General features: G+C 56.8%; 160 protein-coding genes, 1 tRNA gene and 1 pseudogene (1 of these 162 cut by a window edge). 71 read left to right on the forward strand and 91 right to left on the reverse strand.

Features of this window, described 5'->3' with window-relative positions:
• Positions 1 to 104 precede the first annotated feature (104 nt).
• The 4 genes from HNQ38_RS10015 to HNQ38_RS10030 all read right to left on the reverse strand — a co-directional run bounded on the left by HNQ38_RS10015 (position 105) and on the right by HNQ38_RS10030 (position 7,888).
• The gene (locus HNQ38_RS10015) at positions 105 to 1,775 is read right to left on the reverse strand and encodes a sensor domain-containing diguanylate cyclase (protein ID WP_183720147.1); all 1,671 of its coding nucleotides are present in this window, start codon (positions 1,773 to 1,775) and stop codon (positions 105 to 107) included.
• Between the two features lie 207 nt (positions 1,776 to 1,982).
• A complete protein-coding gene (gene glmS, locus HNQ38_RS10020; protein ID WP_183720150.1) occupies positions 1,983 to 3,809 on the reverse strand; it encodes a glutamine--fructose-6-phosphate transaminase (isomerizing) in 1,827 nt (608 codons plus the stop codon).
• A 274-nt stretch (positions 3,810 to 4,083) separates the two neighbouring features.
• Positions 4,084 to 6,003 carry a SurA N-terminal domain-containing protein gene (locus HNQ38_RS10025; protein ID WP_183720153.1) on the reverse strand — a complete coding sequence of 640 codons (1,920 nt, stop codon included), beginning with the start codon at positions 6,001 to 6,003 and terminating at the stop codon, positions 4,084 to 4,086.
• Between the two features lie 262 nt (positions 6,004 to 6,265).
• A complete protein-coding gene (locus tag HNQ38_RS10030; RefSeq protein WP_246388103.1) occupies positions 6,266 to 7,888 on the reverse strand; it encodes a sigma-54-dependent Fis family transcriptional regulator in 1,623 nt (540 codons plus the stop codon).
• A gap of 367 nt (positions 7,889 to 8,255) precedes the next feature.
• Between HNQ38_RS10030 and HNQ38_RS10035 the strand changes: the two genes are divergently transcribed.
• From HNQ38_RS10035 to HNQ38_RS10050, 4 genes are all read left to right on the forward strand, one after another.
• Complete coding sequence (locus tag HNQ38_RS10035; protein WP_183720159.1) at positions 8,256 to 8,540, forward strand: UxaA family hydrolase; 285 nt, start codon at positions 8,256 to 8,258, stop codon at positions 8,538 to 8,540.
• Between the two features lie 4 nt (positions 8,541 to 8,544).
• A complete protein-coding gene (locus HNQ38_RS10040; RefSeq protein ID WP_183720162.1) occupies positions 8,545 to 9,705 on the forward strand; it encodes a UxaA family hydrolase in 1,161 nt (386 codons plus the stop codon).
• A gap of 129 nt (positions 9,706 to 9,834) precedes the next feature.
• Positions 9,835 to 11,175: a C4-dicarboxylate transporter DctA gene (gene dctA, locus HNQ38_RS10045; protein ID WP_183720165.1), complete on the forward strand. Its 1,341-nt coding sequence runs from the start codon at positions 9,835 to 9,837 to the stop codon at positions 11,173 to 11,175.
• Between the two features lie 106 nt (positions 11,176 to 11,281).
• The gene (locus tag HNQ38_RS10050; RefSeq protein ID WP_183720168.1) at positions 11,282 to 11,959 is read left to right on the forward strand and encodes an RraA family protein; all 678 of its coding nucleotides are present in this window, start codon (positions 11,282 to 11,284) and stop codon (positions 11,957 to 11,959) included.
• A 283-nt stretch (positions 11,960 to 12,242) separates the two neighbouring features.
• Here HNQ38_RS10050 and HNQ38_RS10055 read toward each other — a convergent pair whose 3' ends face one another.
• Positions 12,243 to 13,775 (reverse strand): sigma-54 dependent transcriptional regulator, encoded by a 1,533-nt coding sequence (locus tag HNQ38_RS10055; protein ID WP_183720171.1) that lies wholly within the window; start codon positions 13,773 to 13,775, stop codon positions 12,243 to 12,245.
• Positions 13,776 to 14,022: 247 nt separating this feature from the next.
• Between HNQ38_RS10055 and larB the strand changes: the two genes are divergently transcribed.
• Positions 14,023 to 14,796, forward strand: coding sequence for a nickel pincer cofactor biosynthesis protein LarB (larB, locus tag HNQ38_RS10060; RefSeq protein WP_183720174.1), 774 nt, complete (start codon positions 14,023 to 14,025; stop codon positions 14,794 to 14,796).
• Between the two features lie 358 nt (positions 14,797 to 15,154).
• On the opposite strand, the gene HNQ38_RS10065 is transcribed toward larB, so the two are convergent.
• Positions 15,155 to 15,379, reverse strand: a complete 225-nt coding sequence (locus tag HNQ38_RS10065; protein WP_183720177.1) for a hypothetical protein — start codon at positions 15,377 to 15,379, stop codon at positions 15,155 to 15,157.
• A gap of 31 nt (positions 15,380 to 15,410) precedes the next feature.
• Positions 15,411 to 16,961: a M23 family metallopeptidase gene (locus HNQ38_RS10070; RefSeq protein ID WP_183720180.1), complete on the reverse strand. Its 1,551-nt coding sequence runs from the start codon at positions 16,959 to 16,961 to the stop codon at positions 15,411 to 15,413.
• A gap of 418 nt (positions 16,962 to 17,379) precedes the next feature.
• Here HNQ38_RS10070 and HNQ38_RS10075 point away from each other — a divergent pair, with 418 nt between their 5' ends.
• The 12 genes from HNQ38_RS10075 to HNQ38_RS10130 all read left to right on the forward strand — a co-directional run bounded on the left by HNQ38_RS10075 (position 17,380) and on the right by HNQ38_RS10130 (position 35,500).
• The gene (locus tag HNQ38_RS10075; RefSeq protein WP_183720183.1) at positions 17,380 to 18,768 is read left to right on the forward strand and encodes a helix-turn-helix domain-containing protein; all 1,389 of its coding nucleotides are present in this window, start codon (positions 17,380 to 17,382) and stop codon (positions 18,766 to 18,768) included.
• Positions 18,769 to 18,916: 148 nt separating this feature from the next.
• On the forward strand, positions 18,917 to 20,071 hold the full coding sequence (gene dnaN, locus HNQ38_RS10080; protein ID WP_183720186.1) for a DNA polymerase III subunit beta: 1,155 nt from the start codon (positions 18,917 to 18,919) through the stop codon (positions 20,069 to 20,071).
• A complete protein-coding gene (gene gyrB, locus HNQ38_RS10085; protein ID WP_183720189.1) occupies positions 20,071 to 22,476 on the forward strand; it encodes a DNA topoisomerase (ATP-hydrolyzing) subunit B in 2,406 nt (801 codons plus the stop codon). Before dnaN ends, gyrB begins: the two co-directional genes overlap by 1 nt.
• A 233-nt stretch (positions 22,477 to 22,709) precedes the next feature.
• Positions 22,710 to 25,283 (forward strand): DNA gyrase subunit A, encoded by a 2,574-nt coding sequence (gene gyrA, locus HNQ38_RS10090; protein ID WP_183720787.1) that lies wholly within the window; start codon positions 22,710 to 22,712, stop codon positions 25,281 to 25,283.
• Between the two features lie 14 nt (positions 25,284 to 25,297).
• Positions 25,298 to 26,215 carry a tetratricopeptide repeat protein gene (locus tag HNQ38_RS10095; protein WP_183720192.1) on the forward strand — a complete coding sequence of 306 codons (918 nt, stop codon included), beginning with the start codon at positions 25,298 to 25,300 and terminating at the stop codon, positions 26,213 to 26,215.
• A 5-nt stretch (positions 26,216 to 26,220) separates the two neighbouring features.
• Positions 26,221 to 27,624 (forward strand): amidophosphoribosyltransferase, encoded by a 1,404-nt coding sequence (purF, locus tag HNQ38_RS10100; RefSeq protein ID WP_183720195.1) that lies wholly within the window; start codon positions 26,221 to 26,223, stop codon positions 27,622 to 27,624.
• A gap of 62 nt (positions 27,625 to 27,686) precedes the next feature.
• The gene (gene hisS / locus HNQ38_RS10105; protein ID WP_183720198.1) at positions 27,687 to 28,937 is read left to right on the forward strand and encodes a histidine--tRNA ligase; all 1,251 of its coding nucleotides are present in this window, start codon (positions 27,687 to 27,689) and stop codon (positions 28,935 to 28,937) included.
• 19 nt (positions 28,938 to 28,956) lie between these two features.
• A complete protein-coding gene (gene aspS / locus HNQ38_RS10110; protein WP_183720789.1) occupies positions 28,957 to 30,831 on the forward strand; it encodes an aspartate--tRNA ligase in 1,875 nt (624 codons plus the stop codon).
• A 191-nt stretch (positions 30,832 to 31,022) separates the two neighbouring features.
• Positions 31,023 to 31,541 (forward strand): peptide deformylase, encoded by a 519-nt coding sequence (gene def, locus HNQ38_RS10115; RefSeq protein WP_183720201.1) that lies wholly within the window; start codon positions 31,023 to 31,025, stop codon positions 31,539 to 31,541.
• The gene (gene fmt / locus HNQ38_RS10120) at positions 31,514 to 32,527 is read left to right on the forward strand and encodes a methionyl-tRNA formyltransferase (protein ID WP_183720204.1); all 1,014 of its coding nucleotides are present in this window, start codon (positions 31,514 to 31,516) and stop codon (positions 32,525 to 32,527) included. Before def ends, fmt begins: the two co-directional genes overlap by 28 nt.
• A 409-nt stretch (positions 32,528 to 32,936) precedes the next feature.
• Positions 32,937 to 33,812, forward strand: a complete 876-nt coding sequence (locus tag HNQ38_RS10125; RefSeq protein ID WP_183720207.1) for a DUF116 domain-containing protein — start codon at positions 32,937 to 32,939, stop codon at positions 33,810 to 33,812.
• Complete coding sequence (locus HNQ38_RS10130) at positions 33,809 to 35,500, forward strand: transcription antitermination factor NusB (protein ID WP_183720210.1); 1,692 nt, start codon at positions 33,809 to 33,811, stop codon at positions 35,498 to 35,500. Before HNQ38_RS10125 ends, HNQ38_RS10130 begins: the two co-directional genes overlap by 4 nt.
• A gap of 244 nt (positions 35,501 to 35,744) precedes the next feature.
• On the opposite strand, the gene HNQ38_RS10135 is transcribed toward HNQ38_RS10130, so the two are convergent.
• Positions 35,745 to 36,668: a ParB/RepB/Spo0J family partition protein gene (locus HNQ38_RS10135; RefSeq protein ID WP_183720213.1), complete on the reverse strand. Its 924-nt coding sequence runs from the start codon at positions 36,666 to 36,668 to the stop codon at positions 35,745 to 35,747.
• Between the two features lie 378 nt (positions 36,669 to 37,046).
• Between HNQ38_RS10135 and HNQ38_RS10140 the strand changes: the two genes are divergently transcribed.
• Positions 37,047 to 37,451, forward strand: a complete 405-nt coding sequence (locus tag HNQ38_RS10140) for a hypothetical protein (protein WP_183720216.1) — start codon at positions 37,047 to 37,049, stop codon at positions 37,449 to 37,451.
• A 245-nt stretch (positions 37,452 to 37,696) separates the two neighbouring features.
• Here HNQ38_RS10140 and HNQ38_RS10145 read toward each other — a convergent pair whose 3' ends face one another.
• Positions 37,697 to 38,482, reverse strand: coding sequence for a ParA family protein (locus tag HNQ38_RS10145; protein ID WP_183720219.1), 786 nt, complete (start codon positions 38,480 to 38,482; stop codon positions 37,697 to 37,699).
• 299 nt (positions 38,483 to 38,781) lie between these two features.
• Here HNQ38_RS10145 and HNQ38_RS10150 point away from each other — a divergent pair, with 299 nt between their 5' ends.
• The 3 genes from HNQ38_RS10150 (at position 38,782) to HNQ38_RS10160 (ending at position 41,007) form a co-directional block, all read left to right on the forward strand.
• The gene (locus tag HNQ38_RS10150; RefSeq protein ID WP_183720222.1) at positions 38,782 to 39,189 is read left to right on the forward strand and encodes a response regulator; all 408 of its coding nucleotides are present in this window, start codon (positions 38,782 to 38,784) and stop codon (positions 39,187 to 39,189) included.
• Positions 39,190 to 39,211: 22 nt separating this feature from the next.
• Positions 39,212 to 40,042 (forward strand): DsbA family protein, encoded by an 831-nt coding sequence (locus tag HNQ38_RS10155; protein WP_183720226.1) that lies wholly within the window; start codon positions 39,212 to 39,214, stop codon positions 40,040 to 40,042.
• A 500-nt stretch (positions 40,043 to 40,542) separates the two neighbouring features.
• Positions 40,543 to 41,007 (forward strand): GNAT family N-acetyltransferase, encoded by a 465-nt coding sequence (locus HNQ38_RS10160; protein ID WP_183720229.1) that lies wholly within the window; start codon positions 40,543 to 40,545, stop codon positions 41,005 to 41,007.
• 71 nt (positions 41,008 to 41,078) lie between these two features.
• Here the strand turns inward: HNQ38_RS10160 and HNQ38_RS10165 are convergent, their stop codons facing one another.
• Positions 41,079 to 41,672 (reverse strand): MerR family transcriptional regulator, encoded by a 594-nt coding sequence (locus HNQ38_RS10165; RefSeq protein WP_183720232.1) that lies wholly within the window; start codon positions 41,670 to 41,672, stop codon positions 41,079 to 41,081.
• 20 nt (positions 41,673 to 41,692) lie between these two features.
• Between HNQ38_RS10165 and HNQ38_RS10170 the strand changes: the two genes are divergently transcribed.
• The gene (locus HNQ38_RS10170) at positions 41,693 to 42,010 is read left to right on the forward strand and encodes a hypothetical protein (protein WP_183720236.1); all 318 of its coding nucleotides are present in this window, start codon (positions 41,693 to 41,695) and stop codon (positions 42,008 to 42,010) included.
• Positions 42,011 to 42,086: 76 nt separating this feature from the next.
• Here the strand turns inward: HNQ38_RS10170 and HNQ38_RS10175 are convergent, their stop codons facing one another.
• From HNQ38_RS10175 to HNQ38_RS10190, 4 genes are all read right to left on the reverse strand, one after another.
• On the reverse strand, positions 42,087 to 42,578 hold the full coding sequence (locus tag HNQ38_RS10175) for a C40 family peptidase (RefSeq protein ID WP_183720239.1): 492 nt from the start codon (positions 42,576 to 42,578) through the stop codon (positions 42,087 to 42,089).
• A 408-nt stretch (positions 42,579 to 42,986) separates the two neighbouring features.
• The gene (locus HNQ38_RS10180) at positions 42,987 to 46,433 is read right to left on the reverse strand and encodes a UvrD-helicase domain-containing protein (RefSeq protein WP_183720242.1); all 3,447 of its coding nucleotides are present in this window, start codon (positions 46,431 to 46,433) and stop codon (positions 42,987 to 42,989) included.
• 13 nt (positions 46,434 to 46,446) lie between these two features.
• Entirely contained in the window at positions 46,447 to 47,496 is a 1,050-nt protein-coding gene (locus HNQ38_RS10185; protein WP_183720245.1) for a tRNA1(Val) (adenine(37)-N6)-methyltransferase, read from the reverse strand.
• Between the two features lie 370 nt (positions 47,497 to 47,866).
• Positions 47,867 to 48,250: a winged helix-turn-helix transcriptional regulator gene (locus HNQ38_RS10190; protein ID WP_183720248.1), complete on the reverse strand. Its 384-nt coding sequence runs from the start codon at positions 48,248 to 48,250 to the stop codon at positions 47,867 to 47,869.
• 207 nt (positions 48,251 to 48,457) lie between these two features.
• Here HNQ38_RS10190 and HNQ38_RS10195 point away from each other — a divergent pair, with 207 nt between their 5' ends.
• On the forward strand, positions 48,458 to 48,928 hold the full coding sequence (locus HNQ38_RS10195; protein ID WP_183720251.1) for a nuclear transport factor 2 family protein: 471 nt from the start codon (positions 48,458 to 48,460) through the stop codon (positions 48,926 to 48,928).
• A gap of 13 nt (positions 48,929 to 48,941) precedes the next feature.
• Positions 48,942 to 49,592 carry an NAD(P)-dependent oxidoreductase gene (locus tag HNQ38_RS10200; RefSeq protein ID WP_183720254.1) on the forward strand — a complete coding sequence of 217 codons (651 nt, stop codon included), beginning with the start codon at positions 48,942 to 48,944 and terminating at the stop codon, positions 49,590 to 49,592.
• A 343-nt stretch (positions 49,593 to 49,935) separates the two neighbouring features.
• On the opposite strand, the gene HNQ38_RS10205 is transcribed toward HNQ38_RS10200, so the two are convergent.
• Together HNQ38_RS10205 and HNQ38_RS10210 are read right to left on the reverse strand one after the other, a co-directional pair.
• A complete protein-coding gene (locus tag HNQ38_RS10205) occupies positions 49,936 to 52,185 on the reverse strand; it encodes a peptidase U32 family protein (protein WP_183720257.1) in 2,250 nt (749 codons plus the stop codon).
• Positions 52,182 to 53,198, reverse strand: a complete 1,017-nt coding sequence (locus HNQ38_RS10210; RefSeq protein ID WP_183720260.1) for an NAD-dependent epimerase — start codon at positions 53,196 to 53,198, stop codon at positions 52,182 to 52,184. Before HNQ38_RS10210 ends, HNQ38_RS10205 begins: the two co-directional genes overlap by 4 nt.
• Before the next feature lie 162 nt (positions 53,199 to 53,360).
• Here HNQ38_RS10210 and HNQ38_RS10215 point away from each other — a divergent pair, with 162 nt between their 5' ends.
• Complete coding sequence (locus HNQ38_RS10215) at positions 53,361 to 54,377, forward strand: hypothetical protein (RefSeq protein ID WP_246388104.1); 1,017 nt, start codon at positions 53,361 to 53,363, stop codon at positions 54,375 to 54,377.
• Between the two features lie 1,536 nt (positions 54,378 to 55,913).
• On the opposite strand, the gene HNQ38_RS10220 is transcribed toward HNQ38_RS10215, so the two are convergent.
• From HNQ38_RS10220 to HNQ38_RS10295, 14 genes are all read right to left on the reverse strand, one after another.
• Positions 55,914 to 56,594: a precorrin-8X methylmutase gene (locus tag HNQ38_RS10220; protein ID WP_183720263.1), complete on the reverse strand. Its 681-nt coding sequence runs from the start codon at positions 56,592 to 56,594 to the stop codon at positions 55,914 to 55,916.
• Between the two features lie 38 nt (positions 56,595 to 56,632).
• On the reverse strand, positions 56,633 to 58,855 hold the full coding sequence (locus HNQ38_RS14230; protein ID WP_246388105.1) for a nucleotide-binding protein: 2,223 nt from the start codon (positions 58,853 to 58,855) through the stop codon (positions 56,633 to 56,635).
• Positions 58,856 to 59,191: 336 nt separating this feature from the next.
• Positions 59,192 to 59,428, reverse strand: a complete 237-nt coding sequence (locus tag HNQ38_RS10240; protein ID WP_183720266.1) for a hypothetical protein — start codon at positions 59,426 to 59,428, stop codon at positions 59,192 to 59,194.
• A 9-nt stretch (positions 59,429 to 59,437) separates the two neighbouring features.
• Complete coding sequence (gene mltG, locus HNQ38_RS10245; RefSeq protein ID WP_183720269.1) at positions 59,438 to 60,484, reverse strand: endolytic transglycosylase MltG; 1,047 nt, start codon at positions 60,482 to 60,484, stop codon at positions 59,438 to 59,440.
• Positions 60,481 to 60,918: a Holliday junction resolvase RuvX gene (ruvX, locus tag HNQ38_RS10250; protein WP_183720272.1), complete on the reverse strand. Its 438-nt coding sequence runs from the start codon at positions 60,916 to 60,918 to the stop codon at positions 60,481 to 60,483. Before ruvX ends, mltG begins: the two co-directional genes overlap by 4 nt.
• The gene (gene trpS / locus HNQ38_RS10255) at positions 60,919 to 61,908 is read right to left on the reverse strand and encodes a tryptophan--tRNA ligase (protein ID WP_183720275.1); all 990 of its coding nucleotides are present in this window, start codon (positions 61,906 to 61,908) and stop codon (positions 60,919 to 60,921) included.
• Between the two features lie 21 nt (positions 61,909 to 61,929).
• Positions 61,930 to 62,604 (reverse strand): site-2 protease family protein, encoded by a 675-nt coding sequence (locus HNQ38_RS10260; protein WP_183720278.1) that lies wholly within the window; start codon positions 62,602 to 62,604, stop codon positions 61,930 to 61,932.
• Positions 62,605 to 62,840: 236 nt separating this feature from the next.
• Positions 62,841 to 63,146 (reverse strand): ubiquitin family protein, encoded by a 306-nt coding sequence (locus HNQ38_RS14235; protein ID WP_246388121.1) that lies wholly within the window; start codon positions 63,144 to 63,146, stop codon positions 62,841 to 62,843.
• Between the two features lie 24 nt (positions 63,147 to 63,170).
• A complete protein-coding gene (locus tag HNQ38_RS10270) occupies positions 63,171 to 63,611 on the reverse strand; it encodes a C-GCAxxG-C-C family protein (protein WP_183720281.1) in 441 nt (146 codons plus the stop codon).
• Between the two features lie 49 nt (positions 63,612 to 63,660).
• The gene (locus HNQ38_RS10275) at positions 63,661 to 64,650 is read right to left on the reverse strand and encodes a hypothetical protein (RefSeq protein ID WP_183720284.1); all 990 of its coding nucleotides are present in this window, start codon (positions 64,648 to 64,650) and stop codon (positions 63,661 to 63,663) included.
• Between the two features lie 33 nt (positions 64,651 to 64,683).
• Positions 64,684 to 65,154 carry a ribonuclease HI gene (rnhA, locus tag HNQ38_RS10280; RefSeq protein WP_183720287.1) on the reverse strand — a complete coding sequence of 157 codons (471 nt, stop codon included), beginning with the start codon at positions 65,152 to 65,154 and terminating at the stop codon, positions 64,684 to 64,686.
• A 511-nt stretch (positions 65,155 to 65,665) separates the two neighbouring features.
• Positions 65,666 to 67,411, reverse strand: coding sequence for a HAMP domain-containing methyl-accepting chemotaxis protein (locus HNQ38_RS10285; RefSeq protein WP_183720290.1), 1,746 nt, complete (start codon positions 67,409 to 67,411; stop codon positions 65,666 to 65,668).
• Between the two features lie 872 nt (positions 67,412 to 68,283).
• Positions 68,284 to 69,705, reverse strand: coding sequence for an adenosylhomocysteinase (gene ahcY / locus HNQ38_RS10290; RefSeq protein ID WP_183720293.1), 1,422 nt, complete (start codon positions 69,703 to 69,705; stop codon positions 68,284 to 68,286).
• A gap of 86 nt (positions 69,706 to 69,791) precedes the next feature.
• Positions 69,792 to 70,715 (reverse strand): ArsR/SmtB family transcription factor, encoded by a 924-nt coding sequence (locus tag HNQ38_RS10295; RefSeq protein ID WP_183720296.1) that lies wholly within the window; start codon positions 70,713 to 70,715, stop codon positions 69,792 to 69,794.
• Between the two features lie 141 nt (positions 70,716 to 70,856).
• Between HNQ38_RS10295 and HNQ38_RS10300 the strand changes: the two genes are divergently transcribed.
• The 3 genes from HNQ38_RS10300 to HNQ38_RS10310 all read left to right on the forward strand — a co-directional run bounded on the left by HNQ38_RS10300 (position 70,857) and on the right by HNQ38_RS10310 (position 72,171).
• Positions 70,857 to 71,387 carry a DciA family protein gene (locus tag HNQ38_RS10300; protein WP_183720299.1) on the forward strand — a complete coding sequence of 177 codons (531 nt, stop codon included), beginning with the start codon at positions 70,857 to 70,859 and terminating at the stop codon, positions 71,385 to 71,387.
• A gap of 37 nt (positions 71,388 to 71,424) precedes the next feature.
• Positions 71,425 to 71,592 carry a hypothetical protein gene (locus tag HNQ38_RS10305; RefSeq protein WP_183720301.1) on the forward strand — a complete coding sequence of 56 codons (168 nt, stop codon included), beginning with the start codon at positions 71,425 to 71,427 and terminating at the stop codon, positions 71,590 to 71,592.
• Positions 71,593 to 71,793: 201 nt separating this feature from the next.
• Positions 71,794 to 72,171 carry a hypothetical protein gene (locus tag HNQ38_RS10310; protein ID WP_183720304.1) on the forward strand — a complete coding sequence of 126 codons (378 nt, stop codon included), beginning with the start codon at positions 71,794 to 71,796 and terminating at the stop codon, positions 72,169 to 72,171.
• A 448-nt stretch (positions 72,172 to 72,619) separates the two neighbouring features.
• Here HNQ38_RS10310 and HNQ38_RS10315 read toward each other — a convergent pair whose 3' ends face one another.
• Positions 72,620 to 73,525: a hypothetical protein gene (locus HNQ38_RS10315; RefSeq protein WP_183720307.1), complete on the reverse strand. Its 906-nt coding sequence runs from the start codon at positions 73,523 to 73,525 to the stop codon at positions 72,620 to 72,622.
• A gap of 281 nt (positions 73,526 to 73,806) precedes the next feature.
• On the opposite strand from HNQ38_RS10315, the gene HNQ38_RS10320 reads away from it, so the two are divergent.
• On the forward strand, positions 73,807 to 77,358 hold the full coding sequence (locus tag HNQ38_RS10320) for an FAD-binding and (Fe-S)-binding domain-containing protein (RefSeq protein WP_183720310.1): 3,552 nt from the start codon (positions 73,807 to 73,809) through the stop codon (positions 77,356 to 77,358).
• Positions 77,359 to 78,995: 1,637 nt separating this feature from the next.
• On the opposite strand, the gene gad is transcribed toward HNQ38_RS10320, so the two are convergent.
• Both gad and HNQ38_RS10330 read right to left on the reverse strand, forming a co-directional pair.
• Positions 78,996 to 80,402 carry a glutamate decarboxylase gene (gad, locus tag HNQ38_RS10325; RefSeq protein ID WP_183720313.1) on the reverse strand — a complete coding sequence of 469 codons (1,407 nt, stop codon included), beginning with the start codon at positions 80,400 to 80,402 and terminating at the stop codon, positions 78,996 to 78,998.
• A 3-nt stretch (positions 80,403 to 80,405) separates the two neighbouring features.
• Entirely contained in the window at positions 80,406 to 81,890 is a 1,485-nt protein-coding gene (locus HNQ38_RS10330; RefSeq protein ID WP_183720316.1) for an amino acid permease, read from the reverse strand.
• A gap of 457 nt (positions 81,891 to 82,347) precedes the next feature.
• On the opposite strand from HNQ38_RS10330, the gene gadC reads away from it, so the two are divergent.
• Positions 82,348 to 83,853 (forward strand): glutamine/gamma-aminobutyrate antiporter GadC, encoded by a 1,506-nt coding sequence (gadC, locus tag HNQ38_RS10335; RefSeq protein WP_183720319.1) that lies wholly within the window; start codon positions 82,348 to 82,350, stop codon positions 83,851 to 83,853.
• 222 nt (positions 83,854 to 84,075) lie between these two features.
• Positions 84,076 to 85,008 carry a glutaminase A gene (glsA, locus tag HNQ38_RS10340; protein ID WP_183720322.1) on the forward strand — a complete coding sequence of 311 codons (933 nt, stop codon included), beginning with the start codon at positions 84,076 to 84,078 and terminating at the stop codon, positions 85,006 to 85,008.
• 241 nt (positions 85,009 to 85,249) lie between these two features.
• On the opposite strand, the gene HNQ38_RS10345 is transcribed toward glsA, so the two are convergent.
• From HNQ38_RS10345 to HNQ38_RS14545, 13 genes and pseudogenes are all read right to left on the reverse strand, one after another.
• Positions 85,250 to 86,197 (reverse strand): SPFH domain-containing protein, encoded by a 948-nt coding sequence (locus HNQ38_RS10345; RefSeq protein ID WP_183720325.1) that lies wholly within the window; start codon positions 86,195 to 86,197, stop codon positions 85,250 to 85,252.
• A 369-nt stretch (positions 86,198 to 86,566) separates the two neighbouring features.
• Complete coding sequence (locus tag HNQ38_RS10350) at positions 86,567 to 87,043, reverse strand: NfeD family protein (protein ID WP_183720328.1); 477 nt, start codon at positions 87,041 to 87,043, stop codon at positions 86,567 to 86,569.
• Between the two features lie 104 nt (positions 87,044 to 87,147).
• A complete protein-coding gene (locus tag HNQ38_RS10355; RefSeq protein ID WP_221277878.1) occupies positions 87,148 to 88,095 on the reverse strand; it encodes a hypothetical protein in 948 nt (315 codons plus the stop codon).
• 115 nt (positions 88,096 to 88,210) lie between these two features.
• The gene (gene pnp / locus HNQ38_RS10360; protein ID WP_183720331.1) at positions 88,211 to 90,460 is read right to left on the reverse strand and encodes a polyribonucleotide nucleotidyltransferase; all 2,250 of its coding nucleotides are present in this window, start codon (positions 90,458 to 90,460) and stop codon (positions 88,211 to 88,213) included.
• A gap of 168 nt (positions 90,461 to 90,628) precedes the next feature.
• Complete coding sequence (rpsO, locus tag HNQ38_RS10365) at positions 90,629 to 90,892, reverse strand: 30S ribosomal protein S15 (RefSeq protein ID WP_183720798.1); 264 nt, start codon at positions 90,890 to 90,892, stop codon at positions 90,629 to 90,631.
• A 49-nt stretch (positions 90,893 to 90,941) separates the two neighbouring features.
• On the reverse strand, positions 90,942 to 91,877 hold the full coding sequence (truB, locus tag HNQ38_RS10370; RefSeq protein WP_183720801.1) for a tRNA pseudouridine(55) synthase TruB: 936 nt from the start codon (positions 91,875 to 91,877) through the stop codon (positions 90,942 to 90,944).
• 169 nt (positions 91,878 to 92,046) lie between these two features.
• Positions 92,047 to 93,138 carry a DHH family phosphoesterase gene (locus HNQ38_RS10375; RefSeq protein WP_183720334.1) on the reverse strand — a complete coding sequence of 364 codons (1,092 nt, stop codon included), beginning with the start codon at positions 93,136 to 93,138 and terminating at the stop codon, positions 92,047 to 92,049.
• Entirely contained in the window at positions 93,125 to 93,415 is a 291-nt protein-coding gene (locus tag HNQ38_RS10380; protein WP_183720804.1) for a DUF503 domain-containing protein, read from the reverse strand. Before HNQ38_RS10380 ends, HNQ38_RS10375 begins: the two co-directional genes overlap by 14 nt.
• Positions 93,416 to 93,883: 468 nt before the next feature.
• Positions 93,884 to 96,934 carry a translation initiation factor IF-2 gene (infB, locus tag HNQ38_RS10385; protein ID WP_183720337.1) on the reverse strand — a complete coding sequence of 1,017 codons (3,051 nt, stop codon included), beginning with the start codon at positions 96,932 to 96,934 and terminating at the stop codon, positions 93,884 to 93,886.
• The gene (locus tag HNQ38_RS10390) at positions 96,927 to 97,220 is read right to left on the reverse strand and encodes a YlxR family protein (RefSeq protein ID WP_343060161.1); all 294 of its coding nucleotides are present in this window, start codon (positions 97,218 to 97,220) and stop codon (positions 96,927 to 96,929) included. Before HNQ38_RS10390 ends, infB begins: the two co-directional genes overlap by 8 nt.
• Positions 97,183 to 98,529 (reverse strand): transcription termination factor NusA, encoded by a 1,347-nt coding sequence (gene nusA / locus HNQ38_RS10395; protein ID WP_183720340.1) that lies wholly within the window; start codon positions 98,527 to 98,529, stop codon positions 97,183 to 97,185. Before nusA ends, HNQ38_RS10390 begins: the two co-directional genes overlap by 38 nt.
• A gap of 104 nt (positions 98,530 to 98,633) precedes the next feature.
• Complete coding sequence (locus HNQ38_RS10400; RefSeq protein WP_425485997.1) at positions 98,634 to 99,263, reverse strand: ribosome maturation factor RimP; 630 nt, start codon at positions 99,261 to 99,263, stop codon at positions 98,634 to 98,636.
• Between the two features lie 3 nt (positions 99,264 to 99,266).
• Positions 99,267 to 99,443, reverse strand: a pseudogene (locus HNQ38_RS14545) (ribosome maturation factor RimP); the annotation flags it as partial.
• A gap of 484 nt (positions 99,444 to 99,927) precedes the next feature.
• Here HNQ38_RS14545 and HNQ38_RS10405 point away from each other — a divergent pair.
• Positions 99,928 to 101,499 (forward strand): methyl-accepting chemotaxis protein, encoded by a 1,572-nt coding sequence (locus tag HNQ38_RS10405; RefSeq protein WP_183720347.1) that lies wholly within the window; start codon positions 99,928 to 99,930, stop codon positions 101,497 to 101,499.
• Positions 101,500 to 102,877: 1,378 nt separating this feature from the next.
• Here HNQ38_RS10405 and HNQ38_RS10410 read toward each other — a convergent pair.
• The 4 genes from HNQ38_RS10410 to mutY all read right to left on the reverse strand — a co-directional run bounded on the left by HNQ38_RS10410 (position 102,878) and on the right by mutY (position 122,070).
• Complete coding sequence (locus HNQ38_RS10410; RefSeq protein ID WP_183720350.1) at positions 102,878 to 116,932, reverse strand: VCBS domain-containing protein; 14,055 nt, start codon at positions 116,930 to 116,932, stop codon at positions 102,878 to 102,880.
• Positions 116,933 to 116,947: 15 nt separating this feature from the next.
• Positions 116,948 to 118,312: an HlyD family type I secretion periplasmic adaptor subunit gene (locus HNQ38_RS10415; RefSeq protein WP_183720353.1), complete on the reverse strand. Its 1,365-nt coding sequence runs from the start codon at positions 118,310 to 118,312 to the stop codon at positions 116,948 to 116,950.
• Positions 118,309 to 120,663, reverse strand: coding sequence for a type I secretion system permease/ATPase (locus HNQ38_RS10420; RefSeq protein ID WP_183720356.1), 2,355 nt, complete (start codon positions 120,661 to 120,663; stop codon positions 118,309 to 118,311). The genes HNQ38_RS10415 and HNQ38_RS10420 overlap by 4 nt, the downstream gene beginning before the upstream one ends.
• Before the next feature lie 99 nt (positions 120,664 to 120,762).
• Positions 120,763 to 122,070: an A/G-specific adenine glycosylase gene (gene mutY, locus HNQ38_RS10425; protein ID WP_183720359.1), complete on the reverse strand. Its 1,308-nt coding sequence runs from the start codon at positions 122,068 to 122,070 to the stop codon at positions 120,763 to 120,765.
• A 121-nt stretch (positions 122,071 to 122,191) separates the two neighbouring features.
• Here mutY and HNQ38_RS10430 point away from each other — a divergent pair, with 121 nt between their 5' ends.
• From HNQ38_RS10430 to HNQ38_RS10440, 3 genes are all read left to right on the forward strand, one after another.
• A complete protein-coding gene (locus HNQ38_RS10430; RefSeq protein ID WP_183720809.1) occupies positions 122,192 to 122,701 on the forward strand; it encodes a peptidylprolyl isomerase in 510 nt (169 codons plus the stop codon).
• Positions 122,702 to 123,051: 350 nt separating this feature from the next.
• Positions 123,052 to 123,531: a DinB family protein gene (locus HNQ38_RS10435; RefSeq protein ID WP_183720362.1), complete on the forward strand. Its 480-nt coding sequence runs from the start codon at positions 123,052 to 123,054 to the stop codon at positions 123,529 to 123,531.
• Positions 123,532 to 123,944: 413 nt separating this feature from the next.
• Positions 123,945 to 124,460 carry a YceI family protein gene (locus HNQ38_RS10440; RefSeq protein WP_183720365.1) on the forward strand — a complete coding sequence of 172 codons (516 nt, stop codon included), beginning with the start codon at positions 123,945 to 123,947 and terminating at the stop codon, positions 124,458 to 124,460.
• A 370-nt stretch (positions 124,461 to 124,830) separates the two neighbouring features.
• On the opposite strand, the gene HNQ38_RS10445 is transcribed toward HNQ38_RS10440, so the two are convergent.
• The 6 genes from HNQ38_RS10445 to HNQ38_RS10470 form a co-directional block, all read right to left on the reverse strand.
• The gene (locus HNQ38_RS10445) at positions 124,831 to 125,301 is read right to left on the reverse strand and encodes a hypothetical protein (RefSeq protein WP_183720368.1); all 471 of its coding nucleotides are present in this window, start codon (positions 125,299 to 125,301) and stop codon (positions 124,831 to 124,833) included.
• Positions 125,302 to 125,385: 84 nt separating this feature from the next.
• Positions 125,386 to 126,198: a DUF4198 domain-containing protein gene (locus HNQ38_RS10450; protein ID WP_183720371.1), complete on the reverse strand. Its 813-nt coding sequence runs from the start codon at positions 126,196 to 126,198 to the stop codon at positions 125,386 to 125,388.
• A gap of 504 nt (positions 126,199 to 126,702) precedes the next feature.
• Positions 126,703 to 127,392: a class II aldolase/adducin family protein gene (locus tag HNQ38_RS10455; protein WP_183720374.1), complete on the reverse strand. Its 690-nt coding sequence runs from the start codon at positions 127,390 to 127,392 to the stop codon at positions 126,703 to 126,705.
• The gene (locus HNQ38_RS10460; protein ID WP_183720377.1) at positions 127,389 to 128,297 is read right to left on the reverse strand and encodes a glycosyltransferase family 2 protein; all 909 of its coding nucleotides are present in this window, start codon (positions 128,295 to 128,297) and stop codon (positions 127,389 to 127,391) included. Before HNQ38_RS10460 ends, HNQ38_RS10455 begins: the two co-directional genes overlap by 4 nt.
• A gap of 1 nt (position 128,298) precedes the next feature.
• Positions 128,299 to 129,357, reverse strand: coding sequence for a thiamine-phosphate kinase (thiL, locus tag HNQ38_RS10465; RefSeq protein ID WP_183720380.1), 1,059 nt, complete (start codon positions 129,355 to 129,357; stop codon positions 128,299 to 128,301).
• A gap of 1 nt (position 129,358) precedes the next feature.
• Positions 129,359 to 131,671, reverse strand: a complete 2,313-nt coding sequence (locus tag HNQ38_RS10470) for an ATP-dependent helicase (protein WP_183720382.1) — start codon at positions 131,669 to 131,671, stop codon at positions 129,359 to 129,361.
• Positions 131,672 to 131,798: 127 nt separating this feature from the next.
• Here HNQ38_RS10470 and HNQ38_RS10475 point away from each other — a divergent pair, with 127 nt between their 5' ends.
• From HNQ38_RS10475 to panB, 4 genes are all read left to right on the forward strand, one after another.
• Positions 131,799 to 133,067, forward strand: a complete 1,269-nt coding sequence (locus HNQ38_RS10475; protein ID WP_183720384.1) for a multidrug effflux MFS transporter — start codon at positions 131,799 to 131,801, stop codon at positions 133,065 to 133,067.
• Between the two features lie 385 nt (positions 133,068 to 133,452).
• Positions 133,453 to 133,986, forward strand: coding sequence for a hypothetical protein (locus tag HNQ38_RS10480; RefSeq protein ID WP_183720387.1), 534 nt, complete (start codon positions 133,453 to 133,455; stop codon positions 133,984 to 133,986).
• 560 nt (positions 133,987 to 134,546) lie between these two features.
• Positions 134,547 to 135,431 carry an agmatinase gene (gene speB / locus HNQ38_RS10485; RefSeq protein WP_183720390.1) on the forward strand — a complete coding sequence of 295 codons (885 nt, stop codon included), beginning with the start codon at positions 134,547 to 134,549 and terminating at the stop codon, positions 135,429 to 135,431.
• A gap of 69 nt (positions 135,432 to 135,500) precedes the next feature.
• Positions 135,501 to 136,334: a 3-methyl-2-oxobutanoate hydroxymethyltransferase gene (panB, locus tag HNQ38_RS10490; RefSeq protein ID WP_183720393.1), complete on the forward strand. Its 834-nt coding sequence runs from the start codon at positions 135,501 to 135,503 to the stop codon at positions 136,332 to 136,334.
• 210 nt (positions 136,335 to 136,544) lie between these two features.
• On the opposite strand, the gene HNQ38_RS10495 is transcribed toward panB, so the two are convergent.
• From HNQ38_RS10495 to HNQ38_RS10505, 3 genes are all read right to left on the reverse strand, one after another.
• The gene (locus HNQ38_RS10495) at positions 136,545 to 137,477 is read right to left on the reverse strand and encodes a Dyp-type peroxidase (protein ID WP_183720396.1); all 933 of its coding nucleotides are present in this window, start codon (positions 137,475 to 137,477) and stop codon (positions 136,545 to 136,547) included.
• Between the two features lie 171 nt (positions 137,478 to 137,648).
• Positions 137,649 to 140,966 carry a DEAD/DEAH box helicase gene (locus tag HNQ38_RS10500; protein ID WP_183720399.1) on the reverse strand — a complete coding sequence of 1,106 codons (3,318 nt, stop codon included), beginning with the start codon at positions 140,964 to 140,966 and terminating at the stop codon, positions 137,649 to 137,651.
• Between the two features lie 41 nt (positions 140,967 to 141,007).
• Positions 141,008 to 141,868 (reverse strand): acyltransferase, encoded by an 861-nt coding sequence (locus tag HNQ38_RS10505; protein WP_246388106.1) that lies wholly within the window; start codon positions 141,866 to 141,868, stop codon positions 141,008 to 141,010.
• Positions 141,869 to 142,154: 286 nt separating this feature from the next.
• Between HNQ38_RS10505 and HNQ38_RS10510 the strand changes: the two genes are divergently transcribed.
• The gene (locus HNQ38_RS10510) at positions 142,155 to 142,430 is read left to right on the forward strand and encodes a FeoA family protein (RefSeq protein ID WP_183720402.1); all 276 of its coding nucleotides are present in this window, start codon (positions 142,155 to 142,157) and stop codon (positions 142,428 to 142,430) included.
• A 283-nt stretch (positions 142,431 to 142,713) separates the two neighbouring features.
• On the opposite strand, the gene HNQ38_RS10515 is transcribed toward HNQ38_RS10510, so the two are convergent.
• The 4 genes from HNQ38_RS10515 to HNQ38_RS10530 all read right to left on the reverse strand — a co-directional run bounded on the left by HNQ38_RS10515 (position 142,714) and on the right by HNQ38_RS10530 (position 146,065).
• On the reverse strand, positions 142,714 to 143,259 hold the full coding sequence (locus HNQ38_RS10515; RefSeq protein WP_183720405.1) for an NADPH-dependent FMN reductase: 546 nt from the start codon (positions 143,257 to 143,259) through the stop codon (positions 142,714 to 142,716).
• Between the two features lie 132 nt (positions 143,260 to 143,391).
• Positions 143,392 to 143,802 (reverse strand): thioesterase family protein, encoded by a 411-nt coding sequence (locus HNQ38_RS10520; protein WP_183720408.1) that lies wholly within the window; start codon positions 143,800 to 143,802, stop codon positions 143,392 to 143,394.
• A 219-nt stretch (positions 143,803 to 144,021) separates the two neighbouring features.
• Positions 144,022 to 145,605, reverse strand: a complete 1,584-nt coding sequence (locus HNQ38_RS10525; protein WP_183720411.1) for an ammonia-forming cytochrome c nitrite reductase subunit c552 — start codon at positions 145,603 to 145,605, stop codon at positions 144,022 to 144,024.
• Positions 145,598 to 146,065 (reverse strand): cytochrome c3 family protein, encoded by a 468-nt coding sequence (locus HNQ38_RS10530; RefSeq protein WP_183720414.1) that lies wholly within the window; start codon positions 146,063 to 146,065, stop codon positions 145,598 to 145,600. The genes HNQ38_RS10525 and HNQ38_RS10530 overlap by 8 nt, the downstream gene beginning before the upstream one ends.
• A gap of 383 nt (positions 146,066 to 146,448) precedes the next feature.
• On the opposite strand from HNQ38_RS10530, the gene HNQ38_RS10535 reads away from it, so the two are divergent.
• From HNQ38_RS10535 to HNQ38_RS10545, 3 genes are all read left to right on the forward strand, one after another.
• On the forward strand, positions 146,449 to 149,187 hold the full coding sequence (locus HNQ38_RS10535; RefSeq protein WP_183720418.1) for an ATP-binding protein: 2,739 nt from the start codon (positions 146,449 to 146,451) through the stop codon (positions 149,185 to 149,187).
• Positions 149,187 to 150,665 (forward strand): sigma-54-dependent transcriptional regulator, encoded by a 1,479-nt coding sequence (locus HNQ38_RS10540; protein ID WP_183720422.1) that lies wholly within the window; start codon positions 149,187 to 149,189, stop codon positions 150,663 to 150,665. The genes HNQ38_RS10535 and HNQ38_RS10540 overlap by 1 nt, the downstream gene beginning before the upstream one ends.
• Before the next feature lie 162 nt (positions 150,666 to 150,827).
• Complete coding sequence (locus HNQ38_RS10545) at positions 150,828 to 151,085, forward strand: hypothetical protein (RefSeq protein WP_183720425.1); 258 nt, start codon at positions 150,828 to 150,830, stop codon at positions 151,083 to 151,085.
• Between the two features lie 543 nt (positions 151,086 to 151,628).
• Here the strand turns inward: HNQ38_RS10545 and HNQ38_RS10550 are convergent.
• The 3 genes from HNQ38_RS10550 to HNQ38_RS10560 form a co-directional block, all read right to left on the reverse strand.
• The gene (locus HNQ38_RS10550) at positions 151,629 to 153,428 is read right to left on the reverse strand and encodes a methyl-accepting chemotaxis protein (RefSeq protein WP_183720428.1); all 1,800 of its coding nucleotides are present in this window, start codon (positions 153,426 to 153,428) and stop codon (positions 151,629 to 151,631) included.
• 455 nt (positions 153,429 to 153,883) lie between these two features.
• The gene (locus HNQ38_RS10555) at positions 153,884 to 155,653 is read right to left on the reverse strand and encodes a methyl-accepting chemotaxis protein (protein ID WP_183720431.1); all 1,770 of its coding nucleotides are present in this window, start codon (positions 155,651 to 155,653) and stop codon (positions 153,884 to 153,886) included.
• Positions 155,654 to 156,018: 365 nt separating this feature from the next.
• Positions 156,019 to 160,593: a beta strand repeat-containing protein gene (locus tag HNQ38_RS10560; protein WP_183720434.1), complete on the reverse strand. Its 4,575-nt coding sequence runs from the start codon at positions 160,591 to 160,593 to the stop codon at positions 156,019 to 156,021.
• Between the two features lie 1,241 nt (positions 160,594 to 161,834).
• Between HNQ38_RS10560 and HNQ38_RS10565 the strand changes: the two genes are divergently transcribed.
• A complete protein-coding gene (locus tag HNQ38_RS10565) occupies positions 161,835 to 162,509 on the forward strand; it encodes an outer membrane protein (protein WP_183720437.1) in 675 nt (224 codons plus the stop codon).
• A 353-nt stretch (positions 162,510 to 162,862) separates the two neighbouring features.
• On the opposite strand, the gene HNQ38_RS10570 is transcribed toward HNQ38_RS10565, so the two are convergent.
• The 4 genes from HNQ38_RS10570 to HNQ38_RS10585 all read right to left on the reverse strand — a co-directional run bounded on the left by HNQ38_RS10570 (position 162,863) and on the right by HNQ38_RS10585 (position 165,793).
• Positions 162,863 to 162,952: transfer RNA gene (locus tag HNQ38_RS10570), tRNA-Ser, on the reverse strand.
• A 360-nt stretch (positions 162,953 to 163,312) separates the two neighbouring features.
• Positions 163,313 to 163,588, reverse strand: a complete 276-nt coding sequence (locus HNQ38_RS10575; protein ID WP_022659096.1) for an HU family DNA-binding protein — start codon at positions 163,586 to 163,588, stop codon at positions 163,313 to 163,315.
• A 357-nt stretch (positions 163,589 to 163,945) separates the two neighbouring features.
• Complete coding sequence (gene murI / locus HNQ38_RS10580) at positions 163,946 to 164,824, reverse strand: glutamate racemase (protein WP_183720440.1); 879 nt, start codon at positions 164,822 to 164,824, stop codon at positions 163,946 to 163,948.
• A 45-nt stretch (positions 164,825 to 164,869) separates the two neighbouring features.
• The gene (locus HNQ38_RS10585; protein WP_183720443.1) at positions 164,870 to 165,793 is read right to left on the reverse strand and encodes a sulfite exporter TauE/SafE family protein; all 924 of its coding nucleotides are present in this window, start codon (positions 165,791 to 165,793) and stop codon (positions 164,870 to 164,872) included.
• Positions 165,794 to 166,067: 274 nt separating this feature from the next.
• Here HNQ38_RS10585 and hisH point away from each other — a divergent pair, with 274 nt between their 5' ends.
• The 9 genes from hisH (at position 166,068) to HNQ38_RS10630 (ending at position 175,105) form a co-directional block, all read left to right on the forward strand.
• On the forward strand, positions 166,068 to 166,718 hold the full coding sequence (gene hisH / locus HNQ38_RS10590; RefSeq protein WP_183720446.1) for an imidazole glycerol phosphate synthase subunit HisH: 651 nt from the start codon (positions 166,068 to 166,070) through the stop codon (positions 166,716 to 166,718).
• Complete coding sequence (hisF, locus tag HNQ38_RS10595) at positions 166,708 to 167,487, forward strand: imidazole glycerol phosphate synthase subunit HisF (RefSeq protein WP_183720448.1); 780 nt, start codon at positions 166,708 to 166,710, stop codon at positions 167,485 to 167,487. The genes hisH and hisF overlap by 11 nt, the downstream gene beginning before the upstream one ends.
• 383 nt (positions 167,488 to 167,870) lie before the next feature.
• A complete protein-coding gene (larE, locus tag HNQ38_RS10600) occupies positions 167,871 to 168,896 on the forward strand; it encodes an ATP-dependent sacrificial sulfur transferase LarE (protein WP_246388107.1) in 1,026 nt (341 codons plus the stop codon).
• 124 nt (positions 168,897 to 169,020) lie between these two features.
• Entirely contained in the window at positions 169,021 to 169,287 is a 267-nt protein-coding gene (locus tag HNQ38_RS10605) for a hypothetical protein (protein WP_183720843.1), read from the forward strand.
• A 262-nt stretch (positions 169,288 to 169,549) separates the two neighbouring features.
• Complete coding sequence (locus HNQ38_RS10610) at positions 169,550 to 169,963, forward strand: FmdB family zinc ribbon protein (RefSeq protein WP_183720451.1); 414 nt, start codon at positions 169,550 to 169,552, stop codon at positions 169,961 to 169,963.
• A 7-nt stretch (positions 169,964 to 169,970) separates the two neighbouring features.
• Positions 169,971 to 171,281, forward strand: coding sequence for an adenylosuccinate lyase (gene purB, locus HNQ38_RS10615; protein ID WP_183720454.1), 1,311 nt, complete (start codon positions 169,971 to 169,973; stop codon positions 171,279 to 171,281).
• A gap of 32 nt (positions 171,282 to 171,313) precedes the next feature.
• The gene (pyrE, locus tag HNQ38_RS10620; RefSeq protein WP_183720819.1) at positions 171,314 to 171,871 is read left to right on the forward strand and encodes an orotate phosphoribosyltransferase; all 558 of its coding nucleotides are present in this window, start codon (positions 171,314 to 171,316) and stop codon (positions 171,869 to 171,871) included.
• Positions 171,819 to 174,356 (forward strand): L,D-transpeptidase family protein, encoded by a 2,538-nt coding sequence (locus tag HNQ38_RS10625; protein ID WP_246388108.1) that lies wholly within the window; start codon positions 171,819 to 171,821, stop codon positions 174,354 to 174,356. The genes pyrE and HNQ38_RS10625 overlap by 53 nt, the downstream gene beginning before the upstream one ends.
• On the forward strand, positions 174,353 to 175,105 hold the full coding sequence (locus tag HNQ38_RS10630) for a hypothetical protein (RefSeq protein WP_183720457.1): 753 nt from the start codon (positions 174,353 to 174,355) through the stop codon (positions 175,103 to 175,105). The genes HNQ38_RS10625 and HNQ38_RS10630 overlap by 4 nt, the downstream gene beginning before the upstream one ends.
• A gap of 543 nt (positions 175,106 to 175,648) precedes the next feature.
• Here the strand turns inward: HNQ38_RS10630 and HNQ38_RS10635 are convergent.
• On the reverse strand, positions 175,649 to 176,551 hold the full coding sequence (locus HNQ38_RS10635; protein WP_183720460.1) for an AraC family transcriptional regulator: 903 nt from the start codon (positions 176,549 to 176,551) through the stop codon (positions 175,649 to 175,651).
• Positions 176,552 to 176,754: 203 nt separating this feature from the next.
• On the opposite strand from HNQ38_RS10635, the gene HNQ38_RS10640 reads away from it, so the two are divergent.
• On the forward strand, positions 176,755 to 177,204 hold the full coding sequence (locus tag HNQ38_RS10640; protein WP_183720463.1) for a GyrI-like domain-containing protein: 450 nt from the start codon (positions 176,755 to 176,757) through the stop codon (positions 177,202 to 177,204).
• Positions 177,205 to 177,560: 356 nt separating this feature from the next.
• Positions 177,561 to 177,788 carry a hypothetical protein gene (locus HNQ38_RS10645; protein ID WP_183720466.1) on the forward strand — a complete coding sequence of 76 codons (228 nt, stop codon included), beginning with the start codon at positions 177,561 to 177,563 and terminating at the stop codon, positions 177,786 to 177,788.
• An 81-nt stretch (positions 177,789 to 177,869) separates the two neighbouring features.
• Here the strand turns inward: HNQ38_RS10645 and HNQ38_RS10650 are convergent, their stop codons facing one another.
• Together HNQ38_RS10650 and HNQ38_RS10655 are read right to left on the reverse strand one after the other, a co-directional pair.
• A complete protein-coding gene (locus tag HNQ38_RS10650; protein WP_183720469.1) occupies positions 177,870 to 179,219 on the reverse strand; it encodes a TIGR03013 family XrtA/PEP-CTERM system glycosyltransferase in 1,350 nt (449 codons plus the stop codon).
• A 322-nt stretch (positions 179,220 to 179,541) separates the two neighbouring features.
• Positions 179,542 to 180,711: a glycosyltransferase family 4 protein gene (locus tag HNQ38_RS10655; protein WP_183720472.1), complete on the reverse strand. Its 1,170-nt coding sequence runs from the start codon at positions 180,709 to 180,711 to the stop codon at positions 179,542 to 179,544.
• A gap of 291 nt (positions 180,712 to 181,002) precedes the next feature.
• Between HNQ38_RS10655 and HNQ38_RS10660 the strand changes: the two genes are divergently transcribed.
• Entirely contained in the window at positions 181,003 to 182,025 is a 1,023-nt protein-coding gene (locus tag HNQ38_RS10660; protein WP_183720475.1) for an NAD-dependent epimerase/dehydratase family protein, read from the forward strand.
• Positions 182,026 to 182,691: 666 nt separating this feature from the next.
• Here HNQ38_RS10660 and HNQ38_RS10665 read toward each other — a convergent pair.
• The 5 genes from HNQ38_RS10665 to HNQ38_RS10685 all read right to left on the reverse strand — a co-directional run bounded on the left by HNQ38_RS10665 (position 182,692) and on the right by HNQ38_RS10685 (position 190,303).
• Positions 182,692 to 183,585, reverse strand: a complete 894-nt coding sequence (locus HNQ38_RS10665; protein WP_221277879.1) for an alpha/beta hydrolase — start codon at positions 183,583 to 183,585, stop codon at positions 182,692 to 182,694.
• 140 nt (positions 183,586 to 183,725) lie between these two features.
• Positions 183,726 to 186,032, reverse strand: a complete 2,307-nt coding sequence (locus tag HNQ38_RS10670) for a hydratase (protein WP_183720478.1) — start codon at positions 186,030 to 186,032, stop codon at positions 183,726 to 183,728.
• Between the two features lie 48 nt (positions 186,033 to 186,080).
• On the reverse strand, positions 186,081 to 186,770 hold the full coding sequence (locus HNQ38_RS10675; RefSeq protein ID WP_183720481.1) for a LysE family translocator: 690 nt from the start codon (positions 186,768 to 186,770) through the stop codon (positions 186,081 to 186,083).
• 176 nt (positions 186,771 to 186,946) lie between these two features.
• Positions 186,947 to 188,089 carry an NADP-dependent isocitrate dehydrogenase gene (gene icd, locus HNQ38_RS10680; protein WP_183720484.1) on the reverse strand — a complete coding sequence of 381 codons (1,143 nt, stop codon included), beginning with the start codon at positions 188,087 to 188,089 and terminating at the stop codon, positions 186,947 to 186,949.
• Between the two features lie 378 nt (positions 188,090 to 188,467).
• On the reverse strand, positions 188,468 to 190,303 hold the full coding sequence (locus HNQ38_RS10685; protein WP_183720487.1) for a triose-phosphate isomerase: 1,836 nt from the start codon (positions 190,301 to 190,303) through the stop codon (positions 188,468 to 188,470).
• Positions 190,304 to 190,437: 134 nt separating this feature from the next.
• On the opposite strand from HNQ38_RS10685, the gene HNQ38_RS10690 reads away from it, so the two are divergent.
• The 5 genes from HNQ38_RS10690 (at position 190,438) to HNQ38_RS10710 (ending at position 197,834) form a co-directional block, all read left to right on the forward strand.
• Positions 190,438 to 190,683 (forward strand): hypothetical protein, encoded by a 246-nt coding sequence (locus HNQ38_RS10690; protein ID WP_183720490.1) that lies wholly within the window; start codon positions 190,438 to 190,440, stop codon positions 190,681 to 190,683.
• Between the two features lie 123 nt (positions 190,684 to 190,806).
• Positions 190,807 to 193,053: a ribonuclease catalytic domain-containing protein gene (locus HNQ38_RS10695; RefSeq protein WP_183720492.1), complete on the forward strand. Its 2,247-nt coding sequence runs from the start codon at positions 190,807 to 190,809 to the stop codon at positions 193,051 to 193,053.
• A 218-nt stretch (positions 193,054 to 193,271) separates the two neighbouring features.
• On the forward strand, positions 193,272 to 193,910 hold the full coding sequence (gene plsY / locus HNQ38_RS10700) for a glycerol-3-phosphate 1-O-acyltransferase PlsY (RefSeq protein WP_183720495.1): 639 nt from the start codon (positions 193,272 to 193,274) through the stop codon (positions 193,908 to 193,910).
• Positions 193,911 to 194,148: 238 nt separating this feature from the next.
• A complete protein-coding gene (gene thrC / locus HNQ38_RS10705) occupies positions 194,149 to 195,594 on the forward strand; it encodes a threonine synthase (RefSeq protein ID WP_183720498.1) in 1,446 nt (481 codons plus the stop codon).
• Positions 195,595 to 195,806: 212 nt separating this feature from the next.
• The gene (locus HNQ38_RS10710) at positions 195,807 to 197,834 is read left to right on the forward strand and encodes a methyl-accepting chemotaxis protein (protein WP_246388109.1); all 2,028 of its coding nucleotides are present in this window, start codon (positions 195,807 to 195,809) and stop codon (positions 197,832 to 197,834) included.
• Positions 197,835 to 198,126: 292 nt separating this feature from the next.
• On the opposite strand, the gene HNQ38_RS10715 is transcribed toward HNQ38_RS10710, so the two are convergent.
• Positions 198,127 to 199,569 (reverse strand): GGDEF domain-containing protein, encoded by a 1,443-nt coding sequence (locus HNQ38_RS10715; protein ID WP_183720505.1) that lies wholly within the window; start codon positions 199,567 to 199,569, stop codon positions 198,127 to 198,129.
• A 1-nt stretch (position 199,570) separates the two neighbouring features.
• The gene (gene feoB / locus HNQ38_RS10720; protein ID WP_183720508.1) at positions 199,571 to 201,874 is read right to left on the reverse strand and encodes a ferrous iron transport protein B; all 2,304 of its coding nucleotides are present in this window, start codon (positions 201,872 to 201,874) and stop codon (positions 199,571 to 199,573) included.
• Between the two features lie 239 nt (positions 201,875 to 202,113).
• Between feoB and HNQ38_RS10725 the strand changes: the two genes are divergently transcribed.
• Both HNQ38_RS10725 and fabF read left to right on the forward strand, forming a co-directional pair.
• Complete coding sequence (locus HNQ38_RS10725) at positions 202,114 to 202,533, forward strand: MarR family winged helix-turn-helix transcriptional regulator (protein WP_183720511.1); 420 nt, start codon at positions 202,114 to 202,116, stop codon at positions 202,531 to 202,533.
• 382 nt (positions 202,534 to 202,915) lie between these two features.
• Entirely contained in the window at positions 202,916 to 204,142 is a 1,227-nt protein-coding gene (fabF, locus tag HNQ38_RS10730) for a beta-ketoacyl-ACP synthase II (protein WP_183720514.1), read from the forward strand.
• Positions 204,143 to 204,578: 436 nt separating this feature from the next.
• Here fabF and HNQ38_RS10735 read toward each other — a convergent pair whose 3' ends face one another.
• The 6 genes from HNQ38_RS10735 to HNQ38_RS10760 form a co-directional block, all read right to left on the reverse strand.
• Positions 204,579 to 205,487 (reverse strand): PP-loop family protein, encoded by a 909-nt coding sequence (locus HNQ38_RS10735; protein WP_183720517.1) that lies wholly within the window; start codon positions 205,485 to 205,487, stop codon positions 204,579 to 204,581.
• A gap of 60 nt (positions 205,488 to 205,547) precedes the next feature.
• Entirely contained in the window at positions 205,548 to 206,936 is a 1,389-nt protein-coding gene (locus tag HNQ38_RS10740) for a glycosyltransferase (protein ID WP_183720520.1), read from the reverse strand.
• Positions 206,936 to 207,889 (reverse strand): aminotransferase class IV, encoded by a 954-nt coding sequence (locus tag HNQ38_RS10745; RefSeq protein ID WP_343060171.1) that lies wholly within the window; start codon positions 207,887 to 207,889, stop codon positions 206,936 to 206,938. The genes HNQ38_RS10740 and HNQ38_RS10745 overlap by 1 nt, the downstream gene beginning before the upstream one ends.
• Before the next feature lie 219 nt (positions 207,890 to 208,108).
• Positions 208,109 to 209,155 (reverse strand): aspartate-semialdehyde dehydrogenase, encoded by a 1,047-nt coding sequence (locus tag HNQ38_RS10750; protein ID WP_183720526.1) that lies wholly within the window; start codon positions 209,153 to 209,155, stop codon positions 208,109 to 208,111.
• Between the two features lie 623 nt (positions 209,156 to 209,778).
• Positions 209,779 to 211,143 (reverse strand): asparagine--tRNA ligase, encoded by a 1,365-nt coding sequence (asnS, locus tag HNQ38_RS10755; RefSeq protein ID WP_183720529.1) that lies wholly within the window; start codon positions 211,141 to 211,143, stop codon positions 209,779 to 209,781.
• A gap of 102 nt (positions 211,144 to 211,245) precedes the next feature.
• Positions 211,246 to 211,689, reverse strand: a complete 444-nt coding sequence (locus HNQ38_RS10760) for a DMT family transporter (RefSeq protein ID WP_183720532.1) — start codon at positions 211,687 to 211,689, stop codon at positions 211,246 to 211,248.
• Positions 211,690 to 211,806: 117 nt separating this feature from the next.
• On the opposite strand from HNQ38_RS10760, the gene pdxR reads away from it, so the two are divergent.
• From pdxR to HNQ38_RS10775, 3 genes are all read left to right on the forward strand, one after another.
• The gene (gene pdxR / locus HNQ38_RS10765) at positions 211,807 to 213,360 is read left to right on the forward strand and encodes a MocR-like pyridoxine biosynthesis transcription factor PdxR (protein WP_183720535.1); all 1,554 of its coding nucleotides are present in this window, start codon (positions 211,807 to 211,809) and stop codon (positions 213,358 to 213,360) included.
• Positions 213,361 to 213,513: 153 nt separating this feature from the next.
• Positions 213,514 to 214,242: a response regulator gene (locus HNQ38_RS10770; protein ID WP_183720538.1), complete on the forward strand. Its 729-nt coding sequence runs from the start codon at positions 213,514 to 213,516 to the stop codon at positions 214,240 to 214,242.
• Positions 214,239 to 215,681 (forward strand): ATP-binding protein, encoded by a 1,443-nt coding sequence (locus HNQ38_RS10775; RefSeq protein ID WP_183720541.1) that lies wholly within the window; start codon positions 214,239 to 214,241, stop codon positions 215,679 to 215,681. The genes HNQ38_RS10770 and HNQ38_RS10775 overlap by 4 nt, the downstream gene beginning before the upstream one ends.
• Before the next feature lie 87 nt (positions 215,682 to 215,768).
• Here the strand turns inward: HNQ38_RS10775 and HNQ38_RS10780 are convergent, their stop codons facing one another.
• Entirely contained in the window at positions 215,769 to 216,575 is an 807-nt protein-coding gene (locus HNQ38_RS10780; RefSeq protein WP_246388110.1) for a class I SAM-dependent methyltransferase, read from the reverse strand.
• A gap of 252 nt (positions 216,576 to 216,827) precedes the next feature.
• On the opposite strand from HNQ38_RS10780, the gene HNQ38_RS10785 reads away from it, so the two are divergent.
• Positions 216,828 to 217,304 (forward strand): hypothetical protein, encoded by a 477-nt coding sequence (locus HNQ38_RS10785; RefSeq protein ID WP_183720544.1) that lies wholly within the window; start codon positions 216,828 to 216,830, stop codon positions 217,302 to 217,304.
• Between the two features lie 577 nt (positions 217,305 to 217,881).
• Positions 217,882 to 219,279 (forward strand): aryl-sulfate sulfotransferase, encoded by a 1,398-nt coding sequence (locus HNQ38_RS10790; protein ID WP_183720547.1) that lies wholly within the window; start codon positions 217,882 to 217,884, stop codon positions 219,277 to 219,279.
• Between the two features lie 554 nt (positions 219,280 to 219,833).
• Here the strand turns inward: HNQ38_RS10790 and HNQ38_RS10795 are convergent.
• The 4 genes from HNQ38_RS10795 to HNQ38_RS10810 all read right to left on the reverse strand — a co-directional run bounded on the left by HNQ38_RS10795 (position 219,834) and on the right by HNQ38_RS10810 (position 226,099).
• The gene (locus HNQ38_RS10795; protein ID WP_183720550.1) at positions 219,834 to 222,830 is read right to left on the reverse strand and encodes a diguanylate cyclase; all 2,997 of its coding nucleotides are present in this window, start codon (positions 222,828 to 222,830) and stop codon (positions 219,834 to 219,836) included.
• 128 nt (positions 222,831 to 222,958) lie between these two features.
• Entirely contained in the window at positions 222,959 to 223,870 is a 912-nt protein-coding gene (locus tag HNQ38_RS10800; RefSeq protein WP_183720554.1) for a DNA polymerase III subunit delta', read from the reverse strand.
• 20 nt (positions 223,871 to 223,890) lie between these two features.
• Positions 223,891 to 225,168, reverse strand: coding sequence for an adenylosuccinate synthase (locus HNQ38_RS10805; protein WP_183720557.1), 1,278 nt, complete (start codon positions 225,166 to 225,168; stop codon positions 223,891 to 223,893).
• A gap of 571 nt (positions 225,169 to 225,739) precedes the next feature.
• Positions 225,740 to 226,099 (reverse strand): hypothetical protein, encoded by a 360-nt coding sequence (locus HNQ38_RS10810; protein WP_183720560.1) that lies wholly within the window; start codon positions 226,097 to 226,099, stop codon positions 225,740 to 225,742.
• Between the two features lie 202 nt (positions 226,100 to 226,301).
• Between HNQ38_RS10810 and HNQ38_RS10815 the strand changes: the two genes are divergently transcribed.
• The 3 genes from HNQ38_RS10815 to HNQ38_RS10825 all read left to right on the forward strand — a co-directional run.
• Positions 226,302 to 227,579 (forward strand): IMP cyclohydrolase, encoded by a 1,278-nt coding sequence (locus HNQ38_RS10815; RefSeq protein ID WP_183720563.1) that lies wholly within the window; start codon positions 226,302 to 226,304, stop codon positions 227,577 to 227,579.
• Between the two features lie 271 nt (positions 227,580 to 227,850).
• Positions 227,851 to 229,584, forward strand: coding sequence for a cobyrinic acid a,c-diamide synthase CobB (locus HNQ38_RS10820; protein ID WP_183720566.1), 1,734 nt, complete (start codon positions 227,851 to 227,853; stop codon positions 229,582 to 229,584).
• Positions 229,577 to 230,686, forward strand: the 5' portion of a protein-coding gene (locus HNQ38_RS10825) for a glycosyltransferase family 2 protein (protein ID WP_183720569.1). 147 nt of this gene lie beyond the right edge of the window; the window shows 1,110 of its 1,257 coding nt (coding positions 1-1,110); the start codon lies at positions 229,577 to 229,579; its stop codon lies beyond the right edge, outside the window. The genes HNQ38_RS10820 and HNQ38_RS10825 overlap by 8 nt, the downstream gene beginning before the upstream one ends.

Genomic DNA, 230,686 nt, shown 5'->3' on the forward strand with positions numbered 1-230,686 from the left:
TACTAGGCTGACGCCGTATATATGCGAGCATCCGAACGAATTTCCAAAGTCTATTTTCCCTTGACCATAGGGCGGGGCCATATATGCTCTAAATACCCTGCCCATCATATTTTTAGTGGAGCTTCGCCTGAGCTTTCACTGGACATGACGCAATTTCTTTGCCGCTTTTTACCCGCATAAAGATAAAAGTCCGCTTCCTTGATGAGAGCGTCGAAAGATTTACCCGGAGCATACTCCACCACTCCCAAAGTGATGGTGGTGTTGATGGCGATGTCGCCATCGTGAATCGTAGTGCTTTCCACTGTTTGACGCAGGGTTTCTGCCAGAACCAGGCCTTCTTTCAGTGAGCTTGAAAGGGCAAGAATAAGAAACTCTTCGCCGCCCCAGCGCGAGGCGCTGTCTTCGGGGTGAATATTCTGGCGAAAAATCTCGGCAATGGCCTTCAGCACCACGTCGCCCGTATTATGGCCGTAGGTGTCATTGACGGACTTGAAGTGGTCAATGTCTGCCAGTACAAGGCAAAACTGAAGCCCGTCCCGCTGAGCACGCGAAAACTCCTCTTCCAGCCTTTCGTACATGGCCCGGCGGTTGAGCAGGCCGGTAAGAAAGTCACTGTATGCCACCCGCTGTAATTCACGATAGGCATCATCCAGCTTGTTTTTTTCCTTCCTCAGCTCGGCCTCGTCTTCCTTGAGCTTGCCGATGAAAATATTGACCATGCTGGTGAGCCTGCGCTCGAAAAGAACCATCATGCCTATATATAGCAGGCTGATGATGGAAATTATTTTGGCGTAGGAAGATATTTGATTTTTGAAAGCCCTATCGAAATCAGCCTCACGCTTTGCCACCAGAGACACCATATCGTCAGTGTGAATGCCGGTGCATATAATCCAGTCAAAGGGCTTGTACAGCTGGGCGTAGGCGAGTTTTTCAGTCACTTCGTCCGAATGGATTTTATTGAACTGGTAGGTAAAATAGACGCTCCCGTGCTTGAGCACGCCCTCCAGCTCTTCCTTGTAGGGCAGATTACCCGCAGGGTCGGCGGTTTCAGTGGACAGCAGCACCTCTTCATCACCTACCAGCGACGGGTGCACGACGCGCACGGCATAGTCTGCCCCGCCGTTGTAATTGCGAACACCGTTAATCCAAATGTACTGATTAAGTGAAAACCGCAGGCTGCGCACAATGGCGATGCTGCGGCTTTTGGCGATATTGTCTATGGCCTCCCTGACAGCAAAAATGGCAACCATACGGTTATCGCCGAGATTACTGGCGGCCCACACAGGAAATTCTTCCGACGGCCCCTGCTGCGAGCGCTTGAACTCAACAAGCAGCTTGGGCACAAGGGCATCCTCGTCTGTCCATAGAATTTTCTGGCTTTCACGGTCATAAACGGCCAGACCAATGCCTGTGTTGTGCAAAACGAACCGGGTGGTACGCTTGGTCACTTTGGGGTCAAAGCCATTTATAATGTCCTGTGTGCTCATTTTAAGGGCAGACAGCATGGCGCACTGGGCTTCGGCCAAAGTCTGGTATTCCTTGTACACAGTCAGGCGTATGGCTTCTATTTCGGCAACAACCCTTTCAACCCTTTCTGCCAGGGTGTCTTTTTTTTCCTTGAATATGCGCGTCCTGGATTCGCCGACCATCATATCAAACTGCTTGCGAACCGAAATGAAATAGGGCACCGACAGCGCCACAGAAAGGGCCAACAGCGCCAGAAACCCTGTTACGTAATAGAATACGCGAATTTTTCTTTTGGCCAGTTTTTCCATTCTGTAACCTTATTGGCGGCAGCGCCTTTACATCCTCTATAAAACTTTTCGCAACAAGTGCAGAAAAGCTTTATGGCATCCTAGCAAAAGACTTTTTTATTTAAAAGATCTCCTTCGTATTTCCTGTTTTTCATAAATTTGGCATTTCTCCATAAAAAAGAAGCCCCTGAAACAGGGGCTTCACAATACGCCAATGGCAACTGCAAATTACTCGACGGTCACGCTCTTGGCCAGGTTGCGCGGCTGGTCCACGTCCTTGCCAAGATAGTCCGCAGTTTCGTAGCTGAACAGCTGCAGCGCCGGAAGCGCCAGAAAAGCCGAAAGCGGGCCAGGCAGCGCCGGAATATCCCAGCGGTCCTCGGCATCCAGCTCCACACCCTTGTTGGTCAGGGCTATAACCTGTCCCTGCCGGGCCTGAACCTCGACCATATTGGATTTCACCTTGGGCAACAGGGCATCGTCCAGCGCCAGGGCAAAGGTGGGGAAGCTCGGGTCAATAAGCGCGATGGGGCCGTGCTTCATTTCGCCTGCCGCATAGCCCTCGGCATGAATGTAGGAAAGCTCTTTGAGCTTGAGCGCGCCTTCCAGAGCCAGAGGATAGCAATGCCCGCGGCCCAGATAGAAGAAATTGTTTACCTGGGCATATTTGCGTGAGATTTCCTTGGCACGCTCATGCATTGCGGGCAAACTGCCGTCCAGCAGAGCAGGCAGATTTTCCAGTATTTGCAGATTGTTGCGGCTTTCTTCCACAGACAGGCAGCCCTTACGCGTGCCCCAATACAGAGCCATAAGGGTCAGCATGAGCATCTGGCTGCACATGGCCTTTGTGGAGGCCACGCTGATTTCCGGCCCGGCCTGCGTGTAGAGCACGGCCGAAGCTTCGCGCGCAATGGACGAACCCACCACGTTGCACAGGCCAAGCACGGTCACGCCGTTCTGCTTTGCAATACGCAGGGCCGCCAGTGTGTCGGCAGTTTCGCCGCTCTGGCTGATGACAAGCACCATATCGTCCTTGTCCAGCAGCAGGGTATCGCGATAGCGAAACTCCGAGGCTATTTCCACCTGCACGGGCACGCGCGCCCAATGCTCCAGCAAGAGGCGTCCCCACAGGCCCGAATGGTAGGACGTGCCGCAGGCCACGATGTGCAGGCGTTTGGGCACGGGCAGGTCATCCAGCTCTGCAAGGCGCACCATGCTCTTATCATCGTTCATACGGCCCGTGAGGCCGTCAGAAATGACGCGCGGCTGCTCAAAGATCTCCTTGAGCATAAAGTGTCGGTAGCCGCCCTTCTGGGCAGCCTGCATGTCCCACTGGATGGTCTGGGTTTCGTGGCTAACAGGGCTCAGATCTTCAAGACGCAAGATTTCGTAGCTGCTCGCCGTGGCGCGCACCAGATCGCCGTCCTGAAGAAAAACCACTTTCCGCGTGTAGGGCAGAAAGGCAGGAATGTCCGAAGCAACAAAATTTTCACCTGTTCCCTGTCCGAAGATCAGCGGGGCGGACATACGCGCGGCGTATATAACGCCGGGTTCGTTCTTGTCCATAAGACACACGGCGTAAGCGCCGTGGGCTTCCCGCAGGGCGGTGGCAAAGGCGTGCAACAGGTCGGGCGAAGTTTTGCGGCGCTCGGCAATAAGGTTGACCAGCACTTCTGTGTCTGTTTCTGAAGTGAAGGTGTAGCCCTTGCCTGTCAATTCCGCCTTGATCGTCTGATAATTTTCGATGATGCCGTTGTGGACGATGGCCAGGGAGCCGTCGTTGCTGCAATGGGGGTGCGCGTTGCGCTCGGCGGGCACGCCGTGCGTGGCCCAGCGGGTATGCCCCATGGCGCAGGTAGGCGTGGTAACAGACTCGTGGGCGAGCTTTTCTTCCAGCGCCGCCAGTTTGCCCATGGCACGCACCACATGGATGTCGTCCTGGCGCACAAAGGCCACGCCAGCGGAGTCATAGCCGCGATATTCAAGCCTGCGCAGCCCTTCCACAACAACGGGAACAGCTGGTCTGTGTCCTGCGTAACCGATAATGCCGCACATAACGTGCCTCCTTATATACCGCCGGAAGACCGTGCCTCCGGCACCGCGAAAATCCACGGCGCTCAAACGTCATTGCCGTTCTTTGTCAGGGCCTGTTTGCCCCGGCCAATCATGACAACATGCCTTGCTCTGACAAACAAGGCCGGAGCCGTCAAGCGGCTCCGGCCAGAATATTCTCGGATCAGGCGCGAAAGCCTTTTTTTTCAAGCCTGTCAGGGATTCTACGGTATTTCATCCGCACGCAAATATCCTCTGTCAGACAGTCGAAACGTTATTACATGTTCTTCCGGTCAACAAAATCTTCGTTGTACACTTCGATCTTGGCGCCGGAAGCAAGGCGCTGCATAAACATTTCAAACAGGCCGTCAGCACGGTCACGGGTAACGGCGTTGCCCATGATGTCCTTGACCATATCCCATTCGCCAGCGTCGGGAGCCTGCACGCCTTTAACACGCACCAGAACAGCGCCAGCGCCGTTATCACCCTCAACAGCGTAGGCCACGGGCAGCCATTGCCCGGCCTTGGCTTCAAACAGGGCTGCGGCCATTTCCGTATCGGGAGCAAAGCTTGCCAGGCCGCCGTTGCGCTCCACGCCCTTGATGTTTTTGATTTCGCGGCCCTTGAGGCCCGCTGCGCCAAGCGGAGCGGCATCCAGCTCCTTGCGCAGCTGCGCGGCCGCATCCATAGCTGCCACAAGCGCTTTCTGCGCAACAAGCACCTTGACGATCTGGTCCTTTACGGATTCAAGGGGAGCTGTTGTCGCGGGTTCGGATTTGATCACACGGGCCACCACATAGGATTTTCCGGCCTCAAGGGCCGAGTCCACAGGATTGCCCGCGGGGGTGCCCACAAGGGTCGCCGCGCCAGCGGCGGTGACGCCCAGCGTTTTCTCAAGTTCTGCCGCTGAAAGCAGACCGGTATCGCCCCATTTGAGGCCATACTTTTCCGCGCCCTGCTTCAGGGGGCGGCCAAGAATGTTGTCTTCAACAAGGCTGTCGACCACGTCGTGAAGCTTGTCCACGCCCTGTTCCTGAGTCATGGCCGCCAGCACCTGGGCTTCGACCTGCTTGAAGGGCGGCAGACCGCCAGCCTTCTTTTCTTCAACCTTGATGATGTGCAAGCCAAACTGGGTACGCACCGGAGCGGAAACCTTGCCCGCGTCCAGAGCAAAAGCGGCGTCTTCAAAGGGTTTGACCGTCATGCTGCGTTTGACCCAGCCAAGTTCGCCACCAGGGCCGGCGGCGTTGGGGCCATTGTGCTCATCGGCCACTGCGGCAAAACTTTTGCCGGATTTGATCTCAGCTTCAATCTTGGCAACCTGATCCCCGGCCTTTTTCACTTCGTCTGCAGACGCGTCTTCAGCCAGCGGCACAAGAATATGGGCGACCTTAACTTCTTCTTTCTGCTCGAAACGGGCAGCGTTGTCTTCATACCATTTCTGCGCGTCGGCGGAGCTGATGCTGCTGGCTTTTACCAAATCCTGAGGATTGACCAGAACATACGAGATATCTGCCTTGGCGGGCACGGCAAATTGCGCCTTATTGCTTTCGTAGAAGTCGGCCACTTCCGCTTCAGTAGGCTTGATGGAAGGGGCGAACTCTGCGGAATCTATAAAAATGTAGTCCACATCACGCTTTTCGCGCAAAAATTCAAAACGCTTCTGCGCTTCGGCGGGATCAGCCCAGGCAGGAGCCGTCACCATAGCGTAAATCTTCTGCCGCAGCATGTCGCGCGAGGTGTCCTGCTCAAACTGTGCAGGGGCAATACGCTGTGCTGCCAGCACGCGGGTGTATACGTTGGGATCAAACTGCCCGTTTTCGTTCTGGAAGCTCTTGATGCCGCCGATGGCCATGCGCAGTTCCAGAGGCGTAATTGTTACGCCCGTGCGAGCCGCTTCCTGCGACAGCAACACCTGTGTGACAAGATCACGCAGCACCTGACGGCCCAGCTGCTGTTCCTTCAGCTGCTCGCGGGTGAGCGAGGGGTCGTTGCGCAGCAGATTTTCTTCTGCATTGCGGTAGGCATATTCAAATTCACGCATGGTAATGGCGTCGCCATTAACCACGGCCACAAGGGTGCCCGCGCTGCGGTCGTTAAAATTGCCCACGCCCCAGAAAACAAAGACGAGGATGATGAGCACAAAGGCCAGTTTGACGCCCAGGGACTGTGATTTATCGCGGATATACTCAAGCATGCGGACTCCGGAATGCATAATTGCTTTTGACGTAGAGCGGCATCATATGCGCAATCTGGTGGAAACTCAAGAAAGACTGAGCAATCGCCGGAAAAGGCTTCTGCTCGTCTTAGGAAGCACTGATTAAAGAGCCTCCTGTAAACGCGCAGTTATTTCGTTTGGCAAGGCGCGACCTTTTTTTGAAGCAGGAGTGGACTCTTCCATCCTCGACTGTTTCAAAAAAAGGTCGCGCCTTGCCAAACGGAATAACTCAGCGTTTCCCTTATTGTATGCCCAACTTGCGCATGCGGTGCTGCAAGGTCGAGCGCGGCACATCAAGTAGATCTGCGGCGCCGCCAGGGCCGGAAAGCTTGCCTCCGCTGAGGCGCAACGCCTTTTCAATGTGCGCTTTTTCATTTTCTTCAAGCGTGGGTAAAACCGACAAGCCACCAGCATTTTCTGCTGCTGACTGAGGCACAATAGGCACCTGCCAACCGCCGGAAGGCGGGCCAGGGGGCGACGTGACCGTCGGAACTGTTGGGCCTGGCACAATGCCCTCTGCCGGAATTTTCCAGAGATGCAGGGCTTCTGCTACGAAATTGTCAGTAATAGGGCCGTCCAGAGTTTGCAGCAGCAGGCGGCTTACCACGTTGCGCAGTTCGCGCGTGTTGCCGGGCCAGCGGTGCTCATACAGCGCTTCCATAACAGAACGAGAAAGTTTTGGCGGCGTTATTTCGTATTCTTTGGCGAATTGCTGCACAAAATGATCAACGAACAAGGGAATATCGTTCTTTCTTTCACGAAGAGGCGGCATGCGCAGCACAACTGATCCGAGGCGATAATACAGGTCTCGGCGCAGGCGTCCTTCGTCCATAGCTGCCCCAAGATCTATATTGGTGGCAGACATGACGCGGATATCAACGCCAATGGGCGAAGCTTCGCCCACACGCTCAAAAGAGTTTTCTTCAAGCACCTGCAAAAGCTTGCTCTGCATCTCGGGCGCAAGTTCGCCTATTTCGTCCAGAAAAAGCGTCCCGCCCTGCGCCAGCTCCACACGGCCCATGCGTTTGCTGGTGGCTCCAGTAAAAGCCCCCTTGGCATAGCCAAACATTTCGCTTTCAAACAGGGTAGGGGGCAGGGAAGGACAGTTGACCTTCACAAAGTTGCTTCCCCGGCGCGGGCTGTGACGATGCAGCCAGCGGGCCATCATGCTTTTGCCTGTGCCCGTTTCGCCAACAATCATTACCGATATATGCAGCTTGGCCACCTTGCGGGCCAGGGCCATAAGCCTGTGCATGTCAGGGGTTTCAAGCAGGTTGGACGACAGCAGGATACTGCCCGTGGTGTCAACGTCGGGCGCTTGCGGCAGGGTAGCGTGCGCGGCGCGGGCTTTTTCAAGGCGTTCTTCAGACAGCACGGCAAAAAGAAAGCTGGACAGCACCGGACTCAATTCCAAAAGAACATTGAGGATCTGCACGATGTTTTCCGGCGGCTTCACAAAGGATACGTGCAGCGTGCCGATAACTTCGCCACTGATAATCAGGGGCAGGGCAATGGTGGAGTTGAGCCCTACTGTAGAAAGGGGCATGGGAGAGTCGCCAAAGTCGTGGTTTGCCAGGTCATTGATAACCACGGGCTTGCGCGAGGCGATGGCAAGCCCGGCCACCGTGTTCTGGGCAATACGCGTGTTGGAGAGCGATTCCACCACTGTGCCGTCGGCTGCCGTAAAAAGATTGAGAAATTCTCTCTCGGCATCATAAAGATTGATGCAGAAACGGTCATAGTGAAACAAAACGCGCAGCTGTTTAGATAGCATGCGAAAAAAAGCATTACGGTCCATTTTTCCCACAACCAGCCGGGCCAGGTGATGCACAACCTGGCCTACTGTCTGGGAAGGATTACTCAAACCGTCTGCTGAAATCTCGTAGGGCATAACTCACCTCTGCCCATATTTAATCATTCCGTTGCCCAAATACAAGCAGTTTTACCCAAAATGGGCATTATTAATTGGTCAACCAATCAACATTGTGAAAAAAAATCCTTATATGGCGCTGATTACCCACCTTTCTACTATTTTGGCATGCACCTTGCTTATACCTGGTCAAGACTAGGGTACAACAAGTGATCAAATTGTATATGCGGTGTAATACAAGATTTTTGTCTAGTATTTAATTACACAGCAAATGCATTTACGCATAAAAAGTATGCAATTTAGAGATCTCTTGTACATCAATTTACGTTTTATTACTACCATACTATCCAAGGAGACAAGTATGACAACCCACTTTGTGGTGCATGAACCCGGCGACAGCGTCGGCGTGGTCGTGGTTGAAGGCGTCAAGAAGGGCGACCAACTCAACGGCTGGGTAATGGACGGCGACACCACCTTGGTGTTTGAAACTCTGAGCGACATTCCGATCGGTCACAAGATTGCCCTTCAGGATCTTGCTGAAGGCGACACCGTTATCAAATACGGCACCGACATCGGCAAGGTGGTCAAGCCCATCAAGCGTGGCGAGCACCTGCATGTGCACAACGTCAAAACCAAGAGGTGGTAAACCAATGAATAAGACAATTATGGGCTACCGCCGCGAAAATGGCCGCGTGGGCATTCGTAACCATGTGATCATTCTGCCTTTGGACGACCTTTCCAACGCCGCTTGCGAAGCCGTTGCCAACAACATCAAGGGCACCATGGCCCTGCCCCACGCCTACGGCCGCCTGCAGTTCGGTGAAGACCTTGACCTGCATTTCCGCACCCTGATCGGCACGGGCAGCAACCCCAACGTGGCCGCCGTTGTCGTTATCGGCATCGAGCCCGTGTGGACCCAGCGCGTGGTTGACGGCATTGCCAAAACCGGCAAGCCTGTTGTGGGCTTCGGCATTGAACAGCACGGCGACCTGGAAACCATCCGCGCCGCTTCCCTCAAAGCCAAAGAATTTGTCCACTACGCCACCGAACTGCAGCGCACCGAATGCAGCCTTGACGAACTGTGGGTTTCCACCAAGTGCGGCGAATCCGACACCACTTCCGGTATTGCCGCCAACCCCACCGTTGGCAACGCTTTCGACAAACTGTGGGAAGCCGGCGCCACCACCCTGTTCGGTGAAACCACCGAAATCACGGGCGGCGAACACCTGGTCATGGCCCGCTGTGCCAATGACGACGTGCGCTCCAAGTTCAAGGCTTTCTTTGACCGCTACGCCAAGCTTGTTGACGACAACAAGACCAACGACCTTTGCGACTCCCAGCCCACCAAGGGCAATATCGAAGGCGGCCTGACCACCATCGAAGAAAAAGCTCTTGGCAACATCCAGAAGATCGGCCGCAAGGCTCCGGTCATCGGCTGCCTCGACAAGGCCGAAACCCCCACCGGCCCCGGCCTGTGGTTCATGGACTCCTCTTCCGCCGCAGCCGAAATGGTTACCCTGTGCGCTGCTTCCGGATTTGTGGCCCACTTCTTCCCCACTGGCCAGGGCAACATCATCGGCAACCCCATCCTGCCCGTGATCAAGCTGTCGGCCAACCCCCGCACCGTGCGCACCATGAACGAACACGTCGACGTGGACGTTTCCGGCCTGCTGCGCCGCGAAATCAACATGGATCAGGCTGGCGACATGCTGCTTGAAATGCTCGTTCGCACCTGCAACGGCCGTAACACCGCCGCTGAAGCTCTGGGTCATCGCGAATTTATCATGACCCGTCTGTACGAAAGCGCATAAAGGATTACTTAAGAGCCGACGCCGGTAAAAAACCCGGCGTCGGCCCTTCGTCCTTTCGGGCGCAATGCCAAATGCAATGCCGCAAGCTGGTGGCGCCCCCCCCATACACTACCTGTGTTTGAGGTAACTATGTCAAAAAAAGTATTTTCTTCTCTTTATTTCAAGGTGCTTTTGGGTATTGTCCTCGGCATTGCGTTTGGTTTCATTCAGCCTGATATTGCCGTAAAACTCAAACCGCTTGGCGACGTCTTCATCAATTTGATCAAGATGATCATTACGCCCGTTATCTTCTGTACGGTTGCCGTAGGCATTGCCCGTATGGAAAGCCTTAAGGCTGTTGGTCGCGTTGGCGGTAAAACACTGCTTTATTTTGAAATTGTCACGACTCTTGCACTGCTTATCGGCCTTGTTGTTGTGCATTTCGTCCAGCCCGGCGCCGGCATTCATGCCGACCCCGCCACTATGGACGCCTCTGCTCTGGGCAAGTTCGCGCATGCCAAACAGCAGACCACCCAGGAATTCCTCATGGGCATCATCCCCCACAGCGTGGTGGGTGCCTTTGCTGAAGGTAATCTCCTGCAGGTGCTCTTGTTCTCCGTGCTCTTCGGCATGAGCCTTTCCCACATGGGCGAAAAGCCCAAGATGGCCATTCTCGGCACGCTTGACCGTTTCAGCAACGCCTTCCTTGGTGTGGTTAACCTGATCATGAAGCTTGCGCCTATCGGTGCATTCGGCGCTATCACGTTTACCATCGGCAAGTACGGCGTGGGCGCTCTGGCCTCACTGGGCAAGCTTGTGGCCTGCCTTTACATTACAAGCGCCCTCTTCGTTATCATCATTCTGGGCCTTGTCTGCAAATTCTCCGGCATCAACATCTGGCAGCTTATCAAGTACATGAAGGAAGAAATCTTCATTACCCTTGGTACCGCCAGCACTGAAGCCGTTCTGCCCCGCAGCATGGAAAAGATGGAAGCCCTCGGCATCAAGAAGTCCGTTGTGGGCCTCGTGTTCCCCACTGGCTACTCCTTCAACCTTGACGGCGCTGCCATCTATCTTACCATGGCCGCTTCCTTCATCGCCCAGGCTATGGACATCCATCTGGATCTCCAGCACCAGATCACGCTGATGCTCGTCCTGCTGTTGACCTCCAAAGGCGGCGCAGGCGTTGCCGGCGCGGCTCTTATCGCTCTGGCAGCTACCTTGTCGGCCACCAATATCATTCCTGTGGTCGGTATGACCCTGGTTATCGGTATTGACCGCATTCTTAACGAAATGCGAGCCGTGGTTAACCTCATCGGTAACTGTGTGGCCACCGTGGCCATCGGCCGCTGGGAAAAGTCCATTGATCTTGACCGCGCCAACCTCGTGCTCAGTGGCAAGGTTGATGTGGAAGATCTGCTGGACAAGGACGTGGATCTCGACGTCATCGACAATGCTTCCCCGGTTGCCGCGCCGCAACCTGGCAAGTAGGGCAACTCACTCCTCCATGCCCAATTGAGTGCGCCCATCCGTCATCGTTCGCCATACCGACGGATGGGCGCAAAATTTTCAACAAAAGCTCCGCTAAGGCTCATTCATGCGTTTTGTCATCAACCGCCATCTCGACCGCCTGCCTGCTGCTATAATAAATCAGTATGCCAACCTCGCGGTTGCCGACATCTGTGATGCCCTGGGCCGTAACGCCGCCTTTCCGTCAGCCCTCAAGCCCCTGGGCGTCAGCCGCATACTTGGTTCGGCCTACACGGTGAACCTGCCTGCCAGCGAAAATCTGTTGCTGTATTATGCAGTCGACAATGCCAATCCCGGCGACGTGCTTGTGGTGTCGTGCGGCGCGTATGATGAACGTGCTGTCTGCGGAGAAATCATGGCCAATCTGGCCATGAAGCGTGGTCTGGCCGGATTTGTTATCGACGGAGCCGTGCGGGATGCGCGTGCGCTGAAAGAGCTGCCCTTTCCCGTATACGCCCGCTCCGTCTCACCAAACGGTCCTTACAAGGACACTTGCGGCGAAATAAACGTGCCCATCAGTATTGGTAACGTGGTCATAAACCCCGGCGACATAATTGTGGCTGATGACGACGGCATCGTGGCCGTGCGCGCCGAAGAAGCTGAAGAACTGGCTGCGCAGGCTGAAAAAATCACTGCCGATGGACTGGAAAAACTGCGCCGGATTGAAGAGCGGGGCACCCTGGACTTCACCTGGCTGTACGAAAAACTCAAAAAATCCTGCTGCACCATCAACAACGGCTGCTAGAATTTAGATTTTCGGGAAATGGCACAAGAAAAGGGCAATGGCCCGGCGTTTGCCAACAGGCTTTAACGGAAAAATGCTGGCAGGCTTATGGCACAGGCCGCAGTAAACAGTTTTCTGAAAGAGGCATTCTTCCGGCCCTTAACGCCGCGCTCCTTATCATTGCCCTTTTATCCATACCCCAAAGAAAGCACTGGCAGATACGGCAATGATGCGGCGCTGGTTCGCCAGAGGCAAGAAACCCCGGTTTGACCGGGGTTTCTTTATTTTTATGCAAATGGTCGTGTTAGTCGATGGGGTGCCCTGCGGCGCGGTATTCGTTGAGCTTGTTGCGCAGAGTGCGTACGGAAATGCCCAAAAGGTCGGCGGCCTGGGTCCGGTTGCCCGATGTGGCTTCCAGGCCCTTGAGGATCATTATGCGCTCCATTTCGTGCAAAGGTATCACAGCACCGCCGGATACATTTTCAGAGGCCTGTGGCGTGACGTATGCGCCTTCTCGAGCGTCATGCGTACCTGCCGCATCAGACGAATGTTCCGTGTTCAGAACAGGCCGTGTTGCGCCAAATTCGGCTGCGTCCACTGGCGTTTCGTCAGAAACAAATTCCGCCTCGTCTTCTTCAAACAATGGCCAGTCGTCATTTTCCAGCAAAAAGTGGCGTGGTTCTATGGGGCGGCCGTTGGCCAAAAGTACGGCGCGCTCCATCAAATTCTGCAGCTCGCGCACGTTGCCGGGAAAATCATAGCCGCGCATCCAGTCAACGGCGCTCTGCGACAGGGCAGCCTGGGGCAACTGGTATTCGCGCACATACATATCCATGAAAAAATGGGCCAGCTCAAGCACGTCATCACAGCGTTCGCGCAATGAGGGCAGGCGCAAGGGAATGACATTGAGCCTGAAATAGAGGTCCTGACGGAATTTGCCCTGCTTGACCCAGTCTTCAAGATCGCGGTTGGTGGTGGCCAGCACGCGCACATCCACCTTGAGCGTTTCCGTGCCGCCCACGCGGTCCACCTCGCCCTCCTGAAGCACGCGCAACAGCTTGGCCTGCAAGGCCATATCCATTTCAGAAATTTCGTCCAGCAGCAGGGTGCCGCCGTCAGCCAGCTCAAATTTGCCGGGCTTGCGGGCTATGGCCCCGGTAAAAGCGCCCTTTTCATGACCGAAAAGCTCGCTTTCAAGAAGATGTTCCGGCAGGGCTGCGCAGTTGACCGCCACAAAGGCCTTGTCGCCGCGTTTGCTCATGGCGTGCAGGTAGCGGGCGAACATTTCCTTACCCGTGCCCGATTCCCCGGTAATAAGCACCGTGGCTTTTGAACCGGCAACCTGACGCGCCAGTTGCAGCACCCTGGTCATAGCCGGATGTCTGCCCACAATGCGCGGCCCGGTTGTGTTCACATAGTGGGGTTTTCGCCCGCCTAAAGTGGACGTCGAAGGCGCTGCCGCCTTGCGGGATGCCGCGCCATTGCCCAAGGAACGGACAACAGCCACAATGCGTTCCACATCAAGAGGCTCCAGCCAGTAGTCCTGGGCACCAAGACTCATGAGGCGCTCGGCTTCTTCGGCTGTACCCTTGTCGGTTATAACTATCACAGGAGGAAAATTGGGATCTTCGGCTCCCACGGCCAAAAGATCTTCCACCCGAAAGCCGGGCAGGGAAGGACGCGCAAAAATAATCCCGGGGCCAGATTTGCGGACAAATACAGAAGCGCCCTTGAGATTTTCAGCAATACCAAGCTCGTACCCGGCATCACGCAGGGCAGGAAAGACCGTGGTTACAGCCTGGGCAGGGGTAAGAAATAGCAGACGGCGCGTCAACATGAATTTTTCTTACCGTGTAGCGCGATACAATGCAACCAACTGACGCCAAAAGACATTAAAACTGTACAGGTTTGCAATACGGCAGAGCTGTCACGGACACACTGTTTTTGGTTTCACGCCTGTGAAGCGGGCCGTCATGCACGGCAAAGCTGCTGGCTCTGCAAGCATTGGCTGGCTCTGAAAATGCTCCAGAAATGACCATACAACAATGCTGACAATATCCGAAGCGTGCCGTATACATAAAGACATGTCCAACATCCAATTACTGAAAATTCTGGAACAAGTGGCCGCTGGCGGGTTGAAGCCCGAAACAGCTCTGGACCTTCTGGGGACGCAAGCTGTGCGTAACACGCTGCACGGCCTTACCCTTGACCCGCAACGTGCCCTGCGCACCAGCCTTTCCGAGGTTGTTCTGGCCCAGGGCAAGAGCGATGACGCACTGATGGCGGCTGTTGAAGGTCTGGCCCAGCACGGAGAGGTGCTGGTCAGCCGGGTTACTCCTGCGCAGGCGGCACTGCTTGAAGAACGTTTTTCAGTGGGTCAATACTGGCCCGACGCCCGCCTGTTTTCCCTGGGTGGCGCATCAGGTTTTGCCAAGGCCATGAAGGCTCCCTGGCCGCTTGCTGGCGAAGTTATTGTAGTTACCGCAGGCGCGGCGGATCTTCCCGTTGCGCTTGAAGCATACTGTTCCCTCGCGTTCTGGGGCAAGGAATGCGCTTTGATAACAGATGTGGGCGTGGCTGGCCTCGACAGGCTTACAACCCATGTGGGAGCCCTGCGCAAGGCGCGCATCATCATTGCGGTGGCCGGTATGGAAGGAGCGTTGCCCGGAGTGCTGGCGGGACTTGTGTCTTGCCCGGTTCTGGCGGTGCCCACATCTGTGGGCTATGGCATCGGAGCAGGAGGCTTTGCGGCGCTTTCAACCATGCTCAGTACCTGCGTGCCCGGCGTGGCCACCCTCAATATCGATAACGGTTTTGGCGCTGCGGCCTTTGCCGCCAAGCTGCTCAACAAGGGATAAAAATCATCCCCATATGGCAAGGCATACTGTAATTTTTGAAGAATGCCATGCAAGTATGGCAACACAGAAAATTTAAAAAATTAGTTAATAATATAAAATAATTACACAAGTTATTAACATTATATCCAGTCTGTTACTGCCAGATAAATGCCCGTCTTACAGGCATTTATTTTTGCCCCTGGCTGCGTGAAGCTGGGTGGAGAATCCGCAGCTTTGAAATGTATTCTCGTGCCGCGTCAGTACAAAAAGCGCGTAACAATACTGCTCTTTTTACCAGAACAAAAAACTTGCCGTAATCATCAACCTTTTCAGGCTGAAAACTACGGCAAGTTCGTAACATTAGGTTTTTTATAAAAAATCAGGCCCAGCCGCTGGTAACGGCTCCCAGCCCAAGCATGTTGGCTGTCGCCATTCTGAATTGCGTCTGCATGAAAGACTGGGCGCTTTCCTCCGACAAAAGCTGATCCGCAGCAGCTGTTCCGTCAATTATGACAGAAGGCGCATAGGAAGTAACATCTGTTGTATCGGGCGGGGTGTTCTGAACCACCACAGCCAAGCCGGACATGGGTTCAAAGTACATCATGACAGCCCTCCTTGCGGGGGCGGCGTCAATATCAGCGCCGACCCTTCTGGGCGGGTTTCTTTTTTTCCTTTTCCACAGGCTTTTCAGGCGCGGTAACCGGCACATCCGGCACCAGACTGTCAACCTCATACTCGGAAAGGTTTTTCTCACCCTTGAGATAGGCCGTCTCAAGAGCCATTATCTTTTCAAACTCTGCCATCGCCTTGCGGGCAACTGGCTCACCACGCGGGTTGATGGCTTTGGTGGGATCAATAAACTTGCCGTTCTGACGCAGCCTGAAATCCAGATGTGGCCCTGTGGCCAAACCAGTGCTGCCCACGAATCCTATGACCTGTCCCTGCCGTACACGCTGACCCGTTGCCAAGCCCCGCGCATACCCTGAAAGGTGGGCATACATGGATTCCAGCCCGGCCACATGCTTGACGATGATCTGGTTTCCGTAGCCTCCGGACCAGCCGCGCTGCGTAACCAGGCCGTCGCCTACGGCCTTTACGGGCGTACCTGTTGGCGCGGCATAGTCAACGCCATGATGTGCCCGTCTATAATTTAATATGGGGTGCAAACGGCTGTTTGTAAAGCGCGAGCTTATGCGCGTGAAGGCAAGAGGAGCCTGCAACAAGGTTTTACGCAGGTTTTCGCCTTTGCGGTTATAATATTCAGCCCTTTGACTGCCGTCGCGAAACAGATAGGCTTCGTAGGTTTTTCCCTTGTTGGTGAAGTGGGCGGCCAAGATGCGGCCATAGCCCTTATACTCGCTGTCGCGGTAGCGTTTTTCCACCAGGACGGAAAAAGAGTCGCCTGACTGAAGATCGCGAATAAAGTTCACTTCAGAGCCAAAAAGATCTGCCAGCTTGAGCGCCATTTGCGGATTTTCGCCAATGTCGGCCACAGCCTGAAAAAGGTTGTCGTTAATGGTGCCTTCAACAGAAGCCAGCAAGACCACATATTCAATGGGCTCTACCCGTGCGGCGGGGCTTTCCGTGCCCTCAACCACAAGACGGCGGCGGCTGTCTATTTCGTATTCAAAGCGTTTTACCTGCCCGGTTTCCTTGTCTGTCACGACAATATAGGGCTGACCTTCGCGGAAGGACCGCATGGAAAAAACCTGCCGCGCGGCACTGACGTACTGAAGTACCCCTTGTCCTCCGGCGTTTTCCAAAACCTTGCTGACAGTATCGCCTTTTTCAAAGGTTCCCTTGGTAACGGCTTCGCCTGGGGAAACACCTTCATCAGCAGCATCAGCAGCGGCGTCAGCATTGGCAACGTCTGCGCCGTCGGTGCTTTGGCCTGCAACATGATCTGCGGCAATATCTGTAGTAGCGTCTGAATTTTCGGAAGTGGAAGAACCGGCGGATGTAGAATCTGTGGCAGTGGAGCCTTCAGCTTCAGAAGTGGAAGATTGGGACGTACCCGTACTGGCGGAATTTTCGCCAGCGCTGTCTGTAGTGTCTGGCCTTGCCGCTGTGGTTTGCTGCTGCTCTGAGCTGCTGCCGGATGTTATGTCAAATAACCCCGTATGGCGCGCCAAAACAAAGCCCAGCACCGCCAAAAGCAAGACCCCTACCAACCATAGTCTTTTCATCGTGAACCCCATTAGAAGCTTATACGCATGGGGACCTGCCTTGTCCAGTTCTGCAAATTTGACCCTGCAGTATCCTCTTTTTGATAATTATTTTGCCTATATTATATCAATAATCATAATTATTATCTTATATTTATTATTTGCCTGCCCGTGCATGTACTTTCCCACAACCAGACACACCAAATCACATTCCTGGTTAAATCAGTCCCCGCACACAAAACCAGTGCAGTTTTCCACAGTTGTCCACAAGGATCGCTGTTTGCAGGCCATGATGGACCTCTTGTTTGCGTTCATCTTTTGTGTTATGAATACCCCTTGTTCCTGTACGGCGAAAGCCGAAAAAAACGGGCCAGCGAAGGGCCGCGGAAAAGTCTTTATCCACAGGGTACCCCCTGAGTGGACACTGAACCACAGAGCTATGCTTAAAAACGAGTTGCGGGATATACTGGTCGAAAACCAGACCATTACAGGAGAAGCATCCTGGCTGGACAGCCTTACACTGCGCCAGGAAGAAAACACCCTGAAAGTGGTTTTTCCGCACATGTATTTTGCGGCCTGGTTCAGCAGGCACAAACGCGCCGCCTTTGAAGAAGCCATTAGCCGCCATTTTAATGAGCAGCAGGCAGGCCCGGCGCCGCAGATAATTTACGAGCGCACTTCTGCCAGCGCCCCGGACGTGGCAACCGTCATACCCGCAAGCCGCAGTTCCCTTTCGAGCAGCGCTGAAAACGAGGGCCCGCAGAACGATCCTTTTGCCGGATTTATTTTTAACGGCAAAAACACCTTTCCTCTCGCTACAGCCAAAGAAATTTCCGGAAACACCAATACCACGGCCTACAATCCTTTTCTGGTCTGCGGGCGAAGCGGTACTGGCAAAAGCCTTCTTTTACAGTCAATGGCAACCATGCTGGCGCGCACAACGGATGCAGCGCGTATGGTCTGCACCAATTCAGTCCGCTTTTTTTCCGACGACACTGCCTGGGCCAAAAGCCCCGAGCTTTTCTGGCAGCGTTATGACGTGCTTGTACTGGATGACATACAGGACATGTCCGGCCACAGCAGCTGGCAGAACAAACTTGTGGCCTGTATGGACGCATGCCCCGGCAGGCAGGAGAATACTCCGTCGCTTGACCGCCAGGATGCGGCTTCAGCGGCAGCCGCGATGGCTTTTCACAATAACAGGAAGGGAAGAGCCACCCCGCGTATGATTTTTGCCTGTTCCGGGCAGCCACAAGCTCTCAGAACACTGGACGAACGCCTGCGTTCCCGGCTCGAGAGCGGCCTTGTGGTGGAATTGATGGAGCCTGACCTGGATGTGCGCTTGCGTTACCTGCAGCTCATGTGCAAAGAACGCCGCCTGCCCCTCACAAGGGAACAGCTGCTTTTTCTTGCACAGCGTTGTTCGCAGTTTCGCCTTTTGCAGGGTCTTATTCTCAAGGTGGGGGCATATTGCGCGGTAAAAGGGCTTAATCTGACCCAAACCGACCTTGAAAATATTGTGCGTACTGGCGTTGCTGAAAAAATGCCGGGCTGCAGAGAAATTATCACCGAAGTGGCGAAGGGTCTCAACCTCAAGCCTGACGATGTGCTCGGCGGCAAACGGCGGCCAGACCTTGTGCTGGCAAGGCAAATAGCCATGTATGTATGCCGCCAGAAACTGGGACTTTCCTACCCGGAACTGGGCAGGGCTTTTGGCGGACGTGACCATAGTACAGTCATCCATGCCATTAAAAAGATTAACAAACTTCTAGTTAGTGACAAAAGGGTACAGAAGTTAGTGACAGAGTTTGAAATGAAAACACCCTGACCGTCAGATAAAGCCAGTAGGCTTGGCGGTTGTTACTGACGTTCCCTAAAAGCACGTTGGAATGTTCCCTAAAAAGTTCAATTTTTACAAAGTGTTTTATAAATTACGAACAAAGAAACAGGGCTAATAATAGTTAAGGAAAGAATTTATGAAACTAACTGTTAATAAAGAACAAATCATTGAAGGCCTGCTGAAGGCCGTTGCCATTATTCCTGCCAAGGCAGGAGCGCAGTATCTGCGTTCTATCTGGCTCAAGGCTGAAGAGGGCGGGCTTTCCGTCATGTCCACTGACGCCAACATTGAATTCACTGGCCGTTATCAGGCTGAAGTGGCGCAACCCGGCCTTATAGGCGTACAGGGCAGAGCCTTTGTGGATCTGGTGCGTCAGCTGCCTTCTGGCGTGCTGCATCTTTCTCTTGATGAAGCTTCGGGCAATCTGCTTATTGAGCAGGGCCGTCGTTCCTACAAGCTTCCTGTGAGCGGAGCAGAGTGGTTTCAGAATTTTTCCACCTTTCCTGACGAGAATACCGTAACCTGGTCTGGCGACTTTCTTCAGGACCTGCTGGACAAGGTGACCTTCTGCATCAGCGAAGACGACGCGATGGATGCCATTGCCTGCCTGTGCATGAAGCCCAAGGGCAACGGACGTATAGACGTTTGCGGTCTTAACGGCCACCAGTTCGCTCTTGTGTCCTTTACGCACGACGAACTGGCCGAGCGCCTGCCTGAAGAAGGCATTCTCATCCAGAAGAAATACCTTCAGGACATCAAGAAATGGCTGGGCGTGGACGAAATTGAGCTGAACATCACTGAAAAGCGCCTTTACCTCCGCAGCCTTGGCAAGGCCGAAACCTTGAGCCTGCCCCGGGCCGCCCACCAGTACCCGGACTACAATATATTCATGAGCAAGCTGGCCAGCGGCGACATGCATCCTATGACGCTTGAGCGCAAGGAAGCTATGGAAGCCCTGGGCCGCATACTCATCTTTAATACAGAAAGCGACCGCTGCACCTATATGGACCTTTCCGCCAGCGAAGCTCTGCTTTCTGCTCAGGGTCAGGACGTGGGCTCTGCCAACGAAAGCCTTGAAGTTACCTATGGCGGCGATATCAAGCGTATCGCCTTTCCCACACGCAGCCTTATGGACGTGCTGTCCCATTTCGTGTCCAGTAAAATAGATATGATGCTTACCGGAGCGGAAGGCCCTTGCGGCATCCGCGGCGCGGACGACCCGGACTACACGGTTATTATCATGCCCATGAAGGTTTCTGAAACGACCTACTATAGCGAGGAAGACGTTTAATGGCTCCCCAAACCCCCGGTAACGGCGGCTACAACGCCTCTTCCATTACCATTCTGGAAGGGCTCTCTGCCGTGCGCAAGCGCCCGGCCATGTACATTGGCTCCACGGACGCGCGTGGCCTGCATCACCTGGTTTACGAAGTGGTGGACAACTCCATTGACGAAGCCATGGCTGGCTACTGCTCGCGGGTTACCGTCATTCTGCACGCCGACAACAGCGTTACCGTGCGCGACGATGGCCGCGGCATTCCTGTTGATATTCATCCCAAGGAAGGCGTGCCTGCTGTTCAGGTGGTCATGACCAAGCTGCATGCCGGCGGCAAGTTTGACAATTCCAGCTACAAGGTATCTGGCGGCCTGCACGGCGTCGGCGTTTCCTGCGTTAACGCCCTTTCTGAAGAACTGACAGTAACCGTGCGCCGCGACGGCAAACGTTACCGCCAGCATTATTCACGCGGCATTCCCCAGGACGAACTGACTGTTATCAGTGAGGGCGTTGACGGCCACGGCACCACAGTGCGCTTCAAGCCGGACGAAGAGATCTTTGAAGTCTCTGAATTTTCATACGATACGCTCAAGAAACGCTTTGAAGAGCTGGCCTATCTCAACAAGGGCCTGACCATCGAATGCATTGACGAGCGTATCGGCGAAACCCACGTTTTTCATGCTGAAGGCGGTATTCGCCAGTTTGTGGGTGATCTCAATTCCGGCGAGCAGGGCATTCATCCCATCATTTTCGGTGAAGGCTTTGTTGAAAACGTCACCGTTGATTTTGCCCTTCAGTACAATGCCGGGTACAAGGAAAATATCCTTACCTTCGCCAACAACATCCGCACCAAGGAAGGCGGCACCCACCTTGTGGGCTTCCGCACGGCCCTTACCCGCGCCATTAACGGCTACATCAAGGGTCAGGCCGACCTGGTCAAAAAGATGAAAAACACCAGCCTGTCTGGTGACGACGTTCGCGAAGGCCTTACGGCGGTTGTCAGCGTCAAACTGCCCCAGCCGCAGTTTGAAGGGCAGACCAAGACCAAGCTTGGCAACAGCGAAATAGCGGGTATTGTGGCAGGTTCTGTTTATGACCGTCTTACGGTGTATTTTGAAGAAAATCCCAAGGACATCCGCCTTATTATCGACAAGGCCGTGGACGCCGCCCGCGCCCGCGACGCTGCCCGCCGCGCCAAGGAACTGGTGCGCCGCAAGGGCGCGCTTTCAGACAACTCCCTGCCGGGTAAACTGGCAGACTGCCAGAGCAAGGATCCTGTTGAATCCGAACTTTTCATCGTGGAAGGTGACTCGGCAGGCGGTTCGGCCAAGCAGGGGCGTAATCCAAAAAATCAGGCCATTTTGCCCCTGCGCGGCAAGATCCTGAATACAGAGCGCACCCGTTTTGACAAGATGCTGGCCAACAAGGAAGTAAAAGCCCTTATCACGGCTATGGGCGCAGGCATTGGCGAGGAAGACACCGACCTCGACAAGCTGCGTTATCACAAGATCATCATCATGACAGACGCCGACGTGGACGGAGCGCACATCCGCACGCTGCTGCTGACCTTCTTTTTCCGTCAGTATCAGGAAATGGTGGAGCGCGGCTTTGTCTACATTGCCCAGCCGCCGTTGTACCGCGCGCACAATTCGCGCATGGAAAAGTTCATCAAGGACGATGCGGAACTCAATGCCTTTCTGCTTTCGCGTGTAAGCGAAGACGTGACCATTCTGGCCAGCAACGGCAAGGAATACACGGGCACGAACCTTACCGGGCTTGTGGAGCGCGTGGAGACCATTGAAGCGCGTCTTAACGACGCTGAAATGAGCGGTATTCCGCGTGACCTTTTCCTGGCCATGAGCACCTATCCCGAGCAGATAGATCAGGCCATGCTGGAGCGTCAGGACACTGGCCTCATCGACTGGCTCAACGAACGCGGCTATATGCTGACCCTTGAGCACGAAAAGAGCGAAGACGACGAAGAGCGCATGTTCGCCATATTTGAAAATACCGGCGGCCATCAGACCCGGCGCGGCATGGAATTCTTCGCCTCGCGTCTGTACCGCATCACCTGGCAGCTTTTTGCCGACCTGCGTGAAGAATGCGGTGGTCTTGATTTCAGCATTCGCCGCAAGGATGGCGAAGTGCCCGCTGAAAGCCTTGCCGATCTTATCCGCATGGTGCTGGACGAAGCCCGCAGGGGCATCAACATCCAGCGCTACAAGGGTCTGGGTGAAATGAACCCCGAACAGCTCTGGGTGACAACGATGAACCCCGAGAACCGCATTCTTTTGCAGGTATCTGTGGAAGACGCCAACGAGGCTTCGGACGCGTTTGTGGAACTTATGGGCGACCGGGTCGAGCCGCGCCGCGAGTTTATTGAACGTAACGCCCTTGCTGTTCACGATCTGGATATTTAATGGAATAGCATGCTGGAAGCATGCGTTGTGAGGGGAGGCCCCTGTTGTACTGGCGCCTCTTTTTCACGCCTTCCGGCAGAGATTTATTTTGTGTGATGCGAAAATATTGACCGTCAGCCGGGTGTTTTCGCAAGTAACATTTGAAAAGGGGTTACGGGGCGTTATGCCCCGACCGCCAGGGGCGGTCACCCAACTACCCCTCAAAAAAAGCAGTGAGGCCCGCAGTGGCAGAAATGCAGCAGCCGCAGATAAGCATAGAAACAGAACTCCGCAAGTCGTACCTGGAGTATTCCCTTTCGGTCATCATCGGGCGCGCCATTCCCGACGCGCGTGACGGCCTGAAGCCCGTACACAGGCGCATCATGTTCGCCCAGTACGAGCTTGCCAACAACTACAACCGCCCGCATAAAAAATCCGCCCGCGTGGTCGGTGACGTTATCGGTAAGTATCACCCCCACGGCGACTCGGCGGTGTATGACGCCCTGGTGCGTATGGCGCAGGAATTTTCCATGCGCGATCCTCTGGTGGACGGGCAGGGCAACTTTGGCTCCATCGACGGCGACGCCCCGGCGGCCATGCGTTACACCGAAGTGCGCATGTCCAAGCTGGCTCAGGAATTTCTGGGCGACCTGGACAAGAACACCGTAGATTTTAGGCCCAACTACGACAATACCTTGCAGGAACCCACGGTTATGCCCAGCAAGGTGCCCAACCTGCTGGTCAACGGCAGCTCGGGTATTGCTGTTGGTATGGCCACCAATATTCCGCCCCACAACCTGGGCGAGCTGTGCGATGCCCTGCAGGTGCTGCTGGACAATCCCCAGTGCAGCGTTGACGATCTTATGGAACATGTGAAAGGCCCGGACTTTCCCACCAGCGGTTTTGTTTATGCTGGCAAGGGACTTTACGACGCCTACCACACCGGGCGCGGCACCGTTAAGGTGCGCGGCCGTATGGAAATTGAAGAGCGCAAGAAGGGCTTTCAATCCATTGTTATCAGAGAAATTCCTTACGGGCTCAACAAGTCTTCGCTGGTGGAAAAAATCGCGGCTCTGGTCAACGACCGCAAGATCGACGGCATCACCGACCTGCGCGACGAATCTGACCGCAAGGGCATCCGCGTGGTTATCGACCTCAAGCGCGGCACCATTCCTGATATCGTCATCAACGGCTTGTACAAGTTCACGCCGCTGGAAACCAGTTTTGGCATCAACATGCTGGCCGTGGTGGACAACCGCCCGCAGCTGCTGAACCTCAAGACAGCCCTGACCTGCTTTGTGGATCACAGGCGTGAAGTGGTCATTCGCCGCACGCGCTATGATCTTGAAAAGGCCGAGGCCCGCGCCCACATTCTTGAAGGCCTGCGCGTTGCCATCGACAATATTGACGAAGTTGTGGCTCTTATCCGTGCGTCCGCGAACCCGGAAGAAGCCCGCAACGCCCTTATGAAGCGCTTTGAATTCACTGAAATTCAGGCCAAGGCCATTCTTGAAATGCGCCTGCAGCGCCTTACGGGCTTGCAGCGCGAAGAACTTATGGCCGAATACAAGGACCTGCTGCAAAAGATCGAATTCTACCGCTCCATTCTGGAAAATTCTGAGGTGCTGCGCAACGAGCTCAGACGAGAAGTCAGCGAGATCCGCGAAACTTTTGCAACGCCCCGCCGTACCGAGGTCTTGCGCGAAGCTCTTACGGATATAGATATTGAAGACCTCATTCCTGACGAAGAAGTGGTCATCACCCTGTCGCGCCGTGGCTACATGAAGCGCACCGGGCTTGAAAACTATCAGCAGCAGAAGCGCGGCGGCAAGGGCATCGCGGCCCTGCACACTTCTGACGACGACTATGTGCAGGAATTTTTGAGCACAACCAACCACCAGTACCTCTGCCTCTTCACCAACAAGGGGCGCATGCACCAGCTCAAGGTGCATCAGGTGCCGGAGGGCAGCCGTACGGCCAAGGGCGTGCACATCAACAACCTGTTGCCGCTTGAGGATAACGAGTGGGTCACCACCGTGCTGGCCCTGCGCGAATTTGCCGAAGACAAGTATTTCCTCTTCGTCACCAAGCGCGGCATGGTCAAGCGTTCCTCGGCTTCGCTCTATGCGCGTTGCCGCAAGACTGGCCTCATGGCCGTGGGCCTGCGTGAAGACGACGAGCTGGTGGTGGTGCGTCCCATCCGTGAAGACAGCCATATAGTGCTGGCCACGGCAGACGGCATAGCCATCCGCTTCTCCTGCCGGGATGTGCGGCCTATGGGCCGCGTGGCCACGGGCGTCAAGGGCATTGCCCTGCGCAGGCAGGACTTCGTGGTTGCTGGCGTTATCATGAAGGAAACGGACCAGACCACGGAAATTATGTCCATTTCGGCCAACGGCTACGGCAAGCGCACCAGTGTCGAGCTTTATCGCCTGCAATCGCGCGGCGGCAAGGGCATTATCAACTTCAAGGTCACGGGCAAAACCGGGCCTGTGGTTGGGGCCATGCCTGTGCGCGACAATGACGGCCTTATCCTGCTGACTTCAGCCAACAAGATCGTGCGCATCAGTGTGGACGAAGTGCGCACCAAGGGCCGCGCCACTATGGGCGTCATGCTGGTGCGTCTGGACGAAGGCGGCCACGTTGTGGGCTTTGACCGCGTGGACGAAGGCGGCCAGACAGGCCGTTATGTGAATGAAGAACTGGACGAAATCATGTCTGATGAGGCCGTTGAGGGGGGCGAAGCTCCTGCGGTTGCAGCTCCGGCTGATGCCCAGCCGGCACAGAATGACGAACCAGAAGATGACGAACAGCAGAACGACGCCTGATAAAGGCTTGCATAATGTTTTTCATTGTTGAAAAACAGGATTTCAGGGGGGCGGCTGTGCCCCCCTGGTCGCCCGCAAGCTTATGGTGTGCGCGGCTGGCATATGGCAAGCCTTGGACCAGCGTAGTGGCCCGCATGCGTGGAATAGGCCTGTGCATGCTCTGTTGTTTGTGTTTTGCGATTGCGGGGTGCGACAGCACGGCCCTGAAGGGTGACGACCTTTCGCAGGCGCGGGAAGCCGTTTCGCAGCGTCAGTGGTCCCTTGCCGAAAGGCTGCTTGAGCGTTATCTGCGTGAGGCGCAGGACAGTCAGGACGCCGACAGCAGGTGGGAAGCCTGGCAGCAGTTGCTTGTGGTGGTCAATGCCGCAGGGCAGGAACCCCGTGCAAGCCTTGAATATCTTGAAACCATGCTTGAAGAATACATGGATGACGATGCCCGCAGCGCCGTCATCCTGCAACGCATGGCTGAAGTGAATGAAAGCCTGCACCGCTATGAGCGCGCAGTGGATATCTGGAACGCCTATATAGGCCTGGGCGGGCTCAGCGCGCAGCAGGTGCTTGAAGGGTACAGGCGTCTGGCGGCCATGCAGTTCAGTTTGCGCCGTTTTGACGCTGGCGAGGATACGTTGCAGTTTTGTCTGGCTTTGCCACTGCCAGACCACGATAAGATCATGTGTATGTATGATCTGGCGGATCAGAATATGGCCAGGGAACGCTGGCAGGATGTGGCCGATCTTTCGCAACAGATGCTGGACAGCGACCCCGATCAGAATGTGCGGGGCATGGCCGGGTATCTGATGGCGGACGCTCTTGAACAACTGGGCAAGAGCAGTGAAGCATTGAAACAATTTGAATTGGCGCGCGACGCATACCCCAATCCGTCGGTCATCGACAATCGCATTGCGCATCTGCGCAAAAAACTGAAGAAGTAAGGCTTATGATTAAGCACGAATGCGGTGTTTTTGGCATTTATGACCATGACGAGGCTGCCCGTCTGGCCTACTTCGGTCTTTACGCCCAGCAGCACCGGGGGCAGGAAAGCGCGGGTATCGTCACCTTTGGCACTGACGGCGTACACGAGCACAAGGGCATGGGCCTTGTGCCCGACGTCTTTACCGAAGCCAGCCTGCAAAAACTCACAGGCCGCAACGCTATCGGGCATGTGCGCTATTCCACTACGGGCAGTTCTTCCGCCAGCAATGCCCAGCCTTTTCTGACCAATTACAAGGGCAGATCCATAGCGCTGGCCCATAACGGCAACCTGGTCAATGCCGGGCAACTGCGCGAAGATCTGGAAAACGAAGGGGCTATTTTTTCCACCAGCAATGACACGGAAGTGTTCATGCATCTGCTGGTGCGCGCCCTGCGCCACAACGATTTGCCAGGAGCCGTCAAGGAAGCCTGCTACCGTGTACGCGGCGCATACTGCCTGCTGGTCATGATGGACGGCATTATGGTGGCTGTGCGCGATCCCCACGGCTTTCATCCCCTGGCTTTGGGCCGCATGAACGGCAGCACCGTTTTTGCTTCCGAAACCTGTGCGTTCGACTTGCTTGAGGCGGAATTTATCCGTTCGGTCGCGCCGGGCGAAGTGGTCATTGTTGAAGGCAACAACGTCAGCAGCGACACGCTCATTGGCCCCATGCCGGAAAAACCGGCCCAGTGTATTTTTGAACTGGTCTATTTTGCCAGACCCGACTCTTATATTTTTGACGAGCAGGTCTACCTGTGCCGCAAAAAAATGGGCTGCAATCTGGCCAGGGAATCAACGCCTGACGTGGATTTTGTCATGCCTTTTCCCGACTCGGGCATTTATCCCGCCCTGGGTTTCGCGCAAGGCTCGGGCCTGCCCTATGAGCATGCAATGATACGAAACCACTATGTGGGGCGTACCTTTATTCAGCCTTCGCAGAGCATGCGCAGCTTTGGCGTGCGCGTGAAGATCAATCCCGTGCGCGAGATGATCGAAGGCAAGCGTATCTGCATTATTGACGACAGTATCGTGCGCGGCACCACTATGACGACCCGCGTGAAAAAGCTGCGCGAACTGGGCGCCAAGGAAGTGCATATCCGCATTTCTTCGCCGCCGGTTATTTCTCCCTGCTATTACGGCATTGATTTTTCATCGCGTGGCGAACTCATCGCCGCCCAGCACAATCTGGCGGAAATAACGCGCAAGCTGGATGTGGATTCGCTGCATTACCTTAGTATTGAGGGCTTGCTTGGCTCCGTATCGCAGCCGCAGAATTACTGCATGGCCTGCTTTACCGGGAACTATCCCGTGCCTTGTGACGACTGTGGCGGCAAGTTTAAGCTTGAAGGCTCCTGCGGTTCACGCTAATTTCTGGCCCCCGGCCAGGAGGCCGAAAAAGCGCCCGTTACCGGGCCCCCATTGAGGAAGACATGAGCATCGCACGCATCAAGGGTTTCGCGGATATGTTTCCGCCGGACAGCGAAGTATTCACCCGTATCGAAAATACGGCGCGCGCTGTTTTCAGCCGCTACGGATTTGTGGAACTGCGCACACCCATTGTGGAATTTACAGAGCTTTTCCAGCGCTCCATCGGTGAAGAAACCGACGTGGTGCAGAAAGAAATGTACACGTTTCCCGACCGCAAGAGCAGGTCGCTGACGCTGCGGCCAGAAGCCACGGCGGGCGTCATGCGGGCCTATATTGAAAGCGGCCTTGCCAACAGGGAACCTGTAAGCCGCCTTTTCACCACCGGGCCCATGTTCCGGTACGAGCGCCCGCAGAAGGGCCGCATGCGGCAGTTCCACCAGATCAACTGCGAATGTCTCGGTTCGCACAGCCCTTATGCTGACGCTGATCTCATCAGCATGCTGCTGCGGTTTCTTGATGCCCTGGGCCTCACTGACCTGACCCTCAAGGTCAATTCCCTTGGGTGCAGTGAATGCCGTCCCAAATTCAAGGAAGCGCTGCTGGCCTATCTGCAAACTGTAGACAGCGCCGCTCTTTGCCCGGACTGCGCCCGCAGGGTGAATACCAACCCCCTGCGCGTGCTGGACTGCAAGCAGCCCGGCTGCCGCGCCATTACGGATGCGGCTCCCAAGCTGCTTGACTATAACTGCCCGGACTGCCGCGCCCACTTTGACACGGTGCTCGACCTGCTTGGCGCTGAAAAGCTGCCCTATGAGCTGGATCACAGGCTGGTGCGCGGGCTTGATTACTATTGCCGTACCACCTTTGAGGTTGTGAGCGGCAGTATTGGCGCGCAGGCGGCTGTGGCAGGCGGGGGCCGTTATGACGGCCTTGTAAAGAGCCTTGGCGGCCCCGACACCCCCGGTGTGGGATTTGCTGCCGGTATGGAGCGTCTGGCCCTCATGATGGGAGAAGGTGACGCGAACCCGGCGGACTTTTACCTTGTGGGTATGGACGCGCAAAGCAAGGCGCAGGGCTATGCCTTGGCGCAGAGCCTGCGCGGCGCGGGCCTCAAGGGTGAAATGAATTTCAGCGAAGGCGGCTTTAAAAGCCTTATGCGTCAGGCGGGCAAGTCTGGCGCGCGCTATTGCCTTATCATTGGGCCGGATGAAGCGGCTCAGAACACTGTGGTTATAAAAAATCTGGAAAGCGGAGAGCAGACAGCCGTGCCGCAGTCCGGGGCACTACACTTTTTGCAAACGGGAACCAACTAACATGACTGAAGAAAGCCAGATGGCCGAGCAGACGCCCGCACAGGGCCAGGACGTGCAGCAGGAGCATCAGAAGTATATCGCCGACCTTGGCCAGTGGCATCGCAGCCACAGCTGCGGCGAATTGACGCTTGCCAATGACGGGCAGGAAGTCTGCCTTATGGGCTGGGTGCAATACCGTCGTGACCACGGCGGGCTCATCTTTGTGGACCTGCGCGACCGTATGGGCCTTACCCAGGTGGTCTTCAGCCCTGATGCGGCTCCCAGCGCGCATGAGAACGCGCACATTCTGCGTTCTGAATATGTGCTTGCCATCAAGGGCAAGGTGCGTCCGCGCCCCGAGGGTATGATTAATTCCAATATGGTGACGGGCCAGATTGAAGTGGTGGCAACGGAATGGAAGCTGCTTAATACTTCCAAAACGCCGCCTTTCGCCATTGAAGACCGTTGCGATGCCGGTGAAAACCTGCGTCTGGCCTGGCGTTACCTTGATCTGCGCCGCCCGCGCATGCAGGCCAATCTGCGTTTGCGCCATAAAGTGGCCCAGTGCGTGCGCCGCTATCTTGACGAGGGCAATTTTGTTGAGGTGGAAACCCCCATCCTCACCAAGTCCACGCCCGAAGGCGCTCGTGACTTTCTGGTGCCCAGCCGCCTGAATTCCGGCGAATTCTACGCCCTGCCGCAGTCGCCCCAGCTCTTCAAGCAGCTGCTTATGGTAGCTGGTATGGACCGCTATTTCCAGATCGTGCGCTGCTTCCGTGACGAAGACCTGCGCGCCGACCGCCAGCCCGAGTTCACTCAGGTGGACATCGAAATGAGCTTTGCGGACGAAGAAACCGTCATGGGCATGGCTGAAGGTCTTATGGCCCGCGTGTTCAAGGACGTGATGGGCAAGGAAATCGCTTTGCCCTTCCCGCGCATGCCCTGGGACGAAGCAATGGCCCGCTACGGCGTGGACAAGCCCGACACCCGCTTTGGCCTTGAACTGGTTAATATCACCGAGATCGTGCGTGGCTCCGGCTTCAAGCTGTTTGCCACCGCGCCCCTGGTCAAGGGTATGAAGGTTCCCGGCGGCGAAGGCATGACCCGCAAGGAAATCGACGCCTTTACCGAATTTGTGAAAATCTACGGCGCTCAGGGTCTGGCCTGGATCAAGATCAAGGCCGACGAATGGCAGTCGCCCATTGCCAAGTTCCTTTCTGACGAGGAACGCAAGGGCATTGCCGAAGCTCTGGACCTCAAGGTGGGCGACATCGTCTTCTTCCAGGCTGGCGACCCCGGCATGGTCAATGCTGCGCTGGGCAACCTGCGCGTGCACCTGGCCCACCACCTCAAGCTTATCCCTGAAGACAGCTTCAATTTCCTCTGGGTCACGGACTTTCCTCTGTTTGAATACAATGACGAGGAAAAGCGCTACGTGGCCTGCCACCATCCCTTCACGGCTCCGGCCCCGGGTCATATGGAACTGATGACCACTGATCCGGCCAAGGCCCGTGCCCGCGCCTATGATATGGTGCTCAACGGCAGTGAAGTGGGCGGCGGTTCCATCCGTATTCATTCCGGTGAAGTGCAACGCCGCATGTTTGAAGCCCTCGGCTTTACGCCCGAGCAGGCCGAAAGCCAGTTTGGCTTTCTTATTCAGGCTCTGGAGCAGGGCGCTCCGCCGCATGGCGGCCTTGCCTTCGGCCTTGACCGCCTTATCATGTTGTTAGCAGGCGCAAGCAGCATCCGTGACGTTATTGCCTTCCCAAAAACGCAAAAAGCTACCTGCCTTATGACGGACGCCCCCGCGCCCGTGGCAGCCAAGCAGTTGCGTGAACTGGGCCTGCGCCTGCGCGAGCAGCCGGGTGATAAGCCCAAGACCGACAAACCCGGTGAAGAGACAAAGGCTGACTAAAGCTGATAAGCTTTGAAATGCTAAACATTTATACGTTGTCAGTCTGCCGAAAGGCGTGCCTTTCGGCAGACTTTACGCCGCGTGGCGGCGCGCTGCACTCTGGTGCAGCGTTAGAGCATTTAATATTTTTCAAAATTTAAATACTCTAACGAATGCCAGTCTCGGTTCCCGCCGGGACTCAAGGAAAAGACATGATTCTTGATATTGTTACCTATCCTGATCCGCGCCTCAAAGAGGTGTGCGAGCCTGTGGGTGAAGTGACGGACGAAATCCGCCAGTTCGCTGCCGACATGCTCGAAACCATGTATGAAGCGCCCGGCGTGGGGCTTGCCGCCCCGCAGGTGGGCCGCAATATCCGCATGCTGGTTATGGACCCTTCATCACAGAAGGATGAAAGAAACCCGCGTGTGCTCATTAATCCTGTGCTGACACTTTCTGGCGAGGAAGTTGTGAGCGAGCAGGAGGGCTGCCTTTCTGTGCCAATGAACTACCGTGCAGACGTAAAGCGCATGAGCAAGGTTCATCTGAAGGCCCAGGATCTGGACGGCAATGTCATTGAAGAAGATCTGGAAGAGTTTCCCGCCATTGTCATGCAGCATGAGTTCGATCACCTGGACGGTATTCTGTTTATCGACAAAATCAGCCGTCTGAGGCGCAGCCTGTATGACAGCAAGGTAAAAAAATGGCTCAAGAAAAAGACTGCCGAATAGTCTTTATGGGTACGCCGGACTTTGCAGCCGCCAGTTTGAAAAAGCTGGCGGCTTGGCCGCGTGCGGACATTGTAGCTGTTTATACGCAGCCCGACCGCCCGGCTGGGCGCGGGCACAAGCTGGCTATGTCTGCTGTAAAAAAGCTGGCGCTGGAACTGGGTATTCCCGTATATCAGCCAGCCAGTCTCAAGGGTGCCGAGGCGCAAGCCGAACTGGCGGCCCTGAAGGCTGACGTGCTGGCCGTGGCCGCCTATGGCCTGATTTTACCCGACGCAGTGCTTGCCATGCCGCGTTTTGGGGCCATCAACGTGCACGCTTCCATACTGCCGCGCTTGCGCGGGGCAGCGCCCATTCAGCGGGCGGTTATGGAAGGCTGGCAGCCTGAATCGCGGGCTGGCATATCCATTATGCAGATCGGCAGCAGGCTTGATGCCGGGCCTGTCTACGCTATGAGCGATACGCTCATTGGCGAGCACACCTCTGGCACGTTGCACGACGCTCTGGCTGAAATGGGCGCAGACCTGCTGGAGAAAGTGCTGGACGATATCCTTGAGGGCAGGGCAGTGGCGGTGGAGCAGGACGAAAACCTTTCCACCCACGCCGCCAAAATCGGCAAGCAAGACGGTTTTGTGGACTGGACGCTCAGCGCCGCCCAGGTTCATGCACAAATTCGTGGTGTTACACCAAAGCCCGGTGCGCGTACGGTGCTGCATCTTGATGCCGCCGCCGGCTTTACCACGCAAATTTTGCCCCTCATTGTTTCACCTGGAACAATTGGCGAGTCCACTGCGGGTGAAAAGCCCGGCACCGTGCGTCACGACAGTAACGGACTTGGCGTGGCCTGTTCTGACCGCTGGTATATGTTTGGCCTGGTGCGCCCCGAGGGCCGTAAGGATATGCCTGTGCGTGACCTGCTCAACGGCGGGTTGAAAAATCTGCCTGAGGGATTTTGTGGCACTGCCCGGCAGCCTGAAATTTCTGCATAGAATATTTTGGCCTGAAATTTTTGTGGGGCAGGAAGCCCATTGAAGTATTTCCTGTCTCACGCCCTATCTTGAAACACACCTTCCAGTTTACATCCTTGCAGGGAGTTTCCTGACCTGATGTGGGGTTCTCAGAGCTGCTGCTTCAGTCATTCATTGTAGCAATTGTAGCAAAGGCAATCTGCTCTGGTTTGGCATACCTCGAACTGCTGACGGCTTGGTACGGTCTACATATACTGTCGGATTTTGGGCTGTTTTGGGCTTGTTTTTTCTCTTTTTTGGATCATCGTAAGGACTGACGGCTTTTGTTGCGCAGACGCCGCGTGAAGCGTAAAATTGGCTATGCGCCTTTTTTGCCCCTGGCCATGGCAGATATTTGCATTTTTCTCCCGCCGTGATCTCATGAGGTTTCATGAAACTGCGTAAATCTCCCTTTTCTCTTCCGCCAGAGCAGTACGGTGGGGCGCGTAAGCGCATCTTCATCGGGCTTATGCTGGCATCGTGTCTGGTACTTTGTCTGGGTCTGACTGTATTTCTAATATTGCCTTGGTCGGACGCCCTAAATGGCGTGGTCTGGCTGGAACATCTGAGTATGGTCGTCGGGCTGGCATGCATTGCTGCGCTTATGTGGCTTTGCCTTATGCTGGTGTTTCATATCTATACTGGCAAGGCACTGCCCGGCGCGCGCAGTGTGCGCCATGTGACCATCCGTCTTTTTTTTCCGCTTATGGAGCTTCTGGCCAAATTCGTTGGCATTGACCGCAGCAAGGTACGGCGAAGCTTTATCAAGGTGAACAACGAGATGGTGCTTTCGCGCCGCAAGGTTGTGCAGCCTCATCAACTGCTGCTGCTTTTGCCGCACTGTGTCCAGCGCTCATCGTGCCCGCACAGGCTCGTGCACAACGCTGACCATTGCCAGCGCTGCGGGCAGTGCCCGGTGGGCGCGCTGCTGGACCTGCGCGACAAGTACTGCATCAAGTTTGCTATAGCCACTGGCGGCACCATTGCGCGGCGCATTGTTGTGCAGAGCCGTCCTTCGTGCATTATTGCCGTTGCCTGCGAGCGTGATCTCACCTCCGGTATACAGGACAGTTATCCCCTGCCAGTGTTTGGTGTGCTGAACATGCGCCCCAACGGGCCGTGCCTCGACACCCTTGTTCCTATGGACGCGCTTGAAGATGTGATTCAGCTATTCCTTGGCATGATCGAGAGCCTGCCCGTGCGGCATGCATCGCTGGAAAAGATGTCTGACATTACAGGGCACAAAGACGAAAAGGGCAGAGCATGAGCAAGGCGTTCAAGCAGCGGGATTTTCAATTACGTGGTTTGCCTTTCAATGGACGCACGGCAGCCCTGCGCGCCTTGCTGCTGACAGATCAGGGGCAAAGCGCACAGCAGGCTTTGGCGTCTGTGCTGGATGCTAGGGCAGAGAGCAAGCGTGAATCGTCTTCAAAAGATACGGCGGGGCAGGCAGGCTTGTCTGCTCAAGACCGGGCGCTTTGCACAGAGCTTGTGTACGGTTGCCTGCGCACCGAGATTCGTCTGGATTACATTTTGTCTACGGTACTTCGCCGCCCGCAGGATTTGCCCCGGCCCATGCGGCTTATTCTTGCCATTGCCGTGTATGGCCTGATGTTTCAGGACAAAGTTCCTGCTCATGCCGTCATTAATGAAGCAGTGGATCAGGTCAGACGGCTTTTTGGCCAAGGGCTGTCGCGTGTTGCCAATGGCGCATTGCGCTCCTTGCAGCGCGCAGAGCAACAGCCTTTGCAGCAGGCCTTTTATGCAGCGAAAAACAAGGGGAGTAAAACGCAGCTATCCGATGCAAGCAGCCAGAGCTTTTCTGCTCAATGTTTTTTTTATTCCGTGCCCTTGTGGATAGGAAACATGTGGCGAAAAGCCTATGGCGAGCAAGCAGCCGTGGCTTTGCTGCAACGCTCCTTTGAGCGGCCATATTCCGCATTGCGGATAAACGCTGGGCATCCCAGGGCGCGAGAATTGTACGACGCATTAGCCCGTAGTGCAGATTTTTTTGCTGCCGAAAATGCGGCGGTTTCTGCTTCAGTCAAAGATTTGCCTGCCCGCGAAGCGCAGGGTGCGGATTGTAAGCCCTGTGCAGGAGAAGACGCACGCGCGGGCTCAGGAACGGCTATAGGTGCGAATTCGGAAGGGCGTCAGTATTCTTCTGGTGGTGCGGCAGAACCTGCTGACTCTTACGTTGTGTCTGGTGTTGCGACGGGCGCTGCGCCACGTGTTGCGCCGGGCGCGCCATTGCCGGACGGCAATTATGCTGCCCCAGTCAAAATAGGCCAATGGGGCCTTGCCTTTGCGGCAGGGCAAATGCCACGAGAAGCTCTCGGCTTTGACTTGCGTCATTGGTTGTCGCAAGGGGCGTTGAGCTGGCAGTCGGCTGGTTCGCAAGTGGCCTTGCTCGAGCTTGGCCTCGACGCGTGGCGGGAGCCTGTGTGGGATGCCTGCGCGGGGTACGGCGGCAAGAGTATGGCGCTTATGGAGTGGGGCGTGCCTGTAGGCTTGTGTACAGACCGCTCTATGGGCAGGTTGCGCGGTTTGCCTGCTCAATGCGCGACCCTGAAGCTGCCGCAGCCTGCCATTTGCATTGCTGACGCCACCCAACCGCCAGTGAGGCAATGGCACGGGCATATTCTGGTTGATGCGCCGTGTTCAGGCCTTGGCGTACTGGCGCGCAGGCCGGATATTCGCAGACGTGAACCACAACATCTTGCTGAACTTGAAGTGTTGCAACGTGCAATGCTGTGCAGGTTAGCGGCTATGCTGCAGCCCGGCAGGGAACTTGCCTATATTACCTGCACTTTGAACCCCGCTGAAAATGAAAAAGCAGTAGAGTATCTTACCGAAAAAAATAGTAAAATTAAAGTTGTTCGCCAATGGCAAACGAGCCACACGCACCCGTGGCTTGAAGGAATGTACGGGGCCTTGCTACGAAATGAAGGCTGATTTTTGCCCTATGCAGGCATGTTGAAGTACTTCAGAGCGGAAAATTGGGGCCAAAAAAAGCTGGATCGCATTGCGACCCAGCTTTTTTATTGATTCTGTCCCACTGGCCTTGCTTTTTTTGTTATTCCGCAATCAAAATTGGGGATTCAATTGTCGGCTGCGCCAGCTTATTTTATCGCAGGAGCTATTTGTTTGGCCAAAAGTGCCGCAGCAGCCGTTTCAATTTTTTAATTTGTTCGGGCTATTATTCGCTTGTAAGGACAAGCCCGAATTTTTCCAGCAAGGCGTCCAGTTCTTCTTTGCTGCTATAGTTAAGCGCAATGCGACCAGCGTTCTCATCGCCACTTATTTTGGCGGCGCATCCCAAAGTGGTGCTCAGGCTTTTTTGTAATACTTTGAATGCCGGACTCTTTTTGCGGGAAATTCTTTGGTTTACGGGCTTCGCCGTTGGCTTTTCTTCTTGTTGCGGATTCTGCCAGGGCAGAGTGGAGTTGCCGCGCCAGTACGCGGCTGCTTCCTCGGCTTCGCGCACGGTCATATTGTGGCTCTGGATGCGCAGGCGCAAAGCTTCGGCGGCGTCTGTGCCGTCAATGCCAAGCAGGCATCTGGCGTGTCCGGCGCTTATGCGGCCTGCTTGCAGGTCATCCCTGGCATCAGTACTCAGTTGCAGCAAGCGCAATGCGTTGGCCACAGCCGGGCGGCTTTTGCCCAGACGTGAGGCCAGTTCTTCCTGCGTAAGGTCCAGCGCTTCGCGCAACGCTTGCAGCGCTTCGGCTTCTTCGATGGGGTTAAGATCTTCGCGCTGAAGGTTTTCAATAAGCGCGGCAGCCATAACCTCTTTGTCCGTCAACTGGCGGATGTAAACGGGCACTTGGGTCAGCCCGGCAATTTGCGCGGCCCGCCAGCGGCGTTCACCTGCCACAATCTGATAGTTTCCGTCACCGGGAAGGGGGCGCACCAGCAAGGGCTGTATGATGCCCTGAGACTTGATGGAGGCCGCAAGTTCGCGCAATGCGTCTTCGTCAAAATGACGGCGGGGCTGACCGGGATTGGGCTTCAAAGAGGAAAGGGGCAGGGTGGAGGTTGAGGTTTCCTCTTGCTGTTGCGGTTCGGAACCGCCAAAAAGCGCGTCCAACCCTCTGCCAAGTCCTTTCTTGTTGCCGCTCATAATATCACCTCATATTTTCTTGTGCCTGCGTAGCAGCCACTATATTAACTAACGTGTCAGCGTGTTGAGTAAAACGCGTTGCTCAGGGGCAAGTGGCTTGATCTATGCTGTCTTCCCACGCCTTTGCGCAGGGGATTTGGGGCCACATGCAGTGCTTCTGGCGGCACCTGGCGCACTGGCAGCAGCGTTAAATAAATGCTTCCATTGCAGCATTTTGGCTGTACCTGCCTTGACAAGGCGGTCTGTGCGCGTCACGGTGCTGGCACCTATACCTGTAAATTCCCGGCCGCCAGACATGCTTTCGGGATGAGCGGGCCAGCAGCGTACCCACTTCAAATTACTGCAACACGCTGCTGACTAAGAAAAAGGACACGCCAAATGTTTGATCATCCTGAAGTACGCTATCTTACTGATGCCAAGGGCAATGTTGAGTCTGTGCAGCTATCGCTGAAGCTTTGGCAGCTGATCGAACCCAAGATCCATGCCCAGCTGAAAGCCAGTGAAGCCCCGACACCGCTGGTTCAGGCTGCTGGCCCCTTGAAAAGTTTTGAGCAGTTACTGCAGTTCTGGGATTTCAAATACCCCTATTCCCCTGCTGTAGATTGCCCCTATTGCGGCGCTAAAACTGCCGATTGGCGCTCCGACGCTGAGCAGCCTTTTATTTTGACCAATGCCAATATTGGCGGCCTGCTTGTATTTCTTTGCAAGGGCTGTGGCACAACCGTTCGTCAGAAGCATTTTCGCGACCATATGGCGGTGGAGCACAGCACCCCCAAGGGGTAACGTAGCGCGGTTTTTTCAGGCCCGGTGCCCCTCGCCCGCGGCCCGGCGCTGGTGTGTTGCGCCCCTGTGTTCTTGCCATTCCCATTGCGGTTGCTTCGCGCCTGCTCCTCGCATTATAGCGCTTTTATGATGGGGTAGAGCAGGGTGGCAACAGTGTGCCAGTAAGGGACAGCAGGGCATTGAAAAAACAGCCCGGCACGCCTTTGTCTTCCTTAAGGCACCGCGCCGCCGGGCTTTTTAAGTATCTACTGCAGCACGGCTTTTTTTGAAGGACGACGCAGAACAACTTCCTTTGAAAGTCCAAGGTAAGCTTCCGCGCCTTTAGATTTAATGTCGTAATGGATGATCGACTTGCCGTGGCTGGGCGCTTCAGACAACCGCACGTTGCGGGGAATGACCGTTTCAAAAAGATGGTCGGGAAAGCAGCGGCGCACTTCGTTTTTGACTTCGCGCGTCAGGCGGTTGCGGGTGTCGTACATTGTCAGCACAACGCCCAGCAGGGAAAGCTCGGGGTTAAGCCGTTTTTTTACCTGCTCGTAGGTCTGCAAAAGTTTTACAATGCCTTCCAGCGCGAAAAATTCGCACTGTAGGGGAATAAGCAGCTCGCGCGAGGCGCACAGCGCGTTCAGCGTCAGCAGCCCCAGTGAAGGCGGGCAGTCGAGGATGATGTATTCGTAGTCTTTTTGAACAGACTTGAGGCACTCGTCCAGAAAAAACTCACGGGCCATTTTGTCCACGAGTTCCAGTTCCACGGCAACCAGGTTGGTGCTGGCGGGCAAAATATCCAAAAAGGGAGACCGGCTTTTTGCGATGTTTTGGCGCACCTGCTCCGGTTCATAAAAGGTGCTGTACAGGTCGCCGTGCAGGTTTTCTTGCTGCAACCCGATGCCGCTTGTGCTGTTGGCCTGTGGGTCACAATCCACCAAGAGCACTTTTTTTTCCATAACGGCCAGTGCAGCTGACAAGTTGATGGCCGTGGTGGTTTTTCCAACTCCGCCCTTTTGGTTGGCAATGGATATAATGCGAGCCATAATTGCCTCCCGCCCAAAAGGGCAGTGGTGTAAATTTGCTAATCGCCTCGGTAATAACCGGGATAATCAAGCGGTGCAGTTCAGTTTTTGGCGTGTTTCACATGAAACATTTGCCAAAAAATTGAAACAATGCACTTTGAAGGTTGTAAAAGAGAGCACAGTTACCGTCAAGCTGTAAAAAATTTGTAGTGAATAAATACGAAAAAAATCGCGAAAATATGCAGTTGACGCTTGCCCGCCCGTCCTGTTGCGGGCTAAAATCTGTAGCAAGCAAGTTAGAATTTAATGGTGGAGCGCATATGGGGTGTAAAAACATTCTTCTGGTTGATGACGAAGAGGAAGTAACTCGTATTCTGGCGAAACGACTGGGACGCAGAGGGTACACCTGCGCCACGGCAGCCAATGGTCAACTGGCCTTGGAAGCCATGAGCCAAGAGGCTTACCAGATAGTTATTATGGACGTGAAAATGCCGGTTATGGATGGCATGAGCGCCCTGCAAAAAATTCATCAACACTGGCCCGCAACTCAGGTGATATTGCTTTCTGGTCATGCTGACATGCAGCTGGCAGTTCAGGCCATGAGTGACGGGGCCTTTGGCTATTTGATGAAACCAGTGGACCTCGACGAATTGCTTTTTAAAATTGAAGATGCCGCAACTCAGTGCCGTCTTGAGGCGGAACAGGGCAGTGGAAATAATCCGTCTTAATGGACGCAGACAGGAACGTTGTATGAGCATGTGGAAAAAAACAGGCACGGTGGCCCTGATGGGGCTTATGGCTTTTGGTGGTTTTTTTGCAGAACCGGCCCGTCAGGCAGAAGCCGCCCCTGTGCAGGTTACTGACGAAAACTTGGCCCAGATGCTGGAAAAGTTATTTAAAGAACGTCCCGATCTGGTGTTGGACGTGTTGCGCAACAATAGCGAAGCTGTGCTGGATATTGCCCAGCAGGGCTCCAACATGCGCCGCCAGCGCAGCCTTGAAGCGCAGTGGAGCCAGGAAATGAAGACCCCCAAGAGCGTGAAGCTTGAAGGGCGTCCTGTGCTCGGCTCCAAGAACGCCAAGGTTCGCATCGTGGCCTTTTCTGACTTTACCTGCCATTTTTGTCAGCAGGCCTCTGGCACCGTGAGCGGTCTTCTTAAGGAATACGGCAAGGACGTGAGCCTTATGTTCAAAAACCTGCCCCTGGATGACAAGGGCCCGGCCAGCATCGCTTCAAAATACTTCCTCGGCATTGCGCAGCAAAGCGAAGAAAAAGCCTGGAAGTTTCATGACGCCCTGTTTGCTGACCGCAATAAGCTTGTGACCGATGGCGAAGCGTTTTTGAAGACAACCGCTCAGGATCTGGGTGTGGACATGAAGCGCCTTGCCAAGGACGTGCACAGCAAAAAGGTTTCGGACATTATGGCCGAAGATCAGCAAGACGCCCAAAAACTGGGAGTAGAGGGAACGCCGTACTTCCTCGTTAACGATCTTGTGGTTCGGGGCGCTCTGCCGCCTGACCTCTTCAAGAAGGCCATTGATATGGCCAAAGCCAAGGCTGACGGCAGCTCCGCAAAATAGATGCTGCAATCGTGAATGTTCAAAGGCTCCATACGACGCGTGTGGAGCCTTTGTTGTTTTTAAATTAGCTTGCAAGAAGCAGGCACGGCTCTTAGAGAATATTTGGGGGCTGAATACGAAACAGGTTCGACGAGAGCGTGCAGTCCGTCAAAGGGATGAATACGCGCGTTCCTGAATATTCACTCTCAAGAATACTTGGACTTCTAGAGCAGATTAACTTTGAAATGCATTACATTTCAAAGTTGTCATTCTGCCGAAAAATGCGATTTTGGCAGAATCCACGCCGCGTTGCGGCGCGCTGCACGCTTGTGCAGCGTTAGAGCATTTAGATCTTTTCAAAGTTAAAATGCCCTAAGTAGCGGGCTTCTGAATATTCGCACTCTTGAGTGCGAGTACTACGGCGAAGGCGAGTTACTGTTGCCAAGTCTACGCGCCCAGCTAAATACGCAGCAATGCCTTGCGCCGTCACGGCAAGGCTTCGTGCAAGAGGATGCACAATCATGAAAATACTGCCAGCCACGCTTGATGATTTGCCAGAAATACTAGCCCTGCAAAAAGAAGCTTTTGAAAGCGAAGCCAGGTTAGTGGGCAATTATCAAATACCGCCTTTAACGCAAACGCTTGCGGAACTCGAGAGCGAATTTCCTTCTCTTGTCATGCTCAAGGCCGTGGATGTAAACGGCAACATTGTTGGTTCAGTGCGGGCCAAGATAGAAGACGGCACCGCCTGCGTTGGGCGGCTTATGGTAGCGCCAGGGCAGCAGGGGAGGGGCATTGGCAGAACGTTGCTTGCAGCTATCGAAGAAGCCTGCGCGCAAGAACGCTATGAGCTGTTCACCAGCGCCAAGAGCAAGCGCAATGTGGCTTTGTACGAGAAAGCAGGCTACCGCTGCTTCAAAGAAAAGGAGTTTATGCCCAACGTGTTACTTGTCTGGCTGGAAAAGAAAGGGCAGGCGAGGTGCTGAAAAAGCGGGGTGGTTTTTGCGGAATTGGCTTTGCATCGTTGGGGGTAAGGCAAAGTGCAAAAAGGGCAGCGTCAGCTCTCTGAGCCCATTGCTGCGCTTTTGCTGCGGATCATACGTCCCATCCACTGCCGCAATTGCTCAAGGTCAGCTTGCTGCGTTTTTTCTGACGAATGCAGCAAAAGGCGCAATGTATCAAGTTCTTGCCGAAGATCGGCGTTTTCTTCAGCCATATTGGCGGCAGGCTGCCCTGCGGTGACAGGCAAGCGCTCCACAACCATATGCAGCAATTGCGCAATTCCTTCCAGCGCTGTGGTTTGCCGTTCCATCAACTGCAATGCTGCTGAGGGAAAAACATCCTGAACCGGAGCCTGCATGGTCTGAATCGGCTGACTGTCGGCCAGAGTAAGCGCGTTACGCGGAAAGCGCGCCAGCAGGGAATCCTCCACAGCGGCAGCGGTGCGGGATTTTTGCATCTGCTCCAGTATGGCAGCAATCACGTCCAGAGTTTCGCGGCGGTAACGGCGTCTTCTGCCGTCGCCAACACTGGGAATAAAGGGGGCAAAGCGTTTGCAGTAATAACGCGTTGTAGACTCAGGCAGGGAAAAATGACGGGATATGTCCGCAATGCTTAACAGGCTTTCGCTAATGACTGTTTTGCGCGCCATGTGTCCTCCCGGCGGGCAGCGTGAAGACCGAAATATGTTGCGTAATTGCCTGGCAGATTTGTCAGGGAGTAAACCGGGCCAGAAGAAAGCAGACTGTGCCGCAACAAGGACGTTACGCTGCGTATTTTCTCAGGGGTTACTTTAAAACAGCAACAATGGCAAGCAAGGGAAGAAAATTCACCAGTATGAAAAAACCAAAAATCGCAAGCTGCCTGCTCAATGCGGCTTGCTGCCGCCCTTTGGCAAAAAGGCAGGGCATAGCCTCAACATGTCAGGTTGTGAATCGTTATGCTGTGTTTGCAGCTTGCTATACTGAGAATGTATTGCGATTGTATTGAAACGGGGGCCGATTTAAACGTAAAAAAAGCCGCAAAACCATGACGGCAATGCGGCTTAAAAGCTGTCAAAAAATGATTAGGGAACTACCCGCCGAACAGCAATGAGCTTGCTGCGCCAGTAGGGGATGGTCATGCTTTCCATACGAACCTTTTCCCCTCTACGCGGACTGTGTATGAAGCTGTCACCCCCGGCGTATATGCCAGTGTGCAGGCCGCGGGGGCTTGATCCGGTGCGAAACACCACAATATCACCAGGGCGGGCCTGGTTTTTGGGGACTGAACGGCCAGCGCTGGCCTGGTCGACCGTAATGCGCGGCACCTTGTAGCCATTTTGTTTGTAAACCCACCATATGAGGCCAGAGCAGTCAAAGCCCTTCTGTGGCGAAGCACCGCCAGAGCGATACTTTTTGCCCATCTGGGCATAGGCCGTGCGCACTACCTTATGGGCGCCCTCGGGCGTGGGGCCGGAGTCCACCGGGCGTTGCATCCCGCAACCAGTAAGCAGAAAAAAGCCAATCAAGGCCAAGGCAGCCCAAGGGCTTATATGTGGTATCGTCCGTTTATCCATGTCAGGCCTCATACACATAATTTGCTGTCACTACGCGCAGATCTTTGTGTACTCACCAGTTTTCAGTAACCAGCCGGGAAAATTCCTACCATTATGCATGGATACAAGCACAATGTGTGCCAACCATTTGGAATGTTTTAAAAAGGCTGAAAAATCAGCTAGTAGAAATTGTTTAGAAAAATTACGTAGCTATGAACAAATACGGATATGGCAAAAGTGACTGAATTCCGACACCCCTCGCGTGAAGGTTTCCGCGTCACTTGGGGGAACCTTGTTGGGGCACGAGGTACAAAGTGCCGCAAGTAAAAAACTGAATATTGCAAGGGAACAACGCGCTGTAATACAACAACCAGCTAATCAGTCTTTCTACACGCTATACCTTCGTCCACGACTTGCACTCCGTGCCAACTACTCTTCGTTTTCAGGGCTGCCCAAAAGGGAAAGGTTGCTCACCTGCGTGTGTTTATGTGGAGTAAGGGCGCTCTGGCGGCAGAATTGACGAATTTGTTCAAGAAACGGCGAAGCATCAAGCGCGAGGCTCTTGCCATACAAGGTGCGGCGGGCACTGTGGCTGACAAAAAGCGCGCGCGCGGCCCGTGTAAGGGCAACGTAGAGCAGCCGGCGTTCTTCGTCTTCTTCGTGCGCCGGGGAATTCACGCCCGAGGCTGGCGTCTGGCCTGCACCAAATGTCGTGCCAGAAGTTGTGCCGGGGGTTTCGCCATGTGTCATGCCGGAGGTCGCGCTAGGAGTTGTGCCGGGTGCTTCCCCTCCGAAAATACGCTCTCTACGCAGAGGTAGAAGTCCGTCCTCAAGCCCCGGAAGAAATACAGCCTGAAACTCAAGCCCCTTGGAGGCATGCATGGTCATGATTTGCACATGTTCTGCCTTGCCGCGAACCATTTCCGCTTCCTGAAGCCAGCCAAGGTGGGCCAGAAATTCCGGCCAGTTGCCAAAGGTTTTCCAGGTGCGCTTCAATTCCCGCCACGCCTTGCCAGCCAGCATGGGTTCGCCTGCCCACGGCGACTGCACAAGCCATTTTTCCATCATTTCAGGAGAGGGCAGGGGCGCGTCTGAGGCAAAAAGACTGTCCCCAGAAGCCATCGCATCAAAAGACTGCGTTTGTGGCTGTGTAACACTGCCTGCAAGGCTTTGAGCCAGCTGCGCAAAGCCGCAATGGTTAGCAGCCAGAGCCAGCAGCCGCGCGCAACCTGCATCCTGCCAAAAAGCGTCCTCCGCAGGGGCTGCGCAGGGAATGCCCGCCTGCTCAAGGGCGGCGCGCATTGGCGCTATTTGCGCCCGAAGGCGAACAAGAACTGCGATGTCGCCAGGAGCAAGCGTGCCGTCCAGCTCATGCGCTTCAGCGCTGCTCAAATGCTGGTCAAGCAAAGTGTGCGCCGTTGCGCCCAACAAAGCCTGAACACGGCGGGTAATCCACCGCAGTTCGGCCTGCTGGTCCGGGGCTGAAAAAAGACGCAGTTGGGCGCTAAGGTGTCGTGCCGCCGTAAGCGGCCCGCACTGCCCCTTATGGCGCAGCAGGCTGCGTGCCATATTGAGCACTTCCTGACTGGAGCGAAAACTGCGGCCAAGTCGGTACACCGTCAGATCAGGCCAGATACCACGCAGGCTGTCCTCGCTTTGGCCGGATACGCCACGAAAGCCATAAATGGCCTGATCGGGGTCGCCGATGCCGAAAAATCCTCTGCCGTCGGCAGGCAAAAGCTTACGGACTATTTCAAGCTGTACTGGCGAAAGGTCCTGAATTTCATCCACAAGCACATGCTGCGGCAATAGTTCCGGAGACAGAGTTTTCAGGTGCTCAAGCCACCAATCCAGCAAGTCAGCGTAGTCCACATACTGAGGGCCAGAAGAATTGGCTTTGTGCGCGGCATAGCGAGAGGCAGCCTCGGCAAGCGGCTGATCAGCCCATGCGCGCTGGCATTCGCGGGCAAGGGCAAGCTGACGCCAGAGTTCACCTGCCTGCCGGGCTTCCAACTGCGGGTTAGCGGCTTTGAAAAACTGCTGCGCCGCGTCATCGCCAAGCAGCATGCACTCCTTGCCCTGAGCCTGCATAGACTCGCGCATGCGGCTCCAGGCAATGCCGTGCAGAGTGTCGCAGCATGGCAAGCTTGTTTGCATATGGGGCATGGCAAGGGCTAGGCGTTGGCGCATCTCGTTGGCAGCACGCCGTGTAAAGGTTACCGCCAAAAGCTTGCCGGGCGCTATTCTCTGACTGAGCAGGTGCTGCATGCGGCCAATAAGCACGCGGGTTTTGCCCGCACCGGGGCCAGCTTGCACAAGCACAGGACCGGGGCCAGCCATAAGGGCGGCCTGCTGTTCTTCGCTAAATGCGCTTGTGGCCTGATCAGACGATTGCTCTTTAGCAACGGTCTGGCTCTGTGAAGGTCTTTCCTTCATGAGGTCCAGCAAATTTACAGAGGACGCGTTTTGACGGCGTACCTTTACCGTTGTCCCTGATCCAGCCGGGGCTGTTTCCGCCTGGGCAGCCTTGCGTGGTCTGCCCGGCTTCAAGCCCGGCAGGGAGCCACGGCCAGCGCCGCGGATGTCCGCCAGCTCTTCGGGTGTAAAGACCTTTACCACGCCGTATTCGCCGTCATAGCCGCCCTGGCGAAAAACCTGACCGCGCCGCATGCGGGCCACGGCCTCGCCCAATGGCTCCCAATGGGCGCGCACTTCGGCTTCGGGCATACGGCAGAGAATATCGAGTTCCGGCCCAAGTTCGCGCAGCAGCTTGCCGTATCTGTCCTGCACCTTGCGGGAGGCAACGCCTGCACCGACGATTTCGCCCACAACCTCTGCAAGGGGAATAAGAGGACGCGCTTCGGGCTCTAGAGGCAAATCAGCAGGTTCCTCCCTGTCGGCCAGTTCCCAAACGCGGTGCAGCACGCCCACTGTAAGCGGCTTGCCGCAAACAGGGCAGATGTTGCCAAGCTCGCGCGATTCGCGGGGTTCCAGCACCACGTTGCAGGCACGGTGGCCGTCGAGGTGGTATTTGCCCTCGTCTGGGTAGAATTCCATAGTGCCAAGAAAACGGCAGTCCAGACTGTCCTGCGGCTGACGCCGCGCCGCCGCGCGCAGGGCCGCGAACATGCCTGCGTAGGAAGGGTTGCCCGCAAACAGATTGGCCTCGCGCCCGAGGTTGGCCCCCGAATGGGCGTCGGAATTGGATATGAGGGCATAGCCGTCGAGCTGGCTCACCAGCCGGTTCATGGCCGGGTCGGATGAGAGGCCCGTTTCAAGGGCGAAAATGTGTTCAGAAAGGTCGGCGTAGCAGTCTGTTAAACGGTCAAAGCCAGACTTGGAACCAAAGAGTGCAAACCAGGGCGTCCATACATGGGCCGGAATCATAACGGCGTCTTCCGTGCATTCCAGCATGATTTCAAGCAAGTCACGCGAATCCAGGCCGAGGATGGGCCGGCCGTCGGAATGCAGGTTGCCGATCTGTTCAAGGCGTTGGGAAAGCTTTGCCGCGTCTTCCAGCGTGCGCACATAGATGAGATTGTGTACCTTGCGCACCTTGCCGTGGCGTTTGTAAATGGAGCTTATTTCCGCCTGAAGCATAAACAGCGGGCCTTGCGCGTCACCATCCCGCATTTTTTCGCCAGACATGACGTCAAGCTGCTCCGGCTCGCCTTTGAGGCGGTACAGGCCGCTGGCTTCATCAAACTCAAGCTGTTCGCCAAGTTCGGCCCGCCATTGCGGATGCGTAAAATCGCCCGTACCCAGAACGCTTATGCCCTTGCAACGCGCCCATGCGGCAAGATGGCGGGCGTTCAGCGCCTTGCTGGTAGCGCGGGAAAAGCGGGAGTGAATGTGCAGGTCGGCAATAAAGTTCATATGCGGCTCGTTGTCATAGTGCAGTAAAAGCATTGTCGGCAGTGGTGGCAGTGACGGAAGACGGCGCGGGGCCAAGCCAGGAACAAAAGGTCAGGGCCTCGGCAGACCAGGACGGCCCGGCACGGTGTGTGACATCTGACATGCCAGCCGCGCCCGTAGATTTCGGCGCTCCCGGCGCGTCCTGTGTGCCCGGCGTGGCTGAACTGTCTGGTACATCATGCAGAATCAGCGGCGTTTCCAGCACAGTGTCGTGGGCGGTGTTTTTGCGGGCCTCCACAAGCACGCGCAAGGCAGGTTCACCTTTGCGGGGCTGCACTGGCAGAATACGTCTGACGCCAAGCCCGGCGGCATTCAGGGCCACGCACAGGCGCGGCAGGGCCGGGGCGTCATATATACAGAAAAAACGGCCCTGGTGGCGCAGCAGCGTGGCCGCAGCCCGACAAAAGGTATCCAACGCTATTTTATCCCCATCAGTGGCGCAGACGTCACGCAGGGCGTGTTCACGCATGCTCTTGCCGGAAGGGCGGCCTTTCCTGTTGTAAGGGGGATTGGCCATAACCATGTCCAGCCTGTTGCAGGCAGGTTGCACCAAATTTTGTTGTAGTTCCGTATCCGCATCCGCATTGTGGCGGGGCGAGCTGTCGGCACATGGCTGTGTAGGGCCTGAAGGTTGAGCGGGAACACACAAGGCTGACAACGCCGTTTTATCCGCAAGGTCAAGGCCGACAAAATGCAGTTGGTCTGACAAGCCAAAAAGAGCCGCGTTGTTCAGAGCAGCCTGAACAAGCGGTTTTTCGCGCTCCAGCCCCAGGCCAAATATATACGGGCAGCGCATGGCAAGGCCCAGCAGGGCGGCTCCGCAACCGCATCCCAGTTCGGCCACTACAAGGGGAGTTCCGTTTACCGTGCCAGGAGTTTGCTTTTTCGGCGGCAGGTAGCGCGCGGCAAAGGCGGCCAGCAAAAGAGCGTCCGCGCCGAAGCGCAAACTGCCTTCCGGCTGTTCCAGACCGCGTGGAAAGTGCGATCGCGCCTTGATGATATGCTGTGGCAGGCTATTCTGCATTATAACATATGCCCGGTTGTAGGGGCCATTTGCGGGTCAGAGCAGCAAGGTTCATTTTGCTGTGAAATAGCGGAGCATGCGCCATAAATTTAGAAGATACGCATTTTGAAAGACACTTTGACCCAGTTTGTTTTAACTTGAAATAATACAATAAGATTTTATAATTTAGTAAGATAGGCTTGTTAGTTACAGGGGCAGACTGTTTGAAACGGTGTTGCCCAACCATCTCACCTTATACTTAGAAAGGAGCAGCGTAAACCAGCCGCCACGCCGAGGCATCGCCGAGCTTGCACCGGTATGCCTCCGTCAAAAATCCCCCCAAGGGTTTTGGCGGTTCAATGCGGCGAGAGTTATGACCGCCGCATGGTCATCATTTGCCGCTTATGGCGTAGTTCACACGCGCATTACAGATAGCGTGGTGATTGGAGTCCGCCCAGATGATCAGCGTTTGCATGGGCACAAGAAAGGAGCGGCCAAGGTCAGTGAGCTGATATTCCACACGAGGCGGCACTTCAGGATATATTGTGCGCAGGATGAAACCGTCCTGCTCCAGACGCTTCAACGTTCGTGAAAGCATCTGCTTGGATATATCACCTATTTCGCGCGCTAATTCGTTGAACCGCAAGGTTTGAATCTCCAGAGCTTCTAATACCAGCAGGCTCCACTGGTCGCCGATCCGGTCAAGCACGTCCCTTATGGGACAGGGCTGCTCAAATTCAACGCTCTCGTCATGTTGCGCTTTTTCGTTGCTCATATTCATTCCCTTTCGATGGCGCGGTCACAAAACAATGACCTGATGTTATTCCGCTGACTATCTTGCGCGGGGCGGCAGGTTTTGCTAGCTACAATGAAGGTCTATTTTATAGACCATGACTGGAAATAATACCATTGAAATCTGTCAGTGGTAAATCTGCGGAACGCCGTGCGCAAGCCGCCCAAACAATCTGCACTCTGGAGAAACATGATGAAGTTTCTGAAAGTAGTCTTTCTTGCAGGCGCCATTTTTCTGCTGACCCAGGCTGGAACCGCCATCGCCCAAGCGGAGCGTGATTTCAAGGCTGAGGAGAACAATCGCACGCTGGTGCTGGAGTTCTACGACAAGTTTTTCAATAAACACCAGGTGCTCGAAGCCGCGAAGTTTGTTGCAGATGACTATAAACAGCACAACCCTACAGTGCCGGACGGAAAAGAACCTTTTGTTTCCTACTACCTGGATTTTTTCAAGGCGAACCCCCAATCCAGAGTGCGTGTAGTGCGTAGCGCTGTTGATGGTGATATCGTATGGCTGCACGTTCACTCGGTTAATGACGCAAAGGATAGGGGCGAGGCCGTTCTTGATGTTTTTCGTGTGAAGGACGGGGTAATCGTCGAGCATTGGGACATTATCCAGCCGGTTCCGGAAAAAGCGGAGAACAACAATACTATGTTCTAACGAGGGGCAACATATGAAGATAGCGATCATTGGCGCTACGGGCTTTGTGGGAACGGCAATACGTAAAGAAGCCGTTTCACGTGGGCATCAGGTACTGGCTCTGACCCGCAGCCCGCAGAAAATAACTCCGTCCAGCGTCCTTGCCGTGAGGGAGATTGATGTGAACGATAGCGAGGCGCTTGCACAGGCCTTGGCTGGCTATGATGTGGTGGTGCATGCCTTTGCCCCTCCACGTTCAGATTCCGTGCAAGAGCGCATTGCCCGGCAAACACGGGGAACCCAAAGCATCATCAAAGCCGCAAAACAGGCTGGCATTGAGCGGCTGGTGGTGGTGGGCGGCGCGGGAACCGCCGAGGTGGCTCCTGGCGTACCGCTGATGAACAGCTACTTCTTTCCCCCGGAGTATGAGGGTGGGGCGCGGTCAACGGCGGCCATAAAAGAACTGCTTCAGGCCGAAAAAAGTATTGATTGGGTGTTTGTTTCTCCGCCCAATATCCTTGAGGCAGGGGTGCGCACGGGCAACTACCGCACCGGAAAGGATAATTTGGTTATAGAGCTCGCCAGCGGTCGCAGCTACCTGAGTGTGGAGGATTATGCGCTGGCTATGCTGGATGAAATTGAAAATCCCAGGCATCATCGTCAGCGGTTCACTGTGGGAACATAGGTGTATATATTTTGAAAGCAAAAAAGGCCTCTGATTGCAGAGGCTTTTTTTGTTTATCACGCATTGTGCAGAAGGGGCAGTGTTGGAACTATTTCAAAGATACTTTGCCATAATCCAGTTCAGCTCAAAAACTGCTGTACGGGATGCAAAAATTTGAGGGCATGACATATAGCCGCCCTATACGTCATGCCCATCAAATATCATTGGAGCATCTGTTGCTTGCCAGATTAGTCAAATCGGGCCAGATAGTCCGCCGTGCTGCCGGATTTCATCCGATAATCGTCCGGTAGCTGTGCGGCAAGTTACAAATATTTCCCAAGCAATCCCGGAAGCAGGCTTGCTGCTACAGCAGCGAACCATCCCAGTTGAACAGACTTTCACGCTTCATTTCAGGCAAGCTGGCAGGGGGATTTTCCTGCATATGAGCAAAGAAGCCATATCCGGCTGCAACCATTTCCTGCCGTTTGGCAGTGAGGTCCATAGGCCAGCCCGGGTAAATCCAGATGTTGCCGCCGTACTGCCGCGCCCAGAAGGGTTCGCCCATAGGACTCAGGAAAGGCTCGTTGGCCTTGACGCCCAAAAGACCGAAGCGGCTTATGCCCACAGGCCAGAAGCCTGAAATCACCGCGCCGAGGGGCAGGGGGCTCTGTTTGGGCAGGGCAAGCATGTCTCCGCGGGGCAATTCGGGGCTGACAAAGGCTCCGGTAAAGCCCATACGCGCCAATATGCCCAATGCAGGAGCATTGGCGGCATTGCAGAACGGGCCTGCCAGCAGGTCGGAATCTTCATCGAGGCTGTCGGGGAAAAGCCCACGCTGCCACGGCTCGTTACAAACAAAGTGCCGCGCGCCTTCGCGCCAAAGCCTGCCGACACTGCGGCGCATGGCCTCTTCATCACCGGGCCAGATAACGGGAGGCAGCCACCAGCATATGCGCGAAACCATTGTGCGTGAAATATCTGCGCTGCGCGGGGACAACCAAAGAGCCTGCAGCTGGTTTTTTCCGCCGCGCATTTCCTTGCCCTGCGGAATGGTGGACCGAACATACATGTCTGGTCTGGGTCTGGCCTTTACAGGCACAGGCATGCGCGGGTTAGTTTCCACCGCTTTGCTCTGGCGGGTGGGCAGCTGTTCAAGACGAGCCTGCCAGCCTTTGAGAATGCGCATCAGCTCGGGCTCGCGCCTGTCTATAAGAAAGACCGGGGTACCCGCCTTGGGCGTCTTGTGCTTGGGCAGACGGATGCTGAGGCTGCCAGCCTTGGGTATGCGCCGCGTTACGGGCAGGGTGGCGTGCCAGCGTTCGTCTTCAACGCCCACACGCAGGTAGTCCTGGGGCAGCAGTTCAATGTAGGGCTTCAGCACTACGCTGCCGTCCTGCTCGATGCGGATCTTGCCCACCATAAGGCCAGAGTTGGTCTGACCGTCAGGGGTGGTGGGCACGTTGTCCTTTTGCGGCAAAAAGCGTGCGCGCGTAACGGGGCGGCCAAGCGCCATCTGCAAGATTTCTTCGGCGGTCTTGCGTGCTTTGGGATCACCGGGATTGTCACGCAGCATGCGGTAGGCCGTCACCACATGGTAGACGTAGTGGGGGCCTTTCTTGCGGCCTTCGATCTTCCACGAGACAAGGTGGGGGATATCCAGCAGGGTTTTGGCCAGCACGTCCAGCGAAAGATCGAGACAGGAGAACCAGCGGCCGTTGTGCTCTTTGCGGCCCGGCGAGCGCATGGATCCCTGCCTGCCCGACCGGCGGCCCTGTGCAAAAGCGACGGTTTCGTTGCGGCTGCGGCCTGGGCCGTCTCGTCCGTCCCGGCTGTCGCGCCCGTCACGGCCAAAGTTGCCTTTGCGGTCCTTGCGGGCAATATCCATGCGCGACTGTTCGTGGCGGGCACGGTCCATTTCTTCCCGTTCCGCATTGCGAACAAGCGCTTGGGCAGCAGGCCCGCCCTGACGGTAAACCCGGCGGCACGGCTGCACGCAACGCCCACGCAGGCCGCTTTTGCCGCCCATATAGCTGGACCAGTAGCAGCGTCCTGAAACGCAGTAGCACAGCGCGCCGTGGACAAAGAGCTCCAGATCAAGCCCATCGGGACAGGCTTCGCCCATAAGGCGGATTTCATCAATGGAAAGCTCGCGCGGCAGGATAACGCGGTTGGCGCCAAGCTTTTTCGCTTCAATAAGCGCGCCGGGGTGCGTGAGGTTGGCCAGCGTTGAAAGGGACAGGTCGCCTTCAAAGCCTGCCTGACGCGCCAGATCAAGCATGGCAAGATCCTGCACAATAAGGCCGTCCGCGCCTACCTGCGAGGCCAGACGCGAGATAAGACGGTAGGCGGCAGCGGGTTCGTCGGGTTTGACGAGGGTGTTCATGGCCACATAGATGCGGGCGTTTTCCGCATGGGCCAGATCCGCAAGGCGCGAAAGTTCGGTCAGGCCAAAGTTTTCAGCCTGCATACGGGCCGAAAAATGCTTGAGGCCCAGGTATATGGCGTCCGCTCCCGCAGCAAGGGCCGCCAGAAAGGAAGGAGTATCGCCCGCGGGCGCCAGAATTTCGGGCCGGGCCGGAGTGGGAGCGCCAGTAATGATAGGGATGTCGTTCATATTTTGTAATACTCTTTATACCAATCCACAAAGCGGGCAATGCCTTCGCGCAGAGGGGTCGAGGGCGCAAAGCCCGTAAGTGTGGTGAGGTCGTTTATGTCGGCCCAGGTGGCCTGTACGTCGCCGGGCTGCATTGGCAGCATTTCTTTGCGGGCTTTCATGCCCAGGGCGTCTTCAAGAGCGGCGATAAAGTCGTTGAGTTCCACCGTCTGATTGTTGCCGATATTGTATATGCGCCAGGGCGCGGAGCTGGTCGCCGCGTTGGGGGCGGCAGGGTCAAAGGACGGGTCCGGGCCGGGGGCCAGGGGCAGCAGGCGTACAACGCCTTCCACTATGTCGTCAATATAGGTGAAGTCGCGGCGCATGTGTCCCTGATTGAAAACCTTGATGGGTTCGCCGCGTACAATGGCTGTGGTAAAGAGGTGCAGGGCCATGTCTGGCCTGCCCCAGGGGCCGTAGACCGTGAAAAATCGCAGGCCTGTGCAGGGCATGCCGTATAGATGGCTGTAGGCATGGGCCATGAGTTCGTTGCTTTTCTTGGTGGCCGCATAAAGGCTGACAGGGTGGTCGACGTTATGCTGTACCGAATAGGGCTGGGCCGTGTTGAGGCCATATACCGACGACGACGAGGCAAAGAGCAGGTGCCCCACCTTGTTCTGGCGGCAGCCTTCAAGAATATGACCAAAGCCCACGAGGTTGGCGCTGAGGTAGGACTCTGGATTGATAAGACTGTAGCGCACGCCAGCCTGGGCGGCCAGATTGACCACATGGCTGAAACCTTCGCGGGCAAAAAGTGCGGCCATGCCAGGGCCGTCGGCCAGATCAAGGGCTTCAAAGCGAAAGTGTCCGGCCTGCGGCAAGGCGGCCAATTGGGACAGACGGTCTTTTTTTAATTGCACGTCATAGTAATCATTGCAATTGTCTATACCCACAACGCTGTGCCCATCGGCCAGCAGACGCGCAGTCAGATGATATCCAATAAAGCCTGCTGCGCCAGTTACCAGAACGTGCATATGCCACTCCTGAAGTTGTATGCAGGCAAAGTAAGACAGATACCGCCTGTGAGCAAGTGAAGGTCGTACCGCCAATGCTTTTACATTCGGGTACGCTTTATACCGAATGTGGGGCTTGCGGGATGGGCTGCGGCAAAGTATGCTTCGCAACCAGAGGTAAGCATGCAGACAGCCGATAAAAAAGAGCACCAATCAACAGTTTCCAGCGGAGCAAAAAGCAAGGCGGATGCCGGAGCCGCCAAAAGCCGCTCCACAGCCGGCCAGCCCTGGTACGCTGGTCAGCACAAAGATGCCCTTTTGTATCTCATGATAGCCATTTTCTTTGTGGAACTGGTGGTGGGCGGGGTAGCCTTTTTCTACGGCGTCATGCATGCCGCGCCCGAAGTGCCGGGCGGGCCGCCGTTGGCGCGTTTTCCCTGGCTTGTCTGGGCCTTGGCTGCCATTCTTGCCCCTGTGGGGCTGATATTGATAGTTCACCTTGCGGGCACCTGGGTTTCGCACTTTCTTGGGCGTGAGGCCCGCGATGCGGACGGAGTGGGCGGAGCTGCGAGCGCTGCTTCAAGCGATGCCGATCAGGTGCCGGAGCGCCTGCAAAGGTTTTACGCCATTATCCGCAACGCTCCCACGGTTGTTGTGCTGCTGGGCATTCTGCTGCTTGGCGTGGCGCTCTTTTTTGTGGACGGCGCGTTCACGGCGCTTGTGGGCCTTGGGCAGTCCCTTACGCCCTATATCCCCTGGATAGCGGGCAGCGTAGCGGCCATGATAGCCATATGCTACCTTGTACACCGCCTGTTTGTTTACCGCCATCACCGCATGCAGCAGGAATTCGCCTATCGGCGTGAGGTTCTGGAGCGCACGGGCATTGTGCTGGTGGACAAGAACTATATTCCCCTGCCGCAAAGTGAAGAACACCGGCTTGCCTTGGGTGAGGCCCGTGTGGTTGATGCGCAGGCGGCCTTGCCCCCTGTAGTTGATGCGGACGCGCAGGCAACGCCGTCAGCACCAAATGCGGATGGGCCAAGTATGTCCGGGCCGGGCACAAACGGGGCAAACGCGTCTGGAGCTGGCGCATCCGGCGGCGCTGCTGCTGATGAAGAAGAAATAACAGACGCTGTCATCATTACGCCTGAAAGGCCTGCGAACAGGCCGGAAGACGACACGGCGGCTGGAAAGAACTAGCTGGCGCACAAATTTTAGAATAATGCGAAAAGCCGGGTAAAGTGACGTTTTTGAACGTGTGCTTTATCCGGCTTTTTTAATTTCATATTTGTGTTCCTGTGGCGGGGGGGCGTTGTGCCCTGCGGGCACGGAGGCTTTCTCGTTTTTGTTGTTTGGGCCGCCTCGGCGGTGTCGGCACGAGATGAATTTTCTTGTTATTTTAAGGAGAACGAGACTTTTATGTAGGGAGCGTACTCTGATAGTACTCGACTGGAATAAAAGGCGAAGTTCGACGCAGAAAAAATGGGAAAGGCGCTCGTGACGACACTGCCTGCGCGGCAGGCGGCAGAGGGGGCCTGTTAGGGGCTGCCGCCCCTCCGAGGCCCCCTCTGCACTCCCCCCGGACGACCCCGCTAGGGTCTTCGCATCTCTCCACTCCCACGGGATAGCTTCAAGGGCTTTCCATATTCCGTCATTTCGCGAGGGCTGCGCGTCTTTTGCTTCGGGAGCTTCCTCGCTTCGCTCGGTGATCTCCCTGCGCGCCGCGCAATGCCATCGTGCGGTTTAGCGATGTATGTCGGCTTCGGGTCGTCTGGTTGGATTGGGTGATGTGTTGACGTGTAAATTGGTGGCTTGCTCTTTGAAAGGGGAGTGTTGTGCCCTGCGGGCACGGAGGCTTTTTCTTCCTCTAGTCTGGCCGCCTACGCGGCGGCGGCAGAAGGGGCCTGTTAGGGGCTGCCGCCCCTCCGAGGCCCCCTCTGCACTCCCCTTGGACGACCCCGCTGGGCTTTCGTATATCTCCACTTCCTCCAATAAGCCTTCACGGGCCTTCCAAATTCCATCATTTCGCGAGGGCTGCGCGGCTTTCGCTTCGGGAGCTTCTTCGCTTCGCTCGGCGATCTCCCTGCGCGCCGCGCAATGCCATCGTTCGGTTTTGAGCGTAATGGAAATCCTGATGATTTTTAGCCGAGCTGCGGTGAACAGAGATGCACGCTCCCATCGTAAACTCAATTTTCCAAAGGCAGCGATTGCACCTGCATAAGCAATGCGAATGGGGAGGCTACAGTTTCTCAGGCGGAGCGCAGGGTGTTGCCGGGGGCGGCGTTATAAAGAACCGAAGCCGACACGTCGGCGAGGTTCGTGCGTAGCCGCCTCCGAAAGAAGTATTTGTTGGTCGGGGTAGAACAGGGGGTGTTTCGGGGGGGATGCAAGGGGGGCCGAGAAGGGGGCGAAGCCCCATAACCGGCCCCGCCTTGCCGCGCGCCGCGCAGGCGGCAGAACTAAAGAGAAGAAAGCCGTCGTACCGCAGGGTACAAACGGTTTCATAAAGGCGACTCCATTCTTCAATTGCGTCCGCAGGCGTCCCCGCGCACCCGCAGAAATAAAGAGAAGAGAGGCCTCTGTGCCCGCAGTGCACGAATCACCTTGGCAAAATGACATCCCTCTTTTTTCAGCCGGGTGCTGCGCAAACGTCTCCGTGTCTGTCGTCCGGCACCCGCCCAAAACCGACAATGCGAAAATATCCCCTTGGACCGTACCAAACCTCGAAGAGGCTTTTTACAACTTCGCTATGTCTCCTAATCCGCGCTGCTCCAGCGCCAGATCAGCCAAGGCGTTGACGCAGGCCGCCGCCACAGCGGAACCGCCCTTACGTCCCAGCAGGGTAAAGTGCGGCCAGGATGTGCGGTGCAGCAGTTCCTTGGATTGCGCGGCATTAACAAAGCCCACAGGCATGCCCACGATAAGGGCCGGAGGCGGCGCGCCCTGTTCAAGCACGTCCAGCAGGCCAAGCAGAGCCGTGGGGGCGTTGCCGATAACCATAATGTGTCCACTCATTTGCTGGGCAAGCGATTCCAGCCCTGCGCGCGAGCGTGTGGTGCCTCCGGCGCGGGCAAGTTCGTCCAGCCCCGGCAGGGCCATAATGGGCGTAACCGTGACGCCCAGTGGCGTCAGGCGGCGCATGGGCAGCCCGGCTGCGGCCATGCGCGTGTCGGTGTAGACGGTGCAGCCCCGCATAAGAGCAACCACGCCTGCCTCAAGTCCGGCTGCACTCAGACGCAAATCATTGATGATTTCTGTGTCGCCCAATGTGTGAATGCAGCGGCGGGCTACCTGCCAAAGCGGGCCTTCAAAGGGGCGTGGCGAAGGCAGCTCCTCATCTATGATGGCAAAGGAACGGCTTTCGATATCTTGTGGCGTACAGGCTGAATCCAGCTCCACCGGAGTATTGTGCGTCATGTGAACCTCGGCAGGCCGGGGGGAACCCCGGCTTGTGTTTAGGGCAAAGGCGTGGCCATTTTGAGCCAGGCCCGCCAGAAGGTGCGCGAGCCCTCAGGGTAACAATGCAGCCATGTTCCGGCAACAGAGCCACAACGGCAACCCTCTTGCCGCAAAAAAGCGCCCTTGCTGTCGTGCAACTGCCAGAGGCGCGTGCAGTGGGGCGGCAGCGGGCCGTCATCTTCGCGGGCATAGTGAAATTCATGCCCGCGCACCCAAAGAGATTTGGCTGAATGGGATTCGCTGGCTGAAATTTTTTGTATAAGATGGCTGTCCGTTGCCAGGGGGGCCTTTTTGTCGTTGGCCCCCGTAAATTCATCACTTTGCAGGCTATTTTGCTGCACGCCGCCTGCCAACATGTCGCCAGTCAGCATGCCGTCTGTCAGCATACAGCCTGACAGGGTATCGCTCGGCAGCAAGTCATTTTTCAGGTCTGCCCGAATATCGTTGGGCTGTCCCTCATTTGCATGGCTGTGGCCTGCCAGCATGTGATTGGGCTGTATAACGCCTGCCTGTACTTCGTCTGGCAGAGCATACGGAGTCATCGACGGGGCAGGGCGAGCATCGTGCGCGGGCCAGCCGGGCAAGGCAAGAGCGGCACGGTAGCCAAGGGCTGTCCGGCTACGTCCAATGGTGCAGCTTGAGGGCAAAAGTCCGGCCATGTCATATTTCCGGGTTTCTGACGCACCTTCCAGACGCAATGACTGCATGAGGTAGATATAGCCGCCGCACTCGCCGTATATGGGCATATTATTATGTGCCAGTTCCCGCAGAGCCTGTAGCATTAGGGTATTGCCCGCAAGCTCTTCGGCGTGCAGTTCCGGGTAGCCGCCGGGAAAATACAGGGCCGTGCATCCCGAAGGCGGCGCGGCGTCACGTAATGGGGAAAAAGGCACGACATCCGCGCCAAGCTCTGTCAGCAAGGCGGGAAGGTCGGCATAGCAAAAGCTGAAAGCCGCATCCCAGGCCATGCCGACCACAGGGCAGGATTTGCCGCGAGTTTGCTTCATTTGTGCGGGCAAAGTCGGCTGGAGTGGCAGGGCAGAGCTGTCTGCCAGAATTTCTCGGACGCCTAGTGAGGCTGACTGCGTTGCGGTTTTGCGGATAGCCTTTGCGCCCGGCTGGCGTGGCGGAAAAAAACGTGCCGCCAAGGCGTCGCACCACATAGCGTCCTGTGCCGCAACATTCTCTGGTTCAGGATTTAGTCGTGCAGAATCAGTATGTTGTGGCACAGGCGCAGCAGATTTTACAGCCGTCAGCCTTGATGGGGCGGGGGCATCACAGTTTGTCTGATGCGCCGCGCGGGGTGAGACCGTTACGCTGCAAATGTTTTTGTCCTTACTGCCCCTAATATCTCTTCTTTCTTCTGCTTCTTTCCCAACTTCGTTTGTACCCTTGGCCGACGCTGCTTTTGCCTTGGGGGCGGCCACCCCTGCCTGTTTGAGCAGATCGTCCAGGCGGCAATTGTTTTCCAGCCATTGCGCAAGCGCTGCCCTGTCCAGCGCGGGCAAGGCCTCGCGGGCTTCTACAAGGCCAAGATGACGGGATTGCAGTTCGGGGGCGCCCGCACGCGGCAGCAGGGCCATCAGGGGGATATTGTCAGATTTTTCAAGCGGTTTAAGCGCGTCGGAAATGATTTCCGCATGCCGTTGGCTGCCTATATGAGTGCAAACGATACCCAGAAAGCGCGGGGGAGTACTACGGGCGTTCAGCCATTGCGGTTTGTGGCGTAAATAGCCTTCTACCAGCGCAGCCACAGACTGACCAAGCCCGGCTGCGCTGCACACCAGAAGGATGGGCAGGTCGAGCAAGGCCGCCAGTTGGGCAGTGCTGCCAGCCCCACGGTGCCCGCCGTCGTACAGGCCCATTGCGCCTTCGACCAGCAGCATGTGCGGCGCACCGCCAGAGACGCTGCTTGCCGACATACGGTTGAAGACGGTTTGCAGTCCTTGCGGCAGGCGATTGTCGTCTGTAGAGGGCTTTTCCTGTGGATTTGCGGGGAGCTGGCGGCACATCCAGGTATCCAGATTGGCGGCTGGCTGACCTGTGATGGCGGCGTGAAAGGCCGCGTCTATGTAGTCCGGCCCGGTTTTGGCGGCACGAACCGCAAGACCACGGGAAGCCAGCGCGCAAAGAAGGGCCAGGGTGACTGTTGTCTTGCCCGTATTGCTGCCCGTACCGCCAATGACGATGCCGGGGATGCGCGGTTGCTCGGTATGCATAGGGCCTCAGGGGATGTCGCCGGATTTGTCGTTGCATCGGGCGGGGATATGGATGCTGTTGCCGCCGCAAAGGCATGCCGGACACAGGTCGTCATTTTGGAATGGCATGCGGCGTTCAATCTGAGCAGCTTTGCGGCAGTACAATGCCTCATACGGCGCAGTTTTTATGCCTTCATTTGAGGCCAGAGACCCCCAGCGCAGACTGAAATAACAATAAAGGTTTTAGGAGGAGGGGGTGTGGGGAAGGGACCCTTTTGCAAAAGGGGCCCTTCCCCACAAAGCATTTCAACGTGAACTTGACCGCGAACAGCATTGCCTCGCAAAAAGTTCGCGGACTCAGCGTTGCCGCAACGCCTCGGCAATAATGGCGGCGTCTTCTTCTGGACGGGCCTTGAGCCCCAGTTCGGCATGACCGCCTGTGCATACAAAGCCCTGCGGCCCCAGTTCGAGAAATCCGGCGGAGAGCACCTGCCCGTAGGGCAGTTGTTCGCGCATGTCGCCGTGGTCAACGCGGCGTGGAAAAACAAAGGGTACGGCCTGACCGGAAAAGTCTTCAACTATGAGGTATTTCACGGGGATTCCTCAGCGGTTCTGGGTTTTGCGCCGATTTTGCAGATACTGGCGCACGGCCCTGTTGTGGTCTGTTAGATTGGTGGAAAAAACGTGTTCTCCGCCATCGGTGATTGCCACAAAATAGATGAAATCGTGCTTTTCGGGATTAATTGCAGCCCTGAGGGCGGCCATGCCAAAGGAGCATATGGGCCCCGGCGGCAGGCCGGGACGCTGATAGGTATTGTACAGGTTGTTGGGATCGTCCAGCTGGCTGCGGCGAAGATTGCCGTCAAAACCGGGGCCAAGCCCGTAGATGACCGTGGGGTCAGCCTGAAGAATCATGTTGCGGGCAAGACGGTTCTGGTACACCCCTGCCACGCGCCGGCGTTCGGCGTCGATGCCTGTTTCTTTTTCCACCACAGAAGCCAGAATCATCCAGGTCTTCAACTGGTCCACGGCGGGTTTTGCGCCGCCGGGCCACACGGGGGCGGCTTTGCGCCAAAAGTTGTCCACCAGTCGCCCGGCCACGCTGCGGGCCTGTGCCGCATCCGGCTCATCAGCCTTTTTTAGCAGATAGGTGTCGGGCATAAGAAAGCCCTCGGCCGTGGCAAAGGGAATGCCGTAGTGGCGCAGAAAGTCCGGGTCCATGATAACTTTGCGAAAATCTTCAAAGCGTACAAGCCCCGCCTCTTCCAGCAGTTTACCCGTCTGCCACCAGGTGAGGCCTTCGGGTACGGTAATGCGAAAAAGCACGGGCTGTCCGTTGACCAGCATGTCCAGCACCTTTTCGGGCGTCCAGCCGGAGTTGAGGGCAAAACGTCCGGCCTGCAGGCGTCCGTCCCATTCCTTGTAGCGAGCCAGCAGGCGGAACTTGCGGGCATCGGTAACAACGCCCTTTTGCTCAAGGGCCGTAGCTACCTGGGCGAAGTGCGCGCCGGGCGGCACGTCAAAAAGCACTTCCTGCCCTTCGGTTTGGGGGGCGGTGTTCAGAAAGGTGTAACCTTCATAGAAAAGCCAGCCACTGCCGGCCAGAGCCAGCAACAACAGCAGTCCAAGCAGGCGTAAGAACGTTTTCATGCGGGACTCCGTTCTTGCGGGGTAAGGGAAAGAAAGGACGACAGAATGCGTACGGCGGCCTGCTGGTCAAGCACAGCCTTGCGTTTGCGCATCTTCAACCCGGCTTCGCGCAGGTCGGCCCAGGCTTCTTCGGAACTCAGTTCCTCGAGCATGTAGTAAAAGGGCAGGGGCACGCGGCGCTTGAGGCGCTGGGTAACGTTGCGCACCTGCCGCGTGATCAGGCTCTCTTCCCCGTCCTGAGTCAGGGGAAGCCCCATCACCACGCCTTCGGCCCCGGTTTCAATAATTTTTTCCGCCAGGGCGGCCAGAAAAAGTTTGCGGTCGGCATAATCCTGCAAGCGCAGCGTGGCCAGGGGAAAGGCCATGCGGCCTTCAGGGTCTGACACGGCCAGGCCCGTGCGGGCCAGGCCGTAGTCCACACTCACAAATTTCAACTACAACCCCATTTTTTCGCGCACAAGGGCCATTGTCTGGCTGGCAAAGGCGCGGGCGCGGTCATTGCCGTGCGCGAGGATTTCGTCCACACGGGCCGGATTGGCGTCCAGCACGGAGCGGCGTTCCTGCAGGGGCATCAGGAATGTTTCAAGGTTCTTGAGGAAAATCTTTTTGCAGTCCACACAGCCCAGGGTGGCTCCGGTGCAGCCCTTGCGAATCTCGGCCTGTTCCTCGGGGCTGCTCAGCAGCACATGGTAGGGAAAGAGATTACAGACATCGGGATTGCCCGGGTCGGACTTGCGCAGGCGGGCCTGGTCGGTGAACATGCCGCGCACTTTTTCTTGAATATCTGCCATGTTGTCAGAAAGGAAGATGCCGTTGTTGTAACTTTTGGACATCTTGCGTCCGTCAAGGCCGGGGCACTTGGCGGCGGGGGTCAGCATGGCCTTGGGTTCGGGCAGAAGTTCGCCGCCGTAGAGGTAGTTGAAGCGGCGGGCAATTTCGCGCGTAAGTTCCATATGGGGCAGCTGGTCTTCGCCCACAGGCACGCCGTGGGGGCGGTACATAAGAATATCCGCAGCCATAAGCACGGGGTAGCACAAAAAGCCCGCGTTGCCGAGGTCCTTGTTGCTGATCTGCTGCTGCTGTTCCTTGTAGGTGGGGTTGCGTTCAAGCCACGACACAGGGGTAATCATAGAAAGCAGCAGAGAAAGCTCTGCATGTTCCTTCACTTCGGACTGACGGAAGATGACGCACTTTTCGGGATCAAGGCCAGCGCCCACCCAGTCCTTGACCATTTCGTGGATATTGACGCGAACCTTTGAGGGATCGGCATAATCGCTGGTAAGGGCGTGCCAGTCTGCCACAAAAAAGTAGGCTTCTTCAGTGTGTTGCAGTTCCACCCAGTTTTTCAGCACCCCGAAGTAGTGACCAAGGTGCAGGGGGCCAGTGGGCCGCATGCCGGAAACAGTGCGCAGTTCTTTACTCATGAAAGACAGTCCTTAATGAAATTACAAAATGCCAAGCAGGGTCAGCAGGCCACGGGCGCTGCCGGTTACCAGCGGGCCCAGCACCATGCCCAGCAGGCCGGTGAACAGAAGCCCCAAAAGAATGATGAAACCGAAGCGCTCAATGCTCAAATAGCTCATAGCAGCGTTGAAAGGCAGAAAATAGGCCACAACCTTGCTGCCGTCCAGCGGAGGAATGGGCAGCAGATTGAGCCAGCCCAGGCCAAAGTTGATAATTACCCCAACCTGCATGGATTTGAGCGCAAAGATATAAAAGCTGCTGTGCTGCCACTCGACAGGCGGAAAAAAGTTCAGGGTCAGCCGCAGCAAAACACCGAATACGCCTGCAAGAATAAAGTTGGTCAGCGGGCCAGCCAGGGCCACCAGCATCATGTCCTTGGCAGGATTGCGAAAATAGCGCGGGTTGACGGGCACAGGTTTGGCCCAGCCAAAAACAAAGGAGCCGCTGAGGCTCGTGAGGCCAAAAACCAGCAATCCCATCGGGTCAATGTGCGGCAGGGGATTGAGGGTCAGGCGTCCCATCATGCGGGCAGTGGGGTCGCCACAGCGCGCGGCCACCCATCCGTGGGCCACTTCATGCAGAATAATGCCCAGAAGAGCAGGCACTGCCGCGATGGACAGCGTGCTCAGGGCTTGGGATATATCTAAGTTGAACATTGTTGGCGGGTACCATTTTCCGTGCGGCGGAGCAACTTTTTGCCCGCGCCGGTAAGTGTTAGGCCTGCCCGAGACGGCTTTGGCGTTCAGGTTTTGTCATTCAGCGGCAACGCTGCCTTACGGGAACCCTTGGCGGCTGTCTGCCGGGGTAACAGACTGTTTTGAATGCCAGTCACAAAGGGTTCATAAAAGCAGCGTCACACAGCCAAAAGACAGAAATCTGGCGCGCCCGCCGACTAGCCGGAGGAGGCCACCTTTCGAACAAGAACTTCGTCGCCCGGCCAGATGTGCCTGTCAGGGGTAAGCAGCTGGCCGTTACGGGCCACCAGGGCCGTTTCTTCAGCCAGCCCCAGCGCTGCAAGCAATTGCCGCGACGTTTTGGGCCTGGGCAAAGAGAGGTGTTTTTCCTCGGGCTGCAACAGCACGACAATACGCGCGCCCGTGTGTTCAGGCTTGATTACCTGGCAGTGGGCGGGAATTTCCACCGGAGCGCGGCGGGGGCGCAACTGATCTTCTTGCGGGGTAGTGGACGTTTCCGTCATCGGGGTCTCCTTGTGGCGCAGTGGCTATAAATATTCTTCCAGCAGTGCGCAGGTTTCGCAAATCATAGGAACGCACACTGTGGTGAACAGTTTTTTTTCAAGTATAAGCGCGCGGGCTTGCGGATCCGTAAGGTCATGGCCCAAAATGCCGCGGCATTCAAGGCTGCCGTGAGCCTGGGCAAAGGCCGTCATAAAGGCGTCGCGGCGGGCGTACAGGGCCTGCTTCTGCTCACGGCTGCACGCTCCGGCCGGGCCGTGGGCAAGGCCAATGGCCATAAGCGCCCCGGTGACACAGCCGCATGTGTCTGCCTGCCCCATGCCCGAACCAAAACAGGAGGCAATGCGCAACGCGTCTTCGTAGGGAAGACCGAATTTTTCAGAAAAATGGCTCAACACCTGTTGGGCACAAATAACGCCCATGCCAAAATTTTCCTGCACCTCTGCAATATCCATTTTCTCGCTCATTGGCTGTCTCTGCCGGGCTGTTCCGGTGGTCGCGTGCACGCCGTTTCAGCTAGGCGCTGGCGTAGTAATAGATAATGGTTACAACCGTCATGCTGGCCGCGCGCAGTCCCTGATTTGCCAGAATGAGGCGCAGCGCCAGTGCCGGGCGGAAAAAGCCGGAATACGAAGGCAACTGGTGGCGTATGCCGCGCATGGGCGTGGACAGTATGTTGCCCACCATCAGGGCCAGCACGACATCACGGGCCGACAGGCCGCCTGTTTGCAGCACGCTGCCCGCCGCGCCAAGGGCAGCTCCAAGTTCCGCAGCGAGATGCAGCACGATAATGCCCATAGCCTGCGGCTTCAAGAAGGAAAGCCAGGACATGTGCTGTGAAAGCCATTGCTCTGCCAGGGCGAAATAGCCGAACTGCTGCATGAGATACATAAGCACGTAGATGGGCGCGGTAAAGTACACAAGCTTGGGCAGGCGGCGCGTGAAGCGCTTCCAGGCCTTGCGCAGGGCGGCGTTCCAGTCTGTGCGCTCATCGCTGTCGGCCTTGCAGGCAATACAGCCCGGCGGGGGTGGCGGCAGTATGCGCCGGGCCAGCACCACGGTAAAGGCCGTGCGCCCTATGGCGGCCATCAGGGTAAGCCCCACGTAAACGACGGCAGGCATGCCCAGCACGGGCCAGGTAAGCAGAAAAATGGTGGGTGTGTGCACCATATATGCGGGCAAACTGTTGAAAAGGTTGGCCAGCATAAGTTCTTTGCCGGAAAGTTCGCCCAGGTTGTGGCTGTCGGACAAGAGGCTGTTGGCCGCTGCCGGAGACACAAAGGCCAGTGAAAAACTGGCTCCCGCCACTTCGCGCAGATGAGCCACGCGGGCCAGCGGGGCAGCCAGGCGGGCCAGATGGCGTGTCCAGCGCAAGGCCTCGAGCACGTTGGCTATGAGCAGGCCTGCGGCCATGCCCATGAGCAGGCGCAAGAGCGGCCAGCCCAGCGCATGCCAGAGCGCAGCCAGAGAAAAGGCTGTTTCTGCTGATGAGGGTTGAACAGGCATGATTTTGCGGTATTGCGGTTCGCGTGTTGGCAGTTAGGCTTTGTAGCCCGTATCCTGCGGCAGGTCACGGCGGCTTGCCTGGGTGCGGGCCAGAACATCGCAACGTTCGTTTTCCGGGTGTCCTGCATGTCCTTTAAGCCAGTGAAACGTTACCTTGTGCTGGCGCAGAAGCGGCAACATACGCTGCCACAGATCCACATTGAGCACGGGCTTTTTGTCCGACTTGATCCAGTTCTTTTTCACCCATCCCCACAACCAGCCCTTGCTCACGCTGTCGCACACATAGCGCGAATCCGTGTACAGATCCACAAGACAGGGGCTCTTGAGTATAACCAGTGATTCAATGACGGCCAGCATTTCCATGCGGTTGTTGGTGGTGAGGGCGTACCCGCCGGAAAATTCCTTGCGGTAGTCTTCTCCTTCCAGCTTGAGAATGGCTGCCCAGCCGCCGGGGCCGGGGTTGCCGAGACAGGAACCGTCAGTATGAATGGTCACTTTTTGCATTGTATTCCTTGGAAAGTTTATCTGCGGCGTCATGACGCCGGGCCTAGAAACCGTTTGGGAAAAACGGGAACCGTTGGAGAGCCGGATTCTTTATGGCGCAGCCCCGCTTGCGCGGCTGTTACAGTTAACGGGCTGTAGTTTCAGGCCTTCTCGAGCCTGCCTTCTGGCGCGTGAGCCGCACCGCCGCTGCCGGGCAGAGCAGGGCAGGCAGTTATTGAAAATAATCTGCACAGTCCGGCTTTTTATAAAACCAGCGCTGCAAGCTCGGGCCGCATGGGGGCACTTAAACTTTTTCAAATCTAAAAAGCTCTAATGGCAAGCACGAAAGTAAAATCGGGAAGGTCTTAATACGGACGGAAAGTGCTTCCGTTTCGAGACCTGCCCTCGCACGGGCGCAGCATACACGGCATGGAGGCAGTGGGCAACGTGGGCTTTGGCAGCGAACCGCATACAAAAATCCGGCCCTTTCCTGCGGGAAAAGGCCGGATTGAAGTAATGTGCAAAAGAAGCATCAGGCCCGTTTGAGATTCTCGATAATCCTGGCCAGTTCCTGAGCCTGCCGGGCCAGATCGGAAACGGCCTTGCTGGCTTCGCCCATTGCCTGCGATGTTTCGCTGGCAATGGTGTTCACATGTTCCACAGACCGGGCTATTTCTTCCGACGATGCCGACTGCTGCTCACTGGCTGTGGCGATGCTGCGCACCTGGTCTGCTGTCTGTTCCGCAAGCTCGAGGATTTCCTTCAAGGCGTCGCCGCTGCGCAGGGTGAACTGCGTGGCGCGGTTTACCTTCTCCACTGCGGTGTCCATACGCTTCACGCCGGCTTGTGAACTTTCCTGAATGGCGCCGATGGCTTTGCCCACATCCATCGTGGAAGCCATTGTTTTTTCAGCAAGCTTGCGCACTTCGTCGGCAACAACGGCAAAACCCCGGCCGGCGTCACCTGCGCGGGCTGCTTCAATGGCCGCGTTGAGAGCCAGAAGGTTGGTCTGGTCGGCAATGTCCGATATGACCGTCATGATTTCAGAGATGGCCTGTGCATGGCCGGAAAGCTCGTCCATACTGGTTTTGAGCGCCATAGTGTCGCTCTGCACATCGTTGATGGCAGTCTGGCACTGGGCGGTTATCTGCTCGCCGTCATGCGCTTTTTCCTGCGTGGCGCTCGAAAGGCTGGCCCCGGTGGCGGCGTTTCTGGCGACTTCAAGTACCGTGGCGTTCATTTCTTCAACAGCGGTGGCGGTGTCAGCAATGCGCCCAGCCTGTTGCGCCGCGCCGTGTGAGGACTGTTCTATCTGGGCTGAAAGTTCTTCAGAGGCAGAAGCGATGACGTTGACGACGCCTTCCAGCTGGGCAGCTGCGTCAAGCAGCCCTTCGCGACGGGCGTTTTCTGCCCTGGCGCGCGCCTCTTCGGCTTCTGCCTGGGCAATCCCGGCCCGCTCCGAGGCTTCCCGCGCCTTGAGGGATTCCTGCTGCGCGTGCTCGATGTTTTCTTTCAGGGCGTTCACCATGGTCACAATGGATTTATATACGCCTTCCTTGGCGCTGCCGTCATCCACATTGTAGTCGCCCTGCACCACGCGGTTGGCAACGTTGTTGAGTTCGCCGGGGTCTTTGCCCAGCTGTTTGTGCGTGCCGCGAATAATAAAGATAACCGTAGCCGTGCCCGCAATCAGGGCGGCTGCAAGCAAGGTTATAATCAGCACTCTCGCATTGCTGTACATCTCGTCACAGCTATTGCTGGCGGCATCGCCGCCCTCCGTGTTGATGCGCACCAGGCTCATGAGCGACTCATTGCACTGTTCAAAGAGCGTGCGGGACTGCGAACGGAAGAGCTGCATGGCCTGATCATGCTTGTCGTTGCTCGCAAGCTGCATGACCTTGCTGCTGATTTCCAGATATTCCTTCCACTGCCGCAGAAAGGCGTCGTATGTCTGCTGTTCCTGAGGGGAGGAGATGAGCTTCACATACCGGCTGCTGACGGAGCCCATATCCTTCAGGGCTGCATCCATGCGTTTTTTGTAGGTCTGGCTGTACTCGTCAGAGCTGTCAATACTGACAAGCATGGATTCTGCAAGCCGGTAGTCTGATGTGAGCACGTTCAGGTTCAGGGCGCTTCGCGTAGAAGGAAGCCAGTTGCGGCTGATTTCCGTTGATCCGTCATTGATCTTTGACATCTGCATCAGGCTGAACAGGCCCAATAGTGCTATGAGCAGAAGCAAAAACGCTGACATGAGCGAGAGCTTTACTCCTAATTTCATATTTTCCCCCAGGATAGGTGAGTATGCTGTAGTTGTGTGAGATGTTCTTATGTAAGCAAAGAGTTTGCTTTACAGTTGTTTACATGTTGTATTATGTGCAGGTGATTATTTTTTTAGATGTATATGATGTACTTTATGATGTGTCAGATTTTTTATCATTGCTTAAAATGTATTATTGGCATTACTAATCCTGACTTATGGGCATTAGCAATATAAAAAATGGGTTTCAAAAAATAATAGTTTTAGAATGTTGTAAGTAATAAAGTGATTTTATTTATTTGTGCATTATTATTTACTGTAGTGTTTGCCATTGATGTGCAAAAAACAGTGGGTATATTTTAAGTGGCAGCAGGCTTGCCCGTTGGTGTCTGTAGTGTTGTTTGGTTTCAGGTCGGGGTGTGCCAACAGCAAGACAAAAATACGGCAAAATGCCGCCCCTGAATGGCGTCTTATTGAATAGCTATGCTTCCGGCATCAAGAGCGCGTGATAATTTTCAGTCATGAAATATTTTGAAATAAAACTTTTAATAAAATTAAAGTGCTGTGTGTAACTATTTGGCGTTTAAAATAAAAATGACCGAAGCAGAACTTCGGTCATTACGCAGGGGCGCGGCGGGCAGCCGCCCCGTGCATGCGTAAAAGGGCAAGACCCTTTTACGACGATTTTCAGCAGGCGCCGGAGCCGTTGTTGCGTCCGGCGCCTGTGGCGGTTTTTAGCCGCGCAATACAACTATCCTGAATCCGTTTTTTGTACCCTGTCTTGCAAGGGCGGGCCATGCAGTAATCGTGTTACCGCAGCTCCAGCGTTTTTTGCGCCGGGCGGCCAGAGCTCTTGACCGCCGGGCGTTCCAATTCTTGCAAAGGCTAATGGCCTAGTAGCGGTAGTGGTCTGCCTTGAAGGGGCCGTCCACATTGACGCCGATATAATCGGCCTGTTCCTTGGTCAGCTTGGTCAGCTTGACGCCAAGACGGCCAAGATGCAGGCGGGCCACTTCTTCGTCCAGTTCCTTGGGCAGGGTGTACACCTTGTTTTCCAGCTTCTCAGTGGCCAGCTTGATCTGGGCCAGGGTCTGGTTGGTGAAGCTGTTGGACATGACAAAGCTGGCGTGGCCCGTGGCGCAGCCAAGGTTGACCAGGCGGCCTTCAGCCAGCACAACGATGCTGCGGCCAGACTTGAGGGTCCACTTGTCCACCTGCGGCTTGATGTTCAGGCAGGAGACGCCGGGCGTGTTTTCAAGATAGGTCATTTCAATTTCATTGTCGAAATGGCCGATATTGCACACAATGGCCTCGTCCTTCATGCCTTCCATATGCTTGCCGGTGATGACGTGGTAGTTGCCCGTGCAGGTGACGTAGATGTCGCCCTGAGCCAGCGCGTCTTCAATGGTGGTGACTTCATAGCCTTCCATCGCGGCCTGAAGGGCGCAGATGGGGTCGATTTCCGTCACCAGCACGCGCGCGCCGAAGCCGCGCATGGACTGGGCGCAGCCCTTGCCCACGTCGCCGTAGCCCACGACCACAACCACCTTGCCGGCAATCATGACGTCAGTGGCACGCTTGATGCCGTCAGCCAGGGACTCGCGGCAGCCGTACAGGTTGTCGAACTTGGACTTGGTAACAGCGTCGTTGACGTTGATGGCAGGGAAGAGCAGCTTGCCAGCGGCTTCCAGCTGATACAAGCGATGCACGCCAGTGGTGGTTTCTTCCGAAACGCCCTTCATCTTGGCGGCCACCTTGTGCCAGTGCTGCGGATCTTCTTTGAGGCGCAGCTTGAGGCGGTCAAGGATGCACTGCAGTTCCTTGTTGTCGGTCTTTTCATCAAGAACAGCGGGGTTGTTTTCAGCTTCAACACCCTTGTGGATAAGCAGGGTGGCGTCGCCGCCGTCGTCAACAATAAGGTCGGGGCCGCTGCCGTCAGGCCAGGTAAGGGCCATTTCGGTGCACCACCAGTAATCTTCAAGGGTTTCGCCTTTCCAGGCAAAAACCTTGGCCATGCCAAGGTCGGCAATGGCGGAGGCGGCGTGGTCCTGCGTGGAGAAAATATTGCACGAAGCCCAGCGGATGTCCGCGCCCAGAGCGTGCAGCGTCTGGATGAGCATGGCCGTCTGGATGGTCATGTGCAGGGAGCCCGTGATCTTGAGTCCCTTAAGCGGCTTGCTTGGGCCGTATTTCTTGATGCATTCCATAAGGCCGGGCACTTCCCGCTCGGAAAGCTGCATTTCTTTTTTGCCGAAATCGGCCAGGGCCATGTCTGCAACTTTGTGCGCCAGACTCAGGTCAAGAGCTTTGGTCATGGATGTCTCCTATCCTTTGAAGTATGTGATTTGTTAATGATTTTATGCGGGTGGAATGTTGTGCTTCTTGCCCCGCGGCAAAAAGGCTAATGGGCCTCTGCTGTCAAAATCAGCAGGGTCAGGCCCCGGTCCACGGGCTGCCGCGTACAGGTCAGCGTGTTGAAGCCCACAGACTTGAGGTCAGCGGCAAGGCCGTCTTCTTCAAAACCAAGCCAGCGGTCGCCGTAGCGGTTGCGCATGGTTTCGTCGCTGTGGCGAAGAAAATCCGCCACAAAAAGACGTCCGCCGGGGGCCATGATGCGGCGTATCTCGCGCAGCCCGTGCAGCGGGTCGGAAAGATGGTGCAGCACAAGGTTGATGCAGGCGAAATCCGCTTCCTGGTCCCGCAGGGGCAGGTGGCTCAGTTCGCCGATACGCAGCGATACGCGGTCGTCCGAAAGGTCTTCAGGTGTAAAGCGCCGGCGGCAGATCTCAAGCATGCGTGCAGAGCCGTCCACACCGATGACGCCACGCGCCAGCGGCAGCATGCGCGCAAGCACGGCCCCTGTGCCGCAGCCCAGGTCCACAGCCATGCCGCAGTCTTTGGGCACAGCGGCGCACACGGCGTCAGGCAGATCAAAAGCCCCCAGAACCTCGCGGTTCAGTTCGTCCCAGTCTTCAGCAATGGCGTTGAAGAACTGGCGGGTTTTGAGGGCGCGTTCTTCAAGCATCTGCGCCGCCATATTAAGGTCTGCCCTCATGGCTGCGTCTGCATGAACAAAGGGTGAGATGGAGAGCAGAAAGTCGCGCTCTTCGCCTGCGCGTGGCGTAGCGTAGAAGACCCACAGCCCGTCGCGCCGCGAGGTAAGCAGCCCCGCCTCGGTAAGGATTTTCAGATGACGTGAAACCCGTGATTGCCCCATATCCAGAATGCGCACCAGTTCGTTGACCGACAACTCGTAATGCAGCAAGATATGCACAAGGCGAAGGCGTGTTTCGTCTGAAAGTGCTTTAAAATACAAAAGTGCCATTTGTTTTCCTGCGATAAATCAACTTATGTTGATGCTAATATCAATATATCTGCATATGGTCAACAGACCTCGTGCTGCGCAAACCTTTCCCTGTGCGGGGCGGCTCTGTGATTCAGCATGCCCATTATGGCGGAACTGCTCATGTTTCCTAAAGTATTTCGAAAAAAAAATAAAAATGCCGAGCCTGTTCCCGTGGGTGAAGTGCTGGCCGCGGTTATGGCCGGGCTTGGCGTGGACCCGGCGCAGGCTCAGGCGCGTAACCGCCTGAGTCATTTGTGGCAGAACTGGAGCATGGTTATGGGCCCGGAGCTGGCAGAGCTGGCGCGCCCCCTGGGACATCACAGGGACCTGCTGCTCATAGGAGCCGAGGACGCCATGCTGGCTCAAGAACTGCACCTTATGAGCGGTGAGCTACTGGAAAGGGTCAATGCCTTTATGGAAGAACCCTTTTTCGGCGGGGTAAAGGTTTCACTGCTTATGGGCAAGCCGGGGCTGGATGTGACGGCCAGCAAGCCATTGCCGGATGAAGATATGGGCTGGCGCGCCCCCCGTGTTGTGACGCCCGACCCTATTCAGGCCAGGGGCGTTTTTCTTGAAGGTATGGACCCGGACTCGCCAGTGGCACGCGCGTACTCCCGCTTTGCGGAAAGCAGTGCCCGACGTAAAGTATAACTACATATAAATATTGTATAAATGTTTTTGATTTAACATGAACCGCAATGCGACAAGCTCGTTTATGCCTGATTTTGCCGTGCTGATTTTTCAATTCTCTGGCCCAATTTTATTCCTCCCGGCTCTGCGCAGTGCTTTGCACTCACCTGTGGGCCTGCCCTGGCTGCAGGTTGCTCCCGATAGTAAAATTCATGAAAAAGTATGATGAACCGCAAGATTGTTTCAAGAAATATGTTTTATATTTATTATATATTTTAATATGATATAATATACACAAAATATTTCTACATGCGATTTTGTTGTTTGCTTGCTGCTATTGTTGACAACCATTTGCATGCAGTGCTAGCTTCCAAAAAGCGTTACCCGCCTGCGCACAAATGGTGGGAAAGAGCACGCGGAGGATTGAATGAACGTGCAAAAAATTATGGAAGACATTTGTCTGAAGCACGACAACGGCAGCGATTTCAGTTTTCGTGGCCGACTTTTTTCTGAGTGCTCGTGGTACGACGAAGCACTTGGCATGCTCACCCGTCAAAAGCTTTATGTGACCGACACCAACGAACAGGTGTATTATATCGTGCGCTCGTCTGGTCAGGAGCGCAGCCGTCATGCGTACCGTCTTGCAGTACATGGCGACAATTGCATCATTCATAACGGCCTGGCCGAAATGTCTTTGCAGTTCGATATGCTCATGCTGGCCGTACGCGGCCTTTGCGGGCTTGAATCTGGCGCAACGCCTACACTTTCAATGGTGGAAGAAATGCTCAAGGCGGCTAACGCCTGATTTTCCACATATCTTGATGTCTAAAGGGCGGCCCTTCTGGGTCGCCCTTTTGCGTTTTTGTTGTCGGCGTTGTTACTCTAGAGTTTTTCAATAAACGGCAGGGGGTAAGCCGCATTGCCGGCCTGCGGGACGGTTTTTCACGCAACAGTTCTGCGTTTGCGGGCGCCGGGCTTGCGCACGCAGTGGCTCTCGCTGGCATCATGCCCCGGCCCGAGTGCGGCGGGGCAGAGGCATCGGCTGTTGTTCCGCCAGAAGCACCAAGGTCTGCACAAAAATCCGCTGGCGTTTTTTTATGGCCAGCGGTTCTTTTACTTGGCGCTGGCAACACGCAACAGGTCGGCCCCGTGCGGTTGCCACAAGCGTCCTTCAGCCCATTCCGGCGTCAAACTTTCGCTCCAAACAGCAGGGAAAAGCATCACACGAAAACCCTGCCTGGCGCGGGGCTATTTCAGTCCGTGGTTTCGGGCAGAGCCTTCTGGTCGTCGCGGGCTGAGCACTCTATTCGTGGCAGTGGCGTGAAGTAGTTGGTACCCCAGGTGAGCGCCAGAACAAAAACTGCGGCGAAAAGGCCTATAACCGGGCTCCATAATGGCGCTGCGGAAAGAGATAACCGCATGAGCAGGGTGCCTATAACAAACCCGGAGTTGCGGAATACAGCGTGAAAGGCGGGCATGTAGCGTTGCGCTATAAGCACCAGGGTGATGTCTGAAAAAATCAAAATGGTGTACAGAGTTTCAAAAAAGCTCTGGTCGTTGCCTGTGGTGACAAAAGAAATAACATCCCGCACGGCGACGCAAAGGAAAATGATGAAGAGCAGCAGGGCCAGCAGCTTTTTGCTCATGACATAACGCATACGCAGATCTGGAGAGGAGATGAAATGCATGTGCCGGCGGGCAATGCGCTTGTACAGCCCAAGGCATAGGTATACCAGCAGGGCGCCCGCGCCCGAGACGGCGATATAGAGCACGGGCAGCATATCGCTGGCCACGCTGACGGGCTCCGGCAAATGGCTCAATTCCTTGAAGGCGTTGCGAAGCAGAATAAGGGTAAGAATTTCAAATTGCTTGCCCATTGATTGCGAAAGGGAGCTGGGTATGACGAGGATGAGCCCCATAACCTCAAGCACCAATATGAGCGTAAAAGCTAGATGGATAGCGTAAAAATGGCTGGTGGGCGTGACGGAAGACAACCAGGGGGGCAAAATTCCCTGTCTGTTCAGCTCAATACCCAGAAGGGCCAGCAAATAGACCCAGAGGATGAAAAAAGCCACACGCCGTTGGGTGACAGCGCGTTCCCAACTGTGTTGCAACCAATCAAATGCATCAGTAATGGGCTGCAATTTTTCAATAAACATATTTTGAAACACCCCTCTGAGCGAAATATTCGTTGTCTTGTTGTGTGCTGAAAAAGCATAGCCACACGCGGATAAATGTCAAAGACAGCTTTGCGGCAGGCCTGTGACAGAAGAGACAATTTTTTGGCGGCAGTTGCGGTTGCACATATATGCCCCCGTTATTCGGGTTTTTGCCCACTACTTGCCTTCCGCGCGCATTGAACGTAGAAAAAGGGCTTCCCCCAAAACCATCTGTCTGTCATGTTAATAGATTGCCACAGTGCCTACGAGGTTAGAACGCCATGCCCCATAAGGGTCCGCATATTTCCATTTCTCCCGACTATGTGGTGAACCGCATTCTGCGCATTAATATTGATGATTTTGCCGAATGGCCCGAATCCGTGCGCAACCTTGCCATCGCCATAGCCGAAGAGCTTTTTCTGGTGGCTTACAATCCCTTCATTGACGCCGATACCGTGCGCGGCAGCGTGCGCGCGAGCTTTGAAAAAGAAGCCGTTTCTCTGGCGCATTATTATGCCACGGCCATTGGCGAGGGCATTACCATGTTCTGGTCGGCCCACCAGGCCGAAATGGAGTTCAGGGAAAAGCTTATCGACGCTCTGGGCGACATCCTGCCTGCGGAATGTATTTTGACCAATCCCGGCGCACTGGTGGAATCTGCCACCGACGCGACGGACTTGCGCATGGAGCTGCCCCTGCTTGTGGTTGAACCCGACACCACAGAGCAGGTGGCCGAGCTGGTGAAGCTGGCCAATGACATGAAGTTCGCCCTTATTCCGCGTGGCGGCGGATCGGGCATGACAGGCGGCGCCGTGCCCGCGCGCAAGCGTACCCTTATCGTGAGCCTCACTCGCCTTACGCGCGTGGGGGACATTGATTTGAAGGATATGACAGTAACCTGTCAGGCCGGGGCCATTACCCAGACTGTCATAAACGCCGTTGACGCTGCTGGCGCTCTTTTTTCCGTTGACCCGGCCTCCAAGCAGGCTTCGTCCATTGGCGGGAATATTTCAGAAAATGCCGGCGGCCCAATGGCCTTTGAATACGGCACCACGCTGGACAACCTGCTGTGGTGGCGCATGGTGACGCCCACTGGTGAAATCATCACCATCGAACGCGAAAATCATCCGCGCCACAAGATTCTTGCCACAGAAACTGCGGTCTTTGTGGTCAAGGACGTGAGCGGCGGCGTGCGCAACGTGGTACACCTGCGTGGCGATGAAATCCGCCTGCCGGGCCTTGGCAAGGACGTGACCAACAAGGCTCTGGGCGGGCTGCCCGGCATGCAGAAAGAAGGCGTGGACGGCATTATCACCGAAGCCTGCTTTATTCTGCATCCCAAGCCCAAGCACAAGCGCATTATGGTGCTGGAATTTTTTGGCCGGTCAATGCACCCGGCTGCCATAGTGGTGCGCGAACTGGTGGCCCTGCGTAACCGTATTCGCGAAGAAGGCGACTACGCCCACCTTTCGGCCATGGAAGAATTCAACGCCAAGTACGTTCAGGCCATCGAATACAAGCGCAAGTCTGAAAAATACGAAGGTTCGCCCATTTCGGTCATTATCCTTCAGGTGGACGGCGACGATCCCTATCTGCTGGACACCTGCGTGGGCGATATCGTCAGCGTGGTGGAGCAACAGGAGAACGTTGATATTATTGTGGCCGCCGACGACAAGGAAGGCGAGCGCTTCTGGGAAGACCGCCACAAGCTTTCGGCCATAGCCAAGCGCACCTCCGGCTTCAAGCTTAACGAAGACGTTGTTATTCCTATGGAGCGCATACCGGATTTCGCGCTCTTTCTTGAGCAGGTCAACCTGGAATGCACTGCTGCGGCCTACCGTCATGCCCTTCAGGAAGTGGGGCGGCTGCCCGGTTATCCGATGGAAGACAAGGACTTCAACCGGGAATTTTCACAGGCTTCCAAGGCCGCTTCGGGCGACATTTCCGCCGCCGACCTGTCTGATATGGAAATGGCCGACCGTGCTGATACCTTTCTTGAAGCCCTGAAAGAAAAATATCCGCACCTCGCCAAGAAGATCATCAAGATTCACGAGTATATGAACGCCAGCCGCATTGTTGTAGCCAGCCACATGCACGCTGGTGACGGCAACTGCCATGTGAACATTCCCGTGAATTCCAACGATGCCCAGATGCTGGAAGAAGCCGAAGAAGTGGCAGCCCGCGTTATGGCTGAATGCCAGGAAATGGGCGGTGAAGTCTCGGGCGAGCACGGCATCGGCATCACCAAGATAGCCTTTTTCAGCAAAGAAAAAATGGACGCCCTGCGGGCCTTCAAGGAACGCGTGGACCCCCGCGACGTTATGAATCCCGCCAAGCTGGTCTACCGCGACCTGCCCGTGCGTCCCTTTACCTTCTCCTTCAACCGCCTTATCCGCGACATTCGCGAAAGCGGCTTGCCGGACAAGGACAAGCTTATCCACCTGCTCACATCCATTCAGGTGTGCACGCGCTGCGGCAAGTGCAAGCAGGTCTGCTCCATGTGCTATCCTGAACGCTCCATGCAGTACCACCCGCGCAACAAGAATATGGTGCTGGGTATGCTGCTGGAGGCGGTGTATTATTCGCAGGTCAACAAGGGCCGCATTGATGAACGTCTGCTCAAGTGGATGCGTGATGTGGTGGAGCACTGCACGGCCTGTGGGCGCTGCATGGCCAACTGCCCGGTGAAGATTCCTTCCGGCGAAGTGGCCCTGACCCTTCGTGCCCTGCTGGAGCATGAAGGCGCTGGCGGGCATCCCATCAAAGGGCGCGCGCTGGACTGGCTTGGGCATGATATTGCCAACCGTGTGCCCAAGGCCGCCAAGATGGCCTCTCTGGGCCAGAAGATGCAAAACAAGTTTCTTGGCTTTGTGCCCGAAGTGTGGAAGCGCCGCATGCAAAGCCCGCTTTTTTCGGGGCGCGGGCCCAAGATGGGCTATACCAACCTCTATGAAGCCCTCAAGCTGCACAGGGGGGCGGTTTTTGCGCCTGAAGAGCCAACACCCGGCATGCCACTGGTTTTGTACTTCCCGGGCTGCGGCGGCGCGCTTTTCTATGACCGCATTGGTGTTTCTTCCATAATGCTGCTGCTCAAGGCTGGTTTTGCCGTGGCTGTGCCGCCCAGGCATATGTGCTGCGGGTTCCCCCTGCTGGCAGCGGGGATGGACACTGCCTTTGAAGACAATATGGCCCAAAATCGCCAATACATGGCTTCAATGCTGCGTAACCTGGCCAAGCAGGGCTTTGACTGCAAGTATCTGGTGACAGCCTGCGGTTCCTGCCGCGACGGGCTGGAGCGTATGAACTTGCAGGCCCAATTCCCGGATCTGCTGATGCGCGACGTGGCGCAGCTTACGCTGCCGCTGCTTTCTCGCGATGACCTGAGCGCACCCCTGCCCGAAGGCTCCAAGGTGCTCTATCACGGGGCTTGCCACTGTGAGTGGGCCGACGTGCACAAGGTCAAGGGGCAGCAACAGGTGGTGCGCACCCTGGCTGATTTCACCGGAGCCAAGGTCGCGCTGAATCCCGGTTGCTGCGGTGAGTCCGGCATGGGAGCGATGACTTCGCCCCAGATTTACAACCTGTTGCGCTCGCGCAAGCAAAAGAGGCTTGGTGATGCTATGGGCGAAAATTATGAAGGCCCGGTAGTTGTGGGCTGCCCGTCGTGCAAGATCGGCATTGCCCGCTGCCTCATCAATATGCACGACAAGCACCCCGTGCTGCATGTGGCGGAATGGCTGGCCGGGCTTGTGGATGGCGAGGACCGCCGCCAGAGTTTCCGTAAGAAAGTCAATGAAACCAAGGGTGATGTGCGGGTTATCAACCTGAAGTAGGTGTTCTGCAAGGCGCATTGCGGTTTTGTGGCAAGCGTCAAGGATTGAATATACAAGTGCCGTCTCTGTTATGCAGGGGCGGCATTTGGCGTTTGAGGTGTGTACGTTGCGGCAGCGGGGAAATGGGGATTGGAGCTTTGAGAGTATGGTGTTGTGGCCTGTGGGTATGTGTCGATCTGACAAGCGAGGAGGAAAGAAAAATTGTTTCTTGTACCCTGCGGGTACGGAGGCTTTCTCGCTTATGTTGTTTTGGCCGCCTCGGCAGTGTCGTCACGAGATGAATTTTCTTGTTATTTCAAGGAGAACTAGCCTTTTATGTAAGGAGTGTACTCTGGTAGTACTCGACTGAAAGAAAAGGAGAAGTTCGACGCAGAAATAATAGGAAAGGCGCTCGTAACGACACTGCCTACGCGGCACGCGGCAGAAGGGGCCTGTTAGGGGCTGCCGCCCCTCCGAGGCCCCCCTCTGCACTCCCCCCGGACGACCCCGCTGGGCTTTCGTATATCTCCACTTCCCCCAATAAGCCTTCACGGGCCTTCCAAATTCCATCATTTCGCGAGGGCTGCGCGGTTTTCGCTTCGGGAGCTTCCCTCCCTTCGGTCGGGTGATCTCCCTGCGCGCCACGCAATGCCATCGCTGAGTTTCGTTGTGTGTGGGCAGGGGGCGTCTGATGAGCGGGGTGTGGGCTGGCCGAAAATTTGGAGTTTGTCTTTTGACTGATGTGTGTAGTGCCCTGCGGGCACGGTGCCTTCCCGTTTATGTTATTGGGTCGCCTACGCGGCGGGCGGCAGAAGGGGCCTGTTAGGGGCTGCCGCCCCTCCGAGGCCCCCTCTGCACTCCCCCCGGACGACCCCGCTGGGTTTTCGTATATCTCCACTCCCACGGGATAGCCTTCACGGGCTTTCCATATTTCGCCATTGTGCGAGGGCTGCGCGGCTTTTGCTTCGGGAGCTTCCTCGCTTCGCTCGGTGATCTCCCTGCGCGCCGCGCAATGCCACTGGGCGCTTATGCATTGGGTGTCAGCTTTGGTGAATCTGAGTGCTAAGACTCGTCTGGCGAGCTGTAAAGAAATCTATTCCCACCGTAATCCCAATGCTTTCAAGGCGGCAGGTGCCACTCCATAATCAATTTGATCGAGGTTTTGCAGTTTCTCAAGCAAAGCGCAGGCCATTGCCGGGGGCGGCGTCATAAAGAACCGAAGCCGACACGTCGGCGAGGTTCGTGCGTAGCCGCCCCCGAAAAAGATATTTGGTGGTCGGGGTAGAACAGGGGGTGCTTCGGGGGGGATGCAAGGGGGGCCGAGAAGGGGGCGAAGCCCCATAACCGGCCCCACCTTGCCGCGCGCCGCGCAGGCGGCAGAACTAAAAAGAGGAAAAGCCGACGTACCCGCAGGGCACAAATAGCTTTATAACAGCGACTCCATTCTTCTATTGCGGCCGCAGCTATCCCACTTTGCTGCGCGCCGCGCAGGCGGCAGAACTAAAAAGAAGAAAAACCGCCGTACCCGTATGGTACAAACGGTTTCGTAAAAGCGATGCCATTCTTCTATGCGCACTAAGCGCACCCCTCAATTTGCGGGGAAGACCCTTTCTCAAGTTTCAAAAGGGTCTCCCCCGCTGGCAGGAGCAGTTTAGTGTTTACTTTTTGCAGTGGCGGCCAGCGTGGCTGTTGCTGCCAGCTTCAGACTCTGTGAGCGGCTTGCTTACAGGGTGCGAATCAAAGTGGGCCATAGCCCTCTTGATATCGTCAATGAGCAGGCTGCCCAGGTCGCGGCTGAAACCGTGGCGTACCAGTACGCGCATGACGACGAGGTCTTCGCGGTGTGCGGGCATCGAGTAGGCAGGGACCTGCCATCCGCGTGAACGCAGGCGGTCAGAGAGGTCGTACAGTGAGTAGTTGACCTTGGCCTTGGGTTTGAAGGCCCAGCACAGGGCAGGGATGCCGCCGCGTCCGTTGTACAGCACCTCAAAGGGGCCGAGCTTGCCGATGGCGTCGCCAAGGTAGCGGGCCGTGTCATAGCAGTTCTGGTGAATACGGCGATAACCTTCCTTGCCGAGGCGCAGGAAGTTGTAATACTGAGCGATAATCTGCCCGCCGGGGCGTGAGAAGTTGAGAGCGAAGGTGGGCATGTTGCCACCGAGGTAGTTCACATTGAAAATGAGGTCTTCGGGAAGATCAGCTTTTTCGCGCCATACAACCCAGCCAACGCCCAACGGTGCGAGGCCGAACTTGTGGCCGGAAGAGTTGATGGATTTGACCCGGGGCAGGCGGAAGTCCCAGAGCAGGTCAGGCTCAATGAAGGGCGCCAAAAAGCCGCCGCTGGCTCCGTCCACATGGATGGGAATGTCCCAGCCTTTGCTTTTCTGCAACTTGTCCAGAGCCTTGCTTACTTCTTCCACAGGCTCGTACTGGCCCGTGAAGGTCACGCCCAGGGTGGGCACAACGCCGATGGTGTTTTCGTCGCAGCGCTTGATGACTTCGTCTGCGGTCATTATCAAACGGTCTTTTTCCATCGGAATTTCACGCAGTTCCACGTCCCAGTAGCGGGCGAACTTTTCCCAGCAAACCTGTACGGGGCCGCAAACCATATTGGGCTTGTCGTACGGCTTGCCTGCGGCCTTACGCATGTTGACCCAACGGCGCTTCATGCCAAGCCCGCCAAGCATGGCCGCTTCGCTGGAACCAGTGGTAGAGCAGCCAAGGGTTCCCTTGGGATCGGGGGAGTTCCACAAATCGGCCAACATGTGCACGCAGCGTGTTTCTGTTTCGGCTGTTTGCGGATATTCGTCCTTGTCGATCATGTTTTTATCAACGCATTCGGCCATGATCTGGTTGATTTCAGGGTCTACCCAGGTCTGGCAGAACGTGGCCAGGTTCTGGCGCGAATTCCCGTCCAGCATCAGTTCGTCATGAATGGCCTGATAAACGTCGCGGGGGCGGCTTTCATTTTTGGGCATCTCGTAGCGCGGCATGGCATCGGCCATATCTGACGCGGCGTAGGTGTCGTCAAGCACGGTATTACGCAGGGTATTCTTTGCAGTCATGCTCTACTCTCCATTGTTGCCGTTGATTGAATCACTGTTTTCTGCTTCCACAGCCAGCCTCCATTGAGGCTTTTTGAATGCTTGAATAAGCAGCGGGATAGCCAGAAACGTGCATAATCCGCCTGCCACCAACCCCACATAAAGGGCTGGTTTGCCTATGGGCAGGTTGTGCGGAGGGAAAAATCCCACAATAAAGGCGAAGGCCACTCCCAGTAAGCCCACGCCGCCAATAAAAAACATGCCTGTGAGCCCGCCCGGCACGCGATAAGGCCGTGGCAGGTCTGGCATGGTGATGCGCAACCGTATGGCCGCACTGAACATAAGCAGATACATGGCCAGGTAAATGCTGGCCGTGAGCGTTGTAAGAATGAAAAAGGCCACGCTGACGTTTTCAACCAGAAAGTATATGGAGCTCAAAATCAGAACGATGACGGCCTGTATGGCCAGCAAGGCTACGGGAGCCCCGGCCTTGTTTTCCTTGCCCAGCAGGGGAGGAGCCTCGCCCTCGCGTGCCGTTTGCAGCATGCCTTTGCTTGGGCCGGATACCCAGGCCATAACGTTGCCCACACCGCCAAAGGTTATGAGCAGCGCCACCACGGGCACCATAAAATCCAGATCAAACTTGTGCAGAATAAGCGAAAAAGCCTGCATGAGACCCGCGGTAAGGCTCATTTCCTGCGGCGACAGCACAGCGGCAACTGCCAATGAGCCCAGCATGTAGATAATAAAGGCGATGGCTGCTGCCAGCAGCATGGCAATGGGAAAATCCCTCTCTGGCCTTTTCATGGCAGTGGCCTGAACGCTTTGTACTTCTACGCCAGCGAACATCAACACAATTCCGGCAAGAAAAGTTACGCTGCCAAGTCCGGTCAGGTGAGGAAGAAATCGCGGATGCACATGTTCGTGCACAACGTGCCCGCCCACCTGAACGCTTTGCTCCAGAAAGGCCACGGGGTTGCCAAGGTCAACCCAAAGCAGGCCAAGAATAATGATGAAAAGGCTGGGAACAAGCGTGCCGACAAATACGCTGTATTTCGTCAGCGTGTTTACGGCCTCCGTACCGCTGAGGGCCACTGCGGTGGCGCATGCATATATTCCTATGCTGACCATGCCTGTATACAGGCCGCTTTGGGCCAGATGCGGATCGCCCAGGCAATAGGCCAGCGAAGCTGCAGAAAAGCCAAGAATGGTGGGATACCATGCAAGGGTTTGCACCCACTGCATCCAGATGGCCACAAATCCCCAACGCGGGCCAAAGGCCGCTTTAACCCATGTATATACACCACCTTTTTGTGAGGCGAAGGCACTGCCAAGTTCTGCCGAAACCATAGCTGCGGGTAACAGAAAGATGAATGTGGCGAACAGAATATAGAAAATCAGCGATAGCCCTTCGGCTGCCATCATTGGCAGCGCATTGAGGCTGACCACAGTGCCCACTGTCATGAGGGCCATGGTCGAAATTGCTACGGTTTTTCGCTGTGCAGGCATGCCGTGCTCCCGGAAAGAGGTTCGGTCTAGGCAGGCTGGGAGTTTGATCTGGATGGGCTTGACGCAAGTTAAGAGGAATTGTTCCAATTAACTAAAGCTAAGCATATTCCTGTGTCTTTGACAATATGTTTATCTATCGAGTATATGTAATGGATAATAGAAGTGATTTGTATAAAATTTTTACAGATCACTTCTATTTTTTTGCGTGAGTATTGGATTTTATTGTTGTGTTGCCTGGGGTTATTGAGAGAATAATTTTCGAGCACAATTAACAATATAGACTATAAAACAATTAAAATATTAAAATCTATTGACGCAATAAAGGTTTTTACCTACCTTTTCCTTAACTGGGAGCCATTATTGATTGAAATAATGGCCCGCCGCTTTCACCCTTCGGATCCAGCCTATTTTTCTCGTCTGAATGAATATCCCACACCACAATACAAGGAGCGCCACTATGGGAGAAGTAAAAGAGCAGGCGACCGGCTCTAAAATGTCTATCGCGACAATAGTGGTAATGAACATCACTGCTGTCGTGAGCTTGCGGTTCCTTCCTTCCGAAGCGGAATACGGCCTTGGGGCAATTTTTTATTATGCCTTTGCCGCTGTTGTTTTTCTTATTCCTATGGCCTTGGTAGCTGCGGAGCTTGCCACTACCTATCCTGAAAAGGGCGGTGTCTTCCGCTGGGTGAGCGAGGCTTTCGGCCCTCGCTGGGGTTTTTTGGCAATGGCGATGCTGTGGATTGAGGTCATACCGTATTTTCCCACAGTGCTGACCTTTGGCGCTGTTTCCATCGCCTTTGTGGATCCGCACATAGGCATGGCTGAAAGTATAGCGGCCAATAAATGGTACATTACGGGCTTTGTGCTCATTGTGTACTGGATGTCGGTATTCATCGCCCTGCGCGGGGTCGGCATTTTCGCCAGAGTTTCAAAGTGGTGCGGTATTGTAGGCACCATTATTCCTGCGGCAGTGGTGGTTATTCTGGGCTTTGCCTATCTGTTCTTCAGCGGCAAGCCACCGTTGATCGAGCTGAGTTGGGGCGCGCTGATGCCTGACTTTACCAACTTCAGCAACGTGGTGTTGGCTGCCAGTATCTTCCTGGCTTACGCGGGCATGGAAATGAACGCCGTACACGTCAAGGACATGGACAATCCCACCAAAAAATATCCCATCGCCATCAGCATCGCGTCTCTTGGCACAGTAGCCATTTTTCTTCTGAGCACACTTGGTATTGCCTTTATTGTGCCCAAGCAGGACATCAACCTTACCCAAAGCTTGCTGCTGGCGTATGACCTGCTGTTCAGGTGGATCAATGCAGAATGGCTGGGTTCCGTGCTGGCCGTCATGTTGGCCTTCGGCGTGCTGGGCGGTGTTGTTACCTGGATAGCCGGCCCCAACACGGGTATGCTGGCCGTTGCCAAGGCAGGATACTTGCCGCGCTGGTTCCAGAAGACAAACAGATTCGGCATGGGCAGCCGCCTCATGCTTGTGCAGGCCGTCGTCGTAACCATTCTGTCCATCACCTTCGTGGTCATGCCCTCGGTACAGGCGGCATTCCAGATATTGTCGCAGCTCACCGTTATTCTTTACCTTGTCATGTACCTGCTCATGTTTGCCAGCGGCATACGTTTGCGTGTGACGCAGCCCGCCCGTCCCCGTCCCTATCGGGTGCCCGGCATGTACCTGTGGGCCACTTTGGGCTTCCTTGGTTCTCTGCTGGCTTTTACACTCAGCTTTGTGCCTCCGGGGCAGATATCTGTGGGCAGCCCGGAAAGCTATGTGATGTATCTGGTGGTGCTGGTGGCTATTTTTATAGCTATTCCGCTGATTATTTTCGCATTGCGCAAGCCTGAGTGGCGTGACCCTTCCTCGGACTTCGAACCTTTCACCTGGGAAAAGGAACAGGCGCAAAACCAGGCTGGCGCGCAGAGCTCCGCTTCTGCTCCTACCCAGCCGTAGCCAGTGTTGTTACAAACGCCTTTGCAGTGGTTTTTACCACGGGATTCGTCTTTTTTCCGGTTGCACGCCATAACTATACGCAATCATCATAAAAGACTTGTTCCACCTGATATGACAAGGAAATTCGTCTTGTGACGATATTGCCTGACGATATACTGAATACAGCGAAACCCCGGGCGCAGGGCCGCAGCGAAAATGCGGCCCTGCGCAAAGGAAGTGCCTATGCCTGATATTGATAAAATTCAGTCGGTGGTGGACAGCGCTTATGCGCAGTTCAGCAAGACACCGGGTGGGGCCAATGCCGATTATATACCGTTTTTGGCGAACATTCCCAGCAACCTAGCTGCTGTGGCTGTGGTAACTGCCAAGGGGCAGTCTGTGGCAGCGGGCGACGCACAGTACCGCTTTGCCATTGAGTCCATTTCCAAGGTTTGCACGCTGGCGCTGGCGCTGGAAGATATGGGGCGGCAGGCCGTGCAGGAAAAAATCGGGGCCAGCCCAACGGGCCTGCCCTTTAATTCGGTTATGGCGCTTGAGCTGCACGGCGACAAGCCATTGTCGCCTCTGGTCAACGCGGGCGCAATGGCCTCTGCCAGCTTTGTTAAGGCCGGGTCTGTGGAAGAGCGCTGGCAGCGCATCTTGGGCATGCAGCGCAGGCTTGGCTCCAAGGAAATTGCTATGTCCGACGAGCTTAACCAGTCGGAGCAGACCACCAACTTTCATAACCGGGGCATTGCGTGGCTGCTGTACTCTGCGGGCTATATGTACTGCGACCCGATGGAAGCCTGCGACGTCTATACCCGCCAATGCTCAACACTGCTGAACACTGTGGAGCTGGCGACCATTGGCGCAACCATAGCCGCGCGCGGGCGCAACCCCATTACTGGCGAGCAGGTGCTCAAGCCTGAAAACTGCCCTTGCATCATGGCTGAAATGACGATGGAAGGCATGTATGACAGCTCGGGCGACTGGGCTTACAATGTGGGGCTGCCGGGCAAGAGCGGCGTAGGCGGCGGCATTTTGACCATTGTTCCCGGTGTTATGGCCATTGCGGCTTTTTCGCCGCCTCTGGACAAGGTGGGCAACAGCGTGCGGGGGCAAAAAATGGCAGCTTTTGTGGCTCAGGAGCTTGGATATAACCTGTATAAGGCATAAGGCTCCGGCAGACCAAAATTCATATGAAAATGGGCCGCCTTGCGAAAGTGCAGGGCGGCCCGTTTTTTTCTAGTCACTGCTTTGAGTGTCTCAAGAGCAGATTAACTTTGAAATGTTTTACATTTCAAAAGTTGTCATTTTGCATAAAATCGCATTTTTCAGCTGAATATACGCCATGTTGCGGCGCGTTGCGCTCTTGTGCTGTGTTAGAGCGTTTAAATTTTTTCAAAATAAAAATGCTCTAGCCGCGGTTGCCGCTTTTGCCCAAGCCTTCGCCGGGTTTGATGATCTTGCTCATAGCTGCAACCATGCCCGCCGCATCGGCGATATCCGCAGGAATGATAAGGCTGTTACCCTGTTTGGCGATGTGCCCGAACTGGGTGATGTACGATTCGGCCAGGCGCAGTTGCGCAGCAGCCACGGCGTCGTTGCCAAGCTGTTCGCCAACAATGCGCAATCCTTCAGCCGTGGCCATTGCGACCGTGCGAATCTGGGCGGCTTCGCCGTCCGCATTGTTTATTACAGCCTGCTTGTCGCCTTCGGACTGCGCGATGGCCGCAGCTTTTGCGCCTTCGGCCAGATTGATGCGCGACTGCATTTCACCTTCAGACTGGGCAATGACAGCGCGTTTTTCGCGTTCGGCGCGCATCTGCTTTTCCATTGCTTCCATCACCGTGATGGGGGGCGTGATGTCGCGAATTTCATAGCGCAACACCTTGACGCCCCAGGGGGAGGTGGCGGCGTCCAGAGCTTCCACAACTTCCTGATTGATGCGTGTGCGTTCCTCAAAGGTACGGTCAAGCTCAAGCGTGCCTATGACGGAACGCAGCGAAGTCTGGGCAAGCTGAATGGCGCCCCATTCGTAGTCTGAAATGCCATAGGCGGATTTGTCGGGGGTGATGATTTGCAGGTAAAGCACGCCGTCAATATCCACACTCACGTTATCGCGCGTGATGCAGGTCTGCTTGGGCACATCCAGAACTTGTTCCTTGAGGCTGCGCTTGTAGGCGATCACGTCCACAAAGGGCACCAGAATGTGAAAGCCCGCATACAGAACCTTGCTGAATTTGCCGAGCCTTTCAACAACGTAGGCAGACTGGTTGGGCACAACAACAGCGGTTTTGATAAGGACGATGATAACCAATACGGCCAACAGAAAAAGCCATCCGAAGCTATTCATAAATTCCATAATTACCTCATGCATGATTATAAGCGTGGCGGCACGGCCTGACGGCGGCCCGTGTCCTGATGAAATACCGTTGTGTCGGGCAGATGCCCGGCAGCCGGATTTTGCGTGCCCGGTTTAGCGCGGCTGTTATGTGATAGTGCCGCACGGGTGTTATTGAAGCCGGCCCCGGTTTTCACGGGGAAGAAGCCGGTGCTGTTGCACCCGCAGTGAGGGTGCCGTGCTTTTGTGCCTGCTGCCCATTGTAGCTTTGAAATTGCCGCCTGACGGCGGGTCAGGTCCGCCAGTGTTGATTTTGCCGCAAGGACTTAACAATGATCCCGTACAGACAAATGTACTTTTTTAAAGGCAATCTGCCTTATAACGCAGATATCAGGATTTGACCACAGGTTGCACCCGCAACACAAGGGCGTCGTCAGGTTCGGCCCCCAGAATGCGCACCGGGCTGCCTTCTGCAATTTTTTCGTGGGCAACGGCGCGCCAAAAGCTGCCGTCTATGCTGACTTCACCCACTTCGCCGGGGCGAAGAGGCTTGCTGAGGATTCCCTGCCTGCCTGTAAGCGGGTGGGGGGCGCAATGCTCTTCATCGTGCCCGTTACAGCTTTCAGAAGCCACATTACGGGCGCGGCCGCCGAAAACCGCCCGCAAGCGGCGGCGCAGAAAAAACAGCGTAAGAAGGGAAATGCAGATGAAGGTGATGATCTGCCATGCGAGGTCCATGCCCAGCAACGCGGCCAGAGCTGAAGCCCAGGCTCCCACGCCGAAAAAGAGCAGCACCATTGCCGGGGTCATAAGCTCGGCCAGAAAAAAGGCCACACCCACAATAAACCAGAGAAGAGGCGCGTTCATGATTGCATCCGTGCGGTCTGCCGTGTGCGCCGGGCCGGACTGCCGCTATTTGGGCGGCGCGGAGGTTTGCCCCTCCGCGCGCACCCTGTGAAAGCATCGGGCCGTTATTGCTGCGGGCCCTCATCAATGTCGATAATACGGCCCTGAAGCCAGATGTAGGCATCAATAGCCTGTCCCACTTCTGGTTCCAGATCGCCCAGGACCATCTTTGACGCATAGATGACCAGACGCAAAGGCTCGCGGTTTTCAAACGGAAAAGTGACGAACAAAGCCTTAACAGGCATTTTGTCCAGCTGGCAGTCCTGTACCTCTTCAATGACGGCACGCATCTGATATTCACAGAAGTTGCGGCCAGGCATAATCATGTGGCGGTCGCTCACATCCACCTGCAGAGGGGGCACATCCAGGCGGCTCTTGCCGGGGTTGGCTTCAAGCCACTGTTCGGCATAGGCCTCGTACTGCGGTCCCTGCGTGATGGTCATCTGGTCCAGCAGGGCCTTGCGGATGGCAAAGGCCAAGCCAGCTACCAAAAAGGTGTGGGTGACGCCAGGGGTAAGGTCTGTTCTGTCGCGGCCATAAAGCGGGTCAAAGAACCACATGGGGTTCTTGCCTTCGATCATGCTGACGGCGACGTTAGCGCCCATGCCGCTTTCCCACAGATGCACGCCTTCGACCATAAGGTCATTGGGCAGGCCGTCCAGCAGGGGCACGGCGGTAACAGGGGTCAGCTTTTCGCCTTCTTCGCCCATTACCAGCACAGCGGCGCGCAGGGGTTGATCCTGAGGCCATGCCATCATGATATGGTCCGTGCTGCCGCGCTTCCACTGCCAAGAGGGACGCGTGCCGCCTTCATGCAAAACGGTGCTCACAACCTGGTCCATAATTGCGGCCGGGTTCTGGCCCGTCAGCACAGCCCAGGCATCGCCCAGAGCTTCAGTGTGCACGCGGTTCTTGCCTTCGGCAGCGGCCTGCGCTTCTTTGTGCGCCTGGGCTTCGGCAGAATCGTTATTTTCAGCGGTTTCAGGTTCGGTATTTTTGCTCTTTTTGGACATGGGAACTTCCTTTACTGCTCTTTCAGCGGCCCGGTCAGGCGTGTAGTGTGCCTGACCGGGAATGCTTCAACTCAGGCCTCAGCAACGCTGCGCGTTGAGGACGTCCGTCAGGCGTTTAGCGCCTGTCGCCACGGCCACCACGGTCACGGCCACCACGGTCGCGGTCGCCACGTCCCCTGTCGCCACGGTCGCCCCTGTCGCCACGGTCAGTGCGCGGGGGGCGGGCAGTGTCTTCGGGATTCCAGGGATGGCCCTGTTCTTCCAGCAACACGGCCTTGCGGCTGGCGCGGATGCGGTCGCCATTGATTTCAATGACTTTGACCACCATATCTTCGCCAAGGCGAGCCACGTCACCGGGCTGTTCCACGCGGTTCACGTCAAGCTGAGAAACATGCACAAGGGCTTCCACGTTGGGAAGAACTTCAACAATGGCGCCGATTTCCATGATTTTACGCACCTTGGCAGTGTAGTTTTTGCCAATGTCGGGGCGCTGGTCGTAGTAGGAAACCATTTCACGGGCCTTTTCAAGGGCTTCAGCCGTGGGGGCGAAGATGGACACGCGGCCCGAATCTTCGATGTCCACAGAAGCGCCAGTGGCCGCAGTGATGGCCTTGATGTTCTTGCCGCCGGGGCCGATGATGAGGCGGATGATGTCGGGATTCACAAAAACTTCGGCATGCTGCGGGGCGTAGCGCGAAAGTTCCTTGCGCGGCGAAGCGATGGCCTTGGCCATTTCTTCCAGAATGTGCATACGGCCCTGGCGGGCTTGCTGCATGGCTGTGCGCATGACTTCAGTGGTAAGACCCGTAATCTTGATGTCCATCTGCACGCCGGTGATGCCTTCAGCGGTACCGGCGATCTTGAAGTCCATATCGCCCAGGGCGTCTTCATCACCAAGAATGTCGGTGAGCACGATGAACTTGTCGCCTTCCTTGATGAGGCCCATGGCCACACCGGCCACAGGGGAGCTCACAGGCACGCCCGCGTCCATAAGGGAGAGCGAACCGCCGCACACGGCAGCCATTGACGAGGAACCGTTGGATTCCATCGTTTCGGACACCACGCGCAGGGTGAAGGGGAATTCCGCGCCGGTGGGCAGCACGGGGCGCAGGGATCTTTCAGCCAGAGCGCCGTGGCCGATTTCACGGCGGGATACACGCACGGGCTTCACTTCGCCCACAGAGAAGGGCGGGAAGTTGTAGTGCAGCATAAAGCGTTTGGTCACGTCGCCCGTGAGGGAGTCCATGCGCTGTTCGTCAGTGGAAGAACCAAGGGTGGCAACAACCAGCGACTTGGTTTCGCCACGGCGGAACAGGGCGGAACCGTGAGCGCGGGGCAGCAGGCCGGTCTGGATCTGGATGGGGCGCACCGTGGTGGTGTCGCGTCCGTCAATGCGCGTGCCTTCGTTAAGAATGCGGGCGCGCACCAGCTTCTTTTCAAGGCCGGACAGGATGTCGCCCACAGCCTTGAGAGCAGCTTCGTTTTCAGCCCAGGCGGCGTCGGCCTTGAGGACTTCCATAACCTTGACTTTCACAGCCTTGCGGGCGTCTTTGCGGGCCATTTTTTCAGGCACGCGCAGGGCTTCTTCAATGCCATTGGCAAGGGCCAGCTCATGCACGCGAGCCACAAGGGCCGCGTCGTCTTCGTGCGGGGTGAAGGCCATTTTGGCCTTGCCGCAAAGCTCGCGCAGCTTGTGCTGGGCTTCCACCAGCGGAAGAATCTGCTGGCGGCCCCATTCAAGGGCTTCAATGATAACTTCTTCGGGCACGAACAGGGCTTCGCCTTCCACCATCGTGAGGGCGTCGCCGGAAGCGGCGAAAACGATGTTGAAATCGCTCAGCGCCTGCTGTTCGAAGGTGGGGTTGAGCACGAACTGACCGTTGACGCGGCCAATGCGGCCACCGGCCACCGGCCCTTCAAAGGGCAGGGGCGACAGCATGATGGCTGCCGAAGCGCCTGTAAGGGCCAGCACGTCGGATTCGTTTTCCTGGTCAGCGGAGATAACGCTGGCAAGCACCTGAACGTCTTCGTTCAGGCCCTTGGGGAAAAGCGGACGGATGGGGCGGTCGATCAGGCGCGAAACCAGGGTTTCACGTTCGGAAGGGCGGCCAATTTCACGGCGGAAGAAGCTGCCGGGAATGCGCCCTGCGGCGTACATTTTTTCGGAGTATTCAACGGTGAGGGGAAAGAAGCCCTTGTCGAATTCCAGGGGCTGGGAGCAGACGGTGACGAGCACCACGGTGCCGCCGCACTGGATCCATACTTCGCCGTGGGCCTGATTGGCCATGCGGCCAGTTTCCAGAATAACTTCCTTGCCGCCCACCTGGCAGGTGACGCGGGTGGGATTGAAAATATCTTGTAACATGCAGATTTCCTTTGCATAGGCGAAGGGGATTCCGGCAAAAGCGGGCAGAGCCGCGTGTCCCTGCCTGATTTTCCCGGACCCCCCTTCTCGCGTTGCGCCCCATCGGGGGCTTTGAGTTTATAAGTGGCAAGGGGGAAGCCTCAGGCTCCCCCCTTGTAGCCAAAAGCCTTACTTGCGCAGGCCGAGCTTTTCGATCAATGCGCGATAGCGCTGAACGTCAGTCTTTTTCAGGTAGTTCAGAATGTTGCGGCGACGGCCAACAAGCTTCAGCAGACCCGTGCGGGAGTGAAAGTCCTTCTTGTGCTCTTTGAAGTGACCGGTGAGGTCTTCAATACGGGCAGTAAGCAGGGCAACCTGCACTTCGGGGGATCCGGTGTCGCCTTCGTGTTTGGCGTGGGCGTCAATAACCGCTTTCTTCTGATTTACATCCATTACCACAGCAATTCTCCTTGAGTAAGGCTGTTACGGGCGTTAAACGCCCTTAGTTCCAAAGTCCCCGCAATACGGCCCAACAAGGCCCGGCAGCTGTGGCTTCGCGTTGTGCAAGAGCCAGGGCATGGCCCTGTTCCATCAAAAACGCGAGGTTTTCACCGTTGCCGGTATCAGCCTGTGACGCACGGCAAGGCACTGCCATGCCGTTACGCACGCGAGCGGCTTCTTCTGGCGTAAGATCCACCCTGGGCCAGTGGGGCAGCGCATCCGCAACCGGAATAACGCAGCCTGGCAACAGGGAGGGATCAGCCGTGAAGTCCGCTGGCTCGCGGGCCACATCAAGGCCGAAGGGGTGACTGTACTCTCGAGTCAGTTCCGTGAGCACGGCTCCGCATCCAAGGCGACTCCCCAAGCTGTGGGCCAGGGAGCGTATATAGGTGCCGGAACTGCATGCGACCCGAAAGCGCACAAACGGCAAGCTTATTTCAAGCACGTCCGCCTGTGAAATTTCCATACGTTTGATCTTTTGCGGGGCGTCAAGCCCCTTGCGGGCCAGTTTGTATAAAGGCTGGCCCTCATGTTTTGCGGCGGAATAGGACGGAACAGGCTGTTCGGTCAGGTCAAGCCATGCCGAAACTTCACGCCTCACGTCGTCTTCGCTGATATGCTGCCAGGGAGCCTCATCAAGCACCCGGCCCTCAATGTCCCAGGTGTCGGTGGTCTGTCCAAGGCGCAATTCACCGCTATAAACCTTGCCGCCCCCGGCCAGAAGGTGCCCGGAAAGCTTGGTGGCCTGACCGAGCAATACCAGCAAAACGCCGGAAGCCAGTGGGTCCAGCGTGCCGGCATGGCCGATTTTTTTTTGCCCGAGCCGTTTGATGGCTGTGAGGCAGCGGGCCGAGGTGGGCCCGGAAGGCTTGTTAAGCACGAGCACGCCGTGCTGCTGCGGCAGTGCGGCGTAAACTTTGCCATTGGGCTCCGGCATGGAGTTGCCGGGCCCTGAACCCAGGGCGCTTTCCGCTATGGCGGAAGGCGAATCCTGATGATCCTGAGGGGGGCAGAGTTGTACTAATGTATCTTTTTTAACCATACGCAAGTGGGAACCATATCCTCAGCTGTGCTATAAGTCAAAAGTTATGGCTCTCAATACCGGGTTATTTTGGTTTGGCGCGGCTTTTTGTCGGTTTTTTAGCCTGTGGAGCAGGCTTTCTGCTTTGCGCCTTTTTTCCGGCATCCGCTTTCTGGCTGTTCAGGTAAAGGCTGATGTGACGCAGCAGTTCCTGCCCCGCCTCTTCAAGAGGCATGCGCAGGGTGCCTCCGGCAGCGTTGAAGTGCCCGCCGCCATTCATTGCCGCGGCAATGGAGCGAACGTCGATGTCGCCGTAAGAGCGCAGGCTGAATTTGCACAGCTGGGGGCTGTCTTCACGCAACATTGCCGCAACCTTGACGTCACGCAGGCGGCGCAGCTGTTCCACAAAGCCTTCCAGGTCTTCCTTGAGGGCCTGGCAGCTACGAATATCTTCCAGGCTCACCTGGCAGAAGCCCACTTGGCCTTCCTGCTCGACGCGGGATTTCTCCATAAGCAGACTCCATAGACGCCAACGGCCAAGGCTCCAGCTATTGTCCATCTGTTCGCGCAGCCATGAGAGCTTGCAACCGTTTTCTACCAGGTGCGAGGCCAAAGCCAGAACCGCCGCGCTGGTATTGCCGTGGCAGAAGCCGCCTGTGTCTGTTATCAGGCCCAGGGCCACAGCCAGCGCCAGATCGCCAGTAAGGGGCAGGTCTGCCGCCATTGACAGATAGGCGACAAGCTGGGCCGTGGCCGCTGCTTCTGTGGCTACCCAGTTGCCTCTGTTGCCCATACCGTCGCCGCCAAGGTGATGGTCAATGTTCACGCTATCAAGATACGGCAGCAGTTCTGCCAGTTCGGAACCAAGGCGGTCAGGCTCGCCGCAGTCCAGCAGGACGGCGCATTTGGGGGTAAAGGGCGGGTGTGCCAGCGTTGTGTGCACCACAGCGGGCATCGGGAAAAACTCCAGATATCTGGGCAGACCAGGAGCAGCGTAAAGCATGAATTCCTTGCCCATTGCACGCAAAATGTGGCCTATTGCGGCCACTGATCCGGCGGCGTCGCCGTCGGGATGGATATGCCCCGCCACTATAATCTGGTCCATTTGCTTCAGGGCTTTGACCATTTGAAGGGCTTTTGCAGCGTAAGGAGAGGGTATTGAATCAGTCTGTTGCATATATTTCCACCTGACTTTCCACCATTTCTTCAGGGCAGACGGCTTCCATCATGAGCGCGCATTTGTCCATGCGGCTGCGTAGGTGCCCTTCGCTGTTGGAAATGGAGACAACGGCCAGGCGCAGGCTGCACAGGCTGTTTTCTGTGCCTGCCTCCGCTATGGCCACGTTAAATCTGTTGCGCGTTTTCTGTTTCAGACTATTGGCGACACGGCGTTTTGCCTTGAGATTGTCGTTGCCGTGCAGGCTGAATTCTACAGTGAGCACTGCCGTAAACATAGTCATACGTTTATTTGCGGCCCGCATTGACCGGCTGGTTTTGGCTGTTCGGGCTTATTGCCGTTCAAGCCAGAGCTTTTTGTGCACAAAACAGAAGCTGGGGGCAAGCCCCTGTTCTCAGATACCAGGTTCTGTTCTCGCTGTTGGGGGAATGGTTGAGAGTGAAGAAAAAAATGGATTCAGGGCAAACCGTATCCGCTGACGTGAGATAACGCCAGTACTTTATTGAGGAGTCTGCCTCGTAAGGCCTTTGGACGGAAATGGAAAACAGACCCGCCACGAAAACCGGGGGAAGGAGCACCGGATTTATCTGGCGCTCTTTCCCCCGAAAGTGTTCAAACTTCAATTGTGGCAAGCGGTTTGTCAGCACATGCAAGATGTGTCTGCCGCGTACCTGTATATTCTACAGCCGCGCTGGTTAGGGATGGCGACAGCAGATGCGTGGTGCAACTGCTGCGCCCCAACTCTTTACAGCGTCGCTGCTTCTTCCACAGTTTCGAAAGCTTCGATGATGTCGCCAATTTTGACGTCATTGAAGTTTTCAAGGCCTACGCCGCACTCATTGCCCTTGACCACTTCTTTGGAGTCGTCCTTGAAGCGCTTGAGGGATGAGATCTTGCCGGTATAGACAACCACACCGTCGCGCAGCAGGCGCACGCCCGCGTTTCGGGCAATTTTGCCGTCGGCCACATAGGAGCCGGCGATAACGCCCACCTTGGGCACGCTGAAGGTGTCGCGCACCTCGGCCTGGCCCAGGTACACTTCGCGCTGCACGGGGGCAAGCATGCCCGTCATGGCGCTTTTGATGTCGTCCACCAGCTTGTAAATGATCTCGTAGAAGCGGACATCCACGTTTTCGTGTTCGGCCACGTCCTTGATCTTGGCTGTGGGACGCACGTTGAAGCCGATGATGATGGCCTGCGAGGCAGAAGCCAGCAGAATATCGGATTCTGTGATGGCACCAGTGCCGCCATGCACCACGTTGATGCGTACCTTTTCGGTGCTCTGCTTGAGCAGGGCCTCGGTAATGGCTTCCAGACTGCCCTGAACGTCGGCTTTGAGCACGAGGTTGAGGGTCAGGGTTTCCTGATCGGACTTGCGCTGCGACAGGAAGGTTTCCAGAGTCACGCGGGATTCCGAAGCAAGGTCACGTTCACGCTGTTTGATGGCGCGGGAGTCGGCGATACGGCGGGCCAGCTTTTCGTCGCTGACCACAAAGAACTCTTCACCGGCTTCCGGCACACCCTCGAAGCCCTGTACTTCAACAGGCAGAGAGGGGCCGGCGTCCTTGACCTTTTTGCCCTGGTCACTCATGAGGGCGCGCACACGGCCAGAGAAGGGGCCGCACACGAAGTTGTCGCCCTGGCGCAGCGTGCCTTCCTGAATGAGCACGGTAGCCACAGGTCCGCGGCCCTTGTCCAGTTTGGCTTCCACAATGTGGCCGCGTGCAAACTTGTCAGGGTTGGCCTTGAGCTCCATAATTTCAGACTGCAGGGCCACCATTTCCAACAGTTCGTCCAGACCCATGCGGGTCTTGGCGGCAACCTTGGCAACAATGGTGTCTCCACCCCATTCTTCGGCCTGGAGGCCAAGTTCGGCCAGTTCGCGCAGAACGCGGTCCGGGTCGGCGCTGGGCTTGTCCATCTTGTTGACGGCAACCATGATGGGCACGCCAGCGGCGCGCGAATGGTTGATTGCTTCGCGGGTCTGTTCCATCACGCCGTCGTCAGCGGCCACCACCAGGATGACAAGGTCCGTCACCTGGGCGCCACGAGCACGCATGGCCGTAAAGGCTTCATGGCCGGGAGTGTCAAGGAAGACGATTTCGCCGCGCTTGGTCTTGACGTGGTACGCGCCGATATGCTGCGTGATGCCCCCGGCTTCGCCGCCGGTGACGTTGGTCTTGCGGATGGCGTCAAGCAGCGAGGTTTTGCCGTGGTCGACGTGGCCCATAATGGTGACCACAGGAGGACGCGGCTTGAGGGTTTCGGGAGCGTCCACTTCCTTGGGGGTCAGGTAGTCATCTTCAGAGAAGCCTGCCTTTTCCACTTCATAACCAAATTCGGAAGCTACCAGGGTGGCAGTTTCGAAATCCAGAGCCTGGTTGATGGTGGCCATAACGCCCAGACCAAAGAGAACCTTGATGATTTCATTGGCCTTAAGACCCATCTGGTGAGCCATGTCGGCTACGCGAATGGCTTCAGTCACGCGGATCTTGCGCTTGGCAGCCTTCAGCGGCTGTGTGGTCTGCGCTGCGGGAGCGGCTTTGCCGCCCTTGCGCCGACCCTTGCCGCGGCTCTGGCGTGCGCTGTCGTCATCATCCCTGCGGACGGAATCGCCCTGCTGGAAATCAACGGTGCGGCGACCCTTGAGACGCTTTTTCTTGCTCTGGCCGTCACGGCTGTCCGTGGGGGACGCGGGCGCGGGCTGCTGACCGAAGCCACCGCCGCCAGGACGGGGACCGCCTGGGCCAGAAGGACGGGGACCACCAGGACCGGAAGGACGGGGACCACCAGGACCAGCCGGGCGAGGGCCGCCGGGACGGGGAGGTCTGCCTGCATTGTCCCCACGGGGACCACCGGGGCCGGAACCACCGGGACCACCGTAGCCGGGACGCGCGCCAGCGGGACGCGCGGGGCGCTGTTCCTGCTGACTGCCGGGGGCGGGCCTGGATATAATACGAACCTGAGGCGCGGCGGGCGCCTGACCAGCCTCGGCCCTGGGGGCACGGCGAGAGGCGCCATCGGCGTCGTCAGCGTTGTCGGAGTCTTTCCAGGCTTCGGCACGGGCTTCGGGCGCACGCTGGGGCAGGGTGGGCGCGGACGAACCTTCGGGCATGGCGGAAGCGTCGGGGCGGGCCAGACGTGCAGCCTTGGCGGCCTTTTCGGCTTCGCTCTTGTCCTGAGCCTTGTCAGAAGATTTTTCTCCCGCTTCACGCGCGGCAAGCGCAGCAGCCACGGGGGAAATTTCAGGAACCTCGGGCTTCTTTTCCACTACTGCCACAGGTTCGGGCTTTTTCTCTTCTTCGCCGGGGCGGCTGATAACGCGGGCAGCAGAAACAACCTTGGCCTTGGTGGCCTTGGGAGCTTCTTCAACCGGGGCTTTTTCAGCTTCAGGCTCAATAATTTTTGCAGCTTTGCGGGGGCTGGGCGCGGGGGCTTCAACCTCAGGCGCAGAAACGGCTTCCACCGCAGGGCTTGCGGCTTCAGCGGGCTTTTCCACAACCTCGGGCGCACGCTCTTCCTGTGCTACGGAAGCTGTTTCCATAGCTTCAGGAGCGTCGGCATCCTTGCGGCGGCGACGTACGATGACGTTGGGGTGGGAACCGGAACGCTCGGCATCCGCCTGTTTTTGTTCGGCAAAGTGTTCGCGCACGCGTGCCGCCTCCTCAGTGCTCAGGGAACCAGCCATGCTTTTGGCAGATGTGCCCAGCTCACGCATTACGCGCAGCATGTCCTTTTGGAGCACTGCCGGGAATTCTTTGGCAAATTCCGATACTTTAATTTTTTCTTCAGACATGTTTACCCCCCTTGCGCCGTGTTCCGGGCCTGAACTTGGCGAACCTCGCCGCGCATACGGCATCGGAACATATGTACCAGCCCCTGCCAGGTCTGGTCTTTTCAGCGTCAATAGTCAAAATTCCTTGGGCCGTCAGTACATGGCGGGTCAATTGGGCTTTAGCGAAGCGGCGGCGGCATATGATGCACATGCGTACCGGCCCTTGCACGGTTTCTGCCGTGTTTTGCCCCTCCACCATAACTGCGCCCCTAAGCTTGCGCATCCTCTTCGGCGCCACCTTCAGCATCCTGGCTGGAGTCTTCTTCGGAAGCGTGTACTTTGCCCAATTCAACCGCAGAAGATTCGGGCGTACTTTCCACAACCGGAGCCAGGAAATTGATGGCTGAACGCAGGTCTGCGATGCGGGACGCGCTGATGGTCAGCTTGTCAGAAAGCTCCTGGTCCGTGGCCTGGCGCAACTTGTCGAGGGAACTGAATCCCGCGCCAAGCAGAGCCTCTATGGATACTTCGGCCACACTGGCCACCTGTTCGAGACCGTGCCCAATAGCATTTGCTTCGTTGTAGCGGGTCTCGGTAAATATATCGACTTTCCAGCCCAGAAGCCTGGCTGCCAGTTTGACGTTCTGCCCTTTGCGCCCAATGGCGTTGGTGAGCTGATCGTCAGGCACGATGACTTCAAGCAGGTTTTCTTCTTCATCCACCACAATGCGCGACACCAGGGCCGGGGCCAGGGAATTGCGGGCGTAGGTGGCAATGTCTGCGCTCCAGACGACGATATCAATACGTTCGCCGTGCAGTTCCTGCACAATATTCTGGATGCGGGATCCGCGCACGCCCACGCAGGCGCCCACGGGATCAACGTCACGCTCACGGGAGAGCACGGCAACCTTGGCTCGTGAGCCGGGGTCGCGGGCCACGCCCATAATCTGCACGACGCCATCGTCCACTTCCGGCACTTCGCGGCGGAAGAGGGCGGCCATGTAGTCGCGGTGCGCGCGGGAAATGACGACCTGCGGGCCGCGGCCTTCCTGACGAACCTCGATAATAAGGGCCTGCACGCGGTCGCCGCGCTTGTAATGTTCGCGGGGGATCTGTTCTTCGCGCGGCAGAATGGCTTCAGTGCGGCCAAGGTTGACCACCCAGCCGCCCTTGTCGCGGCGTTGCACGATGCCCGAAACGATTTCGCCCAGGCGATCCTTGTATTCGCTGTAAATAATTTCCTGCTCAGCGTCGCGCATGCGCTGGATGATGACTTGCTTGGCAGACTGGGCGGCAATGCGGCCCAGGTCTTCCACCTTCACGCGGAAGCCCATTTCGTCGTCCACCTGAACAGAGGGGTCGTGAGCAAGGGCATCAGTGAGTTCAATCTGCGTGTCGGGATTGGCCATATCGCCATCGGCCATCACGATTTTGAACTGGTAGACCTCAATGTCGCCCGTGTCGTCGTTATAGGACACTTCCACGTCCATATCTTCACTGAAACGGCGCAGCACAGAAGTGCGCACGGCATCCTCAAGCGTGTCAATGAGCATGTTACGGTCAAGGCCCTTGTCTTTACTGATCTGGTCAATGGCCTTTTTAAGTTCAAGATTCATGTGTGCCTCCGGCTGCCGCCCAGGGCGGCGTAAAATCGCTTGTTCCGGCTGCGGCGCATCGGGCCGCCCGCCATTACCCGCATGGGGCGGGTGTCGGGCTTGCCTCAGTTGGCCGTATGGTCGTTATCGGCAATGGCTTTGCCTGTTTTTTTGCCTGATTTGGCCTTCTTTGTGGCCTTTTGCCCGCCGCTGGCCTTGGAACCGTCTTTTCCCCGGGCCTTGCCACCGGGCTTCTTGCCCGGCTTTTGCGGCTGCTTGAAAATATACATGCGTGTGGCCCGGCGCACAGCGCTCCAGGGCAGAAGCACGGAAGGATGGTTTTCTTCCTCAACTTCGCCATCGGGGCTGATGGTCACGGGCGCAAGCACAAAGCCTTCTTCTTCCACCGCAGTGAGGATGCCCCGCCATACGCGGCGGGGGCCGCCGTGGGCGGCGGGATCTGTGGATGCCACCGGCGTAAGCAGCCTTGCTTCCACCACATCACCCACATAGGGGACCATTTGTTCAAGGCTGAATAACAGACGGCTCAGGCCCGGTGTGGAAACTTCCAGCACATAGGCTTCGGCAATACTGTCTTCCACCTCCAGCGCAAGCGCCAGATGACGCGAAATTTCTTCGCACTGTTCGATGGTGGCCGATGTGGGAGCAACGGGAGTGGAAGTGGCGGAAGGCTCACCCTGAGGGTGATCAGATTCTGCGGAACCGCTGTCAGCTTCAGTAATGGCCGAAAAGATTGCGCCTTCAGGGGCGTCCCCGGATTCTTCGGTCTGGGGCGCGGTAGGCACATCCACAAAGAGCCGCACAAGGGTGCGCCCGGCGCGGGCTATCTCTACTCCCCAGACAATAAGCCCGAGGGAATGGATAACGGGTTGGGCCAGACGTATGACGGTTTCTCTCAGGGCTTGATCAGTCATTCTTTCCTTTTGTGCGGGGTATGAACCGTCGCAGGGACAAAAAAAAGGGGGCCTATTCAGGCCACCCCGCTGGAACTGTGTTCCGCATCAGGATGTAGTGGTGACAGGTACTGTCATCCACTTTGAATGCATCCAACTAGCTCACCATATGGGGCTTGTCAAGGCTTTCGGGAAAAAAAGAAAAACTTGTTTTTTGTTTGAAAATAAAGAAAATTGAAAAATAGCCGTAACAACAGAAAGATAGGAAGCTTTCGCAGATAAAATGCACGCAAATGCTGATTTGTGCGGCAGTATAGCGAGTTATGCAAAACGGATAATTCTTTTGTGAGCGGATTTATACAGTAACGGGCTAGAAAAAATCGTACTTCAGTCCAAAAATAGTGGCATAAATTTCTGTATCAGCGTAATTGGTCAATTCTTTTTTTATAAATTTATTTTTTTAGAGTAAGGCTATCGTGCCTGCGTTTTTTATTCAGGAGGTCTCATGTCGCTGCAACAAAAAATCTGGGGTCTGGGCTTGCTGGCCTTGGCTGTATCCTTGGGGATTGTTTGGGTTGTGGGCCTTTTGAGCGGAGCATCGATGGCTGCCCTTTGGGGCGCTGCTGCGGGCGGTTTTATAGTATTGCTTGTTATGAGCCTGAGCCTGCGGTTGATTTACGGCGCCGCCTTTCAATCTCTTGCCCTTTGCCTGCGTGGGGGCTGCGAGCCGCGCGCGGCTGGTCAGGCCTCCTGCTGTTCGCCGCAGGCAGCGCCTGCTGACCTGAAGGATCTGTATGCCGCCGCTGCGGAGCTTTCAGCCCGGGCCTGTCACTCAAGCGGGGTGCTGCACGGCATACTTGCCGGTATGCCCTTGGCCTATTTGCTGGTGGATGTGAACGAGCAGGCAACGCATACCAACCAGGAATGCCTGAACATGCTTGAAATCGACGGCCCGGTGAAAAATTGTATCGGCAAGACCCTGGCCGAGCTTTTTTATAATGATCCCGGTCGTGAAACCGCAGTGGGCAAGAGTATTCGGCTTGGCCAGAATTTTCGTAATCTTTCCGTAACCATAACCGGGCATAAAGGCAGGCGCATTGATGTGCTGGCCAATGTTTTTCCCGTGTACGACGAGCACCGGACCTGCCTTGGCGGTCTGTGTCTTTACGTTGATATGACCGCCCTCAAGGAAGCCGAGCAGGTCATTACAGACAAAAATCACCGCATGGAAGCCGTTGCGCAGGAGCTCGACAATACTGTGCAGGAACTTGCCGCCATTGCCGGAGAGCTTGTGTCTGGCATAGGCCGCTCAAACAATGACGCGACCCGGGCTTCCCGCCTGTTGGGCGAGGCCGCCATAGCCATGAATCAGATGACGGCCACCGTGCGTGAGGTGGCCCATAATGCTGCCAACGCTTCAACCGCCTCAAATCAGACGCGGGATAAAGCGCACGAAGGCGCGCTGGTGGTGCGCAATGCCACGCAAAGCATCGAAGAGGTGCACGAGGTATCAATGGCGCTCAAGAGTGATATGGCGCTGTTGAACAATCATGCCCGGGCCATCACGGAAATCATGAATGTCATTTCAGACATAGCCGACCAGACCAACCTGCTGGCCCTCAATGCCGCCATTGAGGCCGCCCGGGCTGGCGATGCCGGACGCGGGTTTGCCGTGGTGGCAGACGAGGTACGCAAACTGGCTGAAAAAACAATGACTTCCACTAGCGACGTTGGCAATGCCATCAGCGCGATCCAGCAAAGCACCAGCAAGAGCATGGCCTCTATGGACAGTGCCGTGGATCAGGTGGAGCAGGCCACAACCTATGCTGGAGCGTCCGGTCAGGCGCTCGACGCCATCGTGGGCACGGTGGAGGACACCGTGGGGCAGATCAGCGCCATTGCCGCTGCCAGTGAAGAGCAGTCTGTGGCCAGCGAGCAGATCAACCGTTCCATTGATGAGGTTAACGGCGTTATGGCTGGCACTGCCAAATCAATGGCGGAAGCCCGGCTGGAAACGGACAAGCTGGTGGCCCTCGCCGAGAAGTTGGCGGATTTGACGGAAAGACTGAAGGATTAGCCCTTTTGAAGGGTAAATTTTGCAGGAAGCCATAGAAATGTCATGAAGGCCGGGAATTTTCCGGCCTTCATTGTTTTTATGCTTTGGCGTGATGTTTGGTGCGGAGGTGGATAGGTTGCCGCGAAAATTGGGGGAGTATCTTTGAGAGAAGTGTGTTGTGCCCTGTGGGCGCAGAGGCTTTTTCGTTTTTGTTGTTTGGGCCGCCTCGGCGGTGTCGGCACGAGATGAATTTTCTTGTTATTTCAAGGAGAACGAGACTTTTATGTAGGGAGCGTACTCTGATAGTACTCGACTGGAATAAAAGGCGAAGTTCGACGCAGAAATAATGGGAAAGGCGCTCGTGACGACACTGCCTGCGCGGCAGGCGGCAGAAGGGGCCTGTTAGGGGCTGCCGCCCCTCCGAGGCCCCCTCTGCACTCCCCCCGGACGACCCCGCTAGGCTTTCGTCTCTCTCCACTCCCACGGGATAGCCTTCAAGGGCCTTCCATATTCCATCATTTTACGAGGGCTGCGCGGCTTTTGCTTCGGGAGCTTCCTCGCTTCGCTCGGTGATCTCCCTGCGCGCGGCGCAATGCCACCGTGCGCTTTTGCGGTGAATGGGGGGAGGGGGCGTCTGGCGCGTGGGGGGGGCGGTTGTAGCAAAAATTGAGGAGGTATCTTTGAGAGAAGGGTGTTGTGCCCTGCGGGCATGAAGGTTTTTCGGCTTTACTGGTTTGGCAGTCCGTGGAGAAGCACACTCCCATCGTTACTCCTAATGTCTTCAAAGGCAACAGTTGTACCTACATAAGCAATTTGATCGGGGTGTTACAGTTTCTCAGGCAGAGCGCAGGCCATTGCCGGAGGCGGCGTTATAAAGAACCGAAGCCGACACGTCGGCGAGGTTCGTGCGTAGCCGCCTCCGAAAAAATACTTGGTGGTCGGGGTAGAACAGGGGGTGCTTCGGGGGGGATGCAAGGGGGGCCGAGAAGGGGGCGAAGCACCATAACCGGCCCCGCCTTGCCGTGCGCCGCGCAGGCGGCAGGAATAAAGAGAAGGAAAGCCGCCGTACCCGCAGGGTGCAAATGGTTTCATAAAAGCAACGGCATTCTTTTATTGCGCTCGCAGACATCCCCGTCTTGCCGCGCGCCGCGCAGGCGGCAGAAATAAAGAGAAGAAAAGTCGCCGTACCCGCAGGGTGCAAATGGTTTCATAAAAACAACGGCATTCTTTTATTGCGCTCGCAGGCATCCCCGCCTTGCCGCGCGCCGCGCAGGCGGCAGGAATAAAGAGAAGAAAAGCAGCCGTACCCGCAGGGTGCAAATGGTTTCATAAAAGCGACACCATTCTTCTACTGCGGCCGTAGGGTCGAAAAGCCCCGCACCGCCGCAGGCGGCAACCCTTAATGCCCGTTTTGCGTCAGGTGTTGCAGCACTGCCATCTGGTCGGCCTCGCTTTCCATCAAGTCCGTACCCGGAGAAGGCGCGCCAGCATCCTGCGTTTGCGGAGTTTCCGCGCCATCTTGGCCTTGCCCGGGCTGTTCAACGGATGTCATGTCGCCCGTATCCATCAAATTTTCCGGCTCCATCGGGAACAGACTGTCGTTCTGCAGTCCCCCCAGATGCAAGTTGTCCGCATCGCTTTCTCCCTGCGCCTGCGGAAGAAAAACGTCTTCAATATCCATAGTCAACGGACCGATATGGTCGTTCATGAAACTGTTGGCCAGTTCCTCATCAAGGATGTCATCAAGCATTTCGAAAGAATGATTGCCGGTATACGCCGCGAATGTGTCGCTCATGTCCAGGTTGTCGTCTATGCCCACAGGCGGCGTATCCGTATGACCTGCATCTGCGTGATCTGCCCCCGTATGGAGTGATTCCTGGGGGGCGTCTGCGGTCTGTGTGTCTGCACTATGTGTGTCCGCGTCAGACGTGTCTGTTGCAGATGTGTCTGCCGCTGAATCTGTTGAGGCTGTGTCGCTGTGTGACGGGTCTTGAGCCGCCTCCTGCCCGGATTGCGCCTCGTGATCTCCGCTGGCCGTGTTTTCCGCCGTGTCTGCATGGCCCGTGCCGGCGTGGACAGAGTCTTCGGGGTTGGTTGCCCCAGGTTGGGCCTCGGAATCTCCGGCAGGTATGTTGGCGGCGGTATCCGTCGATTCCGTGTCTGCTTGCGGCGATTCCTGAGCAGCGCTCTGGCCAGCTTGCGCAGCCTCATCCCCGGCAGATGCGCCTTCTGGCGTGCCCGCATGCGGGGTGTCCTGAGCTGTGGCATTGCCATTTTCGTCTGCGGCGGCATCAGCAGGATTTTGCTCTGCACCGTCAAGATCGTCCAGATCGTCAGGAATAAAGGCAAGACGCATGGCACCCATGCCCTGCATCTGAGGGGTTCCTCCCGAGCCATTGATGGTCACGGTTACTGTGGTCTGGGCCGAGCCGCCGTGGCCGTCGACCACGGTGACGTTAAAAACGTCATTAAGCGTGTCGCCGTCATTGAGGGCAATTACGGCGGCGGAATCCTTGTTCAGTACATAGGTGTATGACCCGTTGGTGTTGAGATAAAAGGTGCCATACAAGCCCGCAGTCGTTTGCGGAACCGCCTTGGGCGTGTCCGTACGGTCTGGATCAGCAATGACAAGCTGCCCGTACATGGCGGAAACGTCGTCTTCCGACACCGTAAGATACGCCTGCTGTACCGTGGGAGCATCGTTGACCCCGGTTATGGTGAACGTCACCGGCGTGATGACGGATTTGCCGCTGGCAGTGGCCCGCACCAGAAACACGTCCGAAGCTGTTTCGCCTTCGCCAAGCTTATGGCTTTCGCTTATGCCGTAGGCCGTGAGGTTATAGCTGTATGAGCCGTTGCTATTGAGCGTGAGTGTTCCGTACTGACCTTCCGCGCTGCTTTGCAGCGTGAATACGGGATTGGCGTAACCGGGTACCAGAAGGTTGCCCAGCAGGCTTGTAGCCCCGCCGGCCACTGTGGTGAGGCTGATGCTGCCCAGCAGACCGCCCGTAATATTCATGGTCATTGTATTGGTTGCGGTTGCTCCGTGCTCGTCAGTGACGGTGTAGGTGAAGGTATCTTTTAGCGTAGCCCCCAGGGTCAGAAGCAGGACGGCCAGCAGTCCTGTGTTGAGCGTGTATGTGTAAGAGCCGTCGGCATTCACGCTGAACCAGCCATAGTTGCCGCTCTCGTTGGTTTTGGTAATGAAGCGCAGGGTATCACTGGCGATGTTGTCCAAACTGTTGTCAGGGTCTGTGGGAGTGGGCAGCTTGCCTGTGTACTGGCTGACATTATTGCCCATAGCTGCGGTGGCTGGGCCGACGGAAGGCGCGTCGTTGGTACCGTTGATTGTGAAGGAAATCGTGCGCGCGGCTATGCCGCCGTGTCCGTCATTGGCCGCCACGGTAAATGTTTCCACCAGTTGCTCGCCCTGTCCCAAACCCTGAACGGAAGGCAGACCGTTGTTGAGCGTATAGACGTAGCTTCCGTTGCTGTTGAGCACAAAACTTCCGTACAGGCCCGTGATGTTCTGCGCCTGAAATACTGGCGTGTCGCCCTGATCTATATCTGTAACCATAATCGTGCCGGAGGACGTCAGGATGCTGTCTTCCTTGAGTGCGGTTGTAACAATCGGGGCTATGACAGGATTATCGTTGGTGCCGTTGATAGTGATGGTCATTGTGCTGGAAGACGTGGCCCCGTGCTGGTCTCTGACCGTATAGGTAAATGTTTCGGTAAGATGCTGGCCGACGCCAAGCTGCTGCACTACTGGCAAGGCATTGTTGAGCGTATATGTGTAGCTGCCGTTGGCTTGCAGGGTGAATGATCCGTACAGGCCCGCCGCTGCGGCCTGGGGCAGAAAACTGACCGTATCCCCCACGTCTATGTCCGTCGGCGTGGGAAGGGAGCCGCTTATGCTGGCCTGGTCTTCGTTGATGGCTGCGGTGGCTGCGGTGACCTTAGGGGCGTCATTGGTGCCGCGAATGGTGACGGTGAGGGTATTTGTGGCCGTGCCGCCGTGGCCGTCTGACACCGTATAGGTGAATGTTTCCGTAAGCTGCGCGCCCACACCCAGTTGCTGCACTGCTGTCAGGGCGTTGTTGAGGGCATAGGTATAGCTGCCGTTGGCCAGCAGGGTGAAAGAACCGTAAAGGCCTGCTGCGCTGCTCTGGGGCACATATGTCACTATGTCGCCAACGTCGATATCCGTGGGCACGGGCAGATTGCCGCTTATGCTGGCCTGATCTTCATTGATGGAAGCCACGGCTGCGGTGACCTGCGGGGCGTCGTTGGTGCCGTGAATGGTGATGGTGATGGTGTTTGTGGCCGTGCCGCCGTGGCCGTCTGACACGGTGTAGGTGAACACTTCTGTAAGTTGCGCGCCCACGCCCAGTTGCTGCACCGCTGCCAGGGCATTATTGAGGGCATAGGTGTAGCTGCCGTTGGCCTGAAGGGTAAATGATCCGTAGAGGCCCGGCGTGCTGCTTTGGGGCAGATATGCGGGAACGTCGCCAAGGTCGATGTCCGTGGGAACGGGCAGTGTGCCGCTTATGCTGGTCTGGTCCTCATTGATGGACGCAACGGCCGCGGTGACCTGCGGGGCGTCGTTGGTGCCGCGAATGGTGATGGTGAGGGTGTTTGTGGCCGTACCGCCGTGGCCGTCTGACACGGTGTAGGTGATTGTTTCCGTAAGCTGCGCGCCCACGCCCAGTTGCTGTACCGCCGTCAGGGCATTGTTGAGGGCATAGGTATAATTGCCGTTGGCCAGCAGGGTGAACGAACCGTAAAGGCCTGCTGTGCTGGTCTGGGGCACATATGTTAGGATGTCGCCAACGTCGATGTCCGTGGGGATGGGCAGGGTGCCGCTTATACCCGGCTGATCTTCATTGATGGACGCCACGGCCGCACTGACCTGCGGGGCGTCGTTGGTGCCGTGAATGGTGATGGTGAGGGTATTTGTGGCCGTGCCGCCGCGCCCGTCTGACACCGTGTAGGTGAATGTTTCCGTAAGTTGCGCGCCCACGCCCAGTTGCTGCACAACTGCAAGAGCATTGTTGAGGGCATAGGTATAATTGCCGTTGGCTTGCAGGGTAAAGGAGCCATAGAGGCCCAGTGCGGCAGTTTGGGGCACATAGGCAGGGGTGTCGCCAAGGTCGATATCCGTGGGAACGGGCAGTGTGCCGCTGACGCTGGCCTGGTCCTCATTGATGGACGCAACGGCCGCGGTGACCTGCGGGGCGTCGTTGGTGCCGTGAATGGTGATGGTGATGGTGTTTGTTGCCGTGCCGCCGTGGCCGTCTGACACGGTGTAGGTGATTGTCTCCGTAAGCTGCGCGCCCACGCCCAGTTGCTGTACCGCCGTCAGGGCATTGTTGAGGGCATAGGTATAATTGCCGTTGGCCAGCAGGGTGAACGAACCGTAAAGGCCTGCTGTGCTGGTCTGGGGCACATATGTCAGGATGTCGCCAAGATCGATGTCAGTGGGGATGGGCAGTGTGCCGCTTATGCCCGGCTGATCTTCATTGATGGACGCAACGACCGCGCTGACCTGTGGGGCGTCGTTGGTGCCGTGAATGGTGATGGTGAGGGTATTTGTGGCCGTGCCGCCGTGACCGTCTGACACCGTATAGGTGAATGTTTCCGTAAGCTGCGCGCCCACGCCCAGTTGTTGCACCGCCGCCAGAGCATTATTGAGGGCGTAGGTATAGCTTCCGTTGGCTTGAAGGGTAAAGGAGCCGTAGAGGCCTGCTGCGCTGGTCTGGGGCACATAGGCCGGGGTGTCGCCGACGTCGATGTCCGTAGGAACGGGCAGTGTGCCGCTGATGCTGGCCTGGTCTTCATTGATGGACGCCACGGCTGCGGTGACCTGCGGGGCGTCGTTGGTGCCGTTGATGGTGATGGTGATGGTGTTTGTTGCTGTGCCGCCGTGCCCGTCTGACACCGTGTAGGTGAACGTTTCCGTAAGCTGTGCGCCTGCGCCCAGTTGCTGTACCGCTGTCAGGGCATTGTTGAGGGCATAGGTATAATTGCCGTTGGCCAGCAGGGTGAAGGAGCCGTAGAACCCCGCTGCGTTGGTCTGGGGTATATAGGCCGGGGTGTCGCCAACGTCGATATCTGTAGGTACGGGCAGTGTGCCGCTGACGCTGGCCTGGTCTTCATTGATGGACGTTACTGCTGCGGTAACCTGCGGGGCGTCGTTGGTGCCGTGAATGGTGATGGTGAGGGTATTTGTGGCCGTGCCGCCGCGCCCGTCTGACACGGTGTAGGTGAATGTTTCCGTAAGTTGCGCGCCCACGCCCAGCTGCTGTACGGCGGCAAGAGCATTATTGAGGGCATAGGTATAATTGCCGTTGGCTTGCAGGGTAAATGAACCGTAGATGCCTGCTGCGCTGGTTTGGGGCACATAGGCCGGGGTGTCGCCAAGGTCGATGTCCGTGGGAACGGGCAGTGTGCCGCTGACGCTGGCCTGGTCTTCATTGATGGACGCCACGGCCGCGGTGACCTGCGGCGCATCATTGGTGCCGTTGATGGTGATGGTGATGGTGTTTGTTGCCGTGCCGCCGTGCCCGTCTGACACGGTGTAGGTGAACGTTTCCGTAAGTTGCGCGCCCACGCCCAGCTGCTGTACAGCTGCAAGAGCATTGTTGAGGGCATAGGTATAATTGCCGTTGGCTTGCAAGGTAAAGGAGCCGTAGAGCCCCGCTGCGTTGGTCTGGGGTGTATAGGCCGGGATGTCGCCGACGTCGATATCCGTGGGAACGGGCAGTGTGCCGCTGATGCTGGCCTGGTCTTCATTGATGGACGCCACGGCCGCGCTGACCTGCGGGGCGTCGTTGGTGCCGTGAATGGTGATGGTGATGGTGTTTGTTGCCGTGCCGCCGCGCCCGTCTGACACGGTGTAGGTGAATGTTTCCGTGAGTTGCGCGCCCACGCCCAGCTGCTGTACAGCTGCAAGAGCATTGTTGAGGGCATAGGTATAATTGCCGTTGGCTTGCAGGGTAAAGGAGCCATAGAGGCCCAGCGCGGCAGTTTGGGGCACATAGGCCGGGGTATCGCCAAGGTCGATGTCCGTGGGAACGGGCAGTGTGCCGCTGACGCTGGCATGGTCTTCATTGATGGAAGCCACGGCTGCGGTGACCTGCGGCGCATCGTTGGTGCCGTGAATGGTGATGGTGATGGTGTTTGAAGACGTTGCCCCATGCTGGTCTGTGGCAGTGTAGGTAAACGTTTCCGTAAGTTGCGCACCCACGCCCAGTTGTTGCACCGCCGCCAGAGCATTGTTGAGCGTATAGGTATAGTTGCCGTCGGCTTGCAAGGTAAAGGAACCGTAGAGTCCCGGCGTACTGGCTTGGGGCACATACTGGGTAATGTCGCCCACATCCACATCGGAGGCTGCGGGCAAAACGCCACTGACGCTGGCTGCATCCTCGTAAATGGATGTGCTGGCGGCGCTGACCTGGGGCGCGTCGTTGGTGCCGTTGATGGTGATAGTCAGTACGTTGGACGCAGTCAGCCCGTTTTGATCCACCACCGTGAACGAAAAAGTTTCACTCAACTGGTGCCCGACCCCCAACTGCTGTATGGCGGACAGGGCATTGTTGAGCGTGTAGGTGTAACTGCCGTCATTTTGCAGGGTAAATGTGCCGTACTGGCCGGAAATATTGGTCTGCGTCACATATTCGGCAGTGTTGCCGGGGTCCATATCTGTGGGCGCGGGCAAGATGCCGCTGACGCTGGCATCGTCTTCATTAATGGAAGCAGTGGCGGCGCTGACCTGTGGCGAGCCATTGGTGCCGCGAACCGTGATGGTAATGATATTGGATGCGGTAGCGCCGTGCTGGTCTGTGACGGTATAGGTAAAAGTTTCTGTAACCTGCTGGCCTGCGGTTAATGACTGCACAACGGGCAGGGCATTGTTAAGGGTGTAGGCATAGCTGCCGTCCGTTTGCAGGGTAAATGTGCCGTACAGGCCGGAATTTGTCTGCGCCACATAGAGTACGGTGTCGCCGCTATCAATATCTGTGGGAACAGGCAGGGTGCCGAGTATGTCTGCCTCATCTTTTTGAATAAAGGCAAAGCTTGCGCTGACCTGGGGCGCGTCGTTGGTGCCGTTTATGGTTACAGTGAGGGTGTTTGTGGCTGTGCCGCCGTGCCCGTCTGAAACCGTGTAGGTGAACGTTTCCGTGAGCTGCGCGCCTTCGCCAAGTTGCTGCACCACGGGCAGGGCATTATTAAGGCTATAGGCGTAGCTGCCGTCTGCTTGCAGGGTAAAGGTGCCGTACAGGCCAGGGTTTGTCTGGGGTACATACTGTGGAACATCGCCCACATCTATGTCTGTGGGGACAGGCAGGTTGCCGCTGACGCTGGCTTGATCTTCATTGATGGACGCCGTGGCAGAGGCGACCTGTGGCGCGTCGTTAGTGCCGTTGATGGTGATGGTGATGGTATTGGACGCTGTAGCGCCGTGCTGGTCCGTAACCGTGTAGGTGAACGTTTCCGTAAGCTGCGCGCCGGCCCCCAGCTGTTGGACCACGGGCAATGCATTGTTGAGGCTGTAGGCATAGCTGCCGTCAGTTTGCAGGGTAAAAGTGCCGTAGAGTCCGGGGGTGTTGGCCTGTGCCGTAAACTGAACACTGTCACCCGTGTCCACATCCGTGGGGGCAGGCAGGTTACCGCTGACGCTTGGCTGGTCTTCATTTATGGACGCCACCGCCGAGCTGACCTGCGGGGCGTCGTTGGTGCCGTTGATGGTGATGGTGATGGTATTGGACGCTGTAGCGCCGTGCTGGTCCGTGACGGTGTAGGTGAACGTTTCCGTAAGCTGCGCGCCCACGCCCAGCTGCTGCACTGCTGCCAGGGCGTTGTTGAGGTTGTAGGCGTAGCTGCCGTCAGCTTGCAGTGTAAAGGTGCCGTAGAGTCCCGGGGTGTTGGCCTGAGCCGTAAATTGAACGCTGTCACCCACATCTGTGTCTGTGGGGGGTGGCAGGGTGCCACTGACGCTTGGCTGATCTTCATTGATGGACGCCACTGCCGAGCTGACCTGCGGGGCGTCATTGGTGCCGTTGATGGTGATGGTGATGGTATTGGACGCTGTAGCGCCGTGCTGGTCCGTGACGGTGTAGGTGAACGTTTCCGTAAGCTGCGCGCCTACGCCGAGCTGCTGGACTGCTGCCAGCGCATTGTTGAGGCTGTAGGCATAGCTGCCGTCAGCTTGCAGTGTAAAGGTGCCGTAGAGTCCCGGGGTGTTGGCCTGTGCCGTAAACTGAACGCTGTCGCCCGTGTCCACATCTGTAGGTATGGGCAGGGCGCCGCTGACGCTTGGCTGGTCTTCATTTATGGACGCCACCGCCGAGCTGACCTGCGGGGCGTCGTTAGTGCCGTTGATGGTGATTGTGATGGTATTGGACGCTGTAGCGCCGTGCTGGTCCGTGACCGTGTAGGTGAATGTTTCTGTAAGCTGCGCGCCCACGCCCAGCTGCTGTACTGTTGCCAACGCATTGTTGAGGTTGTAGGCATAGCTGCCGTCAGCTTGCAGTGTAAAGGTGCCGTAGAGGCCGGGAGCATTGGTCTGCGGCGCATACTGCACAATATCGCCCACATCTGTGTCTGTGGGGGGTGGCAGGGTACCACTGACGCTGGCCTGATCTTCATTTATGGACGCCACCGCCGAGCCAACCTGCGGGGCGTCGTTGGTGCCGTTGATGGTGATGGTGATGATATTGGACGCTGTAGCGCCGTGCTGGTCCGTGACGGTGTAGGTGAACGTTTCCGTAAGTTGTGCGCCTACGCCGAGCTGTTGCACTGCTGCCAGGGCATTGTTGAGGCTGTATGCATAGCTGCCGTCAGTTTGCAGGGTAAAAGTGCCGTAGAGTCCGGGGGTGTTGGCCTGTGCCGTAAACTGAACACTGTCGCCCGTGTCCACATCCGTGGGTGCAGGCAGGTTACCGCTGACGCTTGGCTGGTCTTCATTTATGGACGCCACCGCCGAGCTGACCTGCGGGGCGTCGTTGGTGCCGTTGATGGTGATGGTGATGGTATTGGACGCCGTAGCGCCGTGCTGGTCCGTGACCGTGTAGGTGAATGTTTCTGTAAGCTGCGCGCCCACGCCGAGCTGCTGTACTGCTGCCAGCGCATTGTTGAGGTTGTAGGCGTAGCTGCCGTCAGCTTGCAGGGTAAAGGTACCGTAGAGACCGGGAGCATTGGTTTGCGGTACAAACTGGGCGCTGTCGCCAGCGTCCACATCCGTGGGTGCAGGCAGGCTACCGCTGACGTTTGGCTGATCTTCATTTATGGACGCCACTGCCGAGCTGACCTGCGGTGCGTCGTTGGTGCCGTTGATTGTGATGGTGATGGTATTGGACGCTGTAGCGCCGTGCTGGTCAGTGACGGTGTAGGTGAACGTTTCTGTAAGCTGTGCGCCCACGCCCAACTGCTGCACTGCTGCCAGGGCATTGTTGAGATTATAGGCATAGCTGCCGTCAGCTTGCAGGGTAAACGTACCGTAAAGCCCCGGGGTGCTGGCCTGCGCAACAAACTGAAGGCTGTCGCCAGCGTCCACATCTGTAGGTATGGGCAGGGTGCCGCTGACGCTCGGCTGATCTTCATTTATGGACGCCACTGCCGAGCTGACCTGCGGTGCGTCGTTGGTGCCGTTGATGGTGATGGTGATGGTATTGGACGCTGTAGCGCCGTGCTGGTCCGTGACGGTGTAGGTGAATGTTTCCGTAAGCTGCGCGCCCATGCCCAACTGCTGCACTGCTGCCAGGGCATTGTTGAGACTATAGGCATAGCTGCCGTCCGCTTGCAGGCTAAAGGTGCCGTACAGTCCAGATGTATTGGTTTGCGGCACATACTGGGCGCTGTCGCCCGTGTCTATATCCGTGGGGGCTTGCAAGGTGCCGCTGACGCTTGGCTGATCTTCACTGATAGCCGCCACTGCCGTGCCAACCTGCGGAGTATCGTTGGTGCCGTTGATGGTGATGGTAATGGTATTGGACGCCGTAGCGCCGTGCTGGTCAGTGACGGTGTAGGTGAATGTTTCCGTAAGCTGTGCGCCCACGCCCAACTGCTGCACTGTTGCCAGGGCATTGTTGAGATTGTAGGCGTAGCTGCCGTCCGCTTGCAGGGTAAAGGTGCCGTAGAGGCCCGGCGCATTGGTTTGCGGCACAAACTGGGCGCTGTCGCCCGTGTCTATATCCGTGGGGGCAGGCAGGGTTCCGCTGACGCTTGGCTGATCTTCATCAATTGATGCCACGGCTGCGCCAACCTGCGGTGCATCGTTGGTGCCGTTGATGGTAATGGTAATGGTATTGGAGGCCGTTGCGCCGTGCTGATCCACCACGGTGTATGTAAACACTTCAGTAAGCTGGTCGCCAACGCCCAGTTTTTGCACCACAGCCAGATGGTTGTTGAGTATATATGCAAATGCGCCCTCGGCTTGGGTAAACAGGCCGTACAGGCCGAAGTTCGTCTTCGGTACAAACTCCACCACATCTCCTGTGTCCGGGTCCACAGGAGTTGGCAGGTTTCCGGTAACGCTTGGCGCACCCGCAGCGATGATTCTGCTGTCTGCGCTGACCTGCGGGGCGTCGTTGGTTCCATTGATGGTAATGGTGATGGTGTTGGAACCCGTTGCGCCGTGCTGGTCTGTAGCTGTGTATGTGAACGTTTCCGTAAGCTGCGCGCCCACGCCCAGCTGTTGCACTGCAGGCAGGGCATTGTTCAGCGTGTAGCTGTAGCTGCCATCAGGTTGCAGGGTGAAACTGCCGTACATGCCGGGCGCATCGGTCAGGGGCACAAACTGGATGCTGTCTCCTGTGTCCACATCCGTGGGGGCAGGCAGGGTTCCGCTGATGCTGGCTTCGTCTTCATTTATGGACGCCGTAGCCGCTGTGACCTGTGGGGCATCATTGGTGCCGTTGATCGTGATGGTAAGCGTGTTGGTGGCTGTGTCGCCATGTCCGTCTGAAACGGTGTATGTGATGGTTTCTGTGAGCTGTTGCCCAACGCCCAGCTGTTGTACGGCGGGCAGGGCATTGTTCAGCGTGTAGCTGTAGCTGCCGTCCGCTTGCAAGGTGAAGGTTCCGTATAGACCAGCGGCATTGGTTTGGGCGACGTAGTGCGGGCTGTCACCGGCATCAACATCCGTAGGGGCAGGCAGAATACCGCTGATGCTGATGTCGTCTTCGTTAATGGCGGCTACAGCCGGGCCGACCTCCGGGGCATCGTTGGTGCCGTGGATGGTGATGGTGATGGTGTTGGAAGCGGTGGCTCCGTGCTGGTCCGTGACCGTGTAGGTAAAGGTTTCCGTAAGCTCATCGCCTTCGCCCAGCTGCTGTACCGCAGGCAGGGCGTTGTTCAGCGTGTAGCTGTAGCTGCCGTCTGGTTGCAGCGCGAAGACGCCGTATGTGCCCGGAGTATTAGCCTGCGCTACAAACTGGACGCTGTCTCCGGCGTCAACATCTGTGGGAGCAGGCAGTGTACCGCTGACGCTGGCCTCATCCTCACTGATAGCCATGCTGGCCGCGTTAATCTGCGGGGCATCGTTGGTTCCGTTGATGGTTATGGTGAGTGTATTGGATGCCGTTGCGCCGTGCTGGTCCACGACAGTATAGGTAACTGTTTCCGTAAGCTGGCTGCCCACACCCAGTTGTTGCACCTCGGGCAGGGCGTTGTTCAGCGTGTAGCTGTAGCTGCCGTCCGCTTGCAGGGTAAAGGTGCCATAAAGGCCAGCGGTATTGGTTTGGGCGACGTAGTGCGGGCTGTCACCGGCATCAACATCCGTTGGGTTCGGCAAGATGCCGCTGACGCTGGGCTGATCTTCATTTATGGACGCTACAGCCGGGCCGACCACCGGGGCATCGTTGGTGCCGTGGATGGTGATGGTGATGGTGTTGGAAGCGGTGGCTCCGTGCTGGTCCGTGACCGTGTAGGTAAAGGTTTCCGTAAGCTCGTCGCCTTCGCCCAGCTGCTGTACCGCAGGCAGGGCGTTGTTCAGCGTGTAGCTGTAGCTGCCGTCTGGTTGCAGCGCGAAGATGCCGTATGTGCCCGGAGTATTAGCCTGCGCTACAAACTGGACGCTGTCTCCGGCGTCAACATCTGTGGGAGAAGGCAGGGTGCCGCTGACGCTGGCCTGATCTTCATTTACGTCTGCCGCCGCTGCGCTGATCTGCGGGGCATCGTTTGTGCCGTTGATGGTGATGGTAAGCGTGTTGGACCCTGTTGCGCCGTGCTGGTCCACGACAGTATAGGTAACCGTTTCCGTAAGCTGGCTGCCCACACCTAGTTGTTGTACCTCGGGCAGGGCGTTGTTCAGCGTGTAGCTGTAGCTGCCGTCAGCTTGCAGGGTAAAGGTACCGTAAAGCCCGGGTGTATTGGCCTGGGGCACAAACTGGGCACTGTCGCCTGCGTCCACATCCGTGGGGGCAGGCAGGGTGCCGCTGATGCCGGGTTGATCTTCATTAATGGACGCCGTTGCCGCGCTGACCTGTGGCGCGTCGTTAACGCCATTGATGGTGATGGTGATGGAGTTGGTGGCCGTGCCGCCGTGGCCGTCATACACGGTATAGGTAAAAACATCGGTCAGTTGCTGTCCATCGGCCAGGTTTTGCAGGCCGGGCGCGGCATAGTCCAAAACGTAGGTGTAGTTTCCGGCGGCGTCCACGCTGAGGTTGCCGTACTGCCCTGGCGTATTGTGCTGCTCATAAAAGTTGAGGGTGTCGTTGGCGTCCACGTCATACGGGGTGGGCAAGGTGCCCCCGATAAGCCCTTGATGTTCGGTCAGGGAGGCTGAAGAGGCTGCCACGGTGGGTGTGTCATTGGTACCGTTGATGGTGATTGTCAGTGTTTTGCTGACCTGACTTTGGCCGTCTGTGACAGTGAAAGTAAACTGTTCTGTAAGAGTATCGCCAAGGCTGAGTGCCTGAATTTCTGGCCGCGTATTATCCAGGGCATAGCTGTAGTTGCCCTGGGCATCGACGGTAAGAACCCCGTATGCCCCTACGCTACCTGCTTGCGGTATGAATTGCGGCGTGTCGCCTGCATCCACATCGTGCGGGGTAGGCAGCACGCCTGTGAGCACCGGGCCGTCTTCATCCACCATTGCCGTGGCGGCCATAACCGTTGGAACGTCATTGGTGCCATAAATGGTAATGACAAGGCTGCCCGAAGCCGTGCCGCCGTTGCCGTCGTCTACGGTATAGTTGAACGTTTCCGTAAGAAAATCAGTTGAGCCAAGCTGTTGGACAACAGAAAGGTTGTTGTCCAGCGTGTAGGTAAAGGTTCCGTCGGCGTTGAGGGTGAGGTTGCCGTAGAGCCCTGCCGTGTTTGTCTGAGTCAGATACTGCGGTGAATCGCTGACGTCGATGTCCTGCGGGGTTGGCAAAATACCCGTGGTATTGTTCTGATCTTCGGCTATGGAGGTGGCGGCAGAGGCGACGGTTGGCGCATCGTTAAGCCCATTGATAGTGATGGTGACCGTATTGGCGATGGTACCGCCCTGGCCGTCGTCCACCGTGTAGGTGAACGTTTCTGTAAGCGTTTGACCAACGCCAAGACCTTGCACGTTGGGCAGGGTGTTGTTCAGCTGATACGAGTAAACGCCATTGGCATCCACGCTGAAGCTGCCATAGAGGCCCAAAATTCCGGTTTGGGGCACAAAAGAAAGATTTTGTCCTGTGCTCGCATCATGCGGAGTGGGAATCTGGCCGTTTACGTCAGTGTCGTCTTCCGTCATGCTGGCATGGGCGGCGACAACATTGGGGCCTGTATTGCCCGGCCCGCCCGGACCAGTTCCGGGCCCTGTGCCTGGTCCAGTTCCCGGGCCAGTTCCGGGTCCTGTGCCGGGCCCGGTGCCTGGGCCTCCTGGCCCGCCGGGTCCAGAACCTGTGCCGCCTTGTCCGTTGCCGATACCGTCAAGGCCTGAAAGTATGCCATTGGCATCGGCCTGAAGCGCATTTTGCAGTACGCCCTCATCGTCATCAGCTTTTGCTCTGGCGCCTCTTGCCCATTCCTCTTCATGAAGCAGCCCGCCCAGAGCGTCTATGCCTTCATGAAGATCCCCGTGCTTGTGGTCACGATAAGCAGCATCGCGGGTGGCAGGCGTCTCCGGCTGCGGCATGCCCTCTTCGCCAAGGGAGGAAAAAAAATGCGCGGGCGACATTTCTCTGCCATTGATGATAATGGCGGGAGGCTCGGCTGCCAGCAGCGCCGCAACGGCAGGGGCCGCACCTGGTGCGGCGGCAGGCTGTACGGTGAGTGATGCTATGGGGCTCAGGTAGCCTTCGAGAACCAGCCGGGAACCGTCATTGCGTGAAAAGACAAGATCACTGCCTTTCACCCCCACAAAAAGGGCATGCATTGAAAAATTCAGTTCAATTCGGGACTGGTGTGAAAGGCCTTTGAGCACAGCTGCGTGCCCTGCCGGGGGCATGTATAAGATATGGGGTGCAGACATGTGCGCCTCACGAGATTAGCGTTCTCTCATGGCGTTTTGTTGCGCCTTGAGCAGGGGTTTGAGCAGATAATCCAGCACGGTTTTTTTCCCGGAAATGATTTCAACTACGGCCACCATGCCGGGGATGATGGGCAGGTGTTCGTTTCGGTAGACGATTTCGTTTTTTCTGGTGCGCAATTTGACCAGATAAAAAAAATCGCTCCTTTTGTCCTCGATGGTGTCGGCGCTGATTTGCTCCACTACAGCCTCAAGGCCGCCATAGATGGAAAAATCGTAGGCAGAAATTTTGACGATGGCCCGCTGCTCTGCGTGGATAAATGCGATGTCGGCAGGGCGTATGCGGGCCTCTACCAGCAGGGTGTCGCCCAGAGGAACGATCTCCATGATGGGTTCGCCGGAACGCACCACGCCGCCAAGTGTGTTGATGATGACTCTTTTTACCGTGCCCCGCACCGGAGCGCGCAATTCGGTTCGGGTCACGCGGTCGCCCCCGGCTGAAAGCAGGGCTTGAAGCGAGGTCAGTTCTGTGCGGCGCTTGTTGATTTCTGCGGTGATTTCGGCATCGTATTCGGCCTTGTGCAGAAGCAGCTTGCGTTCGACTTCCAGCGCGGCCTCTTCAGCTTTGCCTGCCGCGGAGGAAACAGCTTCAACATCGCCACGCAGAGTCACAACGCGCTGTTCCAGATCCAGATACTCCACTCTGGGGTAGAGCTTGCGCGCCTCTAGCGGTTTGGCTATGTCGCGGCGTTCTTCAGCCAGGGCAAGATTATGAATAAGCTGAATTTTGCGTCCGCGCTGTTCGTCCACATCCCTGAGGCGCTGCTTGTGTTGCGAAGTCAGCATGGCCATTTCAGAAAGAAATCTGTCGCGGCGGCTGGTGTACATTTCTTCCTGGTCAGCCACTATTTGCGGGGCCGCGGCCACCAGCTCCGCGTCAAAAACAGGGACGGTTCCATTCTTTTCCGCTTCAAGGCGTATGAGGGCCACCCGGTTTTCCAGCGCCTTGGTCAGGGCGTCGGTGTATTGGCTGGCCGCGCCCATATTGTCGAGCCGGGCCAGAGGCTGCTCTTTTTCAACCACTTGCCCCTCGCGCACCAGCACATCGCGCAGGATGCCGCCTTCAAGATTTTGTATGACCTGAGTGCCGCTGGCGGCCACCACCTGCCCCTGCCCGCGTGTGACTTCATCAATGGAGGCCCAGGCCGCCCAGACAAGCAGAATGGCAATAAGAAAGGCCGTGCCGATGGAAAGAAAAACGGCCTCAAATTTGCCTTTGCGCTGCAAGGCGGCGTCCACCTTGTTCATATAGGGCAGATGCTCCTCCTCGTGTGCAGGAGGCAAGCCGAACAAACGCCGCCAGAAATTCAAAAGAGCACTCATGCTGCCCCCCGGATGCCACCTTTAAAAGAATCTTCAGGTGGCGCAGTTGGTGATGTTGGCGCCAGTTTTTCAACACTGGTTTTTTTACCTTCACCTGCGGTTTGCCCTGTATTTTTATCCGCTTTCTCCGCATGGTTGCGGTCGTTCTTTGCGGAGGCGGAAGATTTGTGCTTTTGAGATTTTTGACTGCTTATGGCTTCCAGCACTTCGTCACGCGGGCCGTCAGCCACCACGCGGCCATTATCAATAATGATGAGACGGTTCACCAGGGCCAGCAGGCTGGCCCTGTGCGTGATGAGAACAAGAGTCTTGCCTTCCACCAGTTTGGCAAGGCGCGTGCGCAGCAGGCTCTCGGTAGCCTTGTCCATATTGCTTGTGGGTTCATCAAGAATGAGCACTTCCGGGTCGTGCAGCAGCGCGCGTGCCAGCGCTACGGATTGGCGCTGTCCCCCGGAAATGGCAAATCCCTGTTCACCTACCGGAGCGCCCAGCCCGCCGGGCAGCGTGCGGATAAATTCTGTGGCTCCCGCCTGATAGGCGGCGCGCAGCACCCGCTGGTCTTCGATGCCGGGATCATCCAGAGCGATATTGTCGCGTATGGTGCCGTAAAACAGCGTCACATCCTGTGGCAGATAGCCTATGCGGCCACGCAGATTGGCGGCGTCCATCTGCCGCAGGTCCACGCCTCCAAAGCGCACGGCTCCTTCCTGCGGCGTGTAAAGCCCTGTCATGAGGCGGCCCACAGTTGATTTGCCGGAACCCATGCGCCCGATGATGCCCACTTTTTCGTGAGGGCGTATGGTAAAGCTCACGTCCGACAATGAATTGTGCTTGGCCCCCGGATAGCTGAATCCCACATGCTCGAATGTAAACGCGGGTTGCAGCAGGCCAAAGTCTGTCTTGTCTGTTTCAGCGGGGTCTTCAGTGGGCAGCTCCATAATGGAGTTCAGCGCTGCGAGGGCCATGCGCGACTGGTGCAGGCGCGAAATCATGCCCGCCAGCTGCATCAGCGGGGCCATTGCCCGCCCTGCCAGAATGTTGCAGGCAATAAGGCCGCCCATCGTCATCGCGCCGTCCATGATGCGGTACACGCCCCACACAATAACCCCGACAGACACAAGCTGGCTGAGACCGCTTGAAACGCTGAGGGTCAGGGTGGCGTAACGCCGGGAAATGCGGGATGTTTCAGCCGAGGCGTCGCAGATCTGCTCCCAAAGATGAAGCAGGCGGCTTTCTGCCCGGCTGGTTTTGACGGTTTCAAGCCCGTGCACGATTTCAGTCAGCAGGGCGTTCTTTTGCATATTCAGCATGTAGTTGGTGGCGGCGAAGCGCCGCGCGCCCATTTGCAGCAAAAGTCCTATACCCACCATAAGCGGAACAGCTGTCAGCGGCACGAACACAATGGGGCCGCCGATAAGAAATATGAGGCTGAGAAAGATAATAAGAAAGGGCAGGTCGGCCAAAACGACCAGACTGCCCGAGCTGAAAAAATCCCGCAGCGATTCGAATCCGCTCAGGTTGTTGACAAGCGCTCCCGTTGAATCGGGCTTTGCGTCCATGCGCAGGGAGAGCACCTTGCTCATGAGCTTGCTGGACAGCACCACATCCGCATTGCGTCCGGCCAGATCCACAAAATAGCCGCGCACATTGCGCAGAATGAAATCCACCACATAGGCGAACAAAACGCCTGACGCCAGTACCCACAAGGTTTCTTCGGCCTGGTTGGGCACCACGCGGTCATAAACGTTCATCGCGAAAAGCGAACCCGCTATGCCCAGAAAATTGATGAGAATGGTGGCAATAATGACGTGTTTGTATAAAGGCATGTAGTGGGCAATGACATCCCAGAACCAGCGCTTTGTCACAGGCAGGGCCACGCGGGCGCGGGCGTCCAGCTTGCCGGTAAGGCTGCCAAACACCGCGTATCCCACGTATTCTTCTTCCAGTTCCTGCCGGTTTACGCTTTTGGGATTTTCAGAACCTTCGGGAAAAATGACTTCCGCAGTGTTTGCCGCCGAATCCTGTTTCAGCAAAACACAACTTTGGCCGTGTTTCAGCAGCAGAATGCAGGGCAGAACCAGAGAGGAGATGTTGTTGAGGCTTTTGCGGTGCGCGATGCACGCGTCAAGACCATACCGCTTGGCGGAGCGCAGGCAGGCCGAAGGTGAATCTGAGCTTGGGCCGCCGCGTATGCCGCTGAGCAAAAGGGGTAGAGACACCGGCCTGCCCAGAAGGCGCAGCAATGTGCGCAAGGAATGGGCGAAGGACGGCGTATGGTCCGCACTTTCGGGTATGCTGTCTGCCAAAACTTTTGGTGTTTCGTCAGATGCAGATTTTTGCTCTTGCCTCATGCCTGCCTTATGCAGGACATCCTCAACTCTCTACTTAATAATAAGAAATATTATATAGAAAATGCAAGAGAAAAATACCATTATTTTTCATGTATTATACTATTCAGTCAGGCGCGCTTGACGCACTGTTGCGGAGGCGGGCTCATCTGACGTTGCAGCAGGCTTGTTGAACAGGCTGTCTGCCAGCTTGCGGTGGGCAGCGGGCATGGCCAAATTCTCCAGTTCTTCCGGGGTGGTCCACTTATATTGCTGGGCTGCGGTCAGTTGCAGCGGGGGCGGGCAGGCTTCAGAATATTTTTCGGCTTCAGCGCCGCCGCAGGGATTCATCAGCTCAAGCCCAAAGCAGTGCAGGGTGAGCCGATAGGTGGTGTAGCCGTGGCGTATGACGCCATAATTGGCTGTTACGCGCACCTCGAATCCCGTTTCTTCCATAAATTCCCGAACCGAGGCCTGTTCGGGGCTTTCGCCCGGTTCAACCCTGCCGCCGGGGAATTCCCACAGGTTTCCCCATACGCCGGATGGCGGGCGTTTTTGCACAAAAATGTTTTTGCCGATACGCAGCACGCCCGTGACTGCGTTAACGGGCTTTATGACAGCGCGCTTGCCCGGTACGGGGCGCTGGTCGGCGATGCCAAGATGATGGCTGATGCAGAAGGCTGCCAGGGGGCATGCCCCGCAAAGCGGTTTTTTTCGGCAAACAAGGGCACCCAGCTCCATCATGGCCTGATTGTGCTCGCGGGATTTTCCCTCTGGAACAAGCTTCAATGCCCAACGGTGGATCACGCCCGCCGCAGGTTCCTGCTTCACCGGGCTGTCCACATCAAAAATGCGGGAAATGACGCGCTCCACATTGGCGTCCACACAGGGCAGCTTTTCGCCAAAGGCTATGCTGGCAATAGCTCCTGCCGTGTATGGCCCCACGCCGGGAAGTGCGCGGATGGAAGCCAGATCCGAGGGAAAAACGCCGCCGTGTTCAGCCATTATCTTGCGGGCAGCGGCAAGGATGTGGCGCGCGCGCGAATAGTAGCCCAGGCCTTCCCACAAAAGCAGCACGTCTTCTTCATGCGCCGCCGCCAGTGTGGCGACATCGGGGAAGCGTTGCATCCAGCGCAAAAAATAGCTGACGCCGCGCTCCATTTGCGTTTGCTGCAACATGACTTCTGAAATCCAGACTTCATAGGGCGTGTAGCTGACACGCCAGGGCAGGGCGCGCTGGTGTACGGCAAACCAGTCGAGCAGGGCTTTTTGCAGGCCGGGGATATGATCGCCCGGCGTCAGATGGCGCACCGTGTCAGCCGTTGCTGGCAGGCAGGATTCTTCAAAACCCGGCAAAAGGCTGGCAGGCTGTCCGGCGCTGGCGTCTTTTTTTGAGACGCCATTGGGGAGTTTTTTGCGTGTTTGGGGCATGAAGGCTAATCTATACCCAGCGGCAGGCATTGTCATCTTTCGGGGCATACCCTATATTCCGGCTCAGGACGCTCCTCCGGTTTTTTCCGGGGTGCGGGCCATCACCACTAAAGGAGCTATCATGGCTGAAAATCCCACGGTTTTGCTGGAAACCACGTCCGGCGACATTTTGATCGAGCTCTTCCCCGACAAGGCCCCGAAAACCGTTGCCAATTTTTTGCAATATGTGGATGAGGGTTTTTACAACAACACCATCTTCCACCGCGTGATCCCCGGTTTCATGATCCAGGGCGGCGGTCTTGGCGCGCGTATGGACGAAAAAGCCACCCGCGAACCTGTGGCCAACGAGGCTGACAACGGCGTGAAAAACGAACGCGGCACCATTGCTATGGCCCGCACCCGTGACCCGCACAGTGCCACGGCGCAGTTTTTCATCAATCTGGTGGACAACGCTTTTCTTGACCACAGTTCTCCCACCCTTGACGGATGGGGCTATTGCGCCTTTGGCCGCGTGACCGAAGGTATGGACATTGTGGAAAAGATCGCCAAGGTGAAAACCAAGAGCATGGGCATGCACGAAAACGTGCCCGTGGATATGGTGCTCATCACTGGCTCCAGCCGTTTCGAATAAATCTGGCGCCGATAACTGGCACAAATTTCGTAATGTATTGTCGCTAATTGACAATCGGCTGATTTGATCTCAAGCCCCCGCTTTGCACAAGGCGGGGGCTTTGGTTATGCTGGCGGCAAGGGCAATTCACGCATGGAATACGTCAATTGCTCCGCAAGAATTCGCAGGCAAATTCTTGCCGTAAACGGACATGGGCGAGCTTTTCCCGCCGTAACGCGGCGATTTCAAGTGCAAAATGTTCGCGCTTCCAGCGCAACCGCACAGTCTGTGCGGCCACGAGAACGCAACGAATTTTGCCACTGTGTTCACGATGTGCATTTTCAATGCAAATATGCCCAAAGGAGAAATTCATGTCTCGCGATATTACCAATGCAATTCAGGCTCCTTATCGCCATTCCTGGAACCTTTTGACCCAACTTATTGATACCTGCCCCGACAAAGTCTGGAATGAAACACGCGGCGGTTGGCCTTTTTGGCAGCAGGTTGCGCATGTTCTTGCGGTGCTGAATTTTTTTACGCTTGCCGAAAATGAAGAGCCGCTGCCAGCCCCCTGCGACATGGCCACGCTTATGCTCAAGGTGCAGGGTTCCTGCGTTATAAGCAAAGACACCATGCGTGATTATGCCGAAGCCGTGCGCGTCGCCGTAGACGGCTGGCTGGACGGTCTTTCCGACAGCGATCTTGTCAAGGTGCATACAGTACTGAGCAAAAAAATCGGGCGCGATGTGGCTTTTGGAGCAGCCATAGCCATGCTGGCCAGCCATACCTGCTATCACATTGGCTCCTGTGACGCCGCCCTGCGGGACAACGGCCTGCCCGGCGTTTTTTAGGCTAACGGCTGCCGCCAGAAATTGCCCTGCATTTCAAGGCTGGCGTTTTACCGGAGAATGCGCTTACTGTGGCAGCGTGGGCAAGAGATGCATTTTCTTGTTATGTCTGGAAGAACGAAGCCTTTCGCGGGAGTGTCTTTTTTGTGGCACTCTTGCTTAAAAAGCGAAGTTCAACGCAGAGATAGTGAAAAAAGCGTTTGCGAACAACAGGCTCAAATGAACGCCGGTCTGTGCGGACGTACTGCCTGTTGCCGCGCGATCTCATTCAGAAAAACACGCAAATCCTGATCTAGCGCTGTAACAGACGCCTTTGTCAGAAAAAAATCTCTGCCAGATTGCCTCAAGGGCTTGCCCCGCATGAAAAGGTAGCTATGTATTGTGCATAGAGACGGCTGAAAAACAAGGAGAATACCATGACCACATGGAATAATGATCCGGCCCATTCCCGCCTTGGTTTTGTAGTCAGACATATCACCATTACTGACGTGACAGGCAGATTTGCCGACTTTGTGGTTACTGCCCAGATCGGCAAGGATGATCTTTCCGACGCCAAGTTCAGCATGGCTGCCCAGGTAGCCAGCATTGATACAGATGTGGACGCGCGTGACGAACATTTGCGCAGCCCCGACTTTTTTGAGGCTGCCGTGCATCCCGTCATCACCTTTGAAAGCAGCCGGGTGCATCTTGAATCCAACGGGGAGGGCAAGATCACCGGCACCCTGACCATCCGTGGTGTGGCAAAGGAAGCGACCTTCAACTTCCGCGCCAGCGAAGTGGTAACCAACCCCATGAATGAAAAGCCCACACGCGCCTTCAAGGTGTGGGGCGACATAAAGAGAAGCGAGTTCAATGTCGGCAAGGGCGTTCCCTCACTCATTGTGGGAGAGACCGTGCATGTGACCGCAGATATGGAATGCTCGCCAGCCTAAACAGTGTTGCCGCGAGGGCTTTTCAACGGTCTCTGCATTGAGCTTCGGCTTTTACGGTGGTGGGGTGTCAAAGAATTACTCCCCGCGTAACGGACCGTTCTTGCAGAGATAACAAGTAAGTTCGTCTCGTGACGGCGCAGCCTGATGGCTGACTGTAAATATGGTTTTGATGCTCACGAAAGCGGCCCTTTTCACGCATGAAGGGGGCCGCTTTGTCTGTTTTTGGAGCCAGTTGCTTTGGAGCTTTTTTTGGATTTTGCAGGGATGGCACATGTGCATTGCCCGGCATGCGCGGGTTGCCATTATGTGTTCCGTAAAAATTGAGGCCCGCCCATATGGGCGGGCCTCTGTCCGCGCTGCCAACCTGGGCTTAGGCCTTGCGGCGTCGGCGCCACAGCGCGGAAACTGTTCCTATGTTCAGCAACAGGCTGATGCCCAGCAAGGCCCGCAAGGGGGTGGAAAAACCTCCCCACGCGTCTGCGGCGGCACCAGCCGTGGGTGCGGTGCCGCCGCTATGGACCACCGTAGTCTCGTGCTCTACCCTGTGGCCCATATTGTCGGCCATAATCACCCGCCATTGGCCTGGGGCATTAGGCACAAAGGCGAAGCGTCCCTGGGCATCGGTTCGGCCATTCTGGAACTCCAGGGCTGCATCATCCGGGCTGTAAACTTCCACTTTCGCGTAGGCTGGCACTTCACCCGTGGAATAGGCAAACTGCACGACAATGGCGTTATCTTGTGGAATTTCCACAGCCCGCAAAGCGTGTGCTGAAACTTGCCCCGCGCCTGCCAGTAAAAGACAGGCACAGAGCAGAAAGACGCTGCATGTTTTTGAGGACACAATGATTCTCACTGACGATCTGCCTCGCTAGAGCAGTTTGCTAATGAAATTAGCTGTCCTGCAAGGATTTGCGTGCAAAATGCTCTACCGGACAGGAAAAACGTAGGTTGCCCGCAGATGGTGTTCGTCTGCGTCAGTTCCCGGGGTTTTTTCAGCCGTGGCGGTGCGAACCATCCACAAGGCGGGCTTGTCCACGGTAAACGAGGCTTTGCCCTGGGCATCCGTGGTGGCGGTAGTTTTGTAGGTATCTTCTTCCTTGCTGAATCCATCGTGGGTCAGACCCACTGCAGCGCCAGCCAGCGGCTTGCCGCGCAGCAGAACCTGCACGTTCATTGTGCCGCCCGGCTTCACGGTTGCGGGATTGTCCAGCAGAACAATTTCAAGCATCTGATTTTGAGGCGTCTTGTACAGGCTGTCGGTTGCTGCAGGATTGAGCAGGGTTTTGGCGAATTTTTCGTACTTGCCTACAGAGCGAACTTTCTTGCCCTGGGCTTCAAGTTGCGCGCGGTTGCCTTCAAGCACGCCTTCGGTGGTTTCGCTCCATATCTGGGGCAGGCGGTGCCCCACCAGCAGGGCCGGGGCCGTGTCTGCCAGCGCAATATCGCCCACAAGAGCGGCAAGGGCAGCGTCTTCGCTCAGATTTACGGAAGAGGCTTTGCCATTTTGCAGAACTTGCAGGCGCACGGTCGCGGGATTTTCCGCTTCTTCGCTAATCATGAAAACGTGTGAAGCCTGCGCCTGCACCCGGGTTTTTTGCCCGGCGGGCGGCGTTACAGTGTCGGGCTTGAGAATGAATTCGTGTGCTGCGGCGGGCAAGGCCGCACCAAGAAGAGCCGTAAGAGCCAGACCGCCAAGAAAGGGTTTTGCCTTATGGCCTATCTGCTGCAAAAGGGTCATGGGGGGCACTCCGGGTTGAGGTTCGGCATAGAATGATGTGTTACGAACTTTAAAAAGATGCTACATGTGGCATGTGGATTTGGCAAGCTGAAAAACACGATTTTTATAATCGTGTTACGATGTGTTCAGAAAACGCCACAAAGACCCCTTGATTCATACCTTCAGCTTGCTACTTACAGCTACGGTTAGAGCGGATTTACTTTGCGGCAGTGTGGTGTCTGAAAGGCGTTGCTAGTGACTCCCGCTTCAAACTGGGAGTTTCGAAGCGCTTTCTGGCAACAAATAGGGATATTGGAGCGTGATAGTGGGGAGAGTTGTTAGAACAGGGTGTTGTCCCTCAAAGCCGTCTAAAGCTTAAATGCGCTACCACTGCACAAGAGTGCTGCGTGGCGCATTGCGGCGTGAATTCCGCCGAGGCTACAATTTTCGGCGGAATAACAGCTTTAGAATGTGAAGCCGTTCAAATTAGTCTGCTGTAAGGGCGGATACGCAAACGGCCTGCGTTCAACTCATGCTCAAAAGCTGAATGGCGGCCAGATGCTCCAGTTCCTCGGTCAGGCAAAGGGCTTCTGCCAGACTTTCCCCGGTACCGCACAAGCCGTGCCCGGACATCCAGACTGCCGGATGTTCCAGGCTTGCCTTGGCCACGGCATCGGCCAGTTCCGTGGTTCCGGGAGGCAGGGCAGGGGCAAAACCCAGACGGGCGCGCCAAACGTCTGCTTCAAAGAGGGGAAGCCGCAAAAAGTCCTTCAGAACGTTTGGCAGGCCGTCTGGCAGCCCGCCCTTCTGGTCGCCGGACTGACCTGATTCAAGCCGCAGGCTCAGGGCCAGCAGGCGGCGCGGATGCGTATGCAGAATGGCCTTGCAGTGGGGCTTTGCCCGGTAAATGGCAAGATGCATGCCGGATTCGGTGGACGCCGGGCCGCCATACAGGGGCGTGGCGCTGTGCAGGTCCACAAGGCAGCAGTCCTGCGGGGCGAGGCGGCCCTTGGCCGCACCGCTGCGGGTGAGGCACACAATAGTGTCATACGGCGCAGGCAGGCGGCAACTGGCATTGCCGTTACAACCGGAGAGCAAGCCCTGTTCCCACGCATCGCGGCAGACGCTGCGCATGTCTTCCGCCACGCGCGGCATCAGCTCTTCGGCTACGAAAGGTAGAATGGTTTTGTCCACGCTGTGCCTGGGTTCGGTCATGAGGGTATTCCTTTTTTCTGCCACGCGCGCAGGTCCAGCTGTGAAATGTCGCCGATCTGGCTGGTTTCTACAGTCTGCACCAGGTGGGTGAGCAGGCGTTGAAGAGCTTTGTGCTTTGGGTTGAGGCTGAAGCTCAGCCCGTCCGGCCCTTCAACGGGCAGATATTTGCGGTCGACTTTAAGTGGAATGATGCCCTGTTCAAACAGCAGCAGATACATGAGGTATGCCTTGGTTCCTGAAAGGGCTGCCGTGCGGCTGGAAAGCTTGCCGCTTTCAATGTCGGGGTCGCGCCATTCCGGTTCCGCGCCCAGGTGGCGCACAGCGTCTTCATGAAGCGCGTAGGCCAGCAGATAGCCCGCCCGTCGCGCGCGCCAGCTGTATTCCAGATCTTCGTAGCCGTAGCGGCCATAGCCTTCGTTCCAGAAACCCAGTTTCTCGTGCACGGCGCGGGGAATACATGCGCAGGCCCCGTTGCAGCATGCCACGCTGAGGGCAGGCGTGGTGTCGGCCAACTGTATGGGCGTGCCTTCATGCCAGGGGCAAAGGCGGTATCCTGCCATGCCCACACGTTCATCGGCGGCGAGCATGCCCATGAGGCGCTCAAGCCAGTGCGGGTCGCGGATTTCAACGTCATTATCCAGCTTGACAAAATAGTCTGCGCCGTTTGCGTCTTCCCAGGCCAGATTGGAGGCCACGGCCACGCCCATATTGCGCTTGAGCAGGCGCAAGCGCATGTGCGGATGGGCGTCGGCCAACTCTTTCAGATACAGGGGGGTGCCGTCGGTGCTGCCGTTGTCCACCACTGTAAGGCTGTAGCCGGGCGGCGTTTGCGCAAGCAGGCTTGTGAGGCACAGCCGGGTGAGATCCTGACGGTTCCAGGTCACAACGCCGATATGGGCGCGCATGTCAGGCATCCTGCCCGGCGTCAAAGTGGTCAAAGCCGCCGCCAAGGCTGTCCAGCGGGGCGTTGTTGCACTCTATGCCCCCGCCAGCCGTAACCACGCCAATGCTGAAGAGGCCGGGAATGGCCGCATGCAGGGGCGGCAGCATGTCAGGTGCGCAGGAGCCGAGCAGGGCATAGTCCTCACCGCCCAGCAAGGCCTCGTGCACGGGATTTTTACCAGTTTCGGCGGCGTAGCGCAAAAGCTCGGGATGCAGGCGGCCTTGCGGCAGCACGATTTCCGCGCCAAGGCCAGTGCACTTTTCCGGGCAGGTGACGCTGAGTTCACCCGTAAGGCCCAGCAGGCGCGGCAGATCGCGCATGATGCCGTCTGAAAGGTCCATAAGGGCCGGGGGGCGCGCATTGTAGCCTGCCCGCGCCAGCATGAGGCCAGCGTCCACTTGCGGCACTGGGCGCAAATGGGCAGCGCATGCGGCGGGCCACTCGTTCAGGGCCTGACGGCCTTGCGCTTCCAGTCTGTTCAGCCCCACGCGGGCCAGACCCAGAGAGCCGACCACAAAAAGAACGTCGCCGGGCATGCTGCCGCCGCGCACAAGAAAATGGCCGGGATCAGCCGGTTCGCCCCACACAGTTATGGAAACATGCAGTTTTTCGCTGCGCGACAGGTCGCCGCCAGCCAGCGCCATACGGTGCAGGCCAGCCACTTCGGCCATGCCGCTGAAAAACCTGTTAAGCCAGTCCATATCTGCCCATGCGGGCAGGCCAAGGCAAAGCGTAAAGCCCAAGGGCCGCGCGCCGCACCCCGCAAGATCGCTGACATTGGCGGCCAGCGCCTTGTAGCCCATATCCTCGGGCGTGAAGTAGGATTGGCGAAAATGGATGTCTTCCAAAAAAAGATCGCTGCTCACGCAGAGAGGCCGCCCGGCCTTGAGCACAGCGCAGTCGTCGCCCCTGCCCAATAGCAGCGAGGGGTGCGTCTGGGGAAAATATCCCGCCAGACAGGCAAGAATGCGGTCTTCCGATAGCGGTGCAGCGGAGCCGCTGGTGGAGGAGGCCGGAGCCATATCAATTCTCCATGAGCAGATATTCGCTCAAAATGACCTTGAGGCCGAAGCCGGGAAAGTTCACCTGCACCTTTTCGGGCGACAGGTGCTTGATAATCTTGCCACGTCCGAAGATGCGGTGGGTGCAGTAACAAAGCTGCCCCTGGGCGGCGTCGCCCTTGATCTCGCCGCCAGTACTTCCGGTTGGGGTTGCGCCGCTGCCTGCGGGGGCAGGCGAGGGCGCAAAGTTGCGCGATTGCGAGAAGCTCTGGCCCGGCGAGGTTTTTTCCTGTTCCGCTGGCAGCTGGCAGTCATCGAAGGCGGCATAATCCGGCGTGGCCTGCGGGCGGGCCAGGGGCCGCGCCTGGAACCGGGCCTGATACGAGGGCTGCGCGCCTCCTGAGCTTCCTGCCGCACGGCGTGAAAGAATGCCGCCAAAGCCCTCGATCCATTCTTCCACGAGGTTTGGGGCCAGTTCGCGCACAAAGGGGCTCTGGTTTACATGCTGGCTGCCGCGCTCTGCCCGGTTGTACAGTGACGCCGGGGCGTAAAGATCAAGGTTCTGCCGGGCGCGGGTGCAGGCCACATACATGAGGCGGCGCTCTTCTTCAAAATCTTCCGGTCTGGCAAGGGCGTGCCGTGAGGGAAAACGGTCTTCAACAAGGTCAATGATGCACACGGCGTTCCATTCCAGCCCCTTGGCCGAATGCACGGTGGAAAGGGTGATCTTGCCCTCGGTGTCGTTTTCGTCTTCTTCGGGCGATTCCAGCGCCAGATCGGCCAGAAAAAGATCAAGGTGTATGTAGCCCGAAGCCATCTGTATGATTTCTTCAAGCCCTTGCTGGCGGCGTGGCCAGTCTTCGGGGTACAGGGTTTCCAGACGCGGGCGGTAGTGCTCAAGCACTGCGGCCAGCGTGGATGAAGGCGACATGGGACGCGTGCGCAGATCATTGATAAAGCGCATGTCTTCCAGAAAACCCGTATGGCGCCCAAAGGCTTTTTCCGTGGAGGCAGCGTCGCCGCTGCGGGCAACGGCATAGAGCTTTTCCACCGTCTTGGGGCCGATGCCGCTGTGCTGCGCGGCCACGCGGGCAAAGGCGGGCAGGTCCAGCGGGTTGAGCAGTAGCCGGGCGTAGGCCATGACATCCTTGACGTGGGCAGCCTCGGTATAGCGCAGGCCGCCGTATTTGCGAAAGCCGATGCCAGCCTGATTGAGCGCCATTTCAAGATTGTAGGAGTGGAATCCCGCGCGAAAGAGCACCGCTATTTCATGCGGCATGTGGTCGCGCAGCAGTTCTTCAATACGGCGCACCACAATTTTGGCCTGGCTGGCGTCGCTCATGGGCGTCACCAGACGCACCAGTTCCCCGCCTTCCTTGCGGGTAAAGAGATTTTTGTGAAAGGACTCCGCCGCATGGGCCAGCAAACTGTTGGCCACATCCAGCACGGGCTTGGTGGAGCGGTAGTTCTCTTCCAGACGAATGACCGTGGTACCCGGAAAAAATTTGGGGAAATCCAGAATGTTGCGAACATTGGCCCCACGGAAGGCGTAGATGGACTGCGCTTCGTCGCCCACAGCCATAACGTTGCCGGGGGGGCCGTCTTCCGGCCCGGCCAGCAGGCGCACTATGCGGGCCTGCACCAGGTTGGTGTCCTGATACTCGTCCACAAGAATATGGCTGAAGCGCTGGCGCAGGCTGGCGGCGGCCATTTCATTGTTGCGCAGCAGGGCTTCAAGTTCAAAAAGCAGGTCGTCATAATCCATGAGACCTTTTTCGCGCCTGTAAGAATCGTAGGCATCGCCAAGGCGGGTCAGGCTGTCGGCGTGGGGCAGCAGGTGAAAGGCCTCGCGCCTGAGCACCTCATCCAGCGGCAGTTCCTTGTTGCGGGACTTGCTGAGCAGGCCCACCACGGTTTGCGTTTTGGGAAAGGACTTGTCGCCCCTGCCCAGCTTGAGGTCATCCTTGCAGTGTTTGACCGCCGCCGTGATGTCGGCTGCGTCCATAACCGTAAAGGGACGGTCGGCAAGCCATGCGGGCTTCCAGCGGCGCAGCACGCTGAAAGAAAATGCGTGAAAAGTTCCGCCCTGTACGCCAGTAAGCCCCTGGTTCAGCAGCATGCCCGCGCGGTGCAGCATTTCCTGCGCGGCTTTGCGGGTAAAGGTGAGCAGCAGCATGGCGTCTGGCGAGATGCCGTTTTCAGCCAGCCAGGCCAGACGGTAAACAATGGTGCGGGTTTTGCCGCTGCCCGCGCCGGCCACCACCAGCACGGGGCCATCGCCGCTGGTGGCTGCCTGATACTGGGCTTCGTTGAGCGCTTGTGCGTAATCAATCATAGCGCGACCCTAGCACAAGGCTTTTCGGCCCGCCAGAGTGCCCTGCGGGCAAATACCCGCCAGGGCGCAAACTTGACTTTACGGCCAAGCGGGCGGAGTATCCCGTAAAATCAAGGAATAGTACTGCATGAGTTTCAAGAATGATGTTGTTGTAGGCCCAGGCGTCCGGTTAAGCCGATCTCGCAGACTTTTTTTTGCACTGCTGCTCGCCATGCTGGGAGCCTTCGGTCCCCTGAGCATAGACACCTACTTGCCCAGCCTGCCCCAGATTGCCGGGGATTTGTCCATTTCAACGGCGACAACCCAGATCACCATCACCGCATTTCTTCTGGGCATGGCTATTGGACAGGTGTTTATCGGCCCCATTTCAGACAGTCACGGGCGGCGTGGCCCCTTGCTGCTGGCTCTGGCCTTCTTTACGCTGGCGTCGTTTTTTTGTGCGCGCGCCACGTCGGGCGAAAGCTTTATTGCCCTGCGTTTTGCGCAGGGCCTTAGCGGAGCTGGCGGGGTAGTGCTTTCACGCGCCATTGCCTGCGACCTTTTTCGCGGGCCGGAGCTGACCAGCTTTATGGCTGTTCTTATTGCCATTCAAAGCGTGGCCCCCATTGTGGCTCCGCTGTTGGGCGGCGGGCTGGCAATTCTGGGCGGGTGGCACGCGGTTTTTGTTTTTCTGACGGGCTTTGGCCTGCTGCTTGTGTGCCTGTGCGCGTGGCGGATGCCGGAAACCCTGTTGCCTGAAACGCGCAGGCCCGGCGGCGTGTTCGCCGCTTTGCGCTATACTGGCAAGTTGTTCAAGGAAAAGGCCTTCATGTGCTTTGCAGGCGTGCAGGGCTTCACCATGGCGGGATTTTTCGGCTATGTGGCGGCCTCGCCCTTTATTTTTCAGGATATGTACGGCTTTTCCCACACGGCCTACGCAATGATTTTTGGGGCAAATGCCCTCAGCCTTTCCCTGATGGCCGTAATCACCGGGCGTCTGGCCCGCAGGGTCAAAGAAGAAAAGCTGCTTGTGGCGGGCAATGTTTTGCGCTGGATAGCCTGCCTGATAGTGCTGGCGGTGACCCTTGTGCGTCCGGCTTCGCCCTGGCCCCTGATTGCGGCCCTGTACTGCATGATAACCCTTCAGGGTGTGACCTTTGCTACCAGCTTTACGCTGGGCATTGCCGCGCAGGATGTGGGCGCGGGCGCTGCTTCCGGCGTGATTGGCGTGGCGGCGTTTATTTTTGGGGCTTTTTCTTCCCCTCTTGTGGGCTTGGCCGGACCGGAAACCGCCGTGCCTCTGGGCGTAGTTTGCGCCGTGACAGGAACCGCCACCCTGGTTCTGAGCCTTATGGGCAACAAGGCCCTGCGCCAGCGGCGTGAGCGTTTGGCCGCCGCGAAACAGCCGGAGAATTGAGGTTTGGCCGGGCTTTGCGGCGATTCGCATTGACGCGGGCTGCACCCGATAGTACATATAAAAACGCTTGCGATATTTTTCCCTAGTGCAGATTAACTTTAAGAATTTATATTCTCGAAGTTAAAGACATGCTCGTTACGGCGTTTCACCGCGCTAATAAATAGCGCTTACGCCTCCACGGCGGGCACCAGAGCATTTCAACCTTGAAACGCTCTAGCGGGGGCCGTAACAAATGTTTTCGGCCTTTGGCTGTGCCAGACTGCGTTTTGTTTTCCGGCTGAGTGCCAGCTTTGTAAGGCGCATTGCTGCAAAGTTGATTTGGTCACGTTCTGGTAGAGAATCGGGCCTGACTATACCGGGCCATCAAAAAAATTAAGGAGTTTCCATGCCTGAACCACAGAGCCAATTCCAGAGCGCTGTCGCCGCAATGATTGAATCGGTAATGTTTGAAAACTGGTTGCGCTTCTATTTTATCAGCGAAAAGCCCGAAGCCGCTCCGGTGGATGGCGAAGCGCCGCTGTTTATGGCCGTGCCGGTCAAGGGGATGGAACGCATTGCCGAGCTGTATCCTCATCTGCTGCCTCTGGCCGACGAAATGAATGGCAAGGAAGTGACGTTTGAAATGTCGCAGCGCGCCATCTGTAACTTTGTGGCCACCCATGTTGAAGGCAAAAGCATTGCCCGCGACAGCGCGGCAATGATTTTTAACAGCTCTACTTTTCAGGTGCAGATGCAGCTTTTCAACACCTGGTTACAGATGCATGAAGACCAGCTTGACCGTGGCTTCACGGAATTCGGCGCATGGCGCAAGCTGTTTGACGAATGGCGTCAGAGCCCCGGAGCCCGCGAACTGGCTGAAAAGCTGAGCCTCAGCATTCAGGGTTCGCCTGCCGCAAGCGGCAAGGAAACCGTACAGTAATCTTTGTACCCGCCGCCCATTTGCCCGAAACAGTCTTTCAGGCAAATGGGCGGCGGGTACCCCGATTCGCCTGATAATCTGCCAGTCCCTTGAAAAACTGCTGAAAATCTGTCAGTCCCCTTTGCCTGATACGTGCGCCGCACCGCGCTGCATGGGTTCCTGCTGTTGTTGGTGCGAGATTGTATGGCTGGCGCGTAAATTCTGTTGGAAGGGTAATGCCGGACTGCACGCCGTGCAGAAATGCAAACCATTTCAAATATGCCTCTGCCTAGAAGGGTGGCTTGCGGCAGAAGATAATTTTTTGTACAGCGATACCCCCGCAGCAAGGGCGCCAGCTGACGAGGTATAAGTTTTTAAACTAAACAGGATTTGTTCCTGAAATATATTTTCAATAATTACAGAATATTAAAGAGAATAATTCTTGGGTTTTATTTGGCACGGCCATTGCACAATAGAAAGTACCTTCCTTTCTTTTGCTGACAGCCTCCTCCAAATAAGACGGCCTGCCTCCCCAAGCGGGCCGTTTTATTTGGTTCATCCACGCAGTCATGAGGATAGTCATGCAGCATTTTCTTGCATCGGAATACAGCCCGGTTCGGCCAGATCAGGCCGCCTTTCATATCATTCCTGTTCCGCTGGAGCAGAGCGTTTCCTACGGCGGGGGCACAGCCCACGGCCCAGAGGCTCTGCTCACGGCCTCGCAGCAGCTTGAAGCCTGGGAATGCGGGCACACTCCTGGCGAGTCAGGTTTTTATACTGCCCCGCCTGTGGACTGTCGCGGTCCCATTGAGGCCACCCTTGACCGCATTGAGGCGGCCACTGCCCACGCCCTTTCCTGCAAGGCCATGCCCGTGCTGCTTGGCGGCGAGCACACCGTAAGCCTTGGCGCGTTGCGCGCTTTGGCAAAGCATGCCCAAAACACGGGCGAGCCCTTCGGTATTGTGCAGTTTGACGCCCATGCCGACTTGCGTGCAAGCTATGAAGGCAGCCCATACTCGCATGCCTGCGTTATGCACCGCGCGGTGGCTGACCTGGGCCTGCCGCTGGTACAGTTCGGCGTGCGCGACTTTAGCCGTGAAGAGGCCGAGGTGCGCAAGGCCCACAACGTCACGCACTACGACGCCTATTTCATGTCCCGAGTGGGCCTGCCCGAACTGCCTTTTCCCGAGGATTTTCCTCGGCGCATCTATATCACCTTTGATGTCGACGCTTTTGACGCTTCCCTTATGCCCGCCACAGGTACACCGTCACCCGGCGGCATAAACTGGCGCGAAGCCCAGTTCATTCTTGAGCGTTGCGTGGAAGGCAGGCAGGTCGTGGGCCTGGACGTGGTGGAGCTTGCGCCTATTGCGGGCCTGCACCATTGTGATTTCACGGCGGCCAAGCTGACGCATCTGCTTATGGGGCTGGCCCATAACGCCAACAATCGGCCTTGCCCGGAATAATACAGTCTGGGCTGGCGTAGCAGTTTTCCCCGGCATCTGCCCGCACGGTTTTATCAAGGAGCATTTATCATGAAGAACACTGTGGTCACATTTCGCGCTGCCAAGGGGCAAGACAAGCTTGTAGTGCTTACAGCCTATGACTACAGCACGGCCCGCGTTATGGACGCCGCCGGGGTCAATGCCCTTTTGGTGGGAGACTCGCTGGGCATGGTCATGCTGGGACACGACGATACACTCAGCGTCACAATGGACGACATGATCCGCCATTGCGCCGCCGTGGCGCGCGCTGCGGAACAGGCCCTTGTTATTTGTGACATGCCTTACATGAGCTATCACACAAGCGTGGACGAAGCCGTGCGCAATGCTGGCAGGCTGGTGTGCGAAGGCCATGCCCAGGCCGTCAAGCTTGAGGGCGGCGCGGAATTTTGCGATGTGGTCAAGGCACTTGTGCGGGCGTCCATTCCCGTCATGGGGCATCTGGGCCTCACGCCCCAGTCTGTAAACGCTTTTGGCGGCTTCAAGATGCAGGGCAAGACGCCCAGCGCAGCCCAAAAACTGCTGGACGACGCCCGCGCCCTTCAGGACGCCGGAGCCTTTGCCGTGGTGCTGGAATGCGTGCCAGCGGCTCTGGCCGCCCGTGTTACCAAGGAGCTTGCCATACCTGTCATCGGCATAGGCGCAGGCGCGGAATGTGACGGGCAGGTGCTGGTCTGGCAGGACATGACTGGCCTCAATACCCGCCCGCTGCCGCGGTTTGTCAAATACTTCGGCTCGGTGGACAAAGCCTTGCGTGACGCCATTGAGGGCTATACCCGTGAAGTACGCGCCGGAGCCTTTCCCGGTGAGGAGCATTGCTATCCCTTGCCAGAGGGTATGGAAAAAACCATCAAAAAGCTCAAATAGGTCTGCGCCGCTTCAGCTTTTCAAAGATTGCACAAACAAAAACCCCGGTATTGCCGGGGTTTTTGTTTTGTTTGGCGTGCGGTCGAATGCACCAGAAGTAAAGCTGCCAGGTATGCAGGCGAGGCCAGCACGGCTATGTGTTTGTACCGACGAACGCTGTAGCTAGCATGTATTAACTTTGAAAAAGTGCATTCTCAAACGTAATCAGCTTTAGTCTTCACCAAGTTCTTCAAGCAGATCCGCGGAAGGAACGAAAAATAACGTGCCCGTTGCCGCGGTGCTGAAATCCAGCAGCCGGTCGGTGTTGCCGATGGGCTCACCTATGAACATGTTTTCAAGCATCTTGCGCGTGGTGGAAAATTTACCGGCATAGCCGATAAAATAGGTGCCGAATTCGCCCTTGGCGGGGTTGGCGAAGGCCATATTCGCCCGCACTATTTTCAGTTCATTACCGTCTTCGTCTTCAATATTTGTAACGGCATTATGTGCGTTTTCGGGCTTTTCCTCGTCGCTGAGTTCAACATCGTTGAACTTCCGTCTGCCAATGGCTTTTTCCTGTTCTTCAGTGGAAAGGGCATTCCAGGCATTCATGTCATGCAGATACTTTTGCACAAAAGCGTAGCTGCCGCCCGCAAAATCAGCGTCATCCACGCCTATGGCGGCTGATGCCAGCCGTGCTTCATCTTCAGGGTTTTCAGTGCCGTCAACAAAACCGATTATGGCGCGCCCATCGAAATAGCGAAAGCCCTGCACCTCATCAATGGGATACACCGCACCGTGAAGCTTGGAGCTGATAATGGTCGCCGCTTCAAGGCACACGTCGAGCCGCGCCGCGCGAATATGAAGGAAAATATCACCCGGCGTGGAAACTGCGGTGTATTTGCTGCCTTTGATTTCTTTGAATACTTCAAGCTCTTTTGGCTTGCCGCGTTTCGGAAAAAGCTTGCTCCAGGCTTCAGCGCCGAAGCCCATGATGCAGCTGATTGCCGAATCTGGCAGCCGGGTGCGCATGCTTCTGGCAACAGCGGTAAAGTCGGCGCACAGGTCTTTTACTTTTGCCAGAGCTTCATCGCCGTCCTGCAAACCGAAAATCATGAAAATAGCGTGCTCGCCCGGAGTATTGGTGACGTCTTGCGGTTTCATAAAAATCCCTTTGTGGTTATGGGAAAAATATTTTGTTTATGGAAACGCAGCCAAACGAAATAACTGCGAGTTTTCAGGAGATTCTTTATCCGTGCGTTCTTAATATTAGCGCATAGTAAGTTTGAAAAAAATAGGGTCTGTTCTATTGCTGCAGTGTGCTGGCAGGCCCGGCTATCTGGCCTGCGGGGGGCGCAGATCCACAGGCACGCGCACGCGCGACCCTGCCTTGTTGGTGAACAGCAAATGGCCGTGCTCCAGACCGTAGAGGTAGAGGCGGCGGGTCAGGTCCACGTCCATGCGGCAGTAGGCAGCGATTTCGTCCATCTTGCCTTCCTTCCACCAGCGCAGGGCTTGCAGGCCGTCGGCACTCTTGGGTGCCTCAAGGGTGGCCTGCCCCAGATTGTCCAGTGAGATGCGGTAGCTCAGGCGATCTTTGATGCGCTGCAGGATGTCGAGGCTTGGCAGACGGTGCAGGTCAAAGGGCGCAAAAGGCGCCAGCACTGCATAGTCAAAGCGCAGACTGTTGAAGCCCACCACCAGGCCGGATGCCCGCATGCGTTCAAACAGGGCGGGCAGCTCATCCTGCGTATAGCTGAAAAAATCGTCAGCGCGGCTGTCATAGGCCACGGCCACGCTCACACCCATATCGCCAGCCTTGTGCCAGCCGCCCACCTCGGCGGCGGAACGGCGTGTTTCCACGTCAAAAACCACAAAATGTTCTGGCGGGGGCATGGCTATGTGACTTTGCAGGTCTGTCATGGGGGAACCTCCATCAGGGCTGGCGGGCGTGGCATTTGCGCCGTGCGCTGTAGCGTGGCCCGTTACATGCCCAGTCGCATGTCCAGTAGTATACTCCGCAGCGTGTGGCGGTGCGCTGGCTGTGCCCCTAGTAGCCGCGCCACTGGTTGCCGGGCCGTTCGCAAAGGCAGGGCGGGCAGTGTTTGCGGACGCTGCCGCAAAGCGGTGCGGGTCAGCGGGTTCAAACGTGGAGTCTGTGTCCGTCATAGCCGTTGCTGCCACAAACTCAAGTTCCGGGCGTGGCGGGGGTGGGCTTATGGTCAGCTTTTCGTGCAACAAATTGCCCTCATTGCCCGAGGCCAGCAGTTGGCGCAACAACTCCAGAGCCGCCCTTTTGTCGATGGGGCGGTTGCTCGAGCCGCACTTGGGCGAATGCACGCAGGAGGGGCAGCCGTCTTCACAGGGGCAGGCAGCCACGGTTTTATAGGTGGCTTCCAGCAGGGCGCGGGCATCGCCAAATGCCTGCCGCGTCAGGCCAGCGCCGCCGGGCAGGCCATCGTAAATAAAAACAGCGGGCAGCCCCAGTTGCGCGTGCATGGGGGTGGATATGCCGCCAAAGTCGTTGCGGTCGGCCATGATGAGCAGGGGCAGCATGCCGATGGCCGCATGCTCCAGAGCGTGAATGCCGCCCATAAAGTGCATGAAGTTGTCTTCCATCTCTGCGCGGATATTGTCGGGAATGACAAACCACAGGCCCTCGGTTTCAAAAACCTGCGGCGGCGCGTCCAGCGGCGTGATGGTCAGCAGGCGGTTGCCCGAGGTGGAGCGCTTTTCATAGCCCGTCACCGTATCAATGATGCGCAGCCGCCCCCGGCACACAAGGGTGCGCCCCAAAGACATGCGTTCGGTTTCTTCAAGAATGTCTGTGGCTTTTTGCCCCCGGGTGCGGGTAAACCAGCCCACCTTGGCCTCCTTGGCCATAATGCGGGCGCGTGCCGGGTCCATATCTTCAATGATGTAGCTGCGGCCCCGGTGCAGGTAGACCGCTCCGGGATGCGTCTCGCGCCATGCGCGAAAGCCGTCCACAGAGCCGATGATGTGTCCCTGTTCGTCCTCAATGCTGAAGGTCTGCCCTGTGCCGCGCAAATCCACATGCCGCTGGGGCCGCTTGCGCGAGGCCACCAATTGTTTGCCGTCTGCCGACTGCAGCAGCAGACCCTGGCTGTTGAGCTGCCGCGCTGCGGCCAGCGCCGCCGGACTTGCCAGCATGGCTTCGCCAAGGCGCAGGGGCATTTCTGCGGCGGCGCATTCCAGATGGCGCGCCAGAATGACCTCGTTGTCGGGATTGACCACGGCCTTTTCCGGCGGGCGGCTGAAAAAATCTTCGGGATTTCTGGCAAAATACTGGTCCAGCGCGTCTTCACCCGCCACCACGATAACGGCAGATTCCTGCTGCGCCCGGCCCACGCGGCCACCGCGCTGCAAGGTTGCCATAACCGTACCCGGATAGCCCACCAGAATGCAGACATCCAGACCGCCGATGTCGATGCCCAGCTCAAGGGCGCTGGTGCTCACAACAGCCAGCAGATCGCCGCTGGCCATGCGTGATTCAATGCTGCGGCGTTCTTCAGGCAGAAAGCCCGCCCGGTAAGCTGAAATGCGGCTGGCAAAAGAGCCGGATTGCCCGGCCCACAGGCTGATAAGCTCGGTCATGCGGCGCGAACGGCAGTAAACAATGGTGCGCAGATTGCGCGCCAGTGCTGCCTTGAGCAGGTCAATGGCCGCCGTGGCCGGGCTTTGTTCCGGGTTGAGGAACACAAAATGTCTTGGGCCTTGCGGTGCGCCGGATTTGTCGATGACAACAGGCGGCGGCGCGGCAGGGTTTGTGGTCTGGAACACCGGGGCGGCTGCGGAGATGCTGGTGGTGTTGCTGACAACGGCGCCAGCGGTGCTATCACCTTGATCGCTAGCTGTCGCGCCACTAGTAGCGACAGACACAATGTTCTCTTCCGCCACAGGATACGCCGTGCCCGTAAGCGCGGCCCCCAGTTCACCGGGATTGCCCACGGTGGCAGTGCACAGCACATAAACGGGCTTTGCGCCGTAGCGCCCTGCCAGACGGTTGAGCCGACGGAATACCTGCGCCATATGCGCGCCAAACACCCCGCGATAGGTATGGGCCTCGTCCACCACCACATGCGTGAGCCCCGCCAGAAAGGCTGCCCATTGCTCGTGGTGCGGCAAAATGCCCAGATGCAGCATCTCGGGATTGCTGATGAGCACAGCGGGCGGGTCACGGCGTATCTTGCGGCGAAAGTGGTCCGTTGTGTCGCCGTCGTACAGGGCTGCGGCGGGGCGGGCGTCCTTGGGCCATGTGGCCGTAAGGGCGTTGAAGGCGGCAAGCTGGTCCTGCGCCAGCGCCTTGAGGGGAAAAAGATAGAGCGCGCGTGCGTCGGGGTCGCGCAGGTGGCGTTCCAGCACGGGCAGATTGTAGATCAGGCTTTTGCCGCTGGCCGTGGGCGTGGCCGCAACAATAGAGTGCCCGGCCCGTATGTGGTCCGTGGCCAGCGCCTGATGGCTGTACAGTCCGGCTATGCCGCGCTGCTCAAGAATACGGCTGATGGCTGCGGGCCAGGGCAGGCGCGTTTGAGCGTACTGAGGCTCGGCAGCGGGCAGCAGGCGGTGGCAGGTAACTTGCCCGCCAAGCTTTTCCGAAGCCAGAAGGGCGGAAATATAGGAACCGACAGACATTTAAACTTCCATGCAAGAGGCTCCCACGCGGGAAGCGCTCATTATGCGTCTCTCCTGAGCGGGATTTCGGTTTGCGCGGCAGGCCTTGCCTGCCCTGCGGATTGCGGCGCGGCGGCGCGGTCTTCAGTGGGAACAAGAGAACGCAGCACACGGGCCGGCGACCCTGCAGCAAGGCTGTGCGGCGGCACGTCTTTTGTTACCACGCTGCCAGCACCGATAATAGCTCCCTCGCCAATGGTGACGCCCTTGAGAATGATGCAGTTGAGGCCAATCCAGGCGTAGTCGCCAATGGCCACGGGCCTGTCGCCTTCCATCCCCGGTTCTGTGGCGCGGGCTTCTGGCGGCCAATGGGCGTGAAAGTCTGAATCCACAATGATGCAGTTGGGCGCAATCAATACCTGCCGTCCGATGCTGATGGCGGTGGAGCGGGCAGTTATGGACGTGCCGCTGAGTTGCGCGCCGGGGCCAATATCAATGCGTGCGCCGGGGCCAAAGGTACGCAGGCGCACAGGCGTTGCCAGAGCCGCTGCCGTGGCCCGCCGCCAGGATGAAATAAGGCTTGTTTCATCCCCGATGGATATGTGGCTGCCCGGCCAGCGCATGAGCCCCACCGGGCCGTGGGCAGTAACGCCTGCGCCAATGGGCACGCCCACAAGGGCGGCCTTGCAACGCAGACGCAGGGTGCCCCAAAAGCGTCCCCATCGCGTCATCACCTGAAGGCTGGCGTAGCTGATTATATTGGCAGGGGTGAGGCCCCGTTCCAGAGCTTTTCGCAGCATGCTCATGTTGATTACCTCCGCCAGCCCTGGCGGTAATGCCGTAGTTTGTTCGCTTGCGTCCGTATCCATTACATTGGACAGACTGGTGGCGGAGTGGTGCTGGCTGACTTGAACAACCAGCATGCCAGACTTGGCTCCAGTGGTCGAGGGGCTGGCTAGGGAGTGGTTTGGCGAGGCAGAAATAATTTCTGTTATATCTTGAAATAACAGAGATAAATACTTATATGCCAGCTTGACGGCCATAGCCCTCTGGACTAGATTGAAAATGAAAGTTGTTTTTATGATGGGCGGATGAGTTCAAGGCACAAGGCCGCCTTGTCGGTGTGGGGTGAAATGCCCCGGGCCGCAGGCACGGCGTGTTGCTGTGTCGCAGTGTTTTTCAGTTGTAATTTCTGCTGGTGAGGCTTTTATGGACAAGCGCGAAAGTGTTTTTCCGCTCACGGCCCTCAAGGTTGGCGAGCCTGCGTATATTGTAAGCATCAATGCCAGGGGCGAACTGGCCCGCAGAATTCGCGACATGGGACTCGGTTCGGGCATGCCTGTTTCAGTGGTAGGGTATGCCCCGCTGAGGGATCCTCTGGCCCTGCGTTGCGCCGAGGCTACCATTGCCCTGCGGCGCAGTGAGGCCAAATCCATCATGGTGCGGCAACACGTTGAAACACAGCCCGCAGCAACCCGCAAATAAATTTCAGGCGCACCGGGCGCGTCGCAGTTTCCATAAGCAGAAAAGCGCCTCTACAAGATAATCCGTGTCCTCCACGTCTTCACGTCCTGGCCCTGCATTGCCGCAAGGGCAAATTGAAAACCCGCTCCGGCGCATACCGGAGCGGGTTTTTAATCACTGGCTGTACACAGCGAAAATCATGCATTTCAGTCGGCTATGCGAACCGTGCCGCATTGCCGCAACCTGCCGCGCGTTTCGCAAGCGAAACGCAGCAAGCGTTTGGGTTGCTTTGCAAATATGCTGGCTATTTTTTCAGTTGCCGGGTCCACTGGGCAAGAGCCTGCATGACCTCGGCAGTCTGTTTGGCGAGGCCGTCGTCCACCACATTGCCCTGGTCGTCAAAGCTTGGTGTAAAGGCATTGGAGAACAGTTCGGGCTTGTTCAGCACATGCAGGTTCAGATACACGCAAACCTGACGCAGATGGTACTGGCTACGGCTGGTGCCCATGCCGCCTCCGGCGCCCACAATGCAAACGGCCTTGCCCGAAAGCGGGCCGAGGTTGGGCTCACGCGAAACCCAGTCCAGCGCGTTTTTCAGAGCAGGAGCCAGCGAGTAGTTGTACTCCGGGCAAGCCAGCACAAGAGCGTCTGCCGCAGTGACCTGCGCAATGAGGTCTTTGGCGGCCTGCGGTTTTTCAATATCTTCATTATAGAAGGGCAGTGCGGAGATATTGGCGATCTCCATACGGACGCCCTCGGGAAGATGGGCGGCGCAGCAGCGCAGCAGACCCGTATTGCGGGAGGCGCGGCGCAAACTGCCTGAAATACCCAAAAAGGTAAGATTGCTCATAAGGATTCTCCTTGTGTTCGTAAGTGCGAACGCGTTCAGAGTAGCAATTTTTATGGCGAAAGCCTACGGATTAGCTTGCCTGTTTTTCGCATGGCCCTGCCAGAGCATTTCAATGTTCATCTGCTCCAGAAATCAGCAGCCACAGTCCTTGCGGTGGCGGGTGCGGCTTTCAAACTTTTCTTTATGTACCACGACGCGTTCGTGAACGCCCTCGCCTATCAGGCCCACTTCGTCACGGGCGCTTACCTTGAAGGTCAGTCCCTTGCCGTTGGAGGACATGCCCGTCAGTTCCGCGGTGAACGTCACCTGCATGCCGCAGGGTGTTGCCGCTACATGGGCCACATCCACCTTGGTGCCCACAGTGGTCATGCCTTCAGGCAGCACATCCTGCACGACGGCCACGGCGGTGGCTTCCATCCGGGCTATCATCATGGCTGTGGAAAAAACCTCAACCAGACCGCTGCCAACATGACAGGCCAGCATGGCTTCGCTGACAGTAATTTCAGACGTGCCGGAAATGCCCGGCTCCAGAATTTTTTTCATTCTCGCCTCGTTTGCCTCCCGCAGTCCGGTCTCCGGCGGGAGTGCTTGCGGTGGAGGGTTGCCATGAGCCCGCTTTACGGGCGTGTATGCAGGCATAGTAGAAAAGATGCGGTGCGCTATCAAGTGCGGCGCATAAAAGGGTCCGCCCGGGAAAGCCATTGGCGTTCCCGGGCGGACTTTTACAGACAGAGCCTGTGGAGGGCTATGGCTGGTCTGGAATTACTTTCCCTGACTGCCTTGGGAGGTCAGGCGGTCCTGCCCTTCCCATACCTGTTCAGCCTTGGGCAGCGCAGGCAGCAGCTTGGTCCAGGGGTTCTGCTTGAGGAACTCGGGATCCTGCTGAAGCTTGCGGCTCATGTTCAGAATGGGCGGCACAATCTCCTTGATGTCGCCAGCCAGCATGGGGGCGATGCCGAATTCCGTGGCCTGGGTGGCCAGATCAACGGCCTTCTGGCTGCATTCCATACTGGTCATGAGCGTGTCGAGCGCCTTGGTCGGGTTATGGAAGCCCACGCTATTTTCAGCGGAGACGTAGTCCCAGAACAACTGGCCCTTGCGCACCATTTCGCGCGCTTCAGTCATAAGGGCTTCATAGTTGGGCGCGCGGCGGCCTTCGTAAGCATTGGCAAGACGCACGGCTTCATGAGCCTTGACGGATATTTCCTGTGCCTTGATCAGCTGGTCGTAGGTCTTCTTCTGGGTGTTAAGCACGCGCTGGCGCAGGTATTCGCCGGTCTTGTCAGCATGGCACTGGCGGCAGGCGCGCATTTCGGGGTCCTTCATGGGCGAGGTGATCCAGTGGCTCGTCATCTTCTTGCCGTCTTCACGCACGTACTGCATGTGGCAGTCGACGCAGGAAACTCCGGCAGCGCCGTGGGGACCGTCCTGGAAGGTTTCGTACTCGGGGTGCTGCATCTTGATCATGGGTACCTTGGAGGCAGCGTGTACCCAGTCAACAAAGGGGCCGGGCTTGCCGTCGGCGTCCTTGGCTCCGTGGCCCTTGTAGTACTGATACATGTCTTCGGGGTTGAAGCCGTTATCCCAGGGGAATACGGGCTTGGCAGCCGGGCCGTTGTCCTTGTGGGTGAAGTAGTATTCCACATGGCACTGGGCGCAGACGAGAGTGCGCTTTTCGTTGCGGCTTATCTTCTGCCAGTCCTTGCCGCTGCGCTTGAGCCAGTCCTTGAGCGGTTCGGAATACAGGCGCAGCTCCATCGTGCCGGGGTCGTGGCAGGTGGCGCAGCTTATGCTTTCTTCATGAGCGTTGATTTTGTCTTTGGCGCGGAATTCATTGACGTCCATAGACCAGAATTTATCGCCGTACTGGCCGACCCATTCCATCATCTTGGGGGTCTTGCAGTTCCAGCAGGTGGCGGGCAGGTTGCCCTTGCCGTCAGCCGCGAAACGGTTGATGCGGTCAATATTTACAAAGTCGTCAATGGCGTAGGTATGCCCACGCGTTTCATTGTATTCATACATGAAAGGATAGCCCAGCCAGAGATTTTTCAGGTAGGGCTGAGCATGTTTGAAGCCCTTGGGCAGGGGGTTCACATTGTCATTTTTATGGTAAGGCACAGACCCTTTATAGTCGGTCATGACCTTGTCTTCGTTATTTTTCATATACGAAGCATACTGCTGGGGAAATGCGCCCTTGAAGGCCGACATCTTGAGTTCTGTTTCAGGAATGCCCGTTTTATATTTGGGGGCCTTCAGCTCGGTGGATACATCCTGACAGCCGCTGAGCAAAGCAACGCCCAGCAGCGTGGCCAGAGCCAGGGCCGTGGTCACAATTCGCTTATTCATAGGCTACCGTCCTTGTACTGATAGGCTTCATACGCATGTGGGCCACGCCCCTGTGGCAATCCACACAGTAGGGCTTTGCGTCCATGCTGGCCACGTTGATGTTGGTTTGGGCATGGCACGCCTTGCAGTTGGCGTTTACCACGTCACGCGTGTGCAGACTTAAGGGACGCGGAATATCGTGCCCCATAATGTTGCCCACCACATCGCGCAGGCCTTCTTTTGCCTTGAACGGCAACTTGACCAAAAGATTGTGCGGGGCGTGGCAATCATTGCAGGAAAGATTGGCGTGCGTGCCCATCTTCTGGGTAACGGCAGCCTCCTGCATGATGTGACAACTGGCGCAGAACGGTCGCTGGTCGGTGGTCGTCATGGCATATGCCAGAACTCCCATCAGCACCACTCCCGCCGCAACGCCGCCCATCAGCCATTTCAGCCAGGGTCCATTGCGGGGTATACCCATAGAGCCTCCTTCACTCGCTCCTAGTGCAGATGCGTCCTGAAAACCCACATTTTCAGGACGTAGTATCGCCCACGGCCAGGCCTTGCAGCCTGTTTTTCATGAGCTTTGGCAACCCGAAGGGGATCGCCGGACGGCCGTTGGTCCAGGCAGACCGTCCATTGCGCAGCCACCACGGCGGCACAATATGATTCCTGTAACATCAAGAATTGTACCATTTATGTGAAAATTTTTGTAAAGAAAAAACTTTGATAAACGTGAGTGTTGTGTGATTTTTTTATCAGGCGGCCAATAGCGGCATTGAAAAATCCAGATAAAGATGACAAAATTCATAAAAATATGACAACAGATGGGGCTTTTGTCTCATTTATCGCTATGAGGCTTCTATGACATCTACAGATGCGAAGAAAAACGGTCCGGTTATCTGGATTCCTCTACTGGCCTGTTTTTTCTGGCTTGTGCTCACCCTTGCCCTCTACCGGCAAGCCTCGCAGGTTGACGAAGCCCATAGACTTGAGTTGGAGCATACCAGACTTTCAACCGTTGCGCGACAACTTATGGATGCGCGTAATTGGAATGCGACCCACGGCGGTGTGTATGTGCTGAAAAGCGAATACGGCCAGCCTAACCCCTGGCTGCCGGAGGGCGAACGCACTCTTGCCACCGAAGACGGCCGCACGCTTGTGCTCATGAATCCCGCGTATATGAGCCGTCAACTGGCTGAACGCAGTTCGGAACCTGGCATAGGAATCAGCATCATAAGTAACGTGCCTCTGCGGCCGGAAAACAAGGCTGATACTTGGGAATCTGGCGCTCTCGGCCAGTGTACGGAAGAGGCGCGGGAAGTTTTCAGCGCTCCCGGGGAGGATGGGCAGGGGAAATTACGCCTGCTCAGCGTGCTTGTGGCGCAGGAAAGCTGCCTGCGTTGTCATCTGGGACGCAAGGTGGGCGAGGTGCTCGGGGGCATCAGCGTCAGCCAGGATGCAGACGTTTACCTGCATAATGTGGAGCAGCAACAGCGCAACATGCAGCTGTTATACTCCCTGCTGGGGCTGACGGGCGTTCTTGCCATTGGGGGGCTGACCCTCAATCTCACGCGCCGCCGCTGGCTTGCAGAGGAAACCAGCCGCATGAAGAGCGCTTTTATGGCCCGCCTGAGTCATGATATGCGCACCCCGCTGACAGCCATACTGGGCATGAGCGAACTGCTGCAACAAAAGGGCATGCAGGAGCAGGACCGCAAAAAGGCCTTGCGCTATCTTTCCCAGGCGGGCAGCGCCCTGCTGGAAATGGTGCGTGACGTGACAGACCACGCAAGTCTGGAACAGGGGGCCCTGCAACTGCGGCCAGCCCCTTTTGCCTTGCGCGCCGCGCTTGAAGACTGCATGGCGCTTTTCAGGCCAGTGGCTGAAGCCAAGGGGTTGGATATTGATCTGGACGTGAATCCGGATTTGCCGGATGCCGTGGTGGGTGACTGCTTTCGCCTGCGGCAGACCTTGGGCAACCTTGTAAGCAATGCGGTAAAATTTACTGAGCTGGGGCGGGTGCGCGTTTGTGTGGAACCTGCCGGACGCAAGGCAGGGGGCATCAATCAGGGCGCGGCTGACACCCTGCGGCTTAAAATTATGGTGCAGGATACCGGGCCGGGGCTGCCCGAGGAAGACGCCGAGCGCATATTCGAAAGCTTTCAGCGTGGCAGCGATAATCCCAGCGTTCCGGGCACTGGCCTTGGCCTGTATATCTCGCGCACTATCGCCCGCCGCATGGGCGGTGATGTGACCGTGATTTCCTCGCCGGGGTGCGGATCGTGTTTTACCCTTGAACTTTGCTTGCAACTGCCAAGCTGGACAGATCAGAAGAAAAAGAATGGCGGCTGCGGCCCGCAAGGGCCAGAAAATGTTGCAGACAAACAGGATGCGGGCGGTGCGCAGGCTCCGGCCTGCGACAGTGTTGGCGGTACTGCCTCGTCTGTTGCCCCTGTGGCAGATTGCCGGCCCGCTCAAGAGCTTGGTCAGGAGCCAGGTTTGAGGGTTAGCCTGAAAGCTGGCCCCGAGGCTGACGAAATTCCGAACTCGCAGGCGTCCTTTCCGCAAAACGGTTGCTTTGCGGGCTGCCGCATTCTTGTGGCTGAAGACAATGAGGCCAATCGATATATTATGGAGCACATGCTGCGGGCAGAGGGCGCTTGCGTGCGTATGGCCCGTGACGGCAAAAGCGCTCTGGCCGCTCTGGAGGATGGCCCGTGGGATATGGTCATCCTTGACGCGCGCATGCCCGACATGGGCGGGCTGGAGGTTTTGCAAGCCGTGCGTGCAGGACATACCGCTGCTTCGCCCCGGCAGAAAATCATTATCTATACCGCCGCCCTCGATGCGGAAGACAGGCAACGCAGCGCAGATCTGCAGGCGGATATGGTTTTGCTCAAGCCGCTTACCTTTGCAAGCCTGCGTACGGAGCTGGCTTCATTGCTGTCAGCCAGAGAAAGAGACGGTATGGGCCAGAATCGTATGTGCCAAGAAGATACGTGCCAAGACAACGCGTCTGTGTGTGGGCAAGCGTCTCCTTGCGCGTCCGGCATGCCTTGCGGAGACGTGCCTTCCGCTGGTTCCATACCCGCACGTTGCGAGGCGGATTGCTGCTCCAGCGTACGTTCTGCTCCTCGTGGATGCGCCGTATCCTTTCCAAATTCGCCTCAAGAGGAGGCACTCATGCCCTGGAACAGGCAGGAAGCGCTTGCCGCGCTGGACCACGACCATGAACTGCTGGTGCAGCTGGCCGAGGTTTTGAGAAAAGATCTTCAGGCTCGTGGCGCGCACCTTGAGGCGGCCTTGAGCGCAGGCGATGCTTACAATCTGCGGCGTCTGGCGCATGCCGTAAAAAATTCAGCCGGAACCATGCGCTTTGATGTGCTGCACGCGCGGGCTGGCGACACTGAAAGTGCGCAGGAGGCTGATCTGGAACAGGCTGCGGCGCATATGCAGCGTGCCTTGCACGAAGCGCTGGCCATGCTGGACGAGTATCTGGATGAATCCTTGGGCGCGGAACCTGATGCGGATTTTATGGCAGGCAAAACTGCTGCCCCGGAATGTGATTTGGCCCCGGCGGGCCGCAAGGGAGACTGCTGATGGCCCGTATTCTTGTGGTGGATGACGAAGCTCTCATGCGCACGATGGTCGAAGTGGTGTGTACCCGCATGGGCCATGAAGTCTTGCTGGCGGAGAGCATCAGTCAGGGGCTGGATATGGGCCGCAAGGGAGTGGACGTGGTGCTGCTTGACGTCTGGCTGCCCGACGGCAGCGGGCTTGAGTGGCAGGGCGACTTTGCGCATTTGCCGGGTCTGCCCGATGTGGTCATCATCACCGGGCACGGCGACGGCGACGCCGCCGAAGCTGCCCTGCGTTCGGGCGCGTGGGAATTTTTGACCAAGCCTCTGAAGGTGCGGGATATTGAGCAATGCCTGCGCCATGTTTTGACCTTCCGCCAAAACAGGGTGCCTGGGCCGGAAGCACTGCTGGTGGACAGCGGGCACATTCTCGGCGCGGGCATGGGCATGAGCCGGGCGTTGAAGCTGCTGGCCCAGGCTGCGCAAAGCGAAGTGAACGTCCTCTTGCTGGGTGAAACTGGCGTAGGCAAAGAAGTTTTTGCCAAGACGCTGTTTCGCAACAGTGCGCGGGCCGCGCGTCCTTTTGTAACAGTGGACTGCGCCTCGCTGCCTGAAAACCTTGTGGAAAGCCATCTTTTCGGGCACAGCCGCGGGGCGTTCACCGGAGCAGACAGGGCGCGGGACGGGCTTTTGCTGGCGGCACACAAAGGCACGCTCTTTCTTGACGAAGTGGGCGACCTGCCGCAGTCCATGCAGGGAGCATTTTTGCGCGCCCTTGAGCTGCGGCGGTTCAGACCCGTGGGAGAAGTGCGGGAGGTCAACAGCGATTTTCGCCTTGTGGCCGCCACCAACAGAGACATTGAAGGCATGACCGGAGACGGAAGCTTTCGCTCTGACCTGTTGTACCGTTTGCAGGGCATTACCATAGTCATACCGCCCCTGCGGGAAAGAAGAGACGAAATTCCTGCCTTGGCCCAGCAGGCGGCAAGCCGCTTCTGCCTGCATAACGATTTGCCGCCCAAGGCCATTTCCGGGCAGGTGCTGGATATGCTTATGGAGTATTCCTGGCCGGGCAATGTGCGGGAACTTATCAACAGCACAGAGCGCGCCTGTCTGGCGGCTGGGCAGGGTGATCTGCTTTTGCCCGTGCATCTGCCCACCCGCATGCGCGTTGATGAGGCACGCCGCCGCATGGGACGCGGGCAGGATGGCGGTTTTGGCGAAGCAGTGGGCAGTGTTGCCCTTGGCGCAAACGGAATTTCCGCCGGGCAGGCCTCGGGAGCACAGCCGGGGAACACTGCTCCCGTAACTGCAGCGCTGCCCCCGCTGCCTGGCGACGAGCAGGATTTGCCGCCTTTGCGCCAATGGAAGGCTTTGGCTGAAGAAAATTATGTGCGGCGCATTTGGGCCGCCAGCGGGGCTGATGCCCGCAAGGCCGCAGGCATGGCTGGCATATCGCGGGGCCATTGGTATGAGCTGATGAAAAAGTGTGGTCTTTGATGGGCCAAGATGATTTTTCTTGCCCCGCCGTATGCTCCAACCGCCCGGCAGAGTAGCGTTTACGCAAAAAAAGTCAGATCAAGGCCGTACGGGATATTGCATCACCGCATGAAAGGGGCTATAGCGAAAAAAATCCGCTTATTAAAGGCAATAAGACAGCATATGAACAAAAGTTCCCTTACCATCAAAGGATACGTTACGGCGTTGCCCCGCTCTGTGGATGCAAGGCAGGCCAGGGTGGCTGTGGTCCAGGACGACGTGGAATACCGCATCGTACCGCGCGGTGCTGGTGTGGATATGGATGACGAAGTCAGCCTTCCTGTGGAAGTTTCCGGGCTGCTTGAAGAGGTGGACGGCGTGAATTACCTCGTCGTGCGCGGCTACACTGTGCTGGAAGACGATTCCTGGCTTGAAGAATAGAAATCTTTCTTTTCTGTAGTCAGAACGCAGATTAAGGAATTTTTCGGCAGACGTGGCGCATTATGACGGCGTCCCGGCGGCATGCTCCTTTGATCGGCAATCGCAGGTTGTGGTAAATGATATTTGAGGTGGATCGTGCGTAAGCCCGGTCCACCTTTTGCGTTCGGGCGTTTAAACCTTGAGACTGTGTGAAGCCGAAAGGCGCTGCCGTGGAGCCATTGTTTCAGACCAGAAGGTTCTGTCATTTGCCCCACTAACGATAAGGGTTTCAGGGATAGCGGACGTGGGAGATGGGGCGGAAACCCCTTTACAAAAGGGGTGCTCCCCACAAAGCACCGCAACGATGCTCTGGCACGGCCTGAACCAGCAAAATGCCCCTTCTGTCCTGGCAGACAGAGGGGGCATTTTTTTATCCAGCGCAATTGTTTTTATCCAGGGCGGATGAATGTTGTAATACTTCGTATTGCAACGTTGGTATTCAATTGAAAACACAATCTCCGGCAGAATCCACGCATAATGCAGGGCTTAACCGCACCCACGTAATTATTTTTTCATTTCACCAATGAGGTCGCTCAGGCTGTGCGCCTGCCGCGCCAGATCGCTGACAGACCGGGCAGCTTCGTTCATTGCCTGAGCCGTCTGCTGCACCACTTCGTTAACCGAGGTAATGGAGCGGTTGATCTCTTCGCTGGCGGCGGACTGTTGTTCGCTGGCGGCGGCAATGGCGTTGACCTGATCTGCCGTGACCTCGACTGTGGTAACAATTTCACTGAGGGCAAGACCGGACTGGTTGGCAAACTCCGTAGCCTGATTTACCTGCTCCGCAGCGCCTTCCATTGCGGCCATGCTTTTTGCCGTGCTTTCCTGAATGGCCTTGATAGCATTGCCCACGTCGTGCGTGGAGGCCATTGTTTTTTCGGCCAGCTTGCGCACTTCATCGGCCACCACGGCGAAGCCGCGACCGGCTTCACCAGCGCGGGCAGCTTCAATGGCGGCATTGAGGGCCAGCAGGTTGGTCTGGTCCGCAATGTCGGAAATAACGTTCATGATCTTGCTGATGGCCTGGGCCTGATCGTTGAGCTGCCCCATATTTTCCGTAAGACGCAGTGAAACTTCGTGTACCTGGCCTATGCTGTGCACGGCCTGTTCCACAATACGCGCGCCTGCCACGGCCCTTTCGCGTGTTTCGCTTGAAGCTACGGAGGCTTCGGACGCGTTTTGGGCCACGCTCTGCACCGTGGCGTTCATTTCATTCATGGCAGTAGCTGCGTCAGTCAGGCGGCGGGCGGAATCAAGCGCGCCCTTGTCGGACTGCTCGATCTGGGCCGAAAGCTGCGTTGAAGCGGTGCTGACCACATGGGCCACCTGTTCAAGCTTGTCGGCGGCCATAAGCATGGCTGCTGCCTTTGCCTGCGCATCCTTGCCCGCCTGTTCGGCTTCGCCCTGGGCAATTCTGGCTTCGGCTGCGGCTTCGTCAGCCTGACGGCTTTTTTCTGCCGCCTGATTGATAAGCTGCTTCAGGTTGCCGACCATGTCGCGCAGGGCCTGTTCCAGAACAGCCACCTCGTCCTTGCCTGTGGGGGCGATATGCACATCCAGATCGCCCGCGGCCACGGCGCGGGCCTGCCCGGTGATGCCGCTCAGGGGTTTGGTGATGGACGTCACCAGATGGTAGGAAAGGGGTATGACGATGAGCAGCAAAATGGCCAAAAAGCCGCCGCCATAGGTAGTCAGGGTATGTGTGAGCAAACCCTGCATGGTGGTGCGCAGTTTGGTCTCGTCTCTGTCCACGTTGTCTATGTAAACGCCGGTACCAATCCAGTAGGGCGTTCCCGCAACATTTTCAGCATAGCCGAGCTTGAACACGTCGCCAGCACCGGGTTTGGGAAAGATAAAGTCAACAAAGCCCCCGCCTTTGGTTGAGGCCTTATGCAGTTCCGTGACGTAGTGTACGCCCTGTTTGTCTGCTGTGCCGGACAGGTCTTTGCCAATGAGCTGTTTTTGTGTGGGGTGGGCCACACTGATCGTGCCTTCGTAGACATAAAAGTACCCGGAGGAGTCGTCCTCAAAGCGGGATTTTTCAACATAGTCCGTAATGACGCGCAACTGTTCCTGCTTTGGCAGGTCTTTTGTCATGGCGGCCAATCCCAGAGCAGAGGCGTGGGTCACGTCCTTGATGCGCGCACGCTGCGAATCAAGCAGCTGGCTTCTGGCAACAGCGGTTCCCTCGTTGATGACGCCGCTGGTCATAAAAAAGGACAAGATAGCCATACTTATGGTCATGGTTATCATAAGTATGACAAAGCACGTTATGCGTTGCGAAATGCTGATGGCTCTGAGCATGGCGATTCTCCAGGGTGGTCCGGGTGGACGCAGCCGCCTGATGGGACCGGGAAAGACAGCGGGTCTAGTTTGTTTGATCGGGTATTTGGCCGGGGCAAGTCTGCACCGGGCATGCGGTTATCATGTGACAGTTTCAAGGAAAACAGGCGTCACGTCCCCTTGGGCGGCGTGCCGGGAGGCGGGCTGAAAAAAGGGCACAGCAATCCATGCCGCAACGTGGGCGAGTGGGGCCGGACACAAATGGCAGGTGACGCCGCCGTATTGCCCGTATGCGGGAAAACCCCGCACGTATGCGTGGATTGTTGGCTCATGATGCTGGATGGGTGAACAGGCCATACCTGCACAAACGCAGCACTTCGCCGAAAAACCTCAATAATAAGGTAGATCCGGCGGCGCATGGCAGTTGTCTGAAGCCGGGCCTGCCCGGCATTCAGACAACAATTAATCAGAAAGATTTACTGATTGTACTCTTCATTTCGCATCTCTGCAATAAGAGATGTTAGGGTGCGGGTTTGCCGCGCCAAATCGCCAACGGCTTCAGAGGCCTCGTTCATTGCCTGCGCTGTTTGCTGTACGGCCTCGTTGACCGTGGATATGGAGCGGTTGATCTCTTCGCTGGCAACGGACTGCTGTTCACTGGCGGCGGCAATGGCGTTGACCTGATCCGCTGTGCCCTCGACGGTGGTGACTATTTCACCAAGAGCCTGGCCTGACTGGTTGGCGAACCCGGTGGCGTTGTCGACCTGCGCGGCGGCCATATCCATAGCAGCCACACTTTTTGCCGTGCTTTCCTGAATGGCCTTGATGGCGCTACCCACGTCATGCGTTGACGTCATGGTTTTTTCGGCCAGTTTGCGCACCTCGTCTGCCACCACGGCGAAGCCGCGCCCGGCTTCACCAGCACGGGCAGCTTCAATGGCCGCGTTGAGAGCCAGCAGGTTGGTTTGATCTGCAATATCGGAAATGACATTCATGATATTGCTGATGGCCTGGGCCTGCGTGTTGAGCTGGCCCATATTTTCTGTGAGGCGCAGCGAAACCTCGTGCACCTGTCCGATGCTGAGTACGGCCTGTTCCACAATGTGCGCTCCAGCCAAGGCTTTTTCGCGGGTTTCGTGTGACGCTGCGGAGGCCTGGGCCGCATTGTGGGCCACGTTATGCACTGTGGCGTTCATCTGATTCATGGCACTGGCCGCTTCAGCCAGCCGCTGGGCAGAAGCAATCGCGCCCTTGTCGGATTGTTCGATCTGTACCGAGAGCTGGGTGGAAGCTGCGCTGACACCCTGGGCGACCTGCTCAAGTTTATGGGCAGCGGCAAGCATGGCCGCTGTTTTCTTTTTGGCATCTTCTTCAGAAGTTTCAGCCTTGCGTAAGGCTTCCGCCGCCATGTGCGATTGCTCCAGGGCCTTTTCCGATTCCTGGTGGGCCCGTTCGATATGGCTTTTCAGGGCTTCCACCATAGCGACGATGTCGCCGTACACGCCGCGCCGGGAGCCGCCATCATCCATGTGGTAGTCGCCCTTGGCCACACGGCGGGCAATAAGAGCGAGCTGGCCGGGATCCTTGCCAAGCTGCCTGCTGACTGACCGCGTAAGAAGCAGGCAGATGCCCACCGCACAAATGAGGCCCGCTCCGGCAAGAATCAGGGACGTGGCGCGGGCCTGCTCGCCGATGGAGGAAGCGTCGCCCGCCGCCTGCTGGCTGCCGTTGACGCTGCGGCTGAGCAGCTCGCCGTATGCCTCGGCCATTTTTTCAAAAACAGGACGGTACTTGCCGTCAAAGTTGGACACCGCCATGCCCCGGCGGCCGTTGAGTATGCCTTTGACAAGATTTTCGCGTATGTCATCGGCTTCAGTGGACAAGGCGTCGATGCGCTCTATAAGCTCTTTGTCCTGCATGCTGATGCCGTCCGGCAGGGACTGCATGAGAGCAAGAAATCTTTCGCGATTTTCTTGCAAAATCTGCAGGGATTGCTGGATTCTCGCTTCATACTTGCGGATTTCGTCCGCGTAGTTTTGCGACATGATGGCGGCAAGGTCGGCCCGCACGGCATTGATTTGTATGTTCATGCTCTGGACGGTGATAACCGCCGGCAGCCATGTGGTGTCGATTTCATTGACTCTGGAATTCATTGCATCCAGATTTTTGATGGCTACGCCTGAAAGAATGAGAAGTATGGCAATAACAGACAGAAATGACAGCATGAGTTTGACGCCCAGCTTCATTGGCGTTCCCTCCACGATGGCCGGTGTACGACGCGGGGCAAAGCCCTGCATCTGACAAAAAAAGCCCGACAGACCATACTGCGGGCTACATGGCCATTCCGCCTTGCTGCGGAATGTGGGGGGTGCCTTTCCGCTGGTGCCCCGAACCTGACTGGCGACAGGAGGGCGCGGATGGGGTGGAGCGGGCCTGACGCCCGAATCCCTCTAAGCATTACTGTGATCTATGTTTTTTGTAGCAGCCTCTTTGCGTTTTCGCAACTGGCTGTATGGGCGATCTGGTGCTGAAATAACGAAGCCGGGGTTCGTCTGACGAACCCCGGCTTTTTTGCTGGTTATGGAAGTCTGGCCCCCTTGAGCCGGCGTTTTTAGGCGTTTTCTACCATCTGCCGGGCAACTTCGCCAGACACGTCGGCGCTGGGCGCTTCCGGCTCGGCAACTCTGGCCCCAGCATCATCGCCGGAGGAAGCCTGAGACTGCGCGGCGGAGGCCACAGGCAGGGCAGCTTCCTTCAGGGCGGCGGTGTTGGTCAGGTCAATGAGGTCTCTTGCGTCAACTGCATGTTCGCCAGTGGTTTCTTCCGCCGTGGATGCGGGCTGAAGCACGCTGTCCAGACTGTCATCACCTTCGCGCAGAATGTCGTCCATTTCTGCAAGGGACTGCCCGGGGGTGTTGTATCCCTCATGGCTGTCAGAGGCCGCACTTTCAGTGGAGGAAGCGTCCCATATTCCGGTTTCGGAGTAGTTGGCGTTCATCGCATCGTCGTACAGGCTTTCATCCGCATCAAGGAAATCGCTGTCATCATTGGCAAAGAGCAGGGTGGAGTAGGCATCACTGTCAAAGTCGTGGTGCAGCGGGTCAATACCGTCGCCAGAGTCATTGTTGTCAGTGCCGCCGTGCCCAAAGCCGTCGTGGTCCTGGGGAGCATCGAAGGCGGCTGAGAACGATTCCGGTTGCGCGTCCGAAGTGCTGGTGAAGGATACCTTGTCTCCGTCTACCTTACCCAGAAAGCCGGAAAGAATGCCCTGCAGCGTGGCTTCGTCTGCACCTGACCATCCGCCGTCGATCTGGAACTGCACCGAGGTCAGACCCGCGAAGAAGCCGATATCCGTCAGGCCGTTGAGCCAGTCGGCATAGCGGCTTGCGAATTCGTTCATGTCGCTGGCCTGCAAGATCAGGGTAAAGGTGTTGTCCGCATTGGCCACGATATTGAGGCTGCCCTGGGCAACGTTGCCAGCCACCGTCACCGTATTGCCGGAGCCAGAAACCACAATCTTGTTTTCACTGGCTGCATTGCCGTCAGTCTTGATGTTGCCCTGAATGGTTATCTGGCTGCCAGCGCCAAGCGAAATTTCATTCCTGCCGCCGTCATTGGCGCTCAGAGCCGTACCCTGACCGTCCTGCGCAGTGATGTTCACGCTGCTGTTCTGGCCGCCGTTGATGATGTTCAGCGAGCCGCCGCCCTTGGCCCACATGGCAACGGCATTGTTGGCCCCCGCCGCTGTGGCGGTGATGGACACGGTCACCGAACCGTCGCTGTTGATTTCGTTATGGCCGCCGTTCAAGGCAGACATGGCCGTAGCATTATTGGTTGTTCCCGGCGCATAATTGGCCGTCACGTTCACGTTGCCGGAATCGAGGCTGAGGATGTTACTGCTGCTGGCCCCGCTGGCCTGCATGCCGAAGAGTTCGCCTTCAACATCGATGCTGCCGTGCCCGTCTATGGAAACGTCATTGTAGCCAGCGCCTATAACTTCCATGCCCCGGGCGCCTGAGATGTTTATGGTGCCTCCGTCGCTGGCAGTAATCTGGTTGTCGCCAGCGTTGGAAACGAAGAGCCCCGCGCCTTCTGTGGGCGGTCCGGCGGGGCTTGATTCCTGTCTGGCTCCGGAAATGTCGATATTCTTGCCAATGATGTAGTTGGCTCCACCGCTGGTGGCAGACACGCCGTACTGGCCGGAGACATTCACCGTGCCGCCGGGGGCATGAATGCTGTTGGCGGAAAGCGCGCCGTCAGCGGACATGCCGTCCCACTCGCCAGTGACGGTGATGACGTTGCTGCCCTGGCCCACGACTTCGTTACGGCCGCCGCCCGTGGCGTTCATGCCAGTCGCGCCGCCTTCAATGGTGATGGCGGTATCGCCCTGTCCAATGATCTTGTTGCCCACATGAGCGGCCCCGCCAGTGTTGGCGGTGGCGTAGACGGCGCTGGAATCGCCCTTGATGGTGATGCTGCCGCCCGTGCCTGTGACGGTGTTGTTGCCCATGCCAGAGGCATTGAGGCCTGATGAGGAGCCGGAGATGTTCACATCCCTGCCAGTGACTTCATTACTGCCATCGGCTGCCACAATCGCGCTGCCGTTGCTGGCGGTGACAGTAACCGTACCTTGCTCGGCGGTGAGCGTGTTGTTGGAGCTCTGGTTAAAGGCACCAGCGCCGAAGATTTCGCCTTCCACGGTGATATTGCCCTGGCCTTCCACAGACACGTCATTGCTGCCGCCGGAAAGGGCTTCGAGCCCACGGTGCCCCGTGACGGTCACGTTGCCGTCCATTGCGGTGACTTCGTTGATGCTGCCGCCGGAAGCGAAGATGCCAGCCGCGCCGGACATGCCGCCGCCGGGCACGGTTTGGCCCGAAGCGCCCGTGATGTTCACGTTCTTGCCGATGATGTAGTTGGCTCCGTTTCTGATGGCGGAAAGCCCTTCGGCATCCTGCCCCGTGACGTTGACGGTTCCGTCCACAGCCAGAATGCTGTTGGCGGAAAGCGCGCCGTCAGCGGACATGCCGTCCCACTCGCCAGTGACGGTGATGACGTTGTTGCCCTGGCCCACGACTTCGTTACGGCCGCCGCCCGTGGCGTTCATGCCAGTCGCGCCGCCTTCAATGGTGATGGCGGTATCGCCCTGTCCAATGATCTTGTTGCCCACATGAGCGGCCCCGCCAGTGTTGGCGGTGGCGTAGACGGCGCTGGAATCGCCCTTGATGGTGACGCTGCCGCCTGTGCCTGTGACGGTATTGCTGCCCAGGCCAGCGGCATTGAGGCCTGATGAGGAACCAGTGATGTTCACATCCTTGCCAGTGACTTCATTGCTGCCGTCCGCAGCCACAAGCGCGCTGCCGTTGCTGGCGGTAACAGTAACCGCGCCCTGTTCGGCGGTGAGCTTGTTGTTGGAGCTCAGGTTAAAGGCACCAGCGCCGAAAATTTCGCCTTCTACGGTGATATTGCCCTGGCCTTCCACAGACACGTCATTGCTGCCGCCAGAAACGGCCTCGAGCCCACGGTGTCCCGTGACAGTCACGTCGCCGTCCATTGCGGTGACTTCGTTGATGCTGCCTCCGGAAGCGAAGATTCCAGCCGCGCCGGACATGCCGCCGCCGGGCACGGTTTGGCCCGAAGCGCCCGTGATGTTCACGTTCTTGCCAATAACATAGTTGGCTCCGTTGCCAGTGGCGGCCAAACCCTCAACGGATTGGCCCGTAATGTCTATTGTGCCGTGTTGGTTGGAGATATAGTTGGATGATCCGGCCCCGTCAGCATACACGCCTTCATCTTCACCGATGATGGTAAGGGGCTTGTCGCCAGTGTTAATGATGCTGTTCTGACCGCCGTTCTCGGCATAGACGCCCGCGCCGCTGCCCTCCACAAGAATCTGATTGCCGGAAATGGTGTTGCTGCCCTGGCTGGCCGCCACGCCGTGGCCAGAGGTGTTGCTGATGTGGACTTGCCCCTTGCCCATATCTATGGAGTTGGAAGCGTTGCCACCCTCGGCACTCACTCCGTCATGCACGCGCAGGGTGCCGTCATAGGATGTAACGGCAGTTGCACCGCCAGTGTTGATCACGCCCTTGTTCATGAGAATGGTATTGAAGTCGTGCCCCATGTCAGACGGGTTGCCGCTGGCGTGGACGTAACTGCCGCCAATAAGGCTGTCGTTGAGCACAATATCGTTATTCTTGGAGGACGAGGTGATGTGGTAGCTGCCGTTTTGGCCGGAACCTTGGTGGTATTCGCCGATATAGTCCGTGCCAAGGCCGGAAACGGCGCCATACTCTTCGTCATAGTCAGCCGAATTGAAATAGGTGCCCTGCGTGCCCACAACTTCGACCTTATATTCCGAAGTTTGGCCGTTCATGGTCACGGTTACGGTTACAAAGCCGCGCAGGAAGGAGTCGTCGCCTGTCTGTTGCAGCATTTGCAGGCCTTGGGGACTCAGCTTGAAAACCAGCTGACCGTTTTCCACAACAGGGTCAGCAAGCCAGCTGTTGTCCCAGTCAGCCGGAAAAGACCAGGCGACAGCATAGGAACCTGCGGGCGCGCCAGAAAGGTTTACTACGGAACCGTCGGCATTTTTGAAAAATATGGGCGTGGTCACAACATGGTCGGCGCTGTTGGGGCCAGTGTTGTACATGACCGCGCGAACGTCGGCCGCAAAGCTCTGTCCAATGGGCGGCACCGTGGGCGGAGACGTGGGGCCTTCGCCTGAAACGGGACCGGAGTTGTTGACCGCGCCAAGATTCATGAGGGGCGCAGCCAGTTGGCTCTCCATACTGACGGCTGAACCGGGAATGCTCATGTCCAGACCATCCAGGTGGTCTATGCCCGAGGCCAGGTCGGCATTGCCCATTTCGTTGTAGCGGGCGCTGCGTGCTGCTTCGGGGCCAGCAGCCGGGGCAAGGTCAGGGCCAAGGGCCGCAAAAAAGTCAGAACCGGAGAGAATCTGACCGCCAACTTCAAATTCGGGCAGGTTTTCTCCTGTAAAGTCTACGTAAAAATCTTCTATGAGTATGCTGGAGCCGTCGTCAAAAACGAAAACAAGGTTTTCGCCCTGACGTTCAACAGTTGCTTCTTCAAGCACGAAATCCATGCTGATTCTGCTGCCGGGAGCGGCTTTTACTGTGGTGTGCTGTCCAGCCGTGGGGTGAGCAAGTATGATGGTGTTCATGATTTCTCCTGCATACGGCCATACGTGGTTGCGCTGGCGGTATGATCCAAAATATCTGGGGCTGCGTGGCGGTTATGGCAGTGCGTGGCTTTTTGTCCCGGGGCTGCCTGCTCCAGCCAAGCCGCGTGGTCGCGGTTTGCTGTGCGTTGGTATGCCTTCAGGTACAAGATGTACTGCTGCAAAAACGCCGTGCGGCGAAGTAGTGGCTTTGGGAGGGGGAACAGGGATAAGGCTGTTCCGTGTTCCAGGCCGATGCCCCTTTCAGGTACGGCCCGACTCGGATTTCTGTGCAGATCCCGAGCATTGATGCTTTGGGCAAGGTCGTGGGGCACCTTGCGTAAGCAGGGCAGCGAATGCATAACCACATGCTTACATGCAGTAAATTGACACGTTACGGGGTATTGTCAATGGTATTGCGAGTAATTCTTAATAAGAGGGCCTATATTACCATACTAACCAGCTAAAGTGCTTAATGTTTTATTTTTAAAATACTTTGTCAGGTGAATATATTGGTATCTATATTAACAGTGATCGGAACTAAATTCCCCAATATGGTCTTCTGTACCTGCATGATTTTATTTATATGCACCTTGGTAGCTTGGAATAGTTATACCTATTATGATATTTTGAATGATATTTAAAATCTGCAGCCATAAAACATGTTTATTGTATGCTCTATTGCTGATTATCAAGTTTTTTAGCAGCATAGTGTGTGTTAGGGGATGCTGCAAACGTGTTTTGAATAATTTTTAAGCCCAATGATGCCTGAAAGCAGTATGTACTATGCGGTTTATTGGGTTGCCGTATTGTTATGTACAATATAAATCTTCAATAATTGTTTGCTCAGTAGCAAATCCACGTGGGCGACGTTACTATCGGGTTTTCAAACAACGGGCACCCGTTGCGTTGATTGAGCGCGTATCGTTCACATGTCCGGGCGTGAATTGCCTTGCGTTGCTTCTTATAAAATTTAAATAAAACAGAGTGTTATTGTGTTTTTGGCGTAATTGTGTAACTATGCACACTACCATTGTATGGGTGTTTTGCATAAAGCAATTCTAAGTTGTGCGATAAAAGGAAGGGGTTAGGTGTTTTTGCTGCGAGTTTTCTTCATTAATTTCTTATTAATCAGATATAGTAGTTGAACTAAAGAATGCCAGAGTGTACTTTTTTCAAAAGTCTAGGCTATATTGCAAGATGAGTGGTCAGATGTGTAGTAATTTAAAAAGATTGGAGGGAACATGTTTAAACGCGTTTTTCTCGCCACGTTGTTGTCATTGGCGCTTTCTGTTTCTGCCTTTGCGGCAGATAATGGCTTCTATATGGGCCTGAAATTTATTGATTCCATCCAGAGCACGGGCGATATTTCCAGGGGGGGAGAAGCCAACACTGTCGATATAAACAGTTACTCGCAGAACACCATTGGTGGTGGAGCTTTTGTCGGATTTGACTTTTTCCCCATGTATCAAGTTCCAGTTCGCGCTGAAATTGAGTACGCCATTCGCACCAATAGCGAGACTGAATGGGACTCCAAGTACGATCGTGATGCTACTCTCAAGGGGCAGTGGAACCTGCAGACCCTGTTCTTGAATGCGTACTGGGATTTCCGTAATGATACGGCCTTCACGCCGTATATTGGAGCTGGTGTTGGCATGGGCTTCATTCAGAGCAAATACAAGGCGGAAATCGCAGGTTTCGGTAGCGATAGCTTTACCGAAACAAACACTGTCTTTGCCTGGAACGCAGGCGCGGGCGTAGCCTATGCCATTACCGACAACCTGTCCGCTGACCTGGCGTACCGTTTCGTGGGCCTTGGCTATCATGAAAATGAAAAGACCGTGGACAATGAAAAGTTCAAGGTCGGCATGGCCCCGTATGCCAATGAATTCAGCCTGGGCATTCGTTACACGTTCTAAAATCGGTTTTTCTGACAGTCCTGACAGGGCCGCCTTTTGGCGGCCCTGTTTTTTGTATGTAGGAAATTCCCGGGCTAGCAACCTTTTGGAGAAAATCGGCACTGACGCTCTGATTGTCACTGTAGTAGCGACGCTCAGTATAACATTTGGATGCGGCAAACTGAGCTTGCCTGCGTCAGCTTGGCGCAATGTCGTACGGGAAAGAGTGGGTGGGCTTTCAATGCGGGGTGCTTGAATTCAGGCTGCTGGCGCAGGGGGAATCTGTGGGTATATGAGGAGAGATCGTTGGCTGACGGGCACAAAAAAATCAGCTCACGTTCATAGAGTGAACGTGAGCTGATTTAATAACATTATGGCGGAGGGGGAGGGATTTGAACCCCCGGAAGGCTCACACCTTCAACGGTTTTCAAGACCGCCGCGATCAACCGCTCTGCCACCCCTCCGCAGGGTGCGCGCGTTGGCGTTGCACAAGCTAGTAATGTATTCTGCGCTGAAATTCAAGGGCGGGGCGTCACAGTAACCTGAATATTGCGCTCGTGCGCCACGGCAGCCACACAATAGTCTGTTTTCAGGCGGCATTTGCCGTACCCGTTCGAATGCGTTCGCATGCCGCCACCCGTGTTGTGCCTCGCTTTGCGCCGCCGGATGGTGCTATGCCTGACGGTGCCTTGGTGGATGGGACCTACCCGATGGGACTCTGGCGGGTGGGCATCTGAAAAATGGGCGCTGCGGCATAAATAAAAAAGACGGCGCGTTCTCCTAGTAGTGGGAGAACGCGCCGCAAAAACTCTATGAAGCCATATTTATTTGATGGCGTCCTTCAGGCCCTTGCCGGGCGTGAATTTGGCAACCTTGCTGGCCGGAATGGTGATTTCCTTGCCAGTGCGGGGGTTGCGACCCTTGCGGGCGGCGCGTTCCACAACCTTGAAGCTACCGAAACCGGTGAAGGTTACGGATTCGCCAGAGGCCAGGGCTTCACGCAGGGAGGCCACAACGGCGTCAAGGGCTTCTTCAGCCTTGGCCTTGGTGGGCAGGCCGGCTTTGGCATGGATTTTTTCAACGAGCTCAGCTTTAGTCATGATGCTTCTCCATAAAGGATTTCGGTTTGTTCCCTGATTGGTGCCATATCGGACCAGACACGGCGGTATGGCCGGAGGGCGGTGGCCCGACGGGCCGATCTCGCATGGGATAGTCGCTGCTATGCCAACCCGACACAGCGCGCCATGGGGGATTTCGAACGATGACGTTTTATTGCGCCGTCAGACTGTTGTTTCATTACGTTAGCGATGTTTTTCTGTCAACGAAAAAGCTTGAAACGCGCGCCGCTCAAGCTTTTTGACCTTGCGTGTCCCCAAAAAGACATATCTGCAAGGGCTATGGCTACGCTTGAATTGCTTGGATAGTCCTGTGAAATAGCTGAAAATAAAAACCAATTATTAAAGATCTACCAAAGTTACTTCGCCGTCGGCCATGTCCCGCCCCAAAAACAGGCTGCCAGTGCGGATAAAGCGGGCAACGTGGTCTGTTGTCAAAAAAAGGCTTTTCCCGTGACGATCTTTTTTTGTTGCATTGTCGGCAAGCTGATCTTCGGGGTGCAGCAGGTGCAGACGGGCCAGTTCTTCAGCCACAAATTCCGCAGTGGTCGCAGCGGAGTCTACAATGTTTACCTCCGGCCCTACAACCTCGCGCAACGCTCCCTGAAGCAGGGGATAGTGCGTGCAGCCAAGCAGCATTGTGTCGGGCAGCGTGGCGTCAGTCCCCTGATTTTCACCTTCGGGCGCGTCAAAAAAACCTTCAAGGTAGCGGCGGGCAATGCCTTCCACAATGGGGCCGTTCATCCAGCCTTCTTCGGCCAGGGGCACAAAGAGGTTGCAGGCGCGTACCAGCACAGTGGCTTCGGGGCGAATGTGCGCAATGGCCTGCTGGTAGGCTCCGCCGTTAATGGTGGCCTCTGTGGCCAGCACGACAATGCGTCCGTTGCGGCTGGCAGCGGCTGCGGCCTGAGCGCCGGGTTCCACCACTCCCAAAACGGGCAGGGGGGCAAAGTGTTCGCGCAAAACGGGCAAAGCTGCCGCCGTAGCTGTATTGCAGGCCACTACCAGCATTTTTACGCCCATATCAACCAGCTTTTGCGCGGCCTTGAGCGTATAGCGAATAATGGTGTCGCGGCCCTTGGTGCCGTAGGGCAGCCGGGCTGTGTCGCCGAGATAGAGCAGGTCTTCGCCGGGCAAACGCTGCGCCAGAGCCTTGAGAACGGTGAGGCCGCCCATGCCGGAATCGAAAAGGCCAATGGGCAGCCGGGAATTCGAATTCATGCTGTATCCTTTGAATGGGCCGCCCCAAACAAAGAAAGGCAGCCGCTAGAAACCTTGGCCCAGATACCGTATGGCTGTAAAGAGCAAAATGGCCGCCAAAAGGCACTTTAATGCCGTGGCGGGAACATATTTCTGGCAACGTGCGCCCAAATACATGCCGCACATGCCGCCCAGCCCAACCAGTATGCCCATGCGCCAGTCGGGGGCCACGGCCATGCCGGGATAAAAGGGGGCCAGCATAAAATAAAAGCTTACCCCCGCCACCGAAGTTAAAAAGGTGGCAAAAAGCGTTGCTCCGGCCACGGCATAAACCGGAAGCGCAAAAAAAGAAACCAGAAAAGGCGCCATAATAGCGCCGCCGCCAATACCGTAAATGCCGCCAACAAGGCCCACAACCAAGCTGAGCAGCGCCAGTCGGTGGGTTGAAACCCTGTGCTCTTTTTCCTGAAAAACAAAAACCAGAGATCGTGTGTTCCACTCCAACACATGGCAGCAGCTCATAGCAGTCTGACGGCAAGTGGAATCTTTATCCGTAGCGGCTTGAGGGTGCATGTTTTCGGCCTTGTTGCGCCGGGCTTTCCATGTGGTGATTGCCATGCGGCCGCCAACATACAGTAGCACAAGGCCAGCGAAAATTTTAAAGTCTGACGGGTCGGGCAGCCAGTTGATGCGAATAAGTGCCCCCAGAAAAACCCCCGGCAATGTGCCTGCGGCCACGGTAAGCGTCAGGGGCCAGACCAGCCGGCCTTCGCGCCAGTAGCGCCAGACACCGGGCGGACAGGCCAGCACGTTAAAAAACTGGTTGGTGGCACTGACGCTGGGGTTCACATAGCCCAGCACGCTCATATGGAAGGGAAGCAGAAGAAAAGCGCCAGAGATGCCGCCCATAGACGTAAAAAAAGATATGCCCAGGGCCACGCCAAAGGGAAGCAAAGGATTGCATTCAATGCCAGCAGTGGGGAAATACATGATTGCCTCCACATTTTGTCAAAATCAAATTACTAAAAAACTATAAAAAACAGTGTAATAAACTTTGTGTTCTTCACGGTTTTAATAATAACCGTGATTTTTGCTTTTGTCACTACAGGCGCAGGCCAATTCTGCGGATTGCGCCATCCCGGCGTCGTGTCCGCCATCGTGGGGCGCGTTGCCTGCCGCGCGGCAAAAATGTATGCTCACCCCTTCTCTGCGCACAAGGCAGTCTGGGGCTCACCGGGGCTGCGCAACAAAGTAAGGAAGCACCATGCTGGCCATTTTGGACTACAAGGCGGGCAATCAGACGAGCGTGCGCCGCGCTCTGGAGCATCTGGACATACCATGCGTCATAACTGCGGACCCCGCAACGCTCGAACGTGCCGAAGGAATTATCTTTCCCGGCGTGGGAGCGGCCGGGCAGGCTATGGGCGCTCTGGCAGAAGCCGGAATGGACGAAGCCCTGCGTCAGGTTGTGCGCAGGGGGCAACCTCTGCTTGGCATATGCCTTGGTTGTCAGATTTTGCTGCAAAGCAGTGAGGAAAACGACACCACCACCCTTGGCATCGTGCAAGGCGTCAGCCGCCGCTTTGAGGATAATATGCTTCAGGAGGACGGTACTCCCGCTCCAATTCCCCACATGGGCTGGAACAGCATTGAAGCCGTGGCTCCCTGTGTTCTGCTTGAGGGCATTGAACCCGCGGCGGCATACTACTTTGTTCACAGTTATTATGTTGATCCCGATCCTTCTCTTGTGCTGGCCACCACTACCTACGGGCGCACTTTTTGCTCGCTTTACGGGCGCGAAGGTCTTTGGGCCGCCCAGTTTCACCCGGAAAAAAGCGGAAGGCCCGGCCTGAAACTGCTGCGCAATTTTTATGATTACTGTCTGAACTCCCGGGAGGCGCGTCATGCTCAGTAAGCGGGTAATTCCCTGTCTGGATGTGCGCAATGGCCGCCTGACCAAGGGTGTCAAATTTGTGGGCAATGAAGACATCGGCGACCCTGTGGAAAGCGCCCGCCGTTATTATGAAGAAGGCGCGGACGAAATCGTCTTTTACGACATTACGGCTTCTGCCGAGGCCCGCGGCATTTTTCTTGATGTGGTCGAGCGCGTGGCAGAGCAGATATTCATTCCTTTTTCCGTAGGCGGCGGCATTTCCAGTGTGGCCGACATGCGCGCCGTATTGCTGGCAGGGGCCGAAAAGGTTTCTATCAATTCAGCGGCGGTGAAGGATCCCCACCTTATCAGCCAGGGGGCGGACGCCTTTGGTTCGCAGGCTGTGGTGGTGGGAATGGATGTGCTGGCCGTGCCTGTGAGCCCTGAAATTCCTTCCGGTTACGAGATCGTCATTCACGGCGGGCGCAAGCGCATGGGGCTGGACGCCATTGCCTGGGCGCGGCGTTGTCAGGAATTGGGCGCAGGCGAATTGTGCGTTAACTCCATCGATGCAGACGGCACCAAGGACGGCTACGAGCTCAAGCTTACCCGCGCCATTGCCGATGCCGTGTCCCTGCCCGTCATTGCTTCCGGCGGCGCTGGCGAACCCCGTCACATGCTTGAGGCCGTGACCACGGGCGGGGCTTCGGCGGCTCTTATTGCATCCATTGTGCACTACGGGCAGTATAGTATCCGCCAGTGCAAAGAATACATGGCCGCCCACGGGGCCAAGATGCGTCTGACCTGGTAGGCGCAGGGGCAGAAAGTTTTTGTGGTGCAGGGCGTGCAAACTCCCTGCACTTTTTTTAGGAAAACGCTGATTTATTTCGTTTGGCGGCGTTACTTCACTTTTTTTGAAACAATCGAGGACGGAAGAGTCCACGCCTGTTTCAAAAAAAGGTCGCGCCTTGCCAAACGAAATAACTGCGCGTTTTCGGAGGTTCTTTTGGTAGTGCTTCCTCAGCTTCGCGGCGCGCGCAGCCCAGTAGGCTTTATCCGTTCAGCCCGTCAGTTCCGCCCACGGGCCAATCCACTGATTCAGCCCATTGGGCCAATACCTTGGAGTGGCCCCTTGGGGCATCGACCGGGCAGACAGGAACACATCATTATATATGGATGACAAGGAAGAAATATATGGATGAAAGGAATGAAACCATAAATCCGGCTTCCACGGTAAAGGCTTTTGCGCCGGAATCGCCGTTGGTTTCTTGCAGCGGAATGCGGCCCGAAAATCTGCCAGAGGAATTGACGCGCGTTCTGCGCGTTCTGCCGCCGCTGGTGGTTGCGCTTTCCGGCGGTATAGACAGCCGTTTTCTCTGTCATGCCGCTCAGCTGTGCGGTTGCGACGTGCTGGCTGTTCACGCTCGCGGGCCGCATATTCCGGCTGGCGAAAGCGCCTGGGCGCTTTCCTGGGCCCAGCGCCGTGGGCTGCCCTTGCTCGTGGTGGATTTTGATCCCCTGCCTCTGCCCGAAGTGGCCAACAACAGCCAGGAGCGCTGTTACGCCTGCAAGGCAGGGTTGCTGGCTGCCATTGGCGCGGCTCTGGCGCAGGCCGGGCAGCCGGGGCGTACCCTTTGCGATGGCAGTAACGCCGATGATCTTAATGCATTCCGCCCCGGATTGCGTGCGCTCAAAGAGGCGGGAGTGGTTTCGCCCCTTGCGCAGGCAGGCATGAGCAAGGCTGCCATTCGTGCTGCGGCCCGGGCCACGGGGCTGGACGATCCCGGGCAGCGCGCGCGCCCCTGCTTGCTTACCCGTTTGGCCTATGGGCTTGAGCCGCAAAGAGAAACACTGGTTCGTCTGGCTGCTGCCGAAGAGGACCTGGCAGCCTTGATGCTGCCTGACCTGTCCCCTGCTGGCGTGGCGGTAATGCCGGATGCCGCAAGCCCGGCTGCTGCACAGTGCCCGGACGCCAAAGCCACGAAAGGCGGAAGCGGTGCAACGCACAGGCCGTGTACGGGGCAGGGCAGGGAGACTACGGCCTCCGCATTGGGCGACCTGCGTTTGCGTCTCACGCCACGGCCAGTGCTTCAGGTGGAAAACCTGCCCCCAGAATTTGCGGGCAAGGTGGAAGAAATTCTTGCGCGGCACGGGTTCGTTGATTGCGAGCTGCGGGTGGGGCAGGGAATCAGCGGATTTTACGATCAACAGAAGGGTTGATTGTAGCGGTGGTTAGCTTTGAAGAGATTGGTGAATAAGAGGTGGTATGTTGCTGTGCGCGTGGCTGTGTGCAAGGTCATGCTCTGCATGAGACGCCCATGCTGCGAACTGGCAGGGGAAGTGTGTGAAGTTTTTGAAACGCATAACTTGCGGAAGCGGCACTGACCCGAACGGCAAAAAGCGCGCCTGTGGCGCATTCTGGCATATGGTGCTGGACTTTGCCGCAGAAAGAGCCTATGAATACCCACTTATATCAATGGGGCTCACCCCGGAGGGAATTATGGCTCACAAGAAAATCGAACGTAAAAAAGAACTTGATCGTCGCCGTCAACGCCGTGCCCAGCGCCTGAAGCAGCGCGTGCGTGAAGCCAAGGCTGCTGCCAAGGCCTAGTTTTTGTGAAGGCCCATAGGGCCGTGTCGCTTTGGTGGGGGCTGCATCGGCAGCAGCCCTCTTGCGCCATGCGCAAGTTCAAACTGGCTGAAGCGCGCTCTGGCAAATTCGCACACAGGCTCCCGGCCGCCGGATATGGCTATTAAACTCCGGCGCGGCGGGATGTAGGCATTTGGCAAGCGACACATAACTTCCAGCGTGCGGTCGGCGCGGCCGGGCTCGGTGGGGTCAGGCAGCGCAGCAACCGTCTTTTAGCGTAATCATGCCTATTTACGAATACCAATGTCCCCAGTGTCAGCATCGCTTTGAGGAGTGGGTGAAAAGCCCTTCCGATCAGGGCGAAGAACCCTGCCCCAAATGCGGAACAGCCGCGCCGCGCATCATGTCGCAAACCTCCTTTGTGCTCAAGGGCGGCGGCTGGTATGTTGACGACTACGGCTACCGCAAGGGAGTAAAGGAAGAAGGCTCGTCTTCCGCATCTTCCACACCTTCGGAGGCGTCCGCGCCGTCCGGCGCAGCTGAAACAACCTCCACGCCCGCCAAGGGTGCAGAGAGTGCCGCCAGCAGCGCCGCAGCATCTTCCGGGGCAGCAAAGGCACCCGCTGCCGCGCCCGCTCCGGTGGCCGCACCCGCAACCCCGGCCCCCAAGGCCAGCGCCGCCAAACCGACCTCATGAGGCTGTCATGATAGAACGTTACTCCCGCCCGGAAATGGGCAACATCTGGACATTGGAAAACCGCTATCAGGCATGGCTTGACGTTGAAGTTGCCGTGTGCCGGGCCTGGAGCGAAATGGGCCGCATTCCCGCTGAGGCCGTGAAGACCATCAGCGAAAAAGCCGCCATCGACGTTGATCGCATTCTTGAAATTGAAGAAGTGACCCGTCATGACGTCATCGCCTTCTTGACCTCGCTTGAAGAAAAAGTCGGGCCGGACGCGCGCTACATTCACCTGGGCTGCACCTCGTCCGACATTGTCGACACAGCCAACGCCCTTTTGCTGGTGCAGGCGGGCGAACTTATCATCCGTGACATCCGCACGCTTCTGCAAAGCATTGAAACCCTGGCGCGCAAGCACAAGGGTTTGTTGTGCATGGGCCGCACCCACGGCATCCATGCCGAACCCACCAGCTTTGGCCTCAAAATGGCCGGGTTTTACGCCGAGTTTTCGCGTCATCTGGTGCGGGTTGAAGCCGGGCTTGAGAGCGTGCGTGTGGGCAAAATTTCCGGCGCAGTGGGCACCTACGCCTTTTTGTCGCCCGAGCTGGAACAGCGCGCCCTGGCCCATCTGGGTCTTGGCGTTGATCCGCATTCCACCCAGATCATTCAGCGCGACCGCTATGCGCACTTCTTCACTTCGCTGGCCATTCTTGGCGGCGGCATAGAACGCCTCTGCGTGGAACTGCGCCATTTGCAGCGCACCGAAGTGCTGGAAGTGGAAGAAGGTTTTGCCAAGGGCCAGAAAGGCTCCTCGGCCATGCCGCACAAAAAGAATCCCATTTCTGCCGAAAACATGACCGGGCTTTCACGCCTGCTGCGCACCAATGCCTTGGCAGCGCTTGAAAATCAGGCTCTCTGGCACGAACGCGACATCAGCCATTCTTCGGTGGAGCGCGTCATCATGCCCGACTCCACAATTCTGGCAGACTACATCCTGAGCCGCCTCACCCGCCTTCTGGACGGGCTGGTGGTCAAGCCCGAGCGTATGCGCGAAAATATGGACCGTTCTTTTGGACTGTATTTTTCGCAGCGTGTGCTCACGGCCCTTATTGCTACCGAAATGCCGCGCCAGCAGGCGTACGAAGCCGTGCAGCGCCTTGCCATGCAGAGCTGGGAAACCCGCGTGCCCTTCCCCGATCTTGTGCGCGGCGATGCTGACATGCATTCCCGCCTGGGTGAAGCAGCCCTGAATGAGCTTTTTGATCCTTCCTACTACCTGCAGCACGAGGACGAAATTTTCGCCCGCGTGTTCGACAACAAGCCTGTACAGGGCTAGCCGAGGTCGTCATGAGCGCCGTTGAAGAACAAATGATGGAACTCAAGCGCCGTCTGGCGCGCCTGCTGGTGGAAAAATCTTATCGGGAAGGCGATTTTGTGCTGGCCTCGGGCCGCCGAAGCGATTATTATTTCGACTGTCGTGTCACGGCCTTGCATGCCGAAGGTTCGTGGCTGATCGGCACGTTGTTCAATCATATGCTCAAAGACCTTGATATCAAGGGCGTGGGCGGCATGACCCTGGGTGCGGACCCTCTGGTTTCCTCCACAACGGTCATTTCGCATGAGCAAGGCAGACCCTTGAACGGGCTGCTGGTGCGCAAGGAGGCCAAGGGCCACGGCACCGGACAGTATGTTGAGGGACTTGGCAATTTTGAGGCTGGCGACCGTGTCGCCATGCTGGAAGATGTGGTCACCACGGGCGGTTCGCTGCTCAAGGCTTGTCATAGAATAACCGATGCGGAACTGAACATTGTTGCCGTGTGCGCTATTCTGGACAGGGAAGAAGGTGGCCGTGAAAAGCTCCGTGAGGCGGGATATGAACTGCTTGCCCTCTTCACCCGCGCGGAACTGGTGGCCCTTGCGCGCTGACCCTGCCAACATGGTGGGCAGCGCTACAGCTTGCCTGGCTGTCGTGTTTCGCTGTTTCCGAATCGCCTTCCTGCCCGCCTTGCGCGGGCTTACAGGTATCTTGGCGCTGCTTTTGTGCGCCCTTGCGCCCTTGGCCGTCAGCGCCGCCGAATGGCAGCCTTCGTTGTATAATGAAGGCTTGCCTTCGCATCTGGTGGCTGTGGACAAGAACCGCCAGACCTTCATGTTTTTCGAAAAGAAAAGCCCTCTCAAACTCCGTTTCAGTTATCCCTGCACCACAGGACAATTGCCCGGCGACAAACAGGTTCTCAACGACCTGCGCACCCCGGAAGGCATTTATTTTGTGGAATACAAGATCGCTAACGGGCTGGATTTCAAAGAGTACGGCGGCATAGCCTACACGCTCAACTACCCCAACCCTGTCGACAAGCTCCGCGGCAAAACAGGCCATGGCATCTGGATTCACAGCAAGGGATTCGGCATTGAGCCCCTTTCCACGCGTGGTTGCGTTGCCATCGGCCTCAAGGAAATCGACGAGGTGGGGCCAAGCCTCGTACCCGGCACGGCGGTAGTGCTGGCGGAAAAGCTGGACGAGAACACCATTCTGCAGGCTGACAGCAATTCGGCCCGGGAGCTGCGGCGGCTTATGCAGGCGTGGAGCAACGCCTGGGCTGCGCGCTCGGACAAGATGTTCGAGTTTTATGACCCCGAATCCTACACCAAGGCCATGTCTGAAAGCTTTGCCGCTTTCAAGCTCAACAAGGAGCGGCTGTTCAAGGTTCTCGGCTTTATTAAAATTTACAACCGCAAAATCCACGTGCTCGAAGGCCCCGGCTATTGGGTGACCTGGTCCGAGCAGTTTTACGCGGCTTCCAACCTTTCCACCGAAGGCGTGCGCCGTCTCTACTGGCAGCGCGGCAAAGACAAAAAATTTCGTATAGTCGGCATGGAGTGGACCCCCCGCGATCTCGGCATGCGCGCCGCGTACCAGCGTGGTCAGCTTGTGGCGGAGGCTCCCCTGCAGGTGGCATCGGACGCTGATTCCGAAGCGCCGCTGCCGCCGCGTCTGGATATGCCGGAAGCCGCTGCTGATGTGGCCGACGCTTCCACGGCAACTGCGGCCTCTGCGGACAGCGGCAAGCTGACCGAAAAGGCCGCGGCTGAAGCAGCAGCACCGGGTAAATCCGTGGCGTTGAGCGATCCTCTTGTGCCGCGCCGCCTGAACGCCCCGCCTCCGGCGGAGGTGAACTGGGGTGCGCGTCCGGCTATGGAAGACTCTGCCAGACAAGCCGCCGAACAGCGCGCGGCTGATGAACAGGCCGCCCGCCAGAAGGCTGAAGAAGAACGCGTTGCCCAGCAGCAGGCCGCCGAGGCCCGTGCGGCTGAAGAGCGCGCGCTTGCTGAAAAAGCCGCTGCTGCCCGCGCTGCCGCCGAAAAGGCCGCTCAGGAAGCGGAAGCCCAACGCCTTGCGGCGCAGCAGGCTGCCGAAAAGCTAGAGGCCGAAAGGCTCGCAGCAGAAAAGCTTGCGCAGGAAAAACTTGCTGCTGACAAGTTGGCGCAAGAAAAGCTTGCTGCCGACAAACTGGCAGCGGAACAGCTTGTGGCGCAACGTGCCGCTCAGGAGCAGGAAGCACAAAAGCTTGCCGCCCTTGCCGCGCAGGATTTGAGCCTGACGCCAGAGGTACGGGCGCAGTTGCATCAGGCCCTGAGTGGATGGGGCGCGGCCCTGGCTTCGCGTTCGCCCTCCCTGGCTGAATTTTACGACCATGCCCGGTATAACCGGGAGCCCGGCACCCCGCGCGGTCAATCGTACAATACCGCCTGGCGCGAACTTGAGAAGCATCTTGGCGCGCCCTGGTTGCGCTATATCAGCCGCAAGCCCGTACTTGAGGTGCAGGACAAGCTGGCCGTCACCCATAGTGAAGAGCTTATAGCCAGTCCCAGCGGCATCAGCGAGGGCGTGCGCACGCTCTGGTGGCGCAGAGGCGACGACGGCGACCTGCGGATTGTGGCTGCCCAATTCAAGCCTCAGGAGCTTGGTCTGGCTGCCGACTACCTCGATCAGGTCAGCGGCGCTGTAAGTGAGGCCCTTGAAGGTTGGCGGCGCGCCTGGGAAGGCGGCCGGCTGGACGAGTATATAGATTACTACGCCAGCAATGCCGTGCAACAGGGCCGTTGGAGCGCCAAAAATATCCGTAATCAGAAAGAACTTCTGTGGAGCCGCGTCAAGCCCACGCTCGTGCAGCTTTCAGGCCTGCGGCTTGTGGTGGACAAGCAGGGTATTCGCGCTGACATGAACCAGACGTATGCCGACAGTTCGGGCAACAGCGACCGGGGCACCAAGACCCTGTTGCTCCAGTATGACGGCAAGCAGTGGCGCATTGCGCGTGAAGACTGGGCTGCTACACCAGCGACTCCCTCTGCTCCCGGCGGCCAGACTGACATGGCTCAGGCCCGTGCCGCCAGCCAAGGGGCCAGACCTTGAAATACAAGGAAAGCCTTTCCATCATTTTTATGAGGGATAACGGCCCCCGGCGCAGTTTTCGCGTCCGCCGGGGCCGTTTTTACGCAGCGCTGTTTTTCTTCGCCTGCCTGCCGATTCTTAGTGGCGGCCTTGGCTGGCAATGCTGGAAACTCTGGCAGGAAAACGCCACCTTGCGGGCCAACATGCTGCGCTTTGAAAGCGACTATCAAGAGGCGCAGGCCACCGCAGAGCGTCTTGAACACCTTGAAGAGCTGTTGCGTGAAGAAGACGTGCAGGGACGCACCCTGGTGCTGCGCCGTCTGGGCGGCGAAGATGTTGCCACACCCGCTGAAACTGCCGCCCCTGACAAGGAAGATAACGGAAAAGCTGAAGCGCCGCGCGGCATGGAAGGACCGGGGCATGAAGAGTTTCCTGCCATTGACCTTGATTATGTGAAGGTGGGGAATGTGCAGGTGCGCGCGCTGCGCGGCGGAAAGTTGCGAATTGCCCTCGATTTGCGTAATACTGACAGTCAGCGACTGGCCGCAGGTACGGTTTCCGGCACGTTGCTCACTGCCGACGGCACAAAACATCCCCTGAGTTTTGATCCTGAAAATGTGGGTGATTTTCGCATCAGCCGTTTCAAGCGCACCGTCATTGTTGTGCGCCTGCCGGGGCGGCTCAATCTGGTCAATGCCCAGGTGATTGTTGAAGTGCGCAATCAGGACGACAGTGTGGTGTTTCGCAATATTTTTCCTGTCGAGCAATAATACCCGCAATGCCACTTTTTCTTGTTTGAGTATTTAATTTTGAATTGCTTTGTGGGGGAGGGACGCTTTTGTAAAAGGGTCTCCTCCCCCACACCCTCTCCCCTTAACACTCCTATTTTTATTCAGTAAACGACATAAAGCCCTCTTTTTGAGACGAGGGTTGACCTAGGCAGCTCCTTTCGAAATTCTTTTCGGACAGCATGTCGCTTCGCGGTTGAGCTGCCGGAAAGTGTTGTCGCGCGCGTCTTTTCGGGCATTTTTGTTCTGAACTTCATATTTATTTCTGCATGATAGTGTTAATATGTTGCAAGTTTAAAAGGCCCATCCTGCCTGATGTACAAGAAAATGAGCCCTGACGGCGCAGTCGTATGCAAAACGGCCCTGCTCATGACGGAAGCGAACTCTTGAGTACGCAACCGGATGAATAGGATCGTTTTCTATATTGGACGCAACCGCTGAAGCGTGATGGCTGTTAGAGCATGTTTGAACTACTCGCCTGAGCAATGGTGCTTTAAAAACTCAGGCCCGCCTTATGCTAATCCATTATGTCTTGAGCGGAATAAAAATCTCTGTCAGCAGATTTTCAGGCGCAGTCGTTTCCGGGGAATTGTAGTACGCCTCAAAGCCCGGGTCATTGGTAGGTTCGCGCCCGCTCTGCGGCAGCCACATGCCAAAGAGAGAGCGATAGGCCGGGTGCAAGTAATCGTAAGGGCCATGCACCGTTACGGCCACATATTCGCATTCGCCGCCAATATGCCGCAGAAATATTTCCTTGTTGCGCAGCAGTTCGCGCACCTGTGGACTTTCCTGGGTCGCGGATGCGGGCAGACTTATGCAGGCGTCCATACGGCATTTTTGCTCGGGCGTCAGGTCTGGGTTGTCATAGCTGACGCCGTAGGCAACGGTGTGTTGTCCCAAAAGGCCCGTTGGGGCTATGGCGGCCATCAATTGCTGCCAGGCAGTGCCAGAATCGTTGTAGGGCCCCGTGTGGCGGATGGCGGCCACCAGCACTGGCGGAAATTTTACAAGCCGGAAGTCCAGGGCAGACGCGCCAACAATCTGATGGTGAAAAAGCGGCGCATCTGGATTTTTTTGACGCGCCCGCGTCAGGTGGCCGCCAGAACGGCGGTACTCCGAAGGCAAGGTAGTAAAGTGCGCGCGAAAGGCCCGGGTAAAGGCGTCCACACTTTCGTAGCCAGCATCAAGAGCTATCTGCGTGATGGGTTCGCCGGTATGCGCAACCTGTAGGGCAGATCTTTCAAGCAGCAAACGGCGCACATAGGCGGCAACGCCTTCACCGACCATTGATGAGAATATTCTGTGAAAATGGTAAGGAGAAAAGCAGGCAATATCTGCCAACTCCGTAAGATCCGGGCGCGTGCCAAGGGTCTTTTCAATATGCCGCAACACGCGGTTGATACGGTCCTGATACGACATTTTTTCCATATTTTCTCCAGCATACGCTATCTTTGCGGCAGGCACACCTTGGCAAGGTGACCGGAACCGCAAAAAAAGTCGAGCGGCTTTACGGGAATTGCGGCACTGTACACAGAACGCGCCGTGGTGGTTCTTTGAGCCCAGGTTCGTCTGGCGGGGCTGCGCTGCCCCGCAAGTTAACCGCATTTGCAATACATACAGGGAGTAATCACATGGGCGATTTTAATGTAACAGTGGTGGATTATGAGGCAAAGCATCTGACTGGCATCAAGGTGCGTACCAGCATGTCCAAAGCCCAGCAGGACTGCCCTGCCATTTGGGGAAAACTTTGCCCCAAGATTGCGGGAATCGAAGCCACGCCCGGCTACGGTGTGGCCATCATGCTTAATGAAGTGGACTTTGACTACTGGGCTGCCGTGGAAGCCCCGGAAGGTCAGCTTTCTGCAGATATGGAGCATGTGGATATTCCGGCGGGAAAGTACGCGGTTTGCAGCGTGCCCAATCTGGCGAGCCTTGGGGAGGCGTACACGTTTATTTTTGAAAAATGGCTCGGCAGCCAGCAAACATATGCCTATAACGCACAGGCCCCCTGTTTTGAACTGTACCCTGCCCATTGGAACCCGGAAGCGGCCTTCAGCATTTATGTGGCCGTAAAAGGATAAAATTTCGCAGCAATTTCGCAGCAATTTTGCAGGATTAAATTAAAAATCCCCGTTGGGCAGTTTGGCGGCAATCTGTCTGACGGGGGTGCAAAATATCAAGTTGCCGTCAAGAGTAGATTAACTTTGAAATGCACTACATTTCAAAGTTGTCATTCTGCCGAAAAATGCGATTTTCGGCAGCATCTACGACGCGTTGCACGCTTGTGCAGCGTTAGAGCATTCAAATTTTTTCAAAGTTAAAATGCTCTAGCAGAGCGCGAGCTCTGTGGGTCCTGCCCATAACCTGTCTTCAACCTACCCCTAGCCTGTCTGTACATTGATACAGCGGGCAGGTCGGGCTTGGAGCACGGGTAGGATTGTTTGAACGCAAACGTCCTTACAAGGGCAAACAGAAGCAAGATTTGTATGGCTGCATTTTTGCTGTGGCAACGTCAAACGGCCCTTTTCTGGCAGAAGCGAGCTTTTATGCACGCAACCGCAAAGAAAAGGGCCGTTTTCAATTTTTGAGGCAAAATCTTCTAGAGCAGATTAATTTTGAAAATGTGTATTTTCAAAATTTAATACACGCTTGTTACGGCGTTTAACCGCGCAAATAAATAGCGCTTACGCCTCCACGGCGGGCGTCTGCTCACGCAGCCACCTGAGCATTTCAAAGTTGAAATGCTCTAGCGCGCGCCCTTGGGAAAAAGCACCACGCCAATGGTCTTGAACACAATATTGATGTCCAGCAGCAGAGACATGTTTTTAATGTAATACAGGTCGTATTCCAGCTTGCGGCGGGCGTCTTCCTCAGAAGCGCCATAGGGGTAGCAAACCTGCGCCCATCCGGTCAGGCCCGGCTTGATAGTGTGGCGCAGGCTGTAATAGGGAATGGTTTCCTTGAGTTTCTGCACAAAGGCCATGCGCTCGGGGCGGGGGCCGATGAAGCTCATATCGCCCTTGAGGATGTTCCATATCTGCGGCAGCTCGTCTATGCGCACCTTGCGGATAAAGCGGCCAAACCGGGTTACGCGGGCATCGCCTGCGCTGGCCCACACGGCACCGTCTTTTTCGGCGTCTGCCCGCATAGAGCGGAACTTGTACACAGTAAATTCCTTTTCAAACAGGCCCACTCGATCCTGTTTGTAAATGACCGGACCGGGCGATTCCAGGCGTACAATAAGGGCAGTCAGCAGCATGATTGGCGTGGCGGGTATGAGCAGCAGCAGCGAGATAAGCATATCCAGCGCGCGCTTGAGCCGACGCAGCGAACCACGCGTGTTCAGCGAAAAACCCTCAGCCTGCAACAGCCATTCGTCCGTGAGTTGTGAAAGGGGCAGGCGTTGCACCACATGCTCGTAAAAACTGCGAATATCCACAACCATCGTGCCGCGCAGCTTGGCTTCAAGCAGTTCGTGCGCAATATCGTCGTCAATGGGCGCATCGGGCAAGAGCAGAATCATTGTGGCCTTTTTTTCCTGCGCTATGTCCAGAGCAAGAAAGGGCGGGCCAAGGCAGGGGCCAGCGTCCGGGCCCTGATCGCGTTCGCCCACATAGCCGATGATTTCGGCCTGCGGCAGCCCTTCGGCCAGCAGCTGACGCACCTTGCCCGCCCGGTCAACGCCCACAAGCAAAATACGCAGGGGATGGGTGAGCTTGTCGGCATTAAGGTGGTAAAGCCAGCGCCAGAGCAGGCTGAAGCTGAAAGAAAGCACAAAGAGCATGACAACGGTTTCGCGGTCAAAGCGCCAGTGCTGGAATGCGTATGAGGCCGTAGCCGAAGAAATGATACCAAGCAGGCAGGCTACAAGCACGCGGCCCGTGGTTTCCTTGAAGTCTTCCTGACCCACGCTGTAGGCGTCAAGAATGTAGAAAAACAGCATGTAAAAGAAAATGGTAAAGAGCGTGGCTCCGGTATAGTCGTCAAAAACGCTCAGGTCCGGGGCAATCGTGGTCAGGCCGGAAATTGTCAGGGCTAGCAGAATGCAGACCAGGTCCAGCGCCTGCAAAAGTCCCATACGATAGCTGCTTATCATTGCAAATTATCCTCTAAGGGAGATATTTGGTCAGTTTTCACTCGTTCGCCTTGGCTAGACTGCCGTTTTCACATCGTGCATACCAGAAAAAGCGGCTTGGCAGTACTACATACTGCGCAGGCGTTTTTTCTGAGGGCATGCCAGCCGAAAACAGCGCTTTACGCGCGGCGTCCTGATGAAGCCTGACGCTGGCTTTACAAATATGTGTTCCTGCCTGGGCAGGCCCGGAGGCAAAGCCGGACAAGGACTCTTTCTAAATAATTCTTTTGTCCGATTAGCTGCGCCACGGCGTCCCTTGTGGTAGCCCGGCGCTGCAAAACGTTTATTGCGCCGCGCCGTTGGATTTTGGCACTACGGGCACACGCATATCTTCAAGAATGTGCGCGGCCACCTTTTCAGCGTCAAAATCGTTCAAGGCCATCTGGCGTCCGGCGGCACCCATGCTGGTCATGAGGTCAGGCCGCAGAATAAAGGATTCAAGAGCCGCGGCAAGGGCCTTAGGGTCGCGCAAGGGTACAAGGTAGCCGTTATAACCTTCGCGCACAACCTCGCGGCAGCCCGGAGCATCCGTAACTACGGCGGCGCGGCCCATGCTCATGCCTTCCATAATGGAAGTGGGCGTGCCTTCTCGCCACGAAGGCAGCACCATAACGTGGGCGGCGCTTATGTAGGGGCGCACATCTCTTGTTTCACCAAGGTATTCTATGCCGCCCTGTTCCTGCCACTGGCGTATCTGCTCAAGACTGATGCTGCCAAGTCCCTGTTCTTCGGGGCCAAGCAACAGAAAGCGCGCCTTGGGGTGTTTGGCTTTGAGTTCGTGCGCAGCCTGGGCGTACTCCTCAATTCCTTTGGCTTCCAGCAGGCGGGCCACAAGTAGAAAAACGGGCGGTTCACTCAGCGTGCCGTCTTCGGTAAGGCCGGGCAAGGGTGTGGGGGCGAAGCGGCTGGTATCCACCCCGGTTCCGCGCGCGCGCAAAATGCGGGCACGGGGACCCAGAATTCCGGCCTTGCGGAATACATTGACGTCGTCTTCATTTTGAAAAAATACGCCTTCAGCACCAGAAAGCGCCGTGCGGTAAAGCAGGGCGCTCAAGCGATTGACGCATTTTTTGAAAAAACTGTCAGCCTCAAACGCGTAGCCGAGGCCAGTGATAGTGGCATAAATATGCGGCACGCCAGCCACACGGGCGGCGATGCATCCGTAAATGACGGGCTTGATGGTGGAAGCAAAAAGCAGATCGGGCTTTTCTTCCTTGAAGATACGCAAAAGCGCTCCGGTGGTGCGCAGGTCGTGCAGGGGATTGAGACCTTTGCGGTCCAGCGGGTAGTGCAGCAGGCGCGCGCCCTGGGTCGCCAGCATAGCCTCCGCGCCAGCATCGCCCGGCGGGGCGCAGCAGATTACCTCGTGGCCGGCCTGGAACATGTGGCGCACCAGTACGCTCCAGAAATTGCTCATGGACCTGGCCTGATTGCCCAGAACGATGATCTTCATTTCCTCGCGTCTCCCTTTGGCGCTGGCATCGGTCTGTCACAAAGGCAGGCCGCGCTCGCATGGGAAAGGCTATAGCATCTGAGAGGATAACTGAAAAGGGGGATGTCACCGTCCAAATTCAATTTTGTGCTATCCTGGTGTCAGGCGCGAGGCTGCCCGGTATGGGTACAGCCTTGGTCCGGCCTGCTTTACAGCAATGCCCGACCAGCGTAGAATCAGACAATTCCATCATGGGCAGGCTCAAAGCTTGACCCCTTTCGGAAATAAATCATCGCAAAACAGGACGCAAACATGAGCGCGTATTCCCAATTGTGTGCCTCTATGCAGGCCGCCCCTTCCCGCTGGTTGATTACAGGCGTGGCGGGTTTTATCGGTTCCAATCTGCTTGAGCACCTTTTGAAGATGGGCCAGACCGTTGTGGGGCTGGACAATTTTTTGACCGGTTACCAGAAGAATCTGGACATGGTGCGTGACCTCGTCGGGCCTGAAGCCTGGAGCCGCTTTACTTTCATTGAAGGCGACATTCGCGATATCGATACCTGCCACAAGGCCTGCGAAGGCGTGCAGCATGTGCTGCATGAGGCGGCGCTCGGTTCTGTGCCGCGTTCCATTGACGATCCCTTGCTATCCAACAGCTGCAATATCACGGGCTTCCTGCAAATGATGGTGGCTGCGCGCGATGCCGGAGTCAAAAGCTTTGTCTACGCTGCCTCTTCGTCCACCTATGGCGATTCGCCCGAATTGCCCAAGGTGGAAGACAAGATTGGCCGTCCTCTGTCGCCCTACGCCGTTACCAAGTATGTGGACGAACTTTATGCCGACGTGTTCAGCCGCTGCTACGGCTTTTCCAGTGTCGGGCTGCGTTATTTCAACGTTTTCGGCCAGCGTCAGGATCCCTACGGCGCTTACGCCGCCGTTGTGCCCCAGTGGTTCGCCAGCCTCATCAAGGGCGAGACCGTCTATGTGAACGGTGACGGCGAAACCAGCCGCGACTTCTGCTACATTGAGAATGTGGTGGAGGCCAATCTGCTGGCCAGCTTTGCTGTGGGCGAAGCCACCAATACCATTTACAACGTGGCCTTTGGTCAGCGCACTACCCTGAATGAGCTTTTTGGCCTTATTCGTGAAGAAGTGGCGCGCCATAAGCCGGAAGCTGCCAGCGCCCAGGTCGAACACCGCGATTTCCGCGCTGGCGACGTGCGGCACAGCCTGGCTGACATCAGCCGCGCCGCAACCCGTCTGGGCTATGCTCCCCGCTTTGATGTGCGGCAGGGGCTGCGTCTGGCAGGCGATTGGTACGCCGCCAACCTGTAGTATTGAGCATCAGGCAGGGTTTGCCGGGGCGGGCTGTTGGGTTTTTCCTTAATACGCCGTAGCCTTTTAAAGCAATTTCTTGCCTGAAATGCTTTTGCTGCCGATATAGCGAAAAATAATAAAAAGACCGTCAATCCATTAGATTGGCGGTCTTTTGCGTGAGCAGTGCATGGTTTGCATCTTTTCATTTCAGAAATGACGGCACTGTAAACACGCGTCGAGCAGCATTTCAAGCTCCAATTTTCTGAAGCGCCTAAGCCTTCTACGCGCCCGCGGCCTGCAGTAAAGCTGCTTTCCACAGCGGGCTTGATGTAGAGCGTTGTAACTTTTAAATGTGAAGAAATTTAAAAGAAATTTACTCTGGGCTGTTCTGACCTTCTCATTTCCCAAGGGTTAACCTTCAAGGGCTTTCCATATTCCATCATTGCGCGAGGGCTGCGCGGCTTTTGCTGCGGGAGCTTCCCTCCCTTTGGTCGGGTGATCTCCCTGCGCGCCGCGCAATGCCATCAACGGGCAGGTTCTGGCGTCACGCGAGCGCATAACACTCAGCAAATTCACAACATTTCATTATTGGGCAGAATGACAACTTTGAAATGTAATACATTTCAAAGTCGTTTTGAAGCCGGGCCGCCCGCTCCAAAAACTCTTCAAAAAAGCTAATCGGCTTTAACGTGCCTTGCGTGAAAAAACTTCCCGCAGCCAGCTCAGCCCCTGTTCAAAGGCAGGTTTTGCACCGGGAAAGTTCTCTTCGTCCTTATAGAACTGGATGAAGCCGTGCTCATGCTTGGGGTAAAAAAGAAAGCTGGCCTCGTTGCCGCTTTTTTCAAGCTTTTGCGCGTACTGCCTGCATTCGTCGCTGAGGGGATCAATACCGCCAGCCTGAACAAGCGCGGGCGGAAGATTGCTCAGTTCGGCCCATAGCGGGGCAGCAAGCGGATCATCAATGCTTGTGCCTTCAGCGATATAGGATGAGATCATTACGCTGTTCAGTTCGCGGGTGGGAAAATGCTCGTCGCCAAGCTTTACCCAGGATTCCGTATCCATCCTGTTACTTACGGTGGGGTACATCAACCACTGGCCCTGAAGCTGCGGCCCCTTTCTGTCGCGGGCAAGCAGGGCCAGTGAGGCTGCCAGATTGCCGCCAGCACTGTCGCCGCCGATCACAATTCTTGTTTTGTCGCCACCCAGTTCAGCCGCGTGATCGCTGGTCCAGAGCAGGGCAGCGTATACGTCTTCCAGCCCGGCAGGAAAAGGATGTTCCGGGGCCAGGCGGTAATCTACAGAAACAACAACGCATTTTGCACCGTTGCAAATGCCCCGAAGCAAAACGTCGTGGGTATCAAGGTCGCCGGAAATAAAACCGCCGCCATGCATGAACAAGAAGATCGGCAGGTTTGCTTGCGGGGCTTCCTGCTTGGGGGTGTAAATTCTGAGGGTGATTTTTCGCGCCGGACTGTTTGCCTCAATGCTTATGTCCCTGACGCTCTCAACCTCATCGCCAACGCCTGCCAGAGGAATCATATCCCGGTAGGATTGTCTCATTTCTTCAATTGGATTCATGCCGTAGTCCTTCTAGAGAAGACTAACTTTGAAATGCATTACATTTCAAAGTTAAAATGCTCTAAGCACTGGCCGCCGCTTCCGGTATGTTTCGTCTACCGGAAGCGGCGGCTAGCGTCGTATGTTTTTGGGGTGCGCGCTTACTGCTTGCGTGTGGAATTATAAAAGTTGATCAGGCAGCCGTCGAGAATAATCTGGCGTTCGTCGTCGGTCAGATCCTTGAGGGTCAGGGCTATCTGTTCGGCCTTGCCGCTTTCGCGCACAACATAGGCCAGAATAGTCGGTGCCGCGTCTTTTACGGCCTTGCGCACGTCGGGCACGGCCAGCCAGTCGCCCACCTGAAGCGTTTCAGCCAGATCCGCGTCACCGATAAAGGGCAGCATGCCCCAGTTGATGAGGTTGGAACGGTAGCGCTTGGTCGCGTATTCGACCGCAAGGTTGGCCCAGCCGCCCAGCACTTTCTGGCAAGACGCCGCCTGCTCGCGGGCAGAACCGTCGCCGGGCTTGACCGCAAAGATGGTGGAGCCAAGGCCCACGTTTTTGAGGTCGGCGGCTCCTTGCAGGATATCCAGGCCGCAAAGGGCAAAGAGCGCGCGTGCGCGGGCCACCAGTTCGGGATCAGCCGCATTGGCCAGACGTGCCTTTTCCATCAGGTCAACGGCCTTGGCGCGCTCCACATAGCCGGGATCTTTGCGTGACAGGGTGTATTCCGCCAGTTTGAGGGGATTGGAACGCAGGGACGACGTTTCACCTGAAGGAATAAGTTCGTCCGTTGTGGTCACTGGGTCGGTGATAACGCTGACGACCTGCAACAGCAGGTGATCCGGCAGGGCGCTCATGGCGGGCCAGTCGGCAATATTGGGGCCAAAGACAAGTGGGACTTCCGGCTTGGGGTTGCCAAAACCGTTGTATACACGGCGATGGTAAATAAGCGGCTCAAAGCGGTAGTCGAGGTTAACGTCGGCAAGGCCGGGCGCTGACCAGTCAAGATCCGTGGCGGGCGTCAGGCGGCCGCCGTTGGCAGCCGTGGCCGCGATGGAACGGGCGTCCATAAGGGCAACGGCGGAAAGCTGGCCGTTGGCGGGCTTGGAGCCTTCGCGGTTGGGGAAGTTGCGCGTGGTATGGCGGATGGACAGCGCGCCGTGCGCGGGGGTGTCGCCCGCGCCGAAACAGGGCCCGCAGAAAGCGTTTTTAAGCACAGCGCCAGCAGCCATAAGCTTGGCCGTGGAACCGTTGTTGACGAGCGCAAGCCCCTGCGGTTCGCTGGCGGGGTAGACAGACAGGCTGAAGGCCAGATTGCCAGTGCTTTTGCCATCCAGAATGGCGGCGGCCAGCGTGATGTTTTCAAAGCTGCCGCCAGCGCAGCCAGCAATGATGCCCTGGTCTACCCACAGGCCACCGTCGCGGATTTTACCACAAAGATTCAGCCCCTTGGCGGCGTCGCCAAACTGCTTGCGGGCTTCGTCCTCCACCTGGGCCAGCAGTTCGGAGGCATGCTTTGCCACTTCGGCCACGGGGTAGGCGTTGCTGGGGTGGAAGGGCAGGGCGATCATAGGCACGATCTTGTCCAGATTAATGCGGATGAGCCCGTCATAACAGGCCGGGCCTTCAAGGCGCAGTTCGGCGTAATCATCGGCACGGCCATGCTTTTCAAGGTACTGGCGCACCTTGCCGTCCGTGGTCCATATGGAGGAAAGACAGGTGGTTTCTGTGGTCATGACGTCTATGCCGCAGCGGTATTCCACTGAAAGGCCTTCCACGCCGGGGCCCATAAATTCCAGCACCTTGTTCTTCACAAAGCCGTTTTTGAACACGGCGGCGATGAGCGCCAGGGCCACGTCCTGCGGGCCAACGCCGGGGCGCGGCGCGCCTTCAAGCCAGACCGCGATTTTTTGCGGATTGGCCACATCGTAGGTCTTGCCAAGAATTTGTTTGACCAGTTCCGGGCCGCCTTCGCCGATGGCCATGACGCCAAGAGCGCCGTAGCGGGTGTGGCTGTCAGATCCAAGGATCATGCCGCCGCATTTGGTCATCATTTCACGCACATACTGATGGATGACCGCCAGATGCGGTGGCACAAAAATACCGCCATACTTCTGCGCAGCCGCAAGGCCGAAAAGGTGGTCGTCTTCGTTGATGGTGCCGCCCACGGCGCAGAGGCTGTTGTGGCAGTTGGTGAGGGCGTACGGCACGGGAAATTCAGTCAGGCCGCTGGCGCGGGCGGTCTGGATGATGCCCACATAGGTAATGTCGTGGGAGGCCAGAGCGTCAAAACGGACACGCAACACATCTTCGCCTTCGGGGGCGGTGTTATGCGCAGCAAGAATGCGGGCAGACAGGCTGTTTTTGCGCGCGGCTTCCAAATCCACACCCTTGGCGCGGGCCTCTTCGGCGCTGCGGATGGTGTTTCCGTCAATGACAACGGCATTGCTTATGAGCTCAATCATGTTGGCAGACCTTCCTGCTGGGTTTGGGAGTCGCTGGCGCGACGCTGGTTAGCGGGACTGCGCCGCGGCCAGTTTGAGGCCGAAGGCAATGAAGACGAAACCTGTAAAGCGTTGCAGCCAGAGCTGAAAACGGCTGTTCTCAAAAACATGACGCACACGGCCAAGCATGTAGGCCAGGGGGACGTACCAGAACAGGCACAGGGCCGACATGATGCCGCCAAGCTCCAGAAACTGCGGAGCCAGCGGCGCGTGCGGGTTTGTGAATTGCGGCAGAAATGTCAAAAAAATGATGACAGCCTTGGGGTTCAGGGCATTGGTCAAAAATCCCTGCCAGAAAAAAGACCACCACTGGCGGACCGAAAGGCGCGGTTCCGCAACGGAATTTTCAACCGCTTCGTGAGCGGTTTCGCTGTCACTCGGCGCTGTTTTTACCACAGCGGCGCTTACTGCTCCATTGTTGCGCAGAGCCTGAATGCCAAGCCAGACAAGATAGGCCGCGCCCACGTATTTCAGAATGCTGAACCATAGCACGGACTGGGCAATAATGGCAGATATGCCCAGCATGGCGGCAGTGGTGTGCACGCATACGCCAAGGGCCACGCCGCACGCCGCCGCCTGCCCCTGCGGGCGGCCATTGAGCAGCGAGATTTTGGCAATAAGGGCAAAGTCCGGCCCCGGCAGGATCACCAGTATGGCTGCCATCGGCACGAAGATCAGCAGGGTTTCCAGTGAAATCATGACATAACCTTTTTGGGGAAAAGGGACAGGCTTCAGAATATGGGGCGTATCCCTGTATTTTCGGGCCGCTGCGCATCGCCGTGCAGAAGCCCCATTTTGCTTTGGCTTCAGGAGAAGGGCTTCTTCAGTTGCGGATTGGCCGCACCGGAGTATCCCTTCTCCTGAAAAGAATTTTTTTACAGATACGAGCCGATGATATCACCGAATTCCTTGCAGCCCACCACGCGGGAGCCAGTAACCTGGGCGGCCAGATCTTCGGTGACGGCCTTGCCCGTGATGGCCTTGCCCACAGCCTTGCGAATGCGGCTGGCCGCGTCGTGCTGGCCCAGATGTTCCAGCATAAGCGCGCCGCACAGGATGACGCTGCCGGGGTTGGCTTTGTCCTTGCCTGCAATGGTGGGGGCGGTGCCGTGGGTGGCTTCATAGAAGGCCAGGGTGTCCGACATGTTGACGCCGGGGGCCAGGCCAAGGCCGCCCACCTGCGCGGCAAGCGCATCGGAGATGTAATCGCCGTTCAGGTTGGGCGTGGCCAGCACCTGATATTGTTCAGGACGCAGCAGGGCTTCCTGAAACATAGCGTCGGCTATGCGGTCTTTGACCACAAGGCGTCCGGCCACGGGCTCTTTTTCAGTGCAGGTGAGGTCGCCGAACTCCTGCGCGGCCACATCGTAGCCCCACTGGCGAAAAGCGCCTTCGGTGAACTTCATGATATTGCCCTTGTGCACAAGGGTGAGGCTTTCCTGCTTCTGGTCCAGGGCAAAGCGCAGGGCGCGGCGCACAAGGCGCTTGGACCCGGCTTCGGTCATGGGCTTGATGCCTACGGCGGCGGTGTCACCCACCTTAGTCACGCCCAGTTCGTCGCGCAGAAAGGCGATGAGCTTGCGGGCCTCGGGGGTGTTGGCGGCAAATTCCACTCCCGCGTATACGTCTTCGGTATTTTCGCGAAAGATGACCATGTTGACCCGTTCAGGATGCTTGACCGGGGTTTCCAGCCCTTCAAAGTGGCACACGGGGCGGATGCAGGCGTAAAGGTCAAGGGTCTGGCGCAGGGCCACGTTGAGGCTGCGTATGCCCGTGCCCACAGGGGTGCCCAGGGGGCCCTTCATGGCAAGTTCGGCATGGCGCAGGGCTTCAAGGGTGGCGTCGGGCAGGGGGTGCCCCGTTTCTTTCACGGCCTTGTCGCCTGCCAGCAATTCCACCCAGTCCAGGGTGAGGTCGGCTCCAGCGGCGCTAATAGCCCCTTCAATCACCGGGCGGGCGGCCTGCCAGATTTCCGGGCCGATGCCATCGCCTTCAATCCAGTACACAGTCTTGCGCATGTTCCCTGTCCTTTTAACTGTCGGTGAATATAGAGCATGTTAACTTTAAAAAAGGTTACATGCCCTAACGCTGCACAAGAGCGCAGCGCGCCGTAACGCGGCGTGGATTCTGCCGGAAACTGCATTTCCGGCAGAATGACAACTTTGAAAAGCGAAGCATCTTAAAAGTAACCAGTCTCTAAGGACGCACTGATTAAAGAGCCTCCTGGAAACGTGCAGCTATTTCGTTTGGCAAGGCGCGGCCTTTTTTTGAAGCAGAAGTGGACTCTTCCTTCATAGACTGTTTCAAAAAAAGTGAAGCAACGCCGCCAAACGGAATAAATCAGCGCTTCCCCAAAACGGAGCCGGGCCATCCCGAGCCCGGCCCACCTGAAACTGCTAGTCGTTGTCGTCGCTGTCTTCTGTTTCGTGCTGGAGAGAGCGCGCGCGTTTGAGCAGTTGCTCAAGCTGGATGTCAACGCCGATCACGCCGACGATATTGTCTTTTTCATCCGTAACAGCGCAGGACACGGTAATAATGAGCTTGCCCGTGAAGTGCGACTGATACACGTCCATAATATGCAGGTCGCCGCTCTGCATGGGCATCTTGAACCACTGGCGGTCCGAGAAGTCGTAGCCAATGGGCAGGGCTTCGTAGGTTTCTTTGTACACGGGGTCGGTGATGGCCGAACACTTGAGGCGGCCCTGGGCGTCCGTGAGGTAGCAGTACTGGATAAAGGGATACTTGCGTACGAATTCGTCCAGTCTGCCGCAGGCTTTTTTGCCAAAATCCAGCAGGTCCTTGTTGTGCACAAGCCGCACAATAAGGTTGGCGGAAAGTTCGCCAGCCAGCTGTTTCATGTGGTCGAATTCAGAAGCAAAGAGCTCGGGCATGAACTTTTGCACAAGGGCTTCCATTTCTTCGTGCGAGAAGTGTGTGGTGCGCCCGGTTTCTTCGTAGACGGCCATAATGGCGTCGTAGATATTGCCCACGGCCGGGTGCTTTTTGGAAACCTGCCGGTCTTTTTCAAGATGGAGGTTGGTGTTGATCCAGTATGCCACGCCTGCGCGGCCCGTTTTGTCGGTGATGATGATGGGCACCGGACGGCCAAGCAGGTGATTGGTGTCGAAGATATTGTAGATCTCTTCGTTTTTGGCCAGACCGTCTGCGTGCACACCCGCGCTGGTAGCGTTGAAGTCGCGGCCCACAAAGGGATAGTTGTGGGGAATGCGGTAGTGCAGTTCTTTTTCAAAGAACTGGGCCACTTCATTCAGAACGGTGGTGTCGGCGGCGGCATCGTCGCCTGTGAGGGATATGTATTCCACCAGCAGGGCTTCGAGCGGGGTATTGCCCGTGCGTTCGCCAAAGCCGAAAAGCGTGCTGTTGACCGCGCCGCAGCCGTTCAGCCATGCGGTAACGCCGTTAACAAGCACCTTATGGAAATCGTTATGTCCGTGCCATTCAAGCCACTGGCCGGGAACGCCCGCTTCGTCGGTAAATGCGCGGACGATGCGCTGCACAGAGCGGGGCAGGGCCGCGCCGGGGTAGGGCACGCCGTAGCCCATAGTGTCGCACAGGCGAATTTTGACAGGCATGCCGCTCTGGCGCGAAAGCTCCATCAACCGTTGGGCGAGGGGCAGGCAGAAACCGTAAATATCGGCCCTGGTGATGTCCTCAAAATGGCAGCGGGGAATGATGCCCCACTCCAGAGCCTGCTCGGCCATGCCCACATACATGTCCATAGCCTGCTGGCGGGTTTTGCCAAGTTTGAGAAAAATATGGTAGTCCGACACGCTGGTGAGCATGCCGGTTTCGTCAAATTCCATATCGCGGGCCAGCTTGAGGTCGTCCTTGGTGGCGCGGATCCACGCGGTTACCCGGGGGAAGCGGTAGCCACGGGCGCGGCACACGTCGATGCACTTGCGGTCCTTGGCGGAATAAAGAAAAAATTCCGAAGCAGTGATCAGGCCGGTTTTGCCGCCCAGCCGGTGCAGAAAATCGAACATCTTGGCCACTTGCTTGACGGTATAGGGCGGGCGGGCCTGCTGGCCGTCACGAAAGGTCGTGTCGGTAATACGCATTTGCTCCGCAGGGCGCGGGGCCAGCAGCACTTCGTCAAAGGACGTTCGGCAGACGCTGGTATAGGGAAAAAGTTCGCGGTAGAGCTGGGGTTTTTCAGGCTCCTGCATAACCAGGGTACGGCTGCCTCCGCTTTGGTGGATGATATTGCTCATATGCTCCCGCCGACTCGCGCTGACCGCGCGGAAAAAAGTTGTCCGTGGAACGCTTTTATAGCGGCTTAGCGTTTTCTCGTCCAGTGCGCGTAAGGGCGCATCAGTCTGAAACCCTTGGCGCTTGTGGTGGCCGTTTGACGGCGCAAAGCCTGTTGCCTCCCGTTGGCGCCCGGCGCGCGGCAAAGTGCCGGGGCAAATCCCTGTCAGCTTTTCAGGCGTGGCGCGCTTCAGATAAAATTACCTTTGAAATGCTTTACATTTTAAATTTGTCATCCTGCCGGAAAATGCAATTTTCAAAAGAATCCATGCCGCGTTGCGTTGCGGCGCATTCTCGTGCCGCCGTAGAGCCTTTAAACCTTTTAGAAGCCAAGGCGCTCTAAAGTGGCTGCCATGTGGCCCTGCCGGAAATCGGGCACTTGCCAGAAAAACAAAAATGAATGATTGTCCCTGTCGAAGGCGCATGGCGGTAATGCTTGTCTGGCGCGCCTTCTGAAGGAGCAGGCATGTCGGATTGTGTGCGCTACCCAGCGCCGGGCTGCGTGGTGGAATATATGGAGGGCAACGCTGTTCAGATTGCCCTTATTACTGAAGAGGTCGGGGGGCGCTTGCGCCTTCTTTTGCCTAACCGCCGCGAAACGCGGCTCAATGCATCGCGCCTGCTGCCCTGGCTTGGGCCCATGCACGGGGCGGATCTTGGCCGTGAAGAAGCGGTGCGCCTGCTTGAGCAGCATAAGAAAAGCCGTGAAGACCTGGCCGCCGATGTGCCCGTTATGGACGTGTGGGAGCTGGCTCAGGGCGAGGTAAGCGTGGCCCCGGCCACGTGGTTTGCCGAACTGTTCACCTCTGATCCCTCTACGGATCAGGTGTCTGCCTATGGCCGCGCCCTGCTGGCCTGCAAGAGTCATTTTCGCTTTCAGCCCCCGGATTTTCAGGTTTTTCCCGCTGATATGGTTGAAAAGCGTCTGGTGGAAGAAAAAAACCGCCTTGAACGCGAAGCCCTTATTGCGGGCGGCGCGGCCTTTTTGCGCATGTTGTGGGATGTGGCCTGCCGCAAGCGCGAGCTGCCGCCACCCCCGTCGGAAGGGAGCGTCAGCGTAGAATGGCCGTCAGATGAAGTGGCTGAGAGCCTTGAAGAAGTGCTGCGCTCCCGCATGGTTGACCCGGAAGGACAGGAGTATGACGCCCTGTGGCGCACTCTTGGCAAGGGCCTGCCGGATGTACCGCATTTGCCCCTGCAACTGCTGGTAGCCTGGGGCAAGGTGCCGCCGCACTACAATTTCTGGCTGGACCGCGCAGGCTACGTTTCTGGCGACACTTGGTGGACGCCGCACAGCGAACAGGTGGACGCGCTGGTTCGCGCCGCCCAGAGCTGCGAAATGCCCGACGCTGCGCTTTTTGCGTCTGCCGCGCCTGCGGGCTGCATGTGTGATGAAGACATTTCTGCAGTGGCTACAGAAGCACCCGCCGCTTCGCCTTCCCTGCTTTTTGAGCCTGGGCCGCTGCCAGAAAGTCCGTTGCCCTTCATAAGCATCGACAGTGCCAGCACCCGCGACGTGGACGACGCCTTTCATGTGCAGCCCACGGAAGACGGCTACCTGCTTACCCTGGCCCTGGCCTGTCCTGCGCTGTACTGGCCCTTTGGCAGCCCCCTGGACAAGGCTGTGCTGCACCGGGGCACAAGCATTTATTTGCCTGAAGGCGACTGCCACATGCTGCCGGAAGTTCTGGGCACGGCGGCCTATTCCCTGATTGCCAACGAATCCCGTCCCGCCATGTGCGTGGAGGTTCCGGTAGACAGCAGCGGCCGCTTCGGCCCTTGCCGGGTATACCTGGCCCGCGTGCGTCTGGCCGCCAACCTGACCTACTGTGATAGTCAGGCAGTGCTGAATGCGCAGGCTGAAAGTTCTGACGCTCCCTTGCCTGAAAATCCCGCGGCCGCTCATGCCGGGCAACTGCGCTCCGGGCTTGATCTGGCCCGCAAAAGGCAGGGCGCACGAATTGAAGACGGCGCAGTAGTTATGGACAGGCCCGACCCCGCCATTTCGTTGGAAGGCGAAGGGGGCGAGGTGCGCGTGCATGTGGGGCCGGACTACAGCGCGCCCGACGCGCAGATGCTTGTGGCGGAGATGATGATTCTCGCCAGTGCCGCTGTGGCCCATTGGGCCTTGGAGCGCGGCATGTCCATGCTGCACCGGGTACAGGACGTTGTTTTGCCCCGCGAGTATGCGGGTATATGGAGTACCCCGCAGGACATGACGCGCATCATGCGCGCGCTGACGCCTTCGGGGCTTGAGGTGCAGGCCAAGCCGCATGCGGCTTTGGGTCTTGACCGTTACACGCCTATGACTTCGCCTTTGCGCAGGTATCCTGACCTTGTCAACGAGGCGCAGGTGGTGCATTTCTTGTGTACGGGCCAGCCCCGCTGGAGCGAAGACATGCTTTTGCGCCTGTTGCAGGCTCTTTCGCCCGCGCTGGACGGGGCAGGGCAGGTGCAGCGCTTCCGCCCGCGCTACTGGAAACTGCTGTTCTTCCGCCAACAGGGAGACAAGGTGTGGTGGCCCGGCGTGATTACAGAAGAAAATGACGCCTTTGTCAGCGTAAGTCTGCCCGATCAGGGCATGTTTGTGCGCGGCAGGCGAAAACTCTTTGACGACAGGGCACACCCCGGTTTGCAGGTAGATGTGCGCATCGGCAAGGTGCATCCATTGTACAACGAGATCATGATTCTCGAAGCCGCTACCACTGGGTAGGCGCAAGAGGCCAAGGCCTTCTGCATGCCCGCGCAGGGCAATGGTCAAAACCTTTGAGGCAGTCTGTTTTTACCGCCTGCCGACGTAATGCGGTTTGCGAGGAATGCCGGAGCCAACGCGCCGGCCCATAAAAATTGTCTTGGCTGGTGATGCCCGTCGTTCTCTCGCGCGGCACACCAAAAGGCCCACGGCCTCAACAGCACTCTGCGGAGAAAACCATGCTGGAAGTTTTATGGATAGCCCTGGCCTATATACTCGGCTCCGCGCCGTGGGGATTGGTTATCGCCCGGACCTTTTGCGGTATTGACCCGCGAGAGAACGGCAGCCGTAACACCGGAGCCACCAATGTGGCCCGGCTGTGTGGTTTTAAATGGGGCGTCGCCACGCTTTTGTGCGACGTGCTCAAGGGGGCCGTGCCCGTATGGCTGGCCTTCAAGATCAATCCTTCTCCCGCTTTTATAAGCATTGTGGCCCTGACCTGCGTGCTGGGTCATGTTTTTTCCTGCTTCATGAAGTTCAAGGGCGGCAAGGCCGTGGCCACGAGCATCGGCGTTTTTTTGCCCCTTGCCATCTGGCAGCTTCTTGCGGCCTCGATTCTGTGCTTGCTGGTTATCTGGCGTAGCGGCTTTGTGTCGTTGGGATCGCTGACCCTGGTTACGGCCTTGCCCGTGGCTCTGGCCGTCAGCGGGCAGTGGACCTGGCTGCCGTTGAGCCTTGGCGTATGGGCCGTGGTGGTCTGGAAGCACAAGGAGAATATTGTTCGCCTGCGCGCCGGAACCGAAAAAAGCTGGCAGAAAAGCAAGAGCCAGTGCGAAGCGGCCTGCGGGGCGCAAGGCGAAGGCCAGGACGGAAAATAGAGGCTGCCTCTAGAGCAGAGTGATTTTAACATGCTCTAATAATTTTTTGTCCAGCTGCCTTGGCCGCCAGCAGGCCGGGTTGTTCATATTTTGGATTGCCTGACGCCCTTTGCGTCGGGCGGGTAAAAAGCCTTCGAAGCGGCCCGGCCAGCATCAATTTGCAGGCCGGGGTGGGGGAAGAAAGGTTTTTTACGGTGATTCTTTCTTCCCCCTGGCTTGCCAAGAAGGAGTTCGTCTTATGTCCCACGCGGATTTTCCGGCCTATCGCGGCCGCATGGAGTATGTCTGCCTTGATTGTGGCGCGCGCTACCCCGGCGACGACCTGCTGTACACCTGCCCCCAGTGCGGCGGTGTTTTTCTGCTGGAAAACCTTGATTTCGCCAAGCTCAAGGAGCGTAGCGGTCAGGAGTGGCGGCAGATTTTTGATGACCGCAGCGCCACCCGCGTGACGGCCCTCAAAGGCATTTTTCGCTATTACGAACTGCTGGCTCCGCTTTTGGACGAAGACGATATCGTCTATCTGGGCGACGGCATCACGCCTATTGTGGAGGCGGCCCCGGCCCTGCGCGATCAGGTGGGCGTGTCCTTTGCCTATAAGAACGACGGTCAGAACCCCAGCGCCTCCTTCAAGGACAGGGGCATGGCCTGCGCGTTCAGCTATTTGAAGTGGCTTTGCCGCCGCAACAAGTGGGACGAAGTTCTTACTGTTTGCGCCTCAACGGGCGACACGTCTGCTGCTGCCGCCCTGTACGCTTCCTATGTGGGCGCGCCCCTCAAATCCGTGGTGCTGCTGCCCCACGGCAAGGTGACGCCGCAGCAGCTCGCGCAGCCCCTTGGCAGCGGCGCTACGGTGCTGGAACTGCCGGGCGTGTTTGACGACTGCATGAAGGTTGTGGAACTGCTGGCTGAAAATTATCGCGTGGCCCTGCTCAACTCCAAGAACAGCTGGCGCATTCTCGGGCAGGAATCCTATGCCTATGAAGTGGCGCAGTGGTATGGTTGGGACATGACCGATCAGTGCCTCTTTGTGCCCATCGGCAACGCGGGCAACATTACGGCCATCATGTGCGGTCTGCTGAAAATGCTTGATCTGGGCATCATCACCAGTCTGCCGCGCATTTTTGGCGTGCAGTCTGAACATGCCGACCCCGTGTGGCGCTACTATGACGCGCCCAAGGGCTCACGCCACTGGCAGCCCGTAACCGTGCAGCCCAGCGTGGCCCAGGCGGCCATGATAGGCAACCCCGTGTCCTTCCCCCGTGTGCGTATGCTGGCCGAGCGCTTTATTGAAGCTGGCGGCGAGCGTGCCTTCCAGGTGGTGCGCGTGACCGAGCAGCAGATTATGGACGCTATGATCGTTGGCAACCGCCACGGCCATATCGCCTGCACCCAGGGCGGCGAATGTTTGGCTGGCCTGCGCAATGCCCGCGCGCTCGGCCTTGTGGGCGACCACGAGCATGCTGTGCTGGACGCCACGGCCCACGCCCTTAAATTCGCAGGGTTTCAGGATATGTATTTCAGCGACGCCTTCCCTGCGGAATACGGCGTTACGCCCGACAAAAGCCTTGCCAATATGCCGGAACTTCTTTTGCCCCAGAGCGCCCGCGATGGCCGCGAAGTGGCGGAATTTGCCAGTATGGGGGCGGATGCCGTAGTGAAGAGGCTCAATCTGCAAAAAAAATAAGCATATTAACGCTTGTCCGATAAAATGCGGTGGAGTAACAGTAGTTGCGCCGCCGCATCTCTTTTTGCCTGTGCTCCGGTTCGGCAGACCCGGAAACTCAGTCATAAACCGGTACGTACGCAGGTTACTCCCTTTGGCAGGCAATGCCGGGGCAGAAACGCTGCCAACTTCTGCAAAGAGAGGAAAGGATGTTTTCAAGTATCAGGACAGCAATGCTGTTGCTTGTGGGTGGGGTTGTTATCGCCATTCAGTCGGCACTTATCGGGGTTGTGGTCAAGCTCAGCTATGATTCCAGCCTTGAAGCCCGCACGCACGAAATGCAACTCATGGCCCAAACCATTTCAAAGTCGTTGTCAGACTTCGGCCAGCAGCAGGTGATGCTGGTTCGCGGTGTGGCAAACGCCCCAAGACTGAAAGAATTTTTGCTTACCGGCATGGGCGAGGAAGGGGCTGCCACCTTTCTTTCCGTCATGTCTCAGGCATCGTCGGACGTGAATACGCTCTATCTGTTTGACCGTCAGGGCAAGCAGGTAATCACGCGTGCGCAGGGCAAGGAAGGCAAGCACAACGATCTTGCCAACCGTGAATACGTGCAGGCTGCACTGGCCGGGAAGGAGGGCTTCAGCTCTTCACCCATCAAGAGCTACGCCACAGGCAAGCTCATTGTCAGCGTAACAGCGCCAGTGCGTGACGACAGTGGAAAGGTCATCGGCGGCGTGGGCATGTCCTACGACATTGACGGCCTTATGAAGAACTATATCCAGGGCATCAAGCTGGGCAGCACGGGGCATCCCTTTATCGTTTCGCCAGAGGGCGTCATGATCGGCCACCCCAACAGCGAGCTTATTCTCAAGAATTTTGCTGCTGAACCCGGCATTGCCGACATGCTCAAAAATTCTTCTGGCGAGGGCGTCACCTACAAAGGCAGCAATGGTCATGAAAGCATGCTGGCCTGGGCCGATGTGCCCCACTGGAACTGGGTGGTGGGCGTAACTATGACCGTGGCTGAAATTGAAGCTCCGGCTATGGAACAGCGCAACATCATGCTGCTTATCGGCGGTATCGCCGTGGCGGCGCTCATTATCATAACCCTGATTGCTCTGGACAGAATTGCCGTGCGGCCATTGCGCTTGTTACAAGGCTATGCCGGGCAGGTGGCCGAAGGCAGGCTGGACCATGTGCTGGTTTTGCGGTCACGCAATGAAATCGGCAAACTGGCGGAAAATCTGCGTACAATGGTGGCAAGCCTCAAGGACATGATAGCCCAGGCTGACGAAAAAACCCGTCTCGCCAAGCAGGAGTCCGACCGCGCAGCCTTGGCTACGGCTGAGGCGGAGGAAGCCCGCGCTGCTGCCGAAAAGGCCAAGGCCGAAGGCATGCTGCACGCCGCCTCGCGTCTTGAGGGAGTGGTGAGGGCCATAACCGACGCTTCTGAAGCGCTTTCGGTACAGGTCGACCAGTCCAGCAGAGGCGCGGAGCAGCAAAGTGTTCGCGCCAGCGAAACCGCCACTGCGATGGAGGAAATGAACTCCACCGTGACCGAGGTTGCCCGCAATGCCGCCGAGGCCGCTTCTTCCGCAGACCATGCCAGAAACCGCGCCACAGAGGGTGCAAATGTGGTTTCTCAGGCTGTCAGCGGTATTGGGCAGGCTCAGGGACAGGCCACGGAACTCAAGGCGGATATGACCGCCCTGGGCAAGCAGGCCGAAAGCACGGGCCAGATACTTGGCGTTATTTCGGATATTGCAGACCAGACCAACCTGCTGGCTCTTAACGCGGCTATTGAGGCTGCACGCGCGGGTGAAGCCGGGCGCGGTTTCGCTGTTGTAGCTGACGAAGTGCGCAAGCTGGCCGAAAAAACTATGAGTGCCACCCGCGAAGTGGGCGAGGCCATCACAGAGATACAAAACGGAACCCGCAAAAATGTGGGGCATGTGGAGCAGGTCGTCAGCAAGATCGACGCTGCCACGGCTTTGGCCGGGGCCTCCGGGGAAGCGTTGCAGGAAATTGTGGCTCTGGTGGAAGAAACGTCAAATCAGGTGCGTTCCATCGCCACGGCGGCGGAACAACAGTCTGCCACCAGCGAAGAGATCAACCGTTCGGTGGAGGACGTTAACCGCATTTCCGCTGAAACCTCCGAAGCCATGCGGCTTTCAACGGCATCCGTGGCCGAACTTGCGCGTCAGTCGCAGGTGCTGCGCGATCTTATTGAAAACATGAAAAGAGACGGTGCGGTCTAGAGCAAAGTAACGTTGAGGATGGACATTCTTAACGTTCAAGATACGTTTGTTGCGGCGTTTAGTCCCGCAAAGACTATGTGATCCCGGCATGCGGCAACAGTCGCATGCCGGGATTACGGCTTTGCAGGCGGCGGCCCTTGCCGGGCGCAACTTGAAACATCGCTGAGGTGTGGAGAAAAAGCCGTTACGGAAAACCATACCGGCCTGCATACACGCCATAGAGAGCGCCGGGCTGCAAGAAATACAGCGTCCATCAATGCAAATGGGTTATGCAGGCCCGTCCTCGGAAAAATCAGGCGGGCACAGCTGCCGGGGTGCAGACCATTTCTTCCCCATAAACATGCGTACGGTTGCGCCCTGCGGATTTGGCGTCGTACAGGGCGGCATCGGCATTGCGCACCAACAGCTTGCCGTCGTTGCCCATATCCTTGCCGGGCATGAGGCTGGCCACGCCAAGGCTTACAGTGACAAAACCGTTCACAGGAGAGGACGGGTGGGGCAACTGCTCACGCTCGATTTCGTGGTGTACACGGTGGGCCACTGCGCGGGCGGTATGCGCATCGGCTCCCGGCAGAAGCAGGGCGAATTCTTCTCCGCCATAGCGGGCGCATATATCGGTGGAACGGGCTGCCCGCGTCATGGCTGCCGCCACACGTTTGAGGCATTCATCGCCAGCCTGATGTCCATAACTGTCATTGTAGATTTTGAATTTGTCCACATCCAGCATGATGAGGGCCAGAGGTGTCTGGCTTTCCTTGGCGGAACGCCAGAGACCGCGCAGGCTTTCGTCAAACGAACGGCGGTTGCGAACTCCGGTGAGTCCGTCCACAAGAGACATTTTCTGGAAGCGGTCGTGTTCTGAAACCAGTATTTTAGACTGAAGGGTGGCCTTGCTCAGGTAGGTGCTCAGGTTATCCAGAGCAGACGCGATATTGCGTATTTCCACAATGCGGCTGCTGGGCAGGAGCAGTTTTTTCACGCCAGTGCCCAACTGATCCAGATAGGCCATAATGCCGCGCAGCGGGCGGGCCACTTGCAGACGCAAAATTCCGTAAAGCGTCATCATACCCGCACCAAGAAAAAGAAAGCCCAGCAGCAGTTTGTTTTCAAAATCATGCGCCAGAGTGGCGGTACGGCGCAACTGCCCGTGCATTTCATCCGCCAGGGGGTTGCGCGTGCCAAATCCGGCAAGGGCCGTGGTAAAGTCAGCCAGGGCCGAGTTCAGGGCCTGCCTTACAGAGGCAAGACGCCCTGCAACATGCGCCGTTCTTTCAGCAACGGATTGGCCGCCGTGCTGTGGCGTGTTTTTGGCTCCTGGAACCGGAGCGGGTATTTCCATCTCCAGATCATGCGCCTGCGCCAGCAAGACGGCAATGCGCTCAAGGGCGGATACGGCATCTTCCCAGCGTTGACGCTGCGCCATTGTGCCCGGCGGGGTCTGGTGCAACCGGGCAAGGGATGCCTGGATGTCCTGGTTGCTCTGCGCCCCTGAGGCCGCGAGTACGGTTTCGCCCAGCAGCCGCCAGAGATGTTCTTTCTGCTCGTCCGCCTTGTCGAGGGCTTCGGTAAGGGGCAGGTATGCGCCATAAATTCTGGTGCTGGCCACGCTGATGTCGCGGGCCATATTCATATAATAGAAAAAGCTGGCCGAAAATATGAGGGCCAGCACAACGATGCCGGTGCTCAAAAAGGCGTTGATGCCCATGCTGGCATCTTTTTTTCCGTCTGGGGCCATGTCAGATTCCCATCCAGACGCAATAGGTCTGGTAAATGCCCACGGCCATAGCAAAGGCCAGCAGGGTGTTGAAAATAATGCTGAAGAAAACCCATTTCCAGCTGCCGGATTCCTGCCGTATGACCACCAGGGTCACAAAGCAGGGCGCGTACAGCATGACAAAGATCAGCAGGGCCAGGGCCGAACCCTGATTCCAGCTGGGGTCTTTGCGCAACAGCTCTGCAAGAGAAACGGCGTCCTCCGGGTCTTGCTGGCCCAAGGCGTAGGCCGTGCCGAGTGTTGAGATAATGGCTTCCTTGGCGGCAATGCCGCCGATGAGGGCCACGTCGGTGCGCCAGCTGAAACCCGCGTGGCGCGTTACGTCTTCAAGCCCGGTGCCCAGCCGTCCGGCAAAGGAGTTGCGTAACCTTTCGGCGCTGAGGGCTTCTTCGGCCTTTGTCAGCTTGTCTTCAAGGTCGGCGTGCTCTTCTTCGGCAAGTTCCGGCACTTCGAGCGCCGCAGACAGGCGGGCTATGTTGTTTTCAAAGGGCAGGGCCAGTTGCGGGTCCAGGGCGGGAAAGGTCATGCCCGCCCAGATGAGCATGGCCAGAGGAACAAGCACAGTGCCCGCTTTTTTCAGGTACATCCAGGTGCGCTCCCAGCAATGGATGCATATGCCGCGCAGTGTGGGCAAGCGGTACGGGGGCATTTCCATAACAAGAGGCGTGGCATCCCCGCGCAGCACGGTTTTGCGCAAAAAAAGGGCCACAAGAAAGGCGAAAGTCCACGAAAGAAGAATGATGGCGAACATCATGTTGGCGGCATTTTCAGGAAAGAACGTGCTCACCAGCAAAAGATAGACGGGCAGTTTGGCGCCGCAGGCCATGTAGGGCAGGGTAAGCATGGTGGCCAGCTTTTCCTTGGGGCTGCGCATGGTGCGTGTGGCCATAACGCCGGGGATGGCACATCCTCCGGCAATACCGCCGGAAATGATGTAGGGCATTACCGAGGCGCCGTGCAGGCCGAACATCTGAAAGACCCTGTCTGCAATATAGGCCATGCGCGCCATATAGCCGCTGTCTTCCACAAAGGCGATAAGAGCGAACATGATGAGCACCAGAGGCACGAAACTGAGCACTCCGCCAACACCCGCAATAAGACCGTCCACAATAAGAGACGCCAGCAGCCCCTCGGGCAGGGCAGAACTGACCAGCTCGCTTAACAGTGAAAAGCCGGATTCCAGCCATGCCTGCGGATAGGAACCCGCCACAATGGTGATCTGAAACATAGCGTAGAGCACGCCCAGCATAATCAAAGCACCCCAGAAGGCATGGGCCAGAAATCTGTCCAGCTTGTCTGTCATGCCCAGCCGCTGACGGTTGCCGGTTTTGCTGATGCAGGCCGAAGCTACCTGACGCACAAAGGCGCTGTGCCCGTCCGCCACAAGACCTTCGGCATCCAGATTCTGCGTGTGCAGGGTCTGGTGCAGATCACGGCAAATGGCTTCAAGCCAGTCAGCCAGCAGAGGGTCTGCGGCGCGTACGGCCTGAAGGGATTCCGGGTCGTCCTGAACAAGGTTCAGGGCAAGCCAGCGCGGTGCGCAGTGGGCGTAGGGCGATGTGCCCATGCTGTTGCTGCCCGCAATGAGTTCTTCCATTTGGGACAACGCCGGATCAAGTAAAGGGCCGTAGCTGATATGCAAGGCCTGATGGGCAGCATGCGCCGGGTTCATGCCGTGCTGCGCAGCAGGGCTGGCGTCGATCTGGGCGCACTGGCGGGCGGCGTCAAGAGCTTCGCGCAATCCCTTGCCGTTTGTGCCTACCGTGGGCAGGGCGCGTACGCCCATAAGGGCAGAAAGTCTTTCAAAATCAATATCAATGCCTGCGGTTCTGGCTTCGTCCATCATGTTGCAGGACAGCACCACGGGCAGCCCCATTTCACGCAACTGGGCCGTAAGCAGCAGGCCGCGCTCAAGAATGCCCGCGTCCACCACGTTGATGACGGCCTGCACCGTGCCGCTCAAAAGTACATTGCGGGCCACCACTTCTTCCTGCGAATAGGCGGAGAGGGAGTAGGTGCCCGGCAGGTCTACCAGTACAATCTCCTGCCCCTGATGGCGAATGAAGCCTTCCTTTTTTTCAACAGTAACACCACTGTAGTTGCCCACATGCTGGTGTGCCCCGGTAAGGGCGTTGAAAACTGTGGTTTTGCCGCAGTTGGGGTTGCCGGCAATGGCAAATCGCAGGGAGTAGGTAAGGCCGCCAATATTGGCTCGTGCGCTGTCAGATGAAAACAGCGCGGCATCAGCGGTGTAGGATTCCGGCATTATGGCGCTCCCGTATTTCCTCTGGATATCCGATTTGTGGAAATCGCTGGGCGGAGAAGCAAGGTGGGGGTTGTTTCGGATTTGAAATCTATTTTCAAAAATCCGGTTAGTCAAGTATTCGGGTAGCTGTGAAAGAAAATATTCGCAGGTCTTATAATTGAGGATCAGATTCGCCACGTTGACTTTTTCGGCTGATCCTGTAACGTATGTATATACATGGAAAGTATTCTGGAGAACTAATGCCTTTTCCCTGCATCCTCCTGCAAATTCGCAAGACAGACCGCCAGCTTTCGCAGATGTATGGCCGTTATCTTGCGAAAAGCGGCATGCGGAGCACACAGTACGGACTGCTCAGAGCCATTGCCGCCATGCCCGAACCCTTTATTACCGATATCGGGCGGGCATTGAGCATGGACCAGACCACAGTCACCCGGAATGTGGAAAAGCTTGAAAAGGCTGGCCTGGTTGAGACCGGGCCGAACCCCAACGACACGCGCAAGAAAATGGTGCGTCTGTCCGCGTACGGTAAAGCCTGCCTTGATGCTGCGGAGCCCCACAGGGCCGAGGCGCAGCAGCGTATACTGGACGGATTGGGAGAAGAAGAGGCGCAGCAGCTCTTGCGCCTGCTGGCCAAGGTAAGCGATCTGGCGCAGCAGTAGGCTTATGAAGTCTTCATGCCTGATGCTGCACATAGGCGTGCCGTGTCATATGCGGTATGAATGCTGCCAGGAATCGCATTTTGGACGGACGGCACTTTAACGTGCGGCGGTTTCAAGTATATTCTGGTTGATCTGTGTGGCCGCGGCGCACTTTGCCGTCTGCTCTGCCGGATGCCGTTTGTTTTTACAGCGGCAGCCAGAAAGTATATTCCTGCAATGCGGCGCGTTTTTGGAGCCACGCACGGATTTTTACATGACCATAGCCCGGGCGTGGCCGGGGCCGGCCAGAAGCCGGGTTTGCCGCCGGATGCATATACGCCATGTGCATACCGTGTGCATTTGATTATAACCTTGATATGTAAATAAAAGTTCAGGAGCGCTTATGCGTAAGGTGGTTGTAACTGGATACGGCATCATTTCACCCTCTGGAAATGACGTCGAAACACTTTGGAAAAACGTTTCAACTGGTACGTCCGGTGTAAAAAAGCTTGAAGACCCTGCCTTTGCGGAAGGGGCTGTGCAAATCGGGGGCAAGGTCGAAAACTTTCCCGCTGAAGCTTATATGGGCGCCAAGGATGCCAGAAAATACGACCTTTACATCCAGTATGCCTACGCTGCTGCAAAGCAGGCCATTGATATGGGCAATCTTTCCGGTGAGGGCTGGGATGCCGAAAGGGCTGGCGTATATGTGGGCTCCGGTGTTGGCGGTATCGAAACCATCATGCGCAACCATGAGGCGTTTCTCACCAAGGGCTCTCGCCGTGTGTCGCCTTTTATGGTGCCAATGATGATTAGCAATATGGCTGCGGGCGTCATTGCCATCAAAACAGGTTTTAAAGGCGCAAACTACGCCCCTGTTTCGGCTTGTGCCACAGCCAACACCGCCATTGGCGAAGCTTTTTTGAGCATCAGGCACGGCTACGCCGACATGATGCTGGCTGGTGGGGCCGACGCAGGCATTCATCCCTTCCTGTTCGCAGGATTTTCAAGCATGAAGGCCCTGTCTACCAATAACGACCATCCTGCTCAGGCCAGCCGGCCCTTTGACCGCGACCGCGACGGATTCGTCATGGGTGAAGGCGCTGCTGTTCTTCTGCTTGAAGATATGGAACACGCCCAAAAGCGTGGGGCCAAAATTCTGGGTGAAGTGGTGGGCTATGGCGCAACCTGCGACGCTGCCCACATCACATCGCCGGATTTTCAGGGCGCGGCCCGGGCTATGAATATTGCCATCAAACAGGCCGGAATAGCCCCGTGTGAAATCGGCTACGTCAATGCTCACGCCACCGGAACCAAGGAAGGCGATAAATCCGAAAGCAAGGCCATCAGGGAAGTTTTTCGCGATTGCCTGGACACGGTGCGGGTCAGCGCCACCAAGTCCATGACCGGACATCTTTTCGGCGCAGCCGGGGGCATTGAAGGCATCATTTCCTTGTTGGCATTGCAGCATGGCTTGCTGCCGCCCACCATCAATCTGGATAACCCGGATGAGGAGTGCGGCCTGAACCACATATGCAACACTGCCGTTAAATCCGATACAACGTTGGCGCTCTCCAACGCGTTTGGATTCGGCGGGCATAATGCCTCGTTGGTGTTCAGGAAGTACTAAGGGTAACGGCTCTTCCAAGACACATCTTTTTCAGCAATATTACATAAAAAAGCGCAGCCATCTGGCTGCGCTTTTTTATGCTGACAACAGCGAAAATATTAAACATCGGCTGGTCAAAGTCTGGCAATGCAGGAGCGCGCTGCCTTTGTAAGCCCCGCTTCAGGTCAAAAGACTTCCTGTTACAGGCAGGAATACAAATAAGAGTTTTAGGGGGAGGGGGCGTGGGGGAGGAGACCCTTTTGTAAAAGGGTCCCTCCCCCGCAAATACTTCAAAGTAAAATGATCCAGGGGCTGTTTATAAATAAATAATTTTGTGCCAAGGGCAAGGAAAAAGGCCTTTTTTACGGAAGGAGTGTACTCTCACGGTACATGACTGGAGTAAAAACGGCCTTTTGACGCAGGCAGTTGGACAAAAGAATTATTTAGAAACAGTCCCTTAGCCTTCGTTCAGCAGGGCAGCGCGAATGCGGCACACGCCGCAGCTTTCGCCCGACGACGTGGGGTAGCCGCAAAGGGTACAGGGCGCCAGTTGCACACCTTCCTCAGCTTCACGCCGCGCGAAAACAGGCCGCCCGCGCGCAAGAAAACCCTGATAAAAATCCAGTTTACGGCCGGGCATGGCAGCTTCAAGGTTTTGCATCAGACCTTTGAGTACGGTGAAGCTGGCCCCAGGGCTGTAAGGGCAGGGGGCGTAGTGGTTTTCAATGCCCATAAGAAATGCGTAGTTGGCGGTTTCAAATTCCGAGAGCCGCCAGAGGGGTTTTACCTTGCGCGAAAAGCCGTGCTCGCTGTCCAGCCCCGGCCCCTGGTCGGACAGGTAGGCCGTGTCCCAGCGCAGGGTATTGCTGAAAAGGCGGGCGACTTCGTCGTCCAGATTATGGCCTGTGGCCAGAGCGTCAAAGCCCTCGTCCAGGGCGACCTTGTTGAAGAAATGGCGTTTGATCTTGCCGCAGGCAGAACAGACGGGCCGATTCAGACGATCCTTGACCGCCGGAATGGGCAGCCCTTCAGCGGCCATTTCTTTTACCATCAGCTTGAGGTCGTGCTTGGCGCAAAACCGTTCCACCACGCCGCGCGCGGCGGCGGAAGACACGGGAATGGCAAGGTCGATGTGCAGGCCCGTGACATTGTATCCCTGAAGCGAAAGCTCCAGCATGAGGGCCAAGGAATCCTTGCCACCCGAAAGCGCCACAAGCACCCGCTCGTCACGGGTGAAAAGTTTCTGGCTTTCAATACCCCTGGCCACCTGCCGGGAGAAAAATTCCTTGTAGCACTGGGGACAAAAGGCGGCATTGTGGCTGCGCAGAGCAACGATGGCCTCGGCTTTGCAAATCTTACACTTCATCATTGTTCCTGGGCTGTATGTAAAGATGGTCAGACATAGTATTTCAGTATGGAAAACTGTTCAAGCCTGTGGGCTGTCTTCAGAAGATTGCGGAGGTTCCAGCCAGCCGAGCTGGCGGCACCACTGCTGATACAGATTGCACGCCCGGGCCGCAAAGGATTCAAGTCCGATGTGGGGCCGCAAGGGCTGGCCGCCCTCTGCAAGGCTGCGGCGCAGGGAGGCATCCTGCATAATGTCGATCATGGCCTTGGCCAGTGCTTGCGGGTCGTTTTCTTCCACCAGCAGGGCGGCGTCCGACGGGGTGTTCCCGCCCAGCTTCAGGCGTTCACGGTGCAGGGGGCTTTTGCTGCACACGGTGGGCAGGCAGGCTGCCATGCCAGCCCAGAGACCCTCGGGCAACTCTTCGGGAGAAGACCCCGGCGATATCCAGGCATGACAATGCTGCAAAACTTCCGGCAAGGCCTGTTCATTAAGCAGGCACAGGCGTGAACTGACGCCAAGATTTTCAGCTTCTTTCAACAGTTCGGCATAGCGGGGACCGCCGCCAAGCGCCCGCACTTCCCACGGGGGCAGATCGTCGCGCTGCCATATGGCAGCCATAGCCCGCGTAACCAGTTGCGCGCCGGAACGCGGCGTCAGGGCATCGGCCAAACCAAAAACAAAGCGCTGGCGGCAGGGTTGTTCCGTCCCTGCGCAGTGGGTTGCGGTTCGGGTTTCTGCCTGTCCCCACGGTGAAGAAGGGGCAAAGTCGTCAAGGTTCATGCCCGGCGCTACCAGGGTGAGAAAATCCCCGTCCAGGCGCAAGGTGCGCCCCTTTTCACCATATTCGGGCAAAGTTGCCTGCGTGCTTTCGCCTGCCTGACCGCCCTGGTCTGTCACAGCCATATTGTTTGGCGCAGCCGTCTTGTTTGCCGCAACGGTCTTGTTTGCCGCAGCCGTGGCAGCGGGCAAACGCTCCTGAACATGGCGCGAACCGCACAGAACTTTATGGGCTGATATAAAGGGCTTGCCCGTCAGGCTCTGCGGGGTGGGCGCGCGCAAAAGAAAGGCGTGGGCCAAAAGCGTTCCGCCCGGTTGCCGCATGCGCAGTACGCTGCGTCCAAGGGGCATGGCGTCCTGCCCCACGGTTTGCACCAGAAGACGGGGATGCCTGCGCTGCCAGCGCCACAACCGCCAATGGTTGAAAGGATTGCGGGCGCTGGCGCTGCTGACGGGTATCACGGGCAGGTTGAGCTGAACGGCCCGCGCATACAGGCTGGAATTTTCAAGGCAGGCCAGCATGGGGGCCAGGCGGCCGCCGTCGCGCATGCTGCGGGCCAGCGCAAGCACATGCTCCTCTTCCATACGGGCTGTGCGCAAGGGCGAGCCAAGCTCGGCCCAACGAAGTTGCTCGTCCAGTGTGGCGGGGCCAGAAGGGGTATTTTGCAGGGCAATCAGCAGTACACGCATCAGAAGGGAGTGCCTTGTTCCAGCAGATGATCGAGCAGGGCAGTTTTGAGCCAGCGGGCCACCGGACCGGGCTTGCCGCGCTGCTCGCCCTGACCGACGGCAATACCGTCAAAATGTGTAACACCCACACAAAGCGTGGAGCTGGTGAAAAGCAGCATTTCGCGTGCCGTGGCGATTTCGTCCCTGTGGATGGGTCTTTCCTGTACAGTCAGGGGCGTGGGGGTGCGCCGGGCCGCTAGCTCAAGGCCAGCCAGCATGGTTGTGCCGGGCAGAATGCGTTTGAGTTCCGGGCAGAGCAGGCGGCCGCTGTCGTCCACCAAACCTACGTTGGCCGTGGCGGCCTCGCCCATAAAGCCGTATTCGTCAAAGGTCACGGCAACGTCCATGCCCTTCTGGGTGGCTTCCATAGCCATGAAGACATTGGGCAGATAGTTGGTGTTCTTTATGCGGGCCAGGTATTCCTGCTTGGGCGGAATGTCGCTCGTGAAGGCGGTAAGCCCCTTTTCATAAAAAGCTTCGCCTGCAAATTTTTTGCGCAGGGCCACAATGTACAGCCCCGCCTGAGGGCATTCTGCCGGGCTGATGCCGAAGCCGCCGGGACCACGGCTCAGAAAAACACGCATATCACCGTGGTCGGTTCCCGCTGCACGGGCAACGTCCAGAATGATATGACGCAGGCTGTCCCACGAGCAGGGGGGCGTGATTTTCAGCGCGGCGGCCCCGTCCTTGAGGCGGGTTAGATGCTGGTCAAAGCTGAACATCTTGCCCTGACGGTAGCTGATGCTCTCAAAAAGGCCGTCGCCCCTGTGGCAGATATGGTCGTCGAGCGGCAGGAGCAAAAGGCTGGCGTCGGTGCAGATATGGCCCACCCTGTGATCATAAAAAGCCAGCACGTTTTCTGATCCGGGCCGGGGGGCGGCCAGCAGGGCCGTTAGATAGGTCTGGGCATCCACTGCTTTCAAGGGGGGTCTCCTCAATGGCTGCGCGGGGCGTAATGCCGCCCCGCGCGCGCCTTGAAGGCATAAGTTCCAGAGCTTCTTCAATTGAAACGGCTCTGGCAGTTGCGTGAGCTTTCGCTCGTCTTGCAGGCGCAAACGCTGCAAATTGCGCGTCGGCCTCTGATCGAGCGTGGCTTACACGCCGGGAATAGGCATTCCCGGCGCCGTTTTGCTTTATGACATGAAGATGTCTTTGTCCGTCACGCGCACAAGCTCGCGCTGCACGAGTTCTTCGGCAATCTGCACGGCGTTGAGGGCCGCGCCCTTGCGCACGTTGTCGGCCACGATCCACATATTGAGGCCATTTTCAATGGTTTCGTCCTCGCGGATGCGGCCCACGAAGGTGAAGTCGTCGCCCACGCAGTAGCCGGGCATGGGGTACATAAGCTCGCGGGGATTGTCGAACACGCGCACGCCGGGCGCTTGCGAAAGCATGACGCGGGCGTCGCGGGCAGACATTTTCTTTTCCGTCTCGATGTTGACGGATTCCGCATGGCAGTAAAACACGGGCACGCGCACACATGTGGCCGTAACCTTGACCGAAGGATCGTTGAAAATCTTCACGGTCTCATGAACCATCTTCATTTCTTCCTTGGTGTAGTCGTTTTCAAGAAAGACGTCGATGTGCGGCAGGCAGTTGAACGCGATGCGGTAAGGGTAGGTATTGTTTTCGGGGTCGCGGCCATTGAAAAGGTCGCGCACCTGACGTTCCAGCTCTTCAATACCCTTCTGGCCCGTGCCGGAAACCGCCTGATAGGTGGAAACCACAACGCGCTTGATTTTGGCGGCGTCGTGCAGGGGCTTCAGCGCCACGACCATCTGGATGGTGGAGCAGTTGGGGTTGGCGATAATGCCGTTGTGCCCGTTCAGAGCGCCGGCATTAACTTCAGGCACCACCAGGGGGCAGCGCTCGTCCATGCGCCATGCGGCGGAATTGTCCACCACCACGCAACCCGCGTGGGCAGCGTGAGGGGAAAATTTTTGCGAAGCGGCGCCGCCTGCGGAGAAAATGGCCAGGTCAATGCCTTCAAAGACGTCTTCTTTCAGCTCTTCAACAGTAAGTTCACGCTCGCCAAAGGGCACTTTAATGCCAGCTGAACGGGCGGAAGCAAAGGCACGCACTTCCGTGGCAGGAAATTCGCGCTCGTGAAGGGTCTTGAGCATCTCACGGCCTACGGCGCCAGTGGCGCCCACAACGGCAACAGTCAGCTTCTTGCTCATGGTCTTTCGCTCTCCTTGGGGCGATGCCCGACGGCCTTACGGAGCCGCCGATAAAAAGGGCGCGGCGTATGCGCGCAGTGAGGCGGCAGTATAGCCTCCATCCTGGCAAAAGTGAAGGGCGCTAAATGGCCTAAAAAATGACGTATTTTAAAGTCGAAAATAAACAAAGAGTTGCAGGGCCGCCAGCAGGGAAGCTTTTTGTGGGCGATGCGCGGGGAATGGCTTGAGCAGCCTGATGCGGGCGGATCAGTTGTTTTGCAAGTGCAGCAAACCCCCAATGCTGCTAACGATTGCAGCATGCCCGGTTTGAGGTAGTGCGGTGCCCCAAAGTAGTGGCCTTGAGAACCCCGCTTCAGGGCAGGAGAATCTTCGCAGCAGGCTGAACAAGAATAAGAATTTTAGGGGAGGGGTGTGGTGGAGAACCCCTTTTGCAAAAGGAGCTCTCCACCACAAAGCATTTCAAGGTGAAAAGCTCTAGATCAGATTAACTTTGAAATGCATTACATTTCAAAGTTGTCATTCTGCCGAAAAATGCGATTTTCGGCAGAATCCACGCCGCGTTGCGGCGCGCTGCACGCTTGTGCAGCGTTAGAGCATTTAAACTCTTTCAAAGTTAAAATGCTCTAAAATTCCAGATTGCCGGGCGTGCGCGGGAAGGGAATAACGTCGCGGATATTGGTGATGCCCGTAAGCATCATGAGCAGACGCTCGAAGCCAAGGCCAAAGCCAGCGTGGGGCACGGTGCCAAAGCGGCGTAGATCCAGATACCACCAGTAGTCCTCGGGGTTCTGGCCCATTTCACGGATGCGGGCTTCAATCCTGCTGAGGCGTTCTTCGCGCTGGGAACCGCCGATAAGCTCGCCAATGCGGGGCACCAGCATATCCATAGCTGCCACGGTTCTGTTGTCGTCGTTTTGCTTCATGTAGAACGCTTTGATATCCTTGGGATAGTCATAAACGATCACAGGCTTTTTAAAGTGTTCCTCGGCCAGATAACGCTCGTGCTCGGTTTGCAGGTCCGTGCCAAAGGACACGGGGAAGGTGAAGCTTTTACCGCTTTTTTGCAGAATTTCCACGGCTTCGGTGTAGGAAACCCTGGCAAAGGGGGCAGCCAGCATATGTTGCAGGCGTTCGCGCAGTCCCTTGTCCACAAAGTTGTCAAAAAGTTCCACGTCGCCTTCGCAGCGCGTAAGCACATGGTCCACCACATGACGGGTCAGGCCCTCGCCCAGTTCCATAAGGTCGTCCAGATCTGCAAAGGCCATTTCCGGCTCGATCATCCAGAACTCTGCGGCATGACGCGGGGTGTTGGAGTTTTCGGCCCTGAAGGTGGGGCCAAAGCTGTAAACGCGTCCCAGTCCCGTGGCCAGGGCTTCGGCCTCAAGCTGGCCGGAAACCGTGAGGTTGCACTGACGGCTGAAAAAGTCTTCGCTCAAATCCTTTACGCCGGGTTCAAGCGTGGTAACGCGAAACATTTCGCCCGCGCCTTCACAGTCGGCGCCAGTGAGCACAGGCGTGTGAACCAGAGAAAAGTGGTGGCTGCGAAAAAAATCGTGCACGGCAAACGCAGCTTCGGAGCGGATGCGGAACATGGCCCCATATTTGTTGGTACGCGGGCGCAGATGGGCGATGGTGCGCAAAAATTCGTCAGAATGCCGCTTTTTTTGCAGAGGAAAGGTCTCGGGGTCGGCCAGCCCGTATACCTGAACTTTCTGGGCGCGCACTTCCCACTTTTGCCCCTTGCCGGGCGAAGCCACAAGTTCGCCGACGATGCGCACCGCTGCGCCTGTTGTCGCCTCGGCAAGGCCCAGATGGGCCGCGGTGTCTGTATCCACAATGCACTGCATGTTGGCAAGGCAGGAACCGTCGTTGATTTCCACAAAGCTGAAATCTTTGGCGTCGCGGCGCGTACGAATCCAGCCGCACAGGACTATGGAGGGCTGTGCCTCTTCGGCATTAAGAGCGTCAATAATCAGGGTTCGCTGCATGCGGGGCTCCTCGGTGGAAAATAATTTAAGGGATTGTAGCGCTTCCGGGGAGCAGGCTCAAGAGCGTATGCGGGTTGCGCCCTCCAAAAGAGGTGCTTTTGGCTAGAAAATCCGCACAAGAATGGCTCCGCCGAACAGCATGGCTACCCCCAGCAAACGCAGCAGCGACACCGGATGCTCGGGAAATCCCACCAGGGCAAAGTGGTCAAGAACAATAGACACCGCAAGTTGTCCCAGCAACATGTAGGCCGTCATGGTGGCGGCTCCCAGCTTGGGGCCGAGCAGTATGGTGCAGGTGACGAAAACTGCGCCGAGCAGCCCGCCTGTCCATAGCCACCAGGGCACAGCGGCAAGCTCGGTTATGCTGGGCCAGCTGTGGCGCGCCGCGAGGCTGTAGCCCCACAAGCCCAGTGTGCCCACGGCAAAAGATACAAGGGCGGCCTGCATTGGTTCACCCAGAAAACGCCGCAAAATACCGTTGATGCCCGCCTGAATGGGAAGGCATCCGCCAGCGGCAATGGCCAGAAGAAGCAGAATGTTTTTCATGATGTCTCCAGCGTGATGCTTGCTAAAATACGGGTCTGAGACCCGGCGCACGCCTTTGCATTATGGGTTAATTGGACTATGGTACAGAGCCATTAATAAAAAAATCATTGGGCCATTATGGGCAAACAAAGCATAACAAATGATCTGGCCGCCTTGGGCGGCTTGTTGCTCCGGCCAGGAAGCATGGGGCGGCAGCTTGCCGCCCGTCTGCGTGAAGCCATAGAAAGTGGTCAGCTTCGCCCTGGCGACAGGCTGCCAGCCAGCCGTCTGTTGGCGCGCAAGCTGGAGCTTGCGCGCGGCACTGTGGCGGATGTGTTCAGTCAGCTTGTGGCCGAGGGGTATCTTGAATCCCGTGTGGGTGCAGGAACCTATGTGGCCCGTGATCTGGGCCGCCTGCCCATCGCGGCAGGCCCGCAACGTCTGTTGCACCGCCACGCTGGCGATGCCCTGCCAAACTGGCCGCAGGCTGAACCGCCCTTTCGTTTTCCCAAACAGCTGGAAACGGCACAGGCCGATATGCCGCCCAATGCAGGGCGCTTCGCCGCCTTTGCCGAACGCTTCGCGCCGCAACCCCTGCGGCCCTTTTCTGTCGCCGTGCCCCTTGCGGGCATTGCCCCCGACCAGAACTGGCGGCGGCTGGGCAACCGTGTGCGCGCCAGTATGGAGGCCGCCCCTACGGGCTATGAAGATCCCTGTGGGCTCAAGGAACTGCGTGAAGCCATTGCCGCATATGTGCGCAAGTCCAGAGCCGTCGTCTGCGAACCGGAAAATGTGGTCATCACCAACGGCGCGCAGCAGGGCTTGTATATTACGGGGCGCATTCTGCTTGGGCCGGGCGAGCCTGCGTGGGCGGAAAATCCTGCGTATCCCGGCCTCATGACTGTGCTTGAGGACGTGCAGGCGCGGGTGTTTCGTATCCCTGTGGACGGGCAAGGCGTGGACGTCTCTGCCGGGGCGGTACAATGCCCTGACGCTCGCGCGGCATTCGTGACGCCTTCGCACCAGTTTCCTCTGGGTATGGTTATGAGCATGCCCCGCCGTATGGAGCTTCTGGCCTGGGCGCGCACCTGCGGAGCCTGGATTGTGGAAGACGACTACGACAGCGAATTGCGTTTTTCAGGCCAGCCTTTTCCTTCTTTGCAGGGGCTTGATCCGCAGCGTGTCATCTATCTTGGCACCATGAGCAAAGTGCTCTTTCCTTCATTGCGCATCGGCTATGCCATTGTGCCGCAAAGGCTTGTGGGGGCCTTTGCAGGGGCGCGCAGTCTTATGGACAAGCAGTCGCCCACGGCAGAGCAGCATGTGCTGGCCGCGTACATGAGGGAAGGCTATTTTGAGGCCCATGTGCGGCGCATCCGCAAGCTGTATGCCCAGAGAAGACAGATACTGCTGGATCTGCTGCAAGCGCGCCTTGCAAACTGGGGCAGCCCCCAACCCGGCGAGCAGGGCATGCATCTGATTTTTTGGCTGGCCCCGCATGTGGATGATGTAGCCCTGTCCCTTGCGGCATCTCGGCAAGGGCTGGCCGTGCGGCCTGTTTCATCCCTGTATGGAAAGGGAACGGGCAGGCCGGGCCTCATGCTTGGCTTTGGCGGCTTTAGCGAAAAGCAGCTTGAAGAAGGTGTGGAGACGCTGCGCCAGCTGTTTGAGCGGTATTGCCAGCTCGCTTGAGCAGGCAGCTGCGGCCGCGTGGCCGGGCTTGTAGTCTGTTTGCCGCGCATTGAAAGTTCCTGTGCGGCGGCTTAGTGTGAAAAAAGAATATAAATCCGCCTTTCAGCCGCAGCCGGTCGCAGGCGAAAACAGGGTTCATGCAGGCAGGTGAAAATGGAGCGCCGACAAACAATATGTCTTGTGGATGACGATCAGGAAATTCTCGGTCTTTTGTCGGATTACCTGAAGCAGCACGGTTTTGTGGTGAGCTGCGCTGAAAGCGGCACGGCGCTGATGGATATGTTGCGCCACAGCCAGCCTGATCTCATTGTGCTGGATGTCATGATGCCCGGCCAGGACGGCTTTGTGGTTTGCCGTGAGGTGCGTAAGCAGTGGCAGATTCCCATAATTTTCTTGAGCGCTCTGGGTGAAAGTATGGACCGTGTTGTGGGGCTTGAACTTGGGGCTGACGACTACATGGTCAAACCCTTTGAGCCTCGCGAACTTCTGGCCCGCATCCGCAGCGTGTTGCGGCGCAAGGGCGGCGCTCCTGCGCCGGGACGCTTTCACGAAAAGGGCTGCCTGTCTTTTGCTGGCTGGCGTCTGGACAGGGCCGTGCGCTGCCTGCACTCCCCTTGCGGGGTTATGGTGAACCTGAGCGGAGCCGAATACCGCCTGCTCATGGCATTTTTGCGCAATCCGCAAACAGTGCTCAGCCGTGACGCCCTTATGGAGTTGACGCAGGGCCGCAGCTTGGACGCTTTTGACAGAAGCATTGACGTACAGGTGAGCCGTTTGCGTACGCGCCTGCGTGACGAAAATGGCGAAGAAGCAGGGTTGATCAAAACCGTGCGCGGCGATGGCTATATATGGACAGCAGACGTTCGGCAGGACGGCGCATGAATACCGCGCGGCATCTGCCTAAAAGTCTGTTTTCCCGCCTGACCCTGTTTTTGCTCGGCGCTTTTTTTGTTCTGCACACCCTTACCATTTTGACGGTGGCCGACTTTTTCGAGCGGCATCTGGTGCAGAACATGTTGGCCAACCACAGTGCCACCATCGCCCTGTGCGTGCGTATGCTCGAAGCCGAGCCCGCGCAGGACAGACCCGCGCTTGTGTCCAGCTTGGCCAAGATTTCAGAAGTATCTATTACAACTCTGGACAAAAAACCCGACATGCCGCAGGGGCAGGACAAGCTTTCGCGTTTCTTTCTCGACCACATCAAGGAAGCGCTGGACGACATGTCTGTGCCGGGGCAGAAACCGAGGGCATTGCAGGCGCAGGTGCAGGTAATCGTGCTCGGTAAGGAATCCGGGGAATGGGCCTCCTTTTTTGAAAAGTTTTTTTCGCTCTGGGATGTCTCCGGTTCGTTTTTGGCGCATCTGACCGTGCAGCTTACCGACGGCACATGGCTGAACATTACCTATGCTGGGCCGGGGCATCGGGCGCACCTTGAAGACATGCCCTATCTTGTGCTGGCTCTGGAGTTTTTTGTCTTCGCGGCTCTGCTGATTCTTATTGTCTACAGGCTGGTGCGCCCCTTGCGCAGTCTTGCCAAAGCTGCCGAAAGTTTTGGCCTGAACCAGGGGGTGCCCTATATGGTGCCAGACGAAGGCCCCAGTGAAGTGCGTCATGCCGCCCAGGCTTTCAATGCCATGCAAGAGCGCATACGCGGCGTTATGGAGGAGCGGGAGCGTATGTTCGCGGCCTTGTCGCATGACCTGCGTACGCCGCTCACCCGTATGCGTCTGCGTCTTGAAAGCGCGCCCGGTGGAGAGTTTAAGCAAAAAATGCTTGAAGACGTGCACAGCCTGCACTCCATCGTAGAAATGGGCACGGCCATGACCCTGTGCGAGAGGCATGTGGAAGACCCCACCCGCACGGACATACAGGCTTTTCTTGAAGCCATTGTGGAGGACAGGCGCGAAATGGGCCAGAATGTTCTCATGACGGCGGAGCCGGACACTGCACTGTCTGCCCTGATTTTTCCTGTGGCCTTGCGGCGTTGCCTGGATAACCTGCTGGATAATGCCCTGCGTTACGGGCAAGAGGCCGTGCTTGCCGCTTCAGTGCTGCGCAGGCCCGGCGAAAAGCTGGTGTTGCGTATAGATATAGATGACAAGGGGCCAGGTATAGACCCGGCTCTGCTTGAGAAGGTTTTTGAACCGTTTTTTCGTGTGGAAGGGTCGCGTAATCGGCACACTGGCGGCCACGGCCTTGGCCTGTCCATCGCCCAAGGCATGGCTGGCATGCATAGGGGTACCCTAAATTTGAGCAATCTGCCACAAGGCGGTCTCAGGGCGCGGTTGGAACTACCGTTGGTAGAAGGGCGGCCTGCCTGACGAAAAAATGCGCGGGCACATATTCCGCAAGCAGACCGCCGTATTTCAAAACCACCTGGAACTGGCAGAGAAAACCGTTGCCCCGGTTCAGCTCTGCTTTTTTTTACCAAGCATGTAAACACTGCGTTGCGGGCGGCTGTGCGTCATAGTTTGACGCAGTACCCTGAAACCGTGCCTGCGGGCCAGTTCCGCAACTTCCGGCGGGGACAGGCGAAAGGTGTATTCTGACGGACGCCGCTGATCTTCGGGTTTTCGCCAGTCTTTAGTATGGTACTGGTTGTTGGGAACGGCATTGTACTTATGGCTGATAGTGTCAAAAACAAAAACGCCCTTGGGACTGAGGCACCCCTTATATGTTTCAAAGAAAGCGTCCAGCGATGCGCCGGGCAGGTGGTACAGCCAGTTGACCGAAAGGATGGCCCCCTGGTTTTCCGGCAGGCGTGAAGGCTCAAGGGCATTGTCCTGCCAGATGTTCAGGCTGTGGCCCATTTGCGTCTGCAATGCTTCTGAGAAAGCAAGCACGGTTTCGTCTATATCGCTGCCGTTCAGTCGTGTGAATCCCTGGGAAGCCAGCCACAGCAAGTTGGCTCCACTGCCGCAACCGGGTTCAAAAATTGCCGAATGGCGCGGCAAATGACGGGCAATCCAGCCGCAGGGGATGCACACATGCCGCCGCCAGATCCTGCGAACAATGGATTCCATATGCCATGAGGGCGCTTTGCTCTGGTTGGCAGCGGCCTGCAAAAAATTGTCTGGTACAGGAAGGGAGTGCCCCAAAGGCCATCTGTCGCGCAGATAATCAAGGCCTCTGCGAAAGAAATCCAGTGGCAATGGTGTCGAGGTATAGGGCCGCAGATGTGGGAGAGCGGTTTCGTTATGCATAACTTCATACATAACAAAGCCCGAAAGCCGGACTATGTGCACAGCATGTCAAATTGTAACAAAGTGTTGCAGGTGGTGAGCAGATGTTGGCGGCGGACCGTGATTTTGTGTAAAAAAAGTAACAGCCAATTAGCTGGGCAGGAGCGCTTTTCTTTTTTCTAAACTTTATATAGAGTAAAGACGACAGATCCAGAAGCCGCGTCAGCCGCGGATTGGCAGCATTGCCGGATCTGCCGCATACTCTGTATTTTGAGGTGAAAAGGCATGAATAAATTTTTTGGTATTCTGGCCCTGTTCTGCGCGTTGATTATGGCAGGAACAGCGGTGGCCGCCACTCCGCAGGCGGGCAAGCCCGTACAGGACAAGCCCGAAAAAAGCGTGGACCGTGTGACTGTTGTGAGCGTGACTCTTGAAGGCACAGACAGCATTGGCGCACGTTTGGGCACGACCCTGAAGGATCGCTTCAACAAAAGCAGCCTGTTCACTCTGAATGACGATGAAGAAAAAGACATCGCCAAACTCTACGTCATGATTGAGACCAAACCCGAATTTCCTGGCCGCCCCGGCGTGGGGTCAGTATATTCCGTGTGTTGGGTTTTCAAGCAGGGCAAGGGGTATCTTGGCTATCTTCTGGCCCGTGATCTTGGCACCATCAACTACGAAGATGTGGATGGCCTTGTGGACAAGCTGGTTGAGCGCACCGACGGCATAGCTGCCAAGTACAGCAGTTTGTGGAAATAGGCGGCTTGCGCCGCGCCACAATGAATTAGTTTTTCTCTCAACATGACACTCCCGGCCCGTAAGGGCATAAAGGCTCCCCACGTAGCGGGGGGCCTTTTTCTTTTTTATTTGTGGGGCGTTACTGCGGAAGTTTGGGGCTGGATTTTTGAGTGAGGGGTGTTGTGTCCTTCGGGACGAGTTTACGCGATAAGCGAATGGGGAAGAATGGAGCTGTGCTACGTGATTATCAGTGTCATTCTCTCCACGCAATGTCGTCAAATAATGATCTTAACGATTATTTAGTGTTTGGATGATGTGTTGTAAATAGCTGGAATGATGATTGAAAGAAATTTAAAACTATAGAACGGTGTAGCGATAAGAGTATATAGCTATAAAAACTAAAATATTGCTACGTTAATGATTCAGGACATTATTTGAAAAAAAGAATTAACAAGTGCGTTGTGTTGGAAAACAATGTTATTGCTGTTTGCGGAAGTGTAGTCTCTGCTACATATGTTTCTCGTGATTCCTGTCACAAATGAAAAAGTCCTCGTATGCTGAGGGTAATTCGTACTTCATTTTGAACAGAGGAGAACTTATGCGAACGAGATTTAAACGCCTTGCGCTTCTGGTTTTCACCTTTGTTATTTCTTTTGCTGCCAATGCAGTTGCTTACGAACTCCACAATGGCCCCACGGGTGTTTTGTATTACGAAAAAGACAAGTGCTTTAACGGGTATACGCTGTTTACTCCCACAGAAAAAAATAATGTCGTGTATCTTATGGACATGGAGGGGGGTATTGTACACACGTGGCACATAAAAAATGCCGAAAACTCCATTTTCCATTCACGGTTGCTGCCCGATGGTAACCTGTTGGTGTTGCGTAATGCGAAAAATGAAGACGCACATGCGAAAATCGGCGGGTGGGCAGGCATTCTTGATGAAATCAACTGGAATGGCAATGTAGTGTGGTCTTACCAGATGGCCGACAATGACCATATTTCGCATCACACCTTTGACCGCATGCCCAATGGGAACACATTGATTTTGGGTTGGGAGAGGGTATCCAACGATAAAATGATAGCCAAGGGCCGTGATCCTAAAACCATTCCCTCAGAGCCTGTGATTATCAAGGGCAAGGCACTCACCGACTTTTGGGTTGATTTTGTTCGTGAAGTGGACAAAAGCGGCAAAACCGTGTGGGAATGGCGCCTCATGGATCATCTGGGCAAAGGGCAGGATCAGCTTGATCCCAATTATATCGTCCCCAAAAAGGCGGGAGCAGGTTACGACAGCTATGACTGGTCGCACTTCAACACCTTGGAATTTGTTCCAGGAAAAGATGGCAACGACAAAGTGCTTATGAATTCTCGCAATTTTTCCGAAGCACTGCTTGTTGATAAAAAAACTGGAAAAATTGAATGGCGTTGGGGCAACCCGTCTTCTCACGGCAAGGGTGCAGCTCCAACATGGTATGACGATCAGTCCCAGATTATTTTCGGTTCACATCATGCCTCAATGATCGGGGAAAACCTGATCTCCATTTTTGACAATGGTTCAGAACGCGCCGAACCCAACCGCTCCCGAGTGCTGGAGGTTGATGTGCCCACGGGCAAGATTGTATGGGAATATGCGGCTAATGACGGCAATAGTTTTTTCAGTTACCGCCAGGGTGCGGCTCAAAAACTGCCTAATGGCAACTATCTGGTCACCTCCACGCAGCATGGTCACCTTTTTGAGGTCACTCGCGACAAGAAGGTGGTTTGGGAGTTCATTAGCCCGATTATGGAAGGCAAAAATTCTCCGATCATGCTGGACGCGGAGCATGTGCTGCGCACGCCAAAGGGTGTGCCGGTGACGCACATGTATCAAAATATGATCCACCGTGCCTACCGCTATGGGCCTGACTATCCGGGCCTTAAGGGCAAAGACCTTTCTGCCAAGGGGTACATAGTAACAGATGGCAAGAAATGGTTTGAGATGAATCGGAAGTAAGCGCCATATTGTAAGTGGTATGAAGTTGGATATAGGGTGAATGTTTTTCAATTTGTATTGTTTTGGCCGCCTCTGCGGTGTCGCCACGAGGAGAATTTTCTTGTTATTTCAAGGAGGGCGAACTTTTTATGTAGGGAGCGTACTCTTATAGTACTCGACTGGAATAAAAGGAGAAGCCCGACGCAGAAATAACTGGAAAGGCGTTCGTGACGGCACTGCCTGCGCGGCGTGCGGCAGAGCTAAAGAGAAGGAAAACCGCCGTACCCGCAGGGTACAAATGGTTTTATAAAAGCGACACCGTTTTTCTACTGCGCCCGCAGGGCATGCCTTCCCCTTAAAAAAGAAAATCGGCTGCCCACTCGCCAACAAGTAAACAGCCGTCAAAAATCAAAAAATAATATTACTCTAGGCGGTGTCGTCACGAGATGAATTTTCTTGTGATTTCAAGGAGAACGAGACTTTTATGTAGGGGGCGTACTCTGGTAGTACTCGACTGGAATAAAAGGCGAAGTTCGACGCGGAAATAACTGGAAAGGCGCTCGTGACGACACTGCCTAATCAGCAGCGTCATTTTGCGCGTCATTCTCCTGTTGCTCGGCCAACTCTTCATCCGTCAGCGCATCATCATGAAAAACATAACGATTTTTGCCAAGCTGCTTGGCCCTGTACTGGGCATTGTCCGCCTTTTGCAGCGCTTCTTCATAGGACGTTTCGCCGCCATCGAACATATAAATACCAATACTTGCGGTAATATCTACCGCTTTGCCCTCGCGTTCAAAATGCATTGAGAGCGAACTCAGTACCGATTCGGCCCGGGCAGACATGGCGTTGCGGGTAATGCCCATCGCAAAAACGCAAAATTCGTCGCCGCCAAAGCGCCCCACTGCATCGGCATTGCGGAAGATGCGCTTGAGAGCATCCGCTGTCTCGGCCAGAGCGGCATCGCCCACTATGTGCCCCAAACTGTCATTGAGGGCCTTGAAGTTGTCCAGGTCCAGAAAAAGTAGGGCATGCGTGTTGTTGCCCTGGGGTTTGCACGGCAGATTCTGTACGACCCTCTCGCGAAAGGCCACCTTGTTGTAGAGGTCTGTGAGGCTGTCGCGCTGAGAAAGGCGCTCCAGCTCTGCTCTGCGGCGCACCTCTTCGTCAATATCCACAATCTTGCCCACGATGCGCAGAGGAGCGTCTTTCTTGCTGATGCGCGTGGTTTGCACTCGGCACCAGATATAACGGCCCATAGCCGTTGGCACGCGCATGACGCCAAAGACCGTGCGCTCGCCGGCGCGCACCCGCCGCCGCATTTCCGCAAGAGCGGGAATGTCGTCCGGGTGTACGATCTGGTCATTGCGTGGCCGCCCATCAGGAGCGAACAGCGGCGTGCCTTCGCGGCCAAACTTGGTATAAAAGTTGGGTGAGCAGGTGTACTGGCCTTTTTCCGTGTCCACATCAAAAATGATGTCCTGCGACTGCTCAAGAATAATGCGGTAGCGCTCTTTTTCCTGCTCCAGTTCTTCCTGCATTTGTTTTTGGTCGGTGATGTCCACAACCACACAATCCAGGCAGGGTTGGGAAATCTCGTGCTCGTCGCTGGACCATGTGCAACGCAAAAGCGCGGGTATCCAAAGGCCATTCTTCCGGCGCAGGCTCAGCTCCATATTGATTGCCGAGCCTTCTTGCTGCTGACTTTCCAGGCGCCGATACAGCTGTTCGGCTTCAGCGGGACGCAAAAAGTCGGCAAGACTTGGCATCTCAGGCGGGTTGTCGCCATAATCCAGAAGGTGCCAAAACCCGCTGTTGGCATTGCGGATATCCAGACGCACGTTGGGTGTAAGGCTGATGACGCCGCCGTTGATGTTGTTGGCCATATTGGTCAGGCGGCGTTCGCTTTTTGAGGCGGATTTTTTGTTCTTTCCCCGCAAAAAGAGAATATAGCCAAGAAGAGCCAGGGCAAAGAGCAGCAACTCACCAACGATCAGAAGCAGGGTGCGGTATTCGTAGACCATGTCCTTCAGGCTCAGGGGCGTGGCTACGGCGGAAATGTTTTCTGAAATTATCTGGCTTTTGCTTTTTTCGTCCACATCCATGAGCTGCTTGTTGAGCAGGGTAAGCAGTATGGGCGGCATAGTAGCGTTAACGGCCAGGCGGGTATCTTCAAAGCCATTGTACCCCTGCAGGGGAAGTACTTCCCTGAACCGTGGCTTGGCCAGAAGGTAGTCCACCTCAAGCGTGTTTTGCAGCAGCAGGTCGGCCTGATCTTCGGCAACCGCTTTCAGGCATTCTTCCGTATTATTGAAGAAGCACAACCGCATGTCTGGATAGTACATTTCCAGATAGTTGCGGCCATCATACCAGTTTGCAGGCATGGCAACCGACAGGGACGCCTTGGGAGTAATTTCAAAAAAGTTTTTGCCATACAGGCTTAATCCACTGCGCAGCAGAGGAGAAGAGAGCCTGTAGACGGGACTGGTCTTGTTGCCCGGCGTGAACATGACCCCGGCGCACAGATCAATCTTGTCGCGCACAAAATATTCATCAAGGTTTGTGTCCTGTTCATTCATGGGCACAAAGGTGAAGCGCAGGCCGCTGGTTCGCCCCATAAGGCGCAGAAGGTCGGGTAAAATGCCTCTGGCTTCACCTGTTTCAGGCTCAAACCAGGACATGGGTTTGCGGTCTGGAATGTAGCCCACGCGCAGGGCGGGGCTTTCAGTGACAAAATCTCGCTCTGCCTTGGTCAGCGGAGTCTGGTAGCTGCGCCACATATGGGCGCGGGCCAGCCTGTTTTCAAGATCAGGCTGTTCGAGCTTCAGCTGGGCCATGGCCTGTTCCAGCTCTTCCATCAGAGCCGGGTTGGTATTTGTGGTTATAAAGAAGAAAGGCAGTGGATCATACTTGGCAAGGATGGTTTCATCGTCCTTGAGGGCGGTCACCGTGGTCAGAATGGCGTCCAGTTTGCCTTCGGTCATGGCTTGCCGCAGGGCTGTGAGGTCGCTGAAAGGCAACACCGGCGGAGGTGTAAAGCCGCTATGCCTGGCGTAGTTTGCAAAGCCCTTTTGCCAAGGGCTTTCGGCAGTTCTGCCTATGCGCAGTTTTTCAAAACTCTTGAAATCTTCATAGATAAAAGGCGTGCCCTTGGGGGCGATGAGGGCAGTGTAGGTGGTGCCGTAAGCATAAGGACTGTAAAGAAAGCGCTTTGCGCGTTCAGGAGTGAACAGGGCTCCGCCCAGAAGATCTATGTGCTCTTTGTTCAGAGCTTCGAGCGCTGTATGCCAGTTGTCAAAGTGGACATATTCCACACGCCAGCCGGCATACCTGCTGATGTGTTCCAGATAATCCACACTGTAGCCGACAGCCTGGCCGTTTTCCATGCGGTGAAAGCCCGCGAGAGGGTAGACGCCCACCCACACGGTACGGGAAGCAGCGTAGGACAGCAAAGGCGACACCGCCTGCACCAGGCAGAGAACCGCCCAGGCAAGAAGCGCCAGGACGCGGATGTTCCTGTGCATGTGCCCTTGTCCCCCATTGAAGCCTGCGCCAGTAGTAGGATCCGGCATCGTTGACTGGCCGCTAGCACGCCATGCGCTATGCCCATAATTCGGCAAAGACCTGTGACCACGCGCCAACCGCAAATGCCGGGCGCATACATTACAGCGCCAGTTTCGGCTTTCGAACAGTTACCGTCTTAACTGCCACCCCGCAGCCGCAACGCGTAAATGCGCGCGGCCAGCGCCTCAACCACACGCGCAGGGGTCAACCCGTATTGCAGGGCGTCCTGTGCTTCGGCGAGCCACTGGCAGACCAGTGCCAGACCTTGTGGCCGTAGAGTAGCCAGAGCTGCGTCGAGTGGTGAGGATACGTTATCAGGTATCGGTTTTGATATTATACGGTTTATGGCTTTCTGGCAACCAAGCATGAGACGCGCCGCTCCTGTGGCGTCCAAGGCTCCTTTGGCTGCAAGAGCGTCAAGAAGTCCCTGGCCGCTCAACAGGAAGTGCGCCAGCTTTTCTTCCCACGGGCGCATGTCGTCATCTACGCCGTGGCTGTCGGGCCAGGGGAGAGTGAGACAGAAAGAACGGGAAACCAGGGTAGGCAGAAGCTGCTCGCGCTGGGGGGCAAGCAGTACAAACACTGTGGTGGCGGAAGGTTCTTCAAGCGCCTTGAGCAAGGCATTGGCGGCTTCGTCGCGGGTAAGGCTCAGGCCAGAGAGCACAACCACCCTGCGGCCAGAGCCGTGCGGCGCATCGCGCAGGCGGCTTTTGAGCTCCCGCACGCGCTCCATATTAAAGGCGCGTACGGGGCCGGGATTTTCTTCGTCTTCGCGGTTACTAATGCGTCCGTCGTAGGCCGCAAGGTCCAGATGCTCGCCCGCAGCCGTTTGCAGGCAGGACGGGCACGCAAGGCAGGGGGAGCCTGTGGCGGCGGCCTGCGGGCAATTGATGCGCGCAGCCCAGTAAAGAGCCATATCGCGCCGCTGGAACTCGCTGCCGCCTTCAAACAGCAATACCTGAGGCGGAGCCGCCCCAAGGCGGTTCAGAACTTCCTTGAGGCGGTCAAAAGCCGGATCGGCAATAGCCTGTAGCAGTGGCGCGTTCATAGGCGCACGGCAGGTGCGCCTTAGCGCACGATGGTCTGCTTGCGCTCGGCGCCCACGGAAACCAGGCTCACCTTCACGCCCACAAGCTCTTCGATGCGGGCAATGTAGGAGCGCACGGTTTCGGGCAGGTCGTCAAAGCGGGTGCACCCGGTGATGTCTTCTTCAAAGCCGGGCAGATCTTCATAAATCGGGGTGACTTTTTCCAGAGCGCCTTCTTCCTGCGGCATGTAGTCGAGCTTGCGCCCTTCATGCTCATAGGCCACGCAGATGCGCAGGCCGGGAAGATTCTGCAGCACGTCCAGTTTGGTCAGGGCAATGTCTGTCATGCCGCACAGGCGCACGCTTTCACGCAGCACAACGGCGTCCAGCCAGCCGCAGCGGCGGGGGCGGCCCGTGGTTGCGCCGAATTCGTGACCCTGGGTGCGCAGGTAGCTGCCCGTATCGTCAAGCTGCTCGGTGGGGAAGGGGCCGGAGCCCACGCGGGTGGTGTAGGCTTTGACGATGCCCACCACGCGGTCGAGGCTTGAAGGGCCAACGCCGCAACCGGCGGAGGCATTGCCCGCGACGGTATTGGAGGAAGTCACAAAGGGGTAGGTGCCGTGGTCGATATCCAGGTGAATGCCCTGAGCGCCTTCAAAAAGAATGTCGCCGCCTTCCGCCTGAATTTCCTGAAGCCTGTCTTCCACTTCAGTCAGATAGGGCACAAGACGCGGAGCCAGCGCCAGCAGTTCTTCACAAACGGCGGCTTCGTCCAGGGGATCAAATTTGTACAGATCGCGCAGCAGGGTGTTCTTTTCCTGCAGGGCATGCGCCACTTTGGCGCGCAGCAGGGCAGGATTGGCCAAATCGCCAGCCCGCAGGCCCACGCGCGCGGCCTTGTCTTCGTAACAGGGGCCGATGCCGCGTCCGGTAGTGCCGATTTTGTGGGCGGCGCGCTTGGCTTCGCGGGCTTTGTCCAGGCTCTTGTGGTAGGCCATGATGAGGTGGGCCTTTTTACTGATGCCAAGCCTGGCCGGAGAAACGTCAATGCCCTTGGCAGCCAGATGGTCCACTTCTTCAAGGAACACAAAGGGGTCGAGCACTACGCCATTGCCGATGAGGCACATCTTGCCGTCATGCAGAATGCCGGAGGGAATGAGGTGCAGAATGGTTTCTTCGCCCTGAACCTTGATGGTGTGCCCGGCATTGTTGCCGCCTTGAAAACGGACAATGGCCCGGCTCTGGGCGCTCAGCATGTCAACGATTTTGCCCTTGCCTTCGTCGCCCCACTGTGCGCCGATGATGACCGTATTAGCCATGATATTACCTGCCTGAAACGCCGCGGCCGGGGCGGCGTGCTGTCATGAAGGAAGCGTTGTGCGCCTTTGGACGCAACAAATGAACGCTTTGTCAACGTGCCAAAAACGGGACGCAAAGCCTTTCATGGTACCTATCTCGTATGCAAATACAAGTCAAATGTTCATGCTGGATTGAAATCGGGCTCGCAGCGATCTTTGCGCAGGGGCATGCTCATGCGCCAGGGTTGTTGGCGGCAAGGGCAGGGCGTAGCCGGACTTTATGTAGATACTGGCTGAGATTCGATTGCCTGAAATATTTTGTATTTCAAGGACGATAGCGCGCGAAATCCGTGTTTGTAAACAGGCCGCCCGTTGCATACCAGCGGACGGTTCGGTTTGCTCGCCTTGCCGTGTAACCGTACTCAGCGCTGAAATTCCTCAGGAAAACGCTGATTTATTCAGTTTGGCGGCGTTGCTTCGCTTTTTTTGAAACAGTCGAGGACGGAAGTGTCCACTCCTGCTTCAAAGAAAGGCCGTGCCTTGCCAACCGAAATAACTGCGCGTTTTCAGGAGCTCTTTAATCAGTGCTTCCCTAATTTTCGTCGTTTTCGCCACTTTCGCTGTCTTGCTTGAGGGGGCGGAACTCCAGAACCCTGCAACGTTGTGCGGGCGCAGGTTCTTGCGGCGTTTCAAGGGCAAAGTCGGGAGCGAGGTTGGGCAATTGCGGATCAAGCCCTTCCTGTCCCTGGCTCTGACGCGACCAGTGAAAGTTGAAGAGCTGATTTTTCCAGCGCTTGGCCTGGATGAGAGAAAAGATAAGGGTTGCCTCTTCCCATCTTTTGGTAGGTTCAAAGCGGCTGGTTGTGGTGGCGTACTTGCTCCACAGCGACATAAGCGACGCTTCGTCAATAGTATCCAGTTGCTGTGCCAGCCGGGCAAGCAATTTTTCCATATATCCTCCCCTGATGCGGGCCAGTGGCAGCAAGCTGCGGTCCGCGTTTTGCGCCCCGTGGGCGACAAGGCAATGTAGGGCCTGGTTCAACTTTCGTCAACGCGTGCCAACAGCCGCCGGGCGGCTGCCTTGGGTCTGGTGGCGCGGGGCATTCTGTGCTATGCAAAGCCCTCACCTGACCAGCGAACATCTGGAGGCACGCATGTCGGATCTCAAGGCCATGTACAGCACCGTCCGCAAGGACGCTTTTCCCGAAACCATGACCATTATTCTTGGTGATGAAAAACTCGTCTTTCAAAAGCGCGTCTGGACGCTGGATGGCGAGGAAAAAGGCCTGCGCTACGGGGAAAACCCCGATCAGCCCGCAGCTCTCTATGCCCTGAAAGAAGGTTCCATCACCTGTGGCGGTCTCCAGTGGCGCGGCCCCGGACACGGCATTGTTTCTGCCATGACCGAAGAGCAGATGATCCAGGCGGGCAAACACCCTGGCAAAACCAATCTGACGGATGTGGACAACGGCGCCAATATTCTTCAGTACCTCGCTGACCGCCCTGCGGCCATCATTTTAAAGCACAACAATCCTTGCGGCGCGGCCTGGAGCAAGGACGGCGTGGCCGCTGCCCTTGACAAGGCGTTCTGGTGCGACCGCATCGCCGCCTTTGGCGGGGCTGTGGTGGTCAACCGTCCCTTCACCCGTGAAGCCGCAGAAATTGTGGCTGCCAACTATTTTGAAGTGGTGGCTGCCCCGGCTTTTGAAGAGGGCGCGGTTGAGATACTCAAGGGCCGCAAAAATTTGCGCATTATGGAATTGCCTGGCCTTGGCCGGCTGGAAGAACTGACCTCTTCGGCCTTTCTTGACATCAAGAGTCTGGCCGACGGCGGCATTGTGGTACAGAAGTCCTTTGTGAACCGCATACTTTCCGGCAAGGATTTTCTGCCAGCCACAGCCACCACCAAGGAAGGGCTTTCCGTGGCGGCGCGTGCGCCCAGCCCGGCGGAACTTGACGACCTGCGCTTTGCCTGGGCCGTGGAGGCCGGGGTTACTTCCAATTCGGTCATTTTTGTGCGCGACGGTGCAACCCTTGCCATTGGCACGGGCGAGCAGGACCGTGTGGGCTGCGTGGAGCTTGCCATCCACAAGGCGCATACCAAGTATGCGGATACGCTGGCTTTCCGTGAGCTGGGCATGACCTTGTACGAGCTCAAGCTCAAGGCAGCGCAGGACGCGGATATGGCGGAAAAGCTGGCCGACATCGAGCGGCGCACTGAGGAGACCCACGGCGGCCTTGCTGGTTCGGCCCTGGTGTCTGACGGCTTCTTCCCCTTCCGTGACGGCGTGGACGTGGCTTTGGCGCAGGGCGTTACTGCCATTGCGCAGCCCGGAGGCTCCATGCGCGATGCGGAAGTAATCATGGCCTGCAATGAGGCCAGCCCGCAGGTGGCTATGGTGTACACGGGGCAGCGCTCTTTCAAGCACTAGACAGCGCCCGGATAGAATGGCCATTGAGGATGCGCGCCTGCGCGTGCGCATCCTCAATGGATAAAGATCGCTTTTCTGAGTGGCAAACGCATGCCAGCAATGCGGTCTTACTACATAGCGCCGCAACTTTATGGATTGAAGTGTCCGGTTGGCATCTGTTTTTTGCTGCGCCAGAATCCCTTCATCCTGAAACCGCCTGACAGCAGTTTTTCCGCACACCTGGTCTGCAACCTTACTGCCTCGATCTGGCCCGATCACCACGCGGAGCGTCATGAGTCAAGTAACCACGCCCCATACCGCCATTCTGCCGACCTTTTTGCCCCGGCTTTGCGTGACTGCCCTTTCGGGCGGTGGCGGTAAAACATTGCTTTCCCTGGGTTTGTGCCGCGCTTTTTCCCTGCGTGGTGTCACGGTGCAACCCTTCAAGAAAGGGCCGGACTATATTGACGCGGCATGGCTGCGTCTGGCCGCAGGTCTGCCCGCCGCCAATCTTGATCCCTATTTTCTTGAAGCGCCGCGTTTGCGCGCGCTTTTTGTTCACACCATGCGGGTTGCTGCCGCCAGACAGGCCAATGGCTGCGGATGCGGCGATCCAGCTTCTCAGTCCGGTCGGTTGCTTGGTTTGCTGGAGGGCAACCGGGGATTTTTCGACGGCATGGACGCGCACGGCTCATGCTCCACAGCCGAATTGTCGCGCATACTGTCGTGCCCTGTGATTATTAGTGTGGACTGCACCAAGATGACGCGCACCGCGGCAGCTCTGGTACGCGGTATGCTGACTTTTGAGCCTGGCATTTCCTTTGCGGGCGTGGTGCTCAATCAGGTGGGTTCGGCGCGGCATGAGCGCATATTGCGGCAGGCTTTGGAAGAACACACGGATGTGCCCGTGCTCGGCGCTCTGCCCCGGCTGGCCGAAAATCCGCTGCCTGAGCGGCACATGGGCATAGCCTCCTGCGGGGATGATCTTTCGCCGCAGGCGCAGCAGGTGCTGGATACGCTGGCGGCCTTTGTGAGCGGGCATGTGGATATGGACCGTATTCTGGCCGCCGCCGAAAGCGCTCCAGACCTCGACGCCGAGCCTTTCTGGCCGGAACCCAGTGAGAATACCGACCCTTCTGCGGCAGTGAAGCAGAGGCGTGACGTGGATGCTGTGACTCTTCAGGCATCCGGCCAAGCCACAGGCATGAGCGGCCCGGAATCAGTTGAAAAGCGCAAGCCGCGCATCGGTTATGTGCGTGACGCCGCCCTGTGGTTTTATTATGAGGAAAATCTTGAAGCTCTGCGCCGCGCAGGGGCCGAGCTTGTGCGTCTTTCCCTGCTGGACGGCGCGGACGGCGACCATACGAAATCTGACTGGCCGCAGATTGATGCCCTGTATTTGGGCGGCGGTTTTCCCGAAGACCATGTGGAGGCCTTGAGCGCCTCGCCCACGCTGCGGCAACTGGCGCAGTGGGCGGAGCAAGGCATGCCCATCTATGCGGAATGCGGCGGATTTATGGTGCTTTCGCGCGGTATTGAACGTCAGGGCAAGCTGTGGCCAATGGGGGGCATTCTTCCGGTGACGGCGGTGTTTTGTCCCAAACCGCAAGGCCTTGGCTATGTGCGCGGCAGGATCACTGGCGAAAATCCTTTTTTCCCGCTTCAAACGGAATTGCGCGGTCACGAATTTCATTACTCCCATTGCCGGTGGGAAGAGACGGCGGAGCAGCTGACGGACGCAGTGGCAGACCCTCAGGAGCTTACGGCTCCGGGGCAGAGCCGCCAGCCCTCACCGCGTTGGGCCATGCAACTGCGCAAGGGGCAGGGCATGGGGCTGCCCCCTGTGTCCGAAAAGCAGAATGCGGGCAGCGAGTCAGAACCGCAAAAGGTTGATGGCCTTGTGTTCCGTAATGTCTGGGCCTCCTACACCCACATTTTTGGTCCGGCAGCGCAAGGCTGGGCAGAGAGTTTTGTGACTGCCGCCAGCGATTTCGCTGCACACGTCAGGAGCGGCAGTCATGAGTAGCACGGCCAGGGTTTCCATCATTATTCCCGCCTGGAACCTCTGGCAGATGACCGCCGCCTGCCTGCGCTCTTTGGCCGAGCATACGCAAGACGAAAATGTGGAAGTGGTGGTTGTGGACAACGGCTCCACTGACGCCACGGCCACTGAACTTGAGCCGCTGGGCAATGCTTTGTTCGGTGCGGATTTTTGCCGTGTGCGCCTGTCTGACAATCAGGGGTTCGCCAAAGGGTGTAATGCTGGAGCCAAAGCAAGTGGCGGCGATCTGCTCCTTTTTTTGAATAATGATACCACGATGACGCCAGGCTGGCTGCCGCCCTTGCGGCAAGCGCTGGAGCAGCCCCGGGTAGGGGCGGTGGGGCCATTGCTGCTCTATCCCAATGGCACGGTGCAGCACTGCGGCATCTACTTTACGCCCTTTATGGCTGTGGGCCATCTTTATGATGGCTTTCCCGCCGGGCACCCTGCGCCCCGCAAAAAACATCCGCTCCAGGCCATAACCGGGGCGGCCATGCTGCTGCGCAAAAGCGCGTTTATGGACTGCGGCGGCTTTTTTGAAGAATACCGCAACGGTTTTGAAGATATGGATCTGTGCTGCGAACTGCGCGCGCGGGGCCATAAGCTCGCCGTGGCGGGAAACAGCGTTGTTGTCCACCATACCAGCCAGACGCCGGGCCGCTTTGATCACAACACCTTCAACGGTGAGCTGCTCATGCGCCGCCAAGGGAAAAATCTGAGGCCAGACTTGCACACGCTGGCGGCTCTGGATGGCTATCAGCTTGAAATGGGGCCGGACCTCGACCTGTGGCTGGCCCTGCCAGAGGCGCGGGAAACCGCACGCAACGAAGATTTTGATGCGCAGCCGCAGAATGAAGAAATCTGCCGCAAGTTGCTTGAGCAGGAACCTCTTTGGCGAGGCGGCTGGTATCGGCTTATGGACATGATTGAAGCGCAGGGGAATTTGTGTGAAGCCCTGCTGTGCGCCACCCGTTGCGCCATGTTTTTTGGAGATGCTGATTCTCGTGAACGGCTGCTGACTCTCACCAGCAGGGTTGAAGGACCGCAAAGCGCCGCATCGCTGCGGGCAGCTTTTGGGGCATCGGCA

This window comes from Desulfovibrio intestinalis (assembly GCF_014202345.1).
GTDB classification, from domain to species: Bacteria; Desulfobacterota; Desulfovibrionia; order Desulfovibrionales; family Desulfovibrionaceae; genus Desulfovibrio; species Desulfovibrio intestinalis.

Excerpts from the sequence above, each read along its gene's own strand:
- truB (WP_183720801.1), bottom strand. The coding sequence starts at position 91,877 with ATGCCGGAGCCCAATGGCAAAGTTTACGCCGCACTGCCGCAGCAGCAC.
- HNQ38_RS10640 (WP_183720463.1), top strand. The coding sequence starts at position 176,755 with ATGGGCGATTTTAATGTAACAGTGGTGGATTATGAGGCAAAGCATCTG.
- HNQ38_RS10575 (WP_022659096.1), bottom strand. The coding sequence starts at position 163,588 with ATGACTAAAGCTGAGCTCGTTGAAAAAATCCATGCCAAAGCCGGCCTG.
- mutY (WP_183720359.1), bottom strand. The coding sequence starts at position 122,070 with ATGCCCCAAACACGCAAAAAACTCCCCAATGGCGTCTCAAAAAAAGAC.
- fabF (WP_183720514.1), top strand. The coding sequence starts at position 202,916 with ATGCGTAAGGTGGTTGTAACTGGATACGGCATCATTTCACCCTCTGGA.
- HNQ38_RS10450 (WP_183720371.1), bottom strand. The coding sequence starts at position 126,198 with ATGACCCTTTTGCAGCAGATAGGCCATAAGGCAAAACCCTTTCTTGGC.
- pnp (WP_183720331.1), bottom strand. The coding sequence starts at position 90,460 with ATGTTACAAGATATTTTCAATCCCACCCGCGTCACCTGCCAGGTGGGC.
- HNQ38_RS10035 (WP_183720159.1), top strand. The coding sequence starts at position 8,256 with ATGACAACCCACTTTGTGGTGCATGAACCCGGCGACAGCGTCGGCGTG.
- HNQ38_RS10725 (WP_183720511.1), top strand. The coding sequence starts at position 202,114 with ATGCCTTTTCCCTGCATCCTCCTGCAAATTCGCAAGACAGACCGCCAG.
- HNQ38_RS10155 (WP_183720226.1), top strand. The coding sequence starts at position 39,212 with ATGAGCATGTGGAAAAAAACAGGCACGGTGGCCCTGATGGGGCTTATG.
- HNQ38_RS10805 (WP_183720557.1), bottom strand. The coding sequence starts at position 225,168 with ATGGCTAATACGGTCATCATCGGCGCACAGTGGGGCGACGAAGGCAAG.
- HNQ38_RS10435 (WP_183720362.1), top strand. The coding sequence starts at position 123,052 with ATGTCTCGCGATATTACCAATGCAATTCAGGCTCCTTATCGCCATTCC.
- HNQ38_RS10430 (WP_183720809.1), top strand. The coding sequence starts at position 122,192 with ATGGCTGAAAATCCCACGGTTTTGCTGGAAACCACGTCCGGCGACATT.
- HNQ38_RS10145 (WP_183720219.1), bottom strand. The coding sequence starts at position 38,482 with ATGGCTCGCATTATATCCATTGCCAACCAAAAGGGCGGAGTTGGAAAA.
- HNQ38_RS10140 (WP_183720216.1), top strand. The coding sequence starts at position 37,047 with ATGTTTGATCATCCTGAAGTACGCTATCTTACTGATGCCAAGGGCAAT.
- hisH (WP_183720446.1), top strand. The coding sequence starts at position 166,068 with ATGCTGGCCATTTTGGACTACAAGGCGGGCAATCAGACGAGCGTGCGC.
- HNQ38_RS10500 (WP_183720399.1), bottom strand. The coding sequence starts at position 140,966 with ATGTCTGTCGGTTCCTATATTTCCGCCCTTCTGGCTTCGGAAAAGCTT.
- HNQ38_RS10740 (WP_183720520.1), bottom strand. The coding sequence starts at position 206,936 with ATGCGTGTACTGCTGATTGCCCTGCAAAATACCCCTTCTGGCCCCGCC.
- HNQ38_RS10130 (WP_183720210.1), top strand. The coding sequence starts at position 33,809 with ATGAGCAAGGCGTTCAAGCAGCGGGATTTTCAATTACGTGGTTTGCCT.
- HNQ38_RS10670 (WP_183720478.1), bottom strand. The coding sequence starts at position 186,032 with ATGATTGAGCTCATAAGCAATGCCGTTGTCATTGACGGAAACACCATC.
- glsA (WP_183720322.1), top strand. The coding sequence starts at position 84,076 with ATGCCTGATATTGATAAAATTCAGTCGGTGGTGGACAGCGCTTATGCG.
- HNQ38_RS10610 (WP_183720451.1), top strand. The coding sequence starts at position 169,550 with ATGCCTATTTACGAATACCAATGTCCCCAGTGTCAGCATCGCTTTGAG.
- HNQ38_RS10150 (WP_183720222.1), top strand. The coding sequence starts at position 38,782 with ATGGGGTGTAAAAACATTCTTCTGGTTGATGACGAAGAGGAAGTAACT.
- HNQ38_RS10710 (WP_246388109.1), top strand. The coding sequence starts at position 195,807 with ATGCTGTTGCTTGTGGGTGGGGTTGTTATCGCCATTCAGTCGGCACTT.
- HNQ38_RS10555 (WP_183720431.1), bottom strand. The coding sequence starts at position 155,653 with ATGAAGCTGGGCGTCAAACTCATGCTGTCATTTCTGTCTGTTATTGCC.
- HNQ38_RS10780 (WP_246388110.1), bottom strand. The coding sequence starts at position 216,575 with ATGTATGAAGTTATGCATAACGAAACCGCTCTCCCACATCTGCGGCCC.
- HNQ38_RS10285 (WP_183720290.1), bottom strand. The coding sequence starts at position 67,411 with ATGAAATTAGGAGTAAAGCTCTCGCTCATGTCAGCGTTTTTGCTTCTG.
- HNQ38_RS10390 (WP_343060161.1), bottom strand. The coding sequence starts at position 97,220 with ATGCTGAAGGTGGCGCCGAAGAGGATGCGCAAGCTTAGGGGCGCAGTT.
- HNQ38_RS10560 (WP_183720434.1), bottom strand. The coding sequence starts at position 160,593 with ATGAACACCATCATACTTGCTCACCCCACGGCTGGACAGCACACCACA.
- HNQ38_RS10345 (WP_183720325.1), bottom strand. The coding sequence starts at position 86,197 with ATGGAATTTATGAATAGCTTCGGATGGCTTTTTCTGTTGGCCGTATTG.
- panB (WP_183720393.1), top strand. The coding sequence starts at position 135,501 with ATGAAGAACACTGTGGTCACATTTCGCGCTGCCAAGGGGCAAGACAAG.
- HNQ38_RS10635 (WP_183720460.1), bottom strand. The coding sequence starts at position 176,551 with ATGGAAAAAATGTCGTATCAGGACCGTATCAACCGCGTGTTGCGGCAT.
- feoB (WP_183720508.1), bottom strand. The coding sequence starts at position 201,874 with ATGCCGGAATCCTACACCGCTGATGCCGCGCTGTTTTCATCTGACAGC.
- HNQ38_RS10075 (WP_183720183.1), top strand. The coding sequence starts at position 17,380 with ATGCTTAAAAACGAGTTGCGGGATATACTGGTCGAAAACCAGACCATT.
- larB (WP_183720174.1), top strand. The coding sequence starts at position 14,023 with ATGTCCAACATCCAATTACTGAAAATTCTGGAACAAGTGGCCGCTGGC.
- HNQ38_RS10650 (WP_183720469.1), bottom strand. The coding sequence starts at position 179,219 with ATGATAAGCAGCTATCGTATGGGACTTTTGCAGGCGCTGGACCTGGTC.
- HNQ38_RS10175 (WP_183720239.1), bottom strand. The coding sequence starts at position 42,578 with ATGGATAAACGGACGATACCACATATAAGCCCTTGGGCTGCCTTGGCC.
- gad (WP_183720313.1), bottom strand. The coding sequence starts at position 80,402 with ATGACTGCAAAGAATACCCTGCGTAATACCGTGCTTGACGACACCTAC.
- murI (WP_183720440.1), bottom strand. The coding sequence starts at position 164,824 with ATGAATTCGAATTCCCGGCTGCCCATTGGCCTTTTCGATTCCGGCATG.
- HNQ38_RS10565 (WP_183720437.1), top strand. The coding sequence starts at position 161,835 with ATGTTTAAACGCGTTTTTCTCGCCACGTTGTTGTCATTGGCGCTTTCT.
- HNQ38_RS10735 (WP_183720517.1), bottom strand. The coding sequence starts at position 205,487 with ATGAAGTGTAAGATTTGCAAAGCCGAGGCCATCGTTGCTCTGCGCAGC.
- rnhA (WP_183720287.1), bottom strand. The coding sequence starts at position 65,154 with ATGCAAAAAGTGACCATTCATACTGACGGTTCCTGTCTCGGCAACCCC.
- HNQ38_RS10785 (WP_183720544.1), top strand. The coding sequence starts at position 216,828 with ATGAATAAATTTTTTGGTATTCTGGCCCTGTTCTGCGCGTTGATTATG.
- glmS (WP_183720150.1), bottom strand. The coding sequence starts at position 3,809 with ATGTGCGGCATTATCGGTTACGCAGGACACAGACCAGCTGTTCCCGTT.
- infB (WP_183720337.1), bottom strand. The coding sequence starts at position 96,934 with ATGTCTGAAGAAAAAATTAAAGTATCGGAATTTGCCAAAGAATTCCCG.
- aspS (WP_183720789.1), top strand. The coding sequence starts at position 28,957 with ATGGCCGAGCAGACGCCCGCACAGGGCCAGGACGTGCAGCAGGAGCAT.
- HNQ38_RS10695 (WP_183720492.1), top strand. The coding sequence starts at position 190,807 with ATGTCGGATTGTGTGCGCTACCCAGCGCCGGGCTGCGTGGTGGAATAT.
- HNQ38_RS10750 (WP_183720526.1), bottom strand. The coding sequence starts at position 209,155 with ATGAGCAAGAAGCTGACTGTTGCCGTTGTGGGCGCCACTGGCGCCGTA.
- HNQ38_RS10675 (WP_183720481.1), bottom strand. The coding sequence starts at position 186,770 with ATGATTTCACTGGAAACCCTGCTGATCTTCGTGCCGATGGCAGCCATA.
- ahcY (WP_183720293.1), bottom strand. The coding sequence starts at position 69,705 with ATGACCAAAGCTCTTGACCTGAGTCTGGCGCACAAAGTTGCAGACATG.
- HNQ38_RS14230 (WP_246388105.1), bottom strand. The coding sequence starts at position 58,855 with ATGCATACCGAGCAACCGCGCATCCCCGGCATCGTCATTGGCGGTACG.
- HNQ38_RS10015 (WP_183720147.1), bottom strand. The coding sequence starts at position 1,775 with ATGGAAAAACTGGCCAAAAGAAAAATTCGCGTATTCTATTACGTAACA.
- HNQ38_RS10260 (WP_183720278.1), bottom strand. The coding sequence starts at position 62,604 with ATGTTCAACTTAGATATATCCCAAGCCCTGAGCACGCTGTCCATCGCG.
- HNQ38_RS10660 (WP_183720475.1), top strand. The coding sequence starts at position 181,003 with ATGAGCGCGTATTCCCAATTGTGTGCCTCTATGCAGGCCGCCCCTTCC.
- HNQ38_RS10415 (WP_183720353.1), bottom strand. The coding sequence starts at position 118,312 with ATGAGTGCTCTTTTGAATTTCTGGCGGCGTTTGTTCGGCTTGCCTCCT.
- HNQ38_RS10180 (WP_183720242.1), bottom strand. The coding sequence starts at position 46,433 with ATGAACTTTATTGCCGACCTGCACATTCACTCCCGCTTTTCCCGCGCT.
- pdxR (WP_183720535.1), top strand. The coding sequence starts at position 211,807 with ATGGGCAAACAAAGCATAACAAATGATCTGGCCGCCTTGGGCGGCTTG.
- thrC (WP_183720498.1), top strand. The coding sequence starts at position 194,149 with ATGTCCCACGCGGATTTTCCGGCCTATCGCGGCCGCATGGAGTATGTC.
- HNQ38_RS10375 (WP_183720334.1), bottom strand. The coding sequence starts at position 93,138 with ATGCAACAGACTGATTCAATACCCTCTCCTTACGCTGCAAAAGCCCTT.
- HNQ38_RS10210 (WP_183720260.1), bottom strand. The coding sequence starts at position 53,198 with ATGCACGTTCTGGTAACTGGCGCAGCAGGCTTTATTGGATATCATCTG.
- nusA (WP_183720340.1), bottom strand. The coding sequence starts at position 98,529 with ATGAATCTTGAACTTAAAAAGGCCATTGACCAGATCAGTAAAGACAAG.
- rpsO (WP_183720798.1), bottom strand. The coding sequence starts at position 90,892 with ATGGATGTAAATCAGAAGAAAGCGGTTATTGACGCCCACGCCAAACAC.
- HNQ38_RS10790 (WP_183720547.1), top strand. The coding sequence starts at position 217,882 with ATGCGAACGAGATTTAAACGCCTTGCGCTTCTGGTTTTCACCTTTGTT.
- HNQ38_RS10460 (WP_183720377.1), bottom strand. The coding sequence starts at position 128,297 with ATGCGCGCCCATATCGGCGTTGTGACCTGGAACCGTCAGGATCTCACC.
- HNQ38_RS10775 (WP_183720541.1), top strand. The coding sequence starts at position 214,239 with ATGAATACCGCGCGGCATCTGCCTAAAAGTCTGTTTTCCCGCCTGACC.
- HNQ38_RS10815 (WP_183720563.1), top strand. The coding sequence starts at position 226,302 with ATGTCGGATCTCAAGGCCATGTACAGCACCGTCCGCAAGGACGCTTTT.
- icd (WP_183720484.1), bottom strand. The coding sequence starts at position 188,089 with ATGCGCAAGACTGTGTACTGGATTGAAGGCGATGGCATCGGCCCGGAA.
- HNQ38_RS10440 (WP_183720365.1), top strand. The coding sequence starts at position 123,945 with ATGACCACATGGAATAATGATCCGGCCCATTCCCGCCTTGGTTTTGTA.
- gyrA (WP_183720787.1), top strand. The coding sequence starts at position 22,710 with ATGCAGCAGCCGCAGATAAGCATAGAAACAGAACTCCGCAAGTCGTAC.
- larE (WP_246388107.1), top strand. The coding sequence starts at position 167,871 with ATGGATGAAAGGAATGAAACCATAAATCCGGCTTCCACGGTAAAGGCT.
- HNQ38_RS10455 (WP_183720374.1), bottom strand. The coding sequence starts at position 127,392 with ATGACCGAACCCAGGCACAGCGTGGACAAAACCATTCTACCTTTCGTA.
- hisS (WP_183720198.1), top strand. The coding sequence starts at position 27,687 with ATGAGCATCGCACGCATCAAGGGTTTCGCGGATATGTTTCCGCCGGAC.
- HNQ38_RS10125 (WP_183720207.1), top strand. The coding sequence starts at position 32,937 with ATGAAACTGCGTAAATCTCCCTTTTCTCTTCCGCCAGAGCAGTACGGT.
- HNQ38_RS10165 (WP_183720232.1), bottom strand. The coding sequence starts at position 41,672 with ATGGCGCGCAAAACAGTCATTAGCGAAAGCCTGTTAAGCATTGCGGAC.
- HNQ38_RS10515 (WP_183720405.1), bottom strand. The coding sequence starts at position 143,259 with ATGAGCAATCTTACCTTTTTGGGTATTTCAGGCAGTTTGCGCCGCGCC.
- HNQ38_RS10760 (WP_183720532.1), bottom strand. The coding sequence starts at position 211,689 with ATGAAAAACATTCTGCTTCTTCTGGCCATTGCCGCTGGCGGATGCCTT.
- HNQ38_RS10410 (WP_183720350.1), bottom strand. The coding sequence starts at position 116,932 with ATGTCTGCACCCCATATCTTATACATGCCCCCGGCAGGGCACGCAGCT.
- HNQ38_RS10050 (WP_183720168.1), top strand. The coding sequence starts at position 11,282 with ATGCGTTTTGTCATCAACCGCCATCTCGACCGCCTGCCTGCTGCTATA.
- HNQ38_RS10355 (WP_221277878.1), bottom strand. The coding sequence starts at position 88,095 with ATGTCCAAAAAGAGCAAAAATACCGAACCTGAAACCGCTGAAAATAAC.
- HNQ38_RS10270 (WP_183720281.1), bottom strand. The coding sequence starts at position 63,611 with ATGAGCGAGAAAATGGATATTGCAGAGGTGCAGGAAAATTTTGGCATG.
- gadC (WP_183720319.1), top strand. The coding sequence starts at position 82,348 with ATGGGAGAAGTAAAAGAGCAGGCGACCGGCTCTAAAATGTCTATCGCG.
- HNQ38_RS10055 (WP_183720171.1), bottom strand. The coding sequence starts at position 13,775 with ATGTTGACGCGCCGTCTGCTATTTCTTACCCCTGCCCAGGCTGTAACC.
- HNQ38_RS10770 (WP_183720538.1), top strand. The coding sequence starts at position 213,514 with ATGGAGCGCCGACAAACAATATGTCTTGTGGATGACGATCAGGAAATT.
- fmt (WP_183720204.1), top strand. The coding sequence starts at position 31,514 with ATGGCTCAAGAAAAAGACTGCCGAATAGTCTTTATGGGTACGCCGGAC.
- HNQ38_RS10420 (WP_183720356.1), bottom strand. The coding sequence starts at position 120,663 with ATGAGGCAAGAGCAAAAATCTGCATCTGACGAAACACCAAAAGTTTTG.
- dnaN (WP_183720186.1), top strand. The coding sequence starts at position 18,917 with ATGAAACTAACTGTTAATAAAGAACAAATCATTGAAGGCCTGCTGAAG.
- HNQ38_RS10585 (WP_183720443.1), bottom strand. The coding sequence starts at position 165,793 with ATGTATTTCCCCACTGCTGGCATTGAATGCAATCCTTTGCTTCCCTTT.
- HNQ38_RS10625 (WP_246388108.1), top strand. The coding sequence starts at position 171,819 with ATGAACTGCTTGCCCTCTTCACCCGCGCGGAACTGGTGGCCCTTGCGC.
- HNQ38_RS10665 (WP_221277879.1), bottom strand. The coding sequence starts at position 183,585 with ATGAATCCAATTGAAGAAATGAGACAATCCTACCGGGATATGATTCCT.
- HNQ38_RS10405 (WP_183720347.1), top strand. The coding sequence starts at position 99,928 with ATGTCGCTGCAACAAAAAATCTGGGGTCTGGGCTTGCTGGCCTTGGCT.
- HNQ38_RS10070 (WP_183720180.1), bottom strand. The coding sequence starts at position 16,961 with ATGAAAAGACTATGGTTGGTAGGGGTCTTGCTTTTGGCGGTGCTGGGC.
- HNQ38_RS10655 (WP_183720472.1), bottom strand. The coding sequence starts at position 180,711 with ATGAAGATCATCGTTCTGGGCAATCAGGCCAGGTCCATGAGCAATTTC.
- HNQ38_RS10220 (WP_183720263.1), bottom strand. The coding sequence starts at position 56,594 with ATGACGCACAATACTCCGGTGGAGCTGGATTCAGCCTGTACGCCACAA.
- HNQ38_RS10715 (WP_183720505.1), bottom strand. The coding sequence starts at position 199,569 with ATGGCCCCAGACGGAAAAAAAGATGCCAGCATGGGCATCAACGCCTTT.
- HNQ38_RS10295 (WP_183720296.1), bottom strand. The coding sequence starts at position 70,715 with ATGGCACTTTTGTATTTTAAAGCACTTTCAGACGAAACACGCCTTCGC.
- HNQ38_RS10800 (WP_183720554.1), bottom strand. The coding sequence starts at position 223,870 with ATGAACGCGCCACTGCTACAGGCTATTGCCGATCCGGCTTTTGACCGC.
- HNQ38_RS10195 (WP_183720251.1), top strand. The coding sequence starts at position 48,458 with ATGATGAAGTTTCTGAAAGTAGTCTTTCTTGCAGGCGCCATTTTTCTG.
- HNQ38_RS10530 (WP_183720414.1), bottom strand. The coding sequence starts at position 146,065 with ATGGGTATACCCCGCAATGGACCCTGGCTGAAATGGCTGATGGGCGGC.
- HNQ38_RS10300 (WP_183720299.1), top strand. The coding sequence starts at position 70,857 with ATGTTTCCTAAAGTATTTCGAAAAAAAAATAAAAATGCCGAGCCTGTT.
- HNQ38_RS10480 (WP_183720387.1), top strand. The coding sequence starts at position 133,453 with ATGCCTGAACCACAGAGCCAATTCCAGAGCGCTGTCGCCGCAATGATT.
- HNQ38_RS10065 (WP_183720177.1), bottom strand. The coding sequence starts at position 15,379 with ATGATGTACTTTGAACCCATGTCCGGCTTGGCTGTGGTGGTTCAGAAC.
- HNQ38_RS10040 (WP_183720162.1), top strand. The coding sequence starts at position 8,545 with ATGAATAAGACAATTATGGGCTACCGCCGCGAAAATGGCCGCGTGGGC.
- HNQ38_RS10475 (WP_183720384.1), top strand. The coding sequence starts at position 131,799 with ATGAGTTTCAAGAATGATGTTGTTGTAGGCCCAGGCGTCCGGTTAAGC.
- HNQ38_RS10215 (WP_246388104.1), top strand. The coding sequence starts at position 53,361 with ATGCAGACAGCCGATAAAAAAGAGCACCAATCAACAGTTTCCAGCGGA.
- dctA (WP_183720165.1), top strand. The coding sequence starts at position 9,835 with ATGTCAAAAAAAGTATTTTCTTCTCTTTATTTCAAGGTGCTTTTGGGT.
- HNQ38_RS10820 (WP_183720566.1), top strand. The coding sequence starts at position 227,851 with ATGAGTCAAGTAACCACGCCCCATACCGCCATTCTGCCGACCTTTTTG.
- plsY (WP_183720495.1), top strand. The coding sequence starts at position 193,272 with ATGCTGGAAGTTTTATGGATAGCCCTGGCCTATATACTCGGCTCCGCG.
- purB (WP_183720454.1), top strand. The coding sequence starts at position 169,971 with ATGATAGAACGTTACTCCCGCCCGGAAATGGGCAACATCTGGACATTG.
- HNQ38_RS10310 (WP_183720304.1), top strand. The coding sequence starts at position 71,794 with ATGAACGTGCAAAAAATTATGGAAGACATTTGTCTGAAGCACGACAAC.
- hisF (WP_183720448.1), top strand. The coding sequence starts at position 166,708 with ATGCTCAGTAAGCGGGTAATTCCCTGTCTGGATGTGCGCAATGGCCGC.
- HNQ38_RS10550 (WP_183720428.1), bottom strand. The coding sequence starts at position 153,428 with ATGCTCAGAGCCATCAGCATTTCGCAACGCATAACGTGCTTTGTCATA.
- HNQ38_RS10135 (WP_183720213.1), bottom strand. The coding sequence starts at position 36,668 with ATGAGCGGCAACAAGAAAGGACTTGGCAGAGGGTTGGACGCGCTTTTT.
- HNQ38_RS10200 (WP_183720254.1), top strand. The coding sequence starts at position 48,942 with ATGAAGATAGCGATCATTGGCGCTACGGGCTTTGTGGGAACGGCAATA.
- HNQ38_RS10525 (WP_183720411.1), bottom strand. The coding sequence starts at position 145,605 with ATGAATAAGCGAATTGTGACCACGGCCCTGGCTCTGGCCACGCTGCTG.
- HNQ38_RS10470 (WP_183720382.1), bottom strand. The coding sequence starts at position 131,671 with ATGATTGATTACGCACAAGCGCTCAACGAAGCCCAGTATCAGGCAGCC.
- HNQ38_RS10185 (WP_183720245.1), bottom strand. The coding sequence starts at position 47,496 with ATGCAGAATAGCCTGCCACAGCATATCATCAAGGCGCGATCGCACTTT.
- HNQ38_RS10795 (WP_183720550.1), bottom strand. The coding sequence starts at position 222,830 with ATGCCGGATCCTACTACTGGCGCAGGCTTCAATGGGGGACAAGGGCAC.
- HNQ38_RS10320 (WP_183720310.1), top strand. The coding sequence starts at position 73,807 with ATGCCCCATAAGGGTCCGCATATTTCCATTTCTCCCGACTATGTGGTG.
- HNQ38_RS10025 (WP_183720153.1), bottom strand. The coding sequence starts at position 6,003 with ATGCTTGAGTATATCCGCGATAAATCACAGTCCCTGGGCGTCAAACTG.
- HNQ38_RS10305 (WP_183720301.1), top strand. The coding sequence starts at position 71,425 with ATGAACCGCAATGCGACAAGCTCGTTTATGCCTGATTTTGCCGTGCTG.
- HNQ38_RS10810 (WP_183720560.1), bottom strand. The coding sequence starts at position 226,099 with ATGGAAAAATTGCTTGCCCGGCTGGCACAGCAACTGGATACTATTGAC.
- HNQ38_RS10545 (WP_183720425.1), top strand. The coding sequence starts at position 150,828 with ATGAACAAAAGTTCCCTTACCATCAAAGGATACGTTACGGCGTTGCCC.
- HNQ38_RS10330 (WP_183720316.1), bottom strand. The coding sequence starts at position 81,890 with ATGCCTGCACAGCGAAAAACCGTAGCAATTTCGACCATGGCCCTCATG.
- HNQ38_RS10205 (WP_183720257.1), bottom strand. The coding sequence starts at position 52,185 with ATGAACGACATCCCTATCATTACTGGCGCTCCCACTCCGGCCCGGCCC.
- thiL (WP_183720380.1), bottom strand. The coding sequence starts at position 129,357 with ATGGCTCCGGCCTCCTCCACCAGCGGCTCCGCTGCACCGCTATCGGAA.
- HNQ38_RS10510 (WP_183720402.1), top strand. The coding sequence starts at position 142,155 with ATGGACAAGCGCGAAAGTGTTTTTCCGCTCACGGCCCTCAAGGTTGGC.
- trpS (WP_183720275.1), bottom strand. The coding sequence starts at position 61,908 with ATGAGTAAAGAACTGCGCACTGTTTCCGGCATGCGGCCCACTGGCCCC.
- HNQ38_RS10095 (WP_183720192.1), top strand. The coding sequence starts at position 25,298 with ATGTTTTTCATTGTTGAAAAACAGGATTTCAGGGGGGCGGCTGTGCCC.
- HNQ38_RS10520 (WP_183720408.1), bottom strand. The coding sequence starts at position 143,802 with ATGAAAAAAATTCTGGAGCCGGGCATTTCCGGCACGTCTGAAATTACT.
- def (WP_183720201.1), top strand. The coding sequence starts at position 31,023 with ATGATTCTTGATATTGTTACCTATCCTGATCCGCGCCTCAAAGAGGTG.
- HNQ38_RS10350 (WP_183720328.1), bottom strand. The coding sequence starts at position 87,043 with ATGAACGCGCCTCTTCTCTGGTTTATTGTGGGTGTGGCCTTTTTTCTG.
- HNQ38_RS10685 (WP_183720487.1), bottom strand. The coding sequence starts at position 190,303 with ATGAGCAATATCATCCACCAAAGCGGAGGCAGCCGTACCCTGGTTATG.
- HNQ38_RS10540 (WP_183720422.1), top strand. The coding sequence starts at position 149,187 with ATGGCCCGTATTCTTGTGGTGGATGACGAAGCTCTCATGCGCACGATG.
- HNQ38_RS10190 (WP_183720248.1), bottom strand. The coding sequence starts at position 48,250 with ATGAGCAACGAAAAAGCGCAACATGACGAGAGCGTTGAATTTGAGCAG.
- HNQ38_RS10495 (WP_183720396.1), bottom strand. The coding sequence starts at position 137,477 with ATGAAACCGCAAGACGTCACCAATACTCCGGGCGAGCACGCTATTTTC.
- HNQ38_RS10315 (WP_183720307.1), bottom strand. The coding sequence starts at position 73,525 with ATGTTTATTGAAAAATTGCAGCCCATTACTGATGCATTTGATTGGTTG.
- HNQ38_RS10275 (WP_183720284.1), bottom strand. The coding sequence starts at position 64,650 with ATGCCTGTTCAACCCTCATCAGCAGAAACAGCCTTTTCTCTGGCTGCG.
- HNQ38_RS14235 (WP_246388121.1), bottom strand. The coding sequence starts at position 63,146 with ATGACGGAAACGTCCACTACCCCGCAAGAAGATCAGTTGCGCCCCCGC.
- asnS (WP_183720529.1), bottom strand. The coding sequence starts at position 211,143 with ATGCAGCGAACCCTGATTATTGACGCTCTTAATGCCGAAGAGGCACAG.
- mltG (WP_183720269.1), bottom strand. The coding sequence starts at position 60,484 with ATGAAAACGTTCTTACGCCTGCTTGGACTGCTGTTGTTGCTGGCTCTG.
- pyrE (WP_183720819.1), top strand. The coding sequence starts at position 171,314 with ATGATGGAACTCAAGCGCCGTCTGGCGCGCCTGCTGGTGGAAAAATCT.
- speB (WP_183720390.1), top strand. The coding sequence starts at position 134,547 with ATGCAGCATTTTCTTGCATCGGAATACAGCCCGGTTCGGCCAGATCAG.
- gyrB (WP_183720189.1), top strand. The coding sequence starts at position 20,071 with ATGGCTCCCCAAACCCCCGGTAACGGCGGCTACAACGCCTCTTCCATT.
- purF (WP_183720195.1), top strand. The coding sequence starts at position 26,221 with ATGATTAAGCACGAATGCGGTGTTTTTGGCATTTATGACCATGACGAG.
- HNQ38_RS10505 (WP_246388106.1), bottom strand. The coding sequence starts at position 141,868 with ATGCTGGTTGTTCAAGTCAGCCAGCACCACTCCGCCACCAGTCTGTCC.
- HNQ38_RS10160 (WP_183720229.1), top strand. The coding sequence starts at position 40,543 with ATGAAAATACTGCCAGCCACGCTTGATGATTTGCCAGAAATACTAGCC.
- HNQ38_RS10380 (WP_183720804.1), bottom strand. The coding sequence starts at position 93,415 with ATGTTTACGGCAGTGCTCACTGTAGAATTCAGCCTGCACGGCAACGAC.
- HNQ38_RS10535 (WP_183720418.1), top strand. The coding sequence starts at position 146,449 with ATGACATCTACAGATGCGAAGAAAAACGGTCCGGTTATCTGGATTCCT.